The sequence below is a fragment of the Arthrobacter sp. HY1533 genome (genome assembly GCF_027568515.1).
GTDB lineage: Bacteria > Actinomycetota > Actinomycetes > Actinomycetales > Micrococcaceae > Specibacter.
Genome location: NZ_JANKZF010000005.1, coordinates 54,984 through 281,738, shown reverse-complemented (window position 1 = coordinate 281,738; position 226,755 = coordinate 54,984). Strand labels below are relative to the sequence as shown.

Below are 226,755 nucleotides of genomic sequence, written 5' to 3'. Positions count from 1 at the left end.
CGAAGTTGGCAACGCTGAGCAGTCCAACATCAACTGGGGTAAGGCTGGCCGTATGCGCTGGAAGGGCGTACGCCCGACCGTCCGCGGTGTTGTCATGAACCCCGTTGATCACCCGCATGGTGGTGGTGAGGGTAAGACTTCCGGTGGACGTCACCCGGTGAACCCGAACGGTAAGCGCGAAGGCCGCACCCGCCGTCCCAACAAAGAGAGCGACAAGCTGATTGTTCGTCGCCGCCGTACTGGCAAGAACAAGCGATAGGAGCCTGGAGACATGCCACGTAGCCTGAAGAAGGGTCCCTTCGTTGACCAGCACCTCTTTGTCAAGGTAGCTCGGGAGAACGAAAAGGGTACCAAGAACGTAATTAAGACCTGGTCCCGCCGCTCGATGATCGTTCCCGACATGCTCGGTCACACGATCGCCGTGCACGACGGTCGCAAGCACATCCCCGTGTTTGTCACCGAGTCGATGGTCGGGCACAAGCTCGGCGAATTCGCCGCCACGCGGACATTCCGCGGCCATGTCAAGGACGACCGTAAGGGCAAGCGCCGCTAGGCGCTTGGCTTTACGGCAAAGACGAGAGAGAGATAGCAATGGAAGCCAAGGCAAGTGCGCGTCATCTGCGCGTAACGCCTATGAAGGCCCGGCGCGTCGTCAACCTGATTCGTGGCAAGCAGGCGAATGAGGCATTGGCGATTCTGAAGTTTGCTCCACAGGCAGCTTCTGAGCCGGTATTCAAGGTAGTCCAGTCCGCAGTGGCTAACGCCCGCGTTCTGGCAGATCGCGACAGCGTCGCGTTCAACGAGAACGATCTGTACATCAGCGAAATCTTCGTTGACGAAGGCCCCACCATGAAGCGGTTCCAGCCGCGAGCACAGGGCCGCGCGTTCCAGATCAAGAAGCGCACCAGCCACGTCACAGTGGTTGTCGCTACACCCGAGAAAGAGGAGGCTCGCTAAGTGGGACAGAAAGTAAACCCGCACGGGTTCCGTCTCGGGATCACCACGGACCACCGTTCACACTGGTTCGCGGACAGCAACAAGCCCGGTCAGCGCTACAAGGACTTCGTAAAAGAAGACATCCAGATCCGCGCACTCATGTCCACGGGCATGGACCGAGCAGGCATTTCCAAGGTTGAGATCGAGCGCACCCGTGACCGTGTACGTGTGGATATCCACACCGCACGCCCCGGTATTGTCATCGGTCGCCGTGGAGCAGAAGCAGACCGCATCCGCGGCGAGCTCGAAAAGCTCACCGGCAAGCAGGTTCAGCTGAACATCCTGGAAGTCAAGAACCCGGAAGCAGACGCTCAGCTTGTTGCCCAGGGCATCGCCGAGCAGCTGACCTCACGTGTGGCTTTCCGCCGCGCGATGAAGAAGGCAATGCAGTCCGCACAGCGCACCGGCAGCGTCAAGGGCATCCGTGTCGCTTGCGCCGGTCGTCTGGGTGGCGCTGAAATGTCACGCACCGAGTTCTACCGCGAAGGTCGTGTGCCCCTGCATACCCTGCGTGCCAACATCGATTACGGCTTCTTCGAAGCCAAGACCGTGTTCGGCCGCATCGGTGTCAAGGTCTGGATCTACAAGGGCGATGTCACGTCCAAGGAACTGGCTGCCCAGGCAGCTGCTGCTCCTGCTCGTGGCCGTGGCCCGCGTCGTGACGGCGATGACCGCGGAGCCCGCGGTCCCCGCGCCGGTGGCGACCGTCGTCGTAACGACCGTCCGGAGCGCACCGAGGCAGCTGCCGCGGTTGAGGCTCCTGTAGCTGCAGAGGTTGCAGCTCCGGCAGTAGAAGGAGGACAGGCTTAAATGCTTATCCCACGTCGAGTAAAGCACCGTAAGCAGCACCACCCCGGCCGTTCGGGCCAGGCAACCGGCGGCACCACGGTTTCGTTCGGCGAGTGGGGCATTCAGGCCCTCTCCCCGGCATACGTAACCAACCGTCAGATCGAGTCCGCTCGTATCGCCATGACCCGTCACATCAAGCGTGGCGGTAAGGTGTGGATCAACATCTACCCTGACCGTCCCTTGACGAAGAAGCCGGCCGAAACCCGCATGGGTTCCGGTAAGGGTTCACCCGAGTGGTGGATCGCAAACGTCAAGCCGGGCCGTGTTCTCTTCGAACTCTCCGGTGTATCAGAAGAGGTAGCACGCGAGGCATTGCGCCTGGCAATCCACAAGCTGCCGTTGAAAGCACGCATTGTGCGTCGCGAAGGTGGTGAGTAGAGATGTCAGTTGGTTCCAAGGAACTTGCCCCTGCACAGCTTGACGGGTTTGACAATGCACGTCTTGTTGAAGAACTCCGCAAGGCAAAGGAAGAACTGTTCAACCTGCGCTTCCAGTCGGCCACCGGCCAGCTGGAAAGCCACGGCCGTCTGCGCGTTGTAAAGCGCGACATCGCCCGCATCTACACGGTGCTGCGCGAACGCGAGCTGGGCATTCGCCCGGACGTGGTTGCCGCTGCACCCGTGGAGAAGGCCTCCAAGAAGGCTGACAAGGAAGCCAAGAAGGCCTCCAAGAAGGCTGAAACATCTGAGGAGGACGCCAAGTGAGCGATTCTGTAAACAACACCGAAAACGGCGCCGAGGCAGTTGTGCGCAACGAGCGCAAGAAGCTGCGCGGCTACGTTGTCTCCAACAAGATGGACAAGACCATCGTTGTTGAGGTTGAGGACCGCGTAAAGCACGCGCTTTACGGCAAGGTTCTGCGCCGCAACAAGAAGGTCAAGGCCCACGACGAAGAGAACACCGCCGGCATCGGCGACCTCGTAGTCATCAGCGAGACCCGCCCGCTCTCCGCAACCAAGCGTTTCCGCCTGGTTGAGATCGTAGAGAAGGCCAAGTAAGCAGTTCAACCCCTGGTTGAGCTTGCGAGCTAAATAAAGTTGGGCCCGTTGCCATTGCGGCAGCGGGCCCAACTTTTGTTTAAGCACGACGCCGGCAACCCGCCCCGACGTGACCTCGCCTTGGCCCGGGGCATCGCTCACCGAGACTGCAGATCATGCGGGTTTTCCGGCCCGATAGCCGCATTATCTGCAGTCTCGAATTTAGGTCCCGGCGGCGAATATGTGCCCGAACTAACGCATGTGGCAGGCCGACGGCGTAACGTGTGGTATCGCCGTCGTGCTAGGATTATTTATTGCTGCGCCTTTTCTGTGCCGCCGTTTTCGGTGGCCGCAACAGGTGCGCATATACCTCGTAAATGCCCGTGCCCCTACAAACTGCCGTTCGATCCGTGGACTTGTCCGCGCATCGGTGCGGAAAGTGCAGTTGGCATGACGTGTTTAGGCGTGTTTTGGCAAAATCCAGGCACGTCCAGAGACATCCCGAACAATACGTTCCGCAAGGCTTGTCCACTGATGGTTTGTGGCCAAGAACCGGCGCGACGAACAGGAGATACTAGTGATTCAGCAGGAGTCGCGGCTTAAGGTCGCCGACAACACGGGTGCCAAGGAAATCTTGACCATCCGCGTTCTCGGTGGATCTGGGCGCCGCTACGCAGGCATTGGCGACACCATTGTCGCAACCGTCAAGGATGCAATCCCCGGCGGTAACGTAAAGAAGGGTGACGTCGTCAAGGCTGTCATCGTTCGCACCAAGAAGGAACGCCGCCGTGCGGATGGTTCCTACATCAAGTTCGATGAGAATGCAGCTGTCATTCTCAAAGCTGACGGGGACCCCCGCGGTACCCGTATCTTCGGCCCGGTTGGCCGTGAACTTCGTGACAAGAAGTTCATGAAGATCATCTCGTTGGCTCCGGAGGTGCTGTAACTTATGGCAAAGATCAAGAAGGGTGACCTGGTTCAGGTCATCACAGGCGCCAAGGCTGAGCGTGGCGGCGACCGTGGCAAGCAGGGCAAGGTCCTGAAGGTATACACCGAAACCAACCGCGTGTTGGTTGAGGGCGTAAACCGCGTCACCAAGCACACCAAGGCCGGCCAGACCGATCGTGGCACCAACACCGGTGGCATCGAAATCGTCGAGGCACCCATTCACATCTCAAACGTTGCTGTAGTGGACCCGTCCACGAAGAAGCCGACCCGCGTTGGCTACCGCATCGAAACCGTTGAGCGCGATGGCCGCGAGCGTCAAGTACGCGTCCGCGTTGCCAAGACCTCGGGGAAGGATCTGGCATGAGCGCCGCAGTTGCAGAGAACACACCTAAGATCACACCCCGCCTGAAGACCCGCTACGCAGCGGAAATCAAGCAGGGCCTGATCGAGGAATTCAAGTACGCGAACGTGAACCAGGTCCCGCGCCTGGTCAAGGTCGTTGTCAACATGGGTGTTGGAGATGCCGCCAAGGACTCCAAGCTCATTGACCACGCCGTCCGCGACCTCACCGCCATCACCGGCCAGAAGCCGCAGGTCACCAAGGCACGCAAGTCGATCGCACAGTTCAAGCTGCGCGAAGGCATGCCGATTGGTTGCCACGCAACTCTGCGCGGAGACCGCATGTGGGAATTCCTGGACCGTCTGGTCACGCTGGCACTGCCCCGTATCCGCGACTTCCGCGGCCTCAGTGGCAAGCAGTTTGACGGCAACGGCAACTACACCTTCGGTTTGACCGAACAGGTTATGTTCCACGAGATCGACCAGGATTCCATCGACCGCCCCCGCGGTATGGACATCACCGTCGTGACCACTGCCAAGACCGATGACGAAGGCCGCGCGCTGCTCAAGGCGCTTGGCTTCCCGTTCAAATCCGAAGATAAATAATCTACGTAACAGGTCCGTTTTGCGGGCATGAGGAACTGAAACCTGGTTTCAGCTCCCCAAGGCCACGCGAAGGAAACCGTTACGAGGAAGGGCAAGCGCCCAAATGACAATGACAGATCCTGTCGCAGACATGCTTACGCGTCTGCGCAACGCAAACTCGGCACACCACGACACCGTGTCCATGCCGTTCAGCAAGCTCAAGGGCCACATCGCCGACATCCTCAAGGCACAGGGTTACATCTCTGCCTGGAAGGTTGAAGACGCTGAGGTTGGCAAGAAGATGACCATCGACTTGAAGTACGGTCCCAGCCGCGAGCGTTCAATCGCCGGCCTGCGCCGCATCTCCAAGCCCGGCCTGCGCGTTTACGCAAAGTCCACGAACCTCCCCAGCGTGCTGGGTGGTTTGGGTGTCGCCATCCTGTCGACGTCTTCAGGTCTGCTGACCGACCGTCAGGCTGCCAAGAAGGGCGTGGGTGGGGAAGTCCTCGCCTACGTCTGGTAGTAGAGAGAGAAGGGAAAGAACTATGTCACGTATTGGACGTCTCCCCATCTCCGTGCCTGCCGGCGTCGAGGTCAAGGTTGAGGACAACCTGGTTTCCGTCAAGGGCCCGAAGGGAACGCTGGAGCACACTGTTGCCAGCCCCATCATGGTTGCTCTCGAAGAGAACACCATCACCGTTAGCCGCCCGAACGATGAGCGCAACTCGCGTTCACTCCACGGTCTGACCCGTACCCTCATTGACAACCTGATCATCGGTGTCACTGCAGGCTACGAGAAGAAGCTGGAAATCGTTGGTACCGGTTACCGCGTAGTTGCCAAGGGCAAGGACCTGGAGTTCGCTCTGGGCTTCAGCCACCCGGTCCTCATTGAGGCACCGGAAGGCATCACACTGGCAGTGGAGAGCCCCACAAAGCTCTCTGTGTCAGGCATTGACAAGCAGCAGGTGGGCGAAGTTGCTGCCAACATCCGCAAGCTGCGCAAGCCCGACCCGTACAAGGGTAAGGGCGTACGCTACGCCGGCGAAATCATCCGCCGCAAGGTCGGAAAGGCTGGTAAGTAACCATGGCACTGTCCGTAAGAGGAAAGTCCAAGGCCGCAGCACGCGGCCGTCGTCACCTGCGCGTTCGCAAGCGCGTCAGCGGCACCACTGTGCGTCCGCGCCTGGTGGTCAACCGTTCGGCCCGCCACGTATTCGTCCAGGTCATTGACGACACCCGGGGCCTGACCCTGGCGTCGGCTTCGACCCTGGAAGCAGACCTGCGCGCATTCGATGGCGACAAGACTGCCAAGGCCAAGCGCGTTGGTGAGCTCGTTGCCGAGCGCGCCAAGGCTGCAGGCATTGAAGCTGTTGTCTTCGACCGTGGCGGTAACCGCTACCACGGCCGCGTTGCAGCGATCGCCGACGGCGCACGTGAAGGCGGTCTGGCACTGTGACCGAAAACATCAACAAGGAGAACACTGTGTCAGAAGCAACTGCAGCTGACGGTGCAGCCGCGAAGACTGAGACAGCTGCAGGCGCCGACGGCGCACGTGGCCGTGGCGGTCGCGACGGTGCTCGTGGAGGCCGCGAAGGCGGTCGCGACGGCGGCCGTGGCCGTGGCGGTCGCGACGGTGGACGTGAGGCTGAGAAGAGCCAGTTCATCGAGCGCGTTGTCAACATCAACCGTGTAGCCAAGGTTGTCAAGGGTGGTCGTCGCTTCAGCTTCACCGCGCTCGTCATCGTTGGTGACGGCAACGGCATGGTCGGTGTCGGTTACGGCAAGGCCAAGGAAGTTCCGGCAGCCATCGCCAAGGGCGTTGAAGAAGCCAAGAAGTCCTTCTTCCGCGTTCCCATGATCGGCAAGACCATCCCGCACCGCGTACAGGGTGAGGCCGCCGCAGGCGTCGTCATGCTGCGCCCGGCTGCAGCTGGTACCGGAGTTATCGCCGGTGGCCCGGTTCGCGCCATCCTGGAATGCGTTGGCATCCACGACGTGCTGTCCAAGTCACTCGGTTCCTCCAACGCCATCAACATTGTTCACGCAACTGTTGCTGCCCTGAAGGGCCTGGAAGACCCCAAGGCTGTTGCGGCTCGCCGCGGCCTGCCCTTGGACGAAGTTGCTCCGGCCGTTCTGTTGCGCAACATGCAAAAGGCAGGTCTGTAATGACTACACCGAAGAACATCCAGCCTTCCGACAAGAAGCTGGCAATCACGCAGATCAAGGGCGTCGTTGGCGCCAAGCAGAACCAGAAGGATTGCCTTCGTTCACTGGGCCTGAAGCGCATCGGTCACACCGTTGTTCGCCAGGCTGATGCAGTGACCGCAGGCATGATCAACACGGTCCCGCACCTGATCAAGGTTGAGGAGGCTAACTAAAGTGGCTGAAAAGAAGACTGCTGAAACTGTTGAAAAGCAGAACGCACTGAAGGTCCACCACCTGCGTCCCGCACCGGGCGCCAAGACGGCTAAAACCCGTGTTGGCCGTGGTGAAGGATCCAAGGGTAAGACCGCAGGTCGCGGTACCAAGGGTACCAAGGCTCGCTACCAGGTAAAGGCTGGCTTTGCCGGCGGCCAGCTGCCGCTGCACATGCGCCTGCCCAAGCTGCGCGGCTTCAAGAACCCGTTCCGCGTTGAGTTCCAGGTTGTAAACCTGGACAAGATCAACGAACTGTTCCCCGAAGGTGGCGTTGTCACCGTCGAGGCACTGGTTGAAAAGGGTGCCGTTCGCAAGAACCAGCCCGTGAAGGTGCTCGGCACCGGCGACATCACCGTCAAGGTTGATGTCACGGTCGACGCGTTCTCCTCCAGCGCAGTTCAGAAGATCACTGCTGCAGGTGGAACCACCACCGAACTGTAAAAAGTTCACAAATGCGCACATCAGGCGACTAGACTCTTGGTGGGCGGGACTCACGTTCCGCCCACCGGGAGTCTTTCGTTTTTGTGGACGCCTGCACGGCGCGACACCGGTTTTGAAAACAGTCACAGTTTCAATGCGAGCCGGGTCACCCACTAGACTCAATCCTTGGGCCTCACTTGAGTTGCCACATTCATCACTACACATCAGGAGGACGCTTGCTTACCGCATTTGGCCGCGCCTTTCGCACGCCTGATCTGCGACGCAAGTTGTTGTTCACGCTGGGAATTATTGCCATCTTCCGCATGGGTGCATTCATCCCATCGCCTGGAATTGATTACCGAAATGTCCAACAGTGCGTGAATGCTGCAAACACAAGCGAGGGCATTTACCAGCTTGTGAACTTGTTCAGCGGCGGCGCCTTGCTTCAGGTTTCCATCTTCGCCCTGGGCATCATGCCCTACATCACGGCGAGCATCATCGTTCAGCTGCTACGTGTTGTGATCCCCCGTTTCCAGGAACTGCACCTTGAAGGTGCACAGGGCCAGGCCAAGCTGACGCAGTACACGCGTTACCTGACCATCGCCCTGGGCCTGCTCAACGCCACCACCCTGGTGACGCTTGCCCGGTCCGGCCAGCTCTTTGCCGGCTGTGGCGCGGCAGGCACCGCAACCCCGTTGATCCCCAACGACAACCTGGTTGTTATCCTGCTGCTGATCATCACCCTGACCGCAGGTTCCGGCCTCATCATGTGGATGGGCGAGCTTGTTACGGAAAAGGGCGTCGGCAACGGCATGTCCCTGCTGATCTTCACGGCCATCGCCGCACAGTTCCCCACCTCGCTGGGTGCCATCCTCAAGACGCAGGGCTGGGGCACGTTCCTGATCGTGCTGCTCATCGGCCTGCTCACGGTTGCCCTGGTGGTGTTCGTCGAGCAGTCCCAGCGCCGCATCCCCGTGCAGTACGCCAAGCGCATGGTCGGGCGCCGCACCATGGGCGGCACCAGCACCTACATCCCCATCAAGGTCAACATGGCCGGTGTTATCCCGGTCATCTTCGCCTCCTCCATGCTGTACCTGCCGGCACTTATTGCACAGTTTGCAACGCCGGCCAACAGCACAGAGATCCCGGGCTGGGTCGAATGGATCAACAACTACCTCACGCGTGGAGACCACCCGTTCTACATGGTGATGTACTTCCTGTTGACCATCGGCTTCACCTACTTCTACGTCGCGATCACCTTCAACCCTGAAGAGGTCTCCGACAACATGAAGAAGTACGGTGGCTTCATCCCCGGTATCCGTGCAGGCCGTCCCACACAGGACTACCTGCAGTACGTAATCTCGCGCATCACGTTCCCGGGCTCGCTGTACCTGGGCTTCGTGGCCTTGATCCCGCTCATTGCGCTGGTCCTCATCGGCGCAAACCAGAACTTCCCGTTCGGTGGAACCTCGATCCTCATTGTGGTTGGTGTTGGTTTGGAGACGGTCAAGCAGATTGATGCGCAACTCCAGCAGCGCCACTACGAAGGGTTATTGCGATGACAAGAATGCTGATCATTGGGCCTCCCGGGTCCGGCAAGGGCACACAGGCGGAGCGCATCTGCGCCGAGCTGGACATTGTGGCCATCTCCACCGGTGACATCTTCCGCGCCAACGTCAAGGGCGAGACGCCCCTGGGCGTCGAGGCAAAGAAGTACATCGACAACGGGGACTTTGTGCCGGACAGCGTCACGAACCGGATGGTCCGCGACCGGCTGGCCCAGGACGACGTCGCCGAAGGGTTCCTGCTCGACGGGTACCCGCGCACGTCTCCGCAGGTCGATGAGCTTGACGACATCCTGGCCGCGGCGAAGGCCGAGCTGGATGTGGTTGTGCAGCTGACGGCCGACGACGAGGAACTCGTTACGCGCCTGCTGAACCGTGCACAGGAGACCGGCCGCAGCGATGACACCGAAGCAGTCATCCGCCACCGCCTGGATCTCTACCGCGAACAGACCGAGGTTGTGGTGGCCCGCTATGCGGAGCGCGGCATCCTGGCCAAGGTCGACGGTCTCGGTGACATGGATGACGTCACGGCACGCATCATGGAAGCCATCAACAAGCGCAAGGCCGCCTGAGCGTCCACAGCATGACCAACCGCTGCCGCCCCGGCGCACGGTTGTGAAGGAGGGCTCCTTCCCGCAGTATGGGAAGGAGCCCTCAAGCACGTTTACACCGAAAGGATTCCGCCATGGCATTCGGCCAGCAGCGAATCGAATACAAGACACTTGACCAGATGCGCATCATGCGCCGCAGCGGGCTCATCCTGGATGCCGCGCTGAAGACCACGGTTGCCGCCGTCGCCCCCGGGATCACCACGGGTGAGCTCGACGCCATCTTCGCCGCAGAGCTGAAGAAGGCCGGCGCCAAGTCCAACTTCCTGGGCTACCACGGCTTCCCCGCCACCATCTGCACCTCCGTCAACGAGGAAGTGGTCCACGGCATCCCCGGCAAGCGTGTCCTGGAGGCCGGCGACCTCATCTCCATTGACGGTGGCGCCATCGTCGAGGGCTGGCACTCCGACTCCGCCCGCAGCGTCATTGTGGGCGGGCCCGCCGCCGAGGACCCCGCCGACCGCCGCCTCAGCGACATCACCGAGGAAGCCATGTGGCACGGCATCGCCGCCATGGCCGGCGCCAAGTACGTGGGCGACATTGGCGACGCAATCGACGACTACGTCACCTCCCAGCCCGGCCCGGAACTGGGCATCCTGGAGGACTACGTGGGCCACGGCATCGGTTCGGCCATGCACATGCCCCCGGACGTGCTGAACTACGCCTCCAAGCACCGCGGCCCCAAGCTCAAGCCCGGCATGTGCCTGGCCCTGGAACCCATGCTGGTCCGCGGCGGCCTGGACACCATTACCCTCCAGGATGACTGGACAGTGGTCACCACCGACAAGGCCCGTGCAGCGCACTGGGAGCACTCCGTGGCCGTGCACAGCAAGGGCATCTGGGTTCTCACCGCGGCCGACGGCGGTGCGGAGCGGCTTGCGCCGCTGGGCGTCACACCGGTCCCGCTGGACTGATCCAGGCGCATTGCTGCGCCCGAAAACACGTGTGCCCCGGCCCGGACTGAACAGTCCGGGCCGGGGCACACGGCTTTAATGACGAGTTTTCCTCGCGTCCACCTTGCCGCCACCAGAAGTGGCAACATGCTCCGTAGCTTGGTCAGTGACACCGCAGGGACTGTCCGCCCACGGGCGGCCAGCCCCTCCGACCAACATCACTGGGGAGCACAAAACAATGTCCATCTATGCCCACCGCGGAGTTTCCGCGCACCTGCCGGAAAACACCTTGGCGGCGTTTTCCAAGGCCATTGAACTGGGAGCCGACGGCATTGAACTGGATGTGCACCTCTCTGCCGACAACGTTCCCGTTGTCATCCATGACGACACCGCCGACCGAACCACCAACGGCACGGGCAGCATCGCGGAGTTCTCCGCCGCGCAGTTGGGCCTCCTCGACGCCGGCGGCGGCCAGGGCGTGCCCACGCTCGCCGCGGTGCTGGCCCTGGCCGCCGGGCGACTGAGGGTCAACATTGAACTCAAGGACGCCGCCTCGGCCGGCCCCGTTGCCGAGGTGGTGGCCGGCATCGCCGGGCTGGACTGGTTTGCCTCCTCTGCCGACTGGAACGCCCTGGCCCGGCTGCGCGGGCTCGTGCCCGAGGCCAAGATCTACCCGCTGTGCATTGGCCGGCCAGAAAAGATCCGCGCCCTGCTGGCGGGCTGGGCAACGGAGGAAGAATTTGCCGGCCGCGGCCTTGCCGAAGCCATTGCCTTCGCCCTGAACAACGGCGGGGAGGGCATATCGATTTGGGAGGCCGGCCTGGACCTTGAGGACATCCAGACCATTCACGACGCCGGTCTGAAGGCCTGGGCGTGGACAGTCAACGACGGCCCGCGGGCACTGGAACTTCTTGAGATGGGGACCGACGGGATCTGCACCGACGATCCAGCCCTGATCCAGAATGCCCTCGCAGCCGGCGCACTGGCCCGTGTAGGCGGCTAGGGCCGTGGCACAACTGGCAACCTTGGCGCCACCGCCGGCCCGGACGGCGGGGCGGCCGGACAAGCCGCCCGTCCATGGGGCCGGCGGGCAGGCACTGCGCAAGCGCCGCACCCCGTGGAAGTCCTGGCTCCTGTTTCTGCTGTTCGCCGGCCCCAACGTGGCGCTGCTGGTCATCTTTACCTACAAGCCGCTTGTGCAGTCCCTGCAGTACTCGCTGCTGCAGTGGAACATCGGCTCGGCAACGGCCCGCTTTGTGGGCCTGGGCAACTACACCGCATGGTTCACCGACCCCACAACCCCCAACGTTGTGCGGGTAACCGTCGTCTTCACGCTGGCCACCGTGGCAGGAGGCATGGTGCTTGGCCTTTCACTGGCGCTGTTGCTCAACCGAAAACTGCGCGGCACCGGCATGGCCCGCACCGTCGTCGTGGCCCCCTACGTCCTGTCGGGCGTCGCCGTGGGACTGCTGTGGCTCTTTGTCTTTGACCCCAACTTCGGGGTCCTCGGCGCCATGCTGAAGGCAGTGGGCCTGGGATCGCCCGACTGGTACAACGACCCTGCCTGGGCGCTGCCCATGATCATCGTCGTGTACCTGTGGAAGAACACCGGCTACGTGGCGCTGATCTACCTTGCCGCGCTGCAGGCCGTCCCGCGGGACCTGTTCGAGGCAGCAACCCTGGACGGCGCCGGACCTTTTGCGAGCTTCCGCAACGTGGTGCTGCCGCTCCTGGGGCCAACCACGTTCTTCCTGTCGGTGACCACCTTGCTCAGTTCGCTGCAGTCCTTCGACATCATCCAGGCCATGACCCAGGGCGGCCCGCTGGAAGGCACCACCACCATGATGTACCAGATCTACCAAGAGGGCTTTGCCACCGGGCGGGCGGGCTACTCCTCGGCGATCGCCACCATCCTGTTCCTGGTGCTGCTGGCCATCACCGCTGTGCAGATGCTGTTCATCCAAAAGAAGGTTCACTACTGATGGGTCTGCAAGTGCAAGAAAGAGTCACCGTGAAACAACGGTCACGTGCCGGCGGCTATTTGATGCTGCTGCTCGCGGTGGCGGCCATGGTGCTGCCCCTGGCCTGGATGATGCTGGCCAGCTTCAAGGACCGCGATGAAATCTACACGGTTCCCATCCAGTGGCTGCCCGCATCCTTTGACCTGTCCAACTATGCCGATGCCCTCGCGGCCGTGCCGTTCGGCAACTTCTTCATCAACTCGATCATCACCACCGCGGTGGGTGCCACGCTGAAAATTGTCCTGGCCCTGACCACCGCCTACGCCGTGGTGTTCCTGGAGTTCCCGTTCAAGAAGTTCGTGTTCGGCCTGGTGGTGTTCGCCCTCCTGGTGCCCCAGCAAATCGTCATCATCCCCAACTACACGCTCATCGCAGACCTCGGCTGGATCAACACCTACCAGGGCCTGATCCTGCCCGGCCTGGCCAGCGCCTTCGGCACGTTTCTGTTCCGCCAGCACTTCCTGACGCTGCCGGTCTCCATCCTTGAGGCCGCCGCCCTTGACGGGGCAAGCCACTGGACCCGCCTGTGGCGCTTCGTTGTGCCCATCTCGTCCCCAACCATTGCAGCGGTGGCGCTCGTGTCGATCGTCTCCGAATGGAACGAATACCTCTGGCCGCTTCTGGTGGTGGACCGGGCGGAAATGATGACGCTCCCGGTGGGGCTGACGCTGCTGCAAAACAACGACGGCGTCACCAACTGGGGAGTCCTCATGGCCGGCACCGTCCTGATCACCGTGCCGGTGCTGATCGTCTTCTTCCTGCTGCAGCGCCGGATCGTCACCGGCCTCACCTCGGGCGCCGTGACCGGCTAGCTCCCGTTCGCCCCCACTTTTTACCTCAATCCACACATTCCATGCCACCGCCTGGCCAAAAACCGGCCGGCAACCCTTGAAGGAGAAACCATGACATCCTCACCCTTTGCATCCCTGAACCGCCGCCAGCTGCTCCAACTGGCCGCCCTGCTGGGCGGGGCAGGCGCCCTGGCAGCCTGCGGTGGACCCGCCGTGGGACAGGCCGGCGGCGCAGCCACCGACAAGGCCACCGACTGGACAGCGGTGACTCCGGCCAAGGAGATCACCTGGTGGTCCAACCACCCCGGCACCTCCAAGGACATCGAGACGGAGCTTATCAAGCGGTTCACGGCCGAAAGCGGCATCAAGGTCAACCTGGTCACGGCAGGGGCCAACTACGACGAGGTGGCCCAAAAGTTCCAGGCCGCCTCCGGCTCCAGCAACGTCCCGGACCTTGTGATCGCCAGCGACGTCTGGTGGTTTCGCTACATGATCAACGGACAGATCCTGCCCCTTGACCAGCTGGCCAAGCACCTGGAGTTCGGCACCGAGGATTTCAACACCACCCTGTTCAACGACTACGAATTCACCGGCTCGCACTGGGCGGTTCCCTACGCCCGATCCACCCCGTTGTTCTACTACAACAAGGCGGTGTGGGAGAAGGCCGGACTGCCCGACCGTGCCCCCAAGACCTGGGCCGAATTCGACGAGTGGGCGCCCAAGATCAAGGGCGCAGGCGTCATGCCGCTGGGCCTGGGCAAGGGAACCTCCTGGAGCGCCTGGTGGTTCTGCAACATGCTGTGGGGCGCCGGCGGCGCCTACTCCAAGGAGTGGGCCATGACCCTGGACACCCCCGAGGCCGTCGAGGCGGCCAAGTACCTGCAGAAGATCATCTACACCGACAAGACGGCGGCGGTCACCGCCAAGGACCAGGTGGCCGACTTCGGCGCCGGCATCACGGGCTGCACCATCGCCTCCACCGGTTCACTGAGCGGTCTTCTCGGCACAGCCAAGTTCGAGCTGGGCACTGGCTTCCTGCCCGAAGGCGCCGACGGGCCCGCCTGCCCCACCGGCGGCACGGGCCTTGCCATTCCGGCCGGGAAGGCGCCGGAGCAGCAGCTGGCGGCCGCCATGTTCCTGAAGTTCCTGACCAACGCCGAAAACACCGCCTACTTCTCCTCCAACACCGGCTACATGCCGGTGCGAACCTCGGCACTTGAGGGCGAGACCATGAAGGCCGTCTACGCAAAGACCCCGCAGTTCCGCACCGCCGTGGACCAGCTGGCCGGAACCCGCGTCCAGGACTGGGGCCGGGTGTTTGTGCCCAACGGCGACAAGGACCTGACCACGGCCCTGGAGAAGATCATGCTGCAGCAGGGCGACCCCGCCGAGGCCTTTGCGGTGGCGTCGGCCTCCATCACCAAGTCCTACGAAGAGAACGTGCTGCCCTACCTCTAGGGCGGGCACGGCCCGCCGGCCGGCGGGGTTGCTTGAGTGGCTCACGCGCCACGACCGTGCACCGGTCTGGCGTTCGCTGGGGGCTCTCCGACCTCGCCGACGGTGTGGCCGCTGCAGGCCGCCTTGGTTACGGTGGCCTGCTCGATGCGCGACACAGTGAACCACCGGATTGCCTCGCGCATTCGGCACCAGCCCACCAAGAACCACTGGCCGTTCGTGGAGGCGAACAGCACGGGCTCCACGTCCCTTGTGGTCGTGGTCCCGGCCCCCGATGTGTAGCGAATGCGGATCACTCGCTGCTCGGCCATCGCCTCCTCCAATGGCGACCTGATGGAGCGCGGGGTCCGGGGAAGCGCGTTGACCCACACACGGCCGGCCAGATCGTCAGCCCTTGCCCGCGTTCCGGGATCGAGGACATCCATGATCTTCTGGATGCCGGCTGCTGCCAGGTCAGCGTAGGGGGCATCAGAGGCAGCGGACACAGCCGCCATGAGCGCCACAGCCTGCGCCGGAGACAGGCTGACAGGCGGCAGGGACGCGCCGCTGGCCAATCCGTAGCCACCACCCGGGCCTGGTCGCGACCATAGGGGCACACCGCTGATCTCCAGCGCATCGAGGTCTCTCTTGACGGTGCGCATGGACACCTCGAACTCTTTCGCCAAGCGCCCGGCGGAGACCCCGCGTGCGCCGCTGCGCCGCAACATCTCTGACAGGGCATGGAGCCGTTCTGCCCGCTTCACTGCTCAGACCCTTGCGAATTCATGACATAAATAGTGACATGCCCTTGTCCAAAAGGGCTGCGAAAGTTGTCACATGACAACCACCACAGACAGTCCCGCCATCATTCTCATCGCCGGCCACTGGCTGGGCGCGTGGGCATGGGATGAAGTTCTTGAGAACCTGAAAACCGAGCACCCCCGTGCCATCGCGATGACACTGCCCGGCCTCGACGCGAACGACCCTGGACGCGCGAGTCGAACCCTCGACGCCCAGGCCGAAGCAATCCTGGACCTCATGGCCCAACAGGGCGTCCAGCCCGCAATTCTCGTCGCCCACAGTGGGGCCAACGCCCCTGTCAGCCTCGTCATGGACCGATGCCCCGAACTTGTCCACCGGGTGGTGTGGGTCGATTCCGGCCCCGTGGCGACGGGAACTGTCTTCGCCCCGGACCTCCCGGAGGATCTGGCGGAGCTTGCGCTGCCGCCCTTCGACGTCCTTGCCCAACAGGCGAGCCTGGAAGGCCTGAGCGCAGAAGACCTCGAGCAGTTTCGGGCCCGGGCCGTCCCTGAGCCCGGCCCCGTGCTTCGCCAGCCCCTCCAGCTCAGCAACGATGCCCGCCGCAAGGTCCCCACGACCTTGCTCTGTTGTTCACTTCCCGGTGCGCAGGTCCTGGAGCTGGCCCAAACCGGCCATCCGATGTTCACCGAAGTCGCGAACCTTGAACACCTGGACATCATTGACCTCCCGACGGGCCACTGGCCCATGTGGAGCCGTCCCCGCGACCTCGCCAAGGCCATTGGGGCACAAGCCTCCCGAGGCAACTGAACTCCACGCACAGCGGAAGGGCCCAACCGAATCCGGCTGGGCCCTTTCCGGCTGCCGGACGTCACCTGCCGGCAAAAGTGGCGGGGCGTGGCGCCGGCCGTCGGTGGCGGCAATAATCTAGACACAACACATCGGCCAACAGGGAGTTCCTTACGTGATGTCGACCAGCAGCGAGCAACAGCCCGGCCCCGCCGGCGTGGGATCCATCACCGACGTTCCCGGCATCCGGGTGGGCCAGGCGCAGCGGGCCGGCGACGGCTGGCTCACGGGCGTGAGCGTGGTGCTCCCGCCGCCGGGCACCATCGGCTCCGTTGACGTGCGGGGAGGCGGACCGGGCACGCACGAGACCGACGCCCTGGACCCCTCCACAATGGTGCCCACCGTGGACGCCGTGGCCCTGACCGGCGGCAGCGCCTACGGGCTGGCAGCCGCCGGGGGAGTGCAGCGCTGGTGCGAGGAAAACGGGCGCGGCTTCCCGGTGCCCGGCGGGGTGGTGCCGATTGTCCCTGCGGCCGCCATCTTTGACCTGGGCCGCGGCGGGGACTTCTCCGCCCGGCCCGGCGCCGCAATGGGCTATGAGGCGGCACTGGACGCTGCCGGCGGGCCGGAAGGGGCCGACGTCGTCCGCGGGAACACGGGCGCGGGCACCGGGGCGACCATCGGCGCAGGCCAGTTCAAGGGCGGACTTGGCACAGCCTCTGTCAGGCTGGGCGGGGACAACGCGCACATTGTGGTCGGCGGGCTGGCCGTGGTCAATGCCGCGGGCGTGCCCTGGCAGCCCGGCGCCGCCGCACCAACCGTGGGGGAGGGGCTCAACACGACCCTCGCCGTGGTGGCCACCAACGCCGTCTTGACGGTGGCCCAGGCCAAGCGAACGGCAACGGCAGCCCACGCCGGCATGGCCCGCGCCCTGAACCCGGTGCACACACTCGCCGACGGCGACACCATCTTTGCCCTCGCAACGTGCACCGAAGCCCTGGTGCCGCATCCGGTGGTCCCTGTTGCCTCCCTCATCGAGCTGCAGTCGGCGGCGGCCGAAGCGGTGCGCCTGGCGATACTCGACGGGATTGCCCAGGCCGTGGCCGTCACCACACCCGCGGGCACCCTGAATCCGTTCCCGGCCGCGGCGCAGGGGCCAATTTAACTTATTTGCCCATTTGCACTAGAGTAGGTTGTTGGTTGTCTGTGCCTGCCCAATTGTGGCATGTGCCGGACGAACAGTAATAAGTAGCAAATCGAACGCCGATCAGCAGCAGTCCCGCAGGGACGGCCAGCGTCGGCGCAACAAAGTTAGCGGAGGATATGGCCAAGAAAGACGGGGTCATTGAGATCGAGGGCGTTGTGACGGAAGCGCTGCCCAACGCGATGTTTCGTGTTGAGCTGACGAACAAGCACATCGTTCTTGCCCATATCTCAGGAAAAATGCGCCAGCACTACATTCGTATCCTTCCTGAGGACCGAGTTGTGGTGGAGCTGAGCCCGTACGACCTTACCCGTGGTCGTATCGTCTACCGCTACAAGTAACCACAACTGCAATCACGCAAAGGAATGCCATGAAGGTCAAGCCGAGCGTCAAGCAGATCTGCGATAAGTGCAAGGTGATTCGCCGCAACGGTCGAGTCATGGTGATCTGCGAGAACCCGCGCCACAAGCAGCGTCAGGGCTAATCCTCCTCTCTATGAGGCAGGACCCCGGGCAGTTGCTCACGCAAGTAAATTAATAAGGCAGCACAAGTTGGACGAAGGCGGAGCAATCCGCAACCGGCCAACGGACCCCTGGTCGGAGGCCAGGGCCGCATTGGATAAAAGTGCGGGTGTACTGTCTACGACCTCCGGTTTACACATAGGAGCAGCCAAATATGGCACGTCTCGCTGGCGTAGACCTTCCCCGCGAAAAGCGGCTGGAAGTAGCGCTTACATACATCTACGGCGTGGGCAAGACCCGTGCAAAGAATGTCCTGGCCGAAACGGGTATTTCCCCGGACGTCCGTGTCAAGGACCTTTCTGACGCTGAACTCGTTCAGTTGCGTGACAACATCGAGGGTAACTACAAGGTTGAGGGTGACCTTCGCCGCGAGGTTGCAGCCGACATTCGCCGCAAGGTTGAAATCGGTAGCTACCAGGGTATCCGCCACCGTCGTGGCATGCCCGTGCATGGCCAGCGCACGAAGACCAACGCTCGTACCCGCAAGGGCCCGAAGCGCACCGTCGCAGGCAAGAAGAAGGCCGGCCGCTGATTCTCAGCGTTAGCCGTCCCCTCAAGAAACTTTCGTAGGAGAATAAAATGCCCCCAAAGACTCGTGGAGCGGTTCGTAAGCCGCGTCGCAAGGATAAAAAGAATATCGCGCTGGGCCAGGCGCACATCAAGAGCACCTTTAACAACACCATTGTGTCCATCACGGACCCCAACGGTGCAGTCATTTCATGGGCATCCGCCGGTGAAGTTGGCTTCAAGGGCTCTCGCAAGTCGACTCCGTACGCTGCACAGATGGCTGCTGAAGCAGCTGCCAAGCGCGCACAGGAGCATGGCCTCCGCAAGGTTGACGTCTTCGTAAAGGGTCCGGGTTCGGGCCGCGAAACGGCCATCCGTTCGCTGCAGGCTGCTGGACTCGAGGTTGGCTCCATCTCGGATGTCACCCCCAGCGCCCACAACGGCTGCCGTCCGCCCAAGCGCCGTCGCGTCTAACGAGATACCTGAGCAGCAGAGTTGGCCTTCACCCTTGGTGGAGGCCAACTCCGCCGCCGTTAAGTCTCGTCAGCCGTCATTTCCACTACCTGTGTTGCGTCATATAGCGGATGCTCGCTGAAAGGAAAACCAAGTGCTCATTGCACAGCGCCCCACCCTATCTGAAGAAGTAGTTTCCGAAAACCGCTCACGGTTCGTCATCGAACCGCTGGAGCCCGGCTTCGGTTACACCCTGGGAAATTCCCTGCGTCGGACCCTGCTGTCCTCCATCCCTGGCGCTGCTGTCACCAGCATCCGCATCGATGGCGTACTGCATGAGTTCACAACGGTCCCCGGTGTCAAGGAAGATGTCACTGAGATCATCCTGAACATCAAGGGTCTCTCCGTGTCTTCGGAGCATGACGAGCCCGTCGTCGCCTACCTGCGCAAGCAGGGCCCCGGCGTTGTCACGGCAGCCGACATTGCCCCGCCGGCCGGTGTGGAATTCCACAACCCGGACATGCACATTGCCACGCTGAACTCGAAGGGCAAGTTCGAACTCGAACTGACCATCGAGCGCGGCCGCGGCTACGTCTCGGCAGCACAGAACAAGAACATTGATGCAGAGATCGGCCGTATCCCGGTTGACTCCATCTACTCTCCTGTTCTGAAGGTCACCTTCCGCGTGGAGGCAACCCGTGTCGAGCAGCGCACTGACTTTGACAAGCTCATTGTCGATGTGGAGACCAAGCACGCCATCTCCCCGCGGGATGCCATTGCCTCCGCCGGCACCACGCTGGTTGAACTGTTCGGATTGGCCCGCGAGCTGAACACCGCGGCTGAAGGCATTGAGATTGGCCCGTCCCCGACGGATGCCGCTCTTGCCGCAGACATGGCCCTGCCGATCGAGGACCTGGACCTTACGGTTCGTTCCTACAACTGCCTCAAGCGTGAGGGCATCCACTCCGTGGGTGAACTCGTTGCTCGCTCCGAGGCTGACCTGATGGACATTCGCAACTTCGGTGCAAAGTCCATCGACGAGGTGAAGGCAAAGCTGGTTGAGCTTGGTCTGTCCCTGAAGGATTCCCCTCCAGGATTTGACCTGGCCGCCCGTGCCGCAGCCCTTGACGAGAACGACGACGCATTTGGCGACGACGAACTCTAAGTTCGAACAACAAATTTTTTAGCCGGCCCGGCGGGCACAGATAATGTGCCCGCCGTCGGGCTGGCTGACACTTGAGGAGAAACACCATGCCTACACCCGCCAAGGGTCCCCGCCTCGGAGGCGGAGCGGCTCACGAGCGCCTGATGCTCGCGAACCTGTCCGCTTCGCTCTTTGAGCACAAGCGGATCACCACCACCCTGACCAAGGCAAAGCGCCTGAGCCCCTACGCAGAGCGACTGGTAACTTTCGCAAAGCGTGGCGACTTGGCTTCACGCCGTCGCGTCCTGGGCCTGATTGCCGACAAGGGCATCGTCCACGAGCTGTTCACCGACATTGCCAAGGCTGTCGAGAACCGCGAAGGCGGCTACACCCGCATCACCAAGATCGGCAACCGCAAGGGCGACAACGCTCCCATGGCTGTCATCGAGCTCGTTCTGGAACCGGTCAGCCCCAAGCAGGCCGTCGTGAAGGAAGCCACCGCCGCTGCAGCCAAGGCTGCCCCGGTTGAGGAAGCTCCGGCCGAAGAAGTTGTTGAGACCGAAGTTGTAGCCGAAGACGCTGCCGCTGAAGTTGAAGAAGCAGCTGCTGAAGAAGCCAAGTAAGGCCTGAACCACTAGGTTCTGCTTTGCCGTTGAAGGACCCGCCACCCCGCAAGGGGAGGCGGGTCCTTTCGCATTTGCGGTCCCTCCGCCTGGCTGTGCTGCGCAGGGGGATGGGCCGGCGGCGGGTCTGGGACTGCACCTGTTTCGGTAGAATTGGGCCATGCCAAATCCCCATCCTTCCCCTGAAGAGCTCGGCCTGGTCCGGGTCCGCCTCGACATTGCGTACGACGGCGGGCCGTTCAGCGGGTGGGCCGTGCAGCCTGGGCGGCTCACCGTCCAAGGCTGCATCGAGGACGCCCTCGGGCTGTTCCTGCGACGCCCAGCCCGGCTGACGGTGGCCGGCCGCACCGACGCAGGCGTGCACGCCCGTGGCCAGGTGGCCCACGTTGACCTCACACAGGAGGAATGGGGCGCGCTCAACCGCGGCCCCTCCGTGGAACAGTCACTGGCCCTGCAGCGCCGGATCAATGGGGCGCTGGGACGAATCCTGGGGGACCTGCACGGTGCCGTGCAGATCGTGGCGGTACAGCGTGCCCACGAAGGCTTTGACGCCCGGTTCTCAGCCCTGTGGCGGCGCTACAGCTACCGGATCGCCGACGCCGAGGCACACCGGGACCCCCTGGCCCGCGCACAGACGCTCTGGTTCAACGACGAGCTTGACGTGGACCGCATGAATGCCGGGGCCGCCGAACTGCTGGGCCTGGGCGACTTCAAGGCCTTCGCCAAACCCCGCGAGGGATCCACCACCATCAGGACTCTGCTGAACTTCAACTTCACCCGCCAGGACGACGGTGTGATTAAACTCAACATCCAGGCAGACGCGTTTTGCCACAACATGGTGCGTGCCTTGACCGGTGCGGCGCTCCGGGTGGGACGCGGGGTGGAGGGCCCGCACTGGATGCGGGAACGCCTGCTGGCGGGGGTCAGGGACGCAAAATCCGTGCTGGCAAGCGCCCATCCGCTGGTTTTCGAGGAAGTCAGCTATCCGGATGCCGCCGAACTGCACGAGCGGGCGCAACTCACCAGGGCCTTGCGGGTCCACGACAGCCCCACTGATGCCCCGCTTTGACCTCAGGCCTGTGTTAACGGTATCGTTGATAGTCGTTGTGCGTGTCCTATCCCGATACCACGCGCCCGTTGCAGGTCCGGTTGCAGGACTACCACTGAACGGGTGCCATCGGGAAGTGTATGGATAACTGGTGTTAGAGCCCTCACCTCTGTTCCGGTAAACGCATAGATAGCAGGTGCCACCATCTGTGGCCCCACCTAAGAACAAGAAACGAAGGCAAAAACCGTGCGTACGTATACCCCGAAGCCCGGCGATATCTCCCGTCAGTGGCACATCATTGATGCCAACGACGTTGTCTTGGGCCGTCTTGCCAGCCAGACCGCAACACTGCTGCGTGGAAAGCACAAGCCGACCTTCGCTCCCCATATGGACATGGGCGATTTCGTCATCATCATCAACGCCGAGAAGGTTGCCCTGACCGGCGCCAAGCTCGAACAGAAGCGCGCTTACCGCCACTCCGGTTTCCCGGGCGGCCTCTCCAGCGTCAACTATGCTGAACTGCTGGAAAAGAACCCGGTACGTGCAGTGGAGAAGGCCGTAGCCGGCATGCTCCCCAAGACCAAGCTGGGCAACGCCCAGATTGGCAAGCTGAAGGTCTACCGCGGCGCTGAGCACCCCCACGCTGCGCAGCAGCCCCAGACGTTCGAAATCACCCAGGTCGCCCAGTAGTCCTGGCCACCACCTAAATCATTAACCAAGGAGAATCGTGGCTCAGAACACTGAAGAGCTGAACACCGAGGCCGTTGTGGCCGAGGAAGAAGTTTTGACCAGCTACACGAGCGAAAGCTCAGCTGCCGAGGCAGCCCCCAAGAAGGAACGCCCGGCACTGACCGTGTCCGGCGCAGCTGTTGGCCGTCGCAAGCAGGCAATTGCCCGCGTTCGCGTCGTTCCCGGCACCGGCAAGTGGGTTGTCAACGGCCGCGAACTGGCTGACTACTTCCCGAACAAGCTGCACCAGCAGGAAGTCAACGACCCGTTCACCATCCTCGATCTCGATGGTGCCTACGACGTCATTGCACGCATCCACGGTGGCGGCCCCTCCGGCCAGGCCGGCGCACTGCGTCTGGGCGTTGCTCGTTCACTGAACGAGATTGACGTTGAGAACAACCGTGCGACCCTGAAGAAGGCAGGCTTCCTGACTCGTGACGCTCGCGTCATCGAGCGCAAGAAGGCTGGTCTCAAGAAGGCCCGTAAGGCTTCGCAGTACTCCAAGCGCTAATACCAGCGCTCCCAAGAAATCCCCGGCCGCCTATGCGAGCCGGGGATTTTTTGCTTCCCCGGCCACCCCCGCAAACGCGGCTGTGGGGCAGGGCATGGAGGCAGCTGGGCCGAATTGCCAGCCCAATGATTTAGACTAGGGCTGATGTCAAGATTATTTGGAACAGACGGTGTCCGCGGATTGGCCAATGGCCTGCTGACGGCAGAATTGGCTTTGTCACTGGCCCAGGCAGCTGCCGTGGTCCTTGGCCACGAGCAAATGAGCGAGGGAAAGCGGCCCCGTGCCGTCATTGCCCGCGACCCCCGCGCCAGCGGCGAGTTCATCGGGGCGGCCGTTGAGGCGGGCCTGGCGAGTGCAGGCGTGGACGTCTATGACGCCGGCGTGCTGCCCACACCGGCCGCCGCATTCCTCATCGCGGACCTTGGCGCGGACTTTGGCGTGATGATCTCCGCCTCGCACAACCCGGCGCCGGACAACGGCATCAAGTTCTTTGCCCGCGGGGGCACGAAGCTGCCCGACGACGTCGAGGACGCCATTGAAGAGCAGCTGCAGCGGGACGCATACCGCCCCGTTGGCGTCGACGTGGGCCGCATCCAGCGTTTCTCCGACGCAGAGGACCGCTACGTCCTGCACCTGCTGGGCACCCTGCCGCACCGCCTGGACGGGCTGAAGGTTGTCCTGGACTGCGCCCACGGCGCAGCCAGTGGCTGCTCGCCGCAGGTCTTCACCGACGCGGGCGCCCAGGTGACCGTCATTGGTGCCGAGCCGGACGGGCTCAACATCAACGATGGCGTGGGCTCCACCCACCTGGGGCTGCTGCAGGAAACCGTGCTGGCCACGGGCGCAGACCTCGGAATCGCCCACGACGGCGACGCCGACCGCTGCCTGGCTGTGGACCACGAAGGCAATGTGATTGACGGCGACCAGATCATGGCTGTGCTGGCCCTGGCCCAGAAGGCTGCCGGGGAGCTGAAGGACGACGTCCTGGTGGCAACCGTGATGAGCAACCTGGGCCTGAAGATCGCCTTGCGCGAAGCGGGCATTACGATCCGTGAAACGGGAGTGGGCGACCGCTACGTGCTTGAGGAAATGCGCCGCGGGGACTACACCCTTGGTGGAGAGCAGTCCGGGCACGTGATCTTCTCCAAGTACGCCACCACCGGCGACGGCCTGCTCACGGGCCTGCAGCTTGCAGCCCAGGTGGCCAAGACCGGCAAGACCCTGAAGGAGCTGGCCTCGGCCATGACCAAGCTGCCGCAGGTCATGGTCAACGTCAAGAACGTTGACAAGGGCCGTGCCGGCTCCGTGCCTGCCATCAACGCAGCCGTGGCCAAGGCCGAAGCCGAGCTGGGCGACACCGGCCGGGTTTTGCTTCGCCCTTCCGGTACTGAGCCCCTGGTTCGGGTCATGGTGGAAGCCGGCGACAACGAAACAGCGGAGCGCATTTGCCAGGACCTGGTGAAAGTTGTCACGGAGGAACTCTCCCTGACCGCCAAGTAGGAACACAATAAAGGCGGCCATCCCCGAAGGGGGTGGCCGCCTTTATTGTGGCTTGAATCTACTTAGTGCTGTCCACCCGAGGGGCGGGCAGTGAGGGCGTCGCGGATTTCGGTCAGCAGTTCAATTTGGGGGTCGACTGCCGGTTCCTCTTCCTTGATTCCCAATTTGGCATTGCGCCGGGCAATCATGTGGTTCATCGGAACAACAACCATGAAGTAAATGGCTGCAGCAACAATGAGGAAGTTGACCAACACGGTCAGGAACACGCCGAACTTGATGTCCACGCCGTTGATGGTCAGGAGCGCAAAGCCGTCAAAGTTCGGGGAACCGACCAATGCGGCGATAAGGGGCATCAGAATGTTTTCAACGAGCGAGTTAACAACCGCTCCGAAAGCAGCACCGATAACCACGGCCACGGCAAGGTCTACGACATTGCCCTTCATTATGAAATCTTTGAATCCCTTTAACATGTCCCCAAAGTACCCCCAAAAAACCCGTTTGGGGAGCAAGCTGGGAAAAATTGTTCGGAAACTTTATCCGTAGTCCGGGGCGTCGGGAAGACCGACGAATTTCTCGTAGCTGGGAATTCCACGCGTCTGCATGTCCTGGGCCACGGCAACGCCCACGTACCGCAGGTGCCATGGCTCTGGCAGGTACCCGGTGACAGCCTCCTGCCCGGGGTTGTACCGGACCAGGAACCCGTGCTCCGCCGCGTGGGCGGCAACCCACCGGCCTGCGGCAGTCTCGGCAAAGCAGGACGTGAAGTCGCAGGCCGTGCCGGCATTGGCGTCGCCAATGTCCAGGGCGAGACCGGTCTGGTGTTCGGAGAAGCCGGGACGCGCGGACGTGGAGTCGGCGGCGGCCACGCCCTTGTTGGCCACATACCCGTTGTAGACGCCGACCTGGGTGGCGTAGGAGCGGTAGCTGCTTTTCACAGTGATTCCAACGCCCTGGGTTGCGGCCGCGGCAAACATGCGTTCAGCGGCGGCGGCGGCCTCGGACCGCAGCAGCATGGACTCACCGGATCCGCTGGCGATGGCCGGGGCCACGAGATCCTTGGGGGTGTAGTCCAGGGGAACCAGAGGATTGCGCTTGTTCAGGAGCACCAGGGTGCTGGCCGGGTTGGCGAGGTCCAGGAGCGCCTTGTCAGTGGGTGTTGCCGCCCCGCCGGCAAAGAGTTTTTGGATGGGGGAGTCGGGGGCAGCGCCCTTGACCAGGGGAGCCGACGCCGCCGACGGCGTGATGGTTGCCCCTGAAACGCCCGACGCCGACACCGACGACGGCGCGGTGGTTGCCGGTGCCGAGGCCAGCAGCGTGGCCGCAGGGGTTGGTTCGGCGTGCTCCTGGGAAGTGTCCGGCGTCGTGCTTGGGATGGAAACCGGGGCAGGGGAGGGTGCTCCCGCCTCGGAAGCGGGCAGTGCCATGGCGCCGCCAAAGACCAGGACGGCCCCTACGAGGGAGACCAGCACGCCGCCCGGGCGTGGCCACGACAGCTCGCGGCGCAGCCGGGTCATGGGGGTCTGACGCGGGCGCCGGGCCTGGTGGAAGCCGACCACGGGCACTACACCTTCCTCAGCAACATCCGCCGGATGGAGTGGTCGGCGTCCTTGGTGAGCACCAGCTGGGCGCGGCCGCGGGTGGGCAGCACGTTCTGCAGCAGGTTGGGTTCGTTGATGCTCTTCCAGATCCGTTGTGCGGTGGCGGTGGCCTCGGAATCGGAGAGGTCGGCATAGCGGCGGAAGTAGGAGTCGGGGTCGGCGAAGGCGCCGCTGCGCAGCGAGCGGAAACGCTCGATGTACCACTGCTCGATGTGGCTGGTCTTGGCATCCACATAGATGGAGAAGTCGAAGAAGTCGCTCACGGCCAGGCCGGAGCGTCCGTCGCTGCGGGGGCGCGCGGCGGCCAGGACGTTCAGTCCCTCCACGATGAGGACATCCGGGCGGCGGACCACCACTTCCTTGTCCGGCAGGATGTCGTAGCTCAAGTGGGAGTACATGGGGGCGCGAACTTCCTCGGCGCCGCTCTTGACGGCGCTGACGAAGCGCAGCAAGGCGCGGCGGTCGTAGGACTCGGGGAAACCCTTGCGGCCCATGAGGCCCCGGCGTTCCAGTTCCGCGTTGGGGTACAGGAAGCCGTCGGTGGTGACGAGTTCAACGTTGGGGGTGTCCGGCCAGCGGCGCAGCATCTCACGCAGCACGCGGGCCGTTGTGGATTTGCCCACTGCCACGGAGCCAGCCACGCCGATGACGAAAGGGGTGCGCGAGCCTCGTTCGCCCAGGAAGGTGGTGGTGGCGCTGTGCAGGTGGCCGGCCGCGCCGACGTACAAGTTAAGGAGGCGCGAGAGGGGCAGGTAGACGTCGTGGATCTCGCGCATGTTCAGCTGGTCGCCGAGGCCGCGAAGCCGCTGGACGTCGTCTTCGTCCAGGGGCTGCTCGATCTTGTTGGCGAGTCGGGACCACGTCTGGCGGTCGAGTTCCACGAAAGGGGAGGCGCTGACGCTGCTGCCGGACTCGGTTCTTTGCGCTGTCACACGCCCAATTCTGCCTTGTTTGGGGTGGAGTGGGAAACGGCGGCGGTTTGGAGGCGTGGTTCACATGCCGCTTTTTCACGGTCGCAGATGGGTATGACGTAGAACGTCCTGCAAATAGGCCAGGGTTTATGATTGATTTTCATGTGTGGAATTGTGGGATACGCCGGTACCGCCCCGGCTCAAGGTAATGCTTCAACGACCGGGGCGCCCGTTGGCCAACGTGCCCTTGAAGTCCTGGTTGAGGGTCTGCGGCGTCTGGAATATCGCGGCTACGACTCCGCCGGTGTGGCCGTGTCAGGCGAGCAGGGCATCGGCATGCGCAAGAAGAGCGGCAAGCTTGCCATGCTCCTGGAGGAGCTGGAAGCCAATCCCCTCCCCGCAGCCACCGCCGGAATTGGGCACACCCGCTGGGCCACCCACGGCGGCCCCACTGACGCCAACGCCCACCCGCATGTAGTTGCCGGTGGCCGCCTTGCCGTGGTCCACAACGGCATCATCGAAAACTACTCACAGCTCAAGGCCCAGCTGGCGGGCCGCGGCCACAGTTTCGCCTCCCAGACGGACAGCGAAGTTGCCGCAACCCTGCTTGGCGAGGTTTACGAGGCACTCGAAGACGCCGGGCAGAACAGCAGCGACGGCGGCAGCCGCCTCGCCACAGCCATGCGCCAGGTTGCCCAGCAGCTTGAAGGTGCCTTCACTCTCGTGGCCACCCACGCAAGCGAGCCCGGCGTGGTGGTTGCGGCCCGCCGCAACTCCCCGCTCGTTGTGGGACTCGGCGACGGTGAGAACTTCCTGGGATCGGACGTTTCCGGGTTCATTGACTACACCCGCCGGGCCGTGGAGCTGGACCAGGACCAGGTGGTGACCCTCACCGCCGACGCCGTGCTGATCACCGACTTCTTTGGGGTGCCGGCCGAGGGCCGCGAGTACCAGGTGGACTGGGATGCCGCGGCCGCAGAAAAGGGCGGCTACCCCTCCTTCATGGAGAAGGAGATCAACGACCAGCCCGACGCCGTGGCCCAGACCCTGTTGGGACGCACCGACGGCGAGGGTGTCCTGACGCTGGACGAACTCCGCATTGACCCGGCCGTGCTAAAAACCATCAACAGGATCATCGTCCTGGCCTGCGGCACCTCGGCCTACGCCGGGCAGGTGGCACGGTATGCCATTGAGCACTGGTGCCGCATCCCCACCGAGGTGGAGCTGTCCCACGAGTTCCGCTACCGCGACCCGATCGTGGATGAGCACACACTCATTGTGTCCATCTCCCAGTCCGGGGAAACCATGGACACGCTCATGGCCGTGCGCTACGCCCGCGAGCAGGGTGCCAAGACGGTTTCAATCTGCAACACCAACGGTTCCACGATTCCCCGCGAATCAGACGCCGTGCTCTACACACACGCCGGACCGGAGATTGCAGTGGCCTCCACCAAGGCGTTCCTGGCCCAGATCACCGCCACCTACCTGCTGGGCCTGTATTTGGCACAGCTGCGCGGCAACCTGTTCCAGGGCCAGATCAAGGACATCCTGGCGGAACTGGCCAAGACCCCGGCCAAGATTGCCTCCGTCCTGGCCAACGCCGAGCAGGTCAAGGAACTGGCCACCAGCATGGCCGACACCCGCACGGTCCTGTTCCTGGGCCGCCACGTGGGCTACCCCGTGGCCATGGAAGGCGCCTTGAAGCTCAAAGAGCTGGCTTACATCCATGCCGAGGGCTTTGCCGCCGGCGAGCTCAAGCACGGACCCATCGCGCTGATTGAGGAAGGCCAGCCGGTCATCGTGGTGGTACCTTCGCCGCGCGGCCGCGACTCCCTTCACGCCAAGGTGGTCTCCAACATCCAGGAAGTGCGCGCCCGTGGCGCCATGACCATCGTCATTGCCGAAGAAGGCGACGAGTCCGTGCGCGAACACGCCGAGCATGTGTTCTACATCCCGGAGACCAGCACGCTCCTGGCGCCCCTGCTGACCACCGTGCCGTTGCAGCTCTTCGCACTGGCGCTGGCCACGGCCAAGGGATTCGACGTGGACCAGCCGCGCAACCTCGCCAAGTCGGTCACTGTCGAATAGCAGTCCCCGGACCGCACAGCAGTAACTGCACGCCGAACGCGCCTTTCGAGGCCGGCCGGCGTGCAGTTCTGCGTTAAGGGTCCCGGTGCGAGCCTGTGGGCGGTGGAGTCAGCTGGGTGGGGCCACGGTGGCGAGGGTCCCGGTGCGAGCCTGCGGGCAGTGGGAGCCGCTGGGGATAGGCTGGAGCCATGATTATTGGCATTGGTGTGGACGTTGTTGACATTGAGCGATTCGGCCGGCAGCTGGAGCGGACCCCCGGGCTGCTCGACCGGCTGTTTGTGCCGGCAGAGCGGGGCCTGAACACGCAATCCCTGGCCGCCCGTTTTGCCGCCAAGGAATCCGTTGCCAAGGCGCTCGGGGCGCCGGCAGGCATGAACTGGCAAGACTGCTGGATCGGCCTGGATGAGAATGGCCCCACCATCAACGTCAAGGGAACCGTTGCCGCGGTCGCCAAGGCCAAGGGCATCAAGCACTGGCATGTGTCGATGAGCCACGATGGCGGCATCTCCACGGCCATGGTGATCGCCGAAAGCTGACATGCCCAGCGCCCACACCGCGGCAGCCGTCCGAGCCGCCGAACAGCCGCTGCTCGACGCCGGCCAAGGCCCCGAGCTCATGCAACGGGCCGCGCACGGGCTCGCCGTGGGCGTCATCGCCACCTTGCGTGCGCGGGGTGCCGGGATCTACGGGGCCAAGGTGGTGCTGTTGGTGGGCTCCGGCAACAACGGCGGGGACGCCCTGTTCGCCGGGGCGTTCCTGGCTGGCCGAGGGGCAGGAACCACAGCGATTCTCGCCGGGTCCCGTACCCACCCGGAGGGGCTGGCCGCGTTTGAAAAGGCAGGCGGCCGCTGGCTGGCACTGGCAGCCGGTGCTGGCGGTGCTGGCGGTGCAACAACCGTTGCCGGGGCAGCAACTCTGGCGGGGGCGTCCGACGTCGTGGTTGATGGATTGCTGGGGACCGGCGGACGCGGCGGCCTCCGTGGCCCGGCTGCCGAACTCGTCTCCCTGCTGCAGGATGTGGACGGACCCGGCAGGTCTGCCGTGGTGGCCTGCGACCTGCCCAGCGGCGTGGACGCCACCACGGGCGAGGTGAATGAACCGGTGTTGCGGGCCGACCTTACCGTCACGTTCGGCGCCCACAAGACAGGGCTGCTGGCCGCGCCCGGCGAACATCTGTGCGGCACAGTGGAGCTCGTGGACATTGGCCTTGGCCCTTACCTGGCGGAACCGGACGTTTTTCGGTTGTCGGCAACGGACATCGCCTCCTTGCTGCCGGACCCCGGGGCTGCGGACCACAAGTACACCCGCGGCGTGGCCGGCATCATCGCAGGCTCCGCCCAGTACCCGGGGGCGGCGCTGCTGGCCACTGCCGCAGCCTCGGCGTGCGGTCCCGGCATGGTGCGCTACCTGGGCCCCACGGGCGTCGCGGCCGCGATCCATGTGCGCAACCCTGAGATTGTGTGCTCGGAGCTGTCCCCGGATGCGGTGCGCGTGCAGGCCTGGCTTGCCGGCCCGGGAATTGACGGGGACGCCGAACAGCTGGACCGTGCCCGCATGGCCCTTGCCTCCGGGCTGCCCACAGTGGTGGATGCCGGGGCGCTGGGGCTCGTGGACGCCGCGGCCCCGAACGCCCACCTGGTTTTGACCCCGCACGCCGGTGAGCTTGCGGCGCTCTTTCGCCGTTGTGGCGGTGGCCCGGACAGGGCCGCCATCGAGGCCTCGCCCCTCGCGGCAGCCCGGCTGGCGGCGTCCCTGACCGGCGCCGTGGTGCTGCTCAAGGGGCCCACCACAGTGGTGGCGGAACCGGCGGGGACTGTTTTCACCCAGGCAAATGGATCGGCGCGGCTGGCCACTGCCGGAAGCGGCGACACCCTGGCCGGCATCCTCGTGGCGCTGCTGGCCATGGACACCACCGCCCCGGGCCGGGCCCCGGGCACCGCCCCTGACCGGGCCACCGGACCGATCCGGCTGGCCCGCACAGCAGCGCTCGCGGCCGCCCTGCACGGGGAACTCTCGCGGCAGGACCCACACCGGCCGCTGCATGCGGGCATGTTGGCGGGGCGCATCCCCAATGTGTGGGCCCGGCTCGCAGCAAGCCGCTGACCACCACCCAACAAACAAAGGCAGGCAGCATGGAGATCTGGCCAGGCAGGGACCACCCGCTGGGGGCACACCCCGACGCGGACGGCACCAACTTTGCCCTGTTCAGCGACGGCGCACAGTCCGTCACCCTGTGCCTGTTCGCAGCCGACGGCGTCGAAACCCGGCTGCCGTTGACCGAGGTGGACGGCTACGTGTGGCACGGCTACGTCCCCGGTGTGGGAGCCGGGCAGCGCTACGGATACAGGGTGGACGGGCCGTGGGAACCGGCGAACGGCCTGCGGTTCAACGCCGCCAAGCTGCTCCTGGACCCCTACGCCAAGGCCATTGAGGGTGTCGTGGACTGGGGCCAGGAGGTCTTCGGCTACGAGCTGGGCCAGCCGCTGGTGCGCAACGATGCGGATTCCGCCGCCCACACCTGCCGCGGCGTTGTGGTTGATGACGCCTTTGACTGGAGCGACGGCGCCGGGAAGCCGGATGAGAGTCCGGATATTCCGTACCACCAGAGCGTCATCTACGAGGCCCACGTCAAGGGCCTGACCGCGCTGCACCCGGACGTGCCCGAACACCAGCGTGGCAGCTATGCGGCCGTGGCCCACCCGTCCGTGGTTGCCCACCTCAAGAACCTGGGCGTGACCGCCGTCGAACTCATGCCGGTGCACCAATTTGTCCAGGACGAGCGGCTGCTGGCTGCCGGGCTGCGCAACTACTGGGGCTACAACACCATCGGCTTCTTCGCCCCGCACAATGAATACGCGTCCACCCAGGACCCGGGCGGGCACGTCCGCGAGTTCCAGGAAATGGTCAAGGAACTGCACCGCAACGGCCTGGAAGTGATCCTGGATGTGGTCTACAACCACACGGCCGAGGGCAGCCACCTGGGCCCCACGCTCTCCTTCCGCGGCATCGACAACGACGCCTACTACCGGCTGCAGGATGAGAACGAGGAGCTGTACCTCGACTACACGGGCACGGGCAACTCCTTCAATGTCCGCCAGCCGCACTCGCTGCAGCTCATCATGGATTCGCTGCGCTACTGGGTCACCGAAATGCACGTGGACGGCTTCCGCTTCGACCTGGCGGCCACGCTGGCACGCGAGTTTTACGACGTCGACAAGCTCTCCTCATTCTTTGAAATGGTCCAGCAGGACCCCGTTGTCTCGCGGGTCAAGCTCATCGCCGAACCGTGGGACCTGGGCCCCGGCGGCTACCAGGTGGGCAATTTCCCGCCGCAGTGGACCGAATGGAACGGCAAATACCGCGACACCGTGCGCGACTTCTGGCGCGGCGAGCCGTCCACGCTCGGGGAGTTCGCCTCGCGGCTGACGGGGTCCTCCGACCTTTACGGGCATTCCGGGCGGCGCCCCGTGGCCTCCATCAACTTTGTGACCGCCCACGACGGCTTCACGCTGGCGGACCTGGTCAGCTACAACAGCAAGCACAACGAGGCCAACGGCGAGGACAACCGGGACGGCGAGTCCCACAATCGCTCGTGGAACTCCGGCGTGGAAGGCCCCACGGACGACCCCGCGGTCCTGGCGCTAAGGGCCAGGCAGCAGCGCAACTTCCTGGCCACGCTCATGCTCTCCCAGGGCGTGCCCATGCTGCTGCACGGGGATGAGCTGGGCCGGACCCAGCACGGCAACAACAACGCCTATGCCCAGGATTCGCCGCTCAGCTGGATCGACTGGGGCAGCGCCGACGCCGGCCTCATCGACTTCGTGGCACGGCTGGGACGGCTGCGGGAAGCGCACCCCGTGTTCCGCCGTCGCCGGTTCTTTGACGGGCGCCCCGTGGAACGCGGGGACGACGCCGAGCTGCCGGACATTGCATGGCTGCGCCCCGACGGGGCAGCCATGGCCCCGGCCGACTGGGACAGCGGCTTTGGGCGCAGCATCGCCGTGTTCCTCAACGGGGACGGCATCCCGGATTGTGACGCCCGGGGTCGGGCCGTGGTGGACGACTGCTTCCTGCTGCTGTTCAACGGCGGGGACGGCCACATCGATTTCACCCTTCCCGGAGGGGACTACGCGACGCGCTGGGTCGCGGAAATCCACACTGACGGCCTGGTCACGGGGGAGTTCGGCGCAGGCGCCGTGGTGCCGGTGGCGGCCCGCTCGGTGCTTGTTCTGCGCGCCCCCGACCGGGACTAGACACAGCTCACAGTTCAGGGCCGCGGCGTGGCAAGATGGCAGGTATGACCTTTCACGCCGCGGAAAACCGCTATGAAACCATGCCCTACCGCCGAGTCGGGCGCAGCGGGCTGAAACTGCCCGCCATCTCACTTGGGCTGTGGCACAACTTCGGCGACGACAAGTCCTTTGGCGTGCAGCGGGACATCCTGCGCCGCGCCTTCGATTTGGGCGTCACCCACTTTGACCTGGCCAACAACTACGGCCCGCCGGACGGCAGCGCCGAAACGAACTTTGGCCGCCACTACGCGGACGACTTCCGCGCGCACCGCAACGAACTCGTCATCTCCACCAAGGCCGGCTACTACATGTGGCCGGGCCCGTACGGCGAGTGGGGCTCCCGCAAGAACCTGCTCAACAGCCTGGACAACTCGCTGACCCGCATGGGCCTGGACTACGTGGACATCTTCTACAGCCACCGCCCGGACCCGGAAACCCCCATGGAGGAAACCATGGGCGCACTGGACTATGCGGTGCGCTCCGGCAAGGCACTGTACGCCGGCATCTCCTCCTACACCCCGGCCCAGACGCTTGAGGCCGCCCGGATCCTGAAGGAAATGGGCACGCCGCTGCTCATCCACCAGCCCTCCTACTCCATGCTCAACCGCTGGACCGAGGCCGGCGAGCCCAACCTCTACGAGACGCTCGACGCCGTCGGTGCCGGTTCCATTGCGTTTTCACCGCTGTCCCAGGGCATGCTGACGGACCGCTACCTCAACGGCGTGCCGGCCGATTCCCGTGCTGCCAAGGAGCGATTCCTGCACGAGAACGACCTCACGGAGGAAAAGATGGGGCGCGTGCGGGCCCTGAATGACATTGCCGCCGGCCGTGGCCAGTCACTGGCCCAGATGGCCATTGCCTGGATCCTGCGCGAGCGGGAAAACAGCAGCCCGGTCACCTCCGCCCTCGTGGGCGCCTCGAGCGTGGCACAGCTGGAAAACAACATCGCCGCCATCAACAATCTCGAGTTCAGCGCAGCCGAGCTGGCAGCAATTGACGAGCACGCCGTCGACGATTCCCTCACCAAGTAGGCTGACCGCAGCCTCCCAAAGGCCCCGTCCGAATGCCCACAGCGGCAGCCGGACGGGGCCTTTTGCTACCCGTGTGTGACAAATTTGCGAGACATTCCCGCCCGGAAGGAACAAATCCGGGACCGGGGGAGTTGACTAGAATGGTTAAGGGCGCCGTTGGGGCGTCAGGCCTGGCCGAACAGCCGTGCGTCGTGTCTTTGTGCAAACCGTGAAGGCGGGCGCCGACCCATCACCACAAGAGTGATTGCCGGGCCAGTGTGAGTTTTATGAAGGAGTTCCGTGTCCAATCATCCTATTCGGGTCGCCATCGTCGGCGTGGGTAACTGTGCCGCCTCATTGGTGCAGGGCGTCCAGTACTACCAAAATGCAGACGCCTCCGCGAAGGTTCCGGGCTTGATGCATGTTGAGTTTGGCAAGTACCACGTCAATGACGTGCAGTTCGTTGCAGCGTTTGACGTTGACAGCAAGAAGGTCGGGCTGGACCTCTCCGACGCCATCGGCGCCAGCGAGAACAACACCATCAAGATCGCCGACGTACCCAAGCTGGACGTTCCCGTGCTGCGCGGCACCACGCTCGACGGCCTGGGCAAGTACTACCGCGAGACCATCGTCGAATCCGACGCCGAGCCCGTGGACGTTGTGGCCACCCTGAAGGCAGCCAACGTTGACGTCATGGTCTGCTACCTGCCGGTTGGTTCCGAGGCAGCAGCCAAGTTCTACGCCCAGTGCGCCATCGACGCCGGCGTTGCCTTTGTCAACGCTCTCCCCGTCTTCATCGCCGGCACCAAGGAGTGGGCCGACAAGTTCACCGCCGCCGGTGTGCCGATCGTTGGCGACGACATCAAGTCCCAGATCGGTGCCACCATCACGCACCGCGTCATGGCCAAGCTGTTCGAAGACCGCGGCGTAATCCTGGACCGCACCTACCAGCTCAACGTTGGTGGCAACATGGACTTCAAGAACATGCTCGAGCGTGACCGTCTTGAATCCAAGAAGATCTCCAAGACCCAGGCCGTCACCTCCAACACCTCAGCCGTGCTGGGTGCTGACGACGTCCACATTGGCCCGTCCGACTACGTGGCCTGGCTCGATGACCGCAAGTGGGCCTTTGTCCGCCTGGAAGGCCGCAACTTCGGCGACGCCCCCGTTTCGCTGGAATACAAGCTGGAAGTGTGGGATTCGCCCAACTCCGCCGGCGTAATCATTGACGCCATCCGTGCGGCCAAGATCGCCCTGGACCGCGGCATCGGCGGCCCGATCCTGTCGGCCTCCAGCTACTTCATGAAGTCCCCGCCGGAGCAGTACGCGGACGACATCGCCCACGAAAAGGTTGAAGCCTTCATCCGCGGCGACGTCTAGCCTCCCCCTGGACGCTCCCTCACTTTTGGGGGTGTTTCCCCGGACGCTCCCTCATTTTTGGGGGTGTTCATCCAAACGGTCCCTCACCAAGTGAGGGACCGTTTGGGTTTAACCACACCGCCTAGGCCTCATCCGCCCGACGCGAAACCTGAGGCGATGGTTGGGTCAATCCAGGCATGCCGGAGAGCCCGCCTGATCCGCTGAACGGCCCGTTCAAAGTCGTCCGCCAAGTCTGTGTCCGTAAAAACCAGCACAGTCCAACCCGCAGCCTCGAATGCCTTGTCCCGGCGCCGGTCGCTGTGGCGCTGAACCTCATCAAGGTGATGGGCGCCGTCGTACTGGAGGGCGATGCGCCGAGCCCGGTAGCCAGCGTCGGCAGAAGGGGCGCCACGGCCTGTCCAGAGGGTGAGCTGCAATTCGGGCTCCGGCAGGCCGGCGTCGAGCATGGCCAGGCGCATGAGCGTTTCTGGAGGGGAATCGGCGCCAATCCGCATGAGTTCAAGGGCTTCGCGGGCCCGGACGATGCCCTGGAGGTTGCCGTGGCGTCCCAGCATTTCCCGCAGCGCGCTGGGTGTGGCGTAGGGTTCGCTGCGGTTCTCGAATTCGGGACGGGGTATTCGGATCAATTGATCGCCCATGCAGACCAAGTCACGCAACGGCAGGGTGCGGGCCATGTCGAGCCAGGTGCGGGCCCGTGTGCTGATTTTCAGGCCGCCCACAGTTTCCACTTCGCCGGGAAACGCTACAAGCGTGTGCCCAACGATGCCCTTTCGGCGGGCTTCAGGCAGTCTTCTGGGTTTGCTCAGATGCAATTCATTCGAATCAGCTAGCCACGGGGGCAGGACGAGTCCATGGAGCCGCGCGGCCGTGACATGTGAAATCCAGGCTCCAGGGCTGCCGGCACTGAGTGCCCGTGCCGCGGCCTGCAGATCAAAATCCCATTCAGCAGGTCGATAGATGCCGTGGCTGACTTGGACAAACGCCGTGCCCTTTAGCTGGTCCGCGGACAAGCCGATGAAGCGAGCCTCGGCAGCCGTGAACGGTGCCGTAAACCTGGGGAGTGCGTCGTTGGGCTCCATGCATCCATTGTGACCGCCCCGCGTGACTTGCGGACGAAGTTATCCACAGGCGCTCCCTCACTGCCTGGGAGTCAAAGCTGACCGGCCTTGGGAAGTGAGGGAGCGTCTGTGAATTTGCGCCCAGAAGTGAGGGAGCGTTTGAGGAAGGGGGCCTAGAAGTGAGGGAGCGTTTGAGGAAAGGGGCCCAGAAGTGAGGGAGCGTCCTTAGGGGGCGAACCAGAGGGTTGATTCCGGGGCGATCATTTCTGTGTCGAATTCCCCGGCCGCTGCCCCGCCGGAGCTGAGCACCAGCTTGGACAGGTCGACGCCGGCCGGCAGCTGTGCGGGCACGGCACCGAAGTTGGTGACCACCTGCCAGCCGTTGGGTCGGCGGTAGCTGACGACCTCGGGGGACGCGGATGCGAGCCACTGAAGCGACTCTTCCGCCTGCAACTCGCGGCGCAGCTTCAGGGCAGCACGGTACAGCTCCAGGGTTGAGCCGGCCACACCGTCCTGTGCCCCCGCCGCCAGCGGGCCAAACCATTCGGGCTGCGGCAGCCACGGCGTGCCACCGAAGCCGAAGTTCGCATCTGTGGAAGTCCAGGGCAGCGGCACGCGGCAGCCGTCGCGGCCCTTGATGGTGTTCAGCGTGCGGAACCAGGTGGGGTCCTGCAGCGATTCGCGGGGCAGGTCAGCGACCTCCAACAGGCCCAGTTCCTCGCCCTGGTACAGGTAGGCCGAGCCGGGCAGGCCCAGCATGAACAGCGTCGCGGCCCGGGCCCGGCGCACACCGCGCGCCACGTCGGGAACGGGGGTGGCGCCGTCGGCCATCAACCACGCATTGAGGTCCTCCGGGGTGCTGCCGTCCGGGAGGGCGTAGCGGGAGGCATGGCGGATGACGTCGTGGTTGGAGAACACCCACGTGGACGACGCGCCCGACGCCTCGGCCTCGGACAGGCACTTCTCGGCGATGGAGCGGAAGTCGTCGGCCGAGAACGGGGCCTCGAGGAGGTCGAAGTTGAACGCCTGGCCCAGCTCCGTGGGCCGGGCGTATTTCAGCCGGCGTTCCGTGAATGGAACCCAGGCCTCGGCTACGGCGGCCCTGGGCGGATCGTATTCGTTGAGCACCGTGCGCCAGCCGGCAAAGATTTCATGCACGTCGTCGCGGTCAAACAGCGGGTCGGTGCCGTCGTCCACCAGGATCTTCAGCGCGGGCTTGGAGCGCAGCGGCAGCGACATGTCCTTCGCCAGGCCGTGCGCAACATCCACGCGGAAACCGTCCACGCCGCGGTCGGCCCAGAAGCGCAGGGTGGTGTGGAAGTCCTCGCGGACCTCGGGGTGGTCCCAGTTGAAGTCGGGCTGCTCGGTGGCGAACAGGTGCAGGTACCACTGTCCCAAGGAACCCGCCCGAGGGCCGGCCGTCTCCACCACGCGGGTCCAGGCGGGGCCGCCAAAGTGGGAGGGCCAGTCCGACGGCGGCAGGCCGCCGTCGTCCCCCTTGCCGTCCGGCAGCCCGTCGAAGAACTGGTAGCGGGCGCGCTCCGGTGAACCGGGGGCGGAGGCCAGGGCGGCCTTGAACCACTCGTGCCGGTTGGAGGAGTGGTTGGGCACAACGTCCACGATGACCCGGATGCCGGCCGCGTGGGCGGAAGCCACCATGGCGTCAAAGTCGTCCAGGGAGCCGAGCCGCGGATCGACGTTGCGGTAGTCGTCAACGTCGTAGCCGCCGTCGGCCAGCGCCGACGGGTAGAACGGGCTGAGCCAGATCGCATCGATGCCGAGCTCTGACAGGTACCCCATGCGGGCCGTGACGCCGGGGAGGTCGCCCATGCCGTCGCCGTTCGAATCGGCAAACGACCGGGGGTAGATCTGGTAGACGGCGGCCTGGCGCCACCAATTGGCGTCGGGATGGACGGAGGGGGCGGCGCCGTCGCCGGAAAGGTGCAATTCAGTCATTACTTGATGGATCCTCTCATGACGCCGGAGATGACCCAGCGCTGGGCAAACAGGTATACCAACAGCAACGGTGCCATGGCCATGAGGTAGGAAGCAAAGGCTGTTGTGTAATCGGTGTTGAACTGGCCCTGGAAGACGTACTGCACCAGGGGCAGGGTGCGGGTGTTGGGGTCGGAGAGAATCACCAGCGGCAGCAGGAAGTCGTTCCACGCCCACAGGCAGGTCAGGATGCCCACGGTGGCGTTGATGGGCGTCAGGATGGGGAAGATGACCTTGCGGAAGGTGGTCCACACGCTGGCGCCGTCCATGATGGCTGCTTCCTCCAGCTCGGCCGGGATGGACTTGATGAAGGCCGTGTAGACAAAGATGTTGAAGCTCAGGCCGTACACCGTGTACAGCAGGAACAGGCCCACGGGGTTGTCCAGGCCCAGCACGGCCATTTCCTTGGTGACGGGCAGCATGATGATGGGGAACGGCACAAACAGGGCCGCGATGAAGAAGTAGTACAGGGCCTTGAAGAACGGGCGGTGCATGTTCCGGGCAATCGCGTAGGCCACCAGCGAGTTGGTCAGGATTGTCAGGATCACCGCGGCCACAGTCACGATGCCGGAGATCAGCAGGGCGTTGGGGAAATTGGTCAGCTTCCACGCGTTGGAGAAGTTTTCCAGGTGCAGGCTGGTGGGCAGGGCCAGGCCGTTGCCGTTGAGCTGGTCCGGGGACTTCAACGCCGTGACAATGGTGAAGTACAGGGGGATCAGCACCGTCAGGGACAGCACTGCCACCAGGATTGTCAGGGGGATGTTGACGGAGGTACGACGCCGGGGCTTGGCCGGGGTGCCGGCGGCGGGCTTTGCGGGGGTGGTGAGAGTGCTCATGAGAAATCAGCCTCCTTGCGCGACAGGACGCGCAGCTGCAGTAGGGAAAGCACCACAATGACCACCAGGTACACCACGGAGTTGGCCATTTGGTAGCCGTATTCGCCGCCTTGGAAGCCGCCGCGGTAGATGACCATGGCCACCGATTCGGTGGAGGTGCCGGGACCGCCGTTGGTCAGGGCCACAATCTGGTCGAATGCCTGCAGCAGGCCCTTGAGCGCCAGCACCATGTTGATGGTGAAGAAGCCGGAGATGAGCGGGAAGGTGATGGACCAGAACTGGCGCCAGGGCGAGGCCCCGTCCAGGCTTGCCGCCTCATAGAGCTCCCCGGGCACTGTCTGCAGCCCGGCCAGGTAGATGATGACGCTAAAAGCGATGGACTGCCATGCCGTCACGCCCACAATGCCCACCCAGGCCAGGTCGGGGTTGGCCAGGATCGAGGTGGAGAGCCACTTGATGCCCAGGGCCTGGCCGATGAGGGGCAGGTTGTTGGAGATCAGGTAGTTGAAGACGTAGCCAACAATGAGCACCGAGAGGATGTTGGGGATGAAGAAGATCCCGCGGAATGTTGTTTGGAACTTGATCTTGGAATTGAGCAGGATGGCGATGAACAGGGCGCCCACGTTCACCACAATGGTGGTGGTGACCGCGAAGAGGAACGTGAACCCGTAGGAGGCCATGATCCGATCATCCTTGAACAGGTTCAGGTAGTTGGACAGTCCCACAAAGTCCCACTCGCCGTAGCCGGCGTAGTTGGTGAAGCTGAAGAACATGCCCGTCAGGGTGGGCAGTGTGTGCAGGATGACGAACAGGACCAGTGCCGGAACCACCATCCAATAGAACGTCTTGTGTGCCCGGGAGGGGCGACGGCGTTGCAGTCCGGCCGTGCTGCGGGGCTTCATTGCCCTGGCGGTTGTGGTCATGATCATTGATCTTTCTTGGTGATGGTGCGGGCGGCGACCTTCTCAAATTCGTGGTCCATGCGGCTCAGGAATTCCGGCTGCTTGCCGTCAAGGACAAACTGCTGCAGGAGCGGTGCCAGGGGAATGCTGGGCGGCACGTGGTGGTCAAAGTAGCCAATGACGCGCCCGTCGTTGAAGAATCCCTGCATGCCGGCCAAAGCCGGGTCGGTGCTGGGTGCGGCGTCGCTGACGGGTGTCAGGGATGACTGCGCCGCGGCGTAGTAGTCCAGGACGGCCGGGGACATCAGGTAGTCCACGAACTTCCTGGCCTCGGCGGGGTGCTTGGTGTCCTTGCCAATGGCGAGTGTCACGTCCACACCGGAGACCAGGGTGTTCTTGGCGGGATCGTTGGTGGTGGGGTAGGGGAAGGATTTGATCTTCGCGTCGGGGTTCGCCGCCCGGATGGCCGGGATGGCGAAGCTGCCCTGCAGGTACATGGCCGACTTGCCTGCACCAAACGCCGCATTGCCGTCGTTGTAGCCGGCGCTTTCGGCGCCGGGCTGGGCGTAGCTGAACAGCTTGGCAAGTTTCGTGGCGGCCTCGCTGCCGTTCTTTTCGAAGCTGAACTGCCCGGTGGCGGGTGTCCATCCGGCCGAGCGCACGTCGTCAAAGAAGTCCGCTGGCATGAGGTTGCCGGCAAGGTTGACGTAGGAGGGCAGCACCGTCCAGGCGTCCTTCAACGTTATGTAGAAAGGATCGACGCCGTTGGCCTTGAAGGTGTCGGCGGCGGCAATGAACTCGTCCCAGGTTTGCGGAACTTGCACGCCGTACTTGGCGAAGATGTCCGGGTTGTAGAGGACACCGCTGGCGTTGTTGGCAAACGGCAGGCCGTTGGTCTCGTTGCCGTGGCAGGTGCCCAGGCCGTTGAGGATGTCCTGAACGGAGGGGATGATCCGCTTCGCTGACGGTTGATCGGAAAGGTCCGCGAAAACGCAGGCCTTCGACAGGTCGCCGAAGTTGCCGTTGCCGTTCAGGGTCATGACATCCGGTGTCTTGTCCTTGACCAGCAGCGTGCGGATGGCGGTGTCCGGATCGGGGACGTTGTTGATGACCACGTCGATCCCCGGATTTGCGGACTCAAAATCGGCCACAATTTTGTCGAACTGGGCAACGGCTTCGGGCTTGAACTGAAAGAAGTCGAGCTTGACGCGGCCGTCGCCGGCTGTGCCGCAGCCGGCCAGCGTTGCGGCCAGGGCCAAGACGGCGGCACCGGAGAGCAGGCGCCTGACGGTTTTGGGCACGGCCGGCGGGCCGGAAGCTTTCTTGTAATTCATGGGAACTCCTTAGTTGGCCTGATCAACGGTGATCAAAACGGCTTGTTCGGGGAAGAGTACGGGTGACTGCAGGCCGGTGGCGGCAAGCAGCCGGCCGGAGAGGATGGTCTCGGAATGTGCCCATTCCAGCGGCGACTGGCCGTTGCCGACGTCGTCATTGAGCGGCTCGGAGAGCCGGACACGATACAGGGTGCCCGGCACCAGGCCCGGCAGCGTGATGCGGCCCGAGGGGTAGGTGGTGGATGCGGTGCGCTGGGTCAGTGAGTAAACGGCCCGGCCGCCGTCGCGGGCCACGACGCCACGCAGGTCAAGGGCAGGGTCGGGCAGGTCGGCGTGGACGCTGACACCTGCGTGGAACAGCTCGCGGTTGGCCTTGTGGAAGGCCACCCAGCCGGCCAGCTCGGCAGTGTCTGCGGCGCTGATGGTGGAGATGTCCCATTCGATGCCGAAGTGGCCAAAGATGGCGGTGCGGGCCATGAAGCCCAGGCTGTGTTGGCGGCGTGTTGAGTGCGACTTGGGCCCGCCAATGTGTGCGCCCATGAGTTCGTAGGGGACAAGCAGGCCCGTGTTGGCCTGGTTGTCCAGGCGCTCCAGGGGATCGATGCAGTCGCTGGTCCAGATCCGGTCCGTGTAGTCCAGGATGCCCAGGTCCACGCGGGCGCCGCCCGAGGCGCAGCTTTCAATTTCGAGGCCCGGGTGGCGGAGCTTCAGTTCGGCCAGCAGGCGGTAGAGGGCCAGCGTTGACTCGCGGACTGCCGGGGTGCCGGAGCGGGGGTCGGAGGCGTCCAGGAGGTCGCGGTTGTGGTCCCACTTGATGTAGCTGATGGGGTATTGCGCCACGATGGCGTCGATGCGGGCCAGGAGGTAGTCGAAGCAGTCCGGGTGGGCCAGGTTGAGCACCTGCTGCTGGCGTGCGGACACGGGCCAGCGGCCTTCGGTGTGCAGGATCCAGTCGGGGTGGTTGCGCGCCAGTTCGCTGTCGGGGTTGACCATTTCGGGTTCAAACCACAGGCCGAACTCCATGCCCAGCCCTCGCACGTGGTTCACGATCGGGCCCAGGCCGTCGGGCCAGACCGCGGCGTCGACGAACCAGTCTCCCAATCCGGCGGTGTCATCGCGGCGGCCCAGGAACCAGCCGTCGTCCAGCACAAAGCGTTCGACGCCGACACTCGCAGCCTTGTCGGCAAGACTTTTCAGGGTGGCAAGGTCGTGGTCAAAGTACACGGCCTCCCAGGTGTTGAGGGTGACGGGCCGCGGGCGCTTGGGGTGATGGGCACGGGCGCGCAGGTCTTCGTGGAAGCGGGCCGAGAGTTCGTCCAGGCCGTTTCCCCAGGAGCCTAGGGCCCACGGGGTGGTGTGGCTTGCGCCGGGGGCCAGGACCACTTCGCCTGGCAGCAGCAGCTCACCGGCAGTCAGGAAGTTCTCGCTCGTGATGGTGCGTTCGGCAGAGAAGCTGTGGTTGCCGCTCCAGGCGGAGTGCACGCCGTGGACCAGGCCGCTGCGGAAGCCGAAGCTGTCCGTTCCTGCCAACATCAGCAGCGTGGCATCGGCCCCGGGGCGGCCGCGGCGGCTCTCGCGGACATGGGCGCCGACCGTCAGCGGGCGCCGCTGGGCGGTGCGTTCCTTCAGGTGGCGGCCGGTGGAGTCCTGCACGGTGGTTGCCGAGGCAGGCAGCGGGAACACGGCCGTGAGGCGGTGCAGCTGGTAGTCCGTGTCCCCGGTGTTGCTCAGGGTGTGGCGCTGTCGCAGCACGCCGGATGCGGTCAGCTCGAGCTCGGTGGCCAGGGCCAATCCGTTGGAGTGGTCTTCGGCGGTGATGGTGAGGGCAGAGTCGGTCGCGAGGACCGCCGTCGTGCCCAGGGCCGAAGCCCAACCTCCGGCGGCGCGCTGGCCTACGAGTGCGGGGGAGCCCTGCCAGCCGAAGACCTCCTGCGGGAGGATGGTCAGGCGGGCGGGAAAGTCGATGCCGCCGGAGACGCGCTGCGGACGGGCAGCCACTGCAAGCGATTCCAGTTCGGCGGGGGAGAGGACGCCGGTGGCCGGGCCCCAATGGATGATGGCGGGCATTCCCGCGGTTGTGAAGTCGACGATGACCGAGGTTCCGCCGCGGTGCAGCTGGGCCTGTGCGGGGAGGTGTGTGCGGGTTGTGCTCATGGATTAGTTTTACCGCGAAAGTAATTACCGTGTCAAGGGTCACTTTGCGTGACCAGAATGGCTGCATGCGTGGCTTGGAGGCTGGCATTATGTTCATCCTGCAATAAACTGTTGACCATGAACACTGTCTACCCCCAGTCGGCACTCCATGCCGGGCAGCGACGGAATCCGGCTGCGCTCGCAGATTCCGCCCTCGAATTGGCCAGGCTGGTGTTGGTTCGCGGCCCCGTTTCCCGTGCGGAGCTGGCCCAGGAAATGAGCCTGAGCATTGCCAGCCTGACCCGCCTGGGCAAGCCGCTGATCGACGCCGGCATCCTGGTTGAGGGCGAGCTGGTGGCCGACGGCACCGTGGGCAGGCCGGTGCGGCTGCTGGATGTGCGCAGCGGCGGCGCCCATTTTGTGGGAGTCAAGGTGGCCGGGGACCTGCTGCAGGCGGTGCTGACAGACCTGCGGGCGACGATCCTTGCCGAGGCGTCCTTGCCCCTGGCCGCCACGGATCCCGGCACCGTGGTGGACGGGATTGCGGAGCTTGCCGGACAGCTCAGTTTCGCCGCGGGGGTTGAACTCTCCGGGGTTGGGGTGTCCCTTGGTGGGCAGGTCAGGCCCGATGGTGTGGTGCACCGGGCGCCGTTCCTGGGCTGGAGTGACATCCCGCTCGGGGAACTTTTGGCCACGAGGCTGGAACTGCCCGTGGTGGTGGACAACGACGTCACTGCGCTGGTCGCCGCCGAGCAGTGGTTTGGGGCGGGGAAGGACACCGCGCACTTTGCCGTCATCACGGTGGGGGCCGGCGTTGGCTACGGCCTGGCCATCGGCAACCACGTGGTCCGCACGCCAGACACGGGCCTGGGCCTTGGCGGGCACATTCCGCTGGACCCCAACGGACCGCTGTGCATGGAGGGTCACCGGGGATGCTCCACCGCCATGCTTTCCATCCCCTCCATCTGCGCGCAGATTTCGGCGGCAACGGGTGAATCAGTCAACTATCGCCGGGCCCTGGAGCTGGCAGCGGAAGGCAACCGGGTAGCCGGGGCCGTCTTCGAATCGGCCGGAAGGGCGCTGGGGAGGCTCATCGCACTTGCGGCAAACCTGGCCATGGCCAACACCGTGGTGCTGGGCGGCGAAGGCGTGGAACTGTTTGCCGCGACCGAAGGCACTGTGCTGGCTGCGCTCGCCGCCGACCGGGACCCTGAAGCCGCCCCCGTCACGCTGCGCGTGGCCTCCGCGGACTTCACAGAATGGGCCCGCGGCGCTGCCGCCGTGGCCGTCCAGGCCCAGGCGTTCGTCGTCTAGGAGTCTGGTGATTCGGGGGCCTTCAGTTTCGCGACTTCCGTGCTTGCTTGTGCCCTCAGTCCTGAATCCTGAATCCTGAGAACTGGTGAGGACCGGCGCGGATCCAAGCCCGGCGGCGATCCCGGACCGGCGTCGCCGCTTCCAGCCACCCGTGAAGGTCGTGCACGAGTCTGGCCCAGCCGGGGACGATCTTGCCTGGTACTTGCGGGAGGCCGGGATCGATTGTGTGGTTGCGGCGTCCCCGAAGCCGTTGCGGGTTCGGGCTTCCCATCGAGGTGGGGGACTGGACCCGTTTCGCCGGTGCCAACATTCGCTCCCGCCCGGCTCGTGCCCAGTGAGCAGTCTTGCAGGCAATCCGGCCATCATGGACCGGTCACCAAGGTCGGCAGCAAATGCCCGAGGATGCATTGATCTGAGCGGACTGGTGGTGCGGAAGCCCCTGATCAGGCCCTGGGCAGGCAGTTGGACCTGGCCGGCCCGGACACCCTGGTTCCGCAAATTGGAAGGCAAGCAACGAGATGGCACGGGAAATCGCCAGTTGGCGCGGATCCTTTGCCTTACCTTCGCGGCACCAACAGCGTGAAGGCCGAGTCCCCATGAGAGCGACCCAACGCACCTGCCGTCCGGGGTGCTGAGGCCCTCTAGTTTGTGGGACAGTTTGCTTGCTTTTCTTCTGACGCTGCTTGCCCGGGATATTCTTGGCAATGTCCCGGGCCGGTGCTGCCGGGAGTCCCCGATCGTTGGTGTCGATTCGGCGCCGGTTGGACCAAGAGCCATGTACTTCATCACGGTGGTCCGTTCCGTCATGCATGGCGGTAAACCATTGCGTTGCTTTTCGGACTTCAAATGCGAGAAGCACGGCGCGGGCGCCCAGCTGTCTCAGCCCCAACCGGCCAATAGCGGCTGAGTCAACGCCGACAACGCCGCCATGCAGTCGTGCTTCGCGCTGCTGCCGGAGAACCTGGTTGAGCGGGAACGATGAGCCCCGGGGCAGGAGTTGCGCCCGGCAATCGGGACATGAATCGAGAAAACGTGCCACAGCAAGCGCCCACGGCGTCGTTTGGAGCGGTTGGGGCCCGATCGAGTTTGAGACAATGCAAAGCGGCTGCAAAGCAGTCTGGATACACCAGATCCCGAGAACGATGAAACCCAGGCAGCTCCGATGCCCCAAAAATTCTTGCTTGAAATGTATTGTTGTCAGGACTAAGTCCGGGTAGGCTCAACAATCAAAGCTCGCCATCCAGACGGCAACGTGGCCGCGTGTCGAGTCGAGAGGCCCATCATGATTCGAAATCGAATCCTTTCGGCGGTTGCGTTGACCGCTGGCGGAGTGCTCATGGCCACCGGGTTGTCCAGTTGCGCTGCAGAAGCGCCGGCAGACGGTCCCGCCACCATTACAGTCCTGGCGCATCAGCAGGTCCGCGCTGACGCGATCAAGGCGGAGATTCCTGCATTCGAGGCCGCCATGGCCAAGCAGGGACAGAAAATAACCGTGAAGTTGGAGACGGATATTCTGACCGACGCCCAGTTCAGCACCAAGATCACCCAGCAGTACAACGCCGGCACAGCTCCCGATGTCGTGGACATGAACAGTGCCGGAATGAGTGGATATGCCGGAGCGGGCTACCTTCTCCCGCTCGATGACTACCTCGCCAAGTGGCCCGGCTGGGAGTCCTTTTTCCCGATCACCAAGGCTGCAGCGAAAGCTGCTGATGGCAAGACCTACGCTCTCCCTCATGAGATGGGTGTCCAGAGCTTGTTCTACCGTAAAGATGTCCTGACAAAGCTTGGCATCGATACTTCGCAGCCAAAGACCTGGGATGAGCTCATTGGCCGACTCCAGAAGATCTCCGCGGCCACAGGCGGCCCTGCCATTACGCTCCCGGCAGGAACTGCATGGGGCGGAGGCAGTTGGGCCGAGGGATTCGGCAACATCGTCGCCGGAACTGACGGCAAGTTCTTCGACGAATCAACTGGCAAGTGGGATGTGAAGAACGAAGGCGTCGCAGCATCGTTCGACCTGTTCGCAAAACTGACTCAAGACAAACTGCTGCCTGTGCAGGACCTGCAGAACCCGAACCCGTGGATTGCAACGAAGTACAAGGGTTTCGTGGACGGATCCATCCCGGTTGCCGGTCAAGGATCGTGGGGTTGGAAGTATGACTGGGGTCCCTCGGGATCCGCCCCCATTGAGGACCTGACGTCCAAGGTTTCGACCTGGAACTTCCCGGCGCTGGACGCGAGCGGTTCTCCGTACGTGACGACAGCACCTGGCTTCTCGTGGGCAGTCACTGCCAAGACGAAGTACGCGGATGCGTCTGTGAAGTTCATCCAGTGGATGTCTTCGGACGAGGCTCTTGCGAACCAGCTCGTCGCCGTCGGCGCCGTCTCCCCTCGAAGCGGTCTTGACAGTGTGGCTCCCTATTCAAATGAGCCACAACTGCTCGAAGCAGAGGCGCAGCTCACCAAGGCCGTCACCGTACCGTACGCGGACGGGGTCGACCAGATCTCGATGGCTGTCCAAAAGGCAACCGAAGACATTCTCAACGGTGCCAGTGGCTCCGAGGCAACGTCAACCTTCGTGAAGCAGGCGACTGACTTGCTTGGCCCGACCAAGGTCAACTAGGTCAATCAGGTGGGCCCTGGTGCAAGCCAGGGCCCACCGCACGAACCACGCCGGAAATAGTGATCGCCGGCTGACGGAGACGACTTGCCGTGAAGGCAAGTGCAGATTAAAGCGAGGTGCTCGCGTCCTGCCCAGAAGCGGCCAAGATCGCGACAGGGCACCGTGCTGGAAAACCAACGCTTGGCCAAGCCAAGCAGCAAGGAAAGCTTCATGAGTACCAATAGTGCTGGTATCACCCTGGCGGGACGCCTTCCGCGCCACAAATTGAAAAACCGTAGAAACGCTCGGCTCCTGTTGCTGATGCTTGGCCCGTCGGCCCTGCTGATTGGTGTGTTCGTCGTCGCGCCCGTGATCTATGCCTTTTACCTCAGCCTCACCAACACCACGCTTCTGGGGTTCGAAGCACGGAATCCGAAGTTTATCGGGCTGGACAATTTCAAATATCTGCTGGGAAACGGCGATTTTCTGTCCTCGCTTGGCAAGACAGGCATATTCATCGCCTTGTCTGCCATCATCGGGCAAACGGCGCTCGGCATGATCTCTGCCTTGCTGCTCAAGAACAAGTGGATGCGTGCCAAAGGCATCTTCGGTGCCGCGATCGTCATGCCCATGGTTGTTCCGGAGGTCGTCGCATCCCTGGCTTGGGCGAGCATGCTCTATTCCGGACCCGAGGGAACGGTGAACATGATTACCCACCTGTTCGGGATGGGCGCCGTCGCCTGGCTCCAGCAATACGCCTTGATATCCATCATTGTCATCAACATCTGGCGCGGAATCGCATTCGCCATGATCATGTTTCAGGCGGCGCTTGAAGACGTCCCTGACGAGCTGATCGAAGCAGCGCGCATCGATGGGGCGTCAGCGCTCCAAATATTTAGGGTGGTCACCCTGCCCCTGATCCGCGGGCCGGTGTTCCTCTATTTGCTGTTGACCGCCATCACGACCGCTGGCATCTTCGGCCTGGTCTACTTCCTCACCCAGGGCGGCCCCGGCGGAGACACCCAACTGGTGGCCCTTTTCATCTTCGATAGAGCATTCCAGTTCTCCCAGATCGGGTTGGGCAGCGCCGCCTCCGTCATCATGCTTGTGATCGTTTTGATCCTCGGGCTGACCTACGTCCGAGTTGCGAAAGTTGAGGTCTGACATGACCACCGTCACGAAAACCGATGTGAAGCCCAGCCGGGCCTCCGAGACTGCGACTGTTCGGCGAAAACTGCGAGGCACCACGGTGGTTAGCCGCGCACTTCAGTACGTGCTAATCACCGCCCTGGCAGTGTTTTGCATCATTCCCTTCGGATGGCTCATTGCGACGTCGGTGGACAGCCAGGCCGGCAATATTCTCCAATGGCCCACTTTCACCGTGGACCACTACGTCAAGCTCGTCACCGAGGCAGGCACCTTGCGGCTTCTCCGCAACAGCCTCATCATTGCCATCGGAGCCACCGTGTTGACGATGCTCCTGGGCTTTATTGGCGGATACGCCCTCTCTCGTTTCCGATTCCGGGGCCGACGCTTTTTCATGTTCTTCGTCCTGCTCATCCGTGTGGTTCCGCCAACTGCGACGATCGTTCCGCTGTACCTGATGATGACCAAGATGCATCTGAACAACTCGTTGCTGGGCCTGATTCTGGTGGAAGCCGCCGCTCTCCTGCCGTTGACCCTGTGGCAGATGAAATCCGCCGTCGACAATGTGCCGCTGGAAATTGAAGAGGCCGCATGGGTAGACGGCAGCTCGCGTGTGGCAGCTGTCATCCGGATCGTATTTCCGGTCGTCGGTCCGACGTTTGGTGCCGCCGCGATGTTTGCCTTCGTTGGCGCATGGGGCGACTTCCTCACACCGTTGGTCCTTCTCCAGTCACAGGACCTCTATCCGCTGTCCATTGGCTTGTTCCGCGCATTCTCGGGATTCAACCAAGTCGACTGGGGTCTCCTCACAGCCACCGCCATTATTTACATGCTCCCGCCAACCATCCTGTACATGCTGGTGCGCAAATACCTGTTCAAGGCCGGGCTGTCCGGCGCGATCAAGGGATGACCTGGCCAAACATCGCCAGGTTGAACCAGCAACACACCCATGAAAACCGCTGCAAGTGGTCAGTGCGGCAAATGAAACAAAGAGAAAAGGTATACAAATGACACGCACGTCTGATTCGGCCCAGCCAATCAAGGTAGTTGTATGGGGCGAGAACCGCCACGAGAAAATGAGCACCGAGATCGCCGAACGATACCCGACTGGGATGCATGGAGCGATCAAGGGCGGCATTGAGCGCTACATCGGCGACCATGCCGACGTCACCACGGTGACCCTGGATGACCCCGAGCATGGTCTGACACAGGAACTTGTCGATGGGACGGACGTGCTGGTTTGGTGGGGTCACGTCGCACACAAGGAAGTCGAGGACGCCATTGTCGAACGGGTGCACCGGGCAGTGCTTGACGGCATGGGCCTTGTAGTCCTGCACTCAGGGCACGAGTCGAAGCTCTTTCAAAAGCTCATGGGCACCACCTGCTCCCTGCGGTGGCGCAACGACAATGAGCGCGAACTTGTGTGGACAATTGACCACACACACCCGATTGCCAAGGGCATCCCGAACCCGATTGTCATTGACGGCCAGGAGATGTACGGCGAACAGTTCGACATTCCAACCCCCGACGAGCTGGTCTTCATCAGCTCCTTCACTGGCGGCGAAGTCTTCCGAAGTGGCTGCACATTCCGACGCGGCAACGGCAAGATCTTCTACTTCAGCCCGGGCGACCAGGACTACCCCGTCTACCACCACCCGGATGTGCAGCACGTCATCGCAAACGGCGTTGACTGGGTGGTCACCGACCGCCCAGCCCGCATCATTCCGCAGGGACGCCACTTCGAGCGGGGCACCTTCTTCCAGGGGCGCGAAAACGATGACACCATGGTCGACCTGACCGACGGTATCCGGACTGTTCTCGCATGAGCGCTTCCGCCCCGCTCCCTGTTGTTCTCGTCGGTACCGGCGCCATGGGCCGCAGCTGGATTCGCATGCTCGCAGATTCGTCCACGGCAAGAATCGTCGGACTCGTCGACTTGGACCTTGAGCTGGCTGCCCGTGTTGCCTCCGAGGAGGGGCTCAGCGATGTGATCATCGGTGAGTCAGTTGCCGACGTCGCCGACGAGTCAGGAGCGCACGCCGTTATCAACGTCACCGTTCCGCAAGCGCACCGACCCGTGAACGAAAGCGCACTCAGACACGGGCTGCCGGTCCTGTGCGAGAAGCCCATCTCAGGAACGCTTCCGGAAGCTTTGCAGCAGGTGGCGCTTGCCGAAGTGACCGGAAAGCTCCTCATGGTCAGCCAGTCGCGTCGCTACTTCAACAACCTTCGGGCCCTGCGCGACTCTGTGGCTGGCCTCGGCCAGATCAGTACCATCACCACTGAGTTCTTCCATTCCGATCACGAACCTGGATTCCGCGAGCAGATGGAACATCCCCTCCTTGTCGACATGTCGATCCACCACTTCGACGCAATGCGGTACATCACCGACGATGTCCCGGTGGCGGTCCGCGGCAGCGCCTGGAATCCTTCGTGGAGCTGGTTTGCCGGTTGCGCCTCCGCCGCAGCTGAGTTCGAGCTTGCCTCGGGTGCCCGGTACGTCTATTCCGGAAGCCGGGCCACCCCGGGCATGTCCACCTCGTGGAATGGTTCATGGCGCATCCAAGCCGAGCATGGTGCGGCAAAGTGGGACGGCGACAACGCGCCCCAGGTTGACCCGCCGAACCCTGCGCCGGGTGGGATCGTTGATGGTCCCGAACAAATGGCCGGCGCCCTCGAAGAGTTCCGGGAGGCCATCGAACTTGGCACGACCCCACAGAACGAGATCCACGCCAACATCATGAGCCTGGCCATGGTGGAGGCGACGGTTGTCAGTGCAGCCAACCAAGGTGAGCGCATAATGATCGCCGATCTGATCGAGCAGGCTTACGCGGAAGCGATCGCAACGGAATCCCGTGACGATGTCAGGGCCCGGCTCGTGTCCTGGGGCTCAGCAGCAGCGGGCCTGGCGGCACGCTGACGGTACATTAACAAAGACAGGAAGATCCCGAGGAAACTCGGGATCTTCCTGTCTTTGTGTGCTGGGAGCCAGCTACGCCAATGCGGACACGGTACTAGCCGGTGAAGGGGAGCCGCGGATCGATGGCCGTGTCATCCCAAGTCTGTCGAATCCAGCCGTGGTGGGGGTCGTCACTGATGAGCCATTCCCTGACCAGTCCCGGACCTGCCATGACGTTCAGGTAGTACAGGTCGTAGCCTGGTGCCGCAATTGCTGGCCCGTGCCAGCCATAGGGGACAAGGATAGTGTCGCCCGTGCGGACTTCGGCATTGATATCGATGGGCCGATCATCCGAGGCGTACACGCGCTGGTAGCCGATGGCGTCGGCGTCGGACGGTGCAGGATGGCCCGCGGCAACTTGGGTTTCGAAATAGTAAATCTCTTCAAGTGAAGTCTCCCCGTCCTTTTCCTCATCATGCTTGTGGGGAGGGTATGAGGACCAGTTGCCGGACGGGGTGATGACCTCACAGACAATGAAACGGTCTGCCAGCAAGGCTGCGGGGGTGCCGAAGTTGTGGACCTGCCGTGAGCAATTTCCCGCTCCGCGGAGCTCGACGGGGATTTCTGCCGCGGCGATCACGCGGTCGGGGTGGCTGTTCTGTGCCGTGGCAGTCGCCACTGCCACTCGTCCGCCACTCGTCGACTCGATGCGCAGGTGTTGCCCGATGCCGGCGTAAAGCACATCTGAAGGTCCGCTGAAGACACTCGCCCTGCCAGCCAATTCATGGACTGTGCCATCCACCAGGACGGTGAATGAGCCATTGAGCGGGATCACGAGCCTTTCCTCGTTGGCCGCAACAAGTTCGACGGCGTCACTGGCTCCCAGCGTGGCGACCTTCAGCCCTGTGTGCTGCCAACCTTCCGCGGGAAGCTGGGAATCGCTGGTTCCCAGCGAGATATCCCAGAGTCCATCGCGTGCTGCGCCGAGGGGGTACACCCAGGTGGTCATGGAATTCCTTTGTTGGTCGGGGCAGCTAGCGTTGCACCAGCGTCATTTCAAAGCTGTATTGATCGGCACGGTAGACATGCTGGCCCGTTTCTACATTCCGTCCCTTGTCATCCACGGCGGTTCGTTCCATGGTGACCAGGGCTGAAGCCGAATCAATCTCCAAGAGCCCGGCTTGGTGTTTGGTGGCAACCGCGGCGCCGATGCTTTGCTTTGCCAGGCGGAAATTGACGCCGCCCGTGCGCAAGAGGGCATAAAGGCCTTCGCCGGCAAGGGTCGACTCGTCGATTTTGACGATGTCATCGCGCACCCAGTTCTCCATCAGTGCCAGCGGTTTGCCATCAACCATGCGCAGGCGGGTGAAGTGGTAAACCTTGGAGCCCGGAGCCAGCGCCAGCTTTTCACAGATGGCAGGCGTTGCCTGCAGATGGGAAAAGGTCAGAACCTCCGTGGAAGGTTTCCCGCCACGTTGCACGAGATCATCGAAGAGGCTGGAGAGCTCCAGGGAGCGCCGGACCTGGCTGGAGACAACTTGTGTTCCCACTCCCCGCTTGCGCACCAGCAACCCTGCCCGAACCAATTCATCCATGGCTTTTCGCATGGTGGGACGCGAAAGGTTCAATGAGGCGGCCAGATCGATCTCATTTTCGAGCTTTGAGCCAGCTTCCAGTTCCCCGCTGGTGATGGCGGCCTCGATGCCCTTTACCACTTGGTGGTAGAGAGGGACGGGGGATGCGCGGTCGATGGGCAGGTTCAGTGAATTTGTCACGGAATACTCCTTAGGCTGCGCGCAGGGAACAGGCCGGATCCCTGCTCGAGTGTTCATGCTTGAACGGTAACATCTTATTGTCAGGACAAAGTTTATGCAAGAGTGGCATGCAATATCGAACGGCCATTACTTTGATAAAAATGTTCTGTTGTCAGGACAAAGTATTGACATGATGTTGGTCGTGAGGCAGGCTTGACTCGTCAGTTGACTCCGATCGGCATTGGTGCCGGATGGATTCCGCGATTCATCGCCTTGAACGCACTAGGCGAGATTCTCCGTGAAAGGTCTTTTTGATTATCGTGAGCCACGACTTGATTACCATGGGGCGCATCAGCGTCGACATCTATCCCAATGACATTGGGGTGGATCTTGAAGACGTGACGTCTTTCGGGAAGTACCTGGGCGGATCGGCCACCAATGTTGCCGTGGCGGCAGCCCGGCACGGACGCCGTTCAGCAGTCATCACCCGTACCGGCGACGACTCTTTTGGCCGCTATTTGCGGCGCGAGCTCGGCAACTTCAATGTGGATGACCAATTCGTCCGGGCCACCCCCGCACTGCTGACCCCCGTGACATTTTGTGCCATCAAGCCCCCTGAGGACTTCCCTCTGTACTTCTATGGTCGCCAGCCCAGCGCCCCGGACTGGCAGATCGCCGCAGACGAGCTGGACACTGCGGCGATCAAGGACGCTCGCATCTTCTGGTCGACGGTGACAGGCCTCTGCCAGGAGCCGAGCCGCGGCGCGCATCTGGCCGCCCATCTCGCCCGCCCCAAAGCCGAATTGCAGCCAGGGCAGTTTACAATCCTGGACCTGGACTACCGGCCCATGTTCTGGGACTCCGAGGCCGAAGCCAAGGCGCAGATTGCAACAATCCTTCCCCACGTTTCGGTGGCCATTGGCAACGAGAAGGAATGCGCTGTCGCTGTCGGGGCGGGGACACCCGACGAGCAGGCCGACCGATTGCTGGCTGCAGGTGTTCACATCGCGGTGGTCAAGCTGGGAGCGGACGGCGTCATGGCGAAAACAGCCACAGAGCGAGTTGTCTCGGCCCCGGTCTCCGTGGAAACCCTCAACGGCCTGGGTGCCGGCGATTCCTTTGGCGGCGCTTTCGTCCACGGCCTGCTGGCCGGATGGCCATTGGAGCAGGTCCTTGACTTTGCAAACGCCGCTGGCGCCATTGTCGCCTCACGTCTCTCGTGCGCCGATGCCATGCCGACGCCGGATGAGGTCATCTCGCTGCTCGCTGACCGCGGCCGCCTCGTTCCCGAGAACGTCCCGGAAGGAGCCTTGAAATGACGGCCCAGATCGCGGATACTGATCCGCGCCGATATGCCGACCTGACAGCGACCCGTTTGGAAGACCCGGGTGCGGTGGCCCGGGCCGCCGCGGCCCGGCGCAGACATCCGGGCGCCAAGCGAGGCGTGCAGAACTTCATTGTTGCTGCCGACCACCCCGCCCGCGGAGCCATCTCAGTGGGGGCGGATCCGACAGCCATGGCGGACCGGCGGCAATTGCTGGACCGCTTGCAGATCGCCCTGAACAACCCGGCAGTTGACGGGGTATTGGCGTCCCCAGACATCATCGATGACCTGCTGTTACTGGGCGCGCTGGAGGGCAAACTTGTCTTTGGCTCGATGAATCGTGGCGGCCTGGCCGGTCTCGTGAATGAAATAGATGACCGATTTACCGGCCACACGGCACAGGCGCTGGCCGATTTGGGTGCCGATGGCGGCAAAATGCTCAATCGCATCTGTTTGGGCGACCCGGACACCGCCAGCATGCTCGAAGCAACAGCCAAGGCCGTCGACTCCTTGGCCGAGCGCAAGCTCATCGCCATGCTGGAACCCTTCCTCTCCGTCCGTGAAAATGGCAAGGTTCGCAACGACCTTTCCCCGGACGCCGTCATCAAGTCCATCGGCATCGCATCGGGCCTGGGCTCCACGAGTGCCTACACCTGGATGAAGTTGCCGGTGGTGGCGGAGATGGAACGGGTCATGGCGGCCACCACCTTGCCCACAGTTTTGCTCGGCGGAGACCCGGATGCGGGTGCCGATGAGGTCTTTGCCAGTTGGCGTGAGGCGCTGGCGCTCCCCGGTGTGCAGGGCCTTACCGTTGGGCGGACCCTGCTGTACCCCCGCGACGGGGACGTTGCCGGCGCCGTGGCCACCGCGGCTTCGCTCTTGAATCGTTCGACCACCAGCTTGAAGGAGTAAATCATGACAGGACGCACAATGACTGTCGCCCAGGCTGTCGTAGAGTTCCTGGGCAACCAATACACAGTGGACAAGGTGGGTGCCGAGGAATACCGCGGCCGGCTGATCCCAGGCATGTTTGGCATCTTTGGCCACGGCAACGTCGCCGGCGTCGGGCAGGCCCTGAAGCAGTACCAGCACAACGACCCCGCCTTCATGCCCTACTACCAAGGCCGCAATGAGCAGGCACAGTCGCACCAAGCCGTCGGCTATGCCCGCCACACACGCCGTCGGGCCACCTATGCTGTCAGTGCCTCGGTGGGGCCCGGGTCCACCAACCTGTTGACGGGTGCGGCCCTGGCCACCACCAACCGCCTGCCGGTGCTGTTGCTCCCGAGCGATGTTTTTGCCACCCGTGCAGCTGACCCTGTTCTTCAGCAGCTCGAACGCCCGGACGCCTACGACATTTCAGTCAATGACGCCTTCCGTCCGCTGTCGCGCTACTTTGACCGCGTCTCCCGCCCAGAACAGCTGTTCTCGGCCCTGCTCAACGGCCTGCGAGTGCTGACGGACCCGGCCGATACCGGCGCCGTCACGATTTCCTTGCCGCAGGACGTCCAGGCTGAATCCCTGGTGGTGCCGGCGGAGTTCCTGGCCCCTCGCGAGTGGCGGATCCGCCGGCCCGACGCGGACGACGAGGACATTCGTCGCGCCGCCGATGCCATCCGCTCTGCGAAGAACCCGCTGATCATCGCAGGTGGCGGCGTGCTGTACGCCTACGCCGAAGGTGAGCTGGCGAAGTTTGCCGAGGCCACCGGCATCCCCGTCGGAAACACCCAAGCCGGGGTTGGCGTACTGCCCTGGGACCACCCGCGTTCCGTAGGGGCGATCGGCTCCACCGGCACGACTGCGGCCAACGCCATCGCGGCGAAGGCCGATCTGATCATCGGCATCGGCACGCGCTACGAGGACTTCACCACGGCCTCCCGGACAGCATTCCAAAACCCCTTGGTAACCTTCATCAACATCAACGTCACCCCCTTGGATGCCTACAAGCACGGGACAGCGCTGCCCATCGTGGCGGATGCGCGCAAGGCACTCGTGAAGCTCAATGCGGCTCTGGGAGGCTACCGGGTCGGCGCGGATCTGGACCAGCTAGTGGCCGATTGCAAGAAACGCTGGGACGCCATTGTTAACACGGCGTTCGACACCCGCCACACGCCGTTGCCGTCCCAAAACGAGATCATCGGTGCCACCAACCGGGCCATGGACGCTGCGGACGTGGTGGTCTGCGCCGCGGGTTCCCTGCCTGGGGACCTGCACAAGATGTGGCGTATCCGCGATTCCTTCGGCTACCACGTCGAATACGCATACTCCTGCATGGGATATGAAATCCCCGGCGGCTTGGGCGTCAAACGTGCCGCCATTGCCGAGGCGACCGCCGGTGGAACCCAGCGGGACGTCGTCGTCATGGTGGGCGATGGCTCCTACCTGATGATGCACACCGAACTGGTGACCGCCGTCGCTGAGAGGCTCAAGCTGATTGTGGTGCTCATCCAAAACCACGGCTATGCCTCAATCGGAGCCCTCTCCGAATCCCTGGGCTCGCAGCGTTTCGGAACCAAGTACCGTACGCATGACGCCGAACACCACACCTTCGACGACGGCGACACCCTGCCGATCGACTTGGCCCTGAACGCCGAAAGCCTCGGTGTGAAGGTCATCCGCGTCGCACAGGGCGAGAACGCGATTGCAGATCTCGAAGCCGCCGTCACGGTAGCCAAAGCAGCGCCCGAAAACGATGGCCCGGTATTGATCTACATCGAGTCGGACCCGCTTCTGGACGCACCCGACTCCGAATCATGGTGGGACGTGCCGGTTTCGGAAGTTTCCGAACTCGAATCCACCCAGCAAGCCTTCGCCGGCTATACGCAAAGCAAGAGCCGCCAGCGCCAGCTGCTGGGCTGATCCCCAACCGCTCCCACTGCTCGCAAACTCGCAGCGGGACCCACGCGGCAGTGGGCCCACCCCTTTCCCCTCAAGCTGTCTCCCAGAGAGAAGAATCCCATGACTGCAACTGCAACCAAGACCCTCATCAACCACTTCATCAACGGCGTCGAAACCCCCGGCACCGGCGCCACAACCCAGCCCGTGTACAACCCGGCCACCGGTGAAGTCACCGCCGCATTGAGCCTGGCCAGCCGCGAAGACCTCGACGCCACGGTGGCCGCCGCGAAGGCCGCCGCCGAAATCTGGGGCGACTTCTCCCTGGCCCGCCGAACCGCCGTGTTGTTCAAGTTCCGCGAGCTCGTCGCCTCCAATGTGGATGAGTTGGCGGCCCTGGTCACCGCCGAACACGGCAAGGTCCTCTCCGATGCCGCCGGTGAAATCGGCCGTGGCCTGGAGGTCATCGAGTTTGCCTGCGGGATCAACCAGCTGCTCAAGGGCGCCTACTCAGACCAGGCCTCCACTGGCATCGACGTGTTCTCCTTCCGCCAGCCGGTTGGTGTGGTCGCTGGCATCACGCCCTTCAACTTCCCCGTCATGGTGCCTCTGTGGATGTGCCCCATTGCCATTGCCACAGGCAACGCATTTATCCTCAAGCCCTCCGAGCGCGATCCTTCGGCGCCGATGCTGCTGGCCAAGCTGTGGCAGGAAGCCGGCCTGCCCGACGGCGTATTCCAGGTGCTCCATGGCGGCAAGGAAACCGTTGACGGCCTGCTGACCCACCCAGATGTGGACGCCATCTCCTTCGTTGGATCCACCCCCATCGCGAAGTATGTCCACGAGACGGCCACGGCCCACGGCAAGCGCGTCCAGGCCCTTGGTGGCGCCAAGAACCACGCGATCATCCTGCCCGACGCCGACATGGACAACGCGGCCGACCACCTGTCAGCGGCAGCCTACGGTTCCGCCGGTGAGCGTTGCATGGCCATTTCCGTGGCCGTCGCCGTCGGCGATGCCGCAGACACCCTCCTGGCCAAGGTGCGCGAGCGCGCCGAGGCAATCAAGGTGGCCGACGGCACTGAACCCGACGCCGACATGGGCCCTGTCATCACCGCGGCGTCCAAGGCTCGCGTGCTGAAGATTGTCAGCGAAGCTGCCGACGCCGGTGCCACCTTGGTGGTCGACGGCCGGGACTTCACCGTCCCGGGCCAGGAGAACGGCTACTGGGTTGGCCCGACTCTTCTGGACGGCGTGTCCGCCGACATGACCGCCTACACCGAGGAGATCTTCGGGCCGGTCCTGGCGGTCATGCGAGTGGAAACCGTGGAGGAGGGCATCGCCTTGATCAACGCGAACCCGTACGGCAACGGCACCGCCATCTTCACCTCCTCCGGCGCAAATGCGCGCAAGTTCCAACGCGGCGTGCACGTGGGCATGATCGGCATCAACGTACCCGTGCCGGTGCCGGTGGCCTACCACTCCTTCGGCGGCTGGAAGAACTCGCTCTTTGGCGACAAGCACATTTACGGCGAAGAAGGCGTGGCGTTCTACACCCGAGCCAAGGTGGTTACCTCACGCTGGCCCGAACCGAAGCAGGCCTCCGAGGCCAGCTACAACTTCCCCTCGAACTAGACATGGGGTGAAGGCCGGGGACTTCCGTTGAGGAGCAGGTGAATGCTCGCCTGCTCCTCAACGGCATCCGCCACCCGGGGCAGACGAGGTGCACCCAAGCCTGCCAGCCCCCGTTGTCCCCCGAAATGGTTAGGCCCCAGCCGGATAATTGCCAGGCGGTGCTGAATCCGTGAACATCAGGCCGTGGCGTGATGCAGCGTTTGCCTGAAACGGCCATCTGGTGATGCAGCGTTTGCCTGAAACGGCCATCTGGTGATGCGGCGTCGGGTTGAAACCAGCATCTGGTGATGCGGCGTCGGGTGGGGGTGTTGGGAGGCGTCGCGCAGGGGTAGCATGGCAGCAAAAGTTGGGGAGAGGTTGCCATGATCCGAGTGCCCGGAACGTTCCGCACCACCGCGGTGGCGCTCATTTTTACCGCCCTCGTGGCCCTTTCGGCGTGCGCCGTGACGCAGCCCGGAGGATCACCGGGCAGTGTCTCGCCAACGCCCGGCCCGTTCAATCCCAGCCCGTCGGCGACGCCTGCCATGACAGGCCCGGCCGCAACCGGCCCCATTGACCTGACCATCACCGTGACGGCAACCCCGGGGGCCGCGCCCGCCAACTACCGCCTCGTGGCCTCGGGTGCCACGCCCGATGCCGCCTCCACTGTCCCGGACCCGGCGGCTGCGCTCGCAGCCCTGGAGCAGAGCGGCGAGAAGATCTTCTTCCCCGCCTCCGCCCCGCCGCAAAACTGCACCCAGCAATATGGCGGACCGGAGGTGGCCACCGTGACCGGTACCTTCAAGGGTAGGGACGTCAACGCCGCGTTCAGCCGGACCGACGGCTGCCAGATTTCCCGCTGGCAGGCCCTCGCGCCGCTCTTCGGCGGCACCGCCGGCAGCACGGGCGCCATGTAGCGGTGCCGCCAGGCAGCAAGAAAGGCGGGACCGGGAATCGTCCCGGTCCCGCCCTTTGGTGCTTTGTGGTGCCGTGCTACTGGTTGACCAGCACCTTGCCGTGCTCGGTCTTTACGTAGTGCCGGTAGGGCTTGCCGCTGTCATCCTTGCCCTTGTAGGACGACGTCGAATGGCCGTCGGACTCGCTGGTGACTCCGGCGCTCCGGCCGAGGATGCCGTAGGAATCCAGCGTCCAGTTCCAGTTCCGGGCCGTCTTGTCGCTGCCTTCCTTCACCACGCTGTCCACTTCCTGGCCCATGTGGACAGTTGCCGTGAGGGAGAAGTTTTGGTCGTTGGTGTAGTTCGCTGAGGACGCGTCAACCGTGATGGGGTAAGACTCCTGCAGCGAGCTGGAGCGGATGGTCTTGTTCCCGATGCGGGAAGTGGAATCCGCCGTCATGCGGTCCGTCTGGGTGATGGACTGCACCAGGCCGCCGCCGCTGGCCGTGCCGGCATTGCGCCATTCGCGGCCGCTTTTCGCAACGGTGTGGACGCGCCCGGCGGAGGTGTCAATGTAGCCGCTCGTGACATCGTTTCGGCTGGCGGTCTGTGTGTACGCGACAGATCCCTTTGCCGGCGGGTTCACCACGGTCGACGTCGTGGCAGCCGCGGCCACCTGGCTCGACACCAGGGCACCGGACGTCTGCGCCTGGCCATGGTCGGTGTAGAGGAACAAGTTGGCCTTGACGTTCCAGGTGTCGCCGATCTGGTTCATGGAGACGGTGACTTTGTGGTCTCCGCCGTCGACGAGTCCGCCGGCAAAGGGTGTGAGGTCCAGGTTTTCCGGGCGCAGGTCAAAGGTGTCGATCGCCAGGACCGGGCGCCACAGGGTGGGCACGATCCCGCCGGAGTAAATGTGCGGGTAGGTGCCAACGGCGCCTGCCCTGGTGCCGTCCACGGAGACGATGGCCTCCCGGAAGGACCCATGCCCGCACATTCCCGCACCGGGGAACTGTGCTGCGACCTCGTTGGGGACGGTGGTGAACCACTGCTCGTCGCAGCCGTTGCCCTTGAGCGTGACCCGCAGCTGCGCCTGGGTGATGTTGCGGGGGAGGTTCTTAAGCGTTGCCGTGGAGCTCGGCGAGCCCGGGGTGAGGTCAGAGACGGGAACTGCCACCACCTTGTCGGGGGTGCGGGCCGCCGGGAATCCCTTGCCTGTCCGGTAGTAGGTGACTGTCACCGTCTGCGAGTAGACGCCCGTGTAGACGTTGCTCGTGTAGTTCCCAAAGCCGCCCGAGAACGGCTGGGGCGTGGTCAGCAGTGAAGCGAAGTCGGTGATGTCCTTGCTGAAGTGGAACGTGGTGGTGTTGGGGCCGCTGGGCTCCTGCGTGGTGCCGAACCACACGTTGACACCGCCGATGTCCAGGGTGCCGGAGCGGTCAAACTGGCGTCCGCTGACCTTCGAGGTGTAGTCGAGCACCACCTTGGACCACGGGCCGGCGCAGTCGGCCGGCGGAGTCAGCGTGCCGGAGAAGTTCTGCGGGCTGCCGTTGGGTGCGTTGGATGGAAAGTCCTGGGCCAGCGTGGTGGTGCAGCTCTCCGTGGCAGGGCGGGTGACATCGGGTGCCGCCGAGACGGGGTCGCTTACCTCGGTTTCGATGAAGGCCGGTGTGGGGGCCTGTTCCGTGGCATGAACGGCGGGCAGGGCCGACAGTGAAAGTGCGGCAGCCACGGTGAGGGATGCCACCCCGGCTGCCAGCGGCCGGCCGATCGAGCGCAAATATGAGGTCATTGAGGTACTCCAGTGAGAATGCAGTTGTGTAGCTTCGGGCAAAACAGGAGCCAGTCTGCCCCTGAAAAAACATCGCCGTCAAAGCATGAAAGCCGTGTGACATGGCTTGTAAAGTTTGTGACCGACCATCCGGCCCACAGTGCGTCGGGACGCTCGCCAAAAGGCCAGTGGTCCCCCTGTGGACACTCGCCAAATGGTGAGGGAGCCCCCGGCCCGGGGAACTCCCGGGCCCCGGCCCGCGCACGACGGCGGCACCCGTCCCATGTGCCGGGTGCCGCCGTCGTGCTGTGGAACAGTTGTGCTACAGCCCGGGCACCACCGCCTGCTTGCCCTTGCCTGGCTTGCCCTTCTTGCCATGCTCGGGCGCCACCACGGCGCCGTTGGGACCAACGGTGACCGTGACGAACGTTGCCGTTCCCGTGTCGCCGAAGTTGACCCGGCCCAGGTATGAGCCCGGTGTGAGGCCCGTCCACTTCAGCGTGACGTTGCCCGACTTGCCGTTGGCCAGCTTCAGCGGGCTCGGCGAAACAGAGGCGTTGCCGGTTGCGGCACCCAGCACGGCAGCGTCAACTGTGGCCTTGACGGGCGCGCCGTTGGTGCTGGAGTACAGGTTGGCCAGGATGGTGTACGTCCCCGGTGCGGGATTTGCCAGGGACAGGGACTCGCTGGCAGAACCCGTGCGGACGTCGTAGTAGCTTCCCGCCGGGTTGAACACGATCATGTCGTAGTCGGCGGCCGGATCGGAGGAGAGCACCTGGAACTTCGCCAGCTCCGTGCCCTCCGGCACCACCACTTCCTTCAGGAAGTTGGAGGCATCCGGGGTGGTGGAAATGGCACCGGGCACCAGCTCGATGGCTGTCGAATCGGCCTTGGACAGGCCGTCAACGCTCACCTTGATGGGCGCATTGCTCCCGGAAACCACAGGGATCTTGCCGCTGCCGGAACCGCTGGCCGAGTTGAAGGCCACCTCGGGGGCCACCAGGACCGGCACGGGGCGGACCGCAATGGGGGAGACCACGGATGCGCCAGCACCCTGCCAGGACAGGCTGCCCATGGCGAAGGCACCCAGTGCTGCGGTGCTGTTTTCAAAGGTGACCTTGAAGTTGCGCTGTTCCCCGGCGGAGGAGAAGTTCAGCACTGACGGGGTGACCTTGACGTTGACGCCCGGCACGGTGGCCGTGGCCCGGTACAGCCCCGGCTTGAGCGCCGTGACAGTTCGGGTCACCGTGACCTTGCCGGCCAGGTTGCCCACGGCGAAGGACGCCACGTTCATGTCGCGGGCGGCAATGCTGCCCAGGCCCGGGACGTTCACGGGGTAGCCGGTGCCCTTGACGAATTCCAGGTATTCGGTGTCGCCCGCGTCGTACACAAGCCCCGGGGACAGGGCCTTGACCACGGCGGCCTGCCCGGCGCCCGTGCCGAACAGGTCGGGGTTCTTGCTGCCGTCGGCATTGACCACATTCGTGGCAGTGGTCATCATGGCCGATTTCACCGCGGCCGGGGACCAATCCGGGTGCACCGACTTGATGAGGGCGCCGAAGCCGGCAACATGCGGGGACGCCATGGACGTACCGGAGAGCATGCCGAATTGTTCGCCGCCCGTGGCGATCGGGGAGGCCCCGGCAAGCACTGCCACACCGGGTGCGGAGACGTCTGGCTTGAGCAGGTCCGAACTCTCGGCCTCAAGCGGGCCGCGGGAGGAGAAGCCCGCCAGCTGCGGCTGGGCCTCGGCCGGCAGGCCCGTGGTGTCGGTGGCGGCGAGGCCAACCAGGATGTCCGGGTTGGCCGTGACCTTGTCCTTGATCTGCTGCGTTGCCGGCGGGTTCACATGGACCGTGGGCACGGCGTGCAGGTCCACGTCTTCGGAGGATGAGGTGACATTGGCCAGGATCATGCCCACGCCCCCGGCGCGCTTGACCTCGGCGCTCTTGGCCACGCGGTCAATGACGCCGCGGTCGCAGACCACGATCTTGCCTGCCACCTTGGCGGGGTCCAGGGTGTTGGGTCCGCACAGCTGCGGTGATGCGGCGCCTGCTGCGGCTGCCGCGGTGGCCAGCACAACGTGGCTGGGCGGCACCGGGTGTGACATCATGCTGGCACCGCGGAACTTGCTGCCGTCGGCGAACTCCGCCGTGCCCTGCAGCTCGGAGGAGAATGACGTTGCGGCAACCGTGGTGATCCAGGGGGCGCCGTGGTTGACGGTGCCTGCCGTGGGGCCGGAGTTGCCGGCGGAGGCTGCCACGAAGATGCCGGCCGAGGTGGCCGACAGGAAGGCCAGCGAGACCGGGTCTGTGGTGGTGGAGGTGCTTCCGGAGATTGAGTAGTTCAGCACGTCCACGCCGTCCTCGATGGCCTGGTTCACGGCCGCAACGGCTGCCGATGAGTAGCAGCCGCCGGTGTCGGGGTCGGTGTCCTCCCAGCAGGTCTTGTAGATGGACAGCTTGGCCGCGGGGGCCACGCCTCCCGTGATGCCCATGTCCCGCCCGCCCAGGGTGGCCCGGACATTGGCGTTGCCTGCCGCAGTGCTGCCGGTGTGCGTGCCGTGGCTGTCCACGTCCACGGGTGAAATCTGTTCCTGGGGCGCCCGCTCGCCCGGGGGCACGGTGCGCAGGAAGTCGTCGGCAAAGTAGTGTGCGGCCAGCACCTTGGAGTTGCAGGCCGTGCCGTCAAAGCCGGCTCCGGTCCCCGTGCCCTTTTGGCAGGCCCCGGTGAACGTGTCGCCGTTGGCCTTGAGCATGGAGATGGTGCCGTTGGCATTCCGGTACGGGACGCCGACCTTCGGGTTGCCCGTGAGCGGCTTGACCTCATCCCCCGCGAAGAACGGGTTCGACGGCGTGTAGCCGGTGTCGATGATGCCGACAACAACGCCTGCGCCGGCCTTGGCGACGCCGCCAAAGGTCTTGTTCCAGCTGCCGTTGGGGCCGCTGAGGCCCAGGAAGTCGGTGCTTGAGTAGTCGGGTGCGTTTTCCGTGTCCGGTGCCACCATGAGGACCCCGGGGTCCTTGGCCAGGGCCAGGGCCTGCGTCGCGGACAGCTCAGCCGAGAAGCCGTTGATGGCGGCCGTGAACGTGCGGTTGGCAGTGACGCCCTGGGAACTGGCCACGGCGGCCTGCTGGCTCTTCAGGTGTGCCTGGTATTTCTTGACCTCGGGCTTGTTGACGTCCAGCTTGCGCCCCTGCGCCGGCTTGGTGCGGGCCAGACCGGCCGTTCCGCCGCTGTACATGGCCGTGGGCAGCTCATTCAGGACCACAATGTAGCGCCCGGCCTGGTAGTCCAGGGGATTGATGTCGTTTTGGGTGGTGGACGTGGCCGAATCGTCCGGCGCCGCGGTGGCCGGGACCGCACCCAAGGCGCCCAGGACCAGCGGCAGGCCGGCACAAATGGCTGCGGCACGCAATGCCGCCCGCCCCCTAAAAAGTGATCTTCCTCTTTGTTTCATGGCGTGCAACCTTTCAACAGGACCATCCAGGCGTCGTTGCCTGAAGGGTGCAGTGGGCTGCGCGGGGAAGCGGACCAGGTAAGGGCGCAAACCCGTACTATGCAGCCACGAAATGAGACCTTACCGGGAGGTAGCCTCAATGTGGTGTGGGTCCCGGGCAATTCTGGCGCCGGCAGGCCAAGTCTGTCCTTTTGGCCAAATTGTGGCCGGGAGGCTTGACGGGGCGCCCTGGCAGGAGGTCAGCAGCCGGGAGGGGCCACGTACTGGTAGGTCAGGGCCAGGTCGTAGCTGGCCATGGTCTGGGCTGCCGTCCGCTCCCAGCCGAAGGCCTCGGCATAGACGGAGGCCGCACGGCCCATGTCCGCCCGGGTCTGCGGGAAGTCGTGCAGCGAGGCGATGGCCTGCGCCCAGAGCTTGTGCGACCGGCTGGCCACCAGCAGGCCTGTGCGGCCGTCGCTGACGGCCCGCGGCAGCCCGCCCACGTTGGTGGCAACCACAGGTGTGCCGCAGGCCTGGGCCTCGAGGGCCACGAGGCCGAACGACTCGCTGGATGACGGAACAGCCACCACGTCGGCGCTTCGGTACCAGTCGGCCAGCCGTTCCGGCCCCACCGGCGGGAGGACGGACGCACAGGCGGAGAGGCCGGCGTCGTCAATCATGGCGGCGAGGTCGTACTTGTCGCTTCCGCTGCGGGCCCCCAGGAAGGTCAACTGCAGGTCAATGTCGGGCCGTTCCGCCCGCAGCAGCGCCGCCGCCTTGACCAGCACATGCGGTCCCTTGAGCCGCTGCAGCCGTCCGGCAAACACCACATGGAAGCGTTCGGCGGCGATGCCCAGCTCCTGGCGTGAGCGGTCGCGGAAGGCGGGCTTGAATATTTTCAGGTCCACGCCGGGGGAGACCACGTCAATGCGCTGCTCGCAGCCGTCGTAGTGGCCCTCCAGCTCGGCGGCCTCGGCCGTGGTGTTCGCGATCAGGCGGGTAGCGCCGGCCACGATGTGCTGCTCGCCGTCCTCCCGGATGCCCGGCTCGGCAAGTTGGCCCGGGCGCAGGTGGTGGTTCTTGACCCGCGCCATGGTGTGCATGGTGTGGACCAGGGGAAGGTCCAGGCGCTTGGCCACCAGCAGCCCGGCCATGCCCGAGAGCCAGTAGTGCGAGTGGATCACATTGACCGGCAGGGCGGCCTGCCCGGCCGGGGACGGCGCGTCGCTGAGGGCCTCGATGTGGGCGGCAACGGCGTCGGCCATTTCATTGACCAGCTCCGGCAGGGCCTCCTTGGAAACCTTGCCGAAGGGGCCTGCCTGAATGTGGTGGACGTCCACATGCGGGGCCAGGGCCACGGTGCCGGGCTGGCTGGCGGAGGTGCGGCGCGTGTAGATGTCCACAGTGATGCCCGCCGCCGCGAGCTCGAGGGCCAGCGCCCTGACGTAGACGTTCATGCCGCCGGCGTCGCCGCCGCCTGGCTGTTCGAGGGGGGAGGTGTGCAGGGAGAGCATGGCGACCCGCCGGACCTGGTGCACGTGCGGCCCTCCTGACTGTTGTTGGCGCGGCCGGGTGTTGCCCCGGCTGCCGGACGTGGCAGCCGCGGCATGCCTGCCGGGACCGTCAAAATGCCTGCTCCAATCTTGCCACTGCCAAGGCGCCCGGGCCAGCGAGGGTGCCCCTGCCCCGGGACGGCCCGCCGGGAAGGAATGGAAAGTGGCCTAAAATGGGCGGGTGAGCCACTTCGTTGCGCCAGTTCCCGGGCCGGATTCCGGCATGGAACGGCAAGCCATCATTGACCTGTCCGCGATCGCCAACAACATCCGCCACCTGCGTGAAATCTGTGCACCCGCCCGGTTCATGGCCGTGGTCAAGGCCGACGCCTACGGCCACGGCGCCGTCCAGGTGGCCCGGACTGCCCTGGCGGCCGGGGCCAACTGGCTGGGCACGGCCCACGTCAGCGAGGCGCTCGCGTTGCGGGCAGCCGGCATAGAGGCGCCCCTGCTGGCCTGGCTCCACACCCCTGCCACCGACTTCACCGCCGCCGTGGAACAGGAGATCGACCTGGGCTGCTCCGGCTGGGAGCTTGATCACATTGTTGCCGCCGCCCGGGAATTGCAGCGCCCGGCCCGCGTACACCTGAAGATTGACACGGGCCTGGGCCGCAACGGCTGCTCCCGCAGCGACTGGCCGGCGCTGGTCGCCGCCGCCATGGACCACCAGCGCCAGGGCCTGCTGCGCGTGGTTGGCGTGTTCAGCCACCTCGCCGTCGCCGACGAACCCCACCGACACGAGACCGACGAACAGCTGGAGCGCTTCCGCGAGGCCGTCGCCGTGGCAGAGGAGGCCGGCGCCGAGCTGGAGGTGCGCCACATCGCGAACACGCCCGCCACCATGTCCCGCCCCGACTCGCACTTTGACATGGTCCGAGTGGGCCTGGGGATTTACGGCCTCTCACCCTTTGCCGACCGCACCTCCGCGCAGCTGGGCCTGGTCCCGGCCATGACCCTGCAGACCCAAATGGCCCTGTGCAAGGACGTGCCCGCCGGCCAGGGGGTCTCCTACGGGCTCAACTACGCCACTGCCGCCGCGACCACACTGGGCCTGGTTCCGCTGGGCTACGCGGATGGCATTCCACGCGTGGCAACCGGCGGGCCCGTGCGCGTCAACGGCACCACCTACCCCGTGGTGGGCCGCATTGCCATGGACCAGATGGTCATTGACCTGGGGCCGGACGCACGTGCGGGCTTCACGGAACCGGGCTCCGGGGTCCATGCCGGGACGGCCCTGGGCGCCACCGCCGAGCTGTTTGGCAACGGGCACGACGGCGGGCCCCTGGTCGAGGAGTGGGCCGCAGCCGCCGGGACCATCAACTACGAAATTGTCACCCGCATCAGCGGCCGCGTTCCCCGCAGCTACATTGGCGGCACACTGTGAGCGCCTGGGAGTTCGCCACCGGCACGGCCGAGGCAACACAGGAACTGGCAGCCAGGCTGGCCGGGCTGCTGCGGGCAGGGGACCTGATCATCCTCAGCGGCGAGCTCGGGGCCGGCAAGACCACCTTCACCCAGGGCCTGGGCCGCAGCCTCGGAGTGCGCGAGGGTATCATCTCGCCCACCTTTGTGCTGGTGCGCATCCACCCCAACCTGCCCGAAGGCCCCAACCCGGGCGGCCCCGACCTGGTCCACGTGGACGCCTACCGCCTGGCCACGCCCGGCGAAATTGACGACATTGACCTGGAAAACACCATGGACAGCTCCGTCACTGTGGTCGAGTGGGGCGTGGACAGGGTGGAACACCTGGCGGCCAGCCGGCTGGAAATTGAGCTGGTCCGCGCGGTGGGCGGCGCAGCCCCGGGGGCCCCGGACCCCGTTCACGCTGCCGCGCCCGCTGCGGATGACGACTTTGCCGACACCTTTGACACCGACGGGGACGACGACGAGCCCCGCACCCTGCGCCTGCGGGCCGTGGGCCCGCGCTGGGACGGCGTGGACTTTTCGGTGCTGGGCCAGCCGCTGAACACAACAGAATAGACTGAAACCCGTGCGAATCTTGACCATTGACACATCCGCCGTTGCCAGCGCAGCGCTGCTTGACCTTGACCCTCGGGACCCCGTGCGGCCGGCCGCCGTGGTGGCCAACTTCGCCACCGCCGACACCCGCAGCCACGCCGAGGTGCTGGCGCCGGGCGTGAAGTCGCTGTTCACTGACCCCGTCACGGAGGGGCCCGCACTGGACGCCATTGTGGTGGGCACCGGGCCCGGCCCGTTCACGGGTTTGCGCTCCGGCATTGCCATGGCCCGCACCCTTGCCTTCACCTGGGGCGTGCCGATCTTCGGGATGATGAGCCTGGACGCCCTGGCCCAGCAGGTCTTTGACGCACCCGAATACCGTGACGGGCGCGCCGTGGGACCACTGGCCACGGGCGACTTTGTGGTGGCCACCGACGCCCGCCGCAAGGAAGTGTACTGGGCCCGTTTCAGCGCCGGGGCACAGCTGCTGGACGGCCCGCATGTGGGACCCGCCGCGGACATCACCGGCGTGCCGGTGTTTGGCGCCGGCGCCGGGCTGTACCGCGAGGTCCTGGAGGCCGGTGGCTGCATCGTCAACGAAACCTTCGCCGATGCCCAGCCGACAGCACTGGAACTGGGCCGCGCCGCCGCACGGCGGATCTGCGCGGCAGGCTCGCTCGAGGCGGCCGGCTTGCTCGAAACCACCCCGCTGTACCTGCGCGAATCGGACGCCAAGGTGCCGGGTCCCCGGAAAAGGGCCCTGTGATGGCCGACGGCCCCAACGCGGCGGCCACCACACCGCCGGCCGTGCTGCGCGAGATGGTCCCGGCTGACATTGACTTCATCACGGAACTGGACCGGCAGCTGTTCGGCATAGACTCCTGGCCACGGGACATGTTCGTGGCCGAGCTCATGCAACCCGAAACCAGGCGCTACGTCATTGCCGAGGTGCCTGACGGCAAGGGCGCCGCCAGGACCGCCGGCTATGCGGGACTCATGTGCGTGGCACCCGTGGGGGACATCCAGACCATTGGCGTGCTGCCCGAATTTGAGGGCCGCGGCATTGCCCGTGCCATGATGGACGAGCTCCTTGCCGAGGCCGTTCGCCGCGGGGCCGCCGAGGTCCTGCTGGAGGTCAGCAGCACCAACCCGCGCGCCCAGAATCTCTACAAGCGCTACGGCTTTGAACACATCCACACCCGCCGCAGGTACTACCGGGACGGCTCGGACGGCCTCGTCATGCGGCTGGCCCTGGCGGAACCCGCGGCCCCGGCAGACACAACCGGCACCACAGCAAAGGACCCCTCATGAACTCCGCCAAGCCGCTGATCCTGGGGATTGAGTCCTCCTGCGATGAAACGGGCGTGGGGCTGGTCCGCGGCACCGAACTGCTGGCCAACACTGTCTCGTCCTCCATGGATGAGCACGTCCGCTTTGGCGGGGTCATTCCCGAAATTGCCTCGCGCGCACACCTTGACGCCTTTGTGCCCACCCTGCAGCAGGCCCTGGCCGATGCCGGCGTGACACTTGAGGACGTGGACGCCATCGCGGTCACGAGCGGGCCCGGCCTGGCCGGCGCGCTCATGGTGGGCGTGAGCGCGGCCAAGGCGCTGGCCCTGGCCACCGGCAAGCCGCTGTACGCGATCAACCACCTTGTGGCGCATGTGGGTGTGGGCCTGCTGGATGAAGCCATCGCCGCGCAGTACAGCGACGGTGCGCTGCCGGAGAACCTGGGCGCACTATTGGTTTCCGGCGGGCACACCGAAATCCTGCGGGTGCGCAGCATCGCCGCCGACGTTGAGCTGCTGGGCGCCACGATTGACGACGCCGCCGGCGAGGCTTTTGACAAGGTGGCCCGCCTGCTGGGGCTCAGCTACCCGGGCGGACCCGCGATCGACCGGCTGGCCAAGGAAGGCAACGCCAAGGCCGTGCGCTTCCCGCGCGGACTGACAGTGCCCAAGTACATGGGCACGGCTGAGGAGCCGGGCCCGCACCGCTACGACTTCTCCTTCTCCGGGCTGAAGACGGCCGTGGCCCGCTGCGTGGAAGGGTACGAGGCACGCGGCGAGGACGTGCCGGTGGCCGACATTGCCGCCTCCTTCCAGGAGGCCGTGCTGGATGTCATTACGGCCAAGGCAGTGCTGGCCTGCCGCGAGCAGGGCATCACCACCTTGCTGCTGGGCGGGGGAGTGGCGGCCAATTCACGGCTCCGCGAGCTGGCGGCGCAGCGCTGTGCCTCGGCCGGCATCGCGCTGCTGGTGCCCAAGCTTTCACTGTGCACCGACAACGGAGCCATGGTGGCCGCGCTCGGCGCGCAGCTGGTCATGAACGGTGCGGCGCCCAGCGACCTCGCCTTCGCCCCTGACTCCTCCATGCCCGTGACCAGCATCAGCCTTTGACCTGCCTGCCTGCCTGCCTGCCCGCCTCGCCGGCGGACAGGCAACTGGCTGTCCTACATGCCGCCCATGTCCGCGAGTTCGAAGATTTCCAGGCTGAAGCGGCCCTTGCCTTCGGACAGGAACGGGTGGCCGTCGGCCAGGGCCTTGGCGGCGTCCAGGCTGTCCGCCTCGACGATGCTGTAGCCCTGCAGCAGGCCCGGTGAGGCGTCGGAGCCGTCGTCCGAGACGGCGGCCCGGGCACCAAAGGGGGCGCCGGCGTCGAGCATGGCCGTGCCGACCTTGCCCATCCAGGCGCCCCACTCCGCCGTAACGGCTGCAGACTGCTCTTCCGTGAACTGGTCCATGGGGGTGGCGGGGCCGTTGTAGATGTAGATGAACTTGCTCATGATGGTTCCCTTGCCTTTGTCGGTGTTGCAGATCCCTTGGCCGATCGGCCCCGGGACGTGGTCCCCCTTGAATTTCCCTTAGGCGTTGGTGCTCTGGCGTCCGGTGAAGGCCACGAGCCGCTCCAGGCTTCCGGCGGATTCCTCCACGAGTGTTTCCTCGGCGAAGCTGTGCCCGCGCATGCCCGGCGCAATGGTTTCCTTGGCCAGGCCCAGGACGTAGTCCGAGAGGATGGGGGATACCTCCAGGGTCCGTCCCTTTGCGGTTGCGAAGTCCCAGGCGTGGACCAGGAACTCCAGGTTCAGGATGTTGGCCACTGTGGTTGCCGGCAGCACCGCGAAGCCCATGTCGATGGTGCCCTCGAGTCCGCGGGCGTTGAACGCCTCCAGGGTGGGGGCGGCAATGTTGGCCACCCGGACCTCGGGGGATGCGCCGGCGTCGTCGGTGAATTCCGCCCCGAGCGCCCTGCCGATCCCGGCGATGGAGCCCGCCAGGTGGTCCACGAGGGCTGCGACGGTGTAGTCCTCGCAGGGCGTCTGCAGGCCCATGTCAGCGGATTCCAGGGAGGCGAGGGTGCGCTGGGCAATGGCCAGGGTCGCCTCGGCGCTGATGAGTTCGTTGATGGGATCCGGCGCGGCGGCCCAGTCGTCGGGACCGGCGTCGCCCGCGGTGGCCAGGGCCAGCAGGCGGCCCAGGTAGTGCGTCCACCCTTCGCTGTGGCCGGCTGCGGACTCCCCGCTGAGCCCTTCGTGGACCAGACGAACAGTGGTGCCGCCCTCGCCGGGCTCCAGCGTGATGGTCACGGTGGAGGCGTCGGCATCGGGGGCTGCCGGGCCTTCCCAACCCCAGGTGAAGACGACCCTCTTGCCGGGCTCGATCTCCGTGAACGTCCCGGCGGCCGAGTGCCCGGGCGTGATGGTCCAGCGGTAGTCCCCGCCCACGCGCAGGTCCACGCGGGCCGCGACTGTCTGCCAGCGGCGCAGGCGTTCGGGCTCGGTGATCAGGGCAAAGGCGGTGTCGGGGTCGACAGGAATGAAAACGGACTGGTCAATGGTCATCGGTATTTTCCTTGGGGTGGGGTGGAACGTGGTGTGAACCGGCCAGTGCCGCTGCGTCGGCGGCCAGCTGGTCAAGCTCGGTGGTCCAGAAGGCGGAGAGCGAGTCCCGCAGCAGTGACATGCCGTGGCTGTTCAGGCTGTAGTAGCGATTCCTGCCTTCCTTGCGTGCCTGCACCAGCCCCACGTCGGCCAGCAGAAGCAAGTGCTGGGAGATCGCGGACCGGCTGACGGGAAAGTTCTCCGCCAGCTCGCTGACACTGCATTCGCCCCGGCCCAGCAGCTGCAACAGGCGGCGCCTGTTGGGTTCGGCTGCGGTTTCCAGAAGGTCGGGCATGGTTAATACGTTAGTGGCCGCTAACGCATTAAGCAATGGCCCGGCCCGTTCAGTTTTGGGGTTCAGCGGGCGGTGGCCCGCCGGAGCCGCAGCGCCCGGTAGGCGATGCCCAGGCCAAACATGGCGAGCCCCGCCAGGATGGAAGCCAGCGGAAGCGTGGCCAGGAGGGCAAGGCAGGCCACAGCGCCCAGCAGCTGCAGGAACCGCGGGTAGCGGCGGTCGGGGCCTGCCTGGGTGAAAGCGGCCAGGTTGGCCACGAGGTAGTAGACCAGGACGCCGAATGAGGAAAAGCCAATGGCCCCGCGCAGGTCAGCGACTGCGATGATGAGGCAGATCCCCGCACCCAGCACCAGTTCGGCCCGGTGCGGCACCTGGAACCGGGGATGGACGGCGGCCAGCCAGTGCGGCAGGTCGTGCTCCCGGGCCATGGCCAGCGTGGTCCGGCCCAGCCCGGCCACGAGGGCCAGCAGGGCGCCCAGGGAGGCCAGCGCGGCACCCACCCGCACCACGGGTGCGGCCGCGCCCCAGCTCCCGGCCGCCACGGCCTCGGCGAGGGGCGCCGCGGAGGAGGCCACGCCGTCGGGCCCCAGGGCAGCCAGCAGCGTCACTGCCACGCACGCATAGATGGCTGCTGCGATGGCCAGGGACAGCAGGATGGCGCGCGGAATGGTGCGCCGGGGGTCCCTGACCTCCTCGCCCAGGGTGGCGATCCGGGCGTAGCCGGCGAAGGCGAAGAACAGCAGCCCGGCAGATTGCAGGATCCCGTGCCAGCCGTGGGCCAGCAGGCCGTCGCCGGGGATGTTGGCTGCGCCGGCGTCCGTGCCGCCGGCCCACACCGCGGCAACCGCAATGGCCAGCGCCAGCAGCACGGCCACCACGATGATCCGGGCCAGGGTCGCCGTCCGGCTGATGCCCCGGTAGTTCACGGCCACCAGAAGCACGACGGCGGCAATCGCCACTGGCCGCTCCCACCCGGGCGGCGCGGCATAGGCGGCGAAGGTCATGGCCATGGCGGCGCTGCTGGCCGTCTTGCCCACCACGAATCCCCATCCGGCCAGAAAGCCCGGCCATGGGCCCAGCCGCTCGCGCCCGTACACGTACGTCCCGCCCGAGGTGGGGTAGGCGGCGGCGAGCTGGGCCGAGGACGTGGCATTGCAGTAGGCAACCAGGGCGGCCACGGCCAGCCCGACGAGCAGCCCGGATCCCGCCGCCTGCGCCGCAGGGGTGAAGGCCGCGAACACACCCGCCCCAATCATGGAGCCCAGCCCGATCACCACGGCGTCGAACGTCCCGAGCCTGCGGGCCAGGCCCGGGGAGTTGTGCATGCGGCTGCTTCCTTTCATTGCATGGTGTTGCGCTGCCTTGAGGCTAGCGGAAGGGAGTTAATGCCGGGTTAACAGGCCGGCCGGCTAGGAGGCTGCGGGGAGCGACAGCGCCATCGTTGTGCCGCCCGGGCCCGTGGCAGCAACCTCAATGCCCCCGCCGGCGGCCACTGCAATCTCCCTGACCAGCGCAAGGCCCAGGCCATAGCTGCGCCGGCCCCCTGCTGCCGGTTCGGTGGTCCGGGCAAACCTGTCGAAGACGCGGGCCCTGTCGATTCCGGAGATGCCCGTGCCCGTGTCCGCCACGGAAATCACCACCTGCTGGCCGCGCATGGCCGTGGTGATGGTGATGCGCCCGCCCTCGGGTGTGTGGTTCAGCGCGTTGTCCACCAGGCCCAGCACCGCCCGGCGCAGGCTGTTGGGATGGATCCGCACCCGGGCCGCGTCCTGGTGGACGGCCGCCAGTTCCACGCCCCGTGCGGCTGCCAGGCCGCCCAGCTCGGCGGCCACCGCGTCCACCACCGTGGCGGCGTCCAGTGGCTCCGGGGGCACCGCGTCGGGGTCGCCCGTTGCCGCCAGCAGGAGCTCCTGGACCGTGGCGGTCAGGGCTGCCGTGTCCTGGCGGATTTGGGCCAGCAGGTCTGCGGCCTCGGTTCCGGGTGACACCTTCAACTCAGCCAGCTGCACCCTGGCGTCGAGGATGGTCAGGGGTGTGCGCAATTCATGGCTGGCATCCTGGACAAACCGGCGCTGCAGGGACAGGGCCCGGCCCAGCGGGCGGATGGCGTTCCGGGCGCTCAGCCAGCCGATTCCGCCGGCCGCCAGAATGCCCGCCAGTCCCGCGATGCCCATGGCCTGGAGCATGTCGCTGGATTCCACGTAGACCCGCGGGGAGCCCGGATGGGAAGCCACCTCATCCGGGTGCTGGGACAAGTACAGCATGTAGACGGCGGCGGCAACTATCACGGCCAGCACCATGACCGCACAGGCAACCGCGATGCGCACGCCGACCACCAGGGCTGCCCGGCGCAGCTGTGCCGAATCCGGCCCCGGGGAGGGCGGGGCGGCCGGCCGCCTCATGAGGCATCCCCGATCTGGTAGCCGGTCCCGTGGACCGTGCGGATGACGGACCGGGACACCTTGCGGCGCAGGTAGTGGACATAGGTGTCGATGACGCCGGGGCCGTCCTGCGGGTGGAACAGCGCCTCGACGAGTTCGGGCCGGGTGAACACGCGCCCGGGCTCGGCGGCGAGCATGGCCAGCAGCTGGGCCTCCTTTGCTGTCAGCGCCACGGGCTCGCCGTAGGGGGAGCGGAGCTGCCTGCTGCCGGGGTCCAGCTCCCACTCGCCCACGGCCAGCGGGGCAGGGGCGGCACCGAAACGGCGTGTCATGGCGCGCAGGCGGGCCCGCAGCTCACCGGCGTCGAAGGGTTTTGTCATGTAGTCATTGGCGCCGGCGTCGAGCCCCTCAATCTTCTCCGCGGTGGTGCCCAAGGCGGTCAGGATCAGTGCCGGGGTGGCCACGCCGTGGCGGCGCAACGCGGCCAGCAGCTCCACGCCGTCCATGACGGGCAGGCCGCGGTCCACCACCATGGCGTCCCAGTCGCCGGTCAGGCCCAGGTGGAGGCCCCGCTGGCCATCGGCCGCAAGTTCAACCTCGTAGTCCTCCGCCAGCAACTGGGCAATCAGCCCGCCCAGGACGGGATCGTCTTCCACCAGCAGGAGCCGTGGCCGCTCATTGATGTGCATGCACCCCATTGTCCCGCGCCGGGGCGTCGGCGGCCTGCCGCGCTGTGCGCCGGGCGTTGCGGCGGGTCCGCAGCATGCCGACGGCGCCCGGCAGCACGGAGACCAGGACCATGAGTATGGCGATGGCGTCAATGTTCCTGGCGATGAAATCGTAGTGGCCAAGCCAGGTGCCCAGGAGCACCACTGAGGAGGCCCAGCCGACGGCCCCGGCCACGTTCCAGAGGGTGAACTTCCGCCGGTCGTACTGCGCAATGCCGGCAACGAGGGGCGCAAAGGTGCGCACCACGGGCACAAAGCGGGCCAGCACAATGGCCTTCCCGCCCTGCTTGGCAAAGAAGGCCTCGGTTTGTTCAAGATGGGAGGTCTTGAGGATGCGGGCATCGTCCTTGAACCAGCGCCGGCCAAATTTGCGTCCCAGCATGTAGCCCACCTGGTCGCCGGCAACGGCAGCCAGGACCACCACCCCGATCAGCACGGGCAGGGCCAGGTTCAGCTGCTGGTGCAGCAGGCCTGCCGTGAACAGCAGGGAATCCCCGGGCAGGAACGGGAACAGGATGCCCGATTCAATGAAGACCAGAAGGGCCACCACGCCCAAGGTTGCCGGCCCCAGTCCCTGCAGCAGCGCTGCCGGGTCAAGGACTCCGGCCAGCGATGAGGGAAGTGCCGCAAGGAGCGTGTGCATTTTCTAGCGTCCCATCAGGAGTTGTGGCCGGCGGCGGCCGGTGGCGACAGCGGGCCAAAGCGGCCCAGCAGGGCAATCCGGGGCAGAACCCGGCCCTGGAACTGGTTCCACAGTCCGGTGAACAGGAGCACGGCTGCGCTCGCCGCCAGGCAGGAGGCGGCGACGTCGGAGGGGTAGTGCACGCCAATGTAGAGGCGCGACCAAGCAACGACAACGGGCACCGCAATTCCGGCAACGACGGAAAGCCCGGCCCAGCGGGTGTTGCGGGCCAGCAGGAAAAACGCCCAGGCGAGGCCCACTGCCAGGGCCACATGACCGCTGGGGAAGCTGTTGGACCCGGTTTCGGGGGCCAGCGGGTCAAACAGGAGGGCAGGGTTGGGGCGCTGGCGCTCGACCACTGCCTTGAAGAACTGGCTGGACAGCCAGCCGGCCGCGGCCAAGCCGCCGAAGGCAACGGCATTGACCGGTGACTTCCTCGCCAGCATCAGGAACAGGCAGGCGGCGGCGATCATGAGAAACCCGCCCACCGGGGAGAAGATGTAGTTCATCGCCATGGCCAGCGCCGTCAGGATGCCGCTGTGGTCGTGGCTGAGTTCCTGGTCAACGCTGAACTCACCCGCGCTGAAATCCGGCGAGCCCACGGCATAGAAACCGGTGGCCAGCACGGCGGCAGACAGCAGCACCACCCACAGCCCCCAGAAGCGCGGCAGCGGCAGGACCGCCAGCCGGGTCTGGGCGTGCTGCAGGGGCCGGGTCTGGGCGTGCTGCAGGGGCCGGGGAAGGGTGTGCCCGGGGCGGGCGTGGCCGCGTGGAGCGGTGTCGCGCCCCCGGACAGGGTGGGATCCGGTCAAGGAATTCTCCAATTCGTGGCTGGCAGTGGTGCGGCCCGGGGGCCTGTTCTCCACTGTTTCGCACGGGATCTAAGAATTCACTAAGAACCGGCCCCGCCCGGGGCCTACGCGTCCGTCAGGCGGCGGAAATGCGCAGCAGCAATGTCCTCGCTTCGGGGCGGAGGGCAAAATCCGGCCACACGTCCGGGCCGCAGGCACGCGATCCGAGTCCGTGCTGGGCCGCGTCCAGGAACAGGTGGCTGTGCACGGGGGACGGCAGTTCGTGCGGATGCCCGGCCGCCGTGACCTGCTGTGCCGTGTGCCGTGCCAGCGTGAATCCGGGGAGCCTGCCGGCCGCGTCTGCTTCTGCCTCGATGCGCAGCCACGGCGTTGGACCTTGCATCAAGTCCAGGCTGCGGAGGTTGCTGCGGTGGCCACTTTCCTGCGGCCGGGCGTAGGGAAAGGTTAACCCGTCAAGTGTTTCGGCATGCCGGCCCACCGAGGTTGCGTGCATGCTGTCGGGGTACGACTCCCTGGGGCCCGCACCAAACCACTGTGCCCCGTCCACCGAAGTGGGCACGTCCAGCCGGACGCCGATGCGTGGGAACACAACGTTCCAGCCTGCACTGGGCAAGATCTCGATGCGCAGCCACAATTCGCCTCCTGCCAGCTGCCAGGTCTGCTCAACCTCCACCGAGTTGCTGGTGTTGGCTGCCGAGTACGTGGTGCGGATCCGCAGGCCGTCCGCCAGGGCGGAGATGTCTTCAACCCGCCCGGACGTCCTGTGGAGACCGGCCGCTTTCCACAGGGTTTCGGAGGATGGACCCTTGACACCCTTGCCGTTGTTCAGCCACGGGTCCTCGGACCCGTAGGCGCCAAAGCCGGCGCCGCGGTCGTTGTCTGTGGGAGCCCGCCACAACTCAAGCCGGGGACCGGACACTGGCAGGCCGGCCAGGGAAACGAGGGTCCCGGCGTCGAACGTGGCAGGGCCCAGGGTGAGCCTGCCGGACACCCGCCCTGAAACTGGTGTTGCCGGGCGGGGTGGCCGGACCGGCGTGCGTTTGTGCGAGAGGTCGAGCTGCACGGCGCAGAGGGGGTGGCCGGCGGCGGCCCAGGCAGTGGCCTCGCGCAGCACCGCCTCAACCGTCAGCCAGGTCTCCGCATCCGGCGACACGTGGGGGACCGGCAGGGCAAGGTGTGCCGACGTGCCGGCCGGCAGCGGGCTGCCATTGCTTCCCGCAGCCGCCAGCTCGCCGTGGGCGGCCGGGACGCCTTGGTGTTCCACCCGCCAGCGAAGCACGACGTCGGATGTGTCGGCCGTGTGCCGCATGTTCCGGACGGACAAGGTGGGGACCCCGCCGTCGGACATGGCCAGGCCGAGACGGATGGGCGAGACGATCTGCTTGAACTCGTGCAGCCCGGGCGTGGGTGTGGAATCCGAGAGGACCATGCCGTCCATGACAAAGTTCGCATCGTGGACCACCTCACCGAAGTCCCCGCCGTAGGCAAAGAATTCCGTGCCATCTCCGGTTCTGCTGCGGATGCCGTGATCCCGCCATTCCCACACGAAACCTCCGTGCAGGCGCGGGTACTTGTCCACGAGCTCCTCGTACTGATCCATGGCGCCGGGGCCGTTGCCCATGGCGTGTACGTATTCACACAGGATGAACGGCTTGGTGCGCTGGCGGGCCGACTCCGCGGCGTCACAGCCCAGCAGCAGTGCGTGGGAGTCGTTGCGGCCGATCGAGTCCGTTTCCGGGATGGATGAATACATGCGCGAGTACACGTCGGTGTAGGCGCCGGTGTAGTCACCTTCATAGTGCACGGGGCGGGAGGCATCCCGTGCATGCGTCCATGCCGACATTGCAGCGAGGTTGGATCCGGTGCCGGACTCGTTGCCCAGCGACCACATCACGATCGAGGGGTGGTTCTTGTCACGCTCCACTGTGCGCTCCATGCGGTCCAGGAAGGATTCCCGCCAGGCGGGGTCGTCACTCGGGTTCTTGCGCCAGCCCTGGGTGTGGAAGCCGTGGGTCTCCACGTCGCTTTCCAGAATGACCCAGAAGCCCATTTCATCGGCCAGGTCCAGCAGGCGCGGGTGCGGAGGGTAGTGGCTGGTGCGGATGGCGTTTACGTTGAAGCGCTTCATTAGGGCCAGGTCCTCGCGGGCGTCGGCCTCGTCAAAGACGCGGCCCCTGTCCGGGTGGGTCTCATGCCGGTTCACGCCATGGAACACCACCTTGGTGCCGTTGACCAGGAACTGGTCTCCCACAATTGCCACGGTCCTGAAGCCCAACTTGAAGGACAAGGATTCGGTCGCAGTGGCCACGGTGGCCTGGTACAGCCTGGGAACCTCCGCGGACCACGGTTCCACGCCGGCAATCTCCAGGGGAGCCACGGCGCCGGGGGTGTCCCAGGTGACCTCCACGCCCAGCTCCGGGACCGTGAGGGTGACAGGGAACGCGATTGCTTCCGCTGTGATTTCCGGGTCAATGCTTCCGGTGCCTGCGTTCCATCCGGTGCGCAGCCAGACGTCGGTGATGCCGCCGGTGGGGCGTGCCTGCAGGCTGACGTCGCGGAAGATGCCCGGCAGCCACCACTGGTCCTGGTCCTCCAGGTAGCTGGCCGCCGACCACTGGTGGACTCGCACCACCACAAGGTTTTCCCCGGGGCGCAAAACGGTGCTGACATCGAATTCCTGGGCGAGCCGGCTTCCCGAGCCAACCCCAACCTCAATCCCGTTGACCCACACCTTGTAGCGCGACTCGACGCCGTCGAAGCGCAGGGTGAGTGCCTCCGTGGCGCCCTCAAACCACTGGGCCGGAACGTCAACGCGGCGCCGGTAGTCGCCTGTCGGGTTGGCGTCCGGGACGTGCGGGGGGTCAATCGGGAACGGATACTGCACGTTCGTGTAGATGGGCCGGCCGAACTTGCCGTCCCCCTGCAAGACCCAGTGTGAGGGCACGGCTATGGTGTCCCAGCCGGCGTCGTCGAGCGACTCGAGGGCCACTGACTCCACATCCTCGCCGGCAGGAAGCAGGCCTGCGCCACCGGGGGTTCCAGGGGCCCCGGGCAGTAGCCGGAAGCGCCAGTCCCCGTTCAGGGACAGGGTGGGGGCGTCAGTGGCCAGCCACGACCGTGCCGGCACGCGCAGGCCTGTTCCGGGACCACGGTCGGTGATGTAGGAGGCGTCGGCCGCGATGGCATTGCTGGAGGTCATTATTTGACGGATCCTTCTGTGAGGCCGCCGCGCCAGAAGCGTTGCAGCACGACCATGGCGATGGCCAGCGGAATGATGGACAGGAGCACGCCGCCGGTTGTCAGCTGGTAGAACTCCGGCAGGCGGTTGACCTGGCTGAGCCAGTTGTTCAGGCCAAGGGTGATGGGGTACAGCTTGGTGTCTGAAAGCATGACGAGGGGCAGGAAGTAGTTGTTCCACACGCCCACGAGCTGGAACAGGAACACTGTCACCAGGGCAGGTGTCAGCACCCGCAGGCCCACTGTGTGGAAGATGCGGATTTCGCCGGCACCGTCCAGCCGCGCGGCTTCGATCAGGGCGGGGTCCACGGTTGCCTGCGCGTAAATGCGGCACAGGAACAGTCCGAACGGGGAAACCAGTGACGGCAGCAACACGCTCCAGTAGGTGTTGGCGAGCCCCATCTGGCTGAACAGCAGGAACAGGGGAAGTGCGGTTGCCGTGCCGGGAACCAGCACCCCGCCCAGGATGATGCCGAAGACCAGGTTGCTGCCCTTGAACTTGTACTTCGCGAGCGCATAGCCGCCGGCTGCCGCAATGTAGGTGGCCAGGAGCGCGCCCACCCCTGCGTAGAGGACTGAGTTCAGGAACCAGCGGACAAAGATGCCGCCGTCGTAGCTGAGTACCTGCGCGAGGTTGTTCCAGAGGTTGAAGTTGGCCGCAAAGGCAAAACCGTTCGTGGCGAAAAGGTCTTCGGTGGACTTCGTGGAAGCCACCACCACCCAATAGACGGGTGCAAGGAAGTACAGCGCCGCGACCACGAGGGCGCCCGTGACGAGGATTTGCGTGCCTTTCCTGCGGCTCGGCCTGGCCGGGCGGGCCGGGGCTTGGGGCAGTGTGGCGGTCATTTGGTTTTCCTGTTCGTGAATGCGAGGAAAGCGAAGGAGAGCGTAAAGGCGACGAGCGCAATGAGCACGGCCTGGGCGGCGGCAACGTTGTAGTCGTTGTACGCGAACGCCGTGGTGTAGGCGCTGAGGTTGGGCGTGAACTGGCTGTCGATGGCGGGGGACACCGATTGCAAAACCTGTGGTTCGGCGAACAGCTGAAGCGTGCCGATGATGGAGAAAATGGTGGTCAGCACCAGGGCGGGCTGGATCAACGGCAGCTGGATGCTGAACGCGACGCGCAGCGGTGACGCGCCGTCCATCTTGGCTGCCTCGTACACCTCGCCCGGGATCGCCTTCAACTGGGCGATGATGATCAACATGTTATAGCCCGTGTAACTCCACGTGACGATGTTGGCGATTGACCACAGCACAGTCTTCGGTCCAAGGAAGTCAGGGGACAGGCCGAACAGCTCGGCAAAGTCGTAAAGGGGGCTCAGGCCTGGGACGTAGAGGAACGACCACAGGATCGTGGCAATGACGCCGGGGACTCCGTAGGGCAGAAAGAAGGCGGCACGGAAGAAGCCCGGCCAGCGGGCCGATGCGGATTCAAGCAGCAGGGCCAACACCGTGGAAAGGGCGATCATGAGCGGCACCTGCACGGCGCCGAACACCAGCATGCGGCCAATCGAGGCCACGAAGTTGCCGTCGGCAAGGGCCTGGGCGTAGTTCGAGAACCCTGCGAAGTTGCTGCTGATGCCGGCTTCGCCGAACAGGCCGCTGCGGGTGACCTTGGTGAAGCTGGAGAACACGGCGACGACAATGGGCAGGATGAACGTCAACAGGAAAAGGGCAAGGAACGGAGCCAGCAAAAGCCATGGTGCCCGGTCCTGGGCGCGGCTTTTCCGGGGTGCCTCGCTGCTGCGGGCCTGGCCGGCCTGCGGCAGGGCCCGGCGTTTCAGTGGTTTTGTGGTGCTCATGCCTGTTCCTTCCTGATGCTCAGTCCGCTGTTCTTGAAGACTTGGATGATTTTTTCCTCTGCGGAGGCCACGGAATCCACCAAGGTGGTGCCCGAGGCCTTTTGCCGGAAGCCGTCGCTGAGGATGTTGAATGACTGTTGCTGCGAGGGCCACCACGACCAGTCGGTGTTTTGTTCAAGAGCGGCGGGTGCGAAGACTTCCTCGTTGTAGTTTTGGCCGCTGAAGAAGTCGGACGGCTGTTGCCGCGTGGTGCCGATGAAGTCAGGGGAGGGGGACCAGCCGATGCCGCAATTCTTGATTTCGGCGTCTATGCCCTCCCTGCTGGAGGTGAGCCACACGGCAAATTCCAATGCTTCGCGCGGGTGCTTGCTGTTGGCGAGCACGGAGACGGTTGATCCGCCCAGGTAGCCGGAACCAAAGCCGCTGGAGTCCCACACAGGCATTTTTGCGACCCTCCACTTGCCGGCGCCGCCGCTGACGCCCTCAATGAGGGCATCGCCCCAGCTTGCCGAGGTGGCGGAGGCAATGCCGCCGTCCGCAGCCGAGGCAAACCATCCGGGGGAGTAAGTGCCGTACTGGGTCTGCACCAGGTCCTTGTCGATTGCGGCGTCAAAGAACCGGGCCACCTTCATGGTGGCGTCGTCGGTCATGTTGATGACCCAGCCGTCCTCCTCCGCCCGGAACCACCTGGCGCCGGCCTGGGCGGCCAGGGCCGTGAAGAATCCGGCCTCGGCGAGCGGGAAACAGTCCATGTAGGTGTTGGCCTTGCGCAGTTCCGCGGCAACCCCGGCCCATTCATCCCACGTGGTGGGTGCCGTGGCACCCACCTTGGCCAGGACATTCGGCTGGTAGTACGTGGCCATGGGGCCCGAGTCCTGTGGGATTCCGTAGATCCCGCCCGAGTAGCTGACCTGGTTCCACAGCGTGGGGTCATAGCGGCCGGAGTGGTCCGCGGCGCCGTAGCGTGTCAGGTCCACCAGCCCGTTGACCATCATGAACGAGGGGATGACGCCAAACTCCACGTGCGCAAGGTCGGGTCCGCCGCCGGCGGCCAGCGCTGAATACAGCTTTGGGTATCCGCCCTGGTTGCCGCCGGGGATCCACACCGTCTTGACCTGGACGTTGGGATTCGCGGCGTTCCAAATGTCAGCCACAACTTGCAGATCCTTGAGCCAGGACCAATACGTCAAGGTAATTTTCTTGCCGCCGGCGGGCGCAATGGTGGGTGCGGCGTTGATGTTGCTTGTTCCTGGTGTGGCACAGCCGGACAGCAGGCCCAGGGCCGCCGTTCCAAGTCCGGCCTGCAACATCTGCCTTCGGGTCAATGGGGGCATGGGTTGTTCTCTCACTTCTTCGTGAGGGTGACGGCGGCACCGGTGGATCCGGAGGTCCCGCACACACCTCGTTTTGGGGAATGTGGAAAAGCTACCACAAATCTCGAGTGAGTACTCGAATTTGGAGATTGGGGATGTGCGATCTCGGCTAAGCTGACATTCCATGACCATCAACCCAGCCCGGCAACCGGTGAAACGCGGGCCGTACGCGAAGTCCAAACAGAGGCGCGAAGACATCGTCGCGGCAGCGCATGCGGTGTTTGCCTCCCACGGCTACCGGGGAGGCTCGCTGCAGGATGTGGCGGACAAGGTGGGGATGAGCCAGACAAGCCTTCTGCACTACTTCCCCACCAAAAGTGAGTTGTTGCTGGCCGTGCTGAACTGGCGCGACTCCATCACCGGGGGCGGGCAGCCCAGGGACCCCGAGGAGTCCCTGGTGGATGCGGTGATCCGCCAGGCGCACTTCAATGAGACGGTTCCGGGCGTGATTGAGCTATATACGGTGCTCTGCGCCGAGTCCGTTACGGAGAACCACCCGGGCCTGGAATTTTTTACCAAACGTTACGAAAGATTGCGGCGCAGCTACCTGCGTGCATTTGCGGCGCTCGCCGATGAGGGCCGGCTCCGCCCTGGAGTGGACCCCGAACGTGCAGCCGCCAGCCTGATTGCCTTGTGGGACGGCATTCAGACCCAGTGGCTTATGGCGCCGGAGAAGGTGGACATGGCCGGCTGCCTGCGTGACTACCTGGAACTTGTGGTCCTGCCCGAATAGGGCCCGTCCGCGGCTGTCCTTTGGGCGGGCGTGCGGACTAGTTGGCTGCCATCTCCGCGACAAGCTCACGCACGACGGCGCGCAGGTCGCCACCGTTGGCGGCGGCCACGCGGCGCTGGCGCTGGTAGCCGGCCCCGTTGGCAATGATCTTCTCCACGTCGGCAAGCTCATTGGAGCAGCCCAGCCTGGCGGCCACGGGCTCCAGCTTGTTCAGCAGGTCAACCAGGTCCTCGGTGACGAGCCTCTCGTTGCCGGCCGCATCCTGGATGATGATGGCTTCCATGCCGTAGCGGGCGGCCCGCCACTTGTTTTCCTGGATGTGCCACGGCGGCATGGTGGGGATGGTGCCGCCGTCGTCAAGGGTGTTGGAGAAGTCTTCCACGAGGCACTGGGTCAGCGCGGCAATGGCGCCGATTTCCTCCAGCGATGACATGCCGTCGCAGATGCGCATCTCGATGGTGCCCAGCCCGGCGACGGGGCGGATGTCCCAGCGGATCTCGTTGGTTGCGTCAATGACACCTGTGGTGAACATGTCCTGGACGTAGGACTCGTACGCGGCCCAGTCAGGGAACTGGAATGGCAGCCCGGCCGTGGGCAGCTGCTGGAACATGAGGGCACGCTGCGAGGCGTAGCCCGTGTCCTCACCGTTCCAGTATGGGGACGACGCCGAGAGGGCCTGGAAGTGCGGGAAGTAGTTGACAAGCCCGTCAAGGACCGGCATCGCCTTGGACACATGGTCCAACCCCACGTGGACGTGCACGCCGTAGATGAGCATCTGGCTGCCCCACCACTGGGTCCGGTCCACGAGCTTGGCGTAGCGCTCCTTGTCCGTGACTGCCTGGGTGCGCGAATTGCTGAAGGGGTGGGTGCCGGAGCTGAGCAGGTCAAGGCCCAGGGGTGCGGCGGCCTCGCGGAGAATGTTCAAGTTGCGGCGGAGGTCTTCGGTGCCCTCGGCCACGGTGTGGCAGATGCCCGTGACCAGCTCCACGGTGTTCTGCAGCATCTCACCCTTGATGTGCGGGTGTTCCCCGTCCGCCATGGCCTCGGGGTGTGCTGCCTGAATGTTGCCAAAGATGTCGTCGGCACGGGCGGCAAGTTCACCGGAATCGGCATCAACGAGCGCGATTTCCCATTCCAACCCCAGCGTTGATTGTTCAGACTTTGCGAAATCAATCTTCACTGGGGCGCCCCCTCGGCAATCCTTGAGTTGTGGCAGCAATGCGGCAAAAGCTCCGGCTGCCTTCTGATTGTAGTTCAGTAAGTGCGGCACAATGGAGGCGTGCCCATTCTGAACAAAGACATGACCTTGTGCATTTCCCTGGCCGCACGGCCCAGCAACATTGGGACGCGCTTCCACAACTACCTCTATGACGCCCTGGACCTGAACTTTGTCTACAAGGCCTTCGCCCCCACCGACCTTGCGCAGGCGGTCGCCGGCATCCGGGGCCTGGGAATTCGCGGCGCCGCCGTGTCCATGCCCTACAAGGAGGACGTCATCGCCATGGTGGACCTCATGGACGCCTCAGCGACCGCCATCGATTCGGTCAACACAATTGTTAACAATGACGGCGTGCTGACCGCCTACAACACCGACTACCTGGCCATTGCCCGGCTGCTGGCCGTCAACGAGGTCGATCCCGCCACTTCGGTGCTGCTGCAGGGTGCAGGCGGCATGGCCAAGGCCGTGGCCGCAGCCCTGCACGACGCCGGGTTCGCGGACGTCACGATTGTGGCCCGCAACGAGGAACGGGGCAAGGCACTGGCCGCGCTGTACGGATTTGCGTGGCTGGCTGCCACGGGGGATGCCACTGCCGGCATGATCATCAACGTCACGCCCCTGGGCATGGCGGGTGCGGATGAGGATGTGCAGTCCTTCGGCGATGCCGCGGTGGCAAACGCCCAGGTGGTGTTCGACGTCGTCGCCCTTCCGGCCGAAACCCCGCTCATCAAGGCCGCCCGCGCCGCCGGCAAGCACCTCATCACGGGCGCCGAGGTCATTGCCATCCAGGCCGAGGAGCAGTTTGTGCTCTACACGGGCGTCCGGCCCAGCCCGGAGCTGGTGCGCGAGGCCTCCGAGTTCTCCCGCCGCTGACGTCCACCCGGACCCCCTTTTCGCCGAGTCTGACGGAGCGCTGCTAGGGAGACGTTGCGCTACGTCTCCCTCGGCACGTCTCCGTCAGACTCGGCGCAGGGACGACGGCGTCAGAGGCCGTGGGGCTCCACCACGATCGCCACGCGCTCCTCGCCAATGCGGGTCAGCACCAGTGTGGCCTTGTTGGGGCCCTTGCCGGAGCCGGTGAGCAGTTGGCGGCGCAGCTCCTCCGGCGTGGTTGAAATGCCGCGCTTCTTGATGTCCAGGACGCCGATCCGGTTGGCCTTGACCCAGGCCTTGAGCGCCTTGACGTTGAAGGGCTTGACCTCCAGGACCTTGTAGGCGCGGGCAAACGGCGTGTCCACGTGCTGCTCCGAGCACAGGTACGCAATATGCTCGTCCACCAGGTGGGCGCCGATGCTGCGGGCAAGATCGGCCACCAGGCCGGCGCGGATCACGGCGCCGTCGGGCTCATACAGGTAGCCGGCCACCGGGCCGGTCTCCGCATCCTGGGCGGCGGGGTCGTAGGGCACCGAACTGGTGAGTTCGTTCAAGCTGCCGGGCCCCATGACCAGGGCCGCGCGGCGGATGCCGGGCCGGGCCAGGGCGTTGAAGTACAGCCCGGCCTCCACCACATCGCCGTTGACGGAAACCCATTGGGCCTCGGCAGTGTCCGGCACGGCCTCGTGCGGGATGCCCGGTCCCATCTTCACGCCCACGGCCAGGCCGCGGTCGGCCAGCTGCTCCACGAAGGACAGCGGCGGCGAAAAAGCCTCGGGGTCAAAGAGCCGGGTGGTGCCGGAGGTGCTGGTGGTGCGCCTGGCCGGGTCCAGCCACACGCCCTCAATGCCAGTCAGGTCTGTGTCTTCCGCCTGCCCGCACACCACGCGGGCGTGCGGGAATGGCATGAGGTTTACAGTGGTGCAGGCTGCCGTGACCTCGTCCATCTCCACGGCCGTGACATTGATGTCCAGGCTGGCCATGGCCAGGGAATCCGCGCCGATGCCGCAGCCCAGGTCGGCCACGGAGGTGATGCCCGCCGTCGTGAACCGCTGCGCGTGCAGGGCCGCAATGGGCAGGCGGGTGGCCTGCTCCAGGCCTGCCGGGGTGAACAGCATCTGCTGGGCGAACTCGCCGAACTTGGCCTCCGCCTTGGCGCGCAGGCGGGCCTGGGTCAGCGCCGCGGCAACCAGCTCGGGGGAGTGCCCGGCCTTGCGCAGCGACTCATTCAGCTTGAGGGAGTCGGCCTCGCGGTAGGGGCCCAGGGAGGACAAAAGCTCCCACCCGGCAGTGGTGAGGAGCGGGGAAATTGCGTCATGGGCCATGCCTCAACCCTAACCTTTCGGCCGCTGGTGATGAGCATCACAAGGAATAGGGCATGGAAAATTTGCGCAATTATTTGCCTGTGCAATAGCGTCGAGGGTGGCATTGATAAGGATTGCCTAAGCTTACTTATATTGGGAGACTGATTACCGTGAAAAAGCGCCTGCTGACGCTTGGAGCCACCGCCGCACTTCTGGCACTCACCGCCTGCGGCGGGGCCGCCACCGAACCTGGCGCGTCCTCCGCCGCCGCAACCAGCGTGAGCGTCCAGGACAACTACGGGGAGCACACCATCAGTGCTCCGCCGAAGTCCGTGGTGGCCACCGACAACAGGACCTTTGAAACGCTGGCCGACTGGGGCATCACGCTCAAGGCCGGCGCCGTGGCGCTCATGCCTGACACCAGCTCCTACAAGAAGGATGCCGCGATTGTGGACCTGGGCAGCCACCGCGAACCCAACCTCGAGGCAATCGTTGCCGTTGACCCGGACGTGATTGTCAACGGCCAGCGCTTCACCCAGTTCCACGACGACTTCACCAAGCTGGCCCCCAACGCCACCGTGCTGGAATTGGATCCCCGCGACGGCGAGCCCTTCGACACCGAGCTCAAGCGCCAGATCACAGTCCTCGGCGATGTATTCGCCAAGCAGGATCAGGCCAAGAAGCTCAATGCCGACTTTGACGCCGCCATCGCCCGCGTCAAGGCAGCCTACGACCCCAAGGCCACAGTCATGGGCGTCATCACCTCCGGCGGCAAGATCAACTACGCCGCCCCCGGCAACGGCCGCACGCTGGGCCCGCTCTTCGACATCCTGGGCCTGACCCCGGCACTTGAGGTCAAGGACGCCAGCACCGACCACCAGGGTGACGACATCTCCGTTGAGGCCATTGCCAAGTCCAAGCCCAACTGGATCCTGGTCATGGACCGCGACGCAGGCGTGTCCACCAAGGACGCCGGGTACAAGCCCGCCAACGAGCTGCTGGAATCCTCCGCCGCACTCAAGAACGTCCCGGCCACCCAGGAGGGCAACATTGTCTACATGCCTGCCGACACCTACACGAACGAGGGAATCCAGACCTACACCGAGTTCCTGAACACCTTCGCGGACGCACTCGAAGGCAAGTAGCCATAGTTTCCACCAGCCTCGCGGCGGTCCCGGCAAGTGCGCCGGGCCCGCTGCTTTGCTGTATCCGGGCCGGCTCTGAAGGGACCGCTGCGTGAGCGCAACAAATACAACTGCAAGGAAAGGCCGGGCCCCATCCAAGGGCCGGCTCTTCGAACCCAAGCTCCTGGTGGGCATTGCCGTGGTGGCAGTGCTGCTGCTTTTCTCCCTGTTCACGGGCGTCTATGACATCTTCGGAGGGCAGGACGGCGGCGAAATGTTCGCCATCACCCGCGTTCCGCGCACCATTGCCCTGGTCCTGGCCGGCGCCGCGATGGCCATGTCAGGGCTCGTCATGCAGCTGCTGACGCAGAACCGCTTCGTGGAGCCCACCACCACCGGCACCACCGAATGGGCCGGGCTGGGCCTACTGGCCGTCATGATCCTCAACCCGCACGCGAGCATCCTGGCCAAAATGTCCGGAGCTGTGTTCGCCGCCTTCATCGGCACGCTCATCTTCTTTCTGTTCCTGCGCAGGGTCTCCCTGAAGGCCTCGCTGACGGTGCCCATTGTGGGCATCATGCTCGGCGCCGTGGTGGGAGCCGTCTCCACCTTCATCGCACTGCAGACTGATATGCTCCAGAGCCTGGGCATCTGGTTCGCCGGCTCCTTCACCTCGGTGCTGCGCGGCCAGTACGAGGTCCTCTGGATCGTGGCGTTCGTGGGGGTGGCCGTGTTCCTGGTGGCCGACCGCTTCACAGTGGCCGGCCTCGGCGAGGAAATCGCCACCAACGTGGGCCTGAACTACAACCAGGTCATGCTGCTCGGCACGGGCCTGATCGCCATTGCCACGGGCGTTGTCACGGTGGTGGTGGGCAACCTGCCGTTCCTTGGCCTGATCGTGCCCAACATTGTCTCCATGTTCCGGGGCGACGACCTCCGCGGAAACCTGCCCTGGGTGTGCCTGCTGGGCATCGCCATCGTGACCGTGTGCGACCTTGTGGGACGGACCATCATCATGCCCTTTGAAGTGCCCGTCTCGCTGATCCTTGGCGTGGTTGGCGCCGTGGTCTTCGTGACCCTCGTGTTGAAGCAGCGCCGCAATGCCTGAGGCCATCTCGCTGCGCCCCGCCTCCACGCACGACGCCGGCACCCACCACCCGGGCCGGACGTCCGGTTCCCTGCCCTCCCGCCGCGCGCAACGGCGCTACCGGGTGGTCCTGGGCATCCTCATTGTCCTCGCCGTGGGCTTCGGCTTTGGCCTGCTCGCGTGGGACAACCCCATGCCGTTTGGCACGCCCGGATTCTGGCGCATTGCCGAACTCCGTGGCACCAGCATCATTGTCATGGCGGTTGTGGCCATCTGCCAGGCCATGGCCACCGTCGCCTTCCAGACGGCCACCAACAACCGGATCATCACGCCGTCGATCATGGGCTTTGAATCGCTCTACATTGCCGTGCAGACAGGCGCCGTGTTCTTCCTTGGCGCGGCCGGGGTGACAGCGGTGCAGGGGGTTCCGCAGTTCGTGCTGCAGATCCTCATCATGGTGGGCCTGTCCATGGCCCTGTACGGCTGGCTGCTGTCCGGCAAGTACGGCAACATCCACGTCATGCTCCTGGTGGGCATCATCATTGGCGGCGGACTGAGCTCGGTCTCGGCGTTCATGCAGCGCCTGCTGAGCCCCAGCGAGTTTGACGTCCTGACCGCGCGCCTTTTCGGCTCGGTGTCCAACGCCGACGCCAGCTACCTGCCCATCGCCATCCCGCTGTGCCTGGGCGCCGGCGCCCTGCTGCTGCTCAACGCCCGTCGGCTGAACGTGGTGGCCCTGGGCGCCGACACCACCACCAACCTGGGCCTAAACCACCGCTTCGAGGTCATGCGGGTGCTGTTCCTTGTCTCCATCCTGATGGCAACCTCCACCGCCCTGGTGGGACCCATGACGTTCCTGGGCTTCCTGGTGGCCACGCTGGCCTACCAGCTCGCCGACAGCCACGACCACAGGTACGTCTTCCCGGTCGCGGTGCTGACCGGCTTTGTGGTGCTGGCGGGCTCGTACTTCGTCATGAAGAACGTGTTCTATGCCGAGGGCGTGGTCTCGATCATCATCGAGGTCGTGGGCGGTTCCGTGTTCCTGTTCTTCATCCTGCGAAAGGGTCGCCTGTGATCTCCCTGTCCGACGTCCGCAAAAGCTACAGCAGCGAGGTGGCCATTGGCCCCGTGGACCTGCAGATCCCGGCCGGCGGCGTCACCGCCCTGGTGGGACCCAACGGGGCCGGGAAATCGACCCTGCTGACCATGGTGGGCCGCCTCCTGGGGCTGGATGCCGGGGCCATTGAAATTGCCGGCTATGACGTTGCCAAGACCGCATCCAAGGACCTGGCCAAGATTGTCTCCGTGCTGCGCCAGGAGAACCACTTCGTGGCCCGGCTGACCGTGCGCCAGCTGGTGGGCTTTGGCCGCTTCCCGCACTCCAAGGGCCGACTGACCCTGGCCGACGAGGAAGCCATCAGCCGTTCCATCGACTTCCTGAACCTCAACGAGCTGGAAAACCGGTACCTCGACCAGCTCTCCGGCGGCCAGCGGCAGCGGGCCTACGTGGCCATGGTGCTGGCCCAGGACACCGACTACGTACTGCTGGACGAGCCGCTGAACAACCTGGACATGAAGCACGCCGCGCAGATGATGGCGCTGCTGCAGCGGGCCGCTGCGGAACTGGGCCGGACCATTGTGGTGGTGCTGCACGACATCAACTTTGCGGCCCACTACGCGGACCACATCTGTGCCGTGAAGGACGGCCTCGTGGTGGAGTTCGGCACGCCTGCGGAGATCATGACCGATGAGGTCCTCAGCCGTGTCTTCGACACCCCCGTGCAGGTCATCGACGGGCCCCGCGGACCGCTGGCCGTCTACTACTAGCCGCACAGGACGCGGCAGGACGCGGCCGGGCGTTGCCGGGAACAGCTCAGCTGTCCTTGCGGATCCAGCGGAACGTCCACTTGCACAGCACCAGCCCGGCCACGAGCCACACGACCATGACGACCGCCACGAGCCCCAGGTTCCAGGCCCCGCCGGGCTCGGCAAGCTCAAAATCGGCCGGCAGGAAGACACTGCGCATGCCCTGTGCCATCCACTTCAGCGGGAAGATGCTGGCCACGTTCTGCAGCCACCCGGGCAGCTGGGTGAAGCTCAGGTACACGCCGGAGATGAACTGCAGCAGCAGCACAATGGGGATCACCACGGCCGTGGCGCTCTTTCCGGTGCGGGGCAGCGCGGACAGTGCAATGCCCAAAACACAGCTCGTCATGACGCCAAGCAGGAACACCCAGGCAAAGGTGAGCCACTTGCCGGCATCATGGGGCAGCTCCACGCCGAACGCGAAGCGGGCCACCAGGAGCAACAGGATGACCTGCAGGATGGAGCTGGACATGACCATGCCGATCTTGCCCATGAAGTAGGAGAACACGGGCAGGGGAGTGCCGCCCAGTCGCTTGAGCGTGCCGTCGCCCTTCTCCCCGGCTATGTCCACGCCCAGGTTCTGCACGCCGCTGAGCAGCATTCCCGCGGCCACCATGCCGGGCAGGTAGTACGCGGCAAAGGAGATCCCGCCGCTGCCGTCCGGGGCGGCACCGATGTTGCCGCTGGTGCTGAACGCCACGGCAAAGATCGACAGCATCACAATGGGGAACAGGAACGTGAAGAACACGGAGTCGCCCTGGCGGAAATACAGCCGCAGCTCGTAGCCAATGCGGGACAGGCCAAGCTTCAACGTGCTCATGGGAGTGTCCCTTCGCTTGATGCGTGCGCCCCGACCAAGTCCAGGTAGATGTCCTCCAGGCTGGGCCGGGTGATTTCCAGCCCCGGCACCTCACCGCCCGCCTCGGCGTACAGGCGCGCCGCCAGGGCCGCTGGCTCCGTGGTCCGCTCCTCCCGCACGACGCCGTCCTGCCGCCACCGCACCAGCGGCACCTTGGCCTCCTGCCCGCCAATCGCATCGATGGGGCCAATGTCCAGCAGCTTTCCGCCGGCAATGACCCCGGCGCGGTCCGCCAGCGTGGCGGCCTCGTCAAGGTAATGGGTGGTCAGCAGGATGGTGGTGCCCTCCGCCTTGAGCTGGTTGACCAGGCCCCAGAACTGGCGCCGGGCCTCCGGGTCAAAGCCGGTGGTCGGCTCGTCCAGGAAGAGCAGCCGCGGCCGGCCAATGATGCCCAGGGCAACATCCACGCGGCGGCGCTGGCCGCCGGAGAGCTTGCTGATCCGGGTTTTGGCCTTGCCTGCCAGCCCCACGGCCTCCAGCACCTCGCCAACGTCCCGCGGGTGCGGGTAGTAGCCGGCAAAGTGCGTCAGCTGCTCCAGGACCGTGACGTTGCCGCTTTCCCCGCTGGACTGCAGAACAATTCCCAGCTGCGCCTTCCAGTCCCGGCCGCCGTGCTGCGGGTCCACGCCCAGGACACTGGCGACGCCGCCGCTCCTGTCCCGGTACCCCTCCAGGATTTCCACTGTGGTGCTTTTGCCGGCGCCGTTGGGGCCCAGGAGCGCGAACGTCTCGCCCTCGGCAATGTCGAAGCTGATGCCGTCCACGGCTGGGGTGCCGCCATAGGACTTTTGCAGGTCCCGCACATGGACCAGGGGAGTTGGGCTCGTCATGGCCTCAATCCTTGCACCGCCGCGGGACGGGTGAACAGCCCTGGCGGCACCCAAGGTGCGCCGTGAGCGAAACCAGGCCCGCCGGCGTCGTGCTTTTGGGGTCAAATCTGGCACTCGCCTTGACCGAGTGCTAATCAATTCCATAGAGTCAGGGTTAGCACTCTCACCCCGAGGGTGCTAACCCGCAGGCCTTTCGGCCATGGGAGCATCACCGGCACCGCGACGACGGTTGGGCTCCACCACATGGCTGAAAGACGTTTGCCGGCCATCCATAGAATTTACGTGTGAAGGAGAGGTCCGAGTGTCGGTCTCTATTAAGCCTCTTGAGGATCGTATTGTTGTTCGCCAGCTCGAAGCAGAGCTGACCACCGCCTCCGGCCTGGTCATCCCGGACACCGCCAAGGAAAAGCCCCAGGAGGGCGAAGTTGTGGCAGTGGGCCCCGGCCGCGTTGACGACAACGGCAACCGCGTCCCGATCGATGTTGCCGTCGGCGACGTCGTCATCTACTCCAAGTACGGTGGAACCGAAGTGAAGACCGGTGGCGAAGAGCTGCTGGTTCTCTCGGCCCGCGACGTGCTGGCCATCGTCGTCAAGTAACGGCTTTCGCCACATAACCGCTTTGTGAAGCCCCCGCGCCGGACATTCCGGTGATCGAGCCTGTCGAGATCATCAGACTTCGAGCGCGGGGTCTTTGCGTGAAAGGACACACCGCATGGCTAAGCAGCTTGCATTCAACGACGACGCCCGCAAGGCCCTCGAGGCCGGCATCGACAAGTTGGCGGACACCGTCAAGGTGACCCTCGGCCCGCGCGGCCGCAACGTAGTACTGGACAAGAAGTGGGGCGCTCCCACCATCACCAACGACGGCGTCACGATCGCCCGCGAGGTGGAGCTGGAAGACCCGTACGAGAACCTCGGCGCACAGCTGGCCAAGGAAGTTGCCACGAAGACCAACGATGTTGCCGGCGACGGCACCACCACGGCCACCGTCCTGGCACAGGCACTGGTCAAGGAAGGCCTGCGCAACGTTGCCGCAGGTGCGGCTCCCGGCGAGCTCAAGCGCGGCATCCAGGTTTCCGTTGAAGCCATTGCCAAGCGCCTGCTGGAGAACGCCCGCCCGGTTGAGGGTGGCCAGGTTGCAGAAGTTGCCGCCATCTCCGCCCAGAGCCAGGAAATCGGCGACCTGCTCGCCGAGGCATTCGACAAGGTCGGCAAGGATGGTGTCATCACCATCGAAGAGTCCTCCACCACCTCCACCGAACTGGTCCTCACCGAGGGCATGCAGTTCGACAAGGGCTACCTGTCCCCGTACTTCGTCACCGACGCAGAACGCCAGGAAGCAGTCATGGAAGACGCACTGGTTCTGATCAACCAGGGCAAGATCTCCAACCTGCAGGAATTCCTGCCGCTGCTGGAAAAGGCACTTGCCACCAACAAGCCGCTGTTCATCATTGCCGAAGACGTTGACGGCGAGGCACTGTCCACGCTGATCGTCAACCGCCTGCGCGGCACCTTGAACGTTGTTGCCGTCAAGGCTCCCGGCTTCGGCGACCGCCGCAAGGCCATGCTGCAGGACATCGCGATCCTGACCGGCGCACAGGTTGTCTCCCCGGAGATCGGCCTGTCCCTGGACCAGGTTGGCCTGGAAGTTCTGGGCACGGCCCGCCGCATCACCGTCACCAAGGACAACACCACCATTGTTGACGGCGCAGGCACGGCCGACGACGTGGCAGCCCGCGTGGCCCAGCTGCACGCCGAACTGAAGCGCACCGACTCCGACTGGGACAAGGAAAAGCTGCAGGAACGCCTGGCCAAGCTGGCCGGCGGCATCGGCGTGATCAAGGTTGGCGCAGCCACCGAGGTCGAGCTGAAGGAAAAGAAGCACCGCATTGAGGACGCCGTGTCCGCAACGCGTGCAGCCCTGGAAGAAGGCATTGTTGCCGGTGGCGGTTCCGCACTGGTGCAGGCCGCCAAGGCCCTGGACGAAGACGAGAACGTTGCAGCCCTGACCGGCGACGCAGCAACCGCCATCGCCCTGGTCCGCAACGCCGTGGCACAGCCGCTGCGCTGGATCGCCCAGAACGCAGGCCACGACGGCTACGTAGTGGTGCACAAGGTTGGCGAACTCGAAGACGGCTTCGGCTTCAACGCCGCAACCGGCGAGTACGAGAACCTGGTCCAGGCCGGCGTCATCGACCCGGTCAAGGTCACCCGTTCCGCCCTGCGCAACGCAGCCTCCATCGCAGCACTGGTGCTCACCACCGAGGTGCTCGTGACGGAGAAGCCGTCCGAGGACAGCGAAGCAGCACACCAGCACTAGTCCCCACTTGCCGGCCCGGTAAATCGCTGGCGCGATTTACCGGGAACCTGGCAAGCGTGGGCCCAGCGTGTGGGCCCAGCGTGTGGGCCCAGCGTGTGGGCCCAGCGTTGGCCCAGCTGCAAAAGTGACACCGATCCCGCAATCTGACACCGGAATCCCGGACTCAGAAAGCGGGATCGGTGTCATTTTTGCATTAACGCCGGAACGGGCTCCGGACACCCATCTGCGGCAGCGTGATCCTGGCCTGGGCCACCGAATAGGGCGACGGTGCCGGGCGGCGGCGCCTTCCCAGCCGGTAGATGAGAAGGACCACGACGGCGGAAACCACAATGCCGGCAACATTGAGCAGCAGCTGCAGGGCCGATCCCGCTGCGCGGTCCGGCTGGCCCAGTACCAGGGCAACGGCCACGTAGCCCGCAGCCGGAACGGTGGTCACGGAAATGAACACGCCCACCAGGACAGCTGACTTGCGCCCAATGAGCGACAGCATCCCGGCCGCACCGGCCAGGACGGCCACGATGAATGAATACCAGCCCGGGTGGTAAATGAACTCGGTGGAGGTGGACCCCTCCAGCAGCTTTGAGGGGTCAAACAGGCCAAGGGGGATGGAGGCGGCGGTCGCCACCGCTGCCACCAGCATTGCGAGCGGAAAGCCGACCAGCAGTGCCAGGGCTGCCTGCCGCGCGAGCTTCCACCTCCTGTCAACCAGGGCAAGGGCCAGGGCGGCCAGGGGGCCGAACTCGGGACCCACCACCATGGCGCCCACAATGGCAATGGTGGAATCCGTGACGATGCCGATACCCGCCAACTGGACGGCAATGACCATGAAGGCGAGGTAGCTCCACGTCAACTTGGACTCTTCACTGGTGTTCTTCTCCACCTCGTCCCAGATGATGGCGTCCGCCTCATCCCCTGGAACGGACTGGTCCACCAGCTCGAGCCGTTCGGAAATGACAAGTTCCGGGGTGTCCACGGTGACGGAGCCAACCCTGGCAATGTTCAGCCCGCGGAGCTGGTGCAGCAGGTCCCCGGCGGACTCCCGCACTGCCTGGACCGTGATCACGTCACCGGCGGGAACAAGGGAGGCCCCGGGGATGCGGGAGACCTCCGCTGTGCCCTCATGGGCGCTGGCAATGGCCACCACCTGGTCCGAAATTTCGGTTGGGACAACAATCCGAATTTGCAGTGCCATGAGCCGCTTCCTGTGGGGCCGGTTGTTGCCTTCGAACACTACTACAGGGCCCCCGGTGTGATGCAGCCCTCGGGAATAGGGCCACAGCCCGTTTCGTTTTAGACTGATAACAACGCACAGGCCGGATCCGTAATGACGGAACAGGCCATCGGATGCACACCCCCACCGGTTCTACCCCGCCAAGGAGCCTTCGTGTCCCAGCCTGAAATTCATGACCCCTTCGCCTTTGTTGGCCTGACGTACGACGACGTCCTGCTCCTTCCCGGCCACACCAACGTGATCCCCTCCGAAGCTGACACCAGCTCACGGGTATCCAAGCGCATCACCGTGCAGACGCCGCTGCTTTCGGCAGCCATGGACACCGTCACCGAATCCCGCATGGCCATCGCCATGGCCCGCCAGGGTGGTTTGGGCGTTGTGCACCGCAACCTCTCCATCCAGCGCCAGGCCGAAGAAGTTGACCTGGTCAAGCGCAGCGAATCAGGCATGATCACCAACCCGGTCACGGTTGGCCCCGACGCCACGCTGGCCGAGCTCGATGTGCTCTGTGCCCGCTTCCGTGTCTCCGGCCTGCCCGTGGTCGACGCCGACGGCCGCCTCATGGGCATCGTCACCAACCGCGACACCGTGTTCATCCCGGAAAGCGAATATTCCGGACGCCTGGTCCGCGACGTCATGACCCACATGCCGCTGATCACCGGCAAGGTCGGCATCAGCCGCGAAGAAGCTTCCCAGCTGCTGGGCAAGAACAAGATTGAAAAGCTGCCCCTCGTTGACGACGCCGGCGTGCTCCGCGGCCTCATCACCGTCAAGGACTTCGCCAAGGCCGAGCAGTACCCCCTGGCCACCAAGGACGACGAGGGCCGCCTGCGTGTAGGTGCCGCCATCGGCTTCTTCGGCGACGGCTTCGAGCGTGCCATGACCCTGATCGACGCCGGCGTTGACGCCCTGTTCGTCGACACCGCCAACGGCCACAGCCAGGGCGTGCTGGAAATGATCACGCGCCTGAAGAACGAGAAGGCAGCAGCCCACGTCGACGTCATCGGCGGCCAGGCTGCAACGCGCGAAGGCGCACAGGCCCTCATCGACGCCGGTGCCGACGGCATCAAGGTGGGCGTTGGCCCGGGCTCCATCTGCACCACCCGCGTGGTGGCAGGCGTTGGCGTCCCGCAGATCACGGCCATCTACGAATCCGCCAAGGCTGCCATTCCGGCCGGCGTGCCGCTCATCGCAGACGGCGGCCTGCAGTACTCGGGCGACATCGGCAAGGCCCTGGTTGCCGGTGCCGACACCGTCATGCTCGGCTCGCTGCTGGCCGGCACGGAGGAGTCCCCGGGCGAGACCGTGTTCGTCAACGGCAAGCAGTTCAAGGCCTACCGCGGCATGGGCTCGCTGGGCGCCATGCAGTCCCGCGGCAAGAACACCTCCTACTCCAAGGACCGCTACTTCCAGGCCGACGTCACGGGAGATGAGAAGCTCATCCCCGAGGGCATCGAAGGCCGCGTGGCCTACCGCGGCCCGCTCTCCTCGGTTGCGTACCAGCTGGTGGGCGGCCTGCGCCAGACCATGTTCTACGTTGGCTCCCCGACCATCCCCGAGCTGAAGGCACGCGGCAAGTTTGTCCGCATCACCTCCGCCGGCTTGAAGGAATCGCACCCCCACGACATCACCATGACCGTCGAGGCACCGAACTACAAGTAGTCCCCACCTCCTCCCTCGACTCGCAGGCTCGCCGCGGGTCCCTCGGAGGCGTGGGCCCACCACCTCCTCCCTCGACTCGCAGGCTCGCCGCGGGACCCTCGGAGGCGTGGGCCCACCACCTCCTCCCTCGACTCGCAGGCTCGCCGCGGGTCCCTCGGAGGCGTGGGCCCAGTTTCCGCGACGGCGGGCCGTCACCTTTCAGATGAAAGGTCGCGGCCCATTTGCCCGGCCGGGGGGCCTCACACTTACCATATAAGGGTGCCGCCCCCGCCGTCGTCTTGCATGTCAACTCAACCGGCCAGGGCCGCCTTGAACTTTTCCAAGGCCTCGGCCGCCGGGTGGGATTCCTCGGTGAAGTCCGTCTCGCCGCCGCGGCGCAGCAGCCAGTCGCCGGACTCAACGGCGGTCAGCTGCACCACAGCGGTTTCCGCGTCCACCTGCAGGCGCCGGACCGCGGCCGTCGCGGGCAGGCCCTCGGCCGCGCCCGTGAGGTATTCACCCGCCAGGTGCAAGGCGAGTTCCAGCATGGCGGGTCCGGATTCAATGGGCTGGATGTCATGCACGCCGTAGGGGCTGATGCTCAGCAGTACGGCGCCCACATTGGAGCCCACGGCGAAGAGCACATGGCTGCTGGAGGGTGTGGTCAGGGTGATTTCCAGCCATTCCTGCGCCTTCGACAGCACCGAAGCCACCACGGCGCACTTGTCCACGGGGACGATCTTCTCGCCCTGCGGCGCCGCCAGCCCGCGCACCATCAAGGTGGTGAGCCCGGCGTTGTGCAGCAGCTGGTTGTCAGAGTGCTGGTCCAGGCGCAGCAGGCCCAGGGCAACGGCCGCCGATTCCGTGGGGGTCATGGACAGCAGGGCCAGCAGCTCGTGGTCGGTCATGCGCAGTTCAGTGTCAGTCATGGCCCCAAGTTTAGGTGAGGGTGCGCCGCGGCAGGCTGCCCGAGCCAGCCGCCGCCGATAGAATCGACGCATGCTTCCCGCCTATGACGCCGCCTCCGACTATTCGCACTGGGACGCCGGGCTGTGGACCCGGGTCCTGGCCGCCTCAGGCGTGCGCAGCCCGTTCACGGACCAGCCGTTCACCGAAGCCATGCTCTCCGGGCTGGCCGGCGGGATCGGCTTCATGATCTTCACCTTCGAGTACAAGGAGATCACCACAGCCTCGGCCGTGACCCGCTTCCACCCCGGCCCCTACACGGAAAACCTGCTGCGCCGCAGCGGTGCCGCCATCAACATCCAGCAGACCGGCAGTGCCAAGCTGGCCCAGTCCCGACTGGACGCCGCGCTCGAAACGGGTGTGCCCGCCGTCGTGCGTGTGGTGCGCGGAAAACTGCCGTGGGCAGCGGAAGACCCGCTGGCAGATGCGGACTCGGTGGACGTGGCCGTCGTGGCCCGCGACGGCGGGGACTACCTGGTGGACGACGGCGGCGGGCAGCTTCGGCGGTCCACTGCCCAGGAGCTGGCGCAGGCGCGCGGCTCCCGCAAGGCGGACAAGCACTGGCAGGCCCATGTTTCGCCCCGCGGCGCGGACCCCATGGACAGCGAGGCCCTGACCGCGGAAGTTGTGCGGGCGGCCATGGCCGAGACCGCCGGGGAACTGCTCTCACAGCAGTCGCCGCCGGGGATTCCGCCGGGGTATGCCAAGAACTTCGGCATCCGGGGCATGCAGACGTGGGCCCAGCGGCTTGCCGACTCCTCAACCAAGCACGGCTGGATGAGGATCTTTGGCGACCCGGACCGCAGCGCCGCCGGGATGGGGATGCTGCACGGCCTGCTCGCAGGGAAGCGCTACAGCGGACCAGGGGCGTTGCGCCCGCTCTACGCCCAGTTCCTGGACGAGGCGGCTGCTTCCACCGATGCGGTGTCCGCCACCGGGCGTGCCGGACTGGCGGAGGCCGCCGCGCAATACCGGGCACTTGGCGAGCACTGGGAGGCACTGACTGCCCTTGTGGGGGCCGCGGGGGAGCCCGACTTTGCCGCCATGGCAGGACGGGTGGAGGCCATCGCGGAGCTGGAAGGCCACGCCGCCCAGACCCTGCAGGCCGCCGTCGCATAGCAGCATCGGCGGGCAGCTTTAAGGGCTCGGGCGCCAGCTGGGATAGGCTAGGGGGCGTGACTTATGAGATTGAGATTGGCCGTGGAAAGCGCGGACGCCGCGCATACTCGCTTGATGAGATTTCGATTGTGCCCAACCGGCGTACTCGCGATCCCCAGGATGTGTCGGTGAAATGGCAGATCGACGCCTACCAGTTTGAGGTGCCCGTCATTGGTGCGCCCATGGACTCGGTGATGTCCCCGGAGACCGCCATTGCCCTTGGCAAGCTGGGCGGCCTGGGCGTGCTGGACCTCGAAGGTCTCTGGACCCGCTACGAGGACCCGCAGCCCGTGCTCGACGAGATCGCCACGCTGGAGGGCTCGGTCGTTGACCCCGAGACCACCCGCCGCCTGCAGGAAATCTACAGCGCACCCATCAAGGCAGAGCTCATCACGGCCCGCCTGGCCGAGATCCGCGCCGCAGGCGTCACCGTGGCCGGCTCCCTGACACCGGGACGCACGCAGGAGTTCTACAAGACAGTCATCGCCGCTGGCGTGGACATCTTCGTGATCCGCGGCACCACCGTTTCGGCAGAGCACGTCTCCAAGACCACCGAGCCGCTGAACCTCAAGCAGTTCATCTACGAGCTCGACGTCCCCGTCATCGTTGGCGGCGCGGCAGGCTACACCTCGGCCCTGCACCTCATGCGCACCGGCGCGGCCGGCGTCCTGGTGGGCTTCGGCGGCGGCGCCTCCACCACCACAAGCCGTGCCCTGGGCATCCGCTCGCCCATGGCCAGCGCCATCTCCGACGTTGCCGCGGCACGCCGCGACTACATGGACGAGTCCGGCGGACGCTACGTGCACGTGATTGCCGACGGCGGCATGGGCTCCAGCGGCGACATCGTCAAGGCCATCGCCATGGGCGCCGACGCCGTCATGCTCGGCGCAGCACTGTCCCGGGCCGCCGAAGCACCGGGCCAGGGCTGGCACTGGGGTGCCGAGGCGCACCACCAGGAACTGCCCCGCGGCCACCGCGTGAAGATGGACACCGTGGGAACCCTGGAGGAAGTGCTGTACGGCCCGGCCCACCAGGCCGACGGAACCTCCAACCTGATTGGTGCACTGCGCCGGTCCATGGCCACCACGGGCTACTCGGACCTGAAGGAATTCCAGCGGATCGACGTCATCGTCAACCCGTAGCAACCGGGCCCAGCCCGCAGTTTCACCCAGTGCCCCGGTCCCGCTCGGACCGGGGCACTGTTGCGTCCCGTGGCCTTCCGCCTGCCACCGCGATGCCGCCAACGGCTAGACTGGGGCCATTGGGACATCCCCTGAACGCAGCCGAAAGGTACCAATGACATCGGGTTCGCTGGAGCGCTATGAAACGGAACTGACCAACCCCGGGCTGGTCATCCTCGAAATGGTGGCTTCCTCCAAGGAAGATGCGGCCGCCCAGCTGGCGGCGAAATTGTTTGAGCAGGGCCGGATCTCGGACCTGGAGGGATTCCTGCAGGACGTCAACTCCCGTGAGCACCAGATGGCCACGGGCCTGCCCGGCGGCATCGGCCTGCCGCACGCCCGCAGCGCCCACGTCGAGTCCATTTCCATCGCGGTGGGCATCACCAAGTTCGACCACAGCCTCGATTTCGGTGCCGTGGACGGCCCCGCCAACGTGATCCTGCTCATTGCCACCCCGGCGGACTCCTTCTCCGCCCACCTTGAAGTCCTGGCCACCCTGGCCCGCTCGCTGTTCAAGGAAAACTTCCGCGAATCGCTGCGCCGGGCCCACGATGCCGAGGTCATTGCCGAGCTGGTCAACTCAACGCTGGTGTTCTTCGACCACTGACCCCCGTCTCGACCGCATTCGTTGTTCTACATGGTTACGAAGTACCGTTGAAGTGTGTTAAAAACTGCCGTCAAGCCCAAATGGATAGCCGCACTGGTGTTTGCGCTGGCCGTCTGCGCCGTCCTCGTCCTGCTCAGCCAGTGGCAATTCTCCCGTTCGCTGCAAAAGGACGTTGCCCCGCCGTCGGTCACGGAAAAGGTGCAGCCGCTCCTTGGCACCATGAAACCCGGCGAACCCATGAAGGGCGACATCGAGGGGCAGCTTGTCTTAGCCACCGGCCATTTTGACGCCGCCAAGCAGGTCCTGGTGCCCTCCCGTGTGCAGGACGGCGCGGTTGGCTTCTGGGTTGTCACGGCGTTTGTGGTCGACGGCGCCCCTGTCCTGGACGGGGTGGCGGCCACGAAGGAAGTGGTGATCCCCGTGGCCCGCGGCTGGCTCCCCGCAGCCGACAATGTGCCCGCGGCCCCCGCCGGCAACATCACGCTTGAGGGACGCCTGCTCAACTCCGAGGGCCCGGAACCCGCCCCCGATCTTCCTGCCGGCCAGGTTTCCACCCTGTCCTCCTCCGAACTGACCAACCTCTGGGACGTGACCACCTACGCCGCGTTCATCGTGGCCCACAGCGAAGTGCTGGATGGCCAGGACGTGGGCGCCGCGGCCGCCGGGGGCCCGCTGCAGCTCATCACCGTCACGGCCACTGACCAGAACAGCAAGATCAACTGGCTCAACATTTTCTATGCCGCCGAGTGGGTCATCTTCGCCGGCTTCGCACTGTTCCTGTGGTGGCGCCTGGTTGCCGACGACTACCGCCGCGACCAGGACGCGTTGTTCGGGATCGACGACGAGGACGACTCACCCGACAGTGCAGCACCAACCCAAGCCTGAGGATCCACCGGCCGGGCCCGGCAACAACCCGCAACGATTGACCCACAAACCACATTTTGAGGAGAACCGGCACAGTGACCGAGCCCAAGAACAGCGAATCAACCCCCGTGCAGGACACCGCCGCGGCACAGCCCGCCAAGGCCGCGCCCAAGCGCCGTTTTGGCGGCACGCCCGCACAGATCCTCACGGCGCTGAAGTTCTACAAGGTCCTGGCCTACGCCACGGGCACCATGCTCCTGCTGCTCGTCATTGAACTGGTGCTGCGCTACGCCTTCGGCAGCGTCCTGGTGGCCGGCGGAACCGACACCGCCGGCGCCGCGCACGGCCTGGGGCTGGTCAGCATTGACGGCGGAGTCATGCCCGTCACCGGCGGCGTCAACCTGTCCACCGCCGTGCTGATCATCCACGGCTGGATGTACGTTGTGTACCTCATTGCCGACTTCCGGCTCTGGACCCTCATGCGCTGGCCGTTCGGCAAGCTGGTGCTGATCGCCCTGGGCGGCGTGGTTCCGTTCCTGTCGTTCATTGTCGAGTCCAAGGTCCACAAGGAAGTCCTGGCCGAGGTTGCAGCCAACCCGAAGGCCGCCAAGCGCTACTAGGGCACGCCGCCGTCGTCCGTGGCATTGGCCGGGTGAGTTGCTCGTCACGGAAAACGCGGGCGGGGGCGGGGTGCGTGGGATGTGGGTTAAGATTGAGGGGTGACTAATCCCGCTACGGCCCAGACTTCCCAGAAGCCCGTCCTGGTTGTGGACTACGGTGCCCAGTACGCCCAGTTGATTGCGCGCCGCGTGCGTGAGGCCAATGTGTACTCGGAAATCGTGCCGCATACCTATACAACTGCGCAGTTGCTGGCCAAAAACCCAGCTGCCATCATCCTCTCCGGTGGACCCTCCAGTGTCTACGCAGAGGGAGCACCCAACGTCGGTGCAGACCTTTTTGAAGCCGGCATCCCGGTCCTGGGCATTTGCTATGGCTTCCAGGCCATGGCCGCAGCCCTGGGCGGAATCGTCGCCGAAACCGGCCTGCGCGAATACGGTTCAACCCAGGTGCAGATCCTCGGCGAAAGCCGCTCCATCCTCAGCGACACCAGTGGCGAACAGACCACCTGGATGAGCCACGGCGACAGCGTGCAGCAGGCACCCGAGGGCTTCGACGTCCTCGCGTCCTCCGCCGGTGCCCCCGTTGCCGCCTTCGCGAACGAGGAAAAGTGCCTGTTCGGTGTCCAGTGGCACCCCGAGGTCAAGCACTCCGAATTCGGCCAGAAGGTCCTGGAGAACTTCCTCTTCAACGGCGCCAAGCTGGAAAAGAACTGGACGGCAACGTCCATCCTCGACGAGCAGGTTGCCCGCATCCGCGAGCAGATCGGCGACGCCAAGGTCATCTGCGGCCTCTCCGGCGGCGTTGACTCGGCCGTCGCGGCAGCCCTGGTGCAGCGCGCAGTGGGCGACCAGCTCACCTGCGTGTTCGTCAACCACGGCCTGCTGCGCCAGGGCGAGGCCGAGCAGGTCGAAACCGACTTCGTGGCCTCCACCGGCGCCAAGCTGTACGTTGCCAACGAGCAGGACCGCTTCCTGAACGCCCTTGCCGGCGTCTCCGACCCGGAGACCAAGCGCAAGATCATTGGCCGCGAATTCATCCGCGCCTTCGAGGAAGCAGAGCGCGCCATCATGGCCGAGGCTGCCTCCGCCGGCGAAGAGATCAAGTTCCTGGTCCAGGGCACCCTGTACCCCGACGTCGTCGAATCCGGCGGCGGCGAGGGCGCAGCAAACATCAAGAGCCACCACAACGTGGGCGGCCTCCCCGAGGACCTGCGCTTCGAGCTCGTTGAGCCGCTGCGTGCGCTGTTCAAGGACGAGGTCCGTGCCGTTGGCGCCGAACTGGGCCTGCCGGCCGAGATCGTTGGCCGCCAGCCGTTCCCCGGCCCCGGCCTGGGCATCCGCATCGTCGGTGAGATCACCGGTGAGCGCCTGGAACTGCTGCGCAAGGCAGACGCCATTGCCCGCGCCGAGCTGACCGCAGCCGGCCTGGACAACGAAGTGTGGCAGATGCCCGTCGTGCTGCTGGCTGACGTCCGCAGCGTCGGCGTCATGGGCGACGGCCGCACCTACGGCCACCCCATTGTGCTGCGCCCCGTTTCCTCCGAGGACGCCATGACGGCCGACTGGTCGCGCCTGCCCTACGACCTCCTGGCAAAGATCTCCAACCGGATCACCAACGAGGTGGAAGGCGTCAACCGCGTGGTTCTGGACGTCACGTCCAAGCCGCCGGGAACCATCGAATGGGAGTAATCCCCAGGTAACCCACGAAGGGCGCCGATTGCCTGCCAGTTCAGGCTTAATTTGGCGCCCTTCCGTGTGCCGAGGAGGCATTATCTGGCTCGGCGGGATAGCCTGAATTGCATGTCAGTATGGTCAAGACCGTTTCGCTCAAGTGCAGAGAAGAAGGCACCCGTGTCCGAAGTTGCAAGCCCCAATGAGAGTTCATGGGAACTCCGCACCTGGCTTGCTGGATTGGATTCCTACTCCGGCGCGGACACGGCCCTGGCCTATGCCAAGACCCACCACGGCAGCATCGACCTCACCCATGCCCACCCCTCGGGCCTCGCCCAGCTGCTGGCCGGCCGCAAGACGCGCCTGTCCACCCTGGTCCGCGAACCCGAACACTACGCAGCAGCCAAGCGCGCTGCCGCGGCACTTCGGGCCAAAATCTTTGAACTAAGCACCGACCGCGGAATCGACGTGGGCTACCTCGGCGCGGGCATCGCCCGCTGGCCGGGCCGTCCCGGCTCCGGCGGCGAAACAGGCGCCGACATCAGTGCGCCCGTGCTCCTGGCCGCCGTTGCACTGACCGTGCGGCCCGGCCAGGACGACTATGAACTCCAGCTGCTGGAGCAGGCCCAGGTCAACCCGGCCCTGGTCAAGCACCTGGATGCGGCCGGCATCCACCTGGACGCCGCCGCACTGGGACGCCTGGCCTACAGCACGGCCCGCTTTGACCCGGCCCCCGTCCTGGAACGAGTGCGCGCCCTCCTGGCACCCTTGCCCGGAGCTACTGTGGACCACGACCTGGTCATGTCCACCTTCGCGTTCCTGGCCGACAACCTCAACGACCCGGCCCTGGCCGCGGGCAGCGAGCTGCTGGAACTGCTGCAGAAGCACAACGCGGACGACGTCCTGCCGGTGGAACTGGAACTGGACACCGCGCGCTTCACCCCGCTGGATGACCGCCACCCCGAGGACGAGATCCTGGTCCGCGACGCCGACCCCCGCCAGCAGTACGTGCTGGACCTGGTCCGCGACGGCGGTTCCGTGCTGGTCTCCACGCCCCCCGGAACCGGCCAGACGCAGACGGCCGTCAACGCCATCGCCCAGCTGGTGCACGACGGCAAGAGCGTCCTGGTGGTGGGCGAACGCCGTGGCACCCTGAACGAGCTGGCCCAGATCTTCACCGAGCTGGGCCTGGACTCCCTGCTGCTCCAGCTGAGCGCCCAGACCGGCCCGCAGCAGATCAAGTCCCAGCTGGTGCGTGCCATCACACGCAATGAAAAGGCCACCGAGCCCAAGCTTGACAGCCTGCACGAGACCCTGGTTGACCACCGCCACCAGCTCGTGGACCACGTCTCCAGCCTGCACAATGTGCGCGAACGCTGGGGCTGCTCGCCGTACCAGGCCATGCAGTCCCTGGCCGAGCTGACCTCCATCCACCCGGCGCCCGCCACCACCGTCCGGCTCAAGCGCAGCGTCCTGGACAGCATCCGGGACCGCAAGGAGCTGACAGGCCGGCTGCGCCGCGCCGCGGAACTGGGCGCCTTCAGCCAGGTGGCTGTCAGCAGCGCATGGCACGGCTCCCGCATGGTCACCCGCAAGGAGACCGAGACGGCGTATGCCCTGGCCGAGCAGCTCCACGCCCAGGTGCCGGTTTTTGCCGACAAGATGCACGAGGTGGCCGAGTTCGGCCAGATCCGCCACGGCAACTCCTTTGCCGAGTGGGGCCGCCAGCTGGATATGCTCGTGGCCATCCGGGAGAGCCTGGACAAGTTCAACGCCGACATCTTTGACTGGCCCACGGACGAGATGATTGCCGCGACGGCCACCACGGCCTGGCGCCGTGAACGCGGCGTGGACATGCCCGCCCTGCAGCGCGCACGCTTCCGCCGCAACGCCAAGGACCTGGTCCGCCCCGGCGTCCACATCGCCGACCTGCACGCCTCCCTGGTGCTGGTCAATGAACAGAGCACCCTGTGGGCAGAGGCCGCCACGAGCAAGCGCCACCCCACCGTGCCCTCCGGCCTGGCCGAGCTCAACCGTAGCTACACGGCCCTGCGCGAAAAGCTGCAGACCCTGGGTGCCGTCCTGGAACGCACAGTGGACGGCGGCGACCTCCTGAACTTCAACGCGGCCGAGCTCATTGGCCGCCTTGAGGCGCTCGTGTCGTCCAAGGAATCCCTGGAGACACTCCCCGAGCGCACCCTGTTGCTTGAGGGCATGCGCGAACAGGGGCTCGGCGAGCTCCTGGACGACCTCGCCAGCCGCGAGGTCCCGGCCGCGCAGACCGGTTCCGAGCTGGAACTGGCCTGGTGGCAGTCCGCCCTCGAGGCCATGATCAGCGGCGACGAGTACCTGGCCATGTCCGACGGCGACAACCTCCGCCGCCTCGAAGCCGAGTTCCGCCTCGCCGACCAGGCACACGTGGCCTCCGGGCCGGCCCGGATCCGCTGGCGCCTGGCCCAGCAATGGACGCAGATCCTGGCCGGGCGCAACCGCCAGGGTGAGATGCTGCGCAATGTCCTCACGGACGGCCGGGTCTCCCTGTCCGCCCTGAGCGCCCAGGCCCCCGACCTGCTGCGCAATCTGGCACCGGTCTTTGTGCTCAGCCCCCTGGTGGTGCCCTCCGCCATCCCGGCCGACTACCGCTTCGACGCCGTCGTGGTCCTGGACGCCGAGTCCACGTCACTGCAGTCGGCGCTGCCCGCACTGGCGCGCGCCGAACAAGTTGTTGCCTTCGGCGACGAGCAGACCGCCTGCCCGAAGAGCTTCTCCGTGGCCGTCACGCGCCCCGGTGACGCGGATGCTCAGCAGCACCCGCTGGAAAGCGTGTTCGGGGCACTGTCCAGGATCCTGCCGCGCCACCGGTTGACAGTTTCCTACCGTGATGTGGACGAGGACCTGGTCCGCCAGCTCAGCGGCAGCTTCTACGACTCCCAGCTGCAGCGCCTGCCCGACGGCCGCGCCGTGACCGGCCTGGACCGTGCCATCACTGTTGACTACCTGCCCGACGGCAAGGGCCTGCCCGGCGCCGGCGACGGCGGGGTGGAATCGGTGGTGGCCGAGGTCAACCGGATCGTGGACCTGGTATTCGAACACGCCCGGGTGCGCCCGCGTGAATCGCTGGCCGTCATCACCGCCAGCGACCGCCACGCTGTCAGGGTGGCCCAGGCCATCCGCCTGCAGATGGCCAACCACCCGCTGCTCTCCGAGTTCTTCGCCTCCGGGCCGGAGTCCTTCCGCGTGGTCACGGTTGACCGTGCCGCCGGACTGGTCCGCGACCGGGTCATCTTCTCCCTGGGCTACGGCCGCACGCCGCACGGACGTGCACTGCACGGCTTCGGGCCGCTTTCGGAGTCCGACGGCCGGGCCAAGTTCGCCCTTGCCATGACACGGGCGCGCAAGCACATCCACATCGTGACGTGCTTCCGCCCCGAGGACCTGGACGAGAACCGGCTCAGCCATGGCGCCGTCGACTTCTTTGAGCTCCTGGACCGCGAACTGGCCGGCAACTCCCTGCTCGGGACGCCCGCCACCCGCGCCATGGACAGCGAACGGGAAACCGGCGAGGACCCGCTCGTGGCCGACCTGGCCGACCGTCTCAACGCCCGAGGCGCCCGCGTCTGGCACCACTACGACGGCGCACTCGACATGGCTGCAGCCCCGGACCCCATTGCCCTGCTGGGCCGCGAAGACCACGAGATCCCCGCGCCAGTGGCCGTGGAGTCCGACGGCACGGCCAAGTACAAGGGCATGAGCGTGCGCGAGCGCAGCCGGCTGCGTCCGCAAATGCTTGAGCGCATGGGATGGCGCTACGTCTCGCTGTGGACCATCGAGGTCTTCACCGACCCGTCCAGCTGTGCCGACCAGATTGGCCGCTACCTCGGGTTGCCGTCCATGACGGGTGAGGCGGACCTGTCCTCCCTCATGGGGGAGTCCCTCGACACCACCATGACGGCAGTCATCGACTCGCCCCGCTCACGGCGCCGCAACGGCCTGCAGGCTGAGGAAGCCGGGGCTGCTGACGCCGGCGACGGCGCTGACAGCGTTGGCGACGGCGGCGAATCCCCGGAGGCCACGGCTGCCGGTGAATTGGAATTGGAAGAAATGATTGACGAAGGTGGTGCGGCCGTGGGTGCGCAGGCAGTGAACGGCGACGGCACGGAATCGGCAGCGGTTCCGGAAGAAGAAGCCCCGGCAACGGAAGAGTCCAAGGACGGGCAGGATGCCAAGGTTGCGGCCCCGGCTGCCGACTCGCCGCTGCTGCCCAAGGTTGCGCCGAATGACGCCGACCACACCTGGGGCGACGCCCCGTCCAGCCGCGGCCACGACGAGTGGCTGCGCGAAAACAAGCCTCCTCACTGGGGATAGGGAAAACCATGGCAACTCCGCCCAAAATACCCGGCATGGGTGCCTTCGTTGACAAGAACCCCGGTGCATCGCGCCCCGCTGCTCCGGCACAGGTGGTTGCCGCGGCCCGCCTGATGGTTGCTGCCGCCGTTGTCCAGCTATTTGCCTCCGTCGTTGCCATTGTCTATGCGGCATCGCCCGACCGGCTCACTGCCATCCAGGCCCAGGTCGACGCCATGAGCGGCAATGTCCCCAGCGTGGAGTCCGTGCGCAACATGGGCGTCATCACCGTGGTGGTGGCCGGACTGGCCACGGTCTGCGCCTACCTGCTGTTTGCCTTCTTCATGAACAAGGGCCGGTCCTGGGCCCGGGTTGCCGCCGGTGTGCTGGTGGCCCTGACCCTGGTGCAGCTGGTCGGGATCTCCTTCCCTGTTGGCTGGACCACCGTGGCACAACTGGGCCTGGGCGGGCTGGCCGTGGCCCTGTGCTACCTGCCGCAGTCCAACAACTACTTCGCCGCCGTCAAGGCCGCCGGAAAGTAGCTTCTGCCCGGTCCTAGTTCAGCAGGATCAGGAACACCTTCCCCCGGTTGATGGCCCCTGCCAGCTGCACCGCCTGTTCGGGCGATGCGGCCACGACGACCACGGCCTCCGCTTCTTGGGCTGCCGGGAGCAGCCCGCCCCCGGATGGCGCCAGCGCCGGCGTCCACAGCACGGGAACCCTTGCCGCCAAAACCTGGTTGGTGGCGGGCCTGTCGAGGGCCCCACTGCTGCTCAGCACCACTGTGACCAGCTGCCCCTGGCGCAGCAGCGAAAGCGTTGAGGGGTCGCTGATCCGCAACGGCACAGCCTGGCTTCCGGGCGGTGCCCCCGCCAGAAGTCCCTGGCCCAGAAGGGATGCGTCCGTCAACACCTCGCCCCGCCGCACAGGGCCGGACAGCTGGCCCCGCGCCATAGGCTGGGCTGGAATCTGGGCCGCGGCATCCCCTGCCGCCTCCGTGCCGGCCGCTGAGGCTTCGCCACCGCGCAGGGCGCCGTCGGGCACCATGGCCGGACTGACTGCCGCCGGATGCAGGTCGCCGTCAGCGAGGATGTGTCCGGCGGGGAGATCGCGGGCTGCAACCAGCACCGTGGTGGTGGGAAGTGCGGCGGGCGTGAGCTGCTGGACGGCGATGGCTGCCGCGGCGCAAAGGAGGAGGGCCGCAAACAGCCTTCGCCGCCTCAGGAGCAGGCGCCCCAACCGCGCGGCGGGCGAACTGCGGGGTTGCCCGGCCCAGGACTGTGAGTTCCAGGCCGGCCCGGGGTAGGCCGGGGGACCTGTGGGTTGCCTGGACTGTCTGCGCTTGTTTCCCATGGGCCCACGCTAGGCCTGAAATCCGCGCAATAACGGGGGACTGCTCCAGCTGTGGACGGCCGGCAGTACAGCCCGGGCTGTGGGGGAATTGCCGGCCGCGTGTCAGGCGGCGGGGTGTTACTTGGCTGCGCCGGCAGTCGCGGGCGTCTTGGACGCGGCCGCGCTGGAGGAAGCCTTGGCCGGGGCCGGGGAGGAGTCCGCGCTGGCGGCGGGTGCTGCCGGGACGGAGCTTGAGGTGGAGCGGGAATCGGTGCGGTAGAAACCGCTGCCCTTGAACACCACGCCCACGGAGTTGAACTTCTTGCGCAGGGCCCCGCGGCATTCCGGGCAGATGGTCAGGGAGTCATCACTGAACGACTGCTGGATGTCAAAGGCATGGCCGCAATCTTTGCAGGCGTAGGCGTACGTGGGCACTAAATTTCCTCCTGGGTGCATGCGTTGGGACCGTGCGGCCGCCAATCGCGTGGCTGGCAGTCCATGGTCCCAAGTGCCAATTCTACCATCCGATGGTGAAACGCCCCGGGGCGCCCATCCATTCCCGACGCAAAGGCACAGTCGGCTCAGTGCGAGGCGGAGCCCAGGGCACGGTGCCCCGCCGCGGTCAGGGCGTGGGTCACCGGGGCATCCAGCGGATCGTGGGGGAGGGTGCCGGCCGGCAGCACCTCATGGGCATGCACGACGGCGGCCACCCGAAGGTGTGCGGTGGCCGCCAGGAACCTGTCGTAGTAGCCGCCGCCCTGTCCCAGGCGCACCCCCGATTCGTCCACGGCAAGCGCAGGGATGAACACGGCGGAAACGGGGCCCAGGCTGCCAAACTGCAGACGCGGCCCCACAGGCTCCATGACAGGTGCCAGCATGCTGCGTGCCATCTCAACCCCGGGGATCCAGCGCACCCAGCTGAGCTGGTGCCCGGCCTCGCACACCGGCACGTAGACGGTGCGGCCCGAAGCGGCGAGTTCCCCCAGCAGATCCTCCGTGGGCGGCTCGGTTCCCATGGATATATAGGCGCACACGGAACCGCCGGCCGGGGCGCCACCGGACCCGGCAGCGGAAGGCGCGTGCCCGGCGTCGAACGTTTCAAGCCAGGCCAGGGCGGCCACGGCCAAGGCGCGGCCCTCTCCGGCGGCAGCGCCCGCTGCGAGCCGGGCGGCCCGCAGCCGAATGCGCCAGTCGGCCTTCTCCTGCGTGATCATGTTGTCCCGTCCACAGTGCGTACATGTCGTGTGCATATGTAGTGCAGCTAACAATATCCCGGGTTTCCGCAGCCGTTCAGCTACCCTTGGGGCATGACTTCTGCAAAGCATGTACGCAAGGCGGTAATCCCCGCAGCCGGTTTGGGAACCCGTTTCCTCCCCGCCACCAAGGCGATGCCCAAGGAAATGCTGCCCGTGGTGGACAAGCCCGCCATTCAATACGTGGTCCAGGAAGCCGTCAGCGCCGGCCTGACCGACGTCCTGATGATCACCGGACGCAACAAGCGGGCACTCGAGGACCACTTTGACCGCGTCCCCGTCACGGAGCAGCTGCTCCAGGACAAGGGTGACACGGACCGCCTCGCCGCCGTCCAGCACGCCACCGACCTGGGCGAGATCCACTACGTCCGCCAGGGCGACCCGAAGGGACTTGGCCACGCAGTGCTGCGTGCCAAGACCCACGTGGGCGATGAGCCCTTCGCCGTGCTGCTCGGTGATGACCTCATTGACGAGCGCGATGAACTCCTGACCACCATGATCCAGGTGCAGGAGCGCACCGGCGGCTCCGTCGTGGCCCTCATCGAGGTTCCCCAGGACAAGATTTCCGCCTACGGCTGCGCCGACATGACTGTTATCGAGGGCGAGGACTATGTCCGCGTCAACCACCTGGTGGAGAAGCCCGCCGTGGAGGATGCGCCGTCGAACCTGGCCGTCATTGGCCGCTACGTGCTGCACCCGGCCGTGTTCGAGGTCCTGGAAAACACGCCTCCGGGCCGTGGCAATGAAATCCAGCTGACCGATGCGCTGCAGACCCTGGCCACCATGGAGGGTGAAGGCGGCGGCGTGTACGGCGTGGTGTTCTCCGGCCGCCGCTACGACACCGGCGACAAGCTGAGCTACCTCAAGGCAGTGGTCACCTTGGCCTGCGAAAACGAAGAGCTCGGCTCGGACCTGCGTGACTGGCTGGGCGAGTTCACAGCCGACCTCAAGGTCTAATTTCGTGTGGGGGCAGGCCATCTGGCCGGTGACCTTGGAATGCGGCGATTTGGTCCTGCGCCCCATCAAGCTCCGCGACAAGGCGGAATGGACGCGCGTGCGCGCCCGTAACTCCGCCTGGCTGCAGCCGTGGGAGGCCAGCAACCCGTCAAGCCAGGGCGAGCTGCCCAGCTACGGGGGCATGGTCCGGGTGTTGAACCGCCAGGCCAGGGAAGCGTCGGCGCTGCCGTTCATCATCACCGAACGGGTTCCGTCCCAGCGAAAGCCCGTGATTGTGGGGCAGCTGACGGTTTCCTCGATCATGTGGGGTTCGGCGATGTCGGCCACGCTGGGCTACTGGGTTGACCAGGGCCGGGCCGGGCGTGGCATTGCCCCCACGGCCGTGGCCATGGCCACCGACCACTGCTTCCGCCAGCTGGGCCTGCACCGCATGGAAATCAACATCCGCCCGGAAAACGCTGCAAGCCTGCGCGTGGTGGAGAAGCTGGGCTTCCGCGACGAGGGCCTGCGCCCGCGCTACCTGCACATCAACGGCGCCTGGGCCGACCACCGCAGCTTCGCACTGACAAGTGAAGAGGTGCCGGAAGGTGTCCTGCAGCGGTGGCTGGCCCGCCGCTAGGGTGTCTGCGGACCAAGCTGCGGACCAAGCGCCGGACCCGGCGCGGCTGGCCAATTGGCTGATTTCTTCCTCTAGCTCACGACACACCGCCAGTAATGCCAGAGGCGGCATGTTTCCCCTCTAGGGTTGAAATGTGGCAGGACACGCAGCGCCAGCCCAGCCAATCCAGCAGTTGCAGGAGACGTCAATGGAAAGCACCACTTCCGACGCCCACACCCATGTGGGGCCGGGACCCTCAACGGCCGTGCCCTCGGCAGCTGAATACCCCCTGAGAATTCGCTGGGGACGCACATCCATGGCACTCGTGGGCCTTCTTGCGTTGCTTGTTGCAGGCATTTCCGGGGCACTGAGCGTTTTTTCGCTGGCGTCGGCAGGCGTTGCCTGGACCTCGCTGGCCATCTTTGCCGCCGTGGTTGGCGGCCTCCGCGTTCTGGCCATTCGCGACCAGTCCGCACGCCGGGCTGCGCGCCTTGCTGCACGCACGACGGCGCAGCAGGCTGCCACGGTTTCGCAGGCTCCCGCCGTGGAACCGAGGGAGACGGAGCTGTTTGACCGCGCCGAAGGCGCCGAGCCGGCACCCGTGCAGAAACCGCTGACGGCGGGGGAATTGCGCGCAGCTGCCATGCGTGTTGCCGCCAAGGGAACCGCGGACGCAAAGCTGGCGCACACCCAGACCCTGGGCGAATCGGAGCTGGAAGCGGAAACCTGGGAACCCGTTGAGGTCCCCGTCCCCAACTACGTCAAGGCAGCCAAGGCGCTCTCCCTGGAGAAGCCGCTGAACCTGCCCGCCGCGCCCAAGTCCGCAGGCACCTCCATCAAGGCCGACCAGGCCGGCATTGGCGTTGCCACAGGCCGCGAGGGCGTTGCCGCCGTGCCGGATGTCGAAGGACTCGAGGGCGCAGCGGCCGTGGCCAAGGCTCCGGCCGCCAAGCTTGCTGTTCCGGCTTCGGAGCGCGGAAGCTACGCGCTGAACAACCTGGATGACGTCCTCCAGCGCCGCCGCGCATAAACACTTTTGCCAAAAGCCGGGCCCCGCAGGGCCCGGCTTTTTGCTGCCCTGCCGACGGACCTTTGGCGTACGGGCAACCATCTTGCGGGGCGGAGTAGGGTGAACGCATGATGATTGCTGTCGCCGGCGGGACCGGACTGGCCGGACGGGCCGTGGTGGAAGAGGCCGTTGCCTGCGGGCACCGGGTGCGTTCGCTGAGCCGCCACCTGCCCGCTGCCGAAAAACGGGTGCCTGGTGCCGAGTACCTACGGGTCGACTTCCGCACCGGCGCGGGGGTTGCCGCCGCCCTGGAGGGTGTGGACGCCCTCATTGAAACCATGGACGCCCGTTCCGGTGCCGCCCTGCGGTCGCTGCCGGTCATGTCGGTTGCTGTGCTTGCGGCCGCGGCCCAGGCCGGGGTGCGGCGTTGCGTCCTGCTCACCATTGTGCGGGCGGGGGAGTGCCCCATGGGCTACTACCAGGCCCAGGCGGCCCGGGCTTTGAGCTACGAGAAGTCCTCCATGGCCACCTCGGTTGTGTACGCCACGCAGTTCCACAACCTGGTGGCAGGGGTCTTCGGCACCGGGGCAAAGGTGGGTGTCATCCCGGCATTCAACGGCGTCTCATTCCAGCCCGTTTCGACGGCGGATGTGGCCAGGACGCTCGTGGAGGAAGCCCAGCCAGGTGGGGACGGACGCGGCGCGTCCCGAAGCGTCATTGTTGGTGGCCCCGAGGCCAAGACCATGAAGGAACTGGCACTGGAATGGAAGGCCGCAACCGGCAGCGGAGCCGTTGTGGCGGCCATGCCCCTGCCAGGATCCTTCGGCGCGTTCCTTCGGGCTGGCAAGAACCTGGTGCCGGAACACGCCGTGGGGCAGGAAACATTTGGTGCCTGGCTTAAGGTCCGCGCGGGAGCCTGACGGCAGCTTTCGCAACACGCGGGCCGGGTTTTGGAATCCGGGCGGCTGCGGGTTTACGCTGTAAAAAATGGCGGTGCACGTATCGCCATGGGGCTATGGCGCAGTTGGTAGCGCGCTTCGTTCGCATCGAAGAGGTCAGGAGTTCGAATCTCCTTAGCTCCACTTCAATGACCCCCTCCGACTAGGCCAAACGCCCGGTCGGAGGGGTTTTTCCTTACCTATTTTGGGTCCAGCGACACGGAAACGGATCGCTTTGAACTTGGCCCGAGTTGGCTTGGCCGCGCCCGCAGTTGGGACTAGTGATGCCTCTGGAACGCTGCCGGACTGCCTGCTGTGCCTGCTGTGCCTGCTGTGCCAGCGTGCGGTGCTGGCCATTGATTTGGTGCTCCACGTCTTATTCTGTGCGCAGCAGGCTGCTGGGCAAGGAATGGGACGGTGGTATTTATGGGGCTCGAGAACCGTCATAGCGGGCGAGGTAGACAGCATGGAACTGGGGCAGAGGTTGTGGTCGCCGCCTAGATGCAAGACGTGTGCAGAAATGGGCAGCACGGGACTGAGCCAGCGGAAGGCCCCTTCTTCAATAGTGGCAGCGTGGACCGGCATGGCTGACGTTTGGTGGTCTGAAATTGCGTGCCTTGAACGGAGGACGGATCGTCATGGACTTAGGCGGTCTCGACGCGAATTGGCAGAAACCAAGTGACGCGATGAATTGTCCTGTTTGAAGGCGGTACACGACCGTAGAAGACAACTACCAATCATCGATGAGCAGGATCCTCAAGATATTGAGTCAGCCCTGACGCTTAGTTCTCTTTGCAGGCATCTGGACACCTCGAAAGACTAGAGTAGGTTTCACAGTTGTCGCCGCCACCCAGCTTTGAATACACCAATGGTCGACCCAGAAAACATCACCAAGAATAATTAACTCAGAGGAATATCGTGTCGCTATCAATTAGATGACGATCAAATAGACAGTTGCCAACATAGTGGAAGAAGGGGTCTGTTCGTATACTAAATCCAGCTAGTCTGCTTTTCGGACTGGAGTAAGTATCTTCTCCCCTTCAGGAATGTGAATCAACTTGTAATATGTGCCCCTAAGCATTTCCGTTAGTGACTCAATATCCTCGCTTGTGGCAATTATGATTTGCGACCCGCGTTGGCCCTGCTCGGCAGCTTCCTGGAGTAGTTGGCGGTAGCTATCCTGAGCGGTTTCTTGCTGCTTCGGCTCGTCGAATATTAGTAAGCCCAGATGATTTCCATCATGCTCTTCGCCGACACGAAGGACAGATATTAGATAGGACCAGATGACGCGAATCATGTCGCTGGCAGAAATATCGAATCCTAACTCGTAACCCTCGTGGCTGGGGCGATATGTCTCACGATTAATTTCTACATCTTCCGGACGTAAGGAATCAAATTGATAGCGATGGAGCTGCCGACGGAGATGCTGCTCAACACTGTTCAGCTTTCGGTTATCATTATCTGAAAGTGTTGAATTGGCGACGCCTGCGAGCAATAAAGCCTGCTCCCTGTGACTGACTGCCAGGGCTTGGAGTGCCTCTCTGTGTTGTTCAAGTGTTCTCTCATTTGCCACCAGCCTATCCAATTGATCCTGAAGTGCCGCGCGATTCGAAATTTCAGCAATGGATGGCGCACCGCTGGGGCCGGTTAGGGTGTCTTTGATCTGCCTCACTTGACGGCGGAGCGTTGAAAGTGTCAATCGCAAGTCTTTTTCTCGATCATGAAGCGACTGAATTGATCGGGCTGTATCGGCACTTGTAGCGAAAAACGTATTACGTTGCCGTTCGATAAAAGCGATATTTTCTTCCGTTGTCATCACATGCCTGGAGATGTCCATTCCATCGGCTACATCTTGGTGGCAGGTTGGGCAGATGTGGTCTACGGCGAGTAGCTTCAGATGTTTTGCGCCAAGGCGTACCAACATGGAGGCGTCCTTGTGCCGCTGAAGGTCTTCGTTCAGTGCATCCAATCGCAAGTCAAGCTGCCGTTTTTGTTCAGCCAACACGACCCGTTCTTCGATAAGGATTGTGAGCGTGGACAAGGTCAAACGGAGCGAGTCTTCCGCGACCTGCAGATCCGCCTCGAGTTCTGGGGCGACTTCCTCAGCAGTCTTCACATGATTCTGGTCTTGCTCGTGTAGGGCTCGTCGAATTCGGTCTAGAGCAACATCCACGGGGATCCATTCGCCGGCCGCTAAGGCAGTGAATATAGGGGCATTTGTATTCAAATAGTCGGATACTCGGCGGGGTTCATTGCGAACTGTCACGCCGGCTGCCCGAGCCGTTACATTTAGTGCTGATACGGACACTTGCCAAGCAGATTCTATTTCCAACATATTTGATTTCAGGCGCTGACGCAGCAGGGTTCTTTGGAAAACATCGAGATCTAGAATGTATTCAAAAGACCGTTTTTCTACTTCTCGAATTCCAAAGTACGTAGGTATTCTGGGTGGCAACCCCGACCATCCATGTTTTTGTTCGACATAAAAAAATGGAAAAATACACTCGCTGTACAGAGGCTTCTCACTGCCATCCATATATGCCACTTGGGGGAGTTTCCATCCGAGGAAATTGGAGAGATAGTGATGGAATCCACTCTCTCGTTGGGCGGCGCCAGGTCTGCGTACGAAATAATCACTCGTTGGATAGTCGGTTGGTTCAGTAATTCCTGGGCCGAACTCGACGCTGATTACCGAGCTATCCACGTCAGTGATTTTTACTTGTCGTGTAGCGGTCACGATTGCGCCTGACGCGTTTTCAAACTCAAGTGAAACTGATGACGAAATTACGAGTTGGTCAACCCCGTCGACTGTCACTCGGTCCGTCATTGAGTGTGGCAGTGGAACTTCGCGTTTGGGACTGAGCATGCCTTCTAGGCCAAGGGCATAGATGATGGCTTGAACTGTGGTTGATTTTCCACTCGTGTTTCCGGCTCGAAGTATATTCAGGCCGCGCTGAAAGGTAACTGTCCTGCCGACGTTACCCTCTGCAGTGTGAACATCTAAACGAACAGCTCTCAGTATGAGCCGAGGTTTCATTTCCATTCTGTCAGTTCCTTAAGTCCACGCTGAGTTAGGTTTCGAGGTAGCTTGGAAAGAAATTTCTTTTCTTCGACGAGAACATTATCTTCGACCCAAATTTCATTAGCGAGAGCCAATCCGGAGGGCTGCAGAACGATGGCGCCGGTGTTTGCTCTATACACGAGTCCAGACCCGAGTGCCAGATCAACTGTCGCTGACAAAGATGGATCGAATCGAACTATAATTTCATCGGGTCTCTTGTCATCTTCGAGCCATCTTAGAAGTAACTGTCTGGTGTCATCTGATCTAATAGCCCACCACATGGTGTGCAGATTCTCTAGCGATGACTTATTGGCTCTGAATCGCTGCAGCACAATGGACAAGACGCACAGCCGCCATGCAATTCGCAGATCTCCTGGAATCGCGTCATTGCGCCGGCTGAAGACTGCTGGTGGTGCAGAGGCAAATAGTTCCTGCATGGCTTCGATGTCATTCATGCTGATTCCGGAAAATCTAGTGGACAACGAAGAATCCAGTCCGCAATCATGCACCAGGAAAACTCTGTTGCAAGCCGGTCAGGGATGCCTCCATCCCGGGCAATTTCCCTTGCTAGCTCGATCGCAACTTGCGAAACCTGTGCCCCGCTTGTCATTGAGTCAGGAGGATAGGCTAGGGAGAGCATAGATTCCTTGTCGGTCTTGAGCTTGGAGATTGCTGACCAGGCGGAAGGGTATTTGGCCCTTAGGTCCGCCAGTGCGTTTTCACCCCGAAGGTACATACCTGACAACTGTGCGAGATAATTGTCTAGGTGACTCCCGCGCATGCCAATATTGGTTAGTTTTCTGCGACCATCTTGAAGTAGGTCTGGGTTTACAAGCTCCCAATCAGAAAGCACCTGGTGGTCGACAGGCGCAGTTTGCACCATTTGGGCCGGAATTGAGGACATTCTGTCCCGTTCCTGGGCGTAATTGTCATCCGTTTCAACTGTGATCGCGAAGTCCGCGCCGATAAATGACAATCCCCATGTTCTGACTTCCGTGGCCTTTGTCTGGGCATGGATGACCAATTCCTTGGAGTCATGGCGATGTACGAGAAAAACGTATCTTCGGATCTCGGTTTGATTGAACATTCGTTCTAGTTTCGACTGATTCTTCCGTAACTTTGAAAGATCGGTCGTGAGTTTGTCACGTTGATGCTCGTAGAGTGTAGCCGTACTTAGTGGTTCCTGTGCGGCGTAGCACTGGAAAGCTACGCCGTCATGAGTGAACGCCTCCAAGCCGAGATCACCGTTATGACGGTCAGGCACTTCCACGAGGTTGTGGTTGTCGTAGCGGATTCTAAGCAATTCAATGCAGAAATCTTGCCACTCTGTTCCCGCCCACTCACGCACGGTCATGTGAACACGTTCCTTCTGCCGCAATTCTCGATTCTCCAACAACAGCATCTTCCCATGGAAGGCTCATACATCCAGTCATAGGACACGCCGCCGCCCACCTGCTGGGGGGTTGGAGTGGTTACTTGTCTTGTTGAGTGAGACAACCGTTCCAGTCTCGTTGCCACCGCACTCCAGACGAATCACGAAAATTGAGATTCAACGACAACCCGGTACTGTCGGGGTCGCCGTCCCAGAGACGCCAACTCTTGGCCGTATCCATTGTTGCTGGAGTCGATGGATCTTGAGTTCGGCGAGTTCCAGAATGGTCTGTCGACGCGTTCGCATGATCCGCGGCGTAGACGGTGAAGCTTACGTCCCTGCTGAGGAGTGATGCCGACGGTAGGAGCGCCACCATATGCCACCTATGAATCACGTCACTCGGTAGCGGAATAAGCGGGCTTAACTTAGCTAGAACTTGGCAAGTGACGTCATAAACAGGGCCACCATTTCCGTTTCGAATCGTAATGGATATATCTCCATTGGTTTCCATTTGAGGCCAAGCCGAGACGTTAGATGCTTCACTTTGCTTTTCAGCCTGGCGAGCCATTGCTAGTTGCTCGTTGGAGTTAGTGAGCTGGTCTCTCGTTGCGGTCCACGTCTTCCAAGCAAAAATGGCTGCTGCTACAGCCCCTGCAACTAGTAGGAACGTTCCAATGGTGAGCCAGAATGTCCAACGGGCTGTCTCCCAACCAGCGTCTGCTGCACGGCGTGCCTGCTCATCGGCTTCTACTAGCAGGTGGAAGTTGCCAAAATAGTGTTTGATCATGGACTCCACTACAGCATGGAACTCGCCTGTTACTGATCCACGATGTTCTCCTTGGGCAAATCGTGATGTTTCTAGGCTCTCCTTGGACGTGGTTTCGAAGTCAGACTAACGTTTTAGGAAGTAGTAGCTTGATTCGGACTAATCTACACGGAAGCGCCACGTTTTGGCCCAAAAAATGGCGTTGCTGAAAGGTCTTCTAAAGCTATCGAAACCCTCATTTCTCCGCGGATTCTAGGGGTTTTTAGGTAATTTCAAAAACCGTTAAAAACATGACCATTTGAAGAAGAGGTCAGGAGTTCGAATCTCCTTAGCTCCACCAAATGGGCCAGTGGCACCCGACTCCGGGGCCAGGCTCAATCCGGACTCTTGGCGGACTCCCAATCCGAGCGGAGCATCGACATCATGATCGCGTCGATGTACTCGCCGTCGAACTTGTGGGCGGAGCGCCGCAGCCCCTCGAAGATGAATCCGCATCGCTCATAGACGTGGCGGGCCCTTGGATTGAACGCATACACCTCCAGCTCAATCCTGTTCAGGCCGGTGGTGCCGAACGCGTGGTCGCGGAGCAGCCTGATGGCCGCCGAGCCAATTCCACGATCGCGTCCGGCGTCACCGATCAGAATCCGGAAATTGCATGAACCATTGGCTGCATCCAGGTCATTGAGCACCGCCTCACCAACACAGCTGTCCGTGGCCGGGTCGACGATGGCGAGGTCCAGGCGGTCAGATTGATCGGCCCTGGTCTCGTACCACTGCCTTGTGGCCGGATCCAGGCGGGGCGGGCTGGCATTTGCCTCTTCCGAGGTGTGGACCGAGCCGGTCAGCCTCAGCACCTCAGGATCGGCCAGGATGGGTCCCATCGCCTCAATGTCGGCCGGAGTGAACGGGCGAAGCCTGGCCCGGCCATTCTCCAGCGTGGGCTTGTCCGCGAACATGCCAAGTTGGTTCATCTGTGAACTGTATCCCGAAAGGCCCCAGACTGACTTCGCGACAGCGGACTACCGCGGCTGGATCTGCCACGTGGCACTTTCCAGGTACCGGGACACAGGGTTGGTGATGGATTCGGAAAGCTGGCGGGTGGTGATGGCGCCGGCAACGTTGTCGGTGATGATGCCGTCCACGCCCCTGCCCATGTAGTCCCTGATGAGTGCGGGGTCGTTGATGGTCCAGACGAACAGCTTCTTGCCTTCATCGTGGAGCCGGACCAGCATTTGGTCCGAGTAGGACCAGTCCTCGATGGCAACTCCGGCTGCAGGGGTTCGCGGGGCGTTGCCGATCTGGAAGCCGGTCACAAGGATGGCCTGCCGGGAGGGATCCTGGCTGACAATCCCTGCCACAATGCCCGCATCGAGGGACTGCACCATGTGTTTTCTGCTGCTGTCCAGCTTGGCCAGGGTGGCAACCACCCGCTGGGTGAACCCGGGGGCCTCGTGCCCGTGCGGCTTCACTTCAACCAGCACGCGGATCCCCAGTTCATCGGCGAGCTGGAGGTATTGCTCGAGCGTGGGGATATGGTCGCTGAACCCGTCCTGGCTGACCTGGATCCCCGCCAATTCTGCCTGGGGGAGTTCGAACACGCTGCGCGGATCGCCGGCCAGGCGTTGCAGGCCGGCATCATGGATGACCACGAACCGCTGGTCGGAGGTCTCCTGGATGTCCATTTCCACCATGTCGGCCCCCGCGGCGGCCGCCGCACGCAATGACCCCAGGGTGTTCTCGACCCCGCCGGCTGTGTAGCCGCGGTGCGCGATGACGAGAGGGCGCTCCGACGGCTGTGGGGCCATTGATGCGAAGACGGTGGGAGGCGTGCCGAGCAGGACGAAGAGAACCAGGACTGTCGCTGCCGCCATGCGGGACGTCCGGTCCCTTACCGGCCCGCCGAACGTGGGCACCTGGCGTCCGCCATGGAGCAGTGCCACGAAGAAGAATGCCAGAAATGCCGCTGCGATCCCTGTGCCGATGAATTGCACCAGCTTCAAGACTGCCAGCATGCTGCCGGCGACGCTCGTTGCCGTGGCGTCGCTTGCGGACAGCGCCACCGGCACGGTCCCGATGAGGGCCACGGCGAAGAACACCACAGCGGCCACAACGCCCACCAAGACCAGCACCGCGGCAATGTAGAGCTGTGTGCGCCTGGTGAGGTCCATGCTTTGGCGCATGACGCCAAGAACGCTTTCCTGGCTGCTGCCAAGCACTGCGGCAGTGGCGGCCAGCCGCAGGCCGAGATAGACCAGCGCGGCCACAGCAAGCGCGTAGCCCACAGCCCCCGGGAGGGTCTTGGTGATTTCGCCGCTCACGAATTCCGGTATGGCAATGTGCGATGCCAAGGCGGGTCCCACCCCAATGTGGGACAGGGGAAGGATGAGGAGGGCATAGCCGGCGAAAAGGAGGAATTGCCAGCCCGCCACCTTCCTTCCGATCCCGGCCAGGCCGCCGAGAATGGAGGGAAGGGTCGGCGTGCCGCCCCGACGGCAAATCTGCGCAATGACAGTGAAGACACTGATCTCCAGCAGCGCGAAAAACGTTGCCACAAGTGCCAGCAGAACCAGGGCAAGAATGGCCAAAGGACTGGAGAGAAGGCCCGGCAGGCTGGCCTGGCTGAGCCCATCCACACCGGCAGCAGAGAGGGCGCCCTGGAAAAGGGCCAGCAGCAGGGGCTGCACAGCCCAAACGTAGACGCCCTGCGTTGCAATGGTTGCGACAACCACCAGCAGGAGCCGCCGGCGCAACAACCCCAGCGAGGCTACAACGGAGGCGAACACGAGGCTCCTTGCGCGGACTGGTGGCAAGGACGATTCTGCAGGCATGGATCGAGCATAGTGCGAACCGGCGGGACAACACGGGAACCCTCGGCGCAGGCGCCTGGTGATCAAAACCACCGGTCAGTTAATTTTAGTAATTCAAAACAACTGCTAGAATTGAGGCATGGCACAGGACATGCAGCGGGACACCCTCGAGGGCCGGCTCAGGTCGGCGCAGCTCAAGGTGACAGCACCACGCCTTGCGGTCCTCGGAGTCCTTTCCGGGCATGGGCACTTCGATGCAGAGACCGTCTTTTCATCAGTGTCCGCGGCACTGCCCAAGACTTCGCTGCAGGCGGTCTACGGCGTGCTCTCAGCACTTGTCACGGCCGGACTCGTGCGCAAGATTGAGCCCGCGGGTTCGCCAGCACTCTACGAAGCCAGGGTGGGCGACAACCACCACCACCTGGTCTGCCTTGGCTGCAAGGCCGTTGAGGACGTGGACTGCGCCGTCGGCGAAAGCCCCTGCCTGACGCCGTCGAACACGAACGGCTTCGCCATCCGCACGGCCGAGGTCACCTTCTGGGGCCTCTGCTCCACCTGCCAGGAAGCCACGGCTTCCGCATAACCTGCTGCGCAGGCAGCCCAACGATACAGGCGGCGCCCCACCGCGCCTCCGCCACAAACAACCACGTGGCGCGATCCGTCGCGCCTTCCGTCCGCAACCCTTCGGAGATTTTTATGATGAACACCCTTTTCAGCCCCCAGGTCCGCCACTTCCAGGCCAACGATTCCAACGGTGGAGGGTCCACGGCCCACCAGCCCCTCGGCGGCAGCTACGTCACCACCCGGGCCCCGCGCACCGGGCCAGTTGGCAGCTACGTCACCTCGGATGCGGCCCGCCCGGCCCGCGCAGGCAGCTACGTGACCACTGAGGCACGGCCGTCGGGCGTCCCCGGCAGCTACGTCAGCGCCGCGCAGGCGTAGCCCGGGCGGATGACCGCACCTTCCGCGCTTGCCCGAGGGGTTCTGCCCACGGTTGTGGGCGAAAGGTGCGGTTGTGCGCGAATGGTCCGGCCACGCGGGCTTAGTAGACTGGTGGGACATGTTGCCAACTCCAGCAAGCCGCGCCGGGGGCAGGTCCGGGCCCGCCTCCCGCTTTGTGCTCGCCGGACTTCTGGCGGCCGTGCTGATTGCCTCAATGCTGGCCATGCACTCAATTCCTGCCAACGCCATGGCCATGCACGACGCCGGCACGCACCCAAGCGCCACGGCCCACCCGGGTGCAGCACACCTGGGCGCGGCCCAGCAGGCAGCGGCCGCCTCCCCTGAACCAGGGCCTGCGGGTACGGCCTGCGCCGGCTGCCCTCCGGACCACCTCATGGCCGCGGGCTGCATGGTGTCCACCCACCCCACCTCTCCTTCCCTGTTCCAGCCAGCCGTGGTGGCAGGCAGCAGGTCAGTGCCGGTGCGCGCGGGGCCCGAGGCCCCGGCGTCAACGGCAATCCGGCCACGGGCACCCTCGCTCCACCTTCTCTGCATCAGCCGCACGTGATGGGCAGGGCCCAAACGCCAACCGCGTTTCGGCTCCCACGCACCCAGATCGCACCGCTGACAACGAAGCAGAAAAGAAACCATCATGAACTTCAGCAACACCCGTGCCCGCCGTTCCACGAGGCTTGCCGCAGCCCTCGCCGCCGTCGTGCTTCTGGCGGGCTGTTCAACGCCCCCGCCGACAGAAACGCAGGCCACAGCCGTCCAGGACCAGGGCCTCGTGGCCGAACTCGGCTTCGGCGGCATGGACGCCAAGGCGATCATCGAAAAACTGGACAGCACGCCACTGGCTGGGCGCAATGCGGACCTCATGGCCTCGATCCGCCCAGGTGAGCTGGTGCTGGCCGACGCCTCAAGGCGTGAAGCCAGCGTGCCCATGCCCAGCGGCGAGTTCTACGTTTCCGTTGCCCCGTATATGGAGCAGACGCACAGCTGCCACTTCCACAGCCTCACCACGTGTGTGGGGGAGTTGGCGAACCAGGACGTGGAGGTGACTGTCGTGGACAGCAAGAGCGGCAAGGTTCTCATTGAGGGAGGCCGCAAGACTTACGACAACGGCTTTGTGGGCCTGTGGCTGCCGCGCGGCATCGACGCCACCCTGACCATCAGCAGCGGGGGCAAGAGGGCCACGGCGGAAGTGTCCACCAAGGGCGCTGACGACGCCACCTGCCTCACCACGCTGCAACTCCTCTAGGGAAGCAGGCAAGCAAGAATCCCCCTGCCGGCACATGCTGGCAGGGGGATTCTTTGTGGAAGGAACTACAGGTGGAACGTACTACTTGCGGGCCACCTCAACACCGGCGTCGGTGGGCCGGGGGATCAGGAGGGAGACCAGGAACGCGCAGACAGTGATGGCCGCGCCGACCAGCATGGCCATCATGTAGCCGGTGGTGGCATCGGCGGCGTTGGCCTGGATGGCCGGCATGATCGCGAAGCTCAGGCCGGCACCGAGGCCGAAGGAGGCCGCGTTCATGCCCGGCAGGAAGCCCGGGTTTTCCGGCGGTGACAGCACCACACCGAGCCCGTTGAGCATGATGTTGGCCATGCCCGCGTAGGTGATGCCCAGCAACAGCGTGCCGCCAATGAGGAACGCCAGGTTGTGCGTCCCGGCCAGCGCCAGCACCACGATGCCCACAGTGCTGCCGACCAGGCCGATGCGCAGGATTGTCAGGTAGCCCAGTGTCGAGGCCAGCCGCCCCGAGAACGGGCCCATGAGCCAGCCGAGCAGGGCGTAGGGGGTGAGCAGCAGCACGGAGGCGAGGTCGGCCTTGAGCCCAAAGCCAGCGTCCGGGTTCTGTGCCAATGACATGACGATGCCGTTCACGGTGGCAAACACGCCAGTCATGGTCAGCGTGGTGGTCAGCAGCATGGCCCAGGTGGAGCGCTTCTTCATGAGTGCCGGGGTGGCCAGGGGCTGGCGAACAGCGCCCTCGATCTTCCAGAAGACCACTGCCGAGACGGCGGCGCCGGCCAGCAGGCTCAGCACCAGGGGCAGGCTCATGGCCGCACCCTTGCCCAGTTCGTTCACTGCGCTCTGCAGGAACAGCACGGCCACGGCAAGGGCCAGCACGCCCCACCAGTCCATCTTGACGCCCTGCGAGGGACGCGAGTCCGGAACGTAGCGTGCAACAAGCACGACGGCGACGACGCCCACCACCGCGATGACCCAGAAGATCGAGCGGAAGCCAAAGGTGCTGGCCAGGAACCCGCCGGCAAAGGCGTCAATGCCGGCAATGCCGCCGTTGACTGCCGTGACCACGCCCATCAGCGTGCCGTACTGCCGGGCGTCATTGACCTTGGCGCGCAGCACCATGAGGCACACGGGCACGATGGCGCCGGAGATGCCCTGGATCACGCGGGCGATGATCAGCACTGTGATGTTGGGGGCGAGGGCGGCAAGCACCGAACCCAGCACCATGACCCCGACCATCAGGACCAGGATCTTGCGGCGGCCCACAATGTCGCTCAGGCGCGGCAGGAACAGGCCAAACAGGGCGGTGCTGGTGAAGAAGGCCGTCTGGGACAGGCCCACGGTGACTTCATTGGTGTGCAGTTCGCCGGCCATGACCACCAGCACGGGGCTGAGCATGCTGGCGTTGAGCTGGAAGGCAACACAGGCCGCGAGCAGGGCCACCATCAGGGAGATGATGCCCTTCTTGTCGGTGGCTGCGGGGGAGGGGCTGGTGGATTTTGGCATGGCTTTGGTAGGCAATGGGTGCGTCATTGGAACCCTTACTGGTTGAAAGCACCGCTCCGGGGAGGGTTGGGAAGTTGGTGGGTGGTGATGCCTAGTGCTGCATGGAGGCGCCGGGGGAGCTGAGCACAAGAGCGGCGTTGGCGTGTCCGCCGACGCATGCTGACTCCAGGTCCCGCGTGGCCAGGTACTTCGAGAGGAACCCGGCGGCAAAGGCGTCTCCGGCACCCGTGAGGTCGCGGACATCGGTGACCGGCGGCACGGGGACGGTGATCTTGCCGGCGGGGCCGCCCAGGACCACTGTGGGGTCGGCGCCTGCCTTCGTCACCACAATGGTGCCGGGCAGCATCCCAAGGTTGGGGCCGGCGTCGCCCTTGGTGCACAGGCCCAGGAACTCGGACTCGCTCTGGTTGCCGATAATGAACTCGGGTGCCAGCTCCGCCATGAGGGCCAGGAAGCGGTCCACGCCGTAGTGTTCGAGCATGCCCGTGGAGGAGGCATCCACGGAGACCAGGATGCCCCGCTGCCGGGCGCGGCGGATGAGTTCGGTGACGGCCTGGCCCACGGGGTCGCCGTTGAAGGTGTAGCCGGGCACGTGGAGCAATTCGAGCCCGTCAAGCCATTCATCCGGCACATCCTGGAGCAAGGTGGCGGCGCCGCGGTAGGGCAGCATGGTGCGCTCGCCGTCCTGATCTATGAGGATGACGATTGTGCCCGTGGTGCCGCGGCGCTGCACGCGGACGTCGATGCCGTCGCCGGCCAGGCCCTTGACGAGCGATTCGCCGAGGGCATCCTCGCCCACGCAGCCGATAAACCGTGTGGGCCCGAGGCGGGTGGCGAATGCCGCAACATTGGCAGCGCTCCCGCCGCGGGTGTGGAAGATTTCCACGTCGGTGTCAGTTCCGTGCCTGATGGGTTCCCCCAGCCACACGATGACATCTTCCACGAGGTCTCCAACGATTCCCAACACGATTTATCCGGCCTTTACCTTGAAATGTTCTTGAATTACTTGGTCAGCGAGGTGGCGAGCTGGCCGCCGAGGGCAACGTTGCCGCGGTAAACGTCAATGTTCACCTCGAGGCTGCGGCCGTTGGTGTCGCGCTGGATGAAGTCCAGCAGGAACGGGGTGCTGGCGTTTCCGCCGATGCCCTGGCGGTCCAGTTCGGCCCAGGCTCGCTTGAGGATGTCTTCCAGCTCTTCCGGGGGAAGCTGCTTGTCCTCTGCAACCGGGTTGGCCAGCAGGACCGACTGGGGCAGGGCGAACTCGTCGCGTGCCTTGATGACCTTGGCGGCCTCGTCGGTGTCGGCAACCGAGTAGTTGATGGTGAAGCCGGAATCGGTGACGTAGAAGCCGGGGTACTTCTTGGTGCGGTAGCCGATGACCGGGATGTTCAGGGTCTCGAAGCGCTCCAGGGTGGCGCCAACGTCCAGGATGGACTTCACGCCGGCGCTGATGACGGTGATCGGAACCTGGGCCAGGGTGGTCATGTCAGCGGACTCGTCGAAGGTCTCGCCTGCACCGTGGTGCACGCCGCCCAGGCCGCCGGTGGAGAACACCTTGACGCCGGCGTGGTGGGCCAGGAAGGCGGTTGCTGCGACGGTGGTGCCGCCGTGGACGCCCATGGCGCGGACCACGGGCAGGTCGCGGAGGCTGACCTTGTCCATGTTGTCGATCTTGGACAGCTCGGTGATCTGCTCCGTGCTCAGGCCAACGGTGGGCACACCGTTGTACACGCCGATGGTTGCCGGGACCACACCGGCAGCGCGAAGGCTGGCCTCGGCCTCGAGGGCAACCTCGAGGTTGCGCGGGCGGGGAAGGCCGTGGGTGAAGATGGTGGATTCGAGGGCGACGACCGGGCGGTTCTCGCGGACGGCGGCCTGAACTTCTTCGGAAACAAAAATGGCGTTCGAGTTCATCGGAACTACTTCCTGATTGTGCTGTGCTGTGACCACAATTGAGGTCTGTGTCACCAACACTATTTATTCAATCAAGTTGAAACCAGAAACAATAATTGGATGTTTGATAGCTTATGTCTATGAGACTCACTTTGCGCCAAGTGGAGATTTTCGTTGCCGTGGCAGAACACCTGCACTTCGGCCGTGCTGCCGAGGCTTTGCACATTTCGCAGCCCACGGTCAGCCAGGAGGTGGGCCGGCTGGAAAAGGCCCTTGGGTTGCCGCTCTTTGACCGTTCGAGACGCTCGGCGTCGCTGACCCCGGCCGGCGAGGTCATGGCAGCGGAGGGCCGTGCACTGATTGCCCAGGCCGAGGGGCTCGTGGGCCGGGTGAGGCTGTATGAGGACAGCCGGATGCGCCTGGCGGTGGTGGTTGCGTCCCCAAGCGTCATCAACCAGCTGCTGCCCGCTGTGCTCAGCCGCGCAGAGCAGGAGCTGCCGCAGGTCCACATCCAGGAGGCGGCCGTGGACACGGGCGAGGTGTCAGCCACCCTCGACAGCGAGCACGGCGACATAGGCCTGGGCAGGTTCCTGGACGACCTGGAGGGCTTCCGGAAGGAGGTCATTGTCCAGGAGCAGGTGTTTGTGGCGCTGAGCCGCAGCCACCCGCTCGCGGCCCGGACGCGCATCGACCTGAAGGACCTGGATGACCTTCCGCTGCTGTTGTGGCCCAGGGAGCAGAACCCCACCTACTACGACTACCTGCTCAAGGTCTGCACCGACCGCGGCCTGAATCCGATGATCCTGGTCAGCCCGCCGCGGATTGTGGGCTCCCGGCGCTACCTGCTCTCGGAGTCCCGCGCCTTCTCGCTGGTGCCGGCATCCATGGTGGGGCACATGTCAGAGGACCTGAGCACCCTTCCGCTTCAGGAGGAGGCCACTGTGAAACTGGAGATGCAGTGGCGTGCCAGCGACGTCAGGCCCCAGTTGAAGATGCTCCGCAAGCTCATCCGCGAAGAAGCGGCCGAGCTGGGCAAGATTTAGGCGCCGGCCCGGCCCATGCGGCGGCTCGCCAGGCTGAGCAAGGCAAGGGCCAGTGCAGTTCCGGCGGCAATGGCGAAGCCGGTGGTGGAACCAGACTGCTCGGAGACAACCCCGCCCAGGGCCGTAAACAGGGCCTGGCCCACCACGAGCGAGCTGGCCATCATGGTCATGACGGTGGTGGTGCGGCCGCGGGGCGTGCGCTCGTTGGCAATGCTGAACAGCGTCACAATGGTGACGCCGACTCCGGCGCCGGCAGCGGCCAGGCCCAGCGCCATGGTGGCCACCGTGCCGGCCAGCATGAGCGAGCCTGCGGCGGCTGCGGTGATCGAGGCAAAGATCATCCAGCGGGCATGCAGCGGGAACTTTGCGGGGGCGAAGATGATCAGGATGGCCGTGACAACGGATCCAATGCTCATGCCGCCGTACACGATTCCGGTGGAAAGCTCGTGGCCCTGGTCCTTCATGAACACCGTCAGCGCCGTGAGCGTGGAGCCAAAGAAGGCGCCCACAAGGAACATTCCCATGGGCAGCACCATGAGCGGCAGCCGGAACCTGCCGGGCGCGTCCCCTGCCGACGCTGCGCCGGGGATGGCAGGGCCGGTCTCGGCGCTGCCGGTGGGGTGGAGGGCAAACCAGACCACAAACACGGCAGCAATGGCGGCGGCCACTGCCAGCGGGGCGCCGGCGCCAAGTGCCGTCGCGGCCAGGCCCACGGCAACCGGCCCCAACACAAATGCTGTTTCGTCGGCCACGGATTCGTGGCTCATGACCAGCGAAAGCATGCGCAGGCGATGGGTGCCCGAGGTGTTCTTGGTGATGATGGAGACCAGCCTGCTCCGTGAGAAGGCCGCGACCTGAGGGGCGCTGGCACCCACCAGGAAGCCGACGGCGGCAAGGGCCCACAGCGGGGCGCCGGAGTACGCCAAGGCCAGGAAGGCAAACAGGGCGGCCACATTGACCGCCGAGAAGACCAGCAGGACCACGCGCTGGCCGTACTTGTCGGCGAGTGAGCCCACCACAGGCCCCACTGTTGCCGTGCCCACGCCGGCCATGGCGGAAATGAGGCCCGCCTCGGCGATGGATCCACGGACGCTCGCAGTGAAGGTCAGCAGGCCCACCACGGTCATGGCAAAGGGAAGGCGGCTGATGAAGGCCAACGGGAAGTAGACGGGGCCGACGGCGTCGAACAGTTCCCGGGCCCGCGACGGTGTGCGGCGGGGGTTTCCGGAAGCACGCCCGGCCGCCGGTGCCTTGGCGGCGCCAGGCCGAACCCGCGGATCGAGCGTCCCTGCGGCAGCGCCGCCTTCGGTGCCTTGGTTAGCCGCTTTGCCCGTGGTCATGCGTGCCTGCTTTCGTGCCCGGAGAACGAGCCCCCGGAAAATTTTGGGCGCTTGCGCCCGCGTGCCCTGTCCTTCGAGCCTACAAAGCCAAGACATTCGGAACAATAATCACAAATTGGGCTATATATAGGCTAAAGCTATCAATTGCTGTCACGGGCCAGGGCAACTTGTGCCGGCACCCTTTTGCATCCGGGGCTGCGGGCGTAGCGTCTACTCCCATGGACTGGAAATTGGAACTCGTGTTTGTGCCTGTTTCGGATGTTGATCGGGCCAAGGATTTTTACGTGAACAAGGTTGGCTTCAACGCCGACTACGATGAGCGGCCAGGCGGCGGCATCCGCTTCGTGCAGCTCACCCCGCCGGGATCGGCCTGTTCGATCTGCATTGGCGAAGGCCTGACGGATGCCGCGCCGGGCACTGCGCCAAACCTGCAGATGGTTGTCTCGGACATTCAGGCCGCCCATGACCAGCTGGCGGCCAATGGGGTCGACGTCAGTGACGTCGACATCCAAGAGTGGGGGCACTTTGTGTACTTCGCCGACCCGGACGGCAACAAGTGGGCTGTGCAGTACCTTCCCAACCGCCCGAACGGCTGATCGGCGCCAAAAAATACTGAACTCCGCGGCGACCCGCCGCGGAGTTCAGTGCTGCCCGGGGCGTTATGCGCGCCGCCCATGATCGCAACCTCCGGTTGCCCCGCGGCCTGTCCATAGCGGGCTTTGATGACAGCCCAGAATCCGGATTCTACTTCCCGCCGCGGGCCAGCACCGGCCCGCGGCCGGTGGCACGGGCCCGCGGCCGGTGGCACGGGCCCGCGGCCAGTGCCACAGTGCGGCTTGGCGGCCCCGCCCTGTCGCACCCTGTCCACATTGACATCGAAGGGCCAAAGCCCTGTTATCCATCCGAATTCCTGGTTCATCCGACTGCATCCTTGTCATTCCGGGCAGCGGCCGTGCCGTTTTGGCGAACGGCAAAGCCTGCCGCTTCAATGGGTTTTCCAGTGCTTCGGAGCCGCGGCCCCCGGCGGATTGGAATTGCGCGGAATTGCTCTTGCCTAGAAGCTGGCGATTCCGTTGCCCAACAGGATGAAGCCGAAGACCACCAGCAGCAGACCGGTCATGATCGAGTGGTTCCCCTGGAGCCAATCCATGACGGCGACCAGCGGAACCGACATTTTCCGCGGGGCAATGACGTAGCCGGCAAGCGGGATGACCACCGTGGCCGAGGCCAGGAGAAGGTATGCGGCCATGGCCCAGATTTCGGCTGAAGTGGCCAGCTCCGCTTCTCCGATGGCAACGCCTGCCGCCGCCGTGAGGGCCAGGTTCTTGGGATTCGCCCCGGACAGGGCCAGTCCCATGAGAACGCTTTGCCGGGGTGAGTAGGCGCCGGCGGAGGCCATCCAGCGGGGGAGGGGTCCGGCGTCGCCCGTGCCAAAGCGCTTGGCGAACTTTCGCCCGGCCATGGCAAGCAGCGCCGCCCCGAAGAGGATCCGCAGGACGCCGGCAATGGGGCCGGGCTCGCTGCCGGAGCCTGCGAGGGCATCAAGTGCGAACGTCAGGAGCGCGACAATTGCCGCCAGGCCGGCAACCCAGCCGGCCAGGAAAGCCATGCCGTTCGCCCGCGGTCGAGCCGAGCCCAGCAGCAGCACAATGAGGATGATGGGGAACGGGCTCAGTGCCACGCCCATGCTGAGGGGGAGGATGCTGCCAATGACCTCATTCATGTTCGACCCATCCATCCAATTGTCGGGCCGCCATTTGTTGGCGCCGCACAGCATGCACCCACCGTACCGCTTGGAGGCGTTCAGCCATTGACATGCAAGCAGTTACTTGCCTATTGTGGGCGTGTGGCGGACGTATTCAAGGCCCTGGCCGATCCCACCCGGAGGATCATCCTGGACGAGCTGGCGGAGCGGGACGGGCAGACCCTTTTTGAAATCTGCGGGCGCCTGCTCATGATCCACGGGCTCTCGTCCTCGCGCCAGGCAGTCTCGCAGCACCTGGACGTGCTTGAGGCCGCCGGACTTGTTGAAACCAGGCGCGAGGGCAGGTACAAGTTCCACCACATCAACACCAAGCCGCTTGAACCCATCGTGGAGCGGTGGCTCAACAAGGCCGGCACTGCCGGAACAGAAAACACAAGGAGACCGCGATGAGAATCCACCTTACAAGCGTGTTCGTTGACGACCAGGCGAAGGCGCTGGAGTTCTACACCGAAAAGCTGGGGTTCGTGAAGAAGGACGACGTCCCCGTGGGTGCCGACAGGTGGCTGACGGTGGCCTCCGCCCAGGACCCCGACGGCACGCGCCTGCTGCTGGAGCCCAGCGGCCATCCGGCCGTGAACCCGTTCAAGGATGCGCTCGTGGCCGACGGCATCCCGTTCACCCAGTTCGCCGTGGACGACGTCCAGGCCGAGTACGAACGGCTGAGCGGACTCGGTGTCCGGTTCACCCAGCAGCCCATGAATATGGGGCCGGTGACCACAGCGGTCTTCGACGACACCTGCGGGAACCTGATCCAGATTGCCCACATGGCCGGCTGACACACGCCTACTTCGGCGAAAGCTCCTGCGCCAGGAAATCCAGCGTCTTCTGCCATGCGATCCGTGAAGGTTCCGCGCGATACATCAACGGGTTGCTGTCGTTGAAGAAGGCGTGGCCTGCGCCGGGGAAGACGGTGGACCGGAAGTCGACCCCTGCCTCCTGCATGCGGACGGTGAGGTCCGGCAGGTCATCTACGAGCCGGGCATCGTCTTCCCCATAGAACGCCAGCAACGGGCACGCAATGGCGGCAAGCTCGGCCGCCGAATAGGCGGCATGGCCGTAGAAGGGGACGGCCGCCGCGAGCCGCGGCTCCTCCACGGCCAGGGCGAAGGAGTATGTTCCGCCAAAGCAAAACCCCACCACGGCCGTCCGGCCCGCGCCCTCCGGCGTCGAATTGAGGTGCTCAAAGACTTCCGCAACGCCGGCCCTGGTCCGTGCAGCAATTTCGGGGGAGTTCATGGGTGCCGTGGCCGCCCGGATCAGCGGCTGGACCTCAGCCATGGCTGCCGGGTCGGCACGCCGCTCGCCCAGTTCCGCCAGCAGCACTGCGTCCAGCCCGGCCAGCCCCAGGAGGTCCGGGGCCACGGCCAGATAGCCCTCCAGCGCAAAGCGGTCGGCAATGTCCCTGGTGTGCGCGTTCAGCCCCCAGATCTCATGGATCACGATCACCGCACCCCGCGCAGCACCCACCGGTTCCGCCCGGTACCCCTGAAACGCCTGACCCGCCGCCGCAAAATCAACCATGGTTCCCATGGCTCAACACTGGCACCCCGGGCCGGACGGCGCCAGTGGCGCTTCCCACGATCCGCGCCACCGCCTGCGCCCGCACCGGCCGGTAAACTTGGTTTGGGTGTTCTCCGTGCCCTCCCCGCAATCTGAAGGACCACACCCATGAGCTTGATCCGCCTCAACGATGTTTCCGTGCGCTTTGACAAGGTCCAGGTGCTGCGCGAGGCGTTCTTCAAGCTGGAGGCGGGCGACCGGGTGGGCCTGATTGGGCGCAACGGTTCCGGAAAGTCAACGCTCCTGAAACTCGTGATGGACCAGATCGAGCCGGACACCGGCACAGTCAGCGTGGAACTGGGCACCAAGATCGGCTACTTCTCGCAGTTCTCCGAGCTCGACGGCGCCCAGACAATCCTCGAGGTCCTCGAGGAAGTCTTTGCCCACGTGCTGGAGATCGAGGCCGAACTGGCGGGGATTGACGCAGCCCTCGGAGCAGATCCGGGCGAGGCCGAGATGGACAAGCTGATCCACCGCCAGTCGGAGCTTTTTGCAGACATGGACCGGCTGGACGGCTGGGACTACCAGCGCTCGATCGACAAGGTCCTGACCACCCTCGGCTTCAACGAGGCCCACCGCGTGTGCCCCATCGATGACCTCTCCGGCGGCTGGCGGAACCGCGCTGCCCTGGCCAAGATCCTGCTCGAAGCCCCCGACGTCCTGCTGCTCGATGAGCCCACCAACTACCTTGACGTGGCCGGCGTCGAATGGCTCGAAGGCTGGTTCAAGAACTTCAAGGGCGCGGCCATCATCGTCTCGCACGACAGGAAGTTCCTGGACTCCGTGGTCACGCGCATCATCGAGCTGGAGAACTTCCACCTGCACGAATATCCCGGAAACTTTGCCGAATATGTGGTGGCCAAGCAGTTCCGGCTCAAGACGCTTGAGAGCCAGTTTGTGCATGAATCCGAGCTGCTGGCTTTTGAGGCGGAGGGAATCTCTGACCGGCGCGAGGCCGCCAAGGCTGCCTCCAAGGGGCTGGACTCAAAGCTGTCCAAGATCAAGAAGTCCCGTGCACCGCGGCCCGTGGACAAGATCATCACCGAAATTTACGGCGGGCTGCACGTCAAGGATGTGCTGTGCCGGGTGGAATCGCTCAGCAAGTCCTATGGTGAGCGGACCCTGTTCAGCGATCTCAGCTTTGAGATCCGCCGCGGCAACCGCATTGTGGTGCTCGGTTCCAACGGCTCGGGAAAGTCCACCCTGCTGCGCGCCCTGACAGGCGAGGAGCCTGCCGATTCCGGTCACGTCACCTGGGCCAAGGGCGGCGGGCTCGTCTCCTACAACCAGGTCCTGGACGAACTGGACCCCGAGGACACTGTCACCCACGCCGTCAACGCCATGCCTGACAGCCTGGCCTTGACCGCCACGAAGAAGTCGGTCAACCGCTTCCTGGCCATGTTCCAGTTCTCCGAGGCCGACCTCAAGCAGCGCATCGGTGCATTGTCCGGTGGCCAGCGGGCCCGCGTTGCCATGGCACAGTGCCTGCTGTCCGGGGCATCGGTGCTGGTGCTCGATGAACCCACCAACCACCTGGACCTCAACAGCACCCAGGTCATGGAGCGCGCGCTCATCCACTTCCCGGGCGCCGTGCTGGTGGTCAGCCACGACCGCTTCTTCACCGACAAGATTGCCAACCGCAGGCTGGTATTTAACCCGGACGCCCCGGGGACCATCGACGTGCACATGGGGTAGCTGCCGGGCTGGGTGCCGCCGTTGTCCTGATGGACGACGGCGGCACTTGCGTTAAGCGGGCCCCGCCGGCCTGCCCTTGAGGCGGGTGGTCGAGCTGGTGGGGAGCTCGGTGGTCGAGCCTGTCGAGACCCGGACCCGCCGCCCGGTGGTCGAGCCTGTGCCCGGTGGTCGAGCTTGTCGAGACCCAGGACCCGGGAGTGTTGGCCGAATATGTTGTTAGAACATTATTTCTAGATACTATTGCGATTGCATTACGATGGGCGTAGTGTGGGGGTATGAGTATTCCGGTGGTTGTCCCCGGGGACCGGGGCGGTGGCGCTGCACAGGATGTGGCGGCACTGCTGGCCGGGATCACTCTTCCTTCCATTGAACCCTTTGGCACTGACAATGTGGCCTTGGCGGGGTTGCCGGAGTTCATGGTGCATCCGGCCCCTGATCCGGAACCGGCCTCGCAGGCGTCGGTGGCCCGGTCCGTGGTGGCCGACGGGGTGCGGGCCTTGTCGGTGATCAAGGGCCTGGAAGACAAGGTGGCCGCGTGCAAGGCGGCCCTGGTGGATCGGGTGTTGGGCGCGGCGTCGGTGGAGGCCGTGGCGTACAACTTGGACCGGGGGCAGCGGGCGAACGCGGAATCCGGGTGCGTGGCGGAAATCGCGTTGGTGCTGGGCATTGCCGAACGCACCGCCGCCGCCCTGGGACACCGGGCTGTGGCGCTGCAACACCGGCCCGTCACCCGGGAAGCACTGGTCTCCGGGGCGATCTCCTGGCGGCATGTGTGCACGGTCCTGGCCGAGCTGGAGACCCTGGCCGAAACCCCCTCTGTCACCGAGAATGACGTGAAGGATTTTGAGGCGCGGTTGCTGCGTTTGGCGGTGGGGACCACGGCGGGGGTGTTTGCTGCCAAGGCCTGCCGGGCCCGGGAATCCTTGTTCCCGGCGTCCCTGGGCACCCGCACGGCGGAGGCGTTCAGGTCACGGCGGATCGGTGTGGAACCGGGCCGGGACGGGATGAGCTGGTTGAGCCTGCACCTGCCCACGCTCGCGGCGAACGCGATCATGGTCCATTGCACCCGCACGGCCCGTGCGATCAAGGCCAACGCCGCCGAAGCCCAACGCGCCGCCGACGCCCGTGGCGGGAGCGGGGAGGATGTGCGGGAATACCGGACCCTGGAGCAGCTCCGGGCCGACGTCGCCGCGATCCTGCTCCTGGGCCAGGAACCACCCACCACCACCAGCTACACCACCACCAGCACGGGCCCCGGCGCGGGCGGTTCGCCCGTCACTTTTGGTCCGCGCGGGGCTTTCGATCATCCCGGCCCGGACGAGGCGGGCTCAAGGGCCCGGGCCGGTTCCAGCTTCTTCCCGACCGGGCAGCACCCGCCAAGGGACACCTCCGCCACCGTCACTGGTCGTGGGGGCGGCAACGACTCGGCCGGCGGGGATGTGGTGTTTGGGCAAAGGTCTGCCTTCGGCGTCACCGTGACGGACGAGGAACCACCCTGGCAACACGCCCGCCCAGACCCGCCGCCAGACGCCAGCCCGCAGCCCACCCTTCCCCAAGTGCCGGAGGGCGCAGCCGTTGATGCTGGGACCCCACTCGAGGGGACCATCCTGCCCGCAGGCGGCCCTAGCCAGGGCACTGACACCGCCGGGGAAGCCGCCCCCGACCAGGAGGGGGATGCCGGGGAGGATGTGCCGGTGGCCGGGGTGGTCGTCGGGGACGGGTCCGGCTGGGTGGACGGCGTCGTGGACGGCATCCTCGAACACCCCCAGGCCGAGTACCTGCAACAACTGGCCGACTTGGCCAACAACGTGGTGCTGGCGGATCCGCCACTGCCCAAAGCCCTGGTCCTGGTGACGGTCCCGGTCCTGGGCTTGCTGGGCCTCACGGACGAACCCGCCGAACTCGACGACCGAAATGCTGGGCCCGTGCCGATGGGCATCGCCCGGAAACTGCTCGCCGGATCCTCCACGTTCCTGCGGGTGCTCACGGACCCGATCAGCGGCGAAGCGCTGCCTTTGGAACCGGAACGCTACACACTGCGCGACGCCGAGAAAGCCGTGCTCCAGGCCATGGCCGGCGGCTGCTACTTCCCGAACTGCACCAACCCCGTCCTGGTCACCGACCTGGACCACGTAAAGGCCTTCGCCCAGGGCGGGAAGACCACGCCGGGGAATCTGCGCCCGGCCTGCGCCCAGCACCACCGGCTCAAGCACTTCAAGGACGACAAAAACCGGCACGGGACACCCCGCCGGATCGCCGAGCCCTGGCGCACCGGCATCCGCCTGCCCGGCTGGACGCCCAAGCCCTGCCCGGACGGGCGCATCGGCTGGATCTCACCCTCAGGCAACTACCACCCACCCCAAAACACCGAACACCCACGCCCCGCCTACCCCAAATGGCTCAAAAACCACATCACCAAAGCCCTCCAGCAAGACGGACAGAACGGCACCCCGGATGCCCCGGACGTCCCGGAAACCCCTGACACCTCCGGCCAGCCAGGCCCCGCAGGCACCTGAAACGCCCGGATCCAGCAGCCAGGCCCCACCGGATAGTGATCCGCGGAACCACACCGGGCCACCCCGCATCCGCAGCACCCAATTCACCCGCGGGTAGGCTGAAGCAAAATCACCGTAAGGAATCCCATGATCCGTCGCGTTGCCGTTTTACTTCTTGCCTTTTGCCTCGTCCTGGGTGGTGCTGCCTGTTCCGCCCCCGACGACGGCAGCTCCACAGCGGACGCCCTTGCCAAGGCCCTGACGGGGCACACGGTCGGGGACCTGTCCTTCAACGTGCCGTCGGCCGACGTGCAAAAGGAGCTGACCGAACTGTCAAAGGGCATCGATCCTCTCTGGCCCACCGTCACCGTTGGCGAAGTGGTGGTCCAGGAAAACTCCGCACGGGTGTCCCTGAACTACTCATGGAAAATTCCCAACGTCGAGAAGGCGTGGACGTATTCCACGGGTGCCGACATGACCCGCAGCGGAGATTCCTGGACCATTGCGTGGACCCCGGAAATGGTTCAGCCGAAGTTGGCGGCCGGTGAGCGGCTCAAGATCAGCACCACCTACGGCCAGCGTGCAGGCATCCTCTCAGCAGATGGCCAGGCCATTGTGAAGGACCGCCCGGTGCACATTGTGGGCCTGAACAAGGAAGGGTTGAGCGACGCCCAGGCGGAGGCATCAGCCAAGGAACTGGCAGCGGCACTGGGCATCGATGAGGCTGGCTATGTGGCAAAGGTCAAGGGCTACGGGCCGGTGGCCTTCGTGGACGCCATCACCCTGCGTGAGGACGCCTTCAAGGAGCTGGACCAAAGCCGCATCAAGGGGATCAAGGGCATCCTGGTCACGGATGGCACCCTCCCCCTGGCACCGTCGCGCACCTTCGCATCCGCCATCCTTGGCACAGTCCACGAGGCCACGGCAGAGGACATTGAGAAGTCCGAAGGCAAGGTCGTGGCCGGCCAGATTGTTGGATCCGGCGGCTTGCAGCAGTCATTCGATGCCCAGCTGTCCGGTACGCCCGGAGTCACCATCAGTGCCATTCCTGCACCGGCCTCAAGTGGCGCCACGGACTCGCCCACTGCCGCTGCCGAAACACCCGCCGTTGACCCCAATGCTCCGGCCAAGGTCCTGTTTGCCGTTGACCCGACGGATGGCAAGGACCTCAAGACCACGCTCGTCCAGGCCCTGCAAAGCTCCGCCGAAGGTGCGCTGGCCGGGGTGAAGTCGCCCAGTTCGGTGGTTGTCATGCGCCCGTCCACGGGAGCCATTTTGGCTGCGGCCAATGGTCCGGACAGCAATGGCTACAACACAGCTTTTCTGGGCCAGTACGCCCCTGGGTCCACATTCAAGATCGCCACGTCCCTGGGCCTGTTCAGGACTGGCCTCAACCCGGGCTCCACTGTTCCCTGCACCCAGGAATTCACCGTTGACGGCAAGAAGTTCCTCAACGCCCCGGGCTATGCCGCGGACGCCACGGGGGACATCTCCCTGACAACCGCCATTGCCCATTCCTGCAACACGGCCTTCGTTTCGCAGTTTGAAAAGCTGCCCCAGGACAAGCTGGCCGACGCCGCGGGTGCCCTGGGCATCGGCATGGAAAACGACCTCGGGCTGGATGCCTACATGGGCAACGTCCCCCGTGATTCGGCAGGCACGGAGCACGCCGCGTCCATGATCGGGCAGGGCAAGGTGCAGGCATCGCCGCTTGCCATGGCCGCCATGATGTCCTCGGTGGTCAAGGGCTCTGCCGCCGCCCCGGTGCTCATCGACGGCCGCGAAGGCAAGGCCAAGCCGGCCGAGGGTGCCGCCCTGACAGCAAAGGAAGCGGGGGATCTGCGCACCATGATGCGGGCCGTTGTCACGGACGGATACCTCACCATCCTGGGTGACCTGCCCGGCGCCGAGGCCATCGCGAAGACCGGAACTGCCGAGTACGGCACGGACAACCCGCCGCGCACCCATTCCTGGGTCATCGCCGCCCAGGGCGACGTAGCCGTGGCAGTCTTCGTCGAGGACGGCGACCTAGGTGCCGTGACGGCCGGGCCCATCGCCAGGGCCATGCTGGCCGCGGCCGCAGGCTAGGAACACCCTGGAAGCACGACGGCGGCCGGTGGCCGGGAGCGCAAGCCGCCCGCCGTCGTCGTGCTTGAGGACGCCGGGGGTAGTTTCGCGCCAACCGCAACATTCGGGGACATTTTGGTGATTCCGGATTATGGTGGGCGTGAAACTACATATGCAGGACAAAGACGTCCGGCCCGTCGGCAAAGGAAGCACAATGCACAGCTCCGAGATAGCCAAGGCACATTTTTCCACCACGAAGTTTCGCGAGGGCTACGTCATGGATGACGTTGACTCCTACCTGGACAAGGTCCGCACGTCCCTTGAGAGCTGGGAGTCCGGGGTGCCGGGAGAGCTGACGGCCGACGCCGTGGAGCAGTCCCGCTTTGCCCTCACCAAGTTCCGCACCGGCTACGTGGAGGACGAGGTGGACAACTACCTCGACGAGGTGTCGGCAACGCTGCAATCCTTCGAGGGCAGCCAACACCCCTAGCCAAAGCCCGCCCGCCCAGCCTCATTCAGCCACAATGTCCCTGTTGCGGAAGCGCCAGATGCCCAGCGCCGCCAGGACCACCGCCAGCACGGACAGGACCACCAAGGGTGTCAACGCGAAGTCGTCGGCCGGCATGCGGGGAACAGCACCAAACGGTGTCGACTTGATGACCTTCTCGGACAGCGAGAACAACCCGCCGAACATGGCCACCATCACCGAGATCCCGTACACGGCCCACGTCAGTGAGATGCTCAGCCGCGGCAGGAAGCCGTGCAGGCACAGCATGACTCCGACCATGAGCAGCACCGCCGGCCAGTAGGCGAGGGATGCCGCCGCGAGCTCGCCTCCTGTTGCCGCACCGTTCGAGGAAACACCCGTCAGGTAGCCGCCCAGCAGCAGCATCAGCCCGGATCCGGCGGCCGCAACCAGCACCTGGGCACCCAGCCACTTGTAGCGGGACAAGGCACCGGCCAACTGCGACTCCAGCCGCCCGGCGGCCTCTTCGCTGCGGGCCCCGGCCATGCACTGCACGGCGAACGCGCCCGCCAGGAGCCCGTTGAACAGGACAAAGATGCCCAGGACGCCGTCGAGCATGGAATTCGAGGAGCCCACGAACGACTTGGCAAAGGGATTCGAGGGGTCCAGGACGTTTGTCATGGCCTGCGCCACGCCGCCAAAGAACACCCCGGCCACGGCGGCACCTGCGAACCAGCCAATCAGGCTGCCGCGCTGCAGCCGCAGCACCAGGCCCACAGGCTCGGCGAGAAACGCCGTGGCCCGGGCCGGTCCGGCCCGGTCCGGCAACAGCCCCATGCCCAGGTCGCGCCCCGTTTCCATCCGCAGGGCCAGCGCGCAGCCGCCCACGCCAAGGGCCAGCAGCGGCAGTAGCGGCCACCACGTGTCCTGCCCGAACGGGCGCATGTTTTGCGCCCAGCCAATGGGGGAGAACCAGCTCAGGGCGCTGGGGTCCACGCCGTCGGACTGCAGGTCAGCCCCCGCCCGGATGAAGTAAAACAGTGCCATGGCCATCACGCCCAGGGAGTTGGCGCCCCGGCTCGTGGAGCTGAACTGCCCGCACACCGCGGCAATGCCCACAAAGGCCAGCGCCGTCCCGGCAATCGAGGCGCCCATGACCAGCGAGCCCGCCACGGGAAGGTTCACCGAGAGGCACAGCAGCGAGATGAGGATGCCCGTCACCAAGCCCAGGGCCCCGGACACCACATAGTTGGCTGTGCTGTAGGCGTGCCGGCCCAGCGCGGATGACCGCAGCAGCTCAGTGCGCCCGGCCTCCTCGTCCGCCCTGCCGTTGCGCGTGACGAGGAAGATCACGGCGAAGCCAATGGCCACGGCCAGCGTCATCCAGATCTTGATGACCAAGATGCCGCCCAGGGACCCGGCCGCGTATGGCAGCCCGGTCATGGCGGCCACAGCGGGGGTGTTGGCCACGCCGGCATAGGCATCGCGGTCGGCCTGCGTGGGGAAGGCCTGCTGCTGGGAGTCGTAGACAACGGGAATCATGATGGCCAGCACGGCCGCCCAGATCAACAGCCGCAGCCAGTTGCGGCGCAGGATGAAGCGCACGCTCAGCCAGAAGCCGGTCATGGTTCCGGAGAGCGGCAGCGCAGCGGCGGCGGCCTGCCCGCCGGAATGCCTGCCGCCGGTGTCCAGCGTGGCGGTGCTCATCGCGCACCTGCTATCTGCGTGGCCGCGGCAGCCCCTTCAGTTTCATTCGCGGCCGTGCCGCCGTAGTGGCGCAGGAACAGGTCCTCCAACGACGGCGGGCTCGAGACGAGCGTGTGCGGCGCGTAGGCCGACAACGCCGCAAGCACCCCGCCCAGCTCGGTGGCCCCCACCGTAAACGTGGCCTTGCTGCCCTGGGCCACGAGGTCGTTGATGCCGGGCACGGAGGCCAGCACCGACGCGTCGCGGTCCAGGACCACCGAGACAGTGGTCCTGTGCAGGTGCCGCAGGTCATCGAGCCGCCCTGCCTCAACGGTCCGCCCCTCGCGGATGATCGTGACGGTGTCGCACAGCTTTTCCACCTCGGCGAAGATGTGGCTCGAAAGCAGCACGCTGCGCCCCTCCGCCTTGACCTCGCGGATGCACTCGGTGAAGACCTGCTCCATGAGCGGATCCAGCCCCGAGGTGGGCTCGTCCAGGATCAGCAGTTCGGCATCGGAGGCCAGCCCGGCCACGAGCGCCACCTTCTGACGGTTGCCCTTGGAATAGCTGCGTGCCTTCTTGGACGGATCCAGCTCAAAGCGTTCCAGCAGGCTGTTGCGCTTGGCGGTGTCCACGCCGCCGCGCAGCCTGGCGAGGATGTCAATGGCCTGCCCGCCCGTGAGGTTGGGCCACAGGCTCACGTCCCCGGGAACGTAGGCAATGCGCCGGTGAAGTTCGACGGCGTCGCGCCAGGGATCGCCGCCAAGGAGACTTGCCCTTCCCCCGTCGGGGCGCAGGAGCCCCAGCAGGATGCGGATGGTGGTTGACTTGCCCGAGCCGTTTGGGCCCAGGAATCCCGCCACCGTGCCCCTCTCGACCCGGAGGTCCAGGCCGGCCAGGGCGGTGGTCTTGCCAAAGTTCTTGCGGAGTCCGGAGACCTCGATTGCTGCAGCGGGTGCAGCCTGGTTGTTTGCAGACAGGGAGTGTGCAGACATGGCGTTTCCTTAGGGTGATGCCGTTTGTCCCGCGAGACCCACGGGTGGGTGGTTGTTGGCGGCCAGGAGCGCAAGGTATTGGTCCAGGTAGCTGCTGTTCGTGAATAGGCCCTCGGTGTACAGCTCAAGGGTGGGCAGGATGGTCCCGGCGTAGAACTGTTCCATGACCGCCTGAAAGTCATCCAGGGCGATGCCCGGGTGCATGGCCAGCTGGACCACAAGCCCGCCCACGGCCTGCTGGACCAGGAAACGGACACGGGCTTCCTCGTTGCGGCTGGGCACCACGATCCCGCGCGCCACGGCGTCCTGCGTGAATTCCAGGGCCTCGGCCACCATGCGCTCCATGAATTCCAGCCCCGCGGCGCCGCCTTCACGGACGCTGCGCAGGATGTACACCATCAAGATGCCGCCGTCCCGGGAGTAGGGGAGCTGGGAAAACAGCAGGGCGGGGGAGGTGTTCAGGCTGTCCACCTTGAGGCGGCGGTAGCGCTCCAGCACGGTCGCGTCGCATTCGGCCCGCAGTTGCTCCTTGGAGCCGAAGTGGTGGCGGACAAGGCCGGCACTGACGCCCGCACGGGCCGCAATGGCCCGCAGGGACTCGTCGAAGCCGCCGGCCGCGAAGCACTCGATGGCGGCGTCACGCAGACGTGCCCGGCCCGTCAGGTCCTCTTGGGCTGTACTCATGGATAGGAGACTACTCGCATGTATAGTCGCCGGCAATGGTTTCCGCGGACAGTTTTTCGCAGGCAGCCAGTCGCGGGCTGCCGCTGCCGGCTTCCCGCGGGGTTAGGGTGATCGCATGGAGAAAGAAACCCGGCTGGCGCCATTGGAAGATGCCTGCACTGTGGTGCTGCTGCGCGACGGCGACGCCGGGCTGGAGACGCTGATGCTGGAGCGGCCCCGCAGCAGCCGTTCCTTTGCCGGTGCGTGGGTGTTCCCAGGCGGCAAGGTGGACGCCGCCGACCGCGTGACCCGCGACGGCTCCCCGCTGGATGACTTCGCCGCCGCACAGGCCGCCGGGCTGCGCGAGCTGGCAGAGGAGACCGGGCAGCTGCTTCCCGCCGGCGAGCTGGCCTGGCTGTCGCAGTGGACGCCCATGCAGGTCCTGCCCCGCCGTTTCCGGGCCTGGTTCATGCTGGCGCCGGCCGCCTCGGACGCCGTGGTCCTGAACCCGGAAGAACACGTTCGCCACGCCTGGCTCTCCCCGGCCCGCGCCCTGGAACTGCATGGCGAGGGGGAGATGGTGCTGGTGCCGCCCACGTGGGTCACGCTGCACAACCTGGCGGCCATGGAATCGACCGCCCAGGCGCTCGCAGCAGCCAGGGCGGCGGAGCCCATCGCCTACCGGACCCACCTGCTCGATGGCAGCGGCGTCGTATGGGCCGGCGACGAGGCCTACCCCGACCCTCCCGGCGGGAACGGTGCTCGCCACAGGCTCACCATGACGGGCCTGCCCTGGATTTATGAGAAGAACGGAGCATGAACATGTCCAACAAGAAGAAGTGGAGCGAGATCAGCCCGGCCCGGCGCTGGGCCATGGTTGCGGCCGGCGCCGTGCAGCTGACCCTTCAGGCTGCGGCCCTGCGCGACATCGCCAAAAGAACGCCGGAGCAGATCAACGGGAGCAAGAAGCTCTGGGTGGCGGCGTCATTCCTCAACTTCGCCGGCCCCATTGCCTACTTCATGAAGGGCCGCCGGGACTGACGGCACGGAAGCGGACCGCCGCGCCGGGTGCCAGCTGCGCGGCCTTGGCAAGGTCGGCGCGGAGCACCACCCCCAGCACGGGGTATCCGCCCGTCACCGGATGGTCCGCCAGAAACAGCACGGGAAGGCCCGACGGCGGCACCTGGATTGCGCCGCCGGCCATCCCCTCGCTGGGGAGCTCGGCACCCGCAGCTTCAGCCGTGCGGAGGAGGGGTGGTTTGGCGTGCTCCGGGCCCGTGCGGGCGAGTTCCAGGCGCAGCCCAATCCGGTTGGACTGGGCTCCGGCCTGCCAGGACACGCGCTCAAACGCCGCGAGTGCGCCGGGCGTGAACCAGTCGCTGCGGGGTCCGGGGACGAAACGCAGCACAGTGGGGTCGGCTCCTGCCGCCGGCGGGGAGGCCTCAGGGAATCCAACCGGGACTGCCTGGTGGCCGCGTCCCACCGGGAGGAAGGTGCCGGCCTGCAAAGGTGCTGACCCCAGGCCGGACAGGACATCGCCGGAACGGCTGCCCAACACTGCCGGGACGTCGATGCCGCCGCGCACGGCCAGAATGCTGCGGAACCCGGCAATGCCGTTCAGGGGAAGGACGGCCAGGACCTCCCCGTCGCCCAGCACAAACGGCGCATCTGTTGGAACGTCGCGTTCCAGGCCGGAGGGATCCGTGGCCGTGAGCTGGACTGCGGGACCGGCCACGGCGAGCAGTTGGCTGCCGCGGGCCCGGACTCGCAGCCCCGACAGGACCAGTTCCAGGGCGGCAGCACCGGCGCCGGGTGACAGCGGGTTGCCCACCATCCTGTTGGCCCGCCGCAGGGCGGGACGGTCCAGCGCACCCGACGCGGTGACGCCCAGATGCGCAAACCCGGGCCGGCCCAGGTCCTGCACCGTTGCAAAAACGCCTGCTGAAATGACCTCCAGCCCCAGCGGTTCGGGGCCCGAGTGAGCCTCCATTTCGGGGGAGCCGCCGGTGGCCGAACCCAGTTGCACCAGCTCCCGCACGGGCTTGAACCGGACGCGGTCGCCAGGCTGCAGCAGCGAAGGCTCGGCCCGGGCTGAATCCCACAGCGCCCCGGCGCAGCGGCCCAGCAGCTGCCACCCGCCGGGCGTGGGGCCCGGGTAGACGGCGGAGAACCGTCCTCCCACGGCCACGGACCCGGCGGGGACTGCCGTGCGCGGTGTGTCGCGGCGGGCAAATTCAATGGCCTTCACGGCAGGGGTGAGGTACATGAAACCCGGGGCGAATCCGCCAAAGGCGGCAATCCAGTCCTGCCCGGAGTGCCACCGGATGAGGGCGTCCGTGCCCATCCCGGCCAGGCGGGCAGCCTCGGCGAGGTCGGCGCCGTCGTACGTGGTTTCCAGCGTGTGCAGCGTCCCGGCAACAGGCTCCTGTCGAAGCGGCCCCGCCCCGGAGAGCAGGGACCGTGCAGCCTTGGCTGAGGCGGGGGACTCGCATTGGACCAGCACAGTCCGGGCGGCGGCCACCACGTCGATGACGCCGGTCGGCCGGTTGTGCAGCAGCATCGACTGGGTGGCCATGACTTCGGGCAAGGAGTCGAGCTCCACCAGGAAGCCGGACTCTCCCACGGGGCGGATGCGCGGATGCGGGCCCATCTAGGCGAAGCTGCGGATGGCGACGCCGGCACCCTCGAGCGCCGTGCGGACCGCGGCGGCCATGGCCACGGCGCCGGGGGTGTCGCCGTGCAGGCACAGGCTCTGCACCTCCAGCGGGATGCGGCTGCCGTCGACGGCGGTGACCTCGCCTCGTGTGGCGATGTCCAGGGCCTGGGCCACCACGGCATCGACGCTGTGCAGCACAGCCCCGGGACGTGTGCGGGGCACCAGCGTCCCGTCGGGGTTGTAGGCGCGGTCGGCAAAGGCCTCGGCCAGCACGGTGAGCCCGGCTTCGCGGGCCAGGCGCTGCACCTCGGAGCCGGGCGCAATCAGCAGCGGCAGCGCTGGGTCCAAGGCCTGCACCGCGGACACCACGGCCCCGGCCTGTGCCGTGTGGTGGGCAATTGCGTTGTACAGGGCGCCGTGGGGCTTGACGTAGCGCACCCGGGTGCCGGCGGCCCGGGCCAGGGCCTGCAGGGCACCCACCTGGTAAATGATCTCGCTGCGCAGTTCCGCGGGGTCCACGTCAATGAAGCGGCGGCCAAATCCGGCCAGGTCGCGGTAGCCGGGATGGGCGCCCACGGCCACGCCGGCGGCCGCCGCGGCTGCCGCGGTTCGGGACATGGAGGCGGGGTCTCCGGCGTGGAAGCCGCAGGCGATGCTGGCGCTGGAGACCTGGGCCATGATGGCTTCGTCATCGCCCAGCTGCCACTGGCCAAACGACTCGCCCACGTCAGCGTTCAGGTCCAGGACGGGCCCCGCCGGGGAGGGGTCCTTGGTGTTGCGTTGCGTCATGTCAGAGCAGGCCCAGCTCCGCAACGGCGTCCCGCTCCGACGCCAGCTCGGCCACCGAGGCGTCAATGCGGGCGCGGGAGAAGTCGCTGATGTCCAGGCCGGGAACAATGGTGTATTCGCCGTTGGAGGTGGTGACGGGGAAGGAGCTGACGATGCCCTCCGGTACACCGTAGGAGCCGTCGGAGGGGACGGCCATGCTGGTCCAGTCGCCTTCCGGGGTGCCCTGGACCCACAGGCGCATGTGCTCAATGGCCGCGTTGGCGGCCGAGGCGGCGGAGGAACCCCCGCGGACCTCGATGATCTCGGCGCCGCGCTTGGCCACCCGGGGAATGAACTCATCGGCAATCCAGGCCTGCTCCACAAGGGAGGTCGCCGGCGCCCCGGCCACGGTTGCGTGGCTGATGTCCGGGTATTGGGAGGCTGAATGGTTTCCCCAGATGGCAAGGCGCCGGATGTCGGCAACCCCGGCCCCGGTCTTCGCCGCGAGCTGGGCCACCGCCCTGTCGTGGTCCAGGCGTGTCATGGCCGTGAAGCGGGCGGCCGGGATGTCCTGGGCGTGGGATGCGGCAATGAGTGCATTGGTGTTGGCCGGGTTGCCCACCACCACAACCTTGATGTCTTCAGCCGCACCGGCGTTCAGGGCCCTACCCTGGACCGAGAAGATGCCGCCGTTTGCGCTGAGGAGATCGGCGCGCTCCATGCCCGGGCCACGCGGGCGTGCGCCGACAAGCATGGCGACATTGGCGCCGTCGAACGCCTTGGTGGCATCGTCGAAGACCTCCATGCCGGCCACCAGGGGGAATGCACAGTCCATGAGTTCCAGCACGGTGCCCTCCGCAGCCTTGGCCGCCTGCGGGATTTCCAGCAGGTTCAGCTTGACCGGCACGTCCGGGCCCAGCATGGCGCCGGAGGCGATCCGGAAAAGCAGTGCGTAGCCGATCTGGCCTGCGGCCCCGGTGACCGTGACGGTGACGGGGGCGGGAGCATGTGGGTTCATGGGGAAAGTCTAGCCACACCGGTCTCCGGGCAGGCCAAGGGCATGGAGAATTCTTGCAGCCGAATTATGCTGATGTTGAATGTGACGGCCGCGACCCATCAGAAAAGAGCCTGCAGGAATGCCACAGTGGCTTGTAGTTGTGGGGATCGCCCTCGCATGGGTATTGGCCATCGTTGCCATTGTCGTGTTCATGATGGGGGCCTCCCGGTCCCGCCGCAAGGAAAGCGAACACGAAAAGGCGCTGGCACAGCAGCTGCTGGCCAAAAAGGACCGCTGAGGATCCCCGCACGGCCCAAGCGGCAAAAGCACTGAACGCACAAGGGGACTGCATGCCTGAACACCGATTTTCAACAACCCAGCGCACATTTGCCCAACGCGCCCGTGCGCTGCCGACGCTTCTGGCCCGGGCGCCGTGGTGGCTGGCGCTGGCCGTCGGGGCCCTGTGCGTGTGGCTGGGCTTCACACTTGCCACCAGGCCGCTGTCCTCGCTCGGGGCATTGACGTTCTACGTCGGGGCAAGCTTCATCGTCACAGGCATCGCAGACCTCCTGGACGGCGGCAAGGCAGGGCCGGGCGCAACCCGTTGGCTGCTGGGCTGGGGCTGGGTTGCCGCCGGGGCCGTGGTGCTGCTGTGGGCCGGCGGAACCATGGCCGTGCTGCCGGTCTTCATTGCCGTGTCGCTGTTGATCTCCGGTGTGGTTCGCTGCGTGGAAGCCGCGCGCGGTGCGGGAAGGCCCGCCGACGAGCGCATTGCCACACTCGTCTTCGCGCTCGCAGACCTCATCCTGGGCGCCGCAGCACTGGCCTGGCCGGATGTGACACTGCTGGTGGTTGCCGTGCTGTTCGGCGCCCGCACGCTGTTCTTCGGCCTGGGCATCATATGGAGCTCGCTCGCAAGAGCGCTCTCGCAGCGGCATGCCCGCGCAAGAAACGCTGGCCGGGCGCCGGCGGGCCCGGCCCGGCCCGGTGCCCTGAAACGCTGGTTGCGTGTCACCGGGGCCGTGTTGTCCTTGGCACTGGCCCTTGCCGCCGCCGGGCTCGGGGCCCAGTTGCGTGCAGGGGCACCCCAGGTGTCTGCCTTTTACGATCCTCCCGCCAGCGTTCCCGCGGCACCCGGAGCCCTGCTCCGCAGCGAGCCCTTCGAAACCAAGGTTCCAGACAACGCGAAGGCGTGGCGGATCCTGTACACCACCACACTGGATGACAACACGCCCGCCGTGGCAAGCGCCGTCGTGCTCACCTCAACGGAGCCCTTTGACGGGCCACGGCCTGTCATCACCTGGGCGCACGGCACCACGGGCTATGCGCCCGTGTGCGCGCCGTCGAACCTGTCCGAACCCTTCAGCTCGGGTGCGCTGCCGGCCTTGGATGACATTGTGGCCAAGGGCTGGGTGCTCGTGGCCACCGACTATGCCGGGCTTGGCACCAAGGGGCCGCAACCGTACCTGATCGGCCAGGGCGAGGGCCGGTCGGTGCTGGATGCCGTGCGAGCCGCCAAGGCGCTGGACGTCCAGCAGGAGGATCTCCGGATGGCACCCGAAACCGTGGTGTGGGGGCACTCGCAGGGCGGGCAGGCCGCGCTCTGGACCGGCGGCCTGGCGCCCAGCTACGCCCCGGATGTGAAAATCAGCGGTGTGGCCGCCATGGCCCCCGCCAGCGACGCGATGGGCCTGGTGCGGAACATGCCCAACATCGCCGGAGGCAGCTTGTTTGCCTCCTATGTCGCCGCGGCCTACGCCGACACATACCCGGACGTGTCCTTCAACGAGTACATTGCCCCTGTGGCCCGGACCTTTGTGCGCGAGATGTCCACACGCTGCCTGTCGGAGCCGGGCGTGCTGGTGTCCCTGGTCAATGCGATAGCGATCGACAAGGACAAGACCATTTTCAGCAAGGACCCGACGACCGGGGCCATGGGGGAGCGGCTGCGGGAAAACACACCCACGCTGCCCATACCGTTCCCGTTGTTTGTGGCCCAGGGCGGCGCCGACCCCCTGGTGGTTCCCGCAGTCCAGGACACGTATGTCAGGGGCCGCTGCGATGCCGGCCAGGAGCTGCTGTACAAGAAGTATGAGGGCAAGGACCACATGGGCGTGGTGCTTCCCGGCTCGCCCTTGTTGGGCGATCTGCTCGCCTGGACGCAGGACCGGGTGGACGGCGCGGAATTTGTGGGGAACTGCGCCGAACTGCCCTAGATGGATGGGGCCGCAGCTGTGTTTTCGCGACCCAGGGCCAATGCATGCACACAAAAATGAAGCGGTGCCCGCCAGCGTGAACTGGCGGGCACCGCTTCATTGCCTACTTTTGTACTTTCCCTGCCCTAGGCATGGGAGGAGTTCCGGCGACGGCGGCTGAAGACCGCCAGGGCGCCTGCCACCAGGAGGACCAGGCCACCGAGCAGGAACGGGGTGGTTCCGGCGCCGGTGTTGGCCAGGTCGCCCGCACCCTTGTCCCCGGCGGCGGTGGTGGCCGGGGCTTTCGTGGCCGGCTTGGTGGCCGCCGTGGTGCCGCCGGCCGCGGCAACCGTCACCTTGATGCTGGCCTCGACTGCGCCGCCATCGGTGCCCGTGCCGCTGATGACCAGGGTGTGGACACCGGCAGGGATGTTCGCCGGCAGCTTGGCCGTCAGTGAAACAGTCCCGTTGGCTGCCACGACTGCCGTGCCCAGGACCACCGGATCGGAGTGCAGCGTGAACGTCGCCGTCGATCCGGGCTTGAAGTTGCTGCCCGTCATGGTCAGCTCGCCGCCTGCGGAAATCGGGCCGTTGCCCAGTGAAGCGGTGGGCTCGCCCGCGGCCGGAGTCGTGGGCTGAACCGTGGGTTCAACCGTCGGTTCAACTGTCGGCTCAACCGTGGGCTGCACCGTGGGTTCAACCGTCGGTTCAACGGTCGGTTCAACCGTCGGCTGCACTGTGGGTTCAACGGTGGGCTGCACTGTGGGCTGCACCGTGGGTTCAACAGTCGGCTGCACTGTGGGTTCAACCGTCGGCTCCACCGTCGGCTGAACGGTCGGCGTCGCCGTCGGTTCCGTGGTGGCGGGCGTCTTGCCGCCAATGTTGACCTCGGCGCCGCCGGCGAAGGCGTTGCCGGCAATGGAGTTCACTGCTGTCAGCTTGACGTAGCGGCCAACCTTGCCGCCGGCAATGGCGGTGATCTGGGCACGGGTCAGGTCAAGGAACGATCCGGAGGCAACCTTGGCACCGAACTCGGTGGGGCTGTCGGAGACGTAGAGCTCGAAGTCCTTGATCTTGCCGTTGGAGTTGGACTGGCGCTGGCTGTACTCAAAGCCGGTCACCTCGTAGCTCTTGCCCAGGTCGAAGACCACGCTGTGCGGGAACGCCGCGACGGTGCCCTGCCACTGGGTGTGCCAGTAGCTGTCGAGCTTGCCATCGAGCAGTGCCGTGGCCGGGCCGCTCGGTGCAGTCTCTCCCGTGAGCTCCTGCGAGGTCACGGATTCAATGCTGATCTCACCCTGGGCGATCTTGTCAGTCAGCGGAATCAGCTTGGAGTTGACCTTCAGCGTGTCCGTTGCCGTGCGGGTGCCGGTCGAGGACACCTGGGTGGCGACCACGTTGAACGTTCCACTGTAGTTGGAGGGGTACACGGGCATCTGGAAGGTCAGCTTGCCTGTGGCATCCGGCAGGATCGAGCCAACACGCTCGCCGCCCAGTGTCAGCACAACGTACTTGCCCGGCTCGAAGCCGCTCACTGTGGTCTCGGCACGGTAGCCGGCGTTGACTGTGGCATCCGTGGTGGTGAGCGCGGGGAGCTGGGCGGTGTCCCACACCGGCGGTGTGGCCGGGTCCGCGGTGCCGGCAGCCACAACAACGGTGAACTTGGCCGTGGTGCCGTTGGAGGCAGTCAGTGTTCCGGTGTAGTTGCCGGCAGATGCATAGCTGTGGGTGCCCTTGAGCTGGTACAGGCTGCCTGCTGCCAGCGAGGTGCGTTCCTTCACGGGAACAAACGTCGCCGGGGTGGCGGCGCTGCCGTCGCCCCAGTTGACGCTCACGCCAAGGTCGCCAACGATGCTTGAGGCGCTGGCGCTGTCCTCGTCGTCCACGCTGTCAACGGCAATCGTGGAACCGTCGGCTGAGACCTTGGTGCCCGGCGCGGCAAACTGCCCCACGTTCAGGGAGAGGCTCTTGCCCGGGGCAACGGCCAGGGGCAGGCCCGCGATGGAGGAGCGCCACTTGGCCTGGTTGCCGTCGTAGAAGTTGGTGCCTGTTGCCAGCATGCGCTGGCCCATCGACGCCATGCGCACCTTGAAGTCGGTGACGTTGCGCTTGGCCTGCGGGGTCCAGCCGATTTCGGCGAAGGACACCACGCGCGGGAAGGCCAGGAATTCGGCCTGCTTGCCGCCGCGGATGGTCTCGGACCACTGGGCCGCCTCGACGCCCAGGAGCGCGGAATCGGGAAGCTTGTTGCCGTTGTCCAGGACAGTGGCGGCCGGATCCCAGTCGTAGTACTTCGGGAAGTCGCCCGTGCCGGCCCAGGTCAGGCCGATGGGGGTCTTGGAGTGGTACTTCATGTCAATGTAGGAGGTCGACCCGTTGGACACCATGAGCTTGACGCCCTTGTTCTTGATGGCGTTGAGGGTGTCGGCGGTGCCGCCGGTCCAGTACTGGATGCCGTCGCCCGGGGTGAGCCCGGCGATTGACGCCTCATTCCAGCCGATCGGCTTCTTGCCGAGATCGTGGACAATGTCCACGGTCCTGGTGATGAAATCGATGTAGTCGTCGTGCTGTGTGGAGTGCGACTCGTCGCCGCCCACGTGAATGTAGTCGCTCGTGGTGGTCATGTCGGCGATCTGGCCGAACACGTGCTCGATGAAGTTCCACGTCGCCGGCAGGTCCACGTCGAGGGTCGATTGCCCCACGTTGCCGGTGCCGTCGGCGGGCACCACGCCCCACTCGTCTACGCCGGGCTTGGTCTTGGCCGAGTTCATCTGCGGGATCGCGTGCAGGATGGCCGAGGTGTGGCCGGGCACGTCGATTTCCGGGATGATCTCAATGTGGCGCGACGCGGCATAGGCCACGAGGTCCTTGTACTCGTCCTGCGTGTAGAAGCCGGTGTGGCCAAGCTCGTCCTTGTAGCTGAGGTTCTTGGTCACGGCTGTCTTGCCGGACGTTGCCGTCAGCAGGCCGTAGTCGATCGTGTCGCCGGCCTTCCTGCCGTCGTTGGTGATCTGGATGCGCCAGCCCTGGTCATCGGCCAGGTGCATGTGCAGCGTGGAGATCTTGTACTGGGTCAGGGAATCGATGATGTCCTTGACCTCGGCCGGGGTCTTGAAGTCGCGGGCCACGTCAAGCATCATGCCGCGCTTGTCGAAGCGGGGGGCGTCGGAAATTTCGACGGCGGGAGCGCTCCAGTTGGCGATGACCCTCTGCTTGGACTCAATGAACGCCGGGAAGAGCTGGCGCAGCGTCTGGACGCCGTTGAACACGCCGTCGCCTGTGGGGGCCGTGACCTTGGCGCCCGTGGCTGCATCCACACTGAGCGTGTAGGCCTCGGCCTGGAGTGCCGCGCCCAGGTTCGGGATGACGCCCGGGCTCTGGAGAAGAACGACGTCGTCCGCGTCGCCCGAGGTGCCTGTCACCACGGGCAGTGCCAGCCCCGTGGAGGTGCGGAAGATCGCGGCGAGGTAGTCCGCCGTCGCCTTGGTCTCGGCGTTGTTGGCCACGATCCGTGAGCCCGCGCCAAGCGTGAAGGGTGCTTCTGCCGGGGTTTCCATGTTCACGGGCAGCGGGATCAGGTTGATGCCCTCCACGGGTGCGGCCGTTGTGGGTTCCGGACCGTCCCAGACCTCAAACTCCCACATGGACATGCCGTACTTGTTGCCGCCGATGGGGGTGCGCTCGATGCCCTGCATGCGCACGTACTGGTAGGCGTTGCCGGCAACTGCGGCCTTGAACTTTTGGGTGTCGCGCGTGCCGCAGGTGGGGGTGATGACGTCTGTGGCATCCACAAAATCGGTGCCGTTGGTGGAGACCTGAAGCTTGTACGTCTTGGCGCAGGCGGCCTCCCACACGATGCTGACATGGTCGATGACTGTGGGGGCTGCGAGCTTGACGGTGATGTTGGCGTTGTCGGCCGTGTTGGAGGACCAGCGTGACTGCTGGGCCTTGGGCTTGGACTCGTCGGAGTCGCCGTCAATGACGGTGGCGGGACCCCACTGGCCGGCGACTTCCTGGCCGGATGCCGTAACGGTTCCGCCGGCGGAGGCCAGGGCAACGTTCTTGCCGGCGGCTGCCGGGACGCCCCAAACTTCCATTTCATACAGCGAGATGCCCCACTTGGCTCCGCCGATGAGCGTGCGTTCCACGCCCTGCATGCGCACGTACTGGTACTTGTTGGCCGCCAGGGCCGACTTGACGGTCTGCGTGTCAGGCGTTGCCGGATTGCAGTTGGCGCGGGAGATGACGTCCGTGGCGTCCACAAAGGTGGTGCCGTCGGTGGAGACCTGCAGCTTGTACTTGGCCGCACAGGCGGCCTCCCACTTGATGACAACCTTTTCGATGACCGTCGGCTTGGCCAGCTTGACGGTCAGGGAGGCGTCGTCGGCGTGGTTCGAGGACCAGCGGGTGGCCGGATCGCCGTCGGTGGCGAGGTCGGTGCCCCACTTGTCGGCCGATTCGTCGCCGGAAGAGGTCACGGTGGCCCCCGCGGACGCGAGGGCAAGGTTGCTGGAGACCGGGTCTCCGGGTGCTGCGACAACGGGGGGTGCCGCCACACTCAACAGCATGGCAGGGGTCACCACCGCCATCGCCAGGGTCTTTTTCCACATGGAACGCACGTGTTTATCCTTTGCTGGTCAATGAGATTCAAGTCACACGATCACGATGTTATCCATATCAGCCAGCGGATGGAATGGGTGGGCACCTGGCCCGAGCGCCCCAGAATGCCAGCTGGAGCCACTGCGCCTGCCGGCCGCGCGGCGGAACAGGCGGGCGCGGCGTGAAAATGCAGCACCCGGATTTTCGCGCCCCAGGTGGTGGGGCCATGGGGGACGTGGCCGGGCAGCACAAAGCGCGCCAAACCCCGTGAAAAAAGGGTCTGGCGCGCTTGGTGAAAATTTATCCCAGTGTTGCCTCAGCAAACTGAAAGAATTTATTGTTTTGTTACGGGGTGGTGCCCGTCATGGAACTAGACAGTGGCAGTGGCCAGGTCGAAGTCCAGGCGGGTCAGGCGCTCGTGGGTGCTGGTGCCGGCAGGCTTGCCCAGGTTGACCACCATGAACGACTGGTGGCTGTTGTCCGCGTTGAATACTGTGTCCACGCCGGCGGGGTTGAAGCCGGTCATCGGGCCAACGGCCAGGCCTGCGGCGCGGGCTGCCAGGATGAAGTAGCCGGCCTGCATGTGGGCGTTGTTGTTGCCGGCGGCCGTGCGGGATTCCACATTGGCCTCAAACATGGGCATCATCATCTCTGCCATGTGCGGTGCCGTGGTGGGCATGAGGGCGTGCCACTCCTTGGAGAAGCTCAGCACTGCAACCATCGGTGCCGTGAGGGTCTTGGCCTTGTTGCCGTCCATCATGTGCTCAACCAGGCGTTCGCGGGCCTCCGTGGAGCGGACCCAGGTGATGCGCAGGGGCTGGCTGTTGAAGGCGGTGGGGCCCATCTTGGTCAGGGCGTAAATGGCCTGGAGCGTCTCGTCGCTGATTTCCTCGTCCGACCAGCTGTTGGCCGTGCGGGCTTCCAGGAACAGCGTTGCCGCGGCTTCGCCATCAAGGATGAGTTCGTTGTTCAGGTCGATTTCGGTGGCGATGTCGATGCTCAAGGGCCCGGCTTTCTGTTGCTGGTGGAAACTTCTCAGGGTCTACAGCGCCCCGGCCGTCGCATTTGTTTCACGTTTTGCCATGAGCTGCGTCACAGTGCCAAGATGACCCAAGTGGCCATCGCAAAGGAGCGGTTGAATCATGGGTACGTGGACAGTCCGGGATTTCCATTCACAGGATGTCGAGGGCATCCTTGCCCTGTGGCAGTCGCTGCGCGATGCCGGTGTGGAACCGGTCTATGACCTGTCCGAGGTGCTGGCGTCCTGCGAGAAGGACCACGCAGTGGTTGCCGTGCAGGGCGACCATGTGGTGGGGGCCGCCGTGGGACGGGCCGCCCACGACCAGGGCTGGATCGTCTTCCTGGCCACCCTGCCGGGCTTCCGCGGGCGGGGCATTGGCACGCTGCTGCTGGCCGCCGTCGAAAACCGCATGGCCGCCCACGGCCTGAACAAGCTCTCGGCCCTCATGCCCGAGTCCGAAACCCGCGTGGAGGCGTTCAGCAACCGCGGCTTTGTGGTCAAGAAGAACCTGCGCTACTTTGAACGGCGCATTCCCGTCCAGCGGGCCGAGCTGGGGGCGCTGGAGGACCTGGGCGGGCGCATCCTGCCCAGGGACCTGTGGGACCGTGTGGCAGGCATGGCCGCCGAGAAGGAACTGCTGGAGCGCAGGCTGGTCATGCCGTTGGCCGAACCCGGGCTGGCGGAGGAGTTCGGGGTGGTGCCGCCACGCGCCGTCGTGCTGTTTGGGCCTCCCGGCACGGGCAAGACCACCTTTGCCAAGGCCATTGCCTCACGGCTGGAATGGCCGTTCGTTGAGGTGTTTCCGTCCAGACTGGCGGGGGAGCCGGGTGGCCTTGCCGGGGCCCTGCGCCAGACATTTTTGGAAATTGCCGAGCTCGAGCACGCGGTGGTGTTCATTGACGAGGTGGAGGAGATTGCCTCACAGCGTTCGGGAGAGCCGCCGTCGCCCATGCAGGGCGTGACGAATGAGCTGCTGAAGATCATTCCGGCCTTCCGCGACCAGCCCGGCCGGCTGCTGGTGTGCGCCACCAACTTCATCCGCTCGCTGGACTCCGCGTTCCTGCGCCACGGGCGCTTCGACTACGTCATCCCGATCGGGCTGCCCGATGAGGAGGCGCGCACCGCCATGTGGCACCGCTTCATCCCGGCGCACGTGGTGGCAGGCATCGACGTCGCCGCGCTCGTGGACGCCAGCGGCGGCTTCTCGCCAGCTGACATTGAGTTCGCGGCCCGCAGCGCATCCCAGCGTGCCTTGGAAAAGGCCATGTTCGACGACGGCGCATCCCCCTCGTCCGCGGACGGAGTGGCGGTGCGGGGACCGGTGACGGCCGACTACCTGGAAACCATCGCCGAGACCCGCGCCACCGTCAGCGACGCCGTGGCCGCGGACTTCCTGGAGGACATTGGCGCACTGGCACGGACCTGATGCCGCGCCGCCCGCGCGGCGCGGCGCTACAGCCAGGTCTTTTTCTTGAAGATCCAGTACATGACCAGGCCCACCAGGACCATGAGGGCCAGGGCAAACGGGTAGCCGTAGGCCCAGTGCAGCTCGGGCATGTTCTCGAAGTTCATGCCGTAGATGGTGCCCACAAATGACGGTGCGAACAGGATCGCGGCCCAGGAGGAAATCTTCTTCACCTGTTCGCTTTCGGCCGCGTTCGCCTCGTTCTGCCGGTTGGTGGTCAGGGTGCCGTCCACTGTCAGCGCGTTTTGCAGCAGTTCCCGGAAGGAATCGGCGCGGGCCGTGACGATGGCGATGTGGTCCTCGACGTCGCGCAGGTAGCGCTGCAGCTCCACGTTGATGCGGTACTTTTCAAAGCCGGCCTTGAGCTGTTCCAGCATTCCATGCAGGGGGTGGATGGCGCGCTGGAACTGGATGACCTCGCGGGCCAGTTCGTAGATGCGCCTGGACACCGTGGGATCGCCCGCGAAGAGCTGGTCCTCAATCTCGTCGATGTCGTTTTCCAGGCCGTTGACCACGGGCTGGTAGTCGTCCACAACCTGGTCAAGGATGGCGTACAGCACGGCCTCGGGCCCCAGGGCCAGCAGTTCCGGGTCGGCCTCGAGCCGGGTCCGGGTGGAAGACAGGCCCGGCGTTTCGGCGTGGCGGATGGTGACCACAAAGTCCTTGCCCGTGAAGATGTGCAGTTCGCCAAACTCCACGGTTTCGCTCTGGTCAATGTACCGAGCGGGCCGCAGCACTGTGAACAGCACGTCGTCGTACCGTTCCAGCTTGGGCCGCTGGTGGGCCTTGATGGTGTCCTCCACGGCCAGTTCGTGCAGGGAAAACTCTGCGGCCAGCGCCTTCATCTCCCCGGCATCGGGGCGGAACATGCCGATCCATGCCATGCCGTGGCACGCATCCATCAGCTCGAAGGTCTGGTCCAGGCTGTCCGGGTCGGCGTAGCGCCGCCCGTCCACGTATACGGCGTTGTCAATGATGGTCACTTGCCCATTATGGATGCCCGGGGGCGCAAAAGTGCGCCGAAGACTAGTCCAACGGGCCCGTGTGCCCCGGCATGTGCTTGAACACGAGAGTGGTTTCGGTGTGCCCCACCACGGGGTCGGTGGTCAGGTTGTCCAGCACCCAGTCGCGCAGCGCATCTGTGTCGCGCACGGCAATGTGCAGCAGGTAGTCCACGGAGCCGGAGGTGTGGAAGGTGGAGAGCACCTCGGGCAGCAACGGAACGCGGCCGGTGAAGGCGTCGATCTGGTCGCGGTCGTGGGCACGCAGCCGCACGGCAATGAGCGCCTGGACGGCACGGCCAATGGAGGCCAGGTTCAGCTTCGCCTCAAATCCCTCGATGGCGCCGCGTTCCATGAGTGCGCGGGTGCGCATGAGCGCCGTCGACGGTGCAATTCCCACCGCGTCGGCCAGGTCCCGGTTGGTGATGCGGGCATCCGCCACGAGCGTGTCAATGATCTGGCGGTCCACGGCGTCCAGGGGCTCGGGCGTGTGGTGGGCGGGGTCCCTCCGGACGTTTTTCGCCGATGCTGCCATGGGGTCCTCCAGGATTGACGGGTGAATAATTTGTATCTGCCGGGTTTGGCAGCCGATAGTTCACAATTCTAGCAAATTTGGCGAATATCTACCCGTTAATGCGGGCCGGTCCGAAGCAAATGCCCGGCACCGTGTCCCATCACATGGCTGCTGGTGCTACAGCTCCCGCAGAAAGCCCTCAATCACGGCGGCCGCCGGACCATCCTGGGCGGACTTCCAGCCGGTCCCGGCCCACAGGTTCAAGGCCTGCGCATCCCCGGAGGAGGCCGCGGCTGCGCGCAGTGGCGCCGTCAGGAAGTGGACCTCCGGATAGGCGTCCGGGGCCGTGGCCGAGTGTTCCCGGACAAAGTCATTGACCAGGGCACGTGCCGGCTTTCCCGTGAAGGCCCGCGTCATGCGGGTCTGCGCAAAGGCGGGATCGGCCAGGGCATCCTTGTGCAGCTGCCGTGCGCCGCTCTCATCGGTGCGGACCAGTGCCGTGCCCAGTGCCACCGCCACGGCGCCTGCATCCAGCGCAGCCCGGGCCTGGGCCGGGCCGGACACCCCACCGGCACCCACCAGGGGAAGGTTCACCGCGGCGTGCACCTCGGCGAGCAGCTGGGGAAGGGTGGCGGTGAGCACTGAAGCCGTGGCCGGCAGGAATGCCGCCGAGTGTCCACCGGCGCTGCGGTGCTGGACCACAAGGGCATCAACGCCAGTTGCGGCGGCGGCAACGGCCTCGGCCACGCTGGTCACGGAGGCCATGACCCAGGTGCCCGCCGCCTGCAGCGCCGCCACAACGTCCACGGGCGCCAAGCCGAAGGTGAAGCTGACAACCAGGACCGGTTCGCGCAGCAGGAGCTCGATCTTCTCCTCCCAGAAGTCGCGGGCCCGGGGGTCCTCGGGTGCCGGGGCTGTGGGGACGTCCGCACCCAGGCGTGCGGCCGTGGCCCACAGCTCGCTGCGGTAGGCCGTGAGTGCGGCTGCGTCGGCCGCAGCCAGGGGGCCTGTCCGCGGAACAAACAAGTTCACGCCAAAACCGGTGCCCGCGTCCCGCAGCGGCCCAATGTCGGCAGCCAGCTGCTCGGCCGACTTGTAGCCGCCGGCAGCAAAGGCAAAGGCACCGGCACGCTGCGTGGCAAGCGCAAGGTCGGTGGTGGTGGTTCCACCGGCCATGGGCGCGGCAATGATGGGCGATTCGAACATGGCATGGGGTGACATGGCACTATTCTAGGTGCGTGGACTACATCACATCAGAAAATTCCCGGACCCCCGCACGCTTTGTGGGCCTCGACATTGGCGGTTCAAAGACGCGCGGCATCGTGTGGACGGACGGCTCCGTCACCTCCGATCTCAGCGTTGGCAGCACGAATGTCCAAAACGTGAGCCGGGAGACCGCTGCGGAGAACATGGCCGCCCTTTTCGCCGGCCTGGATTCCGCCGGTGCCACAGTGGTTTTCGCCGGGGCAGGCGGCGTGGACACGGACGACGACGCCGCAGCCCTGCGCAACTTGATCTCGCCTTTTGTGCCCGGTGCCCAAGTGAGCGTTGTCCACGACACGCGGCTGCTCCTGGCCGCAGCCGGCGCCACCGAGGGCGTGGCCGTCATTGCCGGGACCGGATCGGCCGCCTGGGGTGCGAACACCGCAGGGGAAGAAGCCCGCGCCGGCGGCTGGGGATACCTGCTGGGGGATGAAGGCAGCGGCTACTGGCTGGGACGGGAGGCCGTGCGGCACAGCCTGCGGCGCATGGACTCGGGGGAAACCCCTGATGAGCTGACGGCAGCGCTGCTGGATTACTGCAAGCTGGAAACCCCGGAGGAGCTCATTGCCCACTTCCACCAGGGCACCACCCGGCGTTACTGGGCGGCTGCGTCGCCGGTGATTTTTGCGGCCGCGGCCAATGGCCACGCGGAAGCCCTGGCCCTGGTTGACCAGGCTGCCGCCGACCTTGCCGCCCTGGCGGCCAAGGCCGCAGGGCAGCTGGGCATTTCCGGCCCCATCGTCCTGGGCAGCGGCATGGGCAGCAATGTGCCGGCCCTCCAGGAGGCATTCACGACCAAACTGGCCGAAAAGGGCCTGGAGAATGTCATCATCCTGCGTGAAGACCCCATTTTTGGGATTCCCCTGCTGGTGGCACAGGCCGCCGGCTAGCTGGCCGTGCCTCGGGGCAGCCCAGCCCCGAGGCCGGCCCCGCTGCGGTTCAGGCCGCGGCGGGAGGGGGAGCGGTGCTGGCGCGCACCACCAGGGTGGGCGCCACGAGGTCGGGGGTGCGGGCAAGCTCCGGGTGGGCAATCTGCGCCACGAGCCTCTGCACTGCGCGGCGGCCCGTGTCCTCGAAGGACTGGCGGATGGTTGTCAGTGGCGGGTTTGAGAAGGCGGCCAGGTCAATGTCGTCAATGCCCACCACGGAGACATCCTCCGGCACGCGCCGGCCGAGCTCGTTCAGTGCACGCAGCACGCCAAAGGCCATTTCATCGCTGGCCACCAGGATGGCCGTAACCTCAGGCATGCGGCCCAGGATCAGCCCGTTCTGGTAGCCCGACTCCGGGCTCCAGTCGCCGTGGAGTTCCGGCGGCACCTCACAGCCGGCCTCTTTCAGGGTGCGACGCCAGCTGGTGAGGCGGCTTGCGGCATCCGACCATTCCGCCGGACCGGCCACATGCCAGACGGTCTTGTGCCCGAGTTCCAACAGGTGCTTGGTCGCCATGACGGCGGCAATGTCCTGGTCAACGCCCACTTTGCCGTCGCCCATGTTGGACGAGCCGTCCGTGTTGACGGTGGGAATCCTTGCGGTGATCTTGCCAATCTGCTCCGCGGCGTCCTGCAGCGGGGCGGCGATGATGATCCCGTCAACGCCCTGGAACACGAGCCGGCTGACGGCATCGGTCAGCCCCTGGACACTCAGGCTCGAGGTTACGGAGTTCACCGTATACCCGGCCTCCCGGGCGCCCAGCTCGACGCCGAGGGCAAGGGATGAGCGTGAGTAGTTGTTGGTGGCCAACGTCAGCACGCCAATGGTCTTTGAACGCCCCGTCACGAGCGCACGTGCAGTGTTGTTGCGGCGGTAGCCCAAGTCCTCAACCACGGCCAGGACGCGTCTGCGGGTGCTTTCCTGCACGTTCGGATGGTCGTTCAGCACCCGCGAAACGGTCTGGGCTGAGACGCCGGCGGCAGCCGCTACATCGCGCATTGCCGGGCCGCGGGAGAACTGCTGCTCACTCATTGAATTCCTTGGGGTGGGTGTAGACTCGCGCGCCAGCAGACGCGTTCATTGAGTTGATTCTAGGTGCAAGACCCATTTCCGGCTGGCAACTCACTGGGAATTCACTGCGAGAAGTGGCGAGTCCCCTATGAAACCGGCCTTTCTGCGCCTAGAATTGTTATCCATAACAGAATGTCTCTCCGTTTCTGCCCCACACCACTGCCAGGAGTTTAGTTGTCTACGTATGCAATCGCGCCCGGGACCGATGTCCCCGAGTCCGTCCAGCAGGAGGCAGTGCTGCGCGCAGCCGTGCCCGCCCCTGCCCTGAGCTACGCAGACCGCAAGCTCTTCCGCAACGGCAGCCCGCACCGGATCATCGCCGGGGCCATCCACTATTTCCGGGTCCACCCGGACCAGTGGCAGGACCGGATTGACCGGCTGGCCGCCATGGGAGTGAACACGCTGGACACGTACGTCGCATGGAACTTCCACCAGCCCTACGGCGATGCGGCCCCCGACTTCACCGGTTGGCGGGACCTGGCCCGCTTCATCACCATGGCCGGCGAGGCAGGGCTGGATGTCATTGTCCGCCCCGGCCCCTACATTTGCGCCGAGTGGGACAACGGCGGCTTCCCGTCCTGGGCCGTGTCCAATCCGGACATGGTGCTGCGTTCCTCGGATCCCCTGTTCACGGCAGCCATCGAAGCGTGGTTTGACCACCTGGTCCCTGTCATTGAGCCGCTCCAGGCCTGCCATGGGGGCCCCGTGGTGGCCGTCCAGATTGAGAATGAATACGGCAGCTACGGCGACGACAAGGACTACCTGCGCTGGAACCGCCAGGCACTGGCGGACCGTGGCATCAGCGAAATCCTGTTCACGGCCGACGGCGGCACGGACTACTTCCTCGACGGCGGCGCGCTGCCGGACTCCTGGGCCACGGCCACACTGGGCTCGCGCGGCCCGGAGGCCGACGAGGTGTGGGAACGCCGGCGCCCCGGCGAGCCCTTCTTCAACGTCGAATTCTGGAATGGCTGGTTTGACCACTGGGGCGAGGAACACCACACCCGCGCCGCCTCCGACGCGGCCGGCGAGGCCGCCAAGATCCTGGACGTGGGCGGCTCCATCTGCCTGTACATGGCCCACGGCGGCACCAACTTCGGGCTTGGCTCCGGTGCCAACCACGACGGCGCCATCCAGCCCACCATCACGAGCTACGACTCGGACGCGCCCATTGCCGAGGACGGACGCCTGACGGAGAAGTTCCACGCCATGCGCCAGGCCTTCTTTGCCGCATCCGGCAAGGAACTGACTCCTGTTCCCGAGCACCTGGAACGCCCGGTCCCCGTGGTGCCTGCCCGCAGCTTCGCACTGACGGCGGGCACGCCGCTGCTGGACTTTGCCCGGTCCGGGGCGGTCGTCAAGAGCGTCAAGCCGCTGTCCTTTGAGCAGCTTGGCCTGGACCGCGGACTGGTGCACTACACGGCCAAGGCCGTGCTGGTTGCCGGTGAAGGCACCATCAAGATCCGGGGCCTCCACGACAGGGCATATGTCTGGGTGGACAACAAGTATCTTGGGGTGCTCACCGACGCCACAGGGGAGACCGGTCTCAAGGTCACCTCCGACGGAGAGCTGCACACCCTGGACATCCTCGTTGAGAACCAGGGACGCATCAACTACGGGCCCCTGTTCGGCCAGGGCAAGGGCATCCTGGATGGCGTCCTGATCAACCAGCGCTTCGTCTTCCACTGGGAGCAGCGCGCCGTGGACCTGGAACGGCCCCTGGCCGAACTGCTGGCACTTGGCGCGGTGGGTGCCGGTGCGGAATCCGCAACCCCGGATGCCGCAGGCACCACTGGTTGGTTCCACGGCGAACTGCCCATCGAGGAGCCCGCGGACACCTACCTGGCCCTGCCCGGATTCGGCAAGGGACTGGTCTGGGTCAACGGCTTCCTCCTGGGCCGCTTCTGGGAGGTGGGGCCGCAGGTGACGCTCTACGTGCCGGCCCCGCTGCTGAAGGCAGGGACAAACTCCGTCACAGTGCTTGAGTTCGAGCACTGTGGAACCCACGGCGAGCTTCGCGAGGCACCCGAGCTGGGCCAGGCCGGGGTAACGTATGTGGAGGATTTGGGGTAAACACAACGGCGCAAGGGCGCCGGGAGCGCAGGAGGCAAAGGGTGCGTCGAAGGGTCGTTGCAGCACTGGGCATGGCGGCGGTGCTGCTGCTGGGCAGTGCTTGCACCCCGGAACCGATCGTCACGATACCCAGCGCCTCCAACCCCCCGGGTGAGGCGCCGCTGACCGTTGGCGCAGCCGAGGTGCCTGCCGGCGTGGACCCGCAGGAAGGCGTGCTGCTGGCGCATGTCTACGCGGCAGCCCTGAACGCGGCGGGCCTGAAGGCCGTTGTCAAGGACACCGCCGTGCCTGCGGGCACGGCGGTGTCCGGCGTCGCGGCCGGAACCCTTGACATTGCCCCCGTGTTCTCCCGGATGGCCCTGGCCGGGGCGGCACCGACCGTTCCGTCCGGAGACGCGGCCGAGGTGCTGGCGGCGCTCAAGGCGGCGCTGCCCTCCGGCGTCGAACTTTTGGACCCGGCCAAGGCACAGGACGTGGACAGCGTGGTGGTGACTGCGGTGACCGCTGAGAAGTACAAGCTCAAGAGCCTGGCTGACCTGGCCGGGGTGTGCAGCAAGCTCACCATGGGCGGCCCCGCGGAGTTCAAGACGCAGGTGCACGGACTGTTGGGGCTCGGCAGCGACTACAACTGCGTGCCCAAGGAATACCGGGTGCTGAAGCCCACCCCCGGTCACAGCGACGACAGCACCCTGTGGGAACTGCTGCGCGACGACATCCAACTGGCCAACATCCACAGTTCCGCACCCGGCATCGAAGACAACTCGCTCGTGGTGCTCAGCGACCCCAAGGGCTTGTTCCAAGCCCAGGACCTGGTGCCCGTGGTGGCCACGGCCACCGTGCCGGAGGCGGTGCAGGCCGTGCTGAACAAGGTCAGCGGCGCCCTCACCGCGGAGGAATTGGCCAACCTCAACAGGCTTGCCCAAGACCGCCATTTCGGTGACCTCTCCGAGGCTGCCACGGCCTGGCTGGTCCAGCAGGGGCTGGTCAAGGCCAGTTCTTAGGCATTGGACTGCGCCAACTTGGCCGTTGCGCCCTGATTAGCGGCCCCCCGTGTGCAATATTGGGTAAATGGCAGAATTCACACAGTCAACCAAGCTCCACAACGTCCTCTACGACATCCGCGGCCCCGTGCTGGAACGGGCCCAGCAGTTGGAGGCGGAGGGCCACCGGATCCTGAAGCTGAACATCGGAAACCCGGCCCCCTTCGGCTTCGAGGCGCCGGACGCCATCCTGGTTGACATGATCCGCCACCTGCCCCACGCCCAGGGCTACAGCGACTCCCGCGGCATCTTCTCCGCCCGCACCGCCGTTGTCCAGTACTACCAAACGCGCGGCATCCACAACATCCACGTCGACGACGTCTACCTCGGCAACGGGGTCAGCGAGCTCATCACCCTGTCCCTGATGGCACTGCTCAACAACGGCGACGAGGTTTTGGTCCCCACCCCCGACTACCCGCTGTGGACGGCCTCCGTCAGCCTGGCCGGCGGACGCCCCGTGCACTACCTGTGCGACGAGGACAACGAGTGGTGGCCCGACCTGGAAGACCTGGAATCAAAGATCACGCCCCGCACCAAGGGCCTGGTCATCATCAACCCGAACAACCCCACCGGCGCCGTCTACCCGAGGCACATTGTCCAGGCCATGGTGGACCTGGCCCGCAAGCACAACCTGGTGGTCTTCTCCGATGAGATCTACGAGAAGATCCTCTACGACGGGGCCGAGCACATCAACACCGCCACGATCACTGGCGACGATGTGCTGTGCATGACGTTCAGCGGCCTGTCCAAGGCATACCGGATCTGCGGCTACCGCTCGGGCTGGCTGGCCATTTCCGGACCCAAGTCGCAGGCAGCGGACTACCTCGAGGGCATCAACCTGCTGGCCAACATGCGCATGTGCGCCAACGTCCCAGGCCAGCACGCCATCCAGACGGCCCTTGGCGGGCACCAGAGCATCGAGGACCTCATCCTGCCCGGCGGCCGGCTCAAGGAGCAGCGGGACATTGCCTACCGCCTGCTCAACGAGATTCCCGGTGTCTCCGTCAACCAGGCCAAGGGCGCGCTGTACCTGTTCCCGAAGCTTGACCCCGAGGTGTACCCCATCAAGAGCGACGAGAAATTCGCACTGGATTTGCTGGAATCACAAAAGATCCTTGTTTCCCACGGCACCGCCTTCAACTGGATCCGCCCCGACCACTTCCGCCTCGTCACACTGCCCAACGTCAAGGACCTGGAAGAGGCCCTTGGCAGGATTGCGGAGTTCCTGAGCACCTACAAACCCTAGGAAAGGCCCACCACCATGACACTGCCCCCTGGATTCACCGAGCAACCGGCCGAGCTGCTGCGCGTTGGTGCCGGTTTTTCCCTGGCTGCACAGCCATGCGACGCCTCCCCGGGATTCGACGGGAAGAAGGCCCAGGGGGCTGCTGCCCTGGCGGAGCGCGCAACCGTGCTCTCGGAGCTGCAGGAACAACTGTTTGCCGAAAGCCGCTTTGACGGCAAGCGTTCGGTGCTGCTGATCCTGCAGGCCATGGACACGGCCGGCAAGGGCGGAATCGTTGGCAAGGTGGTTGGCGCGGTGGACCCGCAGGGCGTCAAGCTGACCTCGTTCAAGGCACCCACGGATGAGGAAAAGGCCCACGACTTCCTGTGGCGCATCCGCCCGGCCACCCCGGGGCACGGCATGCTCGGGGTGTTTGACCGTTCACACTACGAGGACGTGCTGATCCACCGCGTCCACGGCTGGGCCGACGAAGCCGAGATTGAACGACGCTATGACGCCATCAACGCCTTCGAGACGGAACTGGCCGAGGCAGGAACCACCGTTGTGAAAGTCATGCTGAACATCAGCCCAGAGCAACAACTGGAGCGGCTCACCGCCCGCCTGCACGACCCCACAAAGTACTGGAAATACAACCCCTCGGACCTGGACGAGCGCCAGCACTGGCCCGCGTACATGGATGCCTACCAAAAGGTCTTTGACAAGACCAGCACGCCCCACGCCCCATGGCACGTGGTCCCCGCGGACAAGAAGTGGTACGCGCGCCTGGCCGTGCAGGAAATCCTCATCAACGCCTTGCAGGGCCTGGACCTGAAGTGGCCCACGGGCGACTTCGACCTGGCCCACGAACGGACCCGGCTCAAGGACGCCTAACGGCAGGCGGTGCTATTCGCCGTCGGACTTGGCGCCCTCGGCCTTGTCGGCACGGGCGGCCTCAAGGCGGGCCTTGGCGCCCTCGAGCCATTCCTCGCAGCGCTTGGCCAGGGCCTCGCCGCGCTCCCACAGCGCCAGCGAGTCCTCGAGGCTGGAGCTTCCCGCTTCCAGCTGGTTGACCACGCCCATGAGCTGTTCACGGGCCTGCTCGTAGCTGAGGGCCGCAATGTCGGCGTTGGGGCTGGATTTCTGTGCGGAGCTCATGCTTGGTCCTTGTCTGCTTATTCTGGGTGGATTTGGGTTGCTGCCGGGACGTTCGAGGTGGCCGTGAAGCCACCCTCCGCGACCCTGATCAACAGTTGTGTGCCGTCCGGCGCCTGGGCCGGGTCCCGGACAATCTCCCGGTTTTCCAGCTGCACCACGGCGTAGCCGCGGTCCAGGGTCTTCTGCGGTGAAAGTGCACGCACCTGGGCGCGCAGGTGTTCGAGCTGGTCGCCGTGCCGGCGCAGCTGCGTGGACACAGCGGTCATGGCGCGCGCGCCCAAGGCCGCGACGGCGTCGGCCCGGGAAGAGATCATGACGCCCGGGTTGGCCAGCACCGGCCGGGTGCGCAGGTGGGCCAGCCGCTCGGACTCCCGGCCCAGCATGTCCTCGATCCGGCGGTTGAGCTGGGTGCGGGCCTGTTCCACGCGGCGCAGCTCCTCGCCCACGTCCGGCACGATCCGCTTGGCGGCGTCGGTGGGGGTGGACGCGCGGAGGTCGGCCACCTCGTCGAGCAGGGGCCGGTCGGCCTCATGGCCAATGGCGCTGACCACGGGGGTCTGGGCCGCCGCCACGGCACGCACCAGCTGTTCGTGGCTGAAGGGCAAAAGGTCTTCGAGTGAACCGCCGCCGCGGGCAATGACAATGACGTCAACCCGGGGGTCCTCGTCCAGCTCGGCCAGGGCCCCAATGACGCCACTGACGGCGTTGACGCCCTGCACGGGCACCTCCCGCACCTCAAACTCGACGGCGGGCCAGCGCAGCGCGGCGTTGCGCATGACGTCCTTCATGGCATCGGAGTTGCGGCCGGTAATGAGTCCGATCCTGTGGGGCAGCAGGGGCAGGCGTTTCTTGCGGCGCGGATCGAACAGGCCCTCGGCTGCCAGGGCCTGGCGGAGTGCTTCGATGCGGGCCAGGAGATCACCCAGGCCCACGGGCCGGATGTCCTGTCCCTGCATGGAGAGCCGGCCGGTCTTGAGCCAGAAGTCCGGCTTGAGCTGCGCCACCACCCGGGATCCGCGTTCCAGCGGCGCCTCGAGGCGGCCCAGCACCGAACCCCACACCGTGACGCTCAGGGACACTTCGGCGTCGATGTCGCGCAGGGTCAGGTAGCTGACGTTTGCCCGCTTGTTCAGCTCGATGACCTGGGCCTCAACCCAGGCCGGCGGGGCCTTTTCAATGTGCGCCTTCAGCTTCTGGCTGAGCAGTTGCAGCGGCCACGGGTTGTCCGGGGAGGTCTCTGCTGCTGTGGGTGCAAGGACCTTCCGTTCCGGGGTTTCCGCCATGCTGATTCGCCGTCCTTGTGCCTTGGTGACTTGGTGCCTGTTTGCCGGTGCCTGCTGCCAACCCACTCTATCTTTATGCACTGACACAGCCGCACCCGCTGTCCACAGCCATGGGATAGGGTGAAAAATCACTGCTTGTTGCCAACAATTTTGGGGTTTTTTGATGCGCACCGCCGGATCCGCCGTTCTCATTGTCGCTGCCCTTCTTCTTGCTGCGGTGGCCGGGCCCTCCATGTGGCTGCAGCGCAACGTGGTTGACGGTGCCGGTTTCGCCCAGCTGGCCGGGCCGCTGGGCAGCAACAAGGAGTTTCAGGAGGGGCTTTCGGCGCTGGCGGCATCGCAGGCAACGGCGACCCTTGACCTGCCTCCCCAGCTGGAGAACCTGGCGGCGGCAGTCATCGGATCGGCCGCGCGGGGGATATACAGTGATCCCGGATACGAGGCGGCCTGGACGCAAACCCTGGAGCGCAGCCACAAGCTGACCTTCGAGGCTGCCGGCAACCCGGACATCCAGGGGGACCTGCTGCTGGACATCGCCCCGCTCATGGCGCTCGTCGGCGCGAAGGTGGGCGCTGATTTGGGTGTGAAGCTGCCTACCCCGGCGGACGTGTTGGTGAACATGGAGCAGCCCAACGTGGCCCGCATCCTGCCCATCGCCACCACGCTGGGAGCCTGGGGCGTCTGGTTGGCGCTTGCCGCCGTCGTGCTTCTGGTGCTGGGTGTGTTTGTGGCACCGCGCCGGGCACTGGCGCTGCTCCTGGCAGGCGCCGGATTGGCCGTGGTGGCGCTCGTCTGGCTGCTGGGCTCAGGGATGGTTGAATCGGTCCTCGCCAACCTGGCCGTGGGGCCGGAGGCGGCCAAGCAGGTTGGCGTGCAGCTCGGGGCGCTGGCCCGGAACAGCTGGCAGGGAGGCATCACCGCCACATTTGTGATTGCCGCGGCAACGGCGGCCGCTGGTGTCGCAGCTCTCATGCTGGGCCGCAGGCGCACCACGTAAGATGGGGGCATGAGTGCCTCTGCCGTTTCCCTGTCCATGCCCGTCGTTCCGCGTCGTCGCAGGTCGCCCGAAGAGGTCGCTGCCGCCGCTCCCGTGACGGGCACCAAGCGGGTCCTGCTGGCCGCGCCGCGCGGCTACTGCGCCGGTGTTGACCGGGCGGTCATCGCCGTCGAAAAGGCCCTGGAACACCACGGAGCGCCCGTCTACGTGCGCAAGCAGATTGTCCACAACGTCCATGTGGTTTCCTCGCTGGAGGAAAAGGGCGCCATCTTCGTGGAGGAAAACGAGGAAGTCCCCGAGGGTGAGCTGGTGGTGTTTTCCGCCCACGGCGTCTCACCCGCCGTGGTGCAGTCGGCCGAGGACCGTGGGCTGCGCACCATTGACGCCACCTGCCCGCTGGTGACCAAGGTCCACAAGGAAGCCGTCCGCTTCGCCAAGGCCAAGAACCACATTCTGCTGATCGGCCATGAGGGGCACGAGGAAGTCGAGGGGACCTACGGCGAGGCCCCCGACAGCACCACCATTGTGAACAACCCGGCCGAGGCCCGCACCGTCCAGGTCGAGGACCCGGACAACTTGATCTGGCTGTCCCAGACCACGCTTTCGGTGGATGAGGCCATGGAGATCGTCAACATCTTGAAGGAGCGCTTCCCGAAGCTCCAGGATCCGCCCAGCGACGACATTTGCTACGCGACCACCAACCGCCAGGTGGCCATCAAGAAGATCGCCCCGCAGGCTGAGCTGGTCATTGTGGTTGGCTCGGCCAACTCCTCAAACTCCGTCCGGCTCGTGGAGGTTGCCCTGGAGTACGGTGCCAAGGCCTCGTACCGCGTGGACTTTGCCAACGAGATTGACGAGACTTGGTTTGAGGGCGTGGCCACGGTTGGCGTGACCAGCGGTGCCTCCGTCCCCGAGATCCTGGTCCAGGACGTGCTGGGGCTGCTGGCCGAGTACGGCTACGGCGACGTTGAGGAAGTTGTGACGGCGCAGGAGGACATCCTGTTCTCACTGCCCAAGGAACTCCGCGCCACCATGAAGGCCGCGGGCGACAGCTCCAGCGCGCTCGGCGGCCCCGCCACCCCCCCCGCCAACTATCACCCTTTTACAATTTGACCCCCCTGCCCGCCATTGTGGCGGGCAGGCTCTTCTCATACTCGGGCTGCGATGGCGCTCAGCTGGCGCGTTCCTCAAACTCCGGGGCCGTGAGCATGCGCGGCGTGGCCTCGACCTGGGCGGGGGACTCAAGGGTCTTCGGGTCCAGGGCGTTGAGCTTGCGGGCAGTGGGCAGGACCCTGGCCTCCAGCGTGCCCACCAGCTTGTTGTAGCGGTCCACGCTGGTCTTCAGTGACACACCGACGGCCGAGACGGCCTCGCCCATGGTCCCCAGCCGCGTGTACAGCTGGGCCGAGAGCTCGAAGAGCTCCTTGGCGCTCTCCGTCAGCACATCCTGGCGCCAGCTGAAGGCCACGGACTTCAGGATGGCAAGCAGGGAGATGGGGGAGGCCAGCACCACGTTCCGGGCCATGGCGTAGTCCAGCAGCTCCGGATCGGCCGTCAGGGCCGAGGACAGGATGGATTCCACGGGGACAAAGCAAATGACAAGTTCGGGGGAGTTCTTAGCCGAGGTCCAGTACTTCTTGCTGCCCAGGGCATCAATGTGGGCCCGGACCGCCTTGGCATGGCGGAGCATGTGCTGCTGGGCCTCAACCCCGCCTTCGGACCCTGCGGACTCGTGGGCGTTCAGGAACGAGGTCAGCGGGACCTTGGCATCAAGCACCAGCTCCTTGCCGCCGGGGAGGCGGACCACCATGTCGGGGCGGTGGACGCCGTCGTCCGTTGTGGTGTGGACCTGCTCCGAGAAGTCCACGTGTGCCAGCATGCCGGCCGCCTCAACGACGCGCCGCAGCTGGACCTCGCCCCACTTGCCGCGGGCACTGTTGGAGCGCAGCGCCGAGGCGAGCGACGACGTGGTGGCCAGCAGCTTGGCATCGGCGTCCTTGGCATCGCGCAGCTGCTCGGCGAGCTGGCCATACTGCTCCACCCGGTCGCGCTCCAACAGGGTCACCTGGCGCTGCACGGCATTGAGCTTCTCCGACACGGGGCCCAGGGCCTGCAGGACACTGGAGTCCGAGCCCTGCTGTGCCGAGAGGGCGTGGTTCTGTGTCGCGAGCAGTCGGCGCTCGGCGTCGGCCGCGGCGAGGTTCGCATTCAGGGCAGAGGCCCGCTCATGGGCGGCGTCGGCCTCCTCATTGGCCGCACGCAGGCGGCGCAACAGGGCCCACGCCACGGCCGCGGCACCCAGCAGGACGCCTGCCAACAACATCAAAACGGCTACAAGCCACCCAATTCCAGTCATGGATCCACCTTCGCACGGGGCACTGACAAAGTAGGCAGCGAGGCCCGGCGGCCCTGCTCTGGCTGCGAACAAGGCGAAATTGGGGCCCTGCCGGTAGAATCACTTACCGTGGCTCTTACTATTGGCATCGTCGGACTGCCCAACGTCGGCAAATCAACCCTTTTCAACGCACTGACGCGCAACAACGTGCTCGCGGCGAACTACCCGTTCGCAACAATCGAGCCGAATGTTGGCGTCGTCAGCCTGCCCGATCCCCGCCTGGCCAAGCTGGCCGAGATCTTCGGATCCCAGCGCATCCTGCCGGCAACTGTGTCCTTCGTGGACATTGCCGGCATCGTCAAGGGCGCCTCGGAAGGTGAAGGCCTGGGCAACAAGTTCCTGGCCAACATCCGCGAGGCCGAGGCCATTGCCCAGGTCATCCGCGTGTTTGACGACCCCGATGTTGTCCACGTTGACGGCAAGGTTGACCCGAGCTCCGACATGGAGACCATCAACACCGAGCTGATCCTGGCCGACATGCAGACTGTTGAAAAGGCCATCCCGCGCCTTGAAAAGGCCGTCAAGCTCAAGCAGCGCGAAGCCGCAGAGCTCAACGCCGTCCTGGCCGCCCAGAAGGTCCTCGAGCGCGGCGACACTATCTTCTCCTCCATCAAGAGCGACAAGCTGGAGATGGAACACCTGAAGGAACTGGGCCTGCTCACGGCCAAGCCGTTCATCTACGTTTTCAACGTGGACGACGCCGTCCTGGGCAACCCGGAGCGTCAGGAAGAACTGCGCGCGCTGGTTGCACCGGCCGACGCCATCTTCCTTGACGCCAAGCTTGAGGCCGACCTCGTTGAACTGGACGAGGAAGAAGCCCGCGAGATGCTGGAAATGAGCGGCCAGTCCGAGTCCGGCATGGACCAGCTGGCACGCGTCGGCTTCCACACCCTGGGCCTGCAGACCTACCTCACGGCAGGTCCCAAGGAAACCCGCGCCTGGACCATCCACCAGGGCGACACCGCCCCCCAGGCTGCCGGAGTCATCCACACCGACTTCCAGCGCGGTTTCATCAAGGCCGAGGTTGTCCACTTCGAGGACCTGGTTGAGGCCGGTTCCATGCACGATGCCAAGGCCAAGGGCAAGGTCCGCATTGAAGGCAAGGAATACGTCATGCACGACGGCGACGTGGTGGAGTTCCGTTTCAACGTCTAGTGCCGCTGGACTGCTTTGTGAGACGCCCGGGATGCTTCAAGCATCCCGGGCGTTTCTGCATCATGGCAACGCCCTCGTGTCGGGACTCAGCTTCATTGAACGTCAACGAGTCGTGGGGGTGTTTCGGTGAAGCTTCGAGGCCAGGTGGTGCGTCATCTGGAGACCCACTGCGGCCATTGCGAATTTGGTTGTCAGGACATCTCCCGCGAGTTCGAGGCGCCGCTCGGTTGCGTCGACCTGCTTGGCGCTGGTCGAGTTCACCATTCGTGCTTGGAGCGTGCAGGTGAATCCGTCCACAGTGGCCATGAGCGCGCCTTCCGCCAATTCCGTCTGGCCCGTGGGTTGCGCCAGCACGAACTCCACGGCAGCACCCTCGGCAACCCGGAGGTACCCGGTTTCGGTGTGCATGGGAGCTCCGGCCGGGGACCACGTGCGCTGTATGTAGTGCAGGAATGGCTTGCCCACGTCCGTGAACGTCAACTCTTCGGTGTACTGGAACGAGTCAATCGTTGGGTACTGGCCGGCGCCTTCGCCCCTCCACATGCCGATGAGACTGGCGACTGCGGCCAGTCCAGGGTGCAGTGTCATAAGTATTCCTTTCGATAGGTCTTGCGCAGAGGGCTGCCTGGACTCACACAGGCTGCGGAGCCAGCAGCCACCTTGCCCTTAGAACAGCGGCCAGGGCACCGCTGGCATCTCACCGCTCGGGGCCGGGAACTGCCCTGCTGATCGCAACCGGGCGCAGCGCGCGGCGAGCGAGGCGATCTCTTCGGAACTGAGCAAGTCCGCCAGGTCCCGGCCCAGCCCACCGTTCAGTCCTTCGCTGACACGATCTATGCCGTTCTCTTCGTCGGAGGTCAGGTCATCTCCCTGCCATCCCCACAGCACTGTGCGCAGCTTGTGGTCGCGGTGAAAGGTGAGCCCGTGGTCCACGCCGTGGCGTTGTCCGTCGGGCATGGCAAGGATGTGGTCGCCTTTGCGGTCGGCGTTATTGACCATGACGTCGAACAACGCCATACGCCGCAGTGCCGGCGAGTCTTCGTGAATGAGGGCGACCATCCGTCCGCTCTCATCCCGTCCCTCCAAAACCTGTTTCCAGCCCGTCTCCGGCACGGTGTCCGCCGCGACCAGGTCCACGGCATCGTGGGCAGGATCCTGCTCCTGCCAGAGCTGCACCATTCCTTCACCGAACGGACCATCGCGCAGCCAGGTATGCGGCACCACGTCCCAGCCGAGTGCTTGGGAGACCAGGTAGGCGGCCACTTCCCGGTGGGCCAGCGTGCCCTGGGGAAAGTCCCACAGCGGGCTTTCGCCGGCTATTGGCTTGTAGACGACCACCACGTCGCCGATGGTGCCAAGAAATGTGGCGTTCGACGCCGTCGTGATTCGGCCGGTGAGGGTCAGCTCGGCGGTCAGTAGTTCCGGCGTTGGCATCAGGCCTCGGGAAAGGTGCAGCTGTGTCCGTCAGCGTCCATGGGAAAACCGCAGAGTGGGCATATCGGACGCCCGGCTCCGACGATCTCGCGGGTGCGCTTGGCGAATGCGCGGGCGGTGCCCACAGGCATTGCCACACGCAGCATTTCGGACTCGTTGATGCCGTCCTCTGGAAGCGACTCGTCGTCGTCCTCATCGACATCACTCATCGGGTAGGCCTCAATGACGAGCTGCGCCGTCGTGGGGTCCCAACCCAGGATCATGGCCCCGGTGCGAAACAGCTCCTGGACGGCCTCAAGCTGATCATTGTCAACAAGTTCAATGGGAGTGCCCTCGGGAACGCTGAAAGGGTTGCCTTTCAGGGTGCTTAGCTCGTCGAGAATCTCGTCGATCTTCTCCGCGAGCTCGGCTGACTGCAGCTTCTCCATGGCAATACTGACCAGCTGCTTCCCTGCGCGCACCTGCAGGTAGAACGTGCGCGCCCCCGGAAGACCAAGGGTGCCAACGACGACCCGATCCGGCCAGGAAAACTCGTGAACACGTGTAGGCATGTCAGTATTCTAGGCCCATCGTGATCATGGCGCCGCTTGCCCTGCGCCGCCGCCCACAGGCGCATCGCCAGCGTGGATGCCTTTGGACAACCACGACAGATCGCCCCCATCCGTGTTGCTCGCGTAGACGCTGGGCCGGCTGGCGCCGTAGTGCACGATCGATATGGATGCGGGGCCCACGTTGATCCGCTGGAACAGGTCAAGGTGCATGCCGAGCGCGTCGGCGAGGATCGACTTGATGATGTCACCGTGGCTCACCGCCGCCCACACTGCCCCTGGCCCGTGCTCGGCCTCGAAGGCTGCATCGTGGCGGCGAATGGCCACCACCGACCGGGCCTGCATTGCGGCCATGGATTCACCGCCAGGAAAAACGACGGCGGACGGTCGCGACTGGATGACCGGCCACAAATCCTCGGTGGTGAGATCACTGAGCATGCGGCCCTGCCACTGGCCGTAGTCGCACTCGGTGAGGTCGGGATCAACAGGCGCGTACGGTGCACCAGACTGGCGGTCGAGGATGAACTGGGCAGTCTGCAGGCAACGCTCAAGAGGGCTCGACACCACCCCGACCAGGGGCACGGGGGACAGGCGGTCTCCGGCCAACGCGGCCTGGTCCCGCCCGATTTGGTCCAGGCTGACCCCGGCAGCCCGGCCAGCCAGCTGTCCGGTTGCATTGGCTGTGGAGCGGCCGTGCCGCACGAGAATTACTGTCGCCATCCACCCAGCCTAGCCACCCGCCGTCGTCGGCCCCATCTCAATGCCGAATGTTCCGCGGGTCGATGCGGTCAGGGCCGTCCCGGCCGAATTTCGGAGGCAGGTATCTCGCCGGAGCCACGTTGGATAAGCCTGGTTTCCAGGACCACCGTCTTCAGCGGTTCCTGACTGCCCTGAAGGCGGGCCTGCAGCAGATTCATCGCGGTGACGCCCATGCCCTGCGGATCCTGGGCCACCACGGTGATTCCGGGTTCCACAACGTCTGCAAGTTCGAAGTCATCAAAGGCAACCATGGCCAGTCGCACGCCATTGCGCCGCATCGCACCGATGACCATCACGGCCGACCTGTTGTTGCCCGCAAACACGGCGGTGGGAGGATCTGGATCTGCCAACATCCGTCCCAGGACTGCGTCTATTTGTTCCTGTTGCAGCGCCGATGAGAACACAAGCGCAGGGTCAAGGGTATTGCCTGATTCGGTGAGGGCCTCCTGATATCCGGCCACCCTCTCCTGCGCCGTGTAGAGCTCTGCCCTGTCAGTGATGCACGCAATGCGCCGGTGGCCCCCGGCGATCAGGTGCTTGACGCCCTGCCGTGCGCCGCCGCGGTTGTCAGTGAGGACGACGTCGGCCGCAACCTTGCGCGGGGGGCGGTCCACAAAAACCATGGGGACACCGGCCGTGTGTTCGAGCACCAAGTAGTCTTCATCGCTGCCTTCCGGCAGGGTGATGATCAGCCCGTCAACGCGGCGCGAACAGAAAGTCAGGATGAGTTGGCGTGCCCGTTCCGCGCTCTTGCTGGATGAAGCTGTCAGCAGCACCGACCCTTGGCGCACCACTTCGTCCTCGACGGCGCGGTTCAGCAGGGAGAAGAAGGGGTCGGCCACATCTTCCACCAGCAATCCGATACTTTGGGTTGCCCCGGTTCGGAGGGTCCGCGCGCTGTCGTTTCGCCTGTATCCCAGGATCTCAATGGCATTGTGGACGGCCTGGGCACTCGCGGCGCTGACCTCCGGCATGTCGTTCAAGACGCGCGACGCCGTTCCTACGCCAACACCCGCCAGCCGGGCAACGTCCTTGATGGTGGGCCGGCGGGCATGATCGCCCCGGTCATGTTGAGTCAATCAGCCCTCCCGGATTGCGGCGCCATAGGTGGACGCCGAGCTGCGCCGTCCTCCACCTTATTGCCCGTGGATCACCCGCGCCAGCCCAAAAAGTAATCCATTGACTTCTTGTGGACGACTCGATAGCTTCGATGACTGGAAACGATTCATCCAGGGCGACGCAGCCCTGGCCAAACTGTTCGAAGGAGAACAATTGTCCAGTAGCAAGGTGTCCCCGCGTTTGCGGCGACTCAGAGCCGGGATGGCCGCCGGCCTGGCGACCGCGCTCGCTTTTTCACTCGCCCCAACCACATTCTCGACTCCGGCCGTGGCTGCCCCGGAGGTGGGCAAGCAGATCGAGCTCACCCAGTTTGTGAATCCGCTCATCGGCACCTCGGTGTCCTCGACCAGTGGCTACGCCGGCAACATCAGCCCCGGCGCGAAGATGCCCTTCGGCATGGTCACCTTCGGTCCCGACATGTCGCGCACCAACTACAACGGTTCCGGTGGGTACCTGGTCCCCGCCAACGCCACCGAGGCCTCCGTCAACTTCTTCAGCCTGACCCACCTCAACGGTGTTGGCTGCCCGGGCCAGGGCGTCGTCGGCATGCTGCCGCGCACCACACCCACCTCAGTCAGCAATGCCTCCGGAGTGCCGCAGCAGCCAGCCAAGTTCCAGACCTCCTCCGAGACTGCCTCGCCCGGCGAGTACTCCGTGACGCTCGACAGCGGCGTCGGCGTCCAGCTCGGCGCGACGGAGCGGACAGGCATCGCCCGGTTCACCTACCCCGCCGCGGACAAGGGCTACTTCAGCCTGGACACCCGCCTGAACGGGACCTCCAACTCCTCCAGCACCCGGGGCAAGGTCAAGCCCGAGAACGTCTCGCTGGAAATCTCCGCGGACGGCAAGGTTCTCTCCGGCAAGACGGTCGCACCGGCCTTCTGCATCCCCTGGGGAACCGCCTACAACTCCAACGTGTACTTCTACGCCGAATTCGACAAGCCGCTGAAGGCACAGGCGGACCCGGCCAGCACGGTCAACAAGGAAATCAACGGCTCAACCGTTCTGCAGTACGACCTTCCGGCCAACGACCCCACCCTCAACATGCGTGTGGGCATCTCACCGGTGAGCGTTGAGAATGCCGAGCTGAACCTGCGCACCGAGAATGAATCCTCGAGCCTGGAACAGGTCAAGGCCGCTGCCACCAACAAGTGGAATGCCCGGCTGAACACGGTGCAGGTGGACCAGGCCGCGAACCCCGGTGCGCTAACTCCCGAACAGCACACGAACCTGGAGAAGTTCTACACCTCCCTCTACCGCGTGCTCGGTTCGCCAACCATCTACTCGGATGTCAACGGTGATTTCAGAAGCCTCGCCGCCAACAAGCCACTGACCACCGTTGTCGACCCCACCGGCCGAGTCGAAGAACGCGCACCGGTCAACGTTGCCGACTACGACTACACCAAGCCCGACGGCAGCAAGGGTTCCTACTCGACCCACTACTCGGGCCTTTCGTTCTGGGACACCTACAGGTCCCAGGCACAACTGCTGGCGATCCTGGCACCGGATGTTGCCAACGACGTGGCTCAGTCGACGGTTGTTGACGGAATGCAGTGCGGCGCGCTCCCGCACTGGGTGGATGCAAGCGACGATTCCACCCCGATGTCCGGCGACAACGCCCTGCCCGTCTTGGCCGGAAGCTACGCCTTTGGCGCCCGTGACTTTGACGTGGTGACCGCAGCGAAGCTGGTCAAGCAGTCCGCATTCGATCCCACGAGTGCCTGCAACGGCAACAAGAGTTTCCCCAATTCAGCCAGCTACCTGGACTTCGGGTACTACACCGACGCTGACCATGCCAGTGCCAACATTGAGCGGTTCAACAGCGACTACGGCGCTTACTCCTTCCTCTCCGCCGTCGGCGAGGACGTGCGCAACAACCCGGCAGTGGCAGTGACCGACAGCGACCTCGACAAGCTGGCGGACCGAACCGAACTGTGGAAGAACATGGTGGACCCCGCCACGGGCAAGCTCGTGGCCAGGAAGGCCCCGACCACCCCCGGCACGCTCGGAGACGTGGTCAGCCCCGGCTCATTCCATGAATCGACGGAACCGAATTACTTCTGGTCCTTCGGCCAGTCCTGGGACGACCTCATTGAAACCACCGGCGGCAACGAGGCAGCGATTGACCGCCTCAACGCACTCTTCTCCATGGACGATGAGCTGACTGCCAAGCCGACCCTTGCGCAGCTCAACGGAGGCCAGGACGCCCAGACCTTCTACATGGGCAACGAACCGGGCTACCAGGCACCCTGGGCCTACAACTGGGTGGGCCGACCAGCCGCAAGCCAGTACGTGGTCAGTCAGTTGCGCGAAACCGCGTTCAGCACTGCCCGGGACGGAATGCCCGGAAACGATGACATGGGCGCGCAGTCAAGCTGGTTTGTCTTCGCCTCGCTCGGACTCTTCCCCGTGTCACCCTCGGACCCCGGCCTGGCCATTTCCTCGCCGCTGTTCCCCGCCGCCACCTTGTGGGCCAATGGCAAGCCGACGCGCATCACCACCGACGGCGACCCGGCAAGCTCACCGTTCATTGCCTCGATGGAGGTCGACGGACATGCCTACGGCCGCAGCTGGATGAAGGCTTCCACCCTGGAGCAGGCCAGCAATGTCTCGTTCAAGTTGAGCGAAAAGCCCACGGAGTGGGCCGCAAATGTCCACCCGACAAAGGCTGCCGCGACCACAACAACTGCGGAACTCTCAGCCCGCAGCCTGGAAATCGGATCGACCACACCGGTCAACGCCAAGGTCACGGTTGAATCGGCTGACCTGACGCTGCCCAAGGGCACAGTGGAGATCCGCAACGGCAACACGCTTCTTGCCTCGGCACCCCTGGGCGGCACATCGCCCGTTGCCAAGGCGGCTGCGGGAAGTGCCGGCGCGGCGGTGACGATCCCGATCACCGTGCCGAATAGCACCCCGGTATCGGTGATGAAGCTGGTGGCAACGTTCGTTCCGGCGGATCCGTCCTTCCTGGCAAGCTCTGCCTCCGGTGTTGCAGACCTGGCGCTCACGGCGCCGGCCGCCAAACCGACACCGACGGCGGAAGCCACGGCATCCGCCGTGCCGACGCAGACGGTGACGAATGTGCCGACGACAGGCTCGTCCAATGACGGCTCCGGCAACCTGGCCAACACCGGCCTGCCCGCCGCTGCCGGCTGGATCCTGCTGCTGGGCCTGTTGGCCGCTGCAGCAGGTGTGGCCACGGTCGTGGTCAACCGGCGACGGCTCGGCCGGCGCCACGGCTGACGACGCATGACATGAACGCCCGGGATGCAAGGCATCCCGGGCGTTTCTGCGCCCTGGACCGGCTGCGGTTCGGCTGGTCCTGCGCAGAGCTCAGCGGCCAAGGCCGCCCAAAGTCAAAAGTCAGGTTGAGGCAGACCGCAGCACGCAGAACTCATTGCCCTCGGGGTCTGCCATGACCACCCAAGTCACCTCGCCCTGCCCAATGTCCACCCGGGTGGCGCCCAGCGCCTCCAGCCGCGCAACTTCGGCGGCCTGGTCCTCCGGGCGCAGGTCCAGGTGCAGGCGGTTCTTCACCGCCTTGTCTTCCGGCACGCGCAGGAACAAGAGGTCCGGGACCTTGCCGGCCAGGGGGCTGTCGGCCGGCGGCTGCAGGGCGACCTCGTCGTCGTCGTCCTCGACAATCCGCCAACCCAGCACCTCCGCCCAGAACTGCGCCGTTTCGGCGGGCGAGGTGGAATCAACGGATACATTTTCAATGCGCAAGACCATGGGGCCATTCTTGCCGCCGCCGTGCGGAGTTGGCCAGTGTTCGGCGGAAAATGACGTTCCACATTCGACGGCGGCGGCCCCTTCGTGTGGGAAAGTGGGGCCATGCGCACACAAGACACACGAACCCCCGAACCGGCCGACACCCGCACGGGCCCGCCCTTCATGGCGGGGGAGCGGGAGTCGCTGGAGGCATGGCTTGAGTTCTACCGCGAAACGCTGCCCCTGAAACTTGGCGGACTCACGGCGGAACAACTGTGCCGGGAGGCCGTGCCGCCGTCGACCATGACGCTGGCCGGGATCGTCCGGCACCTCACCGATGTGGAGCGCTACTGGTTCTCCAACGTGGTGGCGGGCAGCGATGAGCAAGCCCGCTACAAGTCGCAGGACCCGGATGCGGACTTCACCGAATACAGCGTCGAGACGGCCTTGGCCGACGTTGCCGCCTACCCGGAGGAACTGGTGCGGGTGCGCGCCCACGCCGCCGGCGTCGGCAGCCTTGACGCGGCGCTGCCCGGGCTGCGGCGCGGGCAGGAGCTGAACCTGCGCTGGGTCTACACCCACATGATCGAGGAATACGCCCGGCACCTGGGCCATGCGGACCTGCTGCGCGAATGCCTGGACGGGCACACAGGCTACTGACCGCCGGCAGGGGGCGCCCAAATTGTTCACAGCTCCCGTCCGGGGCCCTGCGGTAACCTTGCATGCAGGATTGATCCCGGGACAGGCATGGAGCCCACGGAGTCCCGAACACACACTGATGCAAAGAACCTGGAGGTGGAATGCGGCCCGGACGCATTTCCAAAGCACTCGCTGCAGCCGCAGCAATCGCACTGGCGCTGGCGGCCTGCACGGGCCCCGAACCCGCCCCCGTCGAGACGACCCCCACCGCCACGGCCGCGCCCGGCGGCAACGTCACGGTGCTCGAAGCCGCGCCGTTTACCTCCTTCAACGCCTCAGGCGTCACGGGCGATGCCGCCACGAACACCAGGATCGACGCCGCAACCCACTCCGGCTTCAACACCGTGGACACTGAGCTGAAGATCGTCAAGAACGAGAAATTCGGCAAGTACGAGATGGTCAAGGACGACCCCCTGACCATCAAGTACACGATCAACGACGGCGTGCAGTGGTCCGACGGCGCCCCCGTCACCGCCGATGACCTGTTCCTCCAGTGGGCCGCACGCTCCGGCTATTTCAACGACGCCACCTTGGACAAGTCGTTTGCCGTGGTCAAGGGGAATGCCTACTTCCACGCCGCGGGGGACAACTCCGGGCTGGCCAAGACGGCGATGCCCGTGGTGGGCGACGGCGGCAAGTCGTTGACCCTCACCTACACCACACCTTTCTCCGACTGGGAAACGGCGCTGGGCTCCACCGTGTCCATCCCCGCGCACATTGTGGCGGCCCGCTCAGGGCTTGTTGACGCGCCGGCGTTGACCCTTTTGCTGCAGGCCCTGCCCAAGGGGGACCCGGCCAAGCCCATCGCCGCCAACGCCCAGCTGCGCAAGGTGGCGGACTTCTGGAACACCGGCTTTGACACCAAGAGCATGCCCGACCCCACCCTGGCCCTGTCCAACGGCCCCTACCTGGTCAAGTCCATCACCCCCGGCAAGGAATTGGTCCTGACCCGCAACGCGGACTACGCCTGGGGCCAGGTGCCCACGCTGGACACCATCACCGTGCACTACGAGCCAGACGCCGACAAGCAGGTGGCCGCCCTGGCTGCCGGCACCGCCGACATCATCTCGCCGCCCGCCACCGCCACCCGGGTTGAGGCGCTCACGGCGCTGTCCTCCGCCGGCGTCCAGCTCCAGCGCGGCGACGGCCTGGGCTTTGAGCAGCTGGTGCTCAACTTCAAGGGCGTTCTGTCCAATCCGGACCTGCGCACGGCCTTCCTGCTCACCGTGCCGCGCCAGGATATCCTCGAACAACTCGCCAAGCCGCTGGACCCGGGCATCGAGCTGCTCAACTCCTTTGTGTTCCGCCGCGCCGAGAAACCCTACAAGGAGTCCGCCGGGAACAACGGGACCGGACAGTTCGCGGCAGCCGCCGGGACGCAGACGGCCACCGCCGGCAACACCGGCGTCGAGAAAGCAAAGGAATTGCTCGACGGCGCCCGGCCCACCGTGCGCGTGCTGTACAACAAGGACGACCCGGACCGCGCCGCCGAATATGCCCTCGTTGCCGCCGCGGCAGCTGAGGCCGGGTTCTCCGTCACGGATGCCGGCAAGAAGTCAGGCGAATGGCTGCCCGCGCTGCGCGCCGGCGCCTTCGACGTGGCCCTGTACGGCTGGACCAGCAACCCCACCGGGTCCATCCAGGTGCCCGAGGTGTTCCGCACCGGTGCCCCGTCCAACCTGAACAACTTCTCCAACACCGTTGTGGACCAGCTGACCGAACAGCTCGCCGCCAACCCGGACACGGCAAAGCAAAACGCACTGAAAATGCAGATCGACAAGCTCGTGGTCGGCGCCGGCTACGGCCTGCCCCTGTTCCAGCGCACGGTTCTGTCCGCCACGGGGCCGCACGCCACGGGCGTGCAGTACTCACCCCTGGACATCGGGCCCTGGAACAGCGTCGCCCAGTGGGCGCGCCTCAAGTAGGCGCCGAACAGCTGCCGCAGGCGGGGTGGGGAGCAGTCCCCATCGCGGCCCGCCAACGGCTGCCGTATCGTCGGAAGCTGTTGTTCCGCGCCAGGGCGGAGCAACAGCCGACTGAGGGGAACACGCCGTGGGCGAGGGAATGATTGGCGCCGATCCGGCCCAGATGCGGGAGCTGGCCAAGGCCATGAGCCGCTCCGGGCAGCAGCTGGACAACGTGGCACGGGAACTGAATGCCGCCCTCGGCGGCACCCGTTGGCGGGGCGCGGACAGTGAGCGGTTCAGGCAGCGGTGGGCCAGCAACCTCCGCCCCACCCTGCGCACAGCGGGGGCCGGGCTCGAGGATGCGGCCAAGCTGCTGGCCGCCCAGGCGGACGAACAGGAAACCGCGAGTGCGGCCGAAGGCGGTTCCGCGCCCGCAGGCGCAAACACGCCCGCCGCCGCTGGCGACGGCAAGGACTGGTCGGATGCCTTCACCGACCCGAACTACAAGCACGCTCCCGGCGGCGTCGAATTCGTCATGGAAAAGTTCTTCGGAGGTGACGGCGCAGCCACCTCGGGAATCGTCAATGCCCTGAAATTTGTGGCCGACAAGTTCGGCTGGAACCTGGGCCTGGCCGACTTTGAGAAGTACATGCCCAAACTCGACAAGGCCATCAAGGTCGGCGGCCGGGTGCTGGGCGTCGCCGGCGCCCTGCTCGGTGCCCTGGACATCTGGTCCGGCATTGAAAACAAGGACCCCTTCCGCGTCGCCGACGGAGGCATTGCCGCCGCACTCTCAGTCGCCGCCATCGCAGCCACCGCCACGGGCGTCGGCGCCCCCGTGGGCATCGCGATCGGCGCCGTCGGCCTCGTATGGGGGATTGCCTCCATGATTTCCGGCGACGTGCCACTTACCAAACGCATCTGGGACGGCGGGGCCGCCGTGGTGGGCGGGGTCAAGGATGCGGCCAACGCGGTGGGAGACGGGATCGGCTGGCTGGGCGGTAAGCTCGGTTTCGGCTAGGCCGGCCCGAGCACGCCGCCAGCAACGGACCCCATCCCTCGCCCAAAAACCAAGGAAACCATGACCAACGAATCCAGCACACCGCTCCCGGACAGCGCCTACCGCATCACGAGCCACGAAATCCTGGCCCTGCTGTCCTTCAACTCGGGTCCGGAGATTGACCTCAGCCGCAAGGCCCTGGGCCTGGCCGAGCTCCCCGAGGACAGTGACCTGGTCCGTGCCGGTGTGGGCACCCTGAACATCCGCGGCTCCATCCACCGCGAAGGCGAGGACATTGCGCTGCAGGGCGACGCGGAGGTCATCGCCCGGATCCTGGCCAGCGCCCGGTCCTGGTACCAGGTGGCCCGGCTGGGCCCGGCGGCTGCACTGCCCACCTATGTGGTGGAGTCGCCCGGTGCCAGGGCGGCATTCTTCCTGCAGCCACTGAGCGAATACATCTGCCTGCCACTGCGCGACGACATTGACCTGGCGGACTTTGTGGAGCAGCTCGTGGACGGCGCCGTGGCCGAGGCCCAGGCCGCCGGAGCCGGCGTCATCACCTCGCAGCACTGGACGCCCGGGGCGGAGCCAGTGGTGGCCAACATCAAGGTGGCCGACGGCGAACCCGCCCTGTTGGCGGCGCTGCCGCTCGCCGCCGACGGGCAACTGACGGTGCGGGAACTCGGGGACACCACGGCCGGTGCCGCCGTCGCTGCCGCCTTCCGCACGGCCCCGTGACGGCACAGCAACCGCCGCAGCCAGGCCCCGCTCAGCTGGCCCTGGGCTACGCACGGCGCCGCACCCTGCTCGTGGCGGCAGTCCTGGGCGGGCTCTGCGTTGCCGGTTCCGGAGCTGCCTGGGCTGTGGCGTCCCTGCTGCTGGGCGGGAGCGCCCAATCAGGCCTTGTCATGGCCGGCGTGGGAGCTGTCCTGGCCGGGATTGGCTGGCTGGCCACAGCAGGGCTGCGCTTCACCCGCAAGGACCCCAAACCGCTGGACAACGCCAAGGACATGGAATCCAGCGCCACCATCAACGTGGTTGCCATGTGGATCATCCTGGGCCTCGTCTGGGCGGCCTGCCTGGCATTGTTCCTGTTCTCCCCGAGGGGGCGTGAACCCGACGCCGCAGTGCTGCTGCCCTCCTTCATGGCGTTCCCGGCTGTGCTGCTGGGCGGGGTGCTGCACATCAGGGGCATCGTGCGCCGCCGCGAGGAACTCTACGCCGCCTGGCTGGCCAGGCACCGCCGCTGATCTCCCAAAGCACCCCGGTGGCGGGTGATTTTTGTCACGGACGGGGCGTCCCGCCGTCGCGCATTCCGGGCAAGAATCCGGGCAGTGGCAGGAACGGCGCGGTCCAGGGCGCGGGTGCCGTGTGCAAAAACATGGCACGGATGGGATAAAGTGGCTAGGCCGTATTTGGCACTACGTCTAGAATGGTGTTATCTGCCGATTTTTCACGGCCAAACATAAATGTGACTTTCTGCCGTCGCCCTTCCGGGCCTGCAGCCGGGCCCAACTGAAACGAGTCTTCACGCATGAGCGATCTTTCCCTCAATACTGCCTCGCGCAATGACCTGCGCAACGTCGCCATTGTGGCGCACGTTGACCATGGAAAGACGACCCTGGTCGACGCCATGCTCCAGCAGACGCACGCATTCGCCGCCCACGGCGACGTTGCAGAGCGCGTCATGGACTCCGGTGACCTGGAGCGCGAAAAGGGCATCACCATTTTGGCGAAGAACACCACCGTTGCCTACAGCGGCCCCTCGGCCAACGGCCTGAACATGACCATCAACGTCATCGACACCCCCGGCCACGCCGACTTCGGTGGCGAAGTTGAGCGCGGTCTGTCCATGGTTGACGGCGTTGTGCTGCTCGTTGACGCCTCTGAAGGCCCGCTGCCGCAGACCCGCTTCGTGCTGCGCAAGGCACTGGCTGCAAAGCTCCCCGTAATCCTGCTGGTCAACAAGACCGACCGCCCCGATGCCCGCATCGACGAGGTTGTTGCCGAGTCCATGGACCTGCTGCTGGGCCTGGCTTCGGACATGGCTGACGAAGTACCGGACCTGGACCTCGACGCCGTCCTGAACGTTCCCGTTGTTTATGCATCCGGCAAGCTGGGCCGCGCCTCCACCGTGCAGCCCGAAAACGGCACGGCACCGGACAACGAAGACCTTGAGCCCCTGTTCAAGACCATCATCGACCACATCCCGGCCCCGAAGTACAACCCGGAAGGTGTCCTGCAGGCGCACGTCACCAACTTGGACGCTTCCCCGTTCCTGGGCCGTTTGGCTCTGCTGCGTATCTTCAACGGCACCCTGCGCAAGGGCCAGATGGTTGCATGGGCCCGTGCCGATGGCACCATCAAGCCCGTCAAGATCACCGAACTGCTGGCCACCAAGGCCTTGACCCGTGTTCCCGCCGAGTCCGCCGGTCCCGGCGAGATCGTGGCTGTTGCAGGCATCGAGGACATCACCATTGGTGAAACCCTGACCGACATCGACGACCCGCAGCCGCTGCCGCTGATCACCGTTGACCCGCCGGCCATCTCCATGACCATCGGTATCAACACCTCCCCGTTGGCCGGCCGCGTCAAGGGCCACAAGGTCACCGCCCGCCAGGTCAAGGACCGCCTCGACAAGGAACTGATCGGTAACGTTTCCCTGAAGGTTCTTCCCACCGAGCGTCCCGACGCCTGGGAAGTCCAGGGCCGTGGCGAATTGGCCCTGTCCATCCTCGTTGAGCAGATGCGTCGCGAAGGCTTCGAGCTGACCGTTGGCAAGCCGCAGGTTGTGACCAAGATGATCGACGGCAAGGTTCACGAGCCGATGGAACACATGACCATCGACGTACCCGAGGAATACTTGGGCTCCGTGACCCAGCTGATGGCCGCCCGCAAGGGCCGCATGACCAACATGGCCAACCACGGCACCGGCTGGTGCCGCATGGAATTCATCGTTCCGGCCCGTGGCCTGATCGGCTTCCGCACCCGCTTCATGACCGACACCCGCGGTGCCGGCATCGCGGCGTCCATCTCCGAGGGTTACGAGCCGTGGGCCGGCCCCATCGAGTACCGCACCAACGGTTCCATCGTGGCTGACCGCTCCGGCGTCGTCACCCCGTTCGCGATGATCAAGCTCCAGGAACGCATGAGCTTCTTCGTGCAGCCCACCTCCGAGGTCTACGAGGGCATGATCGTCGGCGAGAACTCACGCGCCGATGACATGGACGTGAACATCACCCGCGAAAAGCAGCTCACCAACATGCGTGCAGCTTCCTCGGACACCTTCGAGAACATGACCCCGCCGCGCAACCTGACTCTGGAAGAGTCCCTGGAATTCGCTCGTGAAGACGAGTGCGTTGAGGTTACCCCGGAGGCTGTCCGCATCCGCAAGTTGATCCTGGACGCTTCCGAGCGTGCCAAGGCAGCCCGCAGCCGCGCCAAGAACTAGCAACACCCGCCGGGGCTCCCGGTGAAGGGCCTGCTGCATCCACAGAGTGGATGCAGCAGGCCCTTTTTTGCGTCCCGGGGGCCCGGCGGAAATGTTTCATCTCGGTAAAGATCTCCCCAGAATGTGATCCCAGCTACTTGCCGGTAGCCAATCGGGCTAACCTAGTCAGGTATGAGTTAAAACACAGGTGGATTCAATGGTGAATTTCACCACCCGGCACAAACGGGTATTTGACTCGCGTCAATCTCAAACAAGGAGGCGGAATGCGTTTCGCAAGGACTTACAAAGCACTGGGCGTGGCGGCCGTACTGGCACTGTCACTCTCTGCCTGCGGTGGCGGCACTGACACCGGCAATGGCAACGGCGGCGGTGACACCACCAAGGTGATCACAGCCAACAGCACCGAGCCCGGCAACGGCCTGCTGCCGGCCAACACCAACGAAGTTGGTGGCGGTCGCGTCATGGACCTGATCTTCTCCGGCCTGGTCAGTTACGACGCCAAGGGTGCGATCGTCAACGAGCTTGCCGAGTCCATCGAGTCAACGGATTCCCAGAACTACACCATCAAGATCAAGGCCGGCGAAACCTTCAGCGACGGTTCCCCCATCACCGCGAAGAACTTCGTGGATGCCTGGAACTTTGGTGCAGCCGCCAAGAACGCACAGCTGAACAGCTACTTCTTCGAGTCCATCAAGGGCTACGACAAGGTCTCTGCGGAGGGTTCCACGGAAGACAAGATGGAAGGCCTGAAGGTTGTCGATGACACCACCTTCACGGTTGCCCTGGCCCAGCCCGAGTCCGACTTCAAGCTGCGCCTTGGCTACACCGCCTTCTACCCGCTGCCCGAGTCTGCCTATGCGGACCCCAAGGCATTCGGCGAAAACCCGGTTGGCAACGGCCCGTACAAGCTGGCAGCGGATGGCTGGAAGCACGAAGTTTCCATCACCCTGGTCCCCAACGACAAGTACAAGGGACCGCGCGCGCCCAAGAACGGCGGCGTGACCTTCAAGATCTTCAGCAACTTCGACGCAGCCTACACGGACGTCAAGTCGGACAACCTGGACATCCTGGACCAGGTCCCGCCGAGCGGCCTGCAGAACTACAAGACCGACTTCGAAGGCCGTTACGTCAACCAGCCCTACGCGGGCAACGCGACCATGACGATCCCGTCCTACCTGCCCGAGTTCCAGGGCGAGGCCGGCCTGCTGCGACGCCAGGCAATCTCCATGGCGATTGACCGCCAGCAGATCATCGACAAGATCTTCTACGGCAACAAGAAGATTGCTGCGGACTTCACCTCACCCGTCATCGACGGCTACAACGCCAACATCCCGGGCGCCGAGGTCCTGAAGTTCGACGCCGCCAAGGCCAAGGAAACCTGGGCAAAGGCTGAAGCCATCAGCCCCTGGCCCGCCGGCAAGGTCTTCACCATCTCCTCCAACATTGATGGTGCCGGCAACAAGGAATACATCACGGCCATGGCCAACCAGATCTCCACCAACCTGGGCATCAAGGCTGAACTGAACCCGATCCCGACGTTCAAGGAAATGCGCGCCCTGGTCAACTCCAAGAAGCTGACCGGTGCCTCACGCGCCGGCTGGCAGGCCGACTACCCGTCGCTGTACAACTTCCTCGGCCCGCTGTACGGCACCGGTGCAGGTTCCAACGACGGCGACTACTCCAGCGCAGCATTCGATGCCAAGCTGAAGGAAGGCCTGGCCGCAACCAGCGTTGAAGACGGCAACAAGATCTTCAACGAATCCCAGGAAATCTTGCTCAAGGACCTGCCGGTCGTGCCCCTGTGGTACCAGGCCGTCCAGGGCGTGTGGAGCAACAACGTCAACACGGTGCCCTTCGGCTGGAACGGCGTTCCGCTGTACAACGAAGTAACCGCCAAGTAAGCAAGGCTTCAAGCCAAGCTTTAGGACATACGTCCTGGCACAAATAAATGGGGAACTCGGCCGTAAACCGGGTTCCCCATTTTTTGTCCTGTGGCTGTGTTCCTCCCACACACACATACATTGCATCTGTGCGGCAGGCCCTGCCTGCGTGCTATGGTTCCCGCACAGACAGCTAGTGAACAGGTAATTTCATGAATGAATTGTTCTTCAGGCGGCAGGACGTGGTGACTGCCCCATGTTGATGTTTACTTTCCGCCGCATCCTCCAGTTGATCCCCGTGTTCTTCGGGGCAACCTTGCTCGTCTACTTCCTCGTTTTCGTTACACCGGGCGACCCCATCGCGGCGCTCTCCGGCGGCAAGCCCATGGCCCCCGCCGTCGAGGCCGCCCTGCGCGCCCAGTACAACCTGGACCAACCGTTTTGGGTCCAATACGGGCTGTACCTGAAAAATCTTGTGACACTGAACCTGGGCCAGACGTTCTCAGGCCAGGAAGTCTCTGCCGTGATCATCCGGGCCTTCCCGGTCACAGCGCGCCTGGCCATCATGGCCCTCATCTTCGAGGCCTTCTTTGGCATTCTCTTTGGCGTCATTGCAGGCCTGCGCAAGGGCAAGCTGTTTGACAGCACCGTCCTCGTCGCCTCGCTCGTCGTCATCGCCGTCCCCACCTTCGTCCTGGGCTTTGTGCTCCAGCTCGTCATTGGCGTGCAGCTCGGCTGGGCCCGGCCCACCGTCAGCGGCACGGCACCCTGGAACGAATTGGTGCTCCCGGCCCTGGTCCTGGGTCTCGTTTCCCTGGCCTACGTCATCAGGCTGACGCGTGCGTCCATCAGCGAGAACATGAATGCCGACTACGTCCGCACGGCAACTGCCAAGGGCTTGAGCCGCCGCCGCGTCGTCGTCGTACACATCCTGCGCAACTCACTGATTCCCGTCATCACGTTCCTCGGTGCAGACCTTGGCTCGCTCATGGGCGGCGCCATTGTCACGGAAGGCATCTTCAACGTCCCTGGCATCGGCAACCTGGTCTACCAGGCCGTCCTGAAGGGCGAAAGCGCCACGGTGGTTGCCGTTGTGGGCCTGCTGGTCATCGTCTTTGTGGTGGCCAACCTTGCTGTGGACCTTTTGTACGCCGTGCTCGATCCGAGGATTCGCTATGTCTGAGAACCTGACACCTGAAAATGAACCGAGGAAGCCGGGCACTGCGACCCCGCGCCTCGGCAAGAGCTCCACGCGCGTGATCGAGCACTTCGTAGCGCCGCTGGAAGAAACCCCCCTGGCCGCCGTCGACAAGGTTGACGAAAGCGGTGCACCCCTGAGCCTGTGGGCAGAGGCATGGCGCAACTTGCGCAAGCAGCCCTTGTTCATCATCTCCGCAGTGCTGATTGTGCTCGTCGTCGTGGTGGCAGCGTTCCCGCAGTGGTTTGCTTCCGTGGACCCCACCAGTTGCACCTTGGACAACTCTGCCGAGGGCCCCCGTTCCGGGCACCCCATGGGCTTCACGCTGCAGGGCTGCGACGTGTATGCGCGCATGATTCACGGCACCCGGGCCTCGCTGATGGTTGGTATTTTCACCACCCTCGGCGTGCTCATCATTGGCGGCACCATGGGCGCCCTGGCCGGCTACTACGGTGGCTGGCTGGATTCCATCCTGGCTCGCCTGGGCGACATCTTCTTCGCCCTGCCGCTGATTCTCGGCGCCATCGTCATGATGCAGCTGCCGGCCTTCCGCGACAACCGCAGTGTCTGGACCGTGGTCGCGGTCCTTGTGGTCTTCGGCTGGCCTCAGATTGCCCGCATCACCCGTGGTGCCGTGATTGAAAACCGGAACTCGGACTACGTCACCGCAGCCAAGGCACTGGGGCTCTCCCGCTTCAGCGCGCTGGTCAAGCACGTGCTGCCCAACTCGCTGGCACCCATCATCGTGGTGGCCAGCATCTCGCTGGGAACGTTCATTGTTGCCGAGGCAACGCTGTCCTTCCTGGGTCTGGGCCTGCCCCAGTCCATCATGTCCTGGGGCAACGACATTGCTGCGGCCCAGCCGCAGGTGCGCAACAACCCGGCGGTGCTGCTGTGGCCCGCCGTGGCCCTGTCCATCACCGTGTTGAGCTTCATCATGCTCGGTGACGCACTGCGTGACGCCCTGGACCCCAAAGCAAGGAAGAGGTGATTGGCCTTGGCAAACATTGACATGAACAAGTCCGGCGCACGCGCCGCAAGCGACGTGCCACTGCTGGAAATCAAGGACCTCGCCATCACCTTCGACACGCAGGGCGGCCCGGTCAACGCCGTGCGCAATGCGCACCTGACGGTGATGCCCGGTGAGACGGTGGCCATTGTTGGCGAGTCCGGATCCGGCAAGTCCACCACGGCGCTGGCCGCAATTGGCTTGCTGCCCTCCAACGGACGCGTCAGCGGCGGGCAGATCATCTTTGACGGCGAGGACATCACCAACGCCAGCTCAAAGCGGATCGTCGAGCTGCGCGGAAACTCCATCGGCATGGTCCCGCAGGACCCCATGTCCAACCTGAACCCGGTCTGGAAGATTGGTTTCCAGGTCAAGGAAACGCTCAAGGCCAACGGCCTGGCGGGGGCCAACTCCAAGGAGCGCGTGGCGGAGGTGCTGGCCGAGGCCGGCCTGCCCGACGCCGCGGCCCGTGCCAAGCAGTACCCGCACGAGTTCTCCGGCGGCATGCGCCAGCGTGCGCTCATCGCGATTGGCCTGGCCTGCCGGCCGCGCCTGCTCATCGCCGATGAGCCCACCTCGGCGCTGGACGTCACGGTGCAGGGCCAGATCCTGGACCACCTGGACCGCATGACCACGGAGCTGAACACCGCTGTGCTGCTCATCACCCACGACCTCGGCCTTGCCGCCGAGCGCGCCGAAAAGCTCGTGGTGATGTACAAGGGGCAGGTGGTTGAATCGGGTCCCGCACTGGAAATCCTGCGCAACCCGCGCCACCCGTACACGCAGCGCCTGGTCAACTCTGCGCCGTCGTTGGCGTCGAAGCGGTTGCAGTCGGGCAAGGCCAAGGAGGCCCTGGCAGCAGCCGCGGCAGCCGGCACGGTGGAGGTGGCCAAGCCCGCCGACGTCAAGAAGGCCGACGCCGTCGCGCACGCCGAAGAGATCAAGACGCACAAGCCCGCGGGCCGCGGCGACACCATCCTGGAGATCAAGAACCTCACCAAGGTCTTCAAGCTGCGCGGAGCCCTGGGCAAGTCCACGGACTTCAAGGCCGTTGACGACGTCTCGATCACCGTCAAGCGCGGCAGCACCATGGCCATTGTGGGCGAGTCGGGTTCCGGCAAGTCCACCGTGGCACAGATGGCGTTGAGCCTGCTGGCCCCCACCGAGGGCAGCATCCTCTTTGACGGTGTTGAGGTGAACACGCTCAAGGGGAAGGCACTCTTTGACTTCCGCCGCCGCGTGCAGCCCATCTTCCAGGACCCCTACGGCTCCCTGGACCCGATGTTCAACATCTACCGCACCATCGAGGAGCCGTTGAAGATCCACAAGATCGGCAACGCCAAGTCGCGGGAGAAGAAGGTGCGGGAACTGCTGGACCAGGTTTCCATGCCTGCCTCCACCATGCAGCGCTTCCCCAATGAGCTCTCCGGTGGCCAGCGCCAACGTATCGCCATTGCGCGTGCACTGGCCCTGAACCCGGATGTCATCATCTGTGACGAGGCCGTCTCGGCACTGGACGTGCTGGTGCAGGCGCAGGTGCTGAACCTGCTCAACGAGCTGCAGGAAGAGTTGGGCCTGACGTACCTGTTCATCACCCACGACCTCGCGGTGGTCCGCCAGATCGCCGATGAGGTCTCGGTCATGCAGAAGGGCCGTCTCGTGGAGCAGGCAACCACTGACGAGGTCTTCAACAACCCGCAGCAGAAGTACACGCAGGACCTGCTCAACGCCATTCCGGGAGCATCGCTCCTGGTTTAGTTTGCTCGCGTCCCCACGGGGCCGGCATTCACGGAGGAACACTTCCGTGGGTGCCGGCCCTTTGCGTTGGGGCGCGGGGCCGGGCTGCGAGTAGATTGGAATGCATGGACACACCCTCCCTGCTGCCCGGCACCGGACCCGGCACCACCATGCTCCTTGTGCACGCCCACCCGGACGATGAAACCATTGTCACGGGCGCCACCATGGCCGCCGCCGCCGCTGCCGGCACGCGCGTGGTCCTCGTGACCTGCACGCGCGGCGAGCTGGGCGAGGTCATCCCGCCGGAGCTGGGCCACCTGGAGGTGGGGCGCGCCTTGCGCCTGCCAGACGAGCCGGTGGCGGACGACGCCGGCCTCCTCCCCTCGGACGCAGCGTCGCCGGGTGCCGGGTTGGCCCTGGAACGGGAACGCGAGCTGGCCGAGGCCCTTGCGGCCCTCGGCGTGGCGGAGCACATCTGGCTGGGGCAGGGTGTCACGGCGCCGGACGGCGGGCCAACCGTGTTCCGTGATTCCGGCATGCAGTGGGGCCCGGACGGGCGGGCCACAGCGGCGGACACTGTGCTGCCCGGATCATTCTCCAGGGCGCCGCTGGAGGAAACAGCCGAGCTGCTGGCCCGCGCCATCAGGTCGCTGCGGCCCGACGTGGTGGTCAGCTATGCCGAGGACGGCGGCTACGGGCACCCCGACCACGTCCGAGCCCATGAACTTACCGTGGCCGCTCTGCGCCTGGCCGCATCGGCCGGGCGCTCCTCCGAGGGACCGGCGGCAGCCGCATCCGTGGTGACCGGCTGGAAGGTGCCCGGCGTCTTTGCCATTGTCAGCGACCGCCCGGAGCGCCCCCTGCAGGACGGTGTCCCGCGGCTCGCCGTGGCCGGCGACATGGCCGCCAAGACGGCCGCCATGCGGGCGCACCGCACCCAGATGACTGTGGACGGGGACCGCTTTGCGCTCTCGGACAACGTCTGGCGCGACATCAACGCCGTGGAGGAGTTCACGGCCATTGACGCGGAAGCCATCTACGGCACCGGGGCGGGCACGCCGTGACGGACCCCGCAGCCGGGGAAGACCTGGACGTTTCCGGGCCTGGACTGCTCGACGGGAAGAAAAGCCCGGCCTTCCCGCGGCCCCGCCGCTGGGCCGTCGTGGCCGCGGCGGCAGGCGCTGGGATTGGTGCCGGGCTGCTGGGCACCTCGCTGCACGGCCATGCCTGGTTCCCGGACGGACCGGAGAGTGCCATCCCCTATGGTTCCGCCCTGGCCCTGCTGCTGCTGGCCGCCGTGTCCACGTTTGTGGGCATGTGGAGCCGGAGCGCCTGGGTGGTGGTGTGGTGCGGTGCCGCCGCCTACACGACGGCGGGAGTGCTGTCGCTGCAACTGGGCTCCTTTGGCATGATTTTCGACAACACCCAGGGCACCACCTGGCTGTACGGCATTGCCGTCATCACTCCCATCACGGCGCTGGTGGTGTGGCGCCTGCTGCACCCGCGCGGCAAGCTGTCCCACCGGAAATAGGGCGGCCGCTACCCCTGCAGGCGCCGGGCGCGCGGCGGCGGGGGAGGGGGCACCGCCTTGGCGAGGTGGACGTCGTCGTACGCGATGGTGACGGGCCCGGACCGGGTGGAAATGGTGCAGCCGTGGCTGTCGCGGGCGCTCAACTCGCCCAGCGCATCGGTGAGTCCGTCGCCAATCCGGTAGCGGACCACCATGCGGGTGCCCAGGGGAAGGCCGGCAAGCCGGTCAAGTGCAGTGTTCACCACTTCATACTAAGTCTTGCCAAAGTGCGCGCTGCGGCGGCGGTGGGGGATAATGGGAGAGCCGGTGGCGATTTGTGCCGGCACGAGACTTGTGAGGAAGGTTGGGGTTCGTGACGTACGTAATTGCGCAGCCGTGCGTGGATGTCAAGGACAAGGCATGTGTTGAGGAATGCCCCGTCGACTGTATCTACGAAGGCGAACGCTCGCTCTACATCCACCCCGACGAATGTGTTGACTGTGGCGCCTGCGAGCCCGTGTGCCCCGTCGAGGCCATTTACTACGAGGATGACACCCCGGATGAGTGGGCCGAGTACTACAAGGCCAATGTGGAATTCTTTGACGTTTTGGGCTCCCCGGGCGGTGCTGCCAAGATCGGCAACACCCACACCGACCACCCCTTCGTTGCAGCACTTCCCCCGCAGAACCAGGACTGACCCGCACCCCATGACAACGGCTTCGCACCAAACCTCCGGCAAGCCCTTTGGCCTGCAGCTGCCCGAATACCCGTGGGATTCCATGGCCCCGTACCAGGCAACGGCCGCCAAGCACCCGGACGGCGTGGTGAACCTCTCCATCGGCACGCCGGTCGACCCCACGCCCGCGCTGATCCAGGATGCACTGAAGGCTGCCGCGGACGCGCCCGGATACCCCACAACGCACGGCACCCTGGCGCTGCGCCAGGCCGTGGTGGATTGGTTTGCGCGCCGCCGCAACGTCCCGGGGCTGGACCCCGCCGACGTCATGCCCACGGTGGGATCCAAGGAGCTCGTGGCCTGGCTGCCGCTGCTGCTGGGCCTGGGCGCAGGGGACATTGTGGTGCGGCCCAAGGTGGCCTACCCCACCTATGACATGGGCGCAGTTTTTGCCGGTGCCACGGCTGTTGCGGCCGATTCCCTGGACGAGCTCGACGCCGACACCCGCGCCAAGGTGCGCCTGGTGTGGATCAACTCGCCCGGCAACCCCACGGGCATTGTGCGCGGCGTCGAAGAGATGGCTGCGCTGGTGGCGGCGGCGCGGGAGATTGGCGCCGTCGTGGCTTCCGACGAATGCTACGGCGAGCTGGGCTGGGGCCAGTGGGACACCGAGAACGGCGGCGAGCCGGTCCCGAGCGTTCTGGACCCGCGCGTGTCAGGCGGCTCGAACGATGGCCTGCTGGCCATCTACTCGCTGAGCAAGCAGTCCAACGTTGCCGGCTACCGGGCGGCATTCGTGGCAGGCGATGCAGCCATCATGGCCAACCTGGTCAACAGCCGCAAGCACGCAGGCATGATTGTGCCCTACCCCGTCCAGGACGCCATGCGCGTGGCCCTGGGTGACGACGCCCATGTTTCCGCCCAGAAGGATCTGTACCGCAACCGGCGGGCCCGGCTCGTGGGCGCACTTGAGGGCTTCGGGCTCACCATCCACCACTCCGAGGCGGGGCTGTACCTGTGGTGCACCGCCGGGGAGGACACCTGGACCACCATCGGGCGACTCGCCGAACTGGGCATCCTGGCCGGGCCTGGCGTGTTCTACGGCGAGGCCGGCAATGGCTTTGTCCGGGTGGCGCTGACCGGAAGCGATGAGCGCATCGATGCCGCCGTGCAGCGGCTCGGCGCAAAATAGCACCGATTTCGAGCAAACGGGTCCACCGGCGCGCTCAGGATTGGTGTTGAAGGACCTTAAAGCGGTAGTTTCATAGGTAGCCGTCTTGGCCACCGGACGCATAATGTGCTTTTGCTCTTTCGGCATTGTCCCCCTGCGGGCGCGGGTGACCCGTGGACGGAAAGCAAGCATTGAACCAACCAAGGCCCCACGAAGGCCACCTCATGAAGGGGACTCCATGACTGATTCCACGAGCGCAACCCTGCGCTACGACGGCGGAGAGCTTGAACTTCCGCGACTCGAAGCAGTAGAAGGCAACGCCGGGTATGACGTTTCCAAGCTCCTGAAGACCACCGGTGCGGTCGCCTACGACCCCGGCTTCGTCAACACGGCGGCAACCTCCTCCGCCATCACCTACATTGACGGCGACAAGGGCATCCTGCGCTACCGCGGCTACCCCATCGAGGAACTGGCCGAGCACTCCAGCTTCCTGGAAGTTTCCTACCTTTTGATCTACGGGAACCTGCCCACCCCGGCCGAGCTGGAAGCGTTCGACCAGCGCATCCGCCGCCACACCATGCTGCACGAAGACCTCAAGGGCTTCTTCGGCGGCTTCCCGCGAGACGCACACCCCATGCCGGTGCTGTCCTCCGCCGTCTCCGCGCTGTCCACGTTCTACCAGGACTCACTGGACCCGTTTGACGACGAGCAGGTCGAGATGGCCACCATCCGCCTCATGGCCAAGATGCCCGTCATCGCCGCCTACGCGTACAAGAAGTCCATCGGCCAGCCCATGCTGTACCCGGACAACTCCATGAACCTGGTGGAGAACTACCTGCGCCTGAGCTTCGGCCTGCCCGCCGAGCCCTACGAGCTGGACCCGGTAGTGGTCAAGGCCCTGGACCTGCTGCTGATCCTGCACGCAGACCACGAGCAGAACTGCTCCACCTCCACTGTGCGCCTGGTGGGCTCCGCCAACGCCAACATGTTTGCCTCGGTCTCGGCCGGAATCAACGCCCTCTTTGGCCCGCTGCACGGCGGCGCCAACGAGGCAGTGTTGAACATGCTCCGCGACATCCAGGCCAGCGGCGAGCCCGTTGAGAAGTTCGTTGAGCGCGTCAAGAACAAGGAAGCCGGCGTCAAGCTCATGGGCTTCGGACACCGCGTCTACAAGAACTACGACCCCCGCGCCACGATCGTGAAGGCCACGGCCCACGAGATCCTCGAGAAGCTCGGCGGCAACGACGAACTCCTCGCCATCGCCATGCGCCTGGAAGAAGTTGCGCTGACGGATGAGTACTTCATCTCCCGCAAGCTCTACCCGAACGTGGACTTCTACACAGGCCTGATCTACAAGGCCATGGGCTTCCCCGAGAAGATGTTTACGGTGCTGTTCGCCATTGGCCGCCTGCCGGGCTGGATTGCCCAGTGGCGCGAAATGATGAAGGACCCGCAGACCAAGATCGGCCGCCCGCGCCAGCTGTACACAGGCGAGCCGGAGCGCATGTACCCCTCGCGGTAATCCCCAGCTCCTCCCACCCCTCGCAGGCTCGGGGCGGGGCCCTCGGAGCTGTGGGCCCATTGAAGCATGACGGCGGCGGGCGGCTTTCCCTGGGGAGAGCCGCCCGCCGCTTTTCTTTTGCAAAGCCTGGGTTGAACATCAATGGAACGGTTAGTCACTCTCCAGTACATTCTTCTGAATTTCCTGGCGTGACTGCTCGTCTTCTTACTCCTGCGTACCCAAGAGCACCCTGTCCAGTACCGTATGGCCGTCTTCGCACCTGCGATACTCGGTGGCTCCGTCATGACTGAGGGATCCGGGAGCGCAAGGGACGGTCCTGCGGCATTCGTGGCAGTGCAGGAGAATGCTGACTTTGATGTGGGATCCTCGTGGTTTTGGCGATTCGGACATTGGTTTTCCTTCATTGAAGTGGTTCTCGGTGGATGCCCTTTCGTAGCGGCGAAGCGTGGCCAGTTCCGGGGGACGTTTCCCGCGGGAGCGGGCTTCTTGCAAGCGGGATCGCCTGCCCATCCAAGCCATCGAGCACACTTGCCAAACGTCATTCAAGACCGGTGGAGAGCCGCCACGAAACCGCCCACAAATGTGTCTCCCAGCCCGATCGTGGTGGGGTGCTCCACCTCAAGGGCCAGCGCAGGGAGGCAGTGGACCAATTCCCCCAGCTTGTTGTTGATGGTTTCGGCGAAGTCGGCCCCGGCCTGGTTGGCACCGAGGTTCGCAACGGCGTCGTAGTCGGTTTCGTCAAAGCCGTCGCCGTGGACGTACCGGGTACTGGCCATGGTGATGCCGCCGCGCAGCCCGGCCTCAAAGCTGGACGCCCGCTGGCCGTAAGCCAATGACCAGTACTTTGTGTGCACCACCAAGGTGGCCGCCGGAATGGCCCGGTGCAGTTCCGCAAGGGCCGCGCACATGTCCCCAGCATCGAGCAGATCAAGCGATCTGCCAACGTAGGCCTGCATTTCGTCCTCGTTCATGCTGTACACATCCACCTCGCCAACGAGGGCGTTGCGCACCTGCTGGCTCAACACCGGCACATGGAATCCGGCATCCTCATAAAAGACAACGGCCGAAGCCGGCAGCTGCTTCATGTGAGTCTTCAGGCTTTCCAACCGTTGCTCCATGACCTCCGGTTCCTGGATTGAATTGAAACCGGAGATCATGAACACTTCGGCATCCGCCAACACTGCACCGAGTTCCTCGCTCAGCAAGAGCTCCCGGTTGGGCGGGTCGTTGGTGTAGATGACCCGGTTCGAATGTGGCGCCTGGAGGTCGATGTCCCCGCGGGTGATTCTTTCCCCCTCCCGGAACTGGACTATCAGGTGCGGATCGGTGGAATCATCCGTCGCGCTGCAGATGTAGTCAACGCCGGCCGGGAGCAGGCGCCGCACGGTGTCGTCAATGCTCACCAGATGAAGGGTGCTGGGCACGCCCACAGCCTGCATCGCAATCGCGGCCCGCACGCAGGTGCCGCCGAGGGTGAGGCGCCTGCCGAACCGTGCGGCAAAGGACTCGACGATGTCGGAGGAGGCTACGAACCGTTCCCCACCGACACCGTCTTGCAGGAATGCCAGAAGGGTCAGGAGCAAGTCCCGCTCGCTGCCGATGGTGATTGAAGTGCTGAGTTCGGCGGAGCTGATGGCGAACTCCGAAATCAGCTCTTCAATCACCGTGGAATCCCATGCGATCTCGTAGTCGACCGTTCCGCCCAGACCGAGAACGAGTGTGTTTTTCATGGAGAGTGAGGATCCTTCTCTTAGTAGAGGGCTGCCTTGCCGGCGGCGTTGAACAGGTCGATCTTCTGCGCGGCGGTGACCTTCATGGCGGCGATGCACGGAGGCTGGATGGTGTTGGGCTCCCTGACAGCGGCATCGGAGGCAAGAATTTCACGCATCTTGTCATGATAGGCGGTCTTGATGTCGCTGGAGATGTTGATCTTGTTGACCCCCAGGGACACCGATTTGCCGATTTCGGCGTCGGGGTTGTTGGAACCGCCGTGGAGCACCAGGGGAACGCTGACCTTGTCCTGGATCTGCTGGAGCAGGTCCAGCTTCAGCTCGGGCGTGACGCCCTTGGGGTACAGGCCGTGGCAGGTGCCGATGGCGATGGCCAGGCTGTCCACCCCTGTGGCCTCGATGAACCGCACGGCGTCGTCGGGATCGGTGTAGATGATGGTGTCGGTTCCGGCCTCGGCATTCCCATCGGTCTTGCCGATGGTGCCCAGTTCACCCTCCACCGAAATGCCCACGGCGTGGGCGGCGTCCACGACCTTCTTGGTGATGGCGACATTCTCATCGAAGGGGAGCAGGGAACCGTCAATCATGACTGATGTGAAGCCGCTCTTGATGGCCAGCAGCACCTGCTCGTAGCTGGCTCCGTGATCGAGGTGAATGGTTACGGGAACGCTTGAGCGGTGGGCGCGGGCGATGATCGCCGGCAGCATGTCGACGCCGATGTGGCTCAGCTCGTCGGGGTGGATGGCGACGATCAGGGGTGAGCCTTTCTCCTCGCTGATTTCGAACAGGCCGTTCATCATGGCGTAGTCGCTGACGTTGAACGCCGGGACCGCGAAGTTGTTCTTGTTGGCTACATTGAGCAGATCGATGCCATTAAGCAACATGGGGATTCTCCTGGGATTGATGGTTGGGAAGGGAAAATTGGGGGTTAGCTCTTGACCCCACCGGCGGTGAGGCCGCCGATGAAGTACCGCTGGAAGAACAGGAAGAGGATGAGGACGGGGATGCAGCCAAGGATGCTCATGGCCATCATTTCGTTCCACTGGTAGGAGTGCTGGCCCATGAGCAATTGGATGCCGACAGGGACCGTCCTCATATCCACGGAACGGGTGAGGGTCAGGGCAAACAGGTATTCGTTCCAGGCGATCATGAAGGTGTAGATGCCGACTGAGACGATTCCCGGGATGGACACCGGCACCAGCACCCGCCACAACGCACCCAGGGCGGTTGCGCCGTCGACCTTTGCGGCCTCATCGAGTTCCTTGGGGATGGTGTTGAAGTAGCCGGTCATCATGATGATGGCGTAGGGGAGCGTGAACACCATGTACGTCAGGATCAGGCCCTGATAGGTGTTGTAGAGCCGCAGCACCACCATCAATCCGAAGAACGGTATGAGCAGCGTGATGGGCGGGACAGCCTGGACACTGACGATGATCATGTTCAGCGGGTGCTTGAGCTTGAATTGGTAGCGGCTCAATGCGTAGGCGGTCAGGATGGCGACGATGAGGGTCAGGATGGTTACCCCAATCGACACAACATAGCTGTTGATGAAGAAGCGCACCTTGGTGGGGTCCGTCAGGATGGTGGTGTACGCCGTCAGGGAGAAGTTCTCAGTGATGATGCGAGGCGGGAACTCAAAGATCTCCGAGTTCGCCTTGAACGAGCTGACGGCCATCCAGAACACAGGGAACGCGGCGAACACTGCGCCGGCGAGCAGGGCGAGGATGATGCCGGCCTTGCCTGCCACCCGCTTCTGCGTTTTGGTCATTGACATCTCAATCCCTCGCTTTCTGGTGACGGATGTAGAAGAAGGCCAGGATCATCGAGAGCAAAAGAATCACGACGGCGGCTGCCGAGGCGAGCGAGAACTCGTACCGGCTAAAGGCCAACTTGTAGGTGTAGGTGCTGAGCATTTCGGTGACGTTGATGGGACCGCCGCCTGTTGTCATCCAGATCAACGCGAACTGTTGCGATGTCCAGATCAAATCGAGCATGGCCATGCTGATGATGATCGGCTTGAGCTGGGGAAGCGTGACGTGGAAGAACTTCTGCAGCCCGTTGGCGCCATCCACCGTGGCAGCCTCATAGAGGTCGCGGGGGATGCCCTGCAGGCCTGCCAGAATGCTGACCATGTAGAAGGGATACCCTGCCCAGATGTTGATGAACGTGACAGCGAACAATGCTGTGCCGGGGGAGGAAAGCCATTCAACCTTTGAATCGATGATTCCGGCATTGAGCAACAGGAAGTTGATGACGCCGTTCGGGTCAAGGAGCAGCCGCCACAGCACGGCGATGATGGCCACCGTGAACAGCCACGGAAGAACGTAGACCGCCCGGAACAGGGCCTTGAACCGGGTGCCCAGCAGCGGCGAATTCAGCAACATCGCAAACAGCAGGCCCAAGACAATGTGGGCCGCCACGCTGGCAAAAGTGAAAACAAGTGTATTGGCCAGGGCCGTGTGGAACAGGCTGTCCGTCAGGATTTCAACGTAGTTGTCGAAGCCGACGAACTTTGGATTCTTGTTCATGATGACGTTGTCCATGAACGAGTACCCGATGACCATGACTATGGGCACCAGCATGAGGACGAACATCAAGATGACTGTGGGGGAGACGAACCCGTACGGGGCAAGCCGGCGCTTCAGGCCGCCCCAACCGCCCTTCCTCGCCTTCACCGGATCGGCCGGCCACTGGGATTCCAGCAGCGGCTCGGGATCTTTGAGTGTGGATTTCACGGGGCAGGACTCCTAGAACTCTTTCAGCCAGGCAGCTTGGGCATTCGCCAGCAGTTTGGTGACGTCCTGCTGGCCGCTGAGGGTCCGCTGGAGTTCCTCGTCAAAGCTGCGCATCAGCTGTTCCGCGACGGGCAGGCCAACGAACTCATTGGCGGGGTAGCCGCCCTGGTAAATTTCGAAGGCTTTCTTGAACAATTCGTCGCTGTCCACAAAGTCGGGCACGGCCTTGGTGTTGCCGGGGAAGGAGTTGGAGAGCGATGACAGCTTCGCGTTGGTTTCCTCGCTCATCAGGAAGTCCACCAGCTTCCATGCCTCGGCCTTGTTGGGGGAGTTCTCGGCAATGCCGATGCCCCAGGCTGCGTAGGGGATGCCACGTTTGCCCGTGAACCCGTCTTCTGCCGGAATGGCCGAGATGCTGAACTTCAGCTTCGGGTTGTTCTCCCGGATCAGCTTGATGTGGGCCAGGGAGTCGATCATCATGCCTACGCGGGCGTTGGTGAATTCCTCCACCTTGTCCTGTTCCTTCATGGTCAGTGCCCCGGGTGAGATGACCTTTTTGTCCCACAGCTCCTGGACGAATCCAACGGCACTGGTGACTTGCGCATTGGTGAGGTCGGGCTTGCCATCCTTGAGCATGCTTCCCCCGGAGGCCCACACCCATGACATGACATCGTTTTGTATGCCGTTGGGCGCCTCGGGCGACAGCGGGAGGATCCAGCCCTTGGTGTTGCTGTCTGATTTGGTGATGGCCTCCGCTGCTGCGGCAAACTCCGTGCGGGTGGTGGGAGGTTTGGAAACGCCAGCCTTGGCGAGCAGATCGTCGTTGGTGAACATGGGGTAGACGAAGTTGACCGCGGGGATCATCAAGGTGGAGCCGTCGATCTTGACCTGGCTGGCCAGCTGGCTTTCGTCGTAGCTGGAGTCCTTCATCAGTGCCGAGAGGTCAGCAAGTGATCCTTGCTTGGAGAAGTCATTGATCCAGGCGCCGTCCAAGCCAATGACATCGGACATGGTGCCGGCCGCTGCCCCGGCGATGACCTGTTCCTTGGTCGAGGCGTAGGGGCCGCTGAGCAACTTGACCTTGATGCCGGGGTTCTTCGCCTCGAAGTCGTCCATCAGGGTGCGCAATGAGCCCTTGGGCAATTCGGGTTCCCACCACTGGGCAAATTCCAGTGTGACGGTTCCGTCGGCTGCCTTGCCGGAATCCGGTGCGCCACAACTTGCCAGCAAGGCGGTAGCCGCCGCCATTCCAAAGTATCCAAGGACTTTTCGCCTTGACAGAGCATCGTTGCTCATTCTGCTACTCCCATCTCAGACGTGCTGGAATGCGCTGATTTATGCGTCTCTCTGCACGATTGATAGAACTTTATCCGCATAAATCAGCAAGCGTCAAGCATAATTCAGCAAAAAGTGGTAATAATTGCTTATGACTACGAATGCGACGACCCTGACTGACCGTGATGGTTCCGCCCGACGCTTGCCGGCGGGACGCAAGGCTGTGCTGGTGGCCTATGTGCAGGAGGCGGGGGAGGTGACGGTGGCGGAGCTCGCGGCGCGCCTTGATGTCTCCACTGACACCATTCGGCGCGATCTTGACAGGCTGGACCGTGACGGCATCCTGATCCGCACGCACGGCGGCGCCGTCAGCTTGTCCTCGCTGCCCCAGGCGGACACGGGCATTGATGTCCGGCTGCGGTTGCAGGCATCAGCCAAGGAGAGCATCGGCGCCTTGGCTGCCACTTTGGTTCAGGATGATTCGGTGTTGATGATGAATGCCGGCACCACAACATTGGCCGTGGCCCGCCACATGAGTGAGCGCCGAGGTCTTACAGTGGCCACGAACAGTCTGCGCATTCCCGCGGAGTTGTCCTCGAATACCTATCGTGATCTCTACGTTTTTGGCGGGACCTATCATCAGGTGGCCCAGGCAACCATTGGGCCCGTCAGTTTCCAAGCCTCCGTGGGCGGGAAAAAGCTCGGCGTCCAGTGCGACCTGGCGCTCTTGGCTGTTGGTGCTGTCTCGGTGGAGGGCGGGTACTCAACCAGCAACGTGGCCGAGGCTGTCATGATGAGCGAGATGATGACTAACGCCTCACGCGTGGCGTTCCTGGCCGACTCGTCCAAGTTTGACCGCCGCCTGTTCGCGCAGGTTGCCGAGTTGGGGCGGGCGGACTACTTCGTCAGCGACATGGCGCCCCCGGCGGAAATTGCCGCGGTGCTGGCGGCCAACGGCGTCCAGGTCATGTACCCGTAACCACCTTCAGTCATCCGCGCGAGTTGATCCGCTTGGCTTTCACGGAACTGAAGCTGCACCGCCTGCAAGGGTAGACTCTGGTGGGCACCCCGCACACTGCGGTTTCAGCCGCCGCGGTACCGCACCAAGCTAGCTGCGCGTCCAAGAACGAAAGTAAGAACTATGAAAATGTCGACACTGCTGCTGCACACCTTCTCCATGGCCTTCCCGATTGTCGTGGTCGTGCTGGGGATCATGGTGCTGCTTGGCAAGAGCGTCTTCCTGCCATTCTTCATCGCCGCCCTTGTCATCATGGTGGCCCTGCTGGTGCTGCTTTACCTGGACAAGAAGAAGTCTGCAGCCTCAGGCAAGTAGCCCCTCCTCCTCCCGCGCCCCCTCTTCGACGCTCCCTCAGCAAAGGGGGTGTTTTGGCGAACGCCGCATCACCAAATGGCGTTTTTTGTGGAACGCTGCATCAGCAAATGGGCACCAATGGAACATCCGTGCTAAAAAAGAGCTGTGCCTAAAATTGTTGACGCCGACGACCGCCGCGAGCTCGTTGCAGATGCCGTATTCCAAGTCATTGCCGATCGTGGGCTGACACAAGCTTCACTACGTAACGTGGCCCAGCAGGCAGCCCTGGCCCTGGGTTCGGTGCGGCACTACTTCGACAACCAGGCGGAGCTCATGGAGTTCTCCTTCCGGGTCATTTCGGAGCGGATCCACCTGCGCGCCCTGGACCGGCTCGAGGAGCTGGAGGGCAGCGAACTGCCCAACAGCCCGGCCGCCCTGGTGGAGAAGTGTGCCGCGGTTTTGGAGGAGCTCCTGCCGCTCGATGAGGCCCGCGGGGCAGACGCCGTGGTCCGCATGGAATTCATGCTTGACGCCCGCACCAACGAAGGTCTCCTGGAAGCCGCGGAGGACGACTACCGGGCCACGGGAGCCGTGGTTGGCCGTGTGGTGCTGCAACTGATGGAGAGCCCGCTGGCCATTCCCGGCCTGGTGCCGGTGGATGAGGCCGAGCGCCTCATTGGACTGCTGGATGGCCTGGGCCTGCGCATGGTGCTCCAGCCTGCCTGGGCCGCCCCGGAACAGGGCCGCGCCACACTCCGCCGCCACCTGGTCAGCCTCCTGGCGGCCTAACTCTCCTCCGCCCAAATGACGCTCCCTCACTTCTTGGCGTGTTTGCCCTGACGCTCCCTCACTTCGTGGTGCTGACGTTGGCAATTCCCTTATAGCTGAGGGAGGGTCCGGCAGAACTGCCCCAGAAGTGAGGGAGGGTCCGGCAGATCTGCCCCGGAAGTGAGGGAGGGTCTGGCAGAACTGCCCCGGAAGTGAGGGAGGGTCTGGTGGGGGCGGACGGGTGCCTTGTTCCCCGCTTCGGAGTAATCTTGGCCTTGTGGTTGCCGCAGCAGCTCTGCGGCGGTTGGAGGCGAGGAAATTGCATCATACCGGTGGACCGGGCTGGCGAATCACCATGGACACCTGCCCTCTCATGCTCATGGCACTGTACCTCCGCGACGTGGCCGGGCTGGTGGGTGCGGGAACTCCCTCACTCTCGCACGTGGCCCCCACCGTCCGGCCGGCAGACCACACCATGCTCACGCATGGGGTTGGCGGAACGGACGCGCTGCGCGACCAGTGGGAGGTGTGGTGGGGGCGGCTGCTGCACAACCTGCCGGAGCCGTCGCAGCAGGCGCTGACACCCCCTGAGTTTCCCGAACTGGCCGGCATGCCGGCCCTGCAAAGGGTGGCGCATGCCCACTACGGCGCGGCCCTGACCTGGTCCCGTGAGCAGGCGCAGCTTTACTCCATGATGGCGGCCCAGCGGGAAACCCTGGGCGGGCACAAGATCCTGGCGGACCTGGTGCAAAACCGGGAAATGGAGCTTGGACGCAGTGCCAGGGACTTCACCCTGACCATCGTGGAGGTGCCGCTGGCCGAGCAGCGCGCCTGGTTCATTGAGCCGGACAGGCTCATCATGAGTTCGCACCTGCTTGAGGACCAAGAGGTGTTCCGCAGCTACGTCCAGCCCGTGGTGGAGCTGCTGGTCTAGCCGGCCACCGGCGCCAGCGTCAGGGAAACCTGCCCGGGGCTTGCTGCTTCCGAGGCTTGCCAGCCGAGGTTGTGGCCGCCTTCGTTGGCATTCCGGTCCCAGGCGAAGCCGCTGTAGCCGACCGTTTCAATGCCCAGCTCGTTGGCATTGGCCAGTGCCCAATGGGCGACCATCCATCCGTAGGCATCCGGCACCTCAAACACCACGGACGCAGGCGCACCATCGGTGCTGCCGGAAATGTTGGCGGGCAACTGACCCAGGGCCGTGTGCGCCGCTGCCACGACGGTGTCCGGGGCAGAGCTCCCGGTGGCCGGCGGCAGCGTGCAATTCAGTGCCTGCGGGGCTTGGCCGGTAAGGGCTGAGGCAAAGGCCCGTGAGAGCGATTCGTGCTGGGCGTAGGCATGCGGGTAGCCGGATCGCTGGACGATCTGGGCGGCGTCGTTGATGGGCAGCTCAACATAGTTGGGTACCTGTGCCAGGACGTCGTAGAAGGCGTTGGCCGAGTACACGGGATCCATGATTTGCTCCACGGTGCCCCAGTCCTGCGAGGGCCGCTGCTGGAACAGGCCCACGGAGTCCAGGTCGCCGTAGTCAATGTTGCGCAGCTTGGATTCCTGCAGCGCCGTGGCCAGGGCAATGGAGGCGGCCCGGGCGGGCATGCCGCGCTGGATGGCAATGCCGGAGATCAGGGCGGCGTTGGCGCTTTGGTCCAACGCCAGCGTGTAGTGGTCCTCGCCCACCGTGGCCGTGCAGCCCAGGGACAGGCCGGGGGCAAACGCGTCGCGAAAGGTGTTGGACAGCCACACGCCGCCGCCGATGAGCAGGCCGGCGGAAATGGCCACAACAACCAGCCAGCCGACGGCGGCCCGGGATCTCACCGGGCCCCCGCCGGCTGGTGCTGGCTCGGGGAGGAAAAGCTAGTTTGCATGCAGGCTTTCGTTCAGTTCCACTGTGCTTCCCTTGCGCGGCAGGACCTCGACGCCGCCGTCCGTTGAGTTGCGGCGGAACAGCAGGTTGGGGACACCGGAAAGTTCGCTGGCCTTGACGATCACCGTGGTGTCGTCGCCGTCGGCGTTCTTCGGGCCGGGGACCCGCACACGGGTGCCGGCGGTGACGTAGAGTCCGGCCTCAACCACAGAGTCATCGCCAATGCTGATGCCCACGCCGGAGTTGGCGCCCAACAGCACACGCTCGCCCAGGCTGATGCGCTCGCGCCCGCCGCCGGAGAGGGTACCCATGATGGAGGCGCCACCGCCAACGTCGGTGCCGTTGCCCACCACGACGCCGGCCGAGATGCGGCCCTCAACCATGGAAGTGCCCAGGGTGCCGGCGTTGAAGTTCACGAAGCCCTCGTGCATGACGGTGGTGCCCTCGGCCAGGTGCGCGCCGAGGCGGACCCGGTCGGCGTCGCCAATGCGGACGCCCGCGGGGACCACGTAGTCCACCATGCGGGGGAACTTGTCCACTGAGTGGACGGTCACGGGGCCGCGGCGGCGCAGCTTGGCGCGGGTCAGCTCAAAGCCGTCCACGGCGGCCGGGCCGAAGTTGGTCCACACCACGTTGTTCAGCTTGCCGAAGATGCCGTCGAGGTTGATGCTGTTGGGGGCCACCAGGCAGTGCGAGAGCAGGTGCAGGCGGAGGTAGGCGTCGACGGCGTCGGCGGGCTCGGCGTCGAGGTCAATCTGGGCGAAGACAACGCTCTGGTGGACGTCGCGGTCGGCATCGGCGCCTGATTCGGCGAGTTCCACGAGTGCGGGGTCAGCTTCGGGCGCCGAACCCAGGGTGCTGGCGGCGGCACCCAGCGCGGGGGCCGGGAACCACACGTCCAGCACGTCGCCGGATGCAGTGATGGTGGCAAGGCCAAAGCCGTGGGCGGAGCGGTCGGAAGTTGCGCGATTCTCAGTCATGCCAACAGCTTATCTGGTTGACCCTGTGCCTTGCCTGCGTGTGCTGCTAGGTGAGACTGAAGTTGATGGAGTGCCAGCCCGTGGAACCGTCCGGCTCCGGCGGGGCCTGCTCTTCGGTCTGCATTTCACCGGCTGTGTCGTAGGCACGGACCCGCACCTTGTGGCTTCCGGCGGGGGCGCCGTCCCAAATGAATGACCACTGCCGCCATGTGTCCACAGAAGCCTCGTCCGCCAGCGTCGCTTCCTGCCAGGCGCCGTCGTCGAGCTGGATCTCCACCTTGGAAATGCCGTTGTGCTGGGCCCAGGCAGTGCCGCCGATCGCCACCTTGCCCGCAGGGACGCGGGCCAGGGCACGGGGCACCTCAACCCTCGAGGCGGTCTTGATGGGTCCGTGGGAGGACCAGCCGCGGGACGTCCAGTAGCCGGCCGCCTGCGCAAAGGTGGTCACCTCAAGGTCAACTACCCACTTGGTGGCCGAAACATAGCCGTACAGGCCCGGAACCACCATGCGCACGGGGAAGCCGTGGTTCACGGGCAGCGGCTCGCCGTTCATGCCCACGGCGAGCATGGCGTCACGGTCGTCCTGCAGGACAGGCAGGGGGGTGGAGGCACTGAAGCCGTCCTGGCTCGTGGAGAGAACCATGTCGGCCCCGGGCAGCGGCTTGGCGCGGGCCATGACCTCGCGCAGGGGATAGCCCAGCCACTTGGCATTGCCGGCAAGGTTGCCGCCCACCACGTTGGACACGCACGTCAGGGTCACATGGGATTCAATCAAATCCTGCTTCAGCAGTTCGTCGAAGCCCATGGTGAATTCCTGCTCCACCATGCCGTGGACGCGCAGTTCCCAGGACGTGGGGTCGATCTCCGGGGGAACCAGGGCGGTGTCGATCCGGTAGAAGTCCTTGTTGGGCGTCACGAAGGGCACGACACCAGCCACCGGGGCCTGGACACCTGCGGGGAGCGCGGGGGCCTTGACCTTCGGGGCAGGCAGCTTCAGGGCCGCGCGGAATGCCACGGCTGCGTTGCGGGATGCCGAAAGGACGTTGCCGCCTATGCCGGCCAGGACGGCCACGGCTGCCACAGCACCGGCACGGATGAGGAAGGTGCGCCGGTCGGGGGAAGCGGCTGTGGTGGCCTGGGCAGCGGGGGCCTCCGGGCCAGGTGTTGCGGGGCTCAGGAATCGCAGCGCCCAGAGGCCCGCGGCCGTGCCCAGCAGAAGGGGCAGCAAATCCACGGGGCCGGCCCCGGCGCGGGTGATGATGCATGCGCCCATGACGACGGCGAACGCCACGACCATGGCCATGGCGATGCGGAGGGATTTGCGGGCAACCACGCCGGCGACGGCGGACAACAGCGCGGCCACGATCGCCATGGACAGCAGCAGGACCGTCTTGTCGTTGGTGCCAAAGGTGGCGATGGCGAAGTTCTTCATCCACGGGGGCGTGAAGTCAATGAATGTTGAACCCACAGAGGTCAGGGGCGAGGCCACGGGGGGAAAGAATGCGGCTGCCAGCTCGGCCACGGCAAAAAGGATGCCTGCCGACACCAGGCCGGCCAGCGCCCCCATGAGCGCTTGACGCCAGTTCTGCCTGCTCAATGCCTTGGTCCGCTTTCCCATGGGAAGCTCCTTAGAAAGCCGTTCGCCCCACCGGCGGTCCGCCGGTGGAAGTCCATGCAGGTACTTCGGAGCCGGGTGCCCCTTGGATTGGCTGGGGCACCCGGTGCTAGATTTCCTGCACCAATATGGGGGTGGTGGTGGGCTTGGCCGAGCCGCCGGCCGGTTCCACTGTGATGCCAATGTGCGTTGCCCCGCCCAGCTCGCCGTTCAGGACCTGCATGGCAGGTGCCTTGGGGCTGTCCATGAGGCCGGCCGGCACTGCGCCGGCTGCGGAGATGAACCACAGCTCATAGGTCTTGCCTTCCGGCAGCGGGGGCATGCCATCGACCATGACGGCGGCCTTGTTGGCCTTGCCGGAGGATGCCACGGTGACGGTTCCTCCGTCGGACAAGGTGGTTGTGGCCATCTTGGCGTCGGGCGAACTCATGATGGCCAGCATGGCCTGCTGCTGCGCCTGGGCCTGTGCGAGCTGCTGCTTCATCTCGGTGTCGGAGGAGTTTTGCCCGGCCACCCAGCCGCCCACGCCGACGCCGGCGAAGATCGCCAGGGCCGCGGCGGCACTGATGGCAGGGACCCAGCGGCTGCGGGACTGCGTGGTGCCGGCCTTGCGGGCGCCTGTGCCACGGGCGGAGGAGATGTCGCGGACCACTGAACTCGAAGGCAGCTGGCGCGTGTTGCGGATGGCCGCCATGACGTCCGCCTTCAACGCCGGGGGAGGCGTTTCTGCCGGGGTTCCGTAGGCAAGGAGCGCGGCAGTTTCGCTGAGGCTGCGCACCTCTTCCAGGGTTTGCGGGTCCGTCAGGGCGTGCCGCTCGAAGTCGCTGCGCTCGCCGTTGGTCAAGGCGTTCAAGGCGTAGGAGCCGGTCAGCAAATGCAATTGTTTTTCCATCACGCCACCCCTAACTTGTCCCTGAGCCTGATCATTCCGTCACGAATTCTTGTTTTAACCGTACCCACCGGGATTTTGAGCAGCTCTGCCACTTCCTGGTGCGTGTAACCACCGTAGTACGCCAAGCTGATGGCTTCCCGTTGGGGGTCTGTGAGGCTTTCGAGTGCCTTGCGGACCCGTTCGCCTTCCATCTGGGTTTCGACGGTGTCTGCGACGTCGTCGTAACTTTCCTGGTATTCCTTGATGCCCTGGCGCAGGTCCCTGTCGGTGCTGGCTTGGCTGGCCCGCACCCGGTCAACGGCCCTGCGGTGGGCAATGACCAGGATCCAGGAAATTGCCTTGCCCCGGTTCGCATCAAAGCGGGTTGCCTGGGCCCAAACGTCAACAAAAACCTCTTGGGTGACTTCCTGGCTTTGGGAGGGATCCCGGACGACGCGGCGCACCAGGCCATAGACCCTCGGTGCCACCGCGTCGTACAGTTCCTCGAAGGCCGCCTCGTCGCCAAGGGCGACGAGGCGGATCAGGTCCTCATGGGTCGGTGGGGCCAGTGGCTCCGCGGACCGCAGCCAGGGTATGCGCATGCTGTCCACCTTGCCACGCTCTGTCCCCATGCGCCCATTCCCTTCGTAACGTGTTGCTTCTGACCGGTGAAGCGGCTTGGCTACTTCTTTGCCGGCGGCATCAGCACGGTGTCGATGAGGTACACGGTGGCGTTGGCCGTCTTGACGCCGCCGCAGATGACTTTGGCGCCGTTGACCATCAAGTTGTCGCCGCTGCCGGTGACTTCCAGGGTGCCGCCCTCGGCCGTGGCGTGGGTGCCGTCAACGTCGCTGGGTGCCAGCTGGCCGGGGACCACGTGGTAGGTCAGGATGGAGGTCAGCGTTGCCGAATCGGTCTTCAGGCCGTCGATGGTGGCTGCCGGGATCTTGGCGAAGGCGTCATCCACGGGGGCGAAGACGGTGAAGTCGCCGGAGTTCAGCGTGTCCACCAGGTTGACGTCCTTGTTCAGCTGTCCGGAGACGGCTGCGGTCAGGGTCTTCAGCAGCGGGTTGTTGGAGGCTGCTGTGGCAACCGGGTCGGCGGCCATGCCGGCAACCGAGCCGGCGCCGCTGGGAACGGCTGCGGCGTAGGCGGCGCAACCGGGGCCAACCAGGTCTCCGGCCATTGCTGCTTCGGTGGTGGCCATGGGTGCTTCGGTGGTGGCCATCGGGGCCTCCGAGCTTGCGCCGGGGGCGGCGGTGCCGGAACAGGATGTCAGGCCCAGGGCGGCGACGGCCAACAGGCCCAGGCCGAGGCTGATGCTCTTACGGGTTCCGAACTTCGAGGTGGCGTTCATGATGATTCTCCGTAATGTGAAAGCGGAAGGATTCCGTGGTGCTTCCCAATTCGCTTCCCAAGTTCTGGTCCACGGGTGGGCTGTCAGGAAGTACTTCGGAGCCCGGGGAGGATCGGATTGGAACTCGGCAGGGGGAATTTTTCTGGGCCCAAGCCGCCGGTAAACTGGCCAAATGATGAACTCCGCCACACCTGTGCCCCCTTCCCCTCAGCAGCCGGACGCCGTGGTCCTTGACCTGCGCGGCGACGTCGCACAGCTGACGGCGGCCATCATGGACATTGAAAGCGTCTCGGGCAACGAAGCCGCACTGGCCGACGCCGTGGAAGCCGCCCTGCGTGCCCTGCCGCACCTGTCTGTCACGCGCAACGGCGATTCCATTGTGGCCAGGACGGAACTGGGCCGTGCTGAGCGAGTCATCCTGGCCGGCCACCTGGACACAGTGCCGCTGCCCACCGTGCCCGGCTCGCGCGGCACAGTGCCCAGCACCTGGGACGGGGATGTGCTGTACGGGCGCGGCGCCACCGACATGAAGGGCGGCGTGGCCGTGCAACTGGCCATCGCGGCCACCGTGGCAGAGCCCACCAAGGACATCACGTTCATCTTCTACGACCACGAGGAAGTGGCTGCGGTCAAGAGCGGGCTGGGCCGGCTGGTGCGGGAGAACCGGGAACTGCTCGACGCCGACTTCGGCATCCTGCTCGAGCCCACCAACGGAACAGTTGAGGGCGGCTGCAACGGCACCATCCGCTTCGAGGCCACCACGCGCGGGCTCGCGGCACATTCGGCCCGTGCATGGATGGGGGAGAACGCCATCCACGCCGCCGCCCCGATCCTGTCACGGCTGGCCGCCTACCAGCCGGCCACTGTGCAGGTGGAGGGCCTGGACTACAGGGAGTCCCTCAACGCTGTGAAGGTCCACGGCGGCACAGCCGGAAACGTCATCCCGGATGCCTGCGTGGTGGAGATCAACTACCGCTACGCCCCCGACAAGACGCCGGCGCAGGCCGAGGCCCATGTGCGCGAACTGCTGGAGGGTTTTGAGCTGGTGTGCACAGACTCATCGGCCGGGGCCCGGCCAGGCCTCAACGCTCCCGCAGCGGCGTCCTTTGTTGCCGCCGTCGGCCGCGAACCCCTGCCCAAGTACGGCTGGACAGACGTGGCGCGCCTGAGCGAGATGGGAATCCCGGCCGTGAACTTCGGACCCGGTGACGCGCTGCTGGCACACAGCGACAATGAACACGTCCGCGGCGAGGACATCCGCGAATGCCTGGCGGCCCTGACCCGCTGGCTGGCGTAGCCACAAACCCATGGGCCCGGCACAGCGCCGGCACAGGGTGGGGTGGGATTCTGGGGACATGGACAAGAAACCACACCCCAACCACGACCGCGGACTCGAGTTCGACCTGCAAACCATGGTCAGCCGGCGCAAGACCCTCGGCCTGTTCCTGGGCGCCGGGGCCGTCGCCACCCTGGCGGCCTGCACGCCCGGGGGCAGCACTTCCGCCGGCACGGCTTCTGCAACTTCGGCGCCTGCGGCCTCCGCGGCCGCCAGCACCGCAGCCACGTCCGCCACTTCCGCAGCAACGGCAACGCAAGCGGCGGCAACCCCCACGGTCACACGGGCCATTGCAGAATGCGGCGCCGTGGACACCCCGGAGGAAACCGGCGGCCCCTACCCGGCAGACGGATCCAACGGCCCCGACGTCTTGACCGCCTCCGGGGTGGTGCGCCAGGACATCACCACCAGCTTTGGAACATCCACCACCAAGGCCGAAGGCGTGCCGCTGACCATCACCTTGAACGTCCTGGACAACGCCAATGGGTGCACGCCGCTGGCCGGAGCAGCCGTGTACCTCTGGCACGCGACCAGGGACGGCGAATACTCGCTGTACGACCTGCCGGAGGAGAACTTCCTGCGTGGGGTCCAGGAGGCGGATGCGAACGGGCAGGTCACCTTCACCTCCATCTTCCCGGGTGCCTACAACGGGCGTTGGCCGCACATCCACTTCGAGGTCTTTGAGAGCATGTCCAACGCCACGAGTGCCGGCCAGATCCTGCGCACCTCGCAAATTGCCATGACCGAGGCCAGTTGCAAGGAAGTTTATGCAACCGCCGGCTATGAGAGCAGCGCCAGGAACTTCCCCAATACTCCCTTGGCGCAGGACAACGTTTTTGGTGACGACGGCGGCATCCACCAGTTGGCCACCACCTCCGGCTCCGCGGCAAGCGGGTTCACGGCGGCCTTGAACGTCACCATTTAAACAACTGACCCGCAGGAAGCGGTTGGTCAACCGTTTCCTGCGGGCCACTTGCTCGGATGAAGAATCAGCCGGCCATGCCGGCCTTCGCCTTGATCACCTTGACGCGCGATGACATCTTGCGCTCGGTGTACTTGGCAAGGCCGGAGAGGATCAGGCACATGCCCACATAGAGCACGGCTGCAACCATGAGCGCCGGGACCACGGGCGAACCGTACTGAACCTGGGAACCGAGGAAGTTCGCGTACTTCATGATCTCGTCGTAGGTGATGAGGAAGCCAAGCGCGGTGTCCTTCATGATGACAACGAGCTGGGCAATGATGACCGGCAGCATGGCTCGCACGGCCTGGGGGAGCAGGATGCTGCGTAGCACCTGCCCCTTGGTCAGGCCCACGGCCAGGCCGGCCTCGCGCTGGCCCTTGGGCAGCGATTCAATGCCTGCACGGAACACCTCCGCCAGGACCGAGCCGTTGTAGAGGATCAAGCCGACCACGACGGCGATGAACGGCGTGATGCCCTTGACGCCGGCCGAAGGCAGGCCGTAGTACATGATCATCATGAGGATCAGCAGGGGGATGGCACGGAACAGTTCCGTGAACCAGTAGCAGGGCCGGCTGACCCACTTTGAGTCCGTCAGGCGGCCAAAGGCCAGCAGGACACCGAGCACCAGGCTTCCCACGGCGCCCACAGCAAAGGCGCTCAGGGTTGCCCCGATGGCTTTCAGGAACGTCTGCTGGACCCGGGGAAAGGTGAAAATCTCCCACTTCTGGGCCGTGAACTGGTCTGACTCGTAGAAGCGGTACAGGATGAAGCCGATGATGCCCACCACCACGATGATCGTGGCGATGTTCAAGTACACATTGCGTGTCCGGGCCTTGGGGCCGGGAACGTCAAAAAGAACCGCGCTCATCGCGCCACCCTCCACTTCTTCTCGAGGTAGCGTTGCAGCGGCGACAGGATGCCCAGGACCAGCACCACGAAAATCAAGGCAACCCAGAGCAGGCCCGGCAGCAGGGGCTCACCCAAGTCGCTGAGCGTGGAGCGGATGGAGCCTGCCTCAATAACGGAAAAGCCTGCTGCCACTGTGGTGTTCTTCAGCAAGGCGATGAAAACGCTGAACAGCGGCGGCACCACCGAGCGGAAGGCCTGCGGCAGCACAATCAAGGACAGGGTTTGCATGAACGGCAACCCAATGGCGCGGGCTGCCTCCGATTGGCCCACGGACACCGTGTTGATGCCCGAGCGGATGGCCTCGGAAACGTAGGTGGCCGTGTAGAGCGACAGGCCGATGATGGCGGCATTCATGAAGTTGATGTCAGGCAGCCCCAACTTCGGGTAGCCCAGGGCAAAGAACGCCAGGATCAGGGTCAAGGGGGTGTTTCGGACGGCGTTGACATAGAAGGTTCCGGCGGCCCGCATGGCAGGCGCCGGGGAGACGCGCATGCCCGCCACGATGGTGCCCAGGATCAGGGAAAAGAACGCCGAAAAAATGAACAGGATGCCGGTGTTCTTGAACCCCTCAAGGAACACCTCGCGGTTATCTATTAGTACATTCACAGGGCAGTGTCGCTTTCAGTGAATTGAAGGGACGAAGGGTGCTGCGGCGCCGGTTGCCCGGCGCCGCAGCTGCGCGCCGAAATGGTCAGTACTGGTCCACCGCGGGCTGTTCAACCTTCGTGCCGGACTTGCCCAGCGTGGCATCGAAGATCTTCGTCCAGGTGGCGTTGCCGTCCGTCAGGGTCTTGTTGAGGAAGGTGCGCAATGCCGTGTCGCCCAGCGGGAGGCCAATGCCGTACTTCTCAACTGTGAACGGCTCGCCAACCACCTTCAACTTGTCCGGGTTCTGCGAGGCGTAGCCCAACAGGATGGCCTGGTCTGTGGTCACTGCATCGACGGTGCCACTCGTGAGCGCCTCAACACACTTGGAGTAGATGTCGAAGCTGATGGCATCTGCCTTCGGGAAGTTGTCCTTGATGTTCTGGAAGGGGGTTGAGCCCGTGGCGGAGCAAACCTTCTTGCCGTCCAGGTCCTTCTCGCTCGTGATGGTGGTGTTGTCCTTGGCCACCAGCAGGCCCTGGCCGGTGATGAAGTACGGACCGGCGAAATCGACGAGCTTCTTGCGCTTGTCGTTGATGGAGTAGGTTCCCACATACAGGTCAACGTCGCCGTTGGCGAGAGCAGCTTCACGGTTTGCCGACGGTATGGCCTTGAATTCGATCTTGTCGGTGGCCACACCCAGGGAAGCTGCCATCCAGTTGGCAATTTCAATGTCGAAGCCGCTGCGCTCGCCGGTGGCTGCGTCAAGGAAGCCCAGGCCGGGCTGGTCTTCCTTCACGCCGATACGGATCGTTCCGGCGGACTTGATCTTGTCAAAGGTGGGGCTGCCGGTCAGGGCAACATCCTTGGCCACCTCAAAGCTCAGGCCCCCGCCGCCGCCGGCGCCGTCAGTGGCGCCGCCGCCGGCGTCGCCCCCGCCACAGCCCGTCAGGGCAAGTGCTGTTGCTGCTAGGACGGCCGCAACGCTGAGGCTGGTCCTGCCGAAAAACTTTTTCATGGGAATTCCTTTCGTAGTCGGCCCAGAAGGCCGGTTCAAACTTTGGCCGCAAGGGCCGGGAAATTCTAGGTGGGAGTGCCGGGCGCTAGTTGGTCAGGATCTTGGACAGGAAGTCCTTGGCCCGCGCAGACTGCGGGTTGGTGAAGAACTCCTGGGGGGCGGCTTCCTCGACGATCTGGCCGTCGGCCATGAAGATGACCCGGTCAGCAGCCTTGCGGGCAAAGCCCATCTCGTGGGTCACAACCACCATGGTCATGCCCTCCTTGGCCAGCTCGACCATGACGTCCAGGACCTCATTGATCATTTCGGGGTCGAGGGCGCTGGTGGGTTCGTCAAACAGCATGACCTTTGGCTTCATTGCCAAGGCACGCGCAATGGCCACGCGCTGCTGCTGCCCGCCGGAAAGCTGGGCGGGAAACTTCGCAGCCTGGTGGCCCACGCCGACGCGCTCCAACAAGCCCATGGCGAGCTTGTCGGCGTCGGACTTGTTCATGCCCTTGACCTTGATGGGGCCAAGGGTCACGTTTTCCAGGATGGTCTTGTGGGCAAACAAATTGAAGGACTGGAAGACCATGCCGACGTCGGCGCGCAGGCTGGCCAGCGACTTGCCTTCCTTGGGCAATTCCTTGCCCTCGATCGTGATGGAGCCGTCATCAATGGTTTCGAGCCTGTTGATGGTGCGGCACAGGGTTGACTTGCCGGAGCCGGACGGGCCAATGACAACGAGGACCTCGCCCCTGGCAACTTGCAGATTGATGTCCTGCAGCACATGGAGTGCGCCGTAGTGCTTGTTTACAGCCTTTAACTCCACGAGTGCAGGAACCGGTGCGGGATTTGTCATGCATCGAACCTATCGACATTCCAAGTGGTGCGTAAAGGATTTGGGCAGGAGGGGGTGGATCGTAACGGTAACGAGATATTGTGAGCCAAGCCACGCTCTGTTTTCACGTAGCCTTGGTGGCATGAGTGCACCCACAGGATCACACCAACCCGCCCGGACGGAGCTGCGACGCTTCGGAGTTTGGCGCCACAACGGCCAAGGCAGCGACACTGCGGACGCCCGGCTGCTTGAATCCCCGCCCAGCAGCGCCTTCACCCACACGGACCCGTGGCGGGTCATGCGCATCCAGAGCGAGTTTGTCCAGGGCTTCGACGCGCTGGCCGAAATTGGCCCGGCCATCAGCGTGTTTGGCTCCGCCCGGACCAAGCCGGATTCCCCCTACTACGCCACCGGCGTGGAGGTGGGGCGGCGCCTGGTGGAGGCCGGCGTTGCCGTCATCACCGGCGGCGGGCCCGGCTCCATGGAGGCCGCCAACCGCGGCGCGGCCGAGGCGGGCGGGCTCTCGATTGGCCTGGGCATTGAGCTGCCGTTTGAGCAGGGCATGAACGAGTGGGTCGGCCTGGGCGTTGACTTCCGGTACTTCTTTGCCCGAAAGACCATGTTTGTGAAATACGCGCAGGGCTTTGTGGTCCTCCCCGGCGGGCTGGGCACGCTCGATGAGCTCTTTGAGGCCATGGTCCTGGTCCAGACCAGCAAGGTCAGCCACTTCCCGATCGTTCTGGTGGACAGCACCTTCTGGGGTCCGCTGATCGACTGGATTCGCGACTCCATGGTGGCCCAGGGGCTCGTTTCACCCGGCGACATGGACATCATCTCCGTCGTGGACACGGCCGAGGACGCTGTCAAGGCTGTCATGGCCGGCCAGGCAGGGGAGAGGGTCGCGGCCGCCAACGGCTGATGCACTGAGGTGGGCGGCGGCGTTCGGCGGCGGGCACTTCACAAGGCGCGTGCGCCGCCGCGCATCTGGCACGATGGACTCGTGACCTACTTCCTGATTTTCCTTGCCGTCATCGTGGCCGCCGTCGCGGCCCTGTACGTGGTGGGGCTGAACAAGCCCGAACCCGAGGCCGCCGCCTTCGTTGACGCGCTCGAGGCCCCCGTGGCCAGCCTGCCGCCTGTGCTGCTGCCGGGAACGCCTGCCCCGGCGGACGTGGACCGGCTGCGTTTTTCGCTGGGCCTGCGCGGCTACCGCATGGACCAGGTGGATGAGGTCCTGGACCGCCTGCGCGACGAGCTTGCGGCCAAGGAACTGCGCATTGCCGAGCTGGAGTCTGACCTTTCCGGCACTGCCCTCTCCGGCACTGACGACGCCGGGTCCCCGGCCGCCGCTGAATCGGCGCCCGCCGACGTGGCTGGCGAGGAAACTGCGCCCGCGGACGTCGACGGGTCCGCCCAGGATGCGGTCGCCCACGATGCGGAGCTCGGTGCCGGTGGCAAGTGACGGGCGCGTCCGCTGCGCCTGGGCGGGCATTGAGAACGACGAGCTGTACCAGCGCTACCACGACACCGAATGGGGCCGCCCGGTCACGGGCGAACGTGAGCTGTTCGAACGGATCAGCCTGGAGGCCTTCCAGTCGGGCCTGAGCTGGATCACCATCCTGCGCAAGCGGGATTCGTTCAGGTCCGCCTTCCACAATTTTGAGCCGGCCGTCGTGGCGGACTTTGGCGCGGCCGACGTCGAGAGGCTGCTGGCAGACGCGTCCATTGTGCGCAACCGGATGAAGATCAATGCCACCATTGGCAACGCCCGGGCGCTGCTGGCACTGCCGGCCGGGACAACCCTGGCATCCCTCCTTGCCGCCCACGCCCCGGCCGTGCCGCGGCCGGCGGGGGACCCGGTTCCCGCCCAGACGCCGGAATCCGCGCAGCTGGCCAAGGCCCTGAAGAAGCTGGGCTTTGCCTTTGTGGGGCCCACCACCTCCTATGCCATGATGCAGGCCGTGGGGATAGTCAACGACCACCAGCAGGAGTGCTGGCTTTCCGGAGTGGAAGCGCAGGCCCCCAAGTGAGCGCCGCGCAGCACGCTGAAGCCTTGGCGGAGGACGGGGCCGGGCACGCTGAGCCGGCGGCTCCGCGGGCCCGGCCGGCCCGGACCACCATCAACGATGAGCTGTTCATGCTTCTCCGCCGCCTGCTGGCACCCCTGCGCTGCGCCCCGTGGTGGCTCAAGGTGTCCCTCATCTACGCCGCCGCCCGCCTGGTTTCCTACGCCATCTTCCTCGGCAGTGCCTGGCATGCCGACGCCTCGCCCTGGGGCGGCCGGCAGCCCGACTACCTGACGTTCATCAACCGCTGGGATGCCGGCTGGTACGAGCGCATCTTCAACGGCGGCTACCCGGACACCATCCCGCGGCACCCCGACGGCGCCGCCTACCCGAACGAGTGGGCGTTCTACCCGATGTTTCCGCTGCTGGCGCGGGGGCTGGCCGCCGTCACCGGGCTGGGCTGGGCGGCCGCAGGCGCCATCATTGCCACGGCCGCCGGGCTGGCCGCGGCCCTGATGATCTACAAGCTGTTCCGCAACTACGCATCGCCGGGCACGTCGCTGTGGGGTGTGGCATTCTTTGCCTTCTTCCCCGTATCCGCGATCCTGCAGGTGCCGTATGCCGAATCGCTGGGCATCTTCTTCCTGGCAGCGTCCCTGCACCTGCTCATCAGGCGCAACTACTGGGGCGCCATGCCCATGGTGGTGCTGCTGTGCCTGTCACGTCCGGCAGGGGCCCCGCTGGCCGCCGTCGTCGGCATACACCTGTTGCTGCGCTGGTGGCACCGCAAGCGCGAGCCGTTCCCCGTGCGGGACATGGTGGCCGGAGTGCTGCTGACACTGCTCAGCGCCTTCATGGCGTTCGCCTGGATGCTCGCCGCCTGGTGGGTCACGGGCGAGCGCACCGCCTACACCGACACTGAAACCGCGTGGCGCGGGGGCGGCGGGCTGGTCCTGTTCATGCCCTGGGTTGAGACGGGCGTGCAGCTCGTGGGGCCGCTGTGGGGGCCGCTGCTTCCCGTGCTGCTGGTGGCGCTGGCCGGGCTGTACTTCAACTCCCGGGCCGTGCGCCGGATCGGGCCGGAACTGGTGGCCTGGTCGGCCATGTATCTGCTGTACCTCATGGCAGTGCTGCACCCGCAGTCCAGCACGTTCCGGATGCTGCTGCCGATGTTCCCGCTGGCCCTGGCCGCCGCGTTTGTTTCCACCTCGCGCGCCTACCGCTGGTGCGTGCTTGTCATGTTCACCGTGCTGCAGATTGTGTGGGTGGAGTGGCTGTGGCAGTGGGTGGCTATCAGCACGGGCGAGACCTGGCCCCCCTAGATTACGGCGCCATTCGCGCCTAGGGGGATTGTGTCGATTAGCACCCGGGCCCTGAAGTGCGGAATAATGGGTTGTGAGCAATACAACACTCACTGCGTGCCGGGGCAATCCCGGCCCACGCGGGTATGCACTAGGAAAAGGGGAACTCCAAATGGCGGCCATGAAACCCAGAACCGGCGACGGTCCGATGGAAGTGACTAAAGAAGGTCGGAGCCTGATCCTGCGGCTGCCCCTGGAAGGCGGCGGACGGCTCGTGGTGGAGATGAACGCCGACGAGGCAGCCAGCCTCAAGGAGTGCCTGGTGGGCGTCACCGAATAGCTTTTGCCACACATATCTATCTTGCAAAACCGGCGGAACAGCATTGCTGTTCCGCCGGTTTTGCGTTAAGTCGCGGTGTGCGCGGCCGGAGCGGCCTTGGCGGCCCCCCGCCTTGGCGGCCGCAGCTGCCTCAGCGCTTGACGGCCAGCAGCAGCCCGTCGCCGGTGGGCAGCATGGAGCTGACCAGGGAATCGTTCTCGCGCACCATCTTGCCCACGCGGCGCAGCACCACAGTGTTGCTCTCGCGGATGGCGGGGTCGGAGACGCGGTCCTTGTCCAGGGCGTCGTTGATGATCAGCAGGCCGCCGGACTTCAGCAGCCGCACGGCCTGTTCCAAGTAGTCGGGGAAGCTGGGCTTGTCGGCGTCAATGAACACAAGGTCGTAGGCGGCGTCGGTCAGGCGGGGGAGCACGTCCTGGCCGCGGCCGGAAATGGTGCGGGTGCGGTTGGCCGGGGCGCCGGACTCCGTGAAGGCCTCGCGCGCGGCCTTGAGGTGGTCCACGTCGGGGTCGATCGTGGTCAGCACTGCCTTGGGGCCCAGGCCACGCAGCAGGGCCACGCCGGAAACGCCGGCACCCGTGCCAACCTCGACCGCCGTCTGGGCCTTGGAGGCCGCCGCCAGCACCGTCAGGACAGCCGCCACGCCCGGGCTCACCGGGAACAGGCCCAGCTCGTGCGAGCGTTCGCGGGCACGACGCAGGACAATGTCTTCCACGGGGAGGCCCTCTGTATAGGACCAGCTGGTGGATTTATCGGCGCTCATGGGTGTTTCCTAAACTGTTGCGGTGGCTCCCTCTAGCCTACTGCCTGCGTGTGGGGCACATTCGCTGTAACCGTTCAGCAAAATGTCAGCTTTCTTTGGCAGACTGTGGTGACCCGGGGCCCCGTTCCCGGCCGGATCTTCCACAAGTGATTCCCCGTCCGGGGAGGCAACCAGCCACTGAAGTGAGGTGCAGCGATGAACCCGTCCGCCACCGAGGCTGTTCGCGCCGCCGAGGCCGTCAATTCCGTCCAGGCCAACGCCGAATGGACCACCCCCACCTGGGATGAAGTGGTGCACAACCACTCCGCCAAGGTCTTCCGGCTCGCGTACCGCCTCACGGGCAACAAGTACGACGCCGAGGACCTCACCCAGGAGGTCTTTGTCCGGGTGTTCAAGTCCCTGGCCAACTTCAAGCCCGGCACGCTGGATGGCTGGCTGCACCGCATCACCACCAACCTCTTCCTGGACATGGCCCGGCGCAAGCAGCGCATCCGCTTTGACGCGCTGTCCGACGACGCCGCTGCCCGCCTGCCCGGCAGCGACCCCGGCCCCGAGCGGACCTTTGAGTTCAACAACCTCGACGCCGACGTGGCCGCCGCGCTGGAGGCGCTGCCGCCGGACTTCCGCGCCGCCGTCGTG

At 65.0% G+C, this 226,755-nt stretch carries 216 protein-coding genes and 1 tRNA gene (2 of these 217 running past the window's edge); 132 read left to right on the top strand and 85 right to left on the bottom strand.

The features are described from left to right. The 23 genes from rplB to PCK14_RS06010 form a co-directional block, all read left to right on the top strand. Positions 1-259: the end of a 50S ribosomal protein L2 gene (gene rplB / locus PCK14_RS06120; RefSeq protein ID WP_269937569.1), read on the top strand. 581 nt of this gene lie to the left of the window's left edge; 259 of the gene's 840 nt are visible here — the last part of the coding sequence; the start codon falls outside the window, past its left edge; its stop codon occupies positions 257-259. 12 nt (positions 260-271) lie between these two features. Beyond that, positions 272-553, top strand: coding sequence for a 30S ribosomal protein S19 (gene rpsS / locus PCK14_RS06115; protein ID WP_110105559.1), 282 nt, complete (start codon positions 272-274; stop codon positions 551-553). 38 nt (positions 554-591) lie between these two features. After that, positions 592-957 carry a 50S ribosomal protein L22 gene (gene rplV, locus PCK14_RS06110; protein ID WP_113719163.1) on the top strand — a complete coding sequence of 122 codons (366 nt, stop codon included), beginning with the start codon at positions 592-594 and terminating at the stop codon, positions 955-957. After that, on the top strand, positions 958-1,806 hold the full coding sequence (gene rpsC, locus PCK14_RS06105) for a 30S ribosomal protein S3 (RefSeq protein WP_038464685.1): 849 nt from the start codon (positions 958-960) through the stop codon (positions 1,804-1,806). It begins immediately after the preceding gene. Next, entirely contained in the window at positions 1,807-2,223 is a 417-nt protein-coding gene (gene rplP, locus PCK14_RS06100) for a 50S ribosomal protein L16 (protein ID WP_038464683.1), read from the top strand. 2 nt (positions 2,224-2,225) lie between these two features. Next, on the top strand, positions 2,226-2,549 hold the full coding sequence (gene rpmC / locus PCK14_RS06095) for a 50S ribosomal protein L29 (protein WP_203312230.1): 324 nt from the start codon (positions 2,226-2,228) through the stop codon (positions 2,547-2,549). After that, complete coding sequence (gene rpsQ / locus PCK14_RS06090; RefSeq protein WP_442864671.1) at positions 2,546-2,842, top strand: 30S ribosomal protein S17; 297 nt, start codon at positions 2,546-2,548, stop codon at positions 2,840-2,842. Before rpmC ends, rpsQ begins: the two co-directional genes overlap by 4 nt. A gap of 556 nt (positions 2,843-3,398) precedes the next feature. After that, positions 3,399-3,767: a 50S ribosomal protein L14 gene (rplN, locus tag PCK14_RS06085; RefSeq protein WP_062286641.1), complete on the top strand. Its 369-nt coding sequence runs from the start codon at positions 3,399-3,401 to the stop codon at positions 3,765-3,767. Between the two features lie 3 nt (positions 3,768-3,770). Next, a complete protein-coding gene (rplX, locus tag PCK14_RS06080) occupies positions 3,771-4,133 on the top strand; it encodes a 50S ribosomal protein L24 (RefSeq protein WP_269937568.1) in 363 nt (120 codons plus the stop codon). Next, the gene (rplE, locus tag PCK14_RS06075; RefSeq protein ID WP_269937567.1) at positions 4,130-4,714 is read left to right on the top strand and encodes a 50S ribosomal protein L5; all 585 of its coding nucleotides are present in this window, start codon (positions 4,130-4,132) and stop codon (positions 4,712-4,714) included. Before rplX ends, rplE begins: the two co-directional genes overlap by 4 nt. A 103-nt stretch (positions 4,715-4,817) precedes the next feature. After that, complete coding sequence (rpsH, locus tag PCK14_RS06070; protein WP_269937566.1) at positions 4,818-5,216, top strand: 30S ribosomal protein S8; 399 nt, start codon at positions 4,818-4,820, stop codon at positions 5,214-5,216. 22 nt (positions 5,217-5,238) lie between these two features. Beyond that, entirely contained in the window at positions 5,239-5,775 is a 537-nt protein-coding gene (gene rplF / locus PCK14_RS06065) for a 50S ribosomal protein L6 (protein WP_269937565.1), read from the top strand. 2 nt (positions 5,776-5,777) lie between these two features. Continuing rightward, positions 5,778-6,149 (top strand): 50S ribosomal protein L18, encoded by a 372-nt coding sequence (rplR, locus tag PCK14_RS06060; RefSeq protein WP_269937564.1) that lies wholly within the window; start codon positions 5,778-5,780, stop codon positions 6,147-6,149. A 26-nt stretch (positions 6,150-6,175) separates the two neighbouring features. Further along, positions 6,176-6,859, top strand: coding sequence for a 30S ribosomal protein S5 (gene rpsE, locus PCK14_RS06055; protein ID WP_442864670.1), 684 nt, complete (start codon positions 6,176-6,178; stop codon positions 6,857-6,859). Continuing rightward, positions 6,859-7,071, top strand: coding sequence for a 50S ribosomal protein L30 (gene rpmD, locus PCK14_RS06050; RefSeq protein WP_203312238.1), 213 nt, complete (start codon positions 6,859-6,861; stop codon positions 7,069-7,071). Before rpsE ends, rpmD begins: the two co-directional genes overlap by 1 nt. Before the next feature lies 1 nt (position 7,072). Next, complete coding sequence (gene rplO, locus PCK14_RS06045; protein ID WP_269937562.1) at positions 7,073-7,552, top strand: 50S ribosomal protein L15; 480 nt, start codon at positions 7,073-7,075, stop codon at positions 7,550-7,552. A 215-nt stretch (positions 7,553-7,767) separates the two neighbouring features. Then, on the top strand, positions 7,768-9,093 hold the full coding sequence (secY, locus tag PCK14_RS06040) for a preprotein translocase subunit SecY (protein WP_269937561.1): 1,326 nt from the start codon (positions 7,768-7,770) through the stop codon (positions 9,091-9,093). Beyond that, a complete protein-coding gene (locus tag PCK14_RS06035) occupies positions 9,090-9,668 on the top strand; it encodes an adenylate kinase (protein ID WP_269937560.1) in 579 nt (192 codons plus the stop codon). Before secY ends, PCK14_RS06035 begins: the two co-directional genes overlap by 4 nt. A 113-nt stretch (positions 9,669-9,781) precedes the next feature. Further along, a complete protein-coding gene (map, locus tag PCK14_RS06030; RefSeq protein WP_269937559.1) occupies positions 9,782-10,618 on the top strand; it encodes a type I methionyl aminopeptidase in 837 nt (278 codons plus the stop codon). 217 nt (positions 10,619-10,835) lie between these two features. Further along, positions 10,836-11,600, top strand: coding sequence for a glycerophosphodiester phosphodiesterase (locus PCK14_RS06025; protein ID WP_269937558.1), 765 nt, complete (start codon positions 10,836-10,838; stop codon positions 11,598-11,600). Between the two features lie 4 nt (positions 11,601-11,604). Continuing rightward, the gene (locus PCK14_RS06020) at positions 11,605-12,579 is read left to right on the top strand and encodes a carbohydrate ABC transporter permease (protein WP_442864669.1); all 975 of its coding nucleotides are present in this window, start codon (positions 11,605-11,607) and stop codon (positions 12,577-12,579) included. Next, positions 12,579-13,430 (top strand): carbohydrate ABC transporter permease, encoded by an 852-nt coding sequence (locus tag PCK14_RS06015; protein ID WP_442864668.1) that lies wholly within the window; start codon positions 12,579-12,581, stop codon positions 13,428-13,430. The genes PCK14_RS06020 and PCK14_RS06015 overlap by 1 nt, the downstream gene beginning before the upstream one ends. Positions 13,431-13,520: 90 nt before the next feature. Further along, positions 13,521-14,867: an ABC transporter substrate-binding protein gene (locus PCK14_RS06010; RefSeq protein ID WP_269937557.1), complete on the top strand. Its 1,347-nt coding sequence runs from the start codon at positions 13,521-13,523 to the stop codon at positions 14,865-14,867. 41 nt (positions 14,868-14,908) lie between these two features. On the opposite strand, the gene PCK14_RS06005 is transcribed toward PCK14_RS06010, so the two are convergent. Next, positions 14,909-15,607, bottom strand: a complete 699-nt coding sequence (locus PCK14_RS06005; RefSeq protein ID WP_269937556.1) for a helix-turn-helix transcriptional regulator — start codon at positions 15,605-15,607, stop codon at positions 14,909-14,911. A 73-nt stretch (positions 15,608-15,680) separates the two neighbouring features. Here PCK14_RS06005 and PCK14_RS06000 point away from each other — a divergent pair, with 73 nt between their 5' ends. From PCK14_RS06000 to glmM, 12 genes are all read left to right on the top strand, one after another. Beyond that, a complete protein-coding gene (locus tag PCK14_RS06000; protein ID WP_269937555.1) occupies positions 15,681-16,412 on the top strand; it encodes an alpha/beta fold hydrolase in 732 nt (243 codons plus the stop codon). Positions 16,413-16,569: 157 nt separating this feature from the next. After that, positions 16,570-17,556, top strand: coding sequence for a P1 family peptidase (locus PCK14_RS05995; RefSeq protein ID WP_269937630.1), 987 nt, complete (start codon positions 16,570-16,572; stop codon positions 17,554-17,556). 158 nt (positions 17,557-17,714) lie between these two features. Further along, positions 17,715-17,936, top strand: a complete 222-nt coding sequence (infA, locus tag PCK14_RS05990) for a translation initiation factor IF-1 (protein WP_009358723.1) — start codon at positions 17,715-17,717, stop codon at positions 17,934-17,936. Between the two features lie 29 nt (positions 17,937-17,965). After that, positions 17,966-18,079 (top strand): 50S ribosomal protein L36, encoded by a 114-nt coding sequence (gene rpmJ, locus PCK14_RS05985; protein ID WP_011775570.1) that lies wholly within the window; start codon positions 17,966-17,968, stop codon positions 18,077-18,079. A 191-nt stretch (positions 18,080-18,270) separates the two neighbouring features. Next, positions 18,271-18,648, top strand: a complete 378-nt coding sequence (gene rpsM / locus PCK14_RS05980) for a 30S ribosomal protein S13 (protein ID WP_062286656.1) — start codon at positions 18,271-18,273, stop codon at positions 18,646-18,648. A 47-nt stretch (positions 18,649-18,695) separates the two neighbouring features. Next, positions 18,696-19,097, top strand: coding sequence for a 30S ribosomal protein S11 (rpsK, locus tag PCK14_RS05975; RefSeq protein WP_038464649.1), 402 nt, complete (start codon positions 18,696-18,698; stop codon positions 19,095-19,097). Between the two features lie 133 nt (positions 19,098-19,230). Beyond that, a complete protein-coding gene (locus PCK14_RS05970) occupies positions 19,231-20,241 on the top strand; it encodes a DNA-directed RNA polymerase subunit alpha (RefSeq protein WP_269937554.1) in 1,011 nt (336 codons plus the stop codon). An 86-nt stretch (positions 20,242-20,327) separates the two neighbouring features. After that, the gene (rplQ, locus tag PCK14_RS05965) at positions 20,328-20,843 is read left to right on the top strand and encodes a 50S ribosomal protein L17 (RefSeq protein ID WP_269937553.1); all 516 of its coding nucleotides are present in this window, start codon (positions 20,328-20,330) and stop codon (positions 20,841-20,843) included. A 160-nt stretch (positions 20,844-21,003) separates the two neighbouring features. Further along, on the top strand, positions 21,004-21,912 hold the full coding sequence (locus PCK14_RS05960; protein ID WP_269937552.1) for a tRNA pseudouridine synthase A: 909 nt from the start codon (positions 21,004-21,006) through the stop codon (positions 21,910-21,912). A 225-nt stretch (positions 21,913-22,137) separates the two neighbouring features. Further along, entirely contained in the window at positions 22,138-22,581 is a 444-nt protein-coding gene (gene rplM / locus PCK14_RS05955; RefSeq protein WP_269937551.1) for a 50S ribosomal protein L13, read from the top strand. A gap of 37 nt (positions 22,582-22,618) precedes the next feature. Beyond that, positions 22,619-23,131, top strand: coding sequence for a 30S ribosomal protein S9 (rpsI, locus tag PCK14_RS05950; protein WP_269937550.1), 513 nt, complete (start codon positions 22,619-22,621; stop codon positions 23,129-23,131). Between the two features lie 144 nt (positions 23,132-23,275). Then, positions 23,276-24,631: a phosphoglucosamine mutase gene (gene glmM / locus PCK14_RS05945; protein ID WP_269937549.1), complete on the top strand. Its 1,356-nt coding sequence runs from the start codon at positions 23,276-23,278 to the stop codon at positions 24,629-24,631. Positions 24,632-24,693: 62 nt separating this feature from the next. Here glmM and mscL read toward each other — a convergent pair whose 3' ends face one another. The 3 genes from mscL to coaA form a co-directional block, all read right to left on the bottom strand. Continuing rightward, positions 24,694-25,101 carry a large conductance mechanosensitive channel protein MscL gene (gene mscL, locus PCK14_RS05940; protein WP_269937629.1) on the bottom strand — a complete coding sequence of 136 codons (408 nt, stop codon included), beginning with the start codon at positions 25,099-25,101 and terminating at the stop codon, positions 24,694-24,696. 63 nt (positions 25,102-25,164) lie between these two features. Further along, positions 25,165-26,187 carry a M15 family metallopeptidase gene (locus PCK14_RS05935; RefSeq protein ID WP_269937548.1) on the bottom strand — a complete coding sequence of 341 codons (1,023 nt, stop codon included), beginning with the start codon at positions 26,185-26,187 and terminating at the stop codon, positions 25,165-25,167. A gap of 5 nt (positions 26,188-26,192) precedes the next feature. Continuing rightward, positions 26,193-27,161 carry a type I pantothenate kinase gene (gene coaA / locus PCK14_RS05930; protein WP_269937547.1) on the bottom strand — a complete coding sequence of 323 codons (969 nt, stop codon included), beginning with the start codon at positions 27,159-27,161 and terminating at the stop codon, positions 26,193-26,195. A gap of 141 nt (positions 27,162-27,302) precedes the next feature. Between coaA and glmS the strand changes: the two genes are divergently transcribed. From glmS to PCK14_RS05900, 6 genes are all read left to right on the top strand, one after another. Next, positions 27,303-29,228, top strand: coding sequence for a glutamine--fructose-6-phosphate transaminase (isomerizing) (gene glmS / locus PCK14_RS05925; RefSeq protein WP_269937546.1), 1,926 nt, complete (start codon positions 27,303-27,305; stop codon positions 29,226-29,228). A gap of 188 nt (positions 29,229-29,416) precedes the next feature. Then, on the top strand, positions 29,417-29,764 hold the full coding sequence (locus PCK14_RS05920) for a holo-ACP synthase (RefSeq protein WP_269937545.1): 348 nt from the start codon (positions 29,417-29,419) through the stop codon (positions 29,762-29,764). Position 29,765: 1 nt separating this feature from the next. Then, positions 29,766-31,331, top strand: coding sequence for an NAD(P)H-hydrate epimerase (locus PCK14_RS05915; protein ID WP_269937544.1), 1,566 nt, complete (start codon positions 29,766-29,768; stop codon positions 31,329-31,331). 29 nt (positions 31,332-31,360) lie between these two features. After that, on the top strand, positions 31,361-33,481 hold the full coding sequence (gene glgX / locus PCK14_RS05910) for a glycogen debranching protein GlgX (RefSeq protein WP_269937543.1): 2,121 nt from the start codon (positions 31,361-31,363) through the stop codon (positions 33,479-33,481). Positions 33,482-33,525: 44 nt separating this feature from the next. Beyond that, complete coding sequence (mgrA, locus tag PCK14_RS05905) at positions 33,526-34,551, top strand: L-glyceraldehyde 3-phosphate reductase (RefSeq protein ID WP_269937542.1); 1,026 nt, start codon at positions 33,526-33,528, stop codon at positions 34,549-34,551. A gap of 279 nt (positions 34,552-34,830) precedes the next feature. Beyond that, the gene (locus tag PCK14_RS05900; protein ID WP_269937541.1) at positions 34,831-35,910 is read left to right on the top strand and encodes an inositol-3-phosphate synthase; all 1,080 of its coding nucleotides are present in this window, start codon (positions 34,831-34,833) and stop codon (positions 35,908-35,910) included. A 128-nt stretch (positions 35,911-36,038) separates the two neighbouring features. Here the strand turns inward: PCK14_RS05900 and PCK14_RS05895 are convergent, their stop codons facing one another. The 6 genes from PCK14_RS05895 to PCK14_RS05870 all read right to left on the bottom strand — a co-directional run bounded on the left by PCK14_RS05895 (position 36,039) and on the right by PCK14_RS05870 (position 44,189). Then, complete coding sequence (locus PCK14_RS05895; protein WP_269937540.1) at positions 36,039-36,989, bottom strand: DUF559 domain-containing protein; 951 nt, start codon at positions 36,987-36,989, stop codon at positions 36,039-36,041. A 204-nt stretch (positions 36,990-37,193) separates the two neighbouring features. After that, positions 37,194-38,924, bottom strand: a complete 1,731-nt coding sequence (locus PCK14_RS05890; protein WP_269937539.1) for a glycoside hydrolase family 13 protein — start codon at positions 38,922-38,924, stop codon at positions 37,194-37,196. Then, complete coding sequence (locus PCK14_RS05885; RefSeq protein WP_269937538.1) at positions 38,924-39,799, bottom strand: carbohydrate ABC transporter permease; 876 nt, start codon at positions 39,797-39,799, stop codon at positions 38,924-38,926. The genes PCK14_RS05890 and PCK14_RS05885 overlap by 1 nt, the downstream gene beginning before the upstream one ends. After that, on the bottom strand, positions 39,796-40,722 hold the full coding sequence (locus PCK14_RS05880; RefSeq protein WP_442864674.1) for a carbohydrate ABC transporter permease: 927 nt from the start codon (positions 40,720-40,722) through the stop codon (positions 39,796-39,798). Before PCK14_RS05880 ends, PCK14_RS05885 begins: the two co-directional genes overlap by 4 nt. A gap of 2 nt (positions 40,723-40,724) precedes the next feature. Continuing rightward, the gene (locus PCK14_RS05875) at positions 40,725-42,035 is read right to left on the bottom strand and encodes an ABC transporter substrate-binding protein (RefSeq protein WP_269937536.1); all 1,311 of its coding nucleotides are present in this window, start codon (positions 42,033-42,035) and stop codon (positions 40,725-40,727) included. A gap of 9 nt (positions 42,036-42,044) precedes the next feature. After that, positions 42,045-44,189, bottom strand: coding sequence for an alpha-galactosidase (locus tag PCK14_RS05870; RefSeq protein WP_269937535.1), 2,145 nt, complete (start codon positions 44,187-44,189; stop codon positions 42,045-42,047). Positions 44,190-44,306: 117 nt separating this feature from the next. On the opposite strand from PCK14_RS05870, the gene PCK14_RS05865 reads away from it, so the two are divergent. The 6 genes from PCK14_RS05865 (at position 44,307) to PCK14_RS05840 (ending at position 52,153) form a co-directional block, all read left to right on the top strand. Beyond that, the gene (locus PCK14_RS05865) at positions 44,307-45,482 is read left to right on the top strand and encodes an ROK family transcriptional regulator (protein ID WP_269937534.1); all 1,176 of its coding nucleotides are present in this window, start codon (positions 44,307-44,309) and stop codon (positions 45,480-45,482) included. 1,336 nt (positions 45,483-46,818) lie between these two features. Continuing rightward, entirely contained in the window at positions 46,819-48,108 is a 1,290-nt protein-coding gene (locus PCK14_RS05860; protein WP_269937533.1) for an ABC transporter substrate-binding protein, read from the top strand. Positions 48,109-48,318: 210 nt separating this feature from the next. Beyond that, positions 48,319-49,251, top strand: a complete 933-nt coding sequence (locus tag PCK14_RS05855) for a carbohydrate ABC transporter permease (protein WP_269937532.1) — start codon at positions 48,319-48,321, stop codon at positions 49,249-49,251. A gap of 1 nt (position 49,252) precedes the next feature. Beyond that, positions 49,253-50,143 carry a carbohydrate ABC transporter permease gene (locus tag PCK14_RS05850; protein ID WP_269937531.1) on the top strand — a complete coding sequence of 297 codons (891 nt, stop codon included), beginning with the start codon at positions 49,253-49,255 and terminating at the stop codon, positions 50,141-50,143. A 97-nt stretch (positions 50,144-50,240) separates the two neighbouring features. Beyond that, complete coding sequence (locus PCK14_RS05845; RefSeq protein ID WP_269937530.1) at positions 50,241-51,059, top strand: ThuA domain-containing protein; 819 nt, start codon at positions 50,241-50,243, stop codon at positions 51,057-51,059. Next, positions 51,056-52,153, top strand: coding sequence for a Gfo/Idh/MocA family protein (locus PCK14_RS05840; RefSeq protein WP_269937529.1), 1,098 nt, complete (start codon positions 51,056-51,058; stop codon positions 52,151-52,153). Before PCK14_RS05845 ends, PCK14_RS05840 begins: the two co-directional genes overlap by 4 nt. A gap of 94 nt (positions 52,154-52,247) precedes the next feature. On the opposite strand, the gene iolB is transcribed toward PCK14_RS05840, so the two are convergent. Then, on the bottom strand, positions 52,248-53,141 hold the full coding sequence (iolB, locus tag PCK14_RS05835; protein WP_269937528.1) for a 5-deoxy-glucuronate isomerase: 894 nt from the start codon (positions 53,139-53,141) through the stop codon (positions 52,248-52,250). A gap of 25 nt (positions 53,142-53,166) precedes the next feature. Beyond that, the gene (locus tag PCK14_RS05830) at positions 53,167-53,907 is read right to left on the bottom strand and encodes a GntR family transcriptional regulator (protein ID WP_269937527.1); all 741 of its coding nucleotides are present in this window, start codon (positions 53,905-53,907) and stop codon (positions 53,167-53,169) included. A 299-nt stretch (positions 53,908-54,206) separates the two neighbouring features. Between PCK14_RS05830 and iolC the strand changes: the two genes are divergently transcribed. The 5 genes from iolC to PCK14_RS05805 all read left to right on the top strand — a co-directional run bounded on the left by iolC (position 54,207) and on the right by PCK14_RS05805 (position 60,576). Then, positions 54,207-55,205 (top strand): 5-dehydro-2-deoxygluconokinase, encoded by a 999-nt coding sequence (gene iolC / locus PCK14_RS05825; protein ID WP_269937526.1) that lies wholly within the window; start codon positions 54,207-54,209, stop codon positions 55,203-55,205. Then, a complete protein-coding gene (locus tag PCK14_RS05820) occupies positions 55,202-56,122 on the top strand; it encodes a Cgl0159 family (beta/alpha)8-fold protein (RefSeq protein WP_269937525.1) in 921 nt (306 codons plus the stop codon). The genes iolC and PCK14_RS05820 overlap by 4 nt, the downstream gene beginning before the upstream one ends. 18 nt (positions 56,123-56,140) lie before the next feature. After that, complete coding sequence (gene iolD / locus PCK14_RS05815; protein WP_269937628.1) at positions 56,141-58,069, top strand: 3D-(3,5/4)-trihydroxycyclohexane-1,2-dione acylhydrolase (decyclizing); 1,929 nt, start codon at positions 56,141-56,143, stop codon at positions 58,067-58,069. A 99-nt stretch (positions 58,070-58,168) separates the two neighbouring features. Further along, positions 58,169-59,680 carry a CoA-acylating methylmalonate-semialdehyde dehydrogenase gene (locus tag PCK14_RS05810; RefSeq protein WP_269937524.1) on the top strand — a complete coding sequence of 504 codons (1,512 nt, stop codon included), beginning with the start codon at positions 58,169-58,171 and terminating at the stop codon, positions 59,678-59,680. Positions 59,681-60,042: 362 nt separating this feature from the next. Then, positions 60,043-60,576 (top strand): serine protease inhibitor, encoded by a 534-nt coding sequence (locus tag PCK14_RS05805; RefSeq protein WP_333474345.1) that lies wholly within the window; start codon positions 60,043-60,045, stop codon positions 60,574-60,576. Positions 60,577-60,652: 76 nt separating this feature from the next. On the opposite strand, the gene PCK14_RS05800 is transcribed toward PCK14_RS05805, so the two are convergent. The 3 genes from PCK14_RS05800 to mshA all read right to left on the bottom strand — a co-directional run bounded on the left by PCK14_RS05800 (position 60,653) and on the right by mshA (position 67,303). Continuing rightward, the gene (locus PCK14_RS05800) at positions 60,653-62,347 is read right to left on the bottom strand and encodes a peptide-N4-asparagine amidase (RefSeq protein ID WP_269937523.1); all 1,695 of its coding nucleotides are present in this window, start codon (positions 62,345-62,347) and stop codon (positions 60,653-60,655) included. A gap of 301 nt (positions 62,348-62,648) precedes the next feature. Beyond that, positions 62,649-65,786 (bottom strand): S8 family serine peptidase, encoded by a 3,138-nt coding sequence (locus PCK14_RS05795; RefSeq protein ID WP_269937522.1) that lies wholly within the window; start codon positions 65,784-65,786, stop codon positions 62,649-62,651. A 239-nt stretch (positions 65,787-66,025) separates the two neighbouring features. Continuing rightward, positions 66,026-67,303 carry a D-inositol-3-phosphate glycosyltransferase gene (gene mshA / locus PCK14_RS05790; protein WP_269937521.1) on the bottom strand — a complete coding sequence of 426 codons (1,278 nt, stop codon included), beginning with the start codon at positions 67,301-67,303 and terminating at the stop codon, positions 66,026-66,028. Between the two features lie 238 nt (positions 67,304-67,541). On the opposite strand from mshA, the gene alr reads away from it, so the two are divergent. From alr to tsaD, 5 genes are read left to right on the top strand one after another with little or no spacing between them, the layout of a single operon-like run. Next, a complete protein-coding gene (gene alr, locus PCK14_RS05785; protein ID WP_269937626.1) occupies positions 67,542-68,702 on the top strand; it encodes an alanine racemase in 1,161 nt (386 codons plus the stop codon). Next, on the top strand, positions 68,699-69,298 hold the full coding sequence (gene tsaE / locus PCK14_RS05780; RefSeq protein ID WP_269937520.1) for a tRNA (adenosine(37)-N6)-threonylcarbamoyltransferase complex ATPase subunit type 1 TsaE: 600 nt from the start codon (positions 68,699-68,701) through the stop codon (positions 69,296-69,298). Before alr ends, tsaE begins: the two co-directional genes overlap by 4 nt. Before the next feature lie 10 nt (positions 69,299-69,308). Beyond that, entirely contained in the window at positions 69,309-70,043 is a 735-nt protein-coding gene (gene tsaB, locus PCK14_RS05775) for a tRNA (adenosine(37)-N6)-threonylcarbamoyltransferase complex dimerization subunit type 1 TsaB (RefSeq protein WP_269937519.1), read from the top strand. Beyond that, positions 70,043-70,588, top strand: a complete 546-nt coding sequence (gene rimI, locus PCK14_RS05770; RefSeq protein ID WP_269937518.1) for a ribosomal protein S18-alanine N-acetyltransferase — start codon at positions 70,043-70,045, stop codon at positions 70,586-70,588. The genes tsaB and rimI overlap by 1 nt, the downstream gene beginning before the upstream one ends. After that, complete coding sequence (gene tsaD, locus PCK14_RS05765; protein WP_269937517.1) at positions 70,585-71,676, top strand: tRNA (adenosine(37)-N6)-threonylcarbamoyltransferase complex transferase subunit TsaD; 1,092 nt, start codon at positions 70,585-70,587, stop codon at positions 71,674-71,676. Before rimI ends, tsaD begins: the two co-directional genes overlap by 4 nt. A 53-nt stretch (positions 71,677-71,729) precedes the next feature. Here tsaD and PCK14_RS05760 read toward each other — a convergent pair whose 3' ends face one another. From PCK14_RS05760 to PCK14_RS05705, 12 genes are all read right to left on the bottom strand, one after another. After that, on the bottom strand, positions 71,730-72,062 hold the full coding sequence (locus tag PCK14_RS05760; protein WP_269937516.1) for a YciI family protein: 333 nt from the start codon (positions 72,060-72,062) through the stop codon (positions 71,730-71,732). Positions 72,063-72,140: 78 nt separating this feature from the next. Beyond that, entirely contained in the window at positions 72,141-73,118 is a 978-nt protein-coding gene (locus PCK14_RS05755; RefSeq protein ID WP_269937515.1) for a TIGR03086 family metal-binding protein, read from the bottom strand. Then, positions 73,108-73,452, bottom strand: a complete 345-nt coding sequence (locus tag PCK14_RS05750; protein ID WP_269937514.1) for an ArsR/SmtB family transcription factor — start codon at positions 73,450-73,452, stop codon at positions 73,108-73,110. The genes PCK14_RS05755 and PCK14_RS05750 overlap by 11 nt, the downstream gene beginning before the upstream one ends. A gap of 62 nt (positions 73,453-73,514) precedes the next feature. Further along, positions 73,515-74,777: an APC family permease gene (locus PCK14_RS05745; RefSeq protein WP_269937513.1), complete on the bottom strand. Its 1,263-nt coding sequence runs from the start codon at positions 74,775-74,777 to the stop codon at positions 73,515-73,517. Positions 74,778-74,861: 84 nt separating this feature from the next. After that, positions 74,862-75,854, bottom strand: coding sequence for a sensor histidine kinase (locus tag PCK14_RS05740; protein ID WP_269937512.1), 993 nt, complete (start codon positions 75,852-75,854; stop codon positions 74,862-74,864). Continuing rightward, positions 75,851-76,522, bottom strand: coding sequence for a response regulator transcription factor (locus tag PCK14_RS05735; protein WP_269937511.1), 672 nt, complete (start codon positions 76,520-76,522; stop codon positions 75,851-75,853). The genes PCK14_RS05740 and PCK14_RS05735 overlap by 4 nt, the downstream gene beginning before the upstream one ends. Continuing rightward, the gene (locus tag PCK14_RS05730) at positions 76,509-77,204 is read right to left on the bottom strand and encodes a DedA family protein (protein WP_269937510.1); all 696 of its coding nucleotides are present in this window, start codon (positions 77,202-77,204) and stop codon (positions 76,509-76,511) included. The genes PCK14_RS05735 and PCK14_RS05730 overlap by 14 nt, the downstream gene beginning before the upstream one ends. Positions 77,205-77,218: 14 nt before the next feature. Beyond that, entirely contained in the window at positions 77,219-78,055 is an 837-nt protein-coding gene (locus tag PCK14_RS05725) for a phosphatase PAP2 family protein (RefSeq protein ID WP_269937509.1), read from the bottom strand. 115 nt (positions 78,056-78,170) lie between these two features. Then, positions 78,171-81,254, bottom strand: a complete 3,084-nt coding sequence (locus tag PCK14_RS05720) for a glycoside hydrolase family 2 TIM barrel-domain containing protein (RefSeq protein WP_269937508.1) — start codon at positions 81,252-81,254, stop codon at positions 78,171-78,173. Continuing rightward, positions 81,254-82,138 carry a carbohydrate ABC transporter permease gene (locus PCK14_RS05715; RefSeq protein ID WP_269937507.1) on the bottom strand — a complete coding sequence of 295 codons (885 nt, stop codon included), beginning with the start codon at positions 82,136-82,138 and terminating at the stop codon, positions 81,254-81,256. The genes PCK14_RS05720 and PCK14_RS05715 overlap by 1 nt, the downstream gene beginning before the upstream one ends. Further along, positions 82,135-83,094: a carbohydrate ABC transporter permease gene (locus PCK14_RS05710; RefSeq protein ID WP_269937506.1), complete on the bottom strand. Its 960-nt coding sequence runs from the start codon at positions 83,092-83,094 to the stop codon at positions 82,135-82,137. The genes PCK14_RS05715 and PCK14_RS05710 overlap by 4 nt, the downstream gene beginning before the upstream one ends. After that, positions 83,091-84,428: an ABC transporter substrate-binding protein gene (locus PCK14_RS05705; RefSeq protein ID WP_269937505.1), complete on the bottom strand. Its 1,338-nt coding sequence runs from the start codon at positions 84,426-84,428 to the stop codon at positions 83,091-83,093. Before PCK14_RS05705 ends, PCK14_RS05710 begins: the two co-directional genes overlap by 4 nt. A gap of 163 nt (positions 84,429-84,591) precedes the next feature. Between PCK14_RS05705 and PCK14_RS05700 the strand changes: the two genes are divergently transcribed. Then, positions 84,592-85,200: a TetR/AcrR family transcriptional regulator gene (locus PCK14_RS05700; protein WP_269937504.1), complete on the top strand. Its 609-nt coding sequence runs from the start codon at positions 84,592-84,594 to the stop codon at positions 85,198-85,200. A 37-nt stretch (positions 85,201-85,237) separates the two neighbouring features. Here the strand turns inward: PCK14_RS05700 and PCK14_RS05695 are convergent, their stop codons facing one another. Beyond that, positions 85,238-86,380 carry a glutamate--cysteine ligase gene (locus tag PCK14_RS05695; RefSeq protein WP_269937503.1) on the bottom strand — a complete coding sequence of 381 codons (1,143 nt, stop codon included), beginning with the start codon at positions 86,378-86,380 and terminating at the stop codon, positions 85,238-85,240. Positions 86,381-86,479: 99 nt separating this feature from the next. Between PCK14_RS05695 and PCK14_RS05690 the strand changes: the two genes are divergently transcribed. After that, positions 86,480-87,292, top strand: coding sequence for a shikimate 5-dehydrogenase (locus tag PCK14_RS05690; protein WP_269937502.1), 813 nt, complete (start codon positions 86,480-86,482; stop codon positions 87,290-87,292). A gap of 110 nt (positions 87,293-87,402) precedes the next feature. On the opposite strand, the gene PCK14_RS05685 is transcribed toward PCK14_RS05690, so the two are convergent. After that, positions 87,403-88,617, bottom strand: a complete 1,215-nt coding sequence (locus PCK14_RS05685; RefSeq protein ID WP_269937501.1) for a class I SAM-dependent methyltransferase — start codon at positions 88,615-88,617, stop codon at positions 87,403-87,405. Between the two features lie 149 nt (positions 88,618-88,766). Between PCK14_RS05685 and PCK14_RS05680 the strand changes: the two genes are divergently transcribed. The 4 genes from PCK14_RS05680 (at position 88,767) to PCK14_RS05665 (ending at position 92,634) form a co-directional block, all read left to right on the top strand. Continuing rightward, complete coding sequence (locus tag PCK14_RS05680; RefSeq protein WP_442864667.1) at positions 88,767-89,741, top strand: siderophore ABC transporter substrate-binding protein; 975 nt, start codon at positions 88,767-88,769, stop codon at positions 89,739-89,741. A 91-nt stretch (positions 89,742-89,832) separates the two neighbouring features. Continuing rightward, on the top strand, positions 89,833-90,828 hold the full coding sequence (locus tag PCK14_RS05675; RefSeq protein ID WP_269937500.1) for an ABC transporter permease: 996 nt from the start codon (positions 89,833-89,835) through the stop codon (positions 90,826-90,828). Continuing rightward, positions 90,821-91,882: an iron chelate uptake ABC transporter family permease subunit gene (locus PCK14_RS05670; protein ID WP_269937499.1), complete on the top strand. Its 1,062-nt coding sequence runs from the start codon at positions 90,821-90,823 to the stop codon at positions 91,880-91,882. Before PCK14_RS05675 ends, PCK14_RS05670 begins: the two co-directional genes overlap by 8 nt. Continuing rightward, entirely contained in the window at positions 91,879-92,634 is a 756-nt protein-coding gene (locus tag PCK14_RS05665; protein ID WP_269937498.1) for an iron ABC transporter ATP-binding protein, read from the top strand. The genes PCK14_RS05670 and PCK14_RS05665 overlap by 4 nt, the downstream gene beginning before the upstream one ends. 46 nt (positions 92,635-92,680) lie before the next feature. Here the strand turns inward: PCK14_RS05665 and PCK14_RS05660 are convergent, their stop codons facing one another. Beyond that, positions 92,681-93,493, bottom strand: coding sequence for an ABC transporter permease (locus tag PCK14_RS05660; protein WP_269937497.1), 813 nt, complete (start codon positions 93,491-93,493; stop codon positions 92,681-92,683). Next, on the bottom strand, positions 93,490-94,362 hold the full coding sequence (locus PCK14_RS05655) for an ABC transporter ATP-binding protein (protein WP_269937496.1): 873 nt from the start codon (positions 94,360-94,362) through the stop codon (positions 93,490-93,492). Before PCK14_RS05655 ends, PCK14_RS05660 begins: the two co-directional genes overlap by 4 nt. A 301-nt stretch (positions 94,363-94,663) precedes the next feature. On the opposite strand from PCK14_RS05655, the gene groES reads away from it, so the two are divergent. Both groES and groL read left to right on the top strand, forming a co-directional pair. After that, a complete protein-coding gene (gene groES, locus PCK14_RS05650; protein ID WP_038464523.1) occupies positions 94,664-94,960 on the top strand; it encodes a co-chaperone GroES in 297 nt (98 codons plus the stop codon). Between the two features lie 115 nt (positions 94,961-95,075). After that, positions 95,076-96,683 (top strand): chaperonin GroEL, encoded by a 1,608-nt coding sequence (groL, locus tag PCK14_RS05645; protein WP_269937495.1) that lies wholly within the window; start codon positions 95,076-95,078, stop codon positions 96,681-96,683. 193 nt (positions 96,684-96,876) lie between these two features. On the opposite strand, the gene PCK14_RS05640 is transcribed toward groL, so the two are convergent. Further along, on the bottom strand, positions 96,877-97,875 hold the full coding sequence (locus tag PCK14_RS05640) for a DUF389 domain-containing protein (RefSeq protein WP_269937494.1): 999 nt from the start codon (positions 97,873-97,875) through the stop codon (positions 96,877-96,879). Between the two features lie 192 nt (positions 97,876-98,067). On the opposite strand from PCK14_RS05640, the gene guaB reads away from it, so the two are divergent. Further along, positions 98,068-99,576 (top strand): IMP dehydrogenase, encoded by a 1,509-nt coding sequence (guaB, locus tag PCK14_RS05635; protein ID WP_269937493.1) that lies wholly within the window; start codon positions 98,068-98,070, stop codon positions 99,574-99,576. A 290-nt stretch (positions 99,577-99,866) separates the two neighbouring features. On the opposite strand, the gene PCK14_RS05630 is transcribed toward guaB, so the two are convergent. Then, positions 99,867-100,484 (bottom strand): hypothetical protein, encoded by a 618-nt coding sequence (locus tag PCK14_RS05630; RefSeq protein WP_269937492.1) that lies wholly within the window; start codon positions 100,482-100,484, stop codon positions 99,867-99,869. Between the two features lie 70 nt (positions 100,485-100,554). Between PCK14_RS05630 and PCK14_RS05625 the strand changes: the two genes are divergently transcribed. The 8 genes from PCK14_RS05625 (at position 100,555) to PCK14_RS05590 (ending at position 111,508) form a co-directional block, all read left to right on the top strand. Next, positions 100,555-101,640 carry a BtrH N-terminal domain-containing protein gene (locus PCK14_RS05625; protein WP_269937491.1) on the top strand — a complete coding sequence of 362 codons (1,086 nt, stop codon included), beginning with the start codon at positions 100,555-100,557 and terminating at the stop codon, positions 101,638-101,640. 56 nt (positions 101,641-101,696) lie between these two features. Continuing rightward, positions 101,697-102,821, top strand: a complete 1,125-nt coding sequence (locus tag PCK14_RS05620) for a GuaB3 family IMP dehydrogenase-related protein (protein WP_269937490.1) — start codon at positions 101,697-101,699, stop codon at positions 102,819-102,821. 154 nt (positions 102,822-102,975) lie between these two features. Further along, positions 102,976-103,467 carry a PTS sugar transporter subunit IIA gene (locus tag PCK14_RS05615; protein WP_269937489.1) on the top strand — a complete coding sequence of 164 codons (492 nt, stop codon included), beginning with the start codon at positions 102,976-102,978 and terminating at the stop codon, positions 103,465-103,467. A gap of 54 nt (positions 103,468-103,521) precedes the next feature. Further along, positions 103,522-104,352: an SURF1 family protein gene (locus tag PCK14_RS05610; RefSeq protein WP_269937488.1), complete on the top strand. Its 831-nt coding sequence runs from the start codon at positions 103,522-103,524 to the stop codon at positions 104,350-104,352. A gap of 74 nt (positions 104,353-104,426) precedes the next feature. Further along, positions 104,427-104,951: a DUF3817 domain-containing protein gene (locus PCK14_RS05605; protein ID WP_442864666.1), complete on the top strand. Its 525-nt coding sequence runs from the start codon at positions 104,427-104,429 to the stop codon at positions 104,949-104,951. 99 nt (positions 104,952-105,050) lie between these two features. After that, positions 105,051-106,640 carry a glutamine-hydrolyzing GMP synthase gene (guaA, locus tag PCK14_RS05600; RefSeq protein ID WP_269937487.1) on the top strand — a complete coding sequence of 530 codons (1,590 nt, stop codon included), beginning with the start codon at positions 105,051-105,053 and terminating at the stop codon, positions 106,638-106,640. Positions 106,641-106,751: 111 nt separating this feature from the next. Continuing rightward, on the top strand, positions 106,752-110,987 hold the full coding sequence (locus PCK14_RS05595) for an AAA family ATPase (RefSeq protein WP_269937486.1): 4,236 nt from the start codon (positions 106,752-106,754) through the stop codon (positions 110,985-110,987). Positions 110,988-110,995: 8 nt separating this feature from the next. Continuing rightward, the gene (locus PCK14_RS05590; protein WP_269937485.1) at positions 110,996-111,508 is read left to right on the top strand and encodes a hypothetical protein; all 513 of its coding nucleotides are present in this window, start codon (positions 110,996-110,998) and stop codon (positions 111,506-111,508) included. Positions 111,509-111,521: 13 nt separating this feature from the next. Here the strand turns inward: PCK14_RS05590 and PCK14_RS05585 are convergent, their stop codons facing one another. The 3 genes from PCK14_RS05585 to PCK14_RS05575 form a co-directional block, all read right to left on the bottom strand. Further along, positions 111,522-112,319, bottom strand: coding sequence for an RcpC/CpaB family pilus assembly protein (locus PCK14_RS05585; RefSeq protein WP_269937484.1), 798 nt, complete (start codon positions 112,317-112,319; stop codon positions 111,522-111,524). Positions 112,320-112,436: 117 nt separating this feature from the next. Then, complete coding sequence (locus PCK14_RS05580) at positions 112,437-112,733, bottom strand: FmdB family zinc ribbon protein (protein WP_269937483.1); 297 nt, start codon at positions 112,731-112,733, stop codon at positions 112,437-112,439. 146 nt (positions 112,734-112,879) lie between these two features. Further along, on the bottom strand, positions 112,880-113,512 hold the full coding sequence (locus tag PCK14_RS05575) for a 5-formyltetrahydrofolate cyclo-ligase (RefSeq protein WP_269937482.1): 633 nt from the start codon (positions 113,510-113,512) through the stop codon (positions 112,880-112,882). A 93-nt stretch (positions 113,513-113,605) separates the two neighbouring features. Between PCK14_RS05575 and galU the strand changes: the two genes are divergently transcribed. The 5 genes from galU (at position 113,606) to PCK14_RS05550 (ending at position 117,197) form a co-directional block, all read left to right on the top strand. Next, positions 113,606-114,508, top strand: coding sequence for a UTP--glucose-1-phosphate uridylyltransferase GalU (galU, locus tag PCK14_RS05570; protein WP_269937481.1), 903 nt, complete (start codon positions 113,606-113,608; stop codon positions 114,506-114,508). Between the two features lie 4 nt (positions 114,509-114,512). Further along, positions 114,513-115,127 carry a GNAT family N-acetyltransferase gene (locus tag PCK14_RS05565; protein WP_269937480.1) on the top strand — a complete coding sequence of 205 codons (615 nt, stop codon included), beginning with the start codon at positions 114,513-114,515 and terminating at the stop codon, positions 115,125-115,127. A 187-nt stretch (positions 115,128-115,314) separates the two neighbouring features. Next, entirely contained in the window at positions 115,315-116,136 is an 822-nt protein-coding gene (locus tag PCK14_RS05560; protein ID WP_269937479.1) for a hypothetical protein, read from the top strand. Between the two features lie 107 nt (positions 116,137-116,243). After that, positions 116,244-117,035 (top strand): SDR family oxidoreductase, encoded by a 792-nt coding sequence (locus PCK14_RS05555; protein ID WP_269937478.1) that lies wholly within the window; start codon positions 116,244-116,246, stop codon positions 117,033-117,035. Positions 117,036-117,124: 89 nt separating this feature from the next. Beyond that, positions 117,125-117,197, top strand: a tRNA-Ala gene (locus tag PCK14_RS05550). Positions 117,198-118,053: 856 nt separating this feature from the next. Here the strand turns inward: PCK14_RS05550 and PCK14_RS05545 are convergent. The 5 genes from PCK14_RS05545 to PCK14_RS05525 all read right to left on the bottom strand — a co-directional run bounded on the left by PCK14_RS05545 (position 118,054) and on the right by PCK14_RS05525 (position 125,080). Beyond that, complete coding sequence (locus PCK14_RS05545) at positions 118,054-120,096, bottom strand: AAA family ATPase (protein WP_269937477.1); 2,043 nt, start codon at positions 120,094-120,096, stop codon at positions 118,054-118,056. Beyond that, the gene (locus PCK14_RS05540; RefSeq protein WP_269937476.1) at positions 120,087-120,569 is read right to left on the bottom strand and encodes a hypothetical protein; all 483 of its coding nucleotides are present in this window, start codon (positions 120,567-120,569) and stop codon (positions 120,087-120,089) included. The genes PCK14_RS05545 and PCK14_RS05540 overlap by 10 nt, the downstream gene beginning before the upstream one ends. Further along, entirely contained in the window at positions 120,566-121,468 is a 903-nt protein-coding gene (locus PCK14_RS05535) for a hypothetical protein (RefSeq protein ID WP_269937475.1), read from the bottom strand. The genes PCK14_RS05540 and PCK14_RS05535 overlap by 4 nt, the downstream gene beginning before the upstream one ends. Positions 121,469-122,626: 1,158 nt before the next feature. After that, positions 122,627-123,223 carry a GNAT family N-acetyltransferase gene (locus PCK14_RS05530; protein WP_269937474.1) on the bottom strand — a complete coding sequence of 199 codons (597 nt, stop codon included), beginning with the start codon at positions 123,221-123,223 and terminating at the stop codon, positions 122,627-122,629. Between the two features lie 48 nt (positions 123,224-123,271). Further along, entirely contained in the window at positions 123,272-125,080 is a 1,809-nt protein-coding gene (locus PCK14_RS05525) for a glycerophosphodiester phosphodiesterase family protein (RefSeq protein ID WP_269937473.1), read from the bottom strand. Between the two features lie 118 nt (positions 125,081-125,198). Here PCK14_RS05525 and PCK14_RS05520 point away from each other — a divergent pair, with 118 nt between their 5' ends. The 4 genes from PCK14_RS05520 (at position 125,199) to PCK14_RS05505 (ending at position 127,262) form a co-directional block, all read left to right on the top strand. Next, entirely contained in the window at positions 125,199-125,642 is a 444-nt protein-coding gene (locus PCK14_RS05520) for a Fur family transcriptional regulator (RefSeq protein ID WP_269937472.1), read from the top strand. Between the two features lie 113 nt (positions 125,643-125,755). Next, on the top strand, positions 125,756-126,001 hold the full coding sequence (locus PCK14_RS05515) for a hypothetical protein (protein WP_269937471.1): 246 nt from the start codon (positions 125,756-125,758) through the stop codon (positions 125,999-126,001). A 118-nt stretch (positions 126,002-126,119) separates the two neighbouring features. Then, positions 126,120-126,569, top strand: a complete 450-nt coding sequence (locus PCK14_RS05510; protein ID WP_269937470.1) for a hypothetical protein — start codon at positions 126,120-126,122, stop codon at positions 126,567-126,569. An 84-nt stretch (positions 126,570-126,653) separates the two neighbouring features. Next, positions 126,654-127,262 (top strand): CueP family metal-binding protein, encoded by a 609-nt coding sequence (locus tag PCK14_RS05505; protein WP_269937469.1) that lies wholly within the window; start codon positions 126,654-126,656, stop codon positions 127,260-127,262. An 81-nt stretch (positions 127,263-127,343) separates the two neighbouring features. Here PCK14_RS05505 and uriT read toward each other — a convergent pair whose 3' ends face one another. The 3 genes from uriT to PCK14_RS05490 all read right to left on the bottom strand — a co-directional run bounded on the left by uriT (position 127,344) and on the right by PCK14_RS05490 (position 130,679). Then, positions 127,344-128,765: a uridine transporter UriT gene (gene uriT / locus PCK14_RS05500; protein WP_269937468.1), complete on the bottom strand. Its 1,422-nt coding sequence runs from the start codon at positions 128,763-128,765 to the stop codon at positions 127,344-127,346. A 91-nt stretch (positions 128,766-128,856) separates the two neighbouring features. After that, on the bottom strand, positions 128,857-129,732 hold the full coding sequence (locus PCK14_RS05495) for a carbohydrate kinase family protein (protein ID WP_269937467.1): 876 nt from the start codon (positions 129,730-129,732) through the stop codon (positions 128,857-128,859). 35 nt (positions 129,733-129,767) lie between these two features. Then, entirely contained in the window at positions 129,768-130,679 is a 912-nt protein-coding gene (locus tag PCK14_RS05490) for a pseudouridine-5'-phosphate glycosidase (protein WP_269937466.1), read from the bottom strand. A gap of 119 nt (positions 130,680-130,798) precedes the next feature. Between PCK14_RS05490 and PCK14_RS05485 the strand changes: the two genes are divergently transcribed. After that, the gene (locus PCK14_RS05485) at positions 130,799-131,701 is read left to right on the top strand and encodes a LysR family transcriptional regulator (protein ID WP_269937465.1); all 903 of its coding nucleotides are present in this window, start codon (positions 130,799-130,801) and stop codon (positions 131,699-131,701) included. On the opposite strand, the gene PCK14_RS05480 is transcribed toward PCK14_RS05485, so the two are convergent. Next, positions 131,698-133,041: an MFS transporter gene (locus tag PCK14_RS05480; RefSeq protein ID WP_269937464.1), complete on the bottom strand. Its 1,344-nt coding sequence runs from the start codon at positions 133,039-133,041 to the stop codon at positions 131,698-131,700. The two genes, PCK14_RS05485 and PCK14_RS05480, sit on opposite strands and share 4 nt — an antisense overlap. A gap of 218 nt (positions 133,042-133,259) precedes the next feature. On the opposite strand from PCK14_RS05480, the gene PCK14_RS05475 reads away from it, so the two are divergent. Further along, positions 133,260-133,637 (top strand): VOC family protein, encoded by a 378-nt coding sequence (locus tag PCK14_RS05475; RefSeq protein ID WP_269937463.1) that lies wholly within the window; start codon positions 133,260-133,262, stop codon positions 133,635-133,637. 458 nt (positions 133,638-134,095) lie between these two features. Here PCK14_RS05475 and PCK14_RS05470 read toward each other — a convergent pair whose 3' ends face one another. Further along, positions 134,096-134,764 (bottom strand): GAP family protein, encoded by a 669-nt coding sequence (locus PCK14_RS05470; RefSeq protein WP_269937462.1) that lies wholly within the window; start codon positions 134,762-134,764, stop codon positions 134,096-134,098. Positions 134,765-134,887: 123 nt separating this feature from the next. Here PCK14_RS05470 and PCK14_RS05465 point away from each other — a divergent pair, with 123 nt between their 5' ends. After that, positions 134,888-135,196 (top strand): ArsR/SmtB family transcription factor, encoded by a 309-nt coding sequence (locus PCK14_RS05465; RefSeq protein ID WP_269937461.1) that lies wholly within the window; start codon positions 134,888-134,890, stop codon positions 135,194-135,196. Beyond that, positions 135,193-135,582 carry a VOC family protein gene (locus PCK14_RS05460; RefSeq protein ID WP_269937460.1) on the top strand — a complete coding sequence of 130 codons (390 nt, stop codon included), beginning with the start codon at positions 135,193-135,195 and terminating at the stop codon, positions 135,580-135,582. Before PCK14_RS05465 ends, PCK14_RS05460 begins: the two co-directional genes overlap by 4 nt. Positions 135,583-135,589: 7 nt before the next feature. Here the strand turns inward: PCK14_RS05460 and PCK14_RS05455 are convergent, their stop codons facing one another. Beyond that, positions 135,590-136,336 (bottom strand): dienelactone hydrolase family protein, encoded by a 747-nt coding sequence (locus tag PCK14_RS05455; protein ID WP_269937459.1) that lies wholly within the window; start codon positions 136,334-136,336, stop codon positions 135,590-135,592. Positions 136,337-136,474: 138 nt separating this feature from the next. On the opposite strand from PCK14_RS05455, the gene PCK14_RS05450 reads away from it, so the two are divergent. From PCK14_RS05450 to PCK14_RS05435, 4 genes are all read left to right on the top strand, one after another. Further along, the gene (locus PCK14_RS05450) at positions 136,475-138,061 is read left to right on the top strand and encodes an ABC-F family ATP-binding cassette domain-containing protein (RefSeq protein ID WP_269937458.1); all 1,587 of its coding nucleotides are present in this window, start codon (positions 136,475-136,477) and stop codon (positions 138,059-138,061) included. 275 nt (positions 138,062-138,336) lie between these two features. Continuing rightward, positions 138,337-140,577 (top strand): HNH endonuclease, encoded by a 2,241-nt coding sequence (locus PCK14_RS05445; RefSeq protein ID WP_269937457.1) that lies wholly within the window; start codon positions 138,337-138,339, stop codon positions 140,575-140,577. A 126-nt stretch (positions 140,578-140,703) separates the two neighbouring features. Then, entirely contained in the window at positions 140,704-142,644 is a 1,941-nt protein-coding gene (locus PCK14_RS05440) for a penicillin-binding transpeptidase domain-containing protein (RefSeq protein WP_269937456.1), read from the top strand. Positions 142,645-142,837: 193 nt separating this feature from the next. Next, positions 142,838-143,113, top strand: a complete 276-nt coding sequence (locus tag PCK14_RS05435; protein WP_269937455.1) for a DivIVA domain-containing protein — start codon at positions 142,838-142,840, stop codon at positions 143,111-143,113. Between the two features lie 21 nt (positions 143,114-143,134). On the opposite strand, the gene PCK14_RS05430 is transcribed toward PCK14_RS05435, so the two are convergent. The 3 genes from PCK14_RS05430 to PCK14_RS05420 are packed head-to-tail and all read right to left on the bottom strand — an operon-like array spanning position 143,135 to position 146,454. Beyond that, positions 143,135-144,796 (bottom strand): ABC transporter permease, encoded by a 1,662-nt coding sequence (locus PCK14_RS05430; RefSeq protein ID WP_269937454.1) that lies wholly within the window; start codon positions 144,794-144,796, stop codon positions 143,135-143,137. After that, positions 144,793-145,770 (bottom strand): ABC transporter ATP-binding protein, encoded by a 978-nt coding sequence (locus PCK14_RS05425; protein ID WP_269937453.1) that lies wholly within the window; start codon positions 145,768-145,770, stop codon positions 144,793-144,795. The genes PCK14_RS05430 and PCK14_RS05425 overlap by 4 nt, the downstream gene beginning before the upstream one ends. Positions 145,771-145,779: 9 nt before the next feature. Then, complete coding sequence (locus PCK14_RS05420; RefSeq protein ID WP_269937452.1) at positions 145,780-146,454, bottom strand: TetR/AcrR family transcriptional regulator; 675 nt, start codon at positions 146,452-146,454, stop codon at positions 145,780-145,782. 115 nt (positions 146,455-146,569) lie between these two features. Between PCK14_RS05420 and PCK14_RS05415 the strand changes: the two genes are divergently transcribed. Then, a complete protein-coding gene (locus PCK14_RS05415; RefSeq protein ID WP_269937451.1) occupies positions 146,570-147,253 on the top strand; it encodes an NUDIX hydrolase in 684 nt (227 codons plus the stop codon). Then, positions 147,250-147,474, top strand: a complete 225-nt coding sequence (locus PCK14_RS05410; RefSeq protein ID WP_269937450.1) for a hypothetical protein — start codon at positions 147,250-147,252, stop codon at positions 147,472-147,474. The genes PCK14_RS05415 and PCK14_RS05410 overlap by 4 nt, the downstream gene beginning before the upstream one ends. On the opposite strand, the gene PCK14_RS05405 is transcribed toward PCK14_RS05410, so the two are convergent. From PCK14_RS05405 to PCK14_RS05395, 3 genes are read right to left on the bottom strand one after another with little or no spacing between them, the layout of a single operon-like run. Next, a complete protein-coding gene (locus PCK14_RS05405) occupies positions 147,452-149,083 on the bottom strand; it encodes a carboxyltransferase domain-containing protein (protein WP_269937449.1) in 1,632 nt (543 codons plus the stop codon). The two genes, PCK14_RS05410 and PCK14_RS05405, sit on opposite strands and share 23 nt — an antisense overlap. Next, positions 149,084-149,878 carry a LamB/YcsF family protein gene (locus tag PCK14_RS05400; RefSeq protein WP_269937448.1) on the bottom strand — a complete coding sequence of 265 codons (795 nt, stop codon included), beginning with the start codon at positions 149,876-149,878 and terminating at the stop codon, positions 149,084-149,086. A gap of 1 nt (position 149,879) precedes the next feature. Next, positions 149,880-150,875, bottom strand: coding sequence for a malate dehydrogenase (locus tag PCK14_RS05395; protein ID WP_269937447.1), 996 nt, complete (start codon positions 150,873-150,875; stop codon positions 149,880-149,882). Positions 150,876-150,993: 118 nt separating this feature from the next. Here PCK14_RS05395 and PCK14_RS05390 point away from each other — a divergent pair, with 118 nt between their 5' ends. Together PCK14_RS05390 and PCK14_RS05385 are read left to right on the top strand one after the other, a co-directional pair. Next, on the top strand, positions 150,994-151,152 hold the full coding sequence (locus PCK14_RS05390; protein ID WP_269937446.1) for a hypothetical protein: 159 nt from the start codon (positions 150,994-150,996) through the stop codon (positions 151,150-151,152). Positions 151,153-151,204: 52 nt separating this feature from the next. Further along, positions 151,205-153,070: a lipase family protein gene (locus PCK14_RS05385; RefSeq protein ID WP_269937445.1), complete on the top strand. Its 1,866-nt coding sequence runs from the start codon at positions 151,205-151,207 to the stop codon at positions 153,068-153,070. Between the two features lie 125 nt (positions 153,071-153,195). Here the strand turns inward: PCK14_RS05385 and PCK14_RS05380 are convergent, their stop codons facing one another. Then, positions 153,196-157,659, bottom strand: a complete 4,464-nt coding sequence (locus PCK14_RS05380; RefSeq protein WP_269937623.1) for a family 20 glycosylhydrolase — start codon at positions 157,657-157,659, stop codon at positions 153,196-153,198. A 359-nt stretch (positions 157,660-158,018) separates the two neighbouring features. After that, positions 158,019-158,651 carry a malonic semialdehyde reductase gene (locus tag PCK14_RS05375; RefSeq protein WP_269937444.1) on the bottom strand — a complete coding sequence of 211 codons (633 nt, stop codon included), beginning with the start codon at positions 158,649-158,651 and terminating at the stop codon, positions 158,019-158,021. A 139-nt stretch (positions 158,652-158,790) separates the two neighbouring features. Here PCK14_RS05375 and PCK14_RS05370 point away from each other — a divergent pair, with 139 nt between their 5' ends. Then, positions 158,791-160,095 carry an ATP-binding protein gene (locus PCK14_RS05370; protein WP_269937443.1) on the top strand — a complete coding sequence of 435 codons (1,305 nt, stop codon included), beginning with the start codon at positions 158,791-158,793 and terminating at the stop codon, positions 160,093-160,095. A 26-nt stretch (positions 160,096-160,121) separates the two neighbouring features. Here PCK14_RS05370 and corA read toward each other — a convergent pair whose 3' ends face one another. From corA to PCK14_RS05355, 3 genes are all read right to left on the bottom strand, one after another. Next, positions 160,122-161,117, bottom strand: a complete 996-nt coding sequence (gene corA / locus PCK14_RS05365; protein WP_269937442.1) for a magnesium/cobalt transporter CorA — start codon at positions 161,115-161,117, stop codon at positions 160,122-160,124. A 43-nt stretch (positions 161,118-161,160) separates the two neighbouring features. Then, positions 161,161-161,670: an Lrp/AsnC family transcriptional regulator gene (locus PCK14_RS05360; protein WP_269937441.1), complete on the bottom strand. Its 510-nt coding sequence runs from the start codon at positions 161,668-161,670 to the stop codon at positions 161,161-161,163. A gap of 156 nt (positions 161,671-161,826) precedes the next feature. Beyond that, on the bottom strand, positions 161,827-162,870 hold the full coding sequence (locus PCK14_RS05355; protein ID WP_269937440.1) for a nitronate monooxygenase: 1,044 nt from the start codon (positions 162,868-162,870) through the stop codon (positions 161,827-161,829). Between the two features lie 17 nt (positions 162,871-162,887). Here PCK14_RS05355 and PCK14_RS05350 point away from each other — a divergent pair, with 17 nt between their 5' ends. Continuing rightward, on the top strand, positions 162,888-163,802 hold the full coding sequence (locus tag PCK14_RS05350; RefSeq protein ID WP_269937439.1) for an N-acetylglucosamine kinase: 915 nt from the start codon (positions 162,888-162,890) through the stop codon (positions 163,800-163,802). Between the two features lie 49 nt (positions 163,803-163,851). Here the strand turns inward: PCK14_RS05350 and PCK14_RS05345 are convergent, their stop codons facing one another. Then, on the bottom strand, positions 163,852-164,874 hold the full coding sequence (locus PCK14_RS05345) for a LacI family DNA-binding transcriptional regulator (RefSeq protein ID WP_269937438.1): 1,023 nt from the start codon (positions 164,872-164,874) through the stop codon (positions 163,852-163,854). A 213-nt stretch (positions 164,875-165,087) separates the two neighbouring features. Here PCK14_RS05345 and PCK14_RS05340 point away from each other — a divergent pair, with 213 nt between their 5' ends. The 4 genes from PCK14_RS05340 to PCK14_RS05325 all read left to right on the top strand — a co-directional run bounded on the left by PCK14_RS05340 (position 165,088) and on the right by PCK14_RS05325 (position 170,142). After that, the gene (locus PCK14_RS05340; protein ID WP_269937437.1) at positions 165,088-166,986 is read left to right on the top strand and encodes a glycoside hydrolase family 35 protein; all 1,899 of its coding nucleotides are present in this window, start codon (positions 165,088-165,090) and stop codon (positions 166,984-166,986) included. A 41-nt stretch (positions 166,987-167,027) separates the two neighbouring features. Further along, positions 167,028-167,987 carry an ABC transporter substrate-binding protein gene (locus PCK14_RS05335; protein WP_269937436.1) on the top strand — a complete coding sequence of 320 codons (960 nt, stop codon included), beginning with the start codon at positions 167,028-167,030 and terminating at the stop codon, positions 167,985-167,987. 67 nt (positions 167,988-168,054) lie between these two features. Next, complete coding sequence (locus PCK14_RS05330; RefSeq protein WP_269937435.1) at positions 168,055-169,272, top strand: pyridoxal phosphate-dependent aminotransferase; 1,218 nt, start codon at positions 168,055-168,057, stop codon at positions 169,270-169,272. Positions 169,273-169,287: 15 nt separating this feature from the next. Then, a complete protein-coding gene (locus tag PCK14_RS05325) occupies positions 169,288-170,142 on the top strand; it encodes a polyphosphate kinase 2 family protein (RefSeq protein ID WP_269937434.1) in 855 nt (284 codons plus the stop codon). A gap of 12 nt (positions 170,143-170,154) precedes the next feature. On the opposite strand, the gene PCK14_RS05320 is transcribed toward PCK14_RS05325, so the two are convergent. Both PCK14_RS05320 and xseA read right to left on the bottom strand, forming a co-directional pair. Next, the gene (locus tag PCK14_RS05320; RefSeq protein WP_269937433.1) at positions 170,155-170,406 is read right to left on the bottom strand and encodes an exodeoxyribonuclease VII small subunit; all 252 of its coding nucleotides are present in this window, start codon (positions 170,404-170,406) and stop codon (positions 170,155-170,157) included. A 17-nt stretch (positions 170,407-170,423) separates the two neighbouring features. Continuing rightward, on the bottom strand, positions 170,424-171,689 hold the full coding sequence (xseA, locus tag PCK14_RS05315; RefSeq protein WP_269937432.1) for an exodeoxyribonuclease VII large subunit: 1,266 nt from the start codon (positions 171,687-171,689) through the stop codon (positions 170,424-170,426). A gap of 163 nt (positions 171,690-171,852) precedes the next feature. On the opposite strand from xseA, the gene PCK14_RS05310 reads away from it, so the two are divergent. Both PCK14_RS05310 and PCK14_RS05305 read left to right on the top strand, forming a co-directional pair. After that, positions 171,853-172,686 carry a hypothetical protein gene (locus PCK14_RS05310; RefSeq protein ID WP_269937431.1) on the top strand — a complete coding sequence of 278 codons (834 nt, stop codon included), beginning with the start codon at positions 171,853-171,855 and terminating at the stop codon, positions 172,684-172,686. A 9-nt stretch (positions 172,687-172,695) separates the two neighbouring features. Further along, positions 172,696-173,799, top strand: coding sequence for a 4-hydroxy-3-methylbut-2-enyl diphosphate reductase (locus PCK14_RS05305; RefSeq protein WP_269937430.1), 1,104 nt, complete (start codon positions 172,696-172,698; stop codon positions 173,797-173,799). 58 nt (positions 173,800-173,857) lie between these two features. Here the strand turns inward: PCK14_RS05305 and PCK14_RS05300 are convergent, their stop codons facing one another. Then, positions 173,858-175,042, bottom strand: coding sequence for a DNA recombination protein RmuC (locus PCK14_RS05300; protein ID WP_269937429.1), 1,185 nt, complete (start codon positions 175,040-175,042; stop codon positions 173,858-173,860). A 108-nt stretch (positions 175,043-175,150) separates the two neighbouring features. On the opposite strand from PCK14_RS05300, the gene ychF reads away from it, so the two are divergent. Then, positions 175,151-176,236, top strand: a complete 1,086-nt coding sequence (gene ychF, locus PCK14_RS05295; RefSeq protein ID WP_269937428.1) for a redox-regulated ATPase YchF — start codon at positions 175,151-175,153, stop codon at positions 176,234-176,236. Between the two features lie 102 nt (positions 176,237-176,338). On the opposite strand, the gene PCK14_RS05290 is transcribed toward ychF, so the two are convergent. From PCK14_RS05290 to PCK14_RS05270, 5 genes are all read right to left on the bottom strand, one after another. Beyond that, entirely contained in the window at positions 176,339-176,824 is a 486-nt protein-coding gene (locus tag PCK14_RS05290) for an FABP family protein (protein ID WP_269937427.1), read from the bottom strand. A 78-nt stretch (positions 176,825-176,902) separates the two neighbouring features. Then, on the bottom strand, positions 176,903-177,670 hold the full coding sequence (locus PCK14_RS05285) for an SCO1664 family protein (RefSeq protein ID WP_269937426.1): 768 nt from the start codon (positions 177,668-177,670) through the stop codon (positions 176,903-176,905). Then, positions 177,670-178,221 carry a DUF3090 domain-containing protein gene (locus tag PCK14_RS05280; protein ID WP_269937425.1) on the bottom strand — a complete coding sequence of 184 codons (552 nt, stop codon included), beginning with the start codon at positions 178,219-178,221 and terminating at the stop codon, positions 177,670-177,672. The genes PCK14_RS05285 and PCK14_RS05280 overlap by 1 nt, the downstream gene beginning before the upstream one ends. A gap of 24 nt (positions 178,222-178,245) precedes the next feature. Then, positions 178,246-178,938, bottom strand: coding sequence for a histidine phosphatase family protein (locus PCK14_RS05275; protein WP_269937424.1), 693 nt, complete (start codon positions 178,936-178,938; stop codon positions 178,246-178,248). A gap of 68 nt (positions 178,939-179,006) precedes the next feature. Further along, positions 179,007-180,056, bottom strand: a complete 1,050-nt coding sequence (locus PCK14_RS05270) for a LacI family DNA-binding transcriptional regulator (RefSeq protein ID WP_269937423.1) — start codon at positions 180,054-180,056, stop codon at positions 179,007-179,009. 307 nt (positions 180,057-180,363) lie between these two features. Here PCK14_RS05270 and PCK14_RS05265 point away from each other — a divergent pair, with 307 nt between their 5' ends. After that, a complete protein-coding gene (locus tag PCK14_RS05265) occupies positions 180,364-183,342 on the top strand; it encodes a glycoside hydrolase domain-containing protein (protein WP_269937422.1) in 2,979 nt (992 codons plus the stop codon). A 120-nt stretch (positions 183,343-183,462) separates the two neighbouring features. On the opposite strand, the gene PCK14_RS05260 is transcribed toward PCK14_RS05265, so the two are convergent. Then, on the bottom strand, positions 183,463-183,831 hold the full coding sequence (locus PCK14_RS05260) for a VOC family protein (RefSeq protein WP_269937421.1): 369 nt from the start codon (positions 183,829-183,831) through the stop codon (positions 183,463-183,465). A 102-nt stretch (positions 183,832-183,933) separates the two neighbouring features. On the opposite strand from PCK14_RS05260, the gene PCK14_RS05255 reads away from it, so the two are divergent. From PCK14_RS05255 to PCK14_RS05200, 12 genes are all read left to right on the top strand, one after another. Continuing rightward, the gene (locus tag PCK14_RS05255) at positions 183,934-184,470 is read left to right on the top strand and encodes a DinB family protein (RefSeq protein ID WP_269937420.1); all 537 of its coding nucleotides are present in this window, start codon (positions 183,934-183,936) and stop codon (positions 184,468-184,470) included. 140 nt (positions 184,471-184,610) lie between these two features. Continuing rightward, a complete protein-coding gene (locus tag PCK14_RS05250) occupies positions 184,611-186,434 on the top strand; it encodes an ABC transporter substrate-binding protein (RefSeq protein ID WP_269937419.1) in 1,824 nt (607 codons plus the stop codon). Positions 186,435-186,561: 127 nt separating this feature from the next. Further along, positions 186,562-187,437, top strand: a complete 876-nt coding sequence (locus tag PCK14_RS05245) for a WXG100 family type VII secretion target (RefSeq protein WP_269937418.1) — start codon at positions 186,562-186,564, stop codon at positions 187,435-187,437. 60 nt (positions 187,438-187,497) lie between these two features. Beyond that, on the top strand, positions 187,498-188,154 hold the full coding sequence (locus tag PCK14_RS05240) for a hypothetical protein (RefSeq protein ID WP_269937417.1): 657 nt from the start codon (positions 187,498-187,500) through the stop codon (positions 188,152-188,154). Beyond that, on the top strand, positions 188,151-188,666 hold the full coding sequence (locus tag PCK14_RS05235) for a hypothetical protein (protein ID WP_269937416.1): 516 nt from the start codon (positions 188,151-188,153) through the stop codon (positions 188,664-188,666). The genes PCK14_RS05240 and PCK14_RS05235 overlap by 4 nt, the downstream gene beginning before the upstream one ends. 284 nt (positions 188,667-188,950) lie before the next feature. Beyond that, positions 188,951-190,867 (top strand): translational GTPase TypA, encoded by a 1,917-nt coding sequence (gene typA, locus PCK14_RS05230; RefSeq protein ID WP_269937415.1) that lies wholly within the window; start codon positions 188,951-188,953, stop codon positions 190,865-190,867. Between the two features lie 263 nt (positions 190,868-191,130). Beyond that, positions 191,131-192,768: a peptide ABC transporter substrate-binding protein gene (locus PCK14_RS05225; protein ID WP_269937414.1), complete on the top strand. Its 1,638-nt coding sequence runs from the start codon at positions 191,131-191,133 to the stop codon at positions 192,766-192,768. Positions 192,769-193,003: 235 nt separating this feature from the next. Next, complete coding sequence (locus tag PCK14_RS05220; RefSeq protein WP_269937413.1) at positions 193,004-193,930, top strand: ABC transporter permease; 927 nt, start codon at positions 193,004-193,006, stop codon at positions 193,928-193,930. After that, positions 193,923-194,936: an ABC transporter permease gene (locus PCK14_RS05215; RefSeq protein WP_269937412.1), complete on the top strand. Its 1,014-nt coding sequence runs from the start codon at positions 193,923-193,925 to the stop codon at positions 194,934-194,936. Before PCK14_RS05220 ends, PCK14_RS05215 begins: the two co-directional genes overlap by 8 nt. A gap of 21 nt (positions 194,937-194,957) precedes the next feature. Beyond that, positions 194,958-196,712 carry a dipeptide ABC transporter ATP-binding protein gene (locus PCK14_RS05210; RefSeq protein WP_269937622.1) on the top strand — a complete coding sequence of 585 codons (1,755 nt, stop codon included), beginning with the start codon at positions 194,958-194,960 and terminating at the stop codon, positions 196,710-196,712. A gap of 104 nt (positions 196,713-196,816) precedes the next feature. Next, complete coding sequence (locus PCK14_RS05205; protein ID WP_269937411.1) at positions 196,817-197,755, top strand: PIG-L family deacetylase; 939 nt, start codon at positions 196,817-196,819, stop codon at positions 197,753-197,755. Next, positions 197,752-198,222: a hypothetical protein gene (locus tag PCK14_RS05200; RefSeq protein WP_269937410.1), complete on the top strand. Its 471-nt coding sequence runs from the start codon at positions 197,752-197,754 to the stop codon at positions 198,220-198,222. The genes PCK14_RS05205 and PCK14_RS05200 overlap by 4 nt, the downstream gene beginning before the upstream one ends. Before the next feature lie 8 nt (positions 198,223-198,230). On the opposite strand, the gene PCK14_RS05195 is transcribed toward PCK14_RS05200, so the two are convergent. Continuing rightward, the gene (locus PCK14_RS05195) at positions 198,231-198,464 is read right to left on the bottom strand and encodes a putative acetyltransferase (RefSeq protein ID WP_333474344.1); all 234 of its coding nucleotides are present in this window, start codon (positions 198,462-198,464) and stop codon (positions 198,231-198,233) included. A gap of 110 nt (positions 198,465-198,574) precedes the next feature. Between PCK14_RS05195 and fdxA the strand changes: the two genes are divergently transcribed. From fdxA to PCK14_RS05180, 3 genes are all read left to right on the top strand, one after another. Continuing rightward, positions 198,575-198,898, top strand: coding sequence for a ferredoxin (fdxA, locus tag PCK14_RS05190; RefSeq protein ID WP_054012064.1), 324 nt, complete (start codon positions 198,575-198,577; stop codon positions 198,896-198,898). Between the two features lie 10 nt (positions 198,899-198,908). Continuing rightward, positions 198,909-200,069 (top strand): succinyldiaminopimelate transaminase, encoded by a 1,161-nt coding sequence (gene dapC, locus PCK14_RS05185; protein WP_269937409.1) that lies wholly within the window; start codon positions 198,909-198,911, stop codon positions 200,067-200,069. A gap of 217 nt (positions 200,070-200,286) precedes the next feature. Beyond that, the gene (locus tag PCK14_RS05180; protein ID WP_269937408.1) at positions 200,287-201,570 is read left to right on the top strand and encodes a citrate synthase; all 1,284 of its coding nucleotides are present in this window, start codon (positions 200,287-200,289) and stop codon (positions 201,568-201,570) included. 542 nt (positions 201,571-202,112) lie between these two features. Here PCK14_RS05180 and PCK14_RS05175 read toward each other — a convergent pair. The 5 genes from PCK14_RS05175 to PCK14_RS05155 are packed head-to-tail and all read right to left on the bottom strand — an operon-like array spanning position 202,113 to position 207,283. Continuing rightward, complete coding sequence (locus PCK14_RS05175; RefSeq protein WP_269937407.1) at positions 202,113-203,300, bottom strand: ADP-dependent glucokinase/phosphofructokinase; 1,188 nt, start codon at positions 203,298-203,300, stop codon at positions 202,113-202,115. Between the two features lie 20 nt (positions 203,301-203,320). Continuing rightward, complete coding sequence (locus PCK14_RS05170) at positions 203,321-204,184, bottom strand: ketose-bisphosphate aldolase (RefSeq protein WP_269937406.1); 864 nt, start codon at positions 204,182-204,184, stop codon at positions 203,321-203,323. A gap of 44 nt (positions 204,185-204,228) precedes the next feature. Beyond that, positions 204,229-205,068 carry a carbohydrate ABC transporter permease gene (locus PCK14_RS05165; RefSeq protein WP_269937405.1) on the bottom strand — a complete coding sequence of 280 codons (840 nt, stop codon included), beginning with the start codon at positions 205,066-205,068 and terminating at the stop codon, positions 204,229-204,231. Positions 205,069-205,075: 7 nt separating this feature from the next. After that, positions 205,076-206,035 (bottom strand): carbohydrate ABC transporter permease, encoded by a 960-nt coding sequence (locus PCK14_RS05160; protein WP_269937404.1) that lies wholly within the window; start codon positions 206,033-206,035, stop codon positions 205,076-205,078. Between the two features lie 12 nt (positions 206,036-206,047). After that, positions 206,048-207,283: an ABC transporter substrate-binding protein gene (locus PCK14_RS05155; RefSeq protein ID WP_269937403.1), complete on the bottom strand. Its 1,236-nt coding sequence runs from the start codon at positions 207,281-207,283 to the stop codon at positions 206,048-206,050. Between the two features lie 178 nt (positions 207,284-207,461). Between PCK14_RS05155 and PCK14_RS05150 the strand changes: the two genes are divergently transcribed. From PCK14_RS05150 to PCK14_RS05135, 4 genes are all read left to right on the top strand, one after another. Further along, positions 207,462-208,289, top strand: a complete 828-nt coding sequence (locus PCK14_RS05150) for a DeoR/GlpR family DNA-binding transcription regulator (protein WP_269937402.1) — start codon at positions 207,462-207,464, stop codon at positions 208,287-208,289. Between the two features lie 162 nt (positions 208,290-208,451). Next, positions 208,452-208,643, top strand: coding sequence for a hypothetical protein (locus PCK14_RS05145; RefSeq protein ID WP_269937401.1), 192 nt, complete (start codon positions 208,452-208,454; stop codon positions 208,641-208,643). A 144-nt stretch (positions 208,644-208,787) separates the two neighbouring features. Further along, positions 208,788-209,411 carry a TetR/AcrR family transcriptional regulator gene (locus PCK14_RS05140; RefSeq protein ID WP_269937400.1) on the top strand — a complete coding sequence of 208 codons (624 nt, stop codon included), beginning with the start codon at positions 208,788-208,790 and terminating at the stop codon, positions 209,409-209,411. 298 nt (positions 209,412-209,709) lie between these two features. Beyond that, on the top strand, positions 209,710-210,324 hold the full coding sequence (locus tag PCK14_RS05135; RefSeq protein ID WP_269937399.1) for a hypothetical protein: 615 nt from the start codon (positions 209,710-209,712) through the stop codon (positions 210,322-210,324). Here the strand turns inward: PCK14_RS05135 and PCK14_RS05130 are convergent. The 6 genes from PCK14_RS05130 to PCK14_RS05105 form a co-directional block, all read right to left on the bottom strand. Next, positions 210,321-211,202 carry a hypothetical protein gene (locus tag PCK14_RS05130; protein WP_269937398.1) on the bottom strand — a complete coding sequence of 294 codons (882 nt, stop codon included), beginning with the start codon at positions 211,200-211,202 and terminating at the stop codon, positions 210,321-210,323. The two genes, PCK14_RS05135 and PCK14_RS05130, sit on opposite strands and share 4 nt — an antisense overlap. Before the next feature lie 39 nt (positions 211,203-211,241). Continuing rightward, positions 211,242-212,231 carry a 2,3,4,5-tetrahydropyridine-2,6-dicarboxylate N-succinyltransferase gene (gene dapD, locus PCK14_RS05125; RefSeq protein ID WP_269937397.1) on the bottom strand — a complete coding sequence of 330 codons (990 nt, stop codon included), beginning with the start codon at positions 212,229-212,231 and terminating at the stop codon, positions 211,242-211,244. A 46-nt stretch (positions 212,232-212,277) separates the two neighbouring features. After that, entirely contained in the window at positions 212,278-213,849 is a 1,572-nt protein-coding gene (locus tag PCK14_RS05120; protein ID WP_269937396.1) for a molybdopterin-dependent oxidoreductase, read from the bottom strand. A gap of 106 nt (positions 213,850-213,955) precedes the next feature. Then, complete coding sequence (locus PCK14_RS05115; protein WP_269937395.1) at positions 213,956-214,738, bottom strand: anti-sigma factor; 783 nt, start codon at positions 214,736-214,738, stop codon at positions 213,956-213,958. Continuing rightward, entirely contained in the window at positions 214,738-215,349 is a 612-nt protein-coding gene (sigK, locus tag PCK14_RS05110) for an ECF RNA polymerase sigma factor SigK (RefSeq protein ID WP_442864665.1), read from the bottom strand. Before sigK ends, PCK14_RS05115 begins: the two co-directional genes overlap by 1 nt. Positions 215,350-215,399: 50 nt before the next feature. Then, positions 215,400-216,074 carry a fasciclin domain-containing protein gene (locus PCK14_RS05105; protein WP_269937394.1) on the bottom strand — a complete coding sequence of 225 codons (675 nt, stop codon included), beginning with the start codon at positions 216,072-216,074 and terminating at the stop codon, positions 215,400-215,402. A 172-nt stretch (positions 216,075-216,246) separates the two neighbouring features. Here PCK14_RS05105 and dapE point away from each other — a divergent pair, with 172 nt between their 5' ends. After that, on the top strand, positions 216,247-217,371 hold the full coding sequence (gene dapE / locus PCK14_RS05100; RefSeq protein ID WP_269937393.1) for a succinyl-diaminopimelate desuccinylase: 1,125 nt from the start codon (positions 216,247-216,249) through the stop codon (positions 217,369-217,371). A 58-nt stretch (positions 217,372-217,429) separates the two neighbouring features. Beyond that, positions 217,430-218,335 (top strand): intradiol ring-cleavage dioxygenase, encoded by a 906-nt coding sequence (locus PCK14_RS05095; protein WP_269937392.1) that lies wholly within the window; start codon positions 217,430-217,432, stop codon positions 218,333-218,335. Positions 218,336-218,399: 64 nt separating this feature from the next. On the opposite strand, the gene PCK14_RS05090 is transcribed toward PCK14_RS05095, so the two are convergent. The 4 genes from PCK14_RS05090 to PCK14_RS05075 form a co-directional block, all read right to left on the bottom strand. After that, complete coding sequence (locus tag PCK14_RS05090; protein ID WP_269937391.1) at positions 218,400-219,242, bottom strand: amino acid ABC transporter permease; 843 nt, start codon at positions 219,240-219,242, stop codon at positions 218,400-218,402. Beyond that, positions 219,239-219,889: an amino acid ABC transporter permease gene (locus PCK14_RS05085; protein WP_269937390.1), complete on the bottom strand. Its 651-nt coding sequence runs from the start codon at positions 219,887-219,889 to the stop codon at positions 219,239-219,241. The genes PCK14_RS05090 and PCK14_RS05085 overlap by 4 nt, the downstream gene beginning before the upstream one ends. An 85-nt stretch (positions 219,890-219,974) precedes the next feature. Continuing rightward, positions 219,975-220,886, bottom strand: a complete 912-nt coding sequence (locus tag PCK14_RS05080) for a glutamate ABC transporter substrate-binding protein (protein WP_269937389.1) — start codon at positions 220,884-220,886, stop codon at positions 219,975-219,977. Positions 220,887-220,971: 85 nt separating this feature from the next. After that, on the bottom strand, positions 220,972-221,727 hold the full coding sequence (locus tag PCK14_RS05075) for an amino acid ABC transporter ATP-binding protein (RefSeq protein ID WP_269937388.1): 756 nt from the start codon (positions 221,725-221,727) through the stop codon (positions 220,972-220,974). Between the two features lie 121 nt (positions 221,728-221,848). On the opposite strand from PCK14_RS05075, the gene PCK14_RS05070 reads away from it, so the two are divergent. The 5 genes from PCK14_RS05070 to PCK14_RS05050 all read left to right on the top strand — a co-directional run bounded on the left by PCK14_RS05070 (position 221,849) and on the right by PCK14_RS05050 (position 225,353). Then, on the top strand, positions 221,849-222,625 hold the full coding sequence (locus PCK14_RS05070; RefSeq protein WP_269937387.1) for a TIGR00730 family Rossman fold protein: 777 nt from the start codon (positions 221,849-221,851) through the stop codon (positions 222,623-222,625). A gap of 81 nt (positions 222,626-222,706) precedes the next feature. Then, entirely contained in the window at positions 222,707-223,168 is a 462-nt protein-coding gene (locus PCK14_RS05065; RefSeq protein ID WP_269937386.1) for a DivIVA domain-containing protein, read from the top strand. Next, entirely contained in the window at positions 223,140-223,736 is a 597-nt protein-coding gene (locus PCK14_RS05060) for a DNA-3-methyladenine glycosylase I (protein ID WP_269937385.1), read from the top strand. Before PCK14_RS05065 ends, PCK14_RS05060 begins: the two co-directional genes overlap by 29 nt. Continuing rightward, a complete protein-coding gene (locus PCK14_RS05055; protein WP_269937384.1) occupies positions 223,733-225,034 on the top strand; it encodes a hypothetical protein in 1,302 nt (433 codons plus the stop codon). The genes PCK14_RS05060 and PCK14_RS05055 overlap by 4 nt, the downstream gene beginning before the upstream one ends. A gap of 151 nt (positions 225,035-225,185) precedes the next feature. Further along, positions 225,186-225,353, top strand: coding sequence for a DUF3117 domain-containing protein (locus PCK14_RS05050; RefSeq protein WP_110485976.1), 168 nt, complete (start codon positions 225,186-225,188; stop codon positions 225,351-225,353). Between the two features lie 130 nt (positions 225,354-225,483). Here the strand turns inward: PCK14_RS05050 and PCK14_RS05045 are convergent, their stop codons facing one another. Continuing rightward, positions 225,484-226,116 (bottom strand): O-methyltransferase, encoded by a 633-nt coding sequence (locus PCK14_RS05045; RefSeq protein WP_269937383.1) that lies wholly within the window; start codon positions 226,114-226,116, stop codon positions 225,484-225,486. A gap of 195 nt (positions 226,117-226,311) precedes the next feature. Between PCK14_RS05045 and sigE the strand changes: the two genes are divergently transcribed. Continuing rightward, positions 226,312-226,755, top strand: partial view of an RNA polymerase sigma factor SigE gene (gene sigE, locus PCK14_RS05040; RefSeq protein ID WP_269937382.1) — the 5' portion only. Its footprint extends 198 nt past the window's final position; only the first 444 of its 642 coding nucleotides appear in the window; it begins with the start codon at positions 226,312-226,314; its stop codon lies beyond the right edge, outside the window.

What these genes read in the sequence shown, in the direction of transcription:
- rpsS (WP_110105559.1), top strand. Translation starts at nt 272, where the DNA reads ATGCCACGTAGCCTGAAGAAGGGTCCCTTCGTTGACCAGCACCTCTTT.
- rplV (WP_113719163.1), top strand. Translation starts at nt 592, where the DNA reads ATGGAAGCCAAGGCAAGTGCGCGTCATCTGCGCGTAACGCCTATGAAG.
- rplP (WP_038464683.1), top strand. Translation starts at nt 1,807, where the DNA reads ATGCTTATCCCACGTCGAGTAAAGCACCGTAAGCAGCACCACCCCGGC.
- rpmC (WP_203312230.1), top strand. Translation starts at nt 2,226, where the DNA reads ATGTCAGTTGGTTCCAAGGAACTTGCCCCTGCACAGCTTGACGGGTTT.
- rplX (WP_269937568.1), top strand. Translation starts at nt 3,771, where the DNA reads ATGGCAAAGATCAAGAAGGGTGACCTGGTTCAGGTCATCACAGGCGCC.
- rplE (WP_269937567.1), top strand. Translation starts at nt 4,130, where the DNA reads ATGAGCGCCGCAGTTGCAGAGAACACACCTAAGATCACACCCCGCCTG.
- rpsH (WP_269937566.1), top strand. Translation starts at nt 4,818, where the DNA reads ATGACAATGACAGATCCTGTCGCAGACATGCTTACGCGTCTGCGCAAC.
- rplF (WP_269937565.1), top strand. Translation starts at nt 5,239, where the DNA reads ATGTCACGTATTGGACGTCTCCCCATCTCCGTGCCTGCCGGCGTCGAG.
- rplR (WP_269937564.1), top strand. Translation starts at nt 5,778, where the DNA reads ATGGCACTGTCCGTAAGAGGAAAGTCCAAGGCCGCAGCACGCGGCCGT.
- rpmD (WP_203312238.1), top strand. Translation starts at nt 6,859, where the DNA reads ATGACTACACCGAAGAACATCCAGCCTTCCGACAAGAAGCTGGCAATC.
- PCK14_RS06035 (WP_269937560.1), top strand. Translation starts at nt 9,090, where the DNA reads ATGACAAGAATGCTGATCATTGGGCCTCCCGGGTCCGGCAAGGGCACA.
- map (WP_269937559.1), top strand. Translation starts at nt 9,782, where the DNA reads ATGGCATTCGGCCAGCAGCGAATCGAATACAAGACACTTGACCAGATG.
- PCK14_RS06025 (WP_269937558.1), top strand. Translation starts at nt 10,836, where the DNA reads ATGTCCATCTATGCCCACCGCGGAGTTTCCGCGCACCTGCCGGAAAAC.
- PCK14_RS06015 (WP_442864668.1), top strand. Translation starts at nt 12,579, where the DNA reads ATGGGTCTGCAAGTGCAAGAAAGAGTCACCGTGAAACAACGGTCACGT.
- PCK14_RS06010 (WP_269937557.1), top strand. Translation starts at nt 13,521, where the DNA reads ATGACATCCTCACCCTTTGCATCCCTGAACCGCCGCCAGCTGCTCCAA.
- PCK14_RS06000 (WP_269937555.1), top strand. Translation starts at nt 15,681, where the DNA reads ATGACAACCACCACAGACAGTCCCGCCATCATTCTCATCGCCGGCCAC.
- PCK14_RS05995 (WP_269937630.1), top strand. Translation starts at nt 16,570, where the DNA reads ATGTCGACCAGCAGCGAGCAACAGCCCGGCCCCGCCGGCGTGGGATCC.
- infA (WP_009358723.1), top strand. Translation starts at nt 17,715, where the DNA reads ATGGCCAAGAAAGACGGGGTCATTGAGATCGAGGGCGTTGTGACGGAA.
- rpmJ (WP_011775570.1), top strand. Translation starts at nt 17,966, where the DNA reads ATGAAGGTCAAGCCGAGCGTCAAGCAGATCTGCGATAAGTGCAAGGTG.
- rpsM (WP_062286656.1), top strand. Translation starts at nt 18,271, where the DNA reads ATGGCACGTCTCGCTGGCGTAGACCTTCCCCGCGAAAAGCGGCTGGAA.
- rpsK (WP_038464649.1), top strand. Translation starts at nt 18,696, where the DNA reads ATGCCCCCAAAGACTCGTGGAGCGGTTCGTAAGCCGCGTCGCAAGGAT.
- rplQ (WP_269937553.1), top strand. Translation starts at nt 20,328, where the DNA reads ATGCCTACACCCGCCAAGGGTCCCCGCCTCGGAGGCGGAGCGGCTCAC.
- PCK14_RS05960 (WP_269937552.1), top strand. Translation starts at nt 21,004, where the DNA reads ATGCCAAATCCCCATCCTTCCCCTGAAGAGCTCGGCCTGGTCCGGGTC.
- glmM (WP_269937549.1), top strand. Translation starts at nt 23,276, where the DNA reads ATGTCAAGATTATTTGGAACAGACGGTGTCCGCGGATTGGCCAATGGC.
- mscL (WP_269937629.1), bottom strand. Translation starts at nt 25,101, where the DNA reads ATGTTAAAGGGATTCAAAGATTTCATAATGAAGGGCAATGTCGTAGAC.
- glmS (WP_269937546.1), top strand. Translation starts at nt 27,303, where the DNA reads ATGTGTGGAATTGTGGGATACGCCGGTACCGCCCCGGCTCAAGGTAAT.
- PCK14_RS05920 (WP_269937545.1), top strand. Translation starts at nt 29,417, where the DNA reads ATGATTATTGGCATTGGTGTGGACGTTGTTGACATTGAGCGATTCGGC.
- PCK14_RS05915 (WP_269937544.1), top strand. Translation starts at nt 29,766, where the DNA reads ATGCCCAGCGCCCACACCGCGGCAGCCGTCCGAGCCGCCGAACAGCCG.
- glgX (WP_269937543.1), top strand. Translation starts at nt 31,361, where the DNA reads ATGGAGATCTGGCCAGGCAGGGACCACCCGCTGGGGGCACACCCCGAC.
- mgrA (WP_269937542.1), top strand. Translation starts at nt 33,526, where the DNA reads ATGACCTTTCACGCCGCGGAAAACCGCTATGAAACCATGCCCTACCGC.
- PCK14_RS05895 (WP_269937540.1), bottom strand. Translation starts at nt 36,989, where the DNA reads ATGGAGCCCAACGACGCACTCCCCAGGTTTACGGCACCGTTCACGGCT.
- PCK14_RS05890 (WP_269937539.1), bottom strand. Translation starts at nt 38,924, where the DNA reads ATGACTGAATTGCACCTTTCCGGCGACGGCGCCGCCCCCTCCGTCCAT.
- PCK14_RS05885 (WP_269937538.1), bottom strand. Translation starts at nt 39,799, where the DNA reads ATGAGCACTCTCACCACCCCCGCAAAGCCCGCCGCCGGCACCCCGGCC.
- PCK14_RS05880 (WP_442864674.1), bottom strand. Translation starts at nt 40,722, where the DNA reads ATGACCACAACCGCCAGGGCAATGAAGCCCCGCAGCACGGCCGGACTG.
- PCK14_RS05875 (WP_269937536.1), bottom strand. Translation starts at nt 42,035, where the DNA reads ATGAATTACAAGAAAGCTTCCGGCCCGCCGGCCGTGCCCAAAACCGTC.
- PCK14_RS05870 (WP_269937535.1), bottom strand. Translation starts at nt 44,189, where the DNA reads ATGAGCACAACCCGCACACACCTCCCCGCACAGGCCCAGCTGCACCGC.
- PCK14_RS05865 (WP_269937534.1), top strand. Translation starts at nt 44,307, where the DNA reads ATGAACACTGTCTACCCCCAGTCGGCACTCCATGCCGGGCAGCGACGG.
- PCK14_RS05860 (WP_269937533.1), top strand. Translation starts at nt 46,819, where the DNA reads ATGGCCACCGGGTTGTCCAGTTGCGCTGCAGAAGCGCCGGCAGACGGT.
- PCK14_RS05855 (WP_269937532.1), top strand. Translation starts at nt 48,319, where the DNA reads ATGAGTACCAATAGTGCTGGTATCACCCTGGCGGGACGCCTTCCGCGC.
- PCK14_RS05850 (WP_269937531.1), top strand. Translation starts at nt 49,253, where the DNA reads ATGACCACCGTCACGAAAACCGATGTGAAGCCCAGCCGGGCCTCCGAG.
- PCK14_RS05845 (WP_269937530.1), top strand. Translation starts at nt 50,241, where the DNA reads ATGACACGCACGTCTGATTCGGCCCAGCCAATCAAGGTAGTTGTATGG.
- PCK14_RS05840 (WP_269937529.1), top strand. Translation starts at nt 51,056, where the DNA reads ATGAGCGCTTCCGCCCCGCTCCCTGTTGTTCTCGTCGGTACCGGCGCC.
- iolB (WP_269937528.1), bottom strand. Translation starts at nt 53,141, where the DNA reads ATGACCACCTGGGTGTACCCCCTCGGCGCAGCACGCGATGGACTCTGG.
- PCK14_RS05820 (WP_269937525.1), top strand. Translation starts at nt 55,202, where the DNA reads ATGACGGCCCAGATCGCGGATACTGATCCGCGCCGATATGCCGACCTG.
- iolD (WP_269937628.1), top strand. Translation starts at nt 56,141, where the DNA reads ATGACTGTCGCCCAGGCTGTCGTAGAGTTCCTGGGCAACCAATACACA.
- PCK14_RS05810 (WP_269937524.1), top strand. Translation starts at nt 58,169, where the DNA reads ATGACTGCAACTGCAACCAAGACCCTCATCAACCACTTCATCAACGGC.
- PCK14_RS05805 (WP_333474345.1), top strand. Translation starts at nt 60,043, where the DNA reads ATGATCCGAGTGCCCGGAACGTTCCGCACCACCGCGGTGGCGCTCATT.
- PCK14_RS05800 (WP_269937523.1), bottom strand. Translation starts at nt 62,347, where the DNA reads ATGACCTCATATTTGCGCTCGATCGGCCGGCCGCTGGCAGCCGGGGTG.
- PCK14_RS05795 (WP_269937522.1), bottom strand. Translation starts at nt 65,786, where the DNA reads ATGAAACAAAGAGGAAGATCACTTTTTAGGGGGCGGGCGGCATTGCGT.
- alr (WP_269937626.1), top strand. Translation starts at nt 67,542, where the DNA reads ATGGAACGGCAAGCCATCATTGACCTGTCCGCGATCGCCAACAACATC.
- rimI (WP_269937518.1), top strand. Translation starts at nt 70,043, where the DNA reads ATGGCCGACGGCCCCAACGCGGCGGCCACCACACCGCCGGCCGTGCTG.
- tsaD (WP_269937517.1), top strand. Translation starts at nt 70,585, where the DNA reads ATGAACTCCGCCAAGCCGCTGATCCTGGGGATTGAGTCCTCCTGCGAT.
- PCK14_RS05760 (WP_269937516.1), bottom strand. Translation starts at nt 72,062, where the DNA reads ATGAGCAAGTTCATCTACATCTACAACGGCCCCGCCACCCCCATGGAC.
- PCK14_RS05755 (WP_269937515.1), bottom strand. Translation starts at nt 73,118, where the DNA reads ATGACCATTGACCAGTCCGTTTTCATTCCTGTCGACCCCGACACCGCC.
- PCK14_RS05750 (WP_269937514.1), bottom strand. Translation starts at nt 73,452, where the DNA reads ATGCCCGACCTTCTGGAAACCGCAGCCGAACCCAACAGGCGCCGCCTG.
- PCK14_RS05745 (WP_269937513.1), bottom strand. Translation starts at nt 74,777, where the DNA reads ATGCACAACTCCCCGGGCCTGGCCCGCAGGCTCGGGACGTTCGACGCC.
- PCK14_RS05740 (WP_269937512.1), bottom strand. Translation starts at nt 75,854, where the DNA reads ATGAGGCGGCCGGCCGCCCCGCCCTCCCCGGGGCCGGATTCGGCACAG.
- PCK14_RS05735 (WP_269937511.1), bottom strand. Translation starts at nt 76,522, where the DNA reads ATGCACATCAATGAGCGGCCACGGCTCCTGCTGGTGGAAGACGATCCC.
- PCK14_RS05730 (WP_269937510.1), bottom strand. Translation starts at nt 77,204, where the DNA reads ATGCACACGCTCCTTGCGGCACTTCCCTCATCGCTGGCCGGAGTCCTT.
- PCK14_RS05720 (WP_269937508.1), bottom strand. Translation starts at nt 81,254, where the DNA reads ATGACCTCCAGCAATGCCATCGCGGCCGACGCCTCCTACATCACCGAC.
- PCK14_RS05715 (WP_269937507.1), bottom strand. Translation starts at nt 82,138, where the DNA reads ATGACCGCCACACTGCCCCAAGCCCCGGCCCGCCCGGCCAGGCCGAGC.
- PCK14_RS05710 (WP_269937506.1), bottom strand. Translation starts at nt 83,094, where the DNA reads ATGAGCACCACAAAACCACTGAAACGCCGGGCCCTGCCGCAGGCCGGC.
- PCK14_RS05705 (WP_269937505.1), bottom strand. Translation starts at nt 84,428, where the DNA reads ATGCCCCCATTGACCCGAAGGCAGATGTTGCAGGCCGGACTTGGAACG.
- PCK14_RS05700 (WP_269937504.1), top strand. Translation starts at nt 84,592, where the DNA reads ATGACCATCAACCCAGCCCGGCAACCGGTGAAACGCGGGCCGTACGCG.
- PCK14_RS05685 (WP_269937501.1), bottom strand. Translation starts at nt 88,617, where the DNA reads ATGGCCCATGACGCAATTTCCCCGCTCCTCACCACTGCCGGGTGGGAG.
- PCK14_RS05670 (WP_269937499.1), top strand. Translation starts at nt 90,821, where the DNA reads ATGCCTGAGGCCATCTCGCTGCGCCCCGCCTCCACGCACGACGCCGGC.
- PCK14_RS05660 (WP_269937497.1), bottom strand. Translation starts at nt 93,493, where the DNA reads ATGAGCACGTTGAAGCTTGGCCTGTCCCGCATTGGCTACGAGCTGCGG.
- PCK14_RS05655 (WP_269937496.1), bottom strand. Translation starts at nt 94,362, where the DNA reads ATGACGAGCCCAACTCCCCTGGTCCATGTGCGGGACCTGCAAAAGTCC.
- groL (WP_269937495.1), top strand. Translation starts at nt 95,076, where the DNA reads ATGGCTAAGCAGCTTGCATTCAACGACGACGCCCGCAAGGCCCTCGAG.
- PCK14_RS05640 (WP_269937494.1), bottom strand. Translation starts at nt 97,875, where the DNA reads ATGGCACTGCAAATTCGGATTGTTGTCCCAACCGAAATTTCGGACCAG.
- PCK14_RS05630 (WP_269937492.1), bottom strand. Translation starts at nt 100,484, where the DNA reads ATGACTGACACTGAACTGCGCATGACCGACCACGAGCTGCTGGCCCTG.
- PCK14_RS05625 (WP_269937491.1), top strand. Translation starts at nt 100,555, where the DNA reads ATGCTTCCCGCCTATGACGCCGCCTCCGACTATTCGCACTGGGACGCC.
- PCK14_RS05615 (WP_269937489.1), top strand. Translation starts at nt 102,976, where the DNA reads ATGACATCGGGTTCGCTGGAGCGCTATGAAACGGAACTGACCAACCCC.
- PCK14_RS05595 (WP_269937486.1), top strand. Translation starts at nt 106,752, where the DNA reads ATGTCAGTATGGTCAAGACCGTTTCGCTCAAGTGCAGAGAAGAAGGCA.
- PCK14_RS05590 (WP_269937485.1), top strand. Translation starts at nt 110,996, where the DNA reads ATGGCAACTCCGCCCAAAATACCCGGCATGGGTGCCTTCGTTGACAAG.
- PCK14_RS05585 (WP_269937484.1), bottom strand. Translation starts at nt 112,319, where the DNA reads ATGGGAAACAAGCGCAGACAGTCCAGGCAACCCACAGGTCCCCCGGCC.
- PCK14_RS05575 (WP_269937482.1), bottom strand. Translation starts at nt 113,512, where the DNA reads ATGATCACGCAGGAGAAGGCCGACTGGCGCATTCGGCTGCGGGCCGCC.
- galU (WP_269937481.1), top strand. Translation starts at nt 113,606, where the DNA reads ATGACTTCTGCAAAGCATGTACGCAAGGCGGTAATCCCCGCAGCCGGT.
- PCK14_RS05560 (WP_269937479.1), top strand. Translation starts at nt 115,315, where the DNA reads ATGGAAAGCACCACTTCCGACGCCCACACCCATGTGGGGCCGGGACCC.
- PCK14_RS05555 (WP_269937478.1), top strand. Translation starts at nt 116,244, where the DNA reads ATGATGATTGCTGTCGCCGGCGGGACCGGACTGGCCGGACGGGCCGTG.
- PCK14_RS05545 (WP_269937477.1), bottom strand. Translation starts at nt 120,096, where the DNA reads ATGGAAATGAAACCTCGGCTCATACTGAGAGCTGTTCGTTTAGATGTT.
- PCK14_RS05540 (WP_269937476.1), bottom strand. Translation starts at nt 120,569, where the DNA reads ATGAATGACATCGAAGCCATGCAGGAACTATTTGCCTCTGCACCACCA.
- PCK14_RS05535 (WP_269937475.1), bottom strand. Translation starts at nt 121,468, where the DNA reads ATGACCGTGCGTGAGTGGGCGGGAACAGAGTGGCAAGATTTCTGCATT.
- PCK14_RS05530 (WP_269937474.1), bottom strand. Translation starts at nt 123,223, where the DNA reads ATGAACCAACTTGGCATGTTCGCGGACAAGCCCACGCTGGAGAATGGC.
- PCK14_RS05525 (WP_269937473.1), bottom strand. Translation starts at nt 125,080, where the DNA reads ATGCCTGCAGAATCGTCCTTGCCACCAGTCCGCGCAAGGAGCCTCGTG.
- PCK14_RS05520 (WP_269937472.1), top strand. Translation starts at nt 125,199, where the DNA reads ATGGCACAGGACATGCAGCGGGACACCCTCGAGGGCCGGCTCAGGTCG.
- PCK14_RS05515 (WP_269937471.1), top strand. Translation starts at nt 125,756, where the DNA reads ATGATGAACACCCTTTTCAGCCCCCAGGTCCGCCACTTCCAGGCCAAC.
- PCK14_RS05510 (WP_269937470.1), top strand. Translation starts at nt 126,120, where the DNA reads ATGTTGCCAACTCCAGCAAGCCGCGCCGGGGGCAGGTCCGGGCCCGCC.
- PCK14_RS05505 (WP_269937469.1), top strand. Translation starts at nt 126,654, where the DNA reads ATGAACTTCAGCAACACCCGTGCCCGCCGTTCCACGAGGCTTGCCGCA.
- uriT (WP_269937468.1), bottom strand. Translation starts at nt 128,765, where the DNA reads ATGCCAAAATCCACCAGCCCCTCCCCCGCAGCCACCGACAAGAAGGGC.
- PCK14_RS05490 (WP_269937466.1), bottom strand. Translation starts at nt 130,679, where the DNA reads ATGAACTCGAACGCCATTTTTGTTTCCGAAGAAGTTCAGGCCGCCGTC.
- PCK14_RS05485 (WP_269937465.1), top strand. Translation starts at nt 130,799, where the DNA reads ATGAGACTCACTTTGCGCCAAGTGGAGATTTTCGTTGCCGTGGCAGAA.
- PCK14_RS05480 (WP_269937464.1), bottom strand. Translation starts at nt 133,041, where the DNA reads ATGACCACGGGCAAAGCGGCTAACCAAGGCACCGAAGGCGGCGCTGCC.
- PCK14_RS05475 (WP_269937463.1), top strand. Translation starts at nt 133,260, where the DNA reads ATGGACTGGAAATTGGAACTCGTGTTTGTGCCTGTTTCGGATGTTGAT.
- PCK14_RS05470 (WP_269937462.1), bottom strand. Translation starts at nt 134,764, where the DNA reads ATGAATGAGGTCATTGGCAGCATCCTCCCCCTCAGCATGGGCGTGGCA.
- PCK14_RS05460 (WP_269937460.1), top strand. Translation starts at nt 135,193, where the DNA reads ATGAGAATCCACCTTACAAGCGTGTTCGTTGACGACCAGGCGAAGGCG.
- PCK14_RS05455 (WP_269937459.1), bottom strand. Translation starts at nt 136,336, where the DNA reads ATGGGAACCATGGTTGATTTTGCGGCGGCGGGTCAGGCGTTTCAGGGG.
- PCK14_RS05450 (WP_269937458.1), top strand. Translation starts at nt 136,475, where the DNA reads ATGAGCTTGATCCGCCTCAACGATGTTTCCGTGCGCTTTGACAAGGTC.
- PCK14_RS05445 (WP_269937457.1), top strand. Translation starts at nt 138,337, where the DNA reads ATGAGTATTCCGGTGGTTGTCCCCGGGGACCGGGGCGGTGGCGCTGCA.
- PCK14_RS05440 (WP_269937456.1), top strand. Translation starts at nt 140,704, where the DNA reads ATGATCCGTCGCGTTGCCGTTTTACTTCTTGCCTTTTGCCTCGTCCTG.
- PCK14_RS05435 (WP_269937455.1), top strand. Translation starts at nt 142,838, where the DNA reads ATGCACAGCTCCGAGATAGCCAAGGCACATTTTTCCACCACGAAGTTT.
- PCK14_RS05430 (WP_269937454.1), bottom strand. Translation starts at nt 144,796, where the DNA reads ATGAGCACCGCCACGCTGGACACCGGCGGCAGGCATTCCGGCGGGCAG.
- PCK14_RS05425 (WP_269937453.1), bottom strand. Translation starts at nt 145,770, where the DNA reads ATGTCTGCACACTCCCTGTCTGCAAACAACCAGGCTGCACCCGCTGCA.
- PCK14_RS05420 (WP_269937452.1), bottom strand. Translation starts at nt 146,454, where the DNA reads ATGAGTACAGCCCAAGAGGACCTGACGGGCCGGGCACGTCTGCGTGAC.
- PCK14_RS05415 (WP_269937451.1), top strand. Translation starts at nt 146,570, where the DNA reads ATGGAGAAAGAAACCCGGCTGGCGCCATTGGAAGATGCCTGCACTGTG.
- PCK14_RS05410 (WP_269937450.1), top strand. Translation starts at nt 147,250, where the DNA reads ATGAACATGTCCAACAAGAAGAAGTGGAGCGAGATCAGCCCGGCCCGG.
- PCK14_RS05405 (WP_269937449.1), bottom strand. Translation starts at nt 149,083, where the DNA reads ATGGGCCCGCATCCGCGCATCCGCCCCGTGGGAGAGTCCGGCTTCCTG.
- PCK14_RS05400 (WP_269937448.1), bottom strand. Translation starts at nt 149,878, where the DNA reads ATGACGCAACGCAACACCAAGGACCCCTCCCCGGCGGGGCCCGTCCTG.
- PCK14_RS05395 (WP_269937447.1), bottom strand. Translation starts at nt 150,875, where the DNA reads ATGAACCCACATGCTCCCGCCCCCGTCACCGTCACGGTCACCGGGGCC.
- PCK14_RS05390 (WP_269937446.1), top strand. Translation starts at nt 150,994, where the DNA reads ATGCCACAGTGGCTTGTAGTTGTGGGGATCGCCCTCGCATGGGTATTG.
- PCK14_RS05385 (WP_269937445.1), top strand. Translation starts at nt 151,205, where the DNA reads ATGCCTGAACACCGATTTTCAACAACCCAGCGCACATTTGCCCAACGC.
- PCK14_RS05380 (WP_269937623.1), bottom strand. Translation starts at nt 157,659, where the DNA reads ATGTGGAAAAAGACCCTGGCGATGGCGGTGGTGACCCCTGCCATGCTG.
- PCK14_RS05370 (WP_269937443.1), top strand. Translation starts at nt 158,791, where the DNA reads ATGGGTACGTGGACAGTCCGGGATTTCCATTCACAGGATGTCGAGGGC.
- PCK14_RS05360 (WP_269937441.1), bottom strand. Translation starts at nt 161,670, where the DNA reads ATGGCAGCATCGGCGAAAAACGTCCGGAGGGACCCCGCCCACCACACG.
- PCK14_RS05355 (WP_269937440.1), bottom strand. Translation starts at nt 162,870, where the DNA reads ATGTCACCCCATGCCATGTTCGAATCGCCCATCATTGCCGCGCCCATG.
- PCK14_RS05345 (WP_269937438.1), bottom strand. Translation starts at nt 164,874, where the DNA reads ATGAGTGAGCAGCAGTTCTCCCGCGGCCCGGCAATGCGCGATGTAGCG.
- PCK14_RS05330 (WP_269937435.1), top strand. Translation starts at nt 168,055, where the DNA reads ATGGCAGAATTCACACAGTCAACCAAGCTCCACAACGTCCTCTACGAC.
- PCK14_RS05325 (WP_269937434.1), top strand. Translation starts at nt 169,288, where the DNA reads ATGACACTGCCCCCTGGATTCACCGAGCAACCGGCCGAGCTGCTGCGC.
- PCK14_RS05320 (WP_269937433.1), bottom strand. Translation starts at nt 170,406, where the DNA reads ATGAGCTCCGCACAGAAATCCAGCCCCAACGCCGACATTGCGGCCCTC.
- xseA (WP_269937432.1), bottom strand. Translation starts at nt 171,689, where the DNA reads ATGGCGGAAACCCCGGAACGGAAGGTCCTTGCACCCACAGCAGCAGAG.
- PCK14_RS05310 (WP_269937431.1), top strand. Translation starts at nt 171,853, where the DNA reads ATGCGCACCGCCGGATCCGCCGTTCTCATTGTCGCTGCCCTTCTTCTT.
- PCK14_RS05305 (WP_269937430.1), top strand. Translation starts at nt 172,696, where the DNA reads ATGAGTGCCTCTGCCGTTTCCCTGTCCATGCCCGTCGTTCCGCGTCGT.
- PCK14_RS05300 (WP_269937429.1), bottom strand. Translation starts at nt 175,042, where the DNA reads ATGACTGGAATTGGGTGGCTTGTAGCCGTTTTGATGTTGTTGGCAGGC.
- PCK14_RS05290 (WP_269937427.1), bottom strand. Translation starts at nt 176,824, where the DNA reads ATGACACTGCACCCTGGACTGGCCGCAGTCGCCAGTCTCATCGGCATG.
- PCK14_RS05285 (WP_269937426.1), bottom strand. Translation starts at nt 177,670, where the DNA reads ATGCCAACGCCGGAACTACTGACCGCCGAGCTGACCCTCACCGGCCGA.
- PCK14_RS05280 (WP_269937425.1), bottom strand. Translation starts at nt 178,221, where the DNA reads ATGCCTACACGTGTTCACGAGTTTTCCTGGCCGGATCGGGTCGTCGTT.
- PCK14_RS05275 (WP_269937424.1), bottom strand. Translation starts at nt 178,938, where the DNA reads ATGGCGACAGTAATTCTCGTGCGGCACGGCCGCTCCACAGCCAATGCA.
- PCK14_RS05260 (WP_269937421.1), bottom strand. Translation starts at nt 183,831, where the DNA reads ATGGTCTTGCGCATTGAAAATGTATCCGTTGATTCCACCTCGCCCGCC.
- PCK14_RS05255 (WP_269937420.1), top strand. Translation starts at nt 183,934, where the DNA reads ATGCGCACACAAGACACACGAACCCCCGAACCGGCCGACACCCGCACG.
- PCK14_RS05250 (WP_269937419.1), top strand. Translation starts at nt 184,611, where the DNA reads ATGCGGCCCGGACGCATTTCCAAAGCACTCGCTGCAGCCGCAGCAATC.
- PCK14_RS05240 (WP_269937417.1), top strand. Translation starts at nt 187,498, where the DNA reads ATGACCAACGAATCCAGCACACCGCTCCCGGACAGCGCCTACCGCATC.
- typA (WP_269937415.1), top strand. Translation starts at nt 188,951, where the DNA reads ATGAGCGATCTTTCCCTCAATACTGCCTCGCGCAATGACCTGCGCAAC.
- PCK14_RS05225 (WP_269937414.1), top strand. Translation starts at nt 191,131, where the DNA reads ATGCGTTTCGCAAGGACTTACAAAGCACTGGGCGTGGCGGCCGTACTG.
- PCK14_RS05220 (WP_269937413.1), top strand. Translation starts at nt 193,004, where the DNA reads ATGTTGATGTTTACTTTCCGCCGCATCCTCCAGTTGATCCCCGTGTTC.
- PCK14_RS05215 (WP_269937412.1), top strand. Translation starts at nt 193,923, where the DNA reads ATGTCTGAGAACCTGACACCTGAAAATGAACCGAGGAAGCCGGGCACT.
- PCK14_RS05210 (WP_269937622.1), top strand. Translation starts at nt 194,958, where the DNA reads ATGAACAAGTCCGGCGCACGCGCCGCAAGCGACGTGCCACTGCTGGAA.
- PCK14_RS05205 (WP_269937411.1), top strand. Translation starts at nt 196,817, where the DNA reads ATGGACACACCCTCCCTGCTGCCCGGCACCGGACCCGGCACCACCATG.
- dapC (WP_269937409.1), top strand. Translation starts at nt 198,909, where the DNA reads ATGACAACGGCTTCGCACCAAACCTCCGGCAAGCCCTTTGGCCTGCAG.
- PCK14_RS05180 (WP_269937408.1), top strand. Translation starts at nt 200,287, where the DNA reads ATGACTGATTCCACGAGCGCAACCCTGCGCTACGACGGCGGAGAGCTT.
- PCK14_RS05175 (WP_269937407.1), bottom strand. Translation starts at nt 203,300, where the DNA reads ATGAAAAACACACTCGTTCTCGGTCTGGGCGGAACGGTCGACTACGAG.
- PCK14_RS05170 (WP_269937406.1), bottom strand. Translation starts at nt 204,184, where the DNA reads ATGTTGCTTAATGGCATCGATCTGCTCAATGTAGCCAACAAGAACAAC.
- PCK14_RS05165 (WP_269937405.1), bottom strand. Translation starts at nt 205,068, where the DNA reads ATGACCAAAACGCAGAAGCGGGTGGCAGGCAAGGCCGGCATCATCCTC.
- PCK14_RS05155 (WP_269937403.1), bottom strand. Translation starts at nt 207,283, where the DNA reads ATGGCGGCGGCTACCGCCTTGCTGGCAAGTTGTGGCGCACCGGATTCC.
- PCK14_RS05150 (WP_269937402.1), top strand. Translation starts at nt 207,462, where the DNA reads ATGACTACGAATGCGACGACCCTGACTGACCGTGATGGTTCCGCCCGA.
- PCK14_RS05145 (WP_269937401.1), top strand. Translation starts at nt 208,452, where the DNA reads ATGAAAATGTCGACACTGCTGCTGCACACCTTCTCCATGGCCTTCCCG.
- dapD (WP_269937397.1), bottom strand. Translation starts at nt 212,231, where the DNA reads ATGACTGAGAATCGCGCAACTTCCGACCGCTCCGCCCACGGCTTTGGC.
- PCK14_RS05120 (WP_269937396.1), bottom strand. Translation starts at nt 213,849, where the DNA reads ATGGGAAAGCGGACCAAGGCATTGAGCAGGCAGAACTGGCGTCAAGCG.
- PCK14_RS05115 (WP_269937395.1), bottom strand. Translation starts at nt 214,738, where the DNA reads ATGGAAAAACAATTGCATTTGCTGACCGGCTCCTACGCCTTGAACGCC.
- sigK (WP_442864665.1), bottom strand. Translation starts at nt 215,349, where the DNA reads ATGGGGACAGAGCGTGGCAAGGTGGACAGCATGCGCATACCCTGGCTG.
- PCK14_RS05105 (WP_269937394.1), bottom strand. Translation starts at nt 216,074, where the DNA reads ATGAACGCCACCTCGAAGTTCGGAACCCGTAAGAGCATCAGCCTCGGC.
- dapE (WP_269937393.1), top strand. Translation starts at nt 216,247, where the DNA reads ATGATGAACTCCGCCACACCTGTGCCCCCTTCCCCTCAGCAGCCGGAC.
- PCK14_RS05095 (WP_269937392.1), top strand. Translation starts at nt 217,430, where the DNA reads ATGGACAAGAAACCACACCCCAACCACGACCGCGGACTCGAGTTCGAC.
- PCK14_RS05090 (WP_269937391.1), bottom strand. Translation starts at nt 219,242, where the DNA reads ATGAGCGCGGTTCTTTTTGACGTTCCCGGCCCCAAGGCCCGGACACGC.
- PCK14_RS05080 (WP_269937389.1), bottom strand. Translation starts at nt 220,886, where the DNA reads ATGAAAAAGTTTTTCGGCAGGACCAGCCTCAGCGTTGCGGCCGTCCTA.
- PCK14_RS05075 (WP_269937388.1), bottom strand. Translation starts at nt 221,727, where the DNA reads ATGACAAATCCCGCACCGGTTCCTGCACTCGTGGAGTTAAAGGCTGTA.
- PCK14_RS05070 (WP_269937387.1), top strand. Translation starts at nt 221,849, where the DNA reads ATGAGTGCACCCACAGGATCACACCAACCCGCCCGGACGGAGCTGCGA.
- PCK14_RS05060 (WP_269937385.1), top strand. Translation starts at nt 223,140, where the DNA reads ATGCGGAGCTCGGTGCCGGTGGCAAGTGACGGGCGCGTCCGCTGCGCC.
- PCK14_RS05050 (WP_110485976.1), top strand. Translation starts at nt 225,186, where the DNA reads ATGGCGGCCATGAAACCCAGAACCGGCGACGGTCCGATGGAAGTGACT.
- PCK14_RS05045 (WP_269937383.1), bottom strand. Translation starts at nt 226,116, where the DNA reads ATGAGCGCCGATAAATCCACCAGCTGGTCCTATACAGAGGGCCTCCCC.